Source organism: Thermotoga petrophila RKU-1 (assembly GCF_000016785.1).
GTDB lineage: Bacteria > Thermotogota > Thermotogae > Thermotogales > Thermotogaceae > Thermotoga > Thermotoga petrophila.
The window spans coordinates 1-230686 of the sequence record NC_009486.1 but is presented as its reverse complement, the minus strand read 5'-3'; the positions used below and the strand labels follow the sequence as shown (position 1 = coordinate 230686).

The following is a 230686-nucleotide window of genomic DNA, read 5'->3' as shown; positions in this document are numbered from 1 at the left end:
GCTTTTTTCAAGGCTCTGGGAACGGGCTTGAATGGACACAGTTTCACGGATGTGGAATTTCTGGAAAGCGGTGGAAGACCGGTTGTATGTGTTCATAAGGATTTTGGTTTTTTCAACTACGTTCATGTTTCACTTTCTCACGATAGATTCGTTGTGGCTCTTGTTGTTCTTGAAAAAAGAAAAGGTGATATCATTGTAGAAGGTGACGAAGACTTTTTGAAGGAAAGGTTCGAAATCCTTGGAAGGTCAACCGAGGGGTGGGAGATAGAAACTTCTCTCCCGCCGTTTGCTTTGAAAAAACTTCTGGAAAACTCAAATTGCAGGCTTGTGAGGTATGGTAACATCCTCATCGGAGAGTGAGAGAAATGGACATCGATGAAATAGAAAGAAAAATAGACGAAGCGATTGAAAGGGAAGACTATGAAACGCTTCGTTCTCTTCTGGATAAAAGGAAAGAGTTGATGGAAAGTCTCCCAAAGGACAAACTGTCTGAGATCCTTGAAAGAGACAGAAAAAGATTGGAAATCATCGAAAAGAGAAAAACAGTGCTTTTCCAGGAGATCAATGTTATCAGGGAAGCCAGATCGTCTCTTCAAAAGAACATATGGACCAGAGGAGATACCTTAGGGAGAGGATAAAAACACGACAGGAGGGATGAACAGTAATGGAAGTGAAGGAGCTTGAAAGAGACAAAAACCGAGTTGTGCTGGAGTACGTTTTTGGAGCAGAAGAGATCGCGCAGGCCGAGGACAAAGCGGTCAGGTACTTGAACCAGAGAGTGGAGATTCCAGGATTCAGAAAAGGACGAATCCCAAAGAATGTCCTGAAGATGAAGCTCGGTGAAGAATTTCAGGAGTACACGCTCGACTTTCTCATGGACCTCATACCAGACACGCTCAAAGACAGAAAGCTCATTTTGTCTCCTATAGTGACCGAAAGAGAACTGAAGGACGTCACTGCCAGAGTGGTGGTGGAGGTTCATGAAGAACCGGAAGTGAGAATAGGTGACATTTCGAAGATAGAAGTGGAAAAAGTGGACGAGGAAAAGGTCCTGGAAAAATACGTGGAAAGGAGAATAGAGGATCTCAGAGAAAGTCACGCTCTCCTCGAGCCCAAAGAAGGACCCGCTGAAGCGGGAGATCTCGTGAGAGTGAACATGGAAGTGTACAACGAGGAGGAAAAAAAACTCACCTCTCGTGAATACGAATACGTGATAAGTGAGGACGAAGACAGACCCTTTGTGAAAGACCTCGTGGGAAAGAAGAAAGGCGACGTTGTGGAAATTGAGAGGGAGTACGAGGGAAAGAAGTACACATACAAGCTCGAAGTGGAAGAAGTGTACAAACGCACCCTTCCAGAGATCGGTGATGAACTTGCAAAGTCAGTGAACAACGAATTCGAAACACTGGAACAGCTGAAAGAATCTCTGAAGAAAGAGGGAAAAGAGATCTACGATGTGGAAATGAAAGAGAGCATGAGAGAGCAACTTCTTGAGAAACTCCCTGAAATTGTGGAGATCGAGATATCTGATAGGACTCTGGAGATACTCGTTAACGAAGCGATCAACAGGTTGAAGAGAGAAGGAAGGTACGAACAGATCGTGAGTTCGTATGAGAGCGAGGAGAAATTCAGAGAAGAACTGAAGGAGAGAATTCTGGATGACATAAAGAGAGACAGAGTGATAGAGGTTCTCGCACAGGAGAAGGGGATCAGCGTGAACGATGAGGAACTCGAGAAAGAAGCGGAGGAACTCGCTCCTTTCTGGGGAATCTCTCCTGATCGTGCTAAGAGCCTTGTCAAAGCACGGCAGGACCTCAGAGAAGAATTGAGATGGGCTATTCTGAAAAGAAAAGTGCTCGATCTGTTACTTCAGGAAGTCAAGGTGAAAGTGGTTGAACCAAAAGGAGAGGGTGATGACAGTGAAGGAAAAGAAGATAATTGATCAATACGTTCCCATAGTCGTTGAGTCTACGGGAAGGTACGAGAGAGCCTACGACATCTTCTCGAGGCTCCTAAAGGACAGAATAGTTTTCCTCGGATCCCCCATAGACGACTATGTTGCAAACCTGGTCATAGCTCAACTTCTGTTTCTTGAGGCGGAGGATCCGGATAAAGACGTCTACCTCTACATAAACTCCCCCGGAGGTTCTGTGACGGCGGGACTCGCTATCTACGATACGATGCAGTACATAAAGTGTGATGTCTCAACCATATGTGTAGGACAGGCGGCTTCCATGGCGGCTGTGCTCCTCGCAGCCGGTGCAAAGGGAAAAAGGTACGCGCTTCCGAACGCTCGAATAATGATACACCAGCCGCTCGGTGGTGCTGAGGGACCTGCCAAGGATGTGGAGATCATCACGAGAGAGCTTCTGAGAATAAAAGATCTTCTCAACAGAATTCTGAGTAAACACACGGGACAGCCGATTGAAAAGATAGAAAAAGACACAGACAGAGATTTCTTCATGAGTGCAGAAGAAGCGAAAGAGTACGGGATAGTCGATAAAGTCGTCAGCACAAGAGAGTAAGGGCACCGGAAGGTGCCCTATTCTTCTGTCAATTTTTCGTTCAGAAGGTTTACGATCTTTTCTGCCCTTCCCGAGACTTCTCTTCTCAGTATTTCTTCAGGTTCGATTCTGTACACGTTGTAGTACTCCCTTGTGAGATCTAAGTCGACGTCTATCTTTGCCCCTTCTAAGGAAAAACCCGCGTAGAACCCACGTGCTATTGAATACGAATAGACGGAAGCGTCAAGATTGTAATCGGCGCTGAGTCTTCTTCCAAGGGGTCCCGCCGCGACGCTCAGTGATCCTCCCAGGGTGATGTTTCCTTCGGCGAAGGCATCGACATTTTCCATGATGACGGCTATGAGAGAAACTGATTGAAATCCTATCTGCGGACCGAAGCTCAATCCGTACATTTTCACAAACAGAGGGCCGTACCAGGTGTTCGTCTCTGGGTCTCTTTTCAAAAGCACTCCCTGGCCGTACTGTCCCCCCAGTACCCAGCCGAGTTTCAGGTATTTGGGCACGATGAATATGCCCCTGGCCCTCTCGAGAAGTGAGAGAAACGCACCACTATCAGGTTGATCGAGAAACTCTTTCAGCGCGAGGAAAGATTCATCGATTATATCAAGCGCACTTGCGAAAGAAAACAGCGAAGATGTGAGGATCGTTAAAGCAACGAGGAATCGTTTCACCTCATCACCTCCTCAGATCATCTGGAAGTACTTCTGAAGCATTTCACTGAAGAAGTCGAGGATTTTCTGCGCCATCCAGCCGCTCAGAAACAGGATCGTGAGAAACAGCACAATTATTCTTGGAGCGAACATCAGCGTCTGCTCATGGATTTGAGTGACGGCCTGAAAGATGCTGATCACAAGCCCCACGATGAGACTCACAACGAGGGGTGGTACGATGATCTCCAGCAGAAGACTTATTCCGCTTTTCATTATATCCAGAAAGACCTCAATGGTCACGGCAAATCACCTCGCAAAACTCTTTATCAGCCCTTCTACAAGCAGATCCCAGCCGTTTGCCATGACGAAAATGAGAATTTTGAACGGCAGAGAAACGAAAACCGGAGGTATCATGATCATTCCCATCGCTAACAGTATGCTGGCCACTATCATGTCTATCACTATGAAAGGCACGTAAAGAACAACTCCCATTTTGAAGGCAACTTCCAGTTCTCCCAGAACAAAGGCTGGTATCAGAACGGCATTCGGTGCTTCTTCGATTTTTGCGATTTCAATGCCGGAGTTTTTCGCGAGCATGAAAACGTTATCCTCGTTGTGGTGATTCTTCAGTTCGTTGATCATGAACTCTCTTATACGGGTGTTTACCCGTTGAAACATCTCCTGATAGCCTATTTCTTTGTTCAAATACGGCGTTATGGCATTGTTGTAGATATCGTTCCAGACGGGCTGCATGATGAGAAATGTGAGAAAAAGGGCAAGACCTATCATAACCTGGTTAGGAGGAGTTTGACGCGTTCCAAGAGCGTTTCTGAAGAGTGAAAAGACAACGATTATGCGTGTGAATGAGGTGAAGAGAACGAGGATGGAGGGTGCAAGTGCCAGAACGGTGAGTACGAGAAGGATCTCGAGAGTAACGACGAGGTCCTCTGGTTCTTCGGCAGGTCTTACACCTATGGATATCGAAGGAAAAGGTATTTCCTGAGAAAAATACAAAAGGGGAAGAAAGATCAAAAGAATCAGAAGAAGCTTTCTCATTTAATTTTTCTCCCCAGCTTTTTGAAGAACATACTGGAAAAAGATTTTTCTTCGTAGTCCTCCAGTTTCTTTATGACGGTGGCACCGGAATCTGTTACCAAAATGACGAGATATTCATCGATTACCCTGACAATGGCAATGAAAGTTTTCCTATCCAGGTAGTGTCTCTCCAGAACGGAAATGCTGGATCCCTTTTGAATGAAGGTTCCCCGCTTCACAAAATAGTAAACCAGAAGAAGAAAGAAGAGAACTATTCCGAAAGCCAGAAGAAACTGCAGAATCCCACTCATGGGATTTCACTTCGAAACCTTGTTGAGAGCCTCTACCACCCTGGAAGGCTGGAAGGGTTTCACAATGAAGTCTTTCGCTCCAGCTTTTATAGCTTCTATGACCATTGCCTGCTGTCCCATGGCACTGCAGACGATGATCTTTGCGTTGGGGTCGATCTTCATGATCTCTTTGATCGCATCGATACCGTTCATCTCCGGCATGGTGATGTCCATCGTGACGATGTCCGGTTTGAGTTCCTTGTATTTTTCAACGGCTTCACGACCGTTTGTTGCTTCCCCTGCAACTTCGTATCCCGCTTTTGTGATGATATCTTTCAACATCATCCTCATGAACGCTGCATCATCGACTATCAAAACTCTCTTTCCCATCTTTTACACACCCTCCTTAACGGTTATTTCTTCGATTATCTTGTCGATATCCAGATAGATGATGAGCCTTCCGTCGGTTTTTACAAGACCCTTTGATTTTTTACCGAATTTATCGGACACATTTGTCAAATCGAGCTGATTCTCGGTTATTCTCAGGACTCCCAGGACTCTATCAACAAGAAATCCCACTTCTACATCCTTCGTTCTGGCGACAATTATACTCTTCATCTTTTGCTCGTCGAATGAAATACCCAGAATCTTCGCAAGGTTCACCACAGGAATGATTCTTCCTCTTAGATTGATCACACCCTCTACGAAGTGTCTTGATTTTGGCACAGGTGTTATATCGGATTTCTCAATCACCATTTCTATGTTGTCGACATCAAAAGCCAGTGCCTGTTCATCTATTTCGAAAGATAGAACTTCGAACTCTTTCAAAGCATCCGCCAATGTTTTCACCCCCGTTATACAATGCCGGAGACGTTGATTATCAGCGCTATACTACCATCACCGAGGATAGCTGCTCCGCTGAATTCCTTCACCTCAGAGAACACCTTTCCAAGAGATTTTATCACGATATCGTCTTGACCGAGAAGTTCATCCACAACAATACCGTATTTTCTGTTTCCTACCCTCACAATAACCGCTTCCATCTCCTTCAGTTCCTTTGTGTGCTCTATTTGAAGCACTTCCCACAGGCGGTAAACAGGGACTACTTCTCCTCTTATAACGATCACATCTCTGTCCTGGATTCTCTGGATATCTTTCTTCGAAATACTGAGTATCGTGTCTATGTTCGCTATCGGAATCGCGTAGACGAGATTGTTGACTTTGACGAGGAGCGCCTGAATGATGGCCAGAGTGAGCGGTAATCTTATCGTGACTTTTGTTCCTTTGTCTTTCTCGCTTTCTATGCTTATACTTCCATTCAGAGATTCCACAACATTCTTTACAACGTCCATTCCCACTCCTCTTCCGGACACTTCTGAGACTTTCTCTTTTGTGGAGAATCCCGGGACGAACAAGAAGTTCAGAATCTCCTGATCAGAAAGGGTAGCGGCCTTTGATTCATCTATGAGTCCCTTTTCTATGGCTTTTCTGATGATCTTTTCTTTGTCTATACCCCTTCCGTCGTCTTCGACTTCTATTACCACGTTGTTTCCCTCGTGACGTGCCGAAAGAATGAGAGTTCCAACAGGGGGTTTTCCTTTGGCTATTCGCTCTTCCTTGGGCTCTATACCGTGGTCGATGGCGTTTCTCAAGAGATGGAGCAGCGGTTCGCCTATCTCTTCAACGAACGTTCTGTCGAGCTCTGTGTCTTCTCCTCTCATGATGAAATTCACTTCTTTGTTCATCTTCTTGGCGAGGTCTCTCACCATTCGAGGGAATCTGTTGAAAACGAAGGAGATGGGAACCATTCTGATCTTCATCACGACGTTTTGAAGGTCCAAGGTGATTCTGCTGAGCTGAGACAGACTCTCATCCAGTTCTTTTATGTTGTATTTCTTGAGGGTTTCCAGTATTCTGCTTCTTGCGATGACCAGTTCTCCCATCAAGTCCATCAAATTGTCCAGTTTCTCTATATCTACCCTGACTGTTTGCGAAATAACCTTTTTTCTTTCAATCTTTTCCTCAGCTTTTTCAGTTTTCTCTTCTTTCTCGGTTCTTTTTTCAGCCTTCGATTCTTCGACGACAGCGGTTACTTCTTTGATTATTACCTTCTCTATGTCGGCGATGCTCGACAGAGCTTCAGAAAGTTTCTCCAGATCTACAGGAGAGATGACGAAGAGTTCCACTTCGTTTTCGAATTTCTCTTCTTCTATCTCTTCAACCGAAGGAACCGTTCTTACAACTTCACACTTCAGTTCTTCAAGCTTGTGGAAAACGAGGTAAATCCTGGCGGATTTCAGTTGTGTTCCTTCTTTGAGAATTACTTTAATATAGAACGTTTTGAAGCCCTTGTTTCTCGCTTCCTGAAGAACGTGGACGACTTCTTCAGGAAGAACCATGGCTTCTTCATTGCTTGTTGATTCTCCTTTGTGTTCTTCCTCACCCTTTGTTTCCGTTTCACTTTCAATCTCTGAGGCTTCCTTTTTTCCCGATGAAACAAAGCTTTTTATGGTGTCCGAAAACACATCTATGTTTTCTCCGATGTCGTCACTTCCCTCGGAGACGATCTTATCAACCATTCTGGTTATCATGTCGACCCCCGCGAAAATCTTGTCGAGGAGATCAGAAGTTATCTTTATCTCGCCGTTTCTGGCTTTATCGAGGATGTTTTCTAAGGTATGGCAGAGCTTCGCCATACTGGAAAACCCCATTGTACCTGCCATTCCCTTTAGGGTATGAAGATCCCTGAACGCTTCGTTTATGAGCTCCATATCCTCGGGGTTTTTCTCCAGTTCGAGGAGGGTATCGTTCAGATTCTGAAGGTATTCTTTTGTCTCATCGACAAACACTCCGAGATATTCTTCCATCATACTTTTTCACGCCCCTTCAAGTATTTTCTGAGGTTTTCCAGGGCCATCATGGCGGATCTGGTTCTTATCGTGTTACGATCGCCTGTAAAATTATACCTCATAGTGATGTGTTCATGTTCGAAGATATCTATGAAAACCGTCCCCACAGGTTTCTCCGGAGTACCACCTGATGGGCCCGCTATTCCGGAGATGGAGACACAGATATCCGCTCCGGTGAGTTTTTTAAGACCCTCCGTCATCTCCTGCACACATTCTTTGCTCACTGCACCGTGTTTTCTGAGAGTGTCTTCTCTAACACCGAGGATGTGTTTTTTCAGATCGTTGCTGTACGCCACCACACCACCGGCAAAAACCTCTGAGGCCCCAGGGACGTTCACCACCAAAGATGAGAGCATGCCACCCGTGCAGGATTCTGCAACGGCGAGCGTTTTTTTCCTGTCTTTCAGGAGTCTAACCACGACTTCTTCCATCTTTTCGTCGTTTACACCGTAGAGGTGTTCGCCAGTCTTATCGAGAATCTTTTTCACCATCTCGTCCAGATATTCTTTGTTCTTCATATGGGTGGTCAATCTGAGTCGTACTCCTTCTACATGATCGGCCATGGTGGCTACTTCCACTATGTTCTGGGAGTAAAGAATATCTTTCAAAAGATCTTCGAGAACGGCTTCGGGAATGCTGTAGTATTTCAAAACAACCTGATACAGGGCATCTGGAGTTCTCAATCGATCTTTCAGTGCGTTGAACATGGGGATCAGCTCTCTGGGAGGTCCCGGCAGGAGAATCACGATTTTCCCATCCACAGTGAGGAGTTGTCCTGGAGCACTTCCCACAGGGTTGTCCAGAACTTCGGCACCGTCTATTACTAAAGCCTGTCTTTCAATGTTCTGCGGTATTTCAGAATGGTATTTTTTTATCTTCTCTTTTATCTTCGAGAGGAGTTCTTCATTGAGTTTGAGACTCCTGTTCAGCACTTTTGCGACTGCATCCCGGGTGAGATCGTCCTGTGTGGGGCCGAGTCCTCCTGTGAGGATGAGTAGATCGACCTTGAGAAGGAGGGTTTTCACTTCTTCTGAGATGGAGATCAAATCATCTCCTACCGTTGATACCTTGACAACTCTATATCCCAGATTCTTCAATTCCTGGCAGAGAAACTGTGCGTTTTTGTTGAGTATCAAACCTTCCAGCAGTTCACTTCCGATAGTGATGATCGCTGCTTTCTTCATACGATCCCTCCTCAGTGATATGATAACACACAGGGGGATGTTATGAGAGAAAAGCTCTTTTGGATTCTTAAAAAGTACGGTGTGAGCGATCACATCGCGAAGGCTTTTCTGGAAATACCCCGTGAGGAGTTCCTGACGAAGTCCTACCCACTCTCTTACGTTTACGAGGATATCGTTCTGGTTTCCTACGATGATGGAGAAGAATACAGCACTTCCAGTCAGCCCTCTTTGATGGCGCTGTTTATGGAGTGGGTGGGTCTGGACAAAGGAATGAGAGTCCTCGAAATAGGCGGAGGAACGGGTTACAACGCTGCCGTGATGAGCAGAGTTGTGGGTGAGAAAGGCCTTGTGGTCTCCGTGGAATATTCGAGGAAAATCTGCGAGATCGCGAAAAGGAACGTGGAACGCCTTGGAATAGAGAACGTTATTTTTGTCTGTGGCGATGGATACTACGGTGTTCCGGAGTTTTCCCCGTACGATGTTATCTTCGTAACAGTCGGTGTGGATGAGGTGCCGGAGACGTGGTTCACTCAACTCAAAGAAGGTGGGAGGGTGATAGTACCTATCAATTTGAAACTTTCAAGAAGACAGCCCGCTTTCCTGTTCAAAAAAAAGGATCCGTATCTTGTGGGAAACTACAAACTGGAAACCAGGTTCATAACGGCAGGGGGCAATCTCGGAAATCTTCTCGAGAGGAACAGAAAGCTTTTGAGAGAATTTCCATTCAACAGAGAGATCTTACTCGTACGTTCTCATATCTTCGTGGAGCTGGTGGATCTCCTCACCAGGAGACTCACAGAGATTGATGGAACGTTCTACTACGCTGGGCCAAACGGCGTGGTAGAGTTTCTCGATGACAGGATGAGAATCTACGGGGACGCTCCAGAGATAGAGAACCTTTTAACTCAGTGGGAAAGCTGCGGCTACAGGAGCTTCGAGTATCTCATGCTTCATGTGGGTTACAACGCTTTTTCACATATATCCTGTTCTATTTGACCGTCTCTTATTCTTATAACCCGGTCCGCTTTCTCTGCTATTCTTTCATCGTGAGTCACGACCACCAGTGTGGAATTCTCCTTCATTTCCATCAGAAGATCTATGATCATTCTCCCCGTCTCGTTGTCCAGAGCACCGGTGGGTTCATCTGCCCATATGACTTTTGGATTGTGGACGATGGCCCTCGCGATGGCGACACGCTGTTTTTCCCCTCCGGAGAGTTCTTCGGGGAACCTGTCGCACTTGTGAGCCAGCCCCACTTTCCTCAAGATTTCGAAGGCTCGTTCTCTTGCCTCTTTTCTGTTCACACCCAGAATGAGCAGAGGTAGTTCCACATTTTCAATGGCGGTGAGGACAGGAACGAGATTGAAGAACTGGAACACAAACCCCATGTTTTCCGCTCTGAACCTCGTTCTTTCCTCTTCTGAGAGCGTGTACAGGTCTGTTCCATGGATTATCACAGTTCCCCTTGTAGGGCGATCCACACCAGAAAGACAATTCAGAAGCGTTGTCTTTCCAGAACCGGAGGGGCCCAGTATCACAACAAACTCTCCCGTGTTTATTCTTAGATTTATACCCTTCAAGGCTGTTACTTTCTCTTTCCCATTGTATTCCTTCCACAGATTGTGAACCTCGATCAAAGCCTTCACTCTCCTTCCTTCATGGCTTCGAGTGGTGAGAGTTTTGACATCATGAGGCTCGGTATCACCATAACGGCTGAAGCAAGGGCGATCACTGTGAGGAGCGAAAGAAGGATAGAAGCTGTTGGTACGGAAACCATGAAAGTTCCGAGGCTTTCAGACATCGCTTCTGAAACGAAATACCCCATGAGAACACCTGAGACGGTACCTATGAGTATTCCTCCGAAGAGGAAGAAAAGGTGTTCTATCAGGAAAGAAGCTACCAGCTGGTTTATTTTCATCCCCACGGCACGGAGTGTTCCCATTATCTTTATCCTGGAAAAATACGATTTCAGAACGAAGAGTAAGAGCCCGGAGGAGGCGGATAAGAATCCAAACAGGAAAATGAACTTTATCACGCTGACGAGCCCCTCTATTCCGCTGTAGAGTTTTTTGAATTCTTCATCCAAAAAGAAAGGATAGGCAAACTTTGAAAAGTAAAACTGTTTCACGCTGGAAGCACTGCTCTCTTCAACTCTTCCAAGGAGCAGGGATAGGGGTTTTACGTCACTGGGAACGTTTGAAATCGGTGCAATCATGTCGATCGGAACCAGATAATCGTTCTTGTTGTAGATCCCCGCTACTTTAAACTTAACTTCTTTTCTTCCACCGAGCGGAAGGATGGACTTCAGAGTACCTGTTATTTCTTCAAGATCAACGGGATCTCCTATCAAGGCGGTATCAGAGGCTTCCAGAGATCTCGCAGATCCCCGGAGAAGCTTCAGCGTTGAGTTTCTAAAGAACGATTCATCAACGAAAGCGATCATTTTTTCTCCTCTTTCCGTTTTCAAAGTGTAGAGGTAAACTCTGGAAGGATCTTTCAGTTCCTCGTGGACGGGAAGAGATGTTTTCGCCAACAAGGACCTGAATGGATTTTCCAGAACCAGAAAGTTGTATCCAAAGAGTCCTCCTTTCACCTTTTCTTGAACGAATCGGTCCGCGCTGGCCGATAGTATATTGAAAACAGTGACGGAGAAAATCAGGAAAGCGAAGGTCAGGGAAACTGTGATGCCTTTCTTCGGAAAGCGCTGGACGTAGGACAATCCTATCAGTAGGGAAAGATTGCCCCTGGACATGAGGTTGTTGAAAACGTTTTTTGAAAGAAGAACCACCGAAAAAACCAGAAGAGTCACACCAAAGAAAATGGCGGACCCTTTGTTCAGAGATGAAAAGATGAAGGCTTTCTCACTTTGAAGATTCAAACTGGAAAAGAGCCCCATACCGAGATTCAAAGTACCGAGAGCCATCATGATGAATGGATTTCTGAGTTTGATGGCGATGATCAGTGACAGCAAAACCACAGAAAACACCCGAAGTTCGGAGAAGAAAAGAACGAAACTCAAAAGCACAGCAAAGATCACGAGTTTCCAAGAGACATCCAGCTGTTCTCTCATTTCTCTGTAAATGGGTGGTTTTCCCGTTATTTCTCTCGCTTTCAGAAAGAAAAGGAACATCGGGAAAAGAACCCCGAGTCCAAGGGAAAGAAGAAGTGTACTGATCGAAAGGTGAAATCCTATTTTATCAAAGTGGAAAAACGAAGATGAGATCACATCAACGACTTCCTGAAAACGACTCAAAAGAAACTTTCCGACGAAAATTCCGATCAACACACCCACTGATGCCGATATCAAAGAATACATGAATCCTTCCAAAAGCAGTATTCCCCACTCTTCCATCTTTCTTAGTCCTATCTTTCGCAGAGTCACGAGTGTGGAGCTCCTGTCTCTTATCACGTCCTCACAGAACATGTAAAAAACCAGGAAACCAACGAAGATCGAAATACCGGAAAAGGCGAGTGTCACGTAGGCAAGGGATTTGTTGATCGGAGATTTGAGAAAGCTGTACTTTATATTCCTCACCCTGAGATTTGTTTCTATGGTTGTTTCTTCGTGCTTTTCAACCGGAAGATCGTAGTGAAGGTAACACTTCGTGGGAAAAACTCCGTCAAAATCTTTCACGTTGATGAAAACAGTTCCCGAGAGGCTCGCCGATTCGCCTTTGAAATTCAAAAAACCTTTCTCACCGATTTTTACAACGGTGAATTCCTTACTCCCCGATGAGAAAAGCAGTGTGATTCTGTCTCCCACCTTCAAGTTCATCAGTTCTGCGATGGATTTTCCAACTAAGGCCTCTCCTGGATTCAAAGTCAGTGACTCGCCAACGAAATCTGAGAGGTATTCCGGTTCTGTGGCTATCACGAGAACGTCCAGAGTGCTGTTTAGCCTGGCGCTGTCTTCTGAGACCGGGAGAACACCTTTCACTTGTTTTTTCAGGTTTTCTATTTCAGAATCGTCGATTTTTGAGGTTGCAAATGAGAAAAAGAGAAAGGAAGGGCTTTTTGGCTCCGCCACGGCATCTGCGTTGCCGAAGTTTTCTTCTATCCTTTCCCATTTCCACACGTTTATCGAATCCGAAAGGGACAGCGCTCCCGTTACCAGTGACAAGCTGATGGCCAATCCTAAGATCACAACGAGGGAGATTTTCAAATTTTTTGTGAAGTTTCTCAGAGCGATTTTCAAGATCACAGATGTTCCCTCCACAAATGTTAGAATTTTCTTCGGAGGTGTCGCTTTTGGATTCAGTAAAGAACATTCTTCTCGAGTACGGACTGAGATTTCAAGAACCGCAGATAGAAAAGGTAGATAAGTACATTGAGGAACTCCTGGGAGTTCCCTACAATCTCACCGCTCACAGGGATTTAGACTCTGCTGTCCATAAAAATGTTGTAGAAATTCTCCTTCCTTTGAAAGAAGAACTGAAAGGGACACTCCTGGACGTGGGATCAGGCAATGGTGTCCCAGGGCTTATTTTAGCGATCTTTTTCTCGAAACTCAAGGTGGTACTTCTGGATTCAAGAGAAAAGTCGGTGAATTTCCTCAGAGGAGTGATAGAAAAGCTGGATCTGGAAAATGTCTCTGTTGTCAAAGAGAGGGCAGAGAACTTCTCTAAAGAGAGGCGAGAGGAATTCGATTACGTAACAGCCAGGGCCGTGGCGCGATTGAACGTTCTGGTGGAGATCTGCACTCCAGCACTGAAAACTGGTGGAAAACTTCTTTTCTACAAAGGACCTTCATACATAGAAGAGTTGAAAGAGGCGCAGAGAGCCATGAAAGAGCTGAAGGTGGAACTCGAAAAGGTACGAGAGTATTCTCTAAAAACCGGCGAAAGAAGGGCGCTATTGATACTCAGAAAATACGAGAGTTCTCCTGAAAAATATCCAAGGAGGGTGGGTGTACCATTCAAGAGGCCTTTGTTGTGATTGAAAAAGGTGTTTTTCCTGGAGCGTTGAACATGGCCATCGATAGTCTGATGGCGGAGTGGTCCGCGAATATGAACTCGGTGTTGTTCAGATTCTACGGTTGGGAAAGGCCCACCGTTTCTCTGGGTCGTTTTCAAAAGGAAGACGGAATAAACGTTCCTGATTGGATAGATGTTGTGAGAAGACCTTCCGGAGGCAGGGCTCTGCTCCATCACCGGGAGATCACCTATTGTTTAGCAGTCCCTAAAAAAATAAATTTTGGGAAGCTTTCTGTTTTGGAATTTCACAGGCTTGTACACAGTTTGATAAGGGACGCTCTTGTGGAAGCCGGGTTGCACGCCGAGTTGTCAAGCGAAAGGCGGGGAAACACGGCGCTTTGTTTTGATGCTCCGTCGAGGTACGAGATCGTTATCAACGGTGTCAAAGTGGTGGGAAGTGCCCAGTTCAGAACGGCCGAGTCCATCGTTGAACATGGATCCATAGTTTTGAAGCAGGATATCGATCTTCTGAAAACCATCTTTGGCGAGGACGTTCCTCCTTTGAAGGGCATCCTGGATCTCTACGATGTTGATGTGAAGGCTCTGGAAGAAAGAATCTTAGCGCAGTTTGAGAAGGTTTTCGGTACTTCGAGGAAGATACAGCTGGACAGCAGTATGTTGAAAGAAGCGAGGGAAAGATCCCCTCTTTATGAGGTGAGGAGGAGATAGTTTGGGGAAGCTGATCATAGTGGGAACACCTATAGGGAACCTCGAAGATATCACCATCAGGGCTTTGAAAACGCTCAGGGAGGTTGACCTGATACTTGCGGAGGACACCAGAAGAACAATGGTTCTTCTCAACAAATACAGAATAAAAAAACCGCTTCTTTCTTTCAACGAGAGGAACTCGAAGAAAAGAATAAAAGAAATTCTGCCGCTTCTCAAGGAAGGGAAGAAAGTAGCCATTGTCAGCGACGCGGGAATGCCGGTGATCTCCGATCCGGGATACAACCTCGTGGAGGAATGCTGGAGGGAAGGCATAGAGGTGGATATCGTTCCGGGACCGAGTGCTCTGACGAGTGCCGTCGCGGTGAGCGGATTTCCCGGCTCGAAGTTCATCTTCGAGGGTTTTTTGCCGCGTGGAAAAAACAGAAGAAGACTCCTCAAATCCTTGAAGAAAGAAAACAGAGTAATCGTGTTTTTCGAGTCACCGGAAAGGTTACTCTCAACTCTGAGAGATATTCTGGAGATAATTGGGGATCGAGAAGTGTTCATCGCAAGAGAAATGACGAAGCTCCATCAGGAATTCTTCAGAGGAAAGGTGAGCGAGGCCATTTCGCACTTTGAAAAGAAGAAACCTCTCGGTGAGATTACAGTGGTGCTATCTGGGAAGGAGTGAGAACGTGAAGCAACCTTTTGAAAGAATTCTCAGAGAGATCTGTTTCATGGTGAAGGTGGAAGGCAGAAAGGTGTTGAGAGACTTCGGCATAACACCGGCTCAGTTCGACATTCTTCAGAAGATCTATTTCGAAGGTCCCAAACGTCCAGGAGAACTCAGTGTTCTGCTGGGAGTTGCGAAGAGCACGGTGACCGGTCTGGTGAAAAGACTCGAGGCGGATGGTTATCTGACGCGCACTCCAGACCCCGCGGACCGGAGAGCCTACTTTCTGGTTATAACGAGAAAAGGAGAGGAGGTCATAGAAAAGGTCATCGAACGAAGGGAGAATTTCATCGAGAAGATCACAAGCGATCTTGGTAAAGAAAAATCCTCAAAGATACTCGACTATCTGAAGGAGTTGAAGGGCGTTATGGAGAGAAATTTTTCCAAACAATAAACCGGCCGTTCACGGGGTGTTTTCAAGGATGTTTTAAGGTTGAAGAGGGAGGTGAAGTCTTTGAGAAAGATTCTTGTTCTTGGGTTGGTAGTGATAAGCATTCTCCTGCTTTCACAGAACATAAAGGATTTAGAACCAGACTCTCCGTTTTTCGAAGCCGTGAACTACGTGGTGAAAGCGGGCATCATGGAGCTCGATGACAAGGGGAACTTCAGGGGAGCGCTCCTCGTGACTCGATACGACGTGGCGCAGTACATCTACAGACTGGTCATGAGATTCGAACTTGAAAAACTCAAAGAAAAGCTCCCGCTGCTCGATGAGCTCGATATTGTAAAAGCAGCCACGATCGCTCTAGATGAACGAACTTCCAATCTAGAAAAGAACTACAATTCTTTGAACTCTCGTGTCGATTCTGCTGTACTCGAAATTACCTCCACGGCGAGTGAAGTTTCAGAGTTGAAGACAAAGATCGATTCTCTGGAAGAAGCGTTCAACAACTTATCTCTGGCTTTCACCAGCTTCAAGCAGGAAACGGCTGGAATAGATTCGGAGATACTGAGGAGAATAGACGTTGTGGAAAAAAACCTTAAGAAACTTGAAGAGAGTTCACAACAGAATACCTCGAGACTGACTCTTCTGGAAAAGAATCTGGAAAACGTGTCAAAAGAGATGACCTCTCTTGAAGGAGCAATCACTCAGCTCAGCTCAGACACGCGCAACCTTCTCGCATGGAAACAGGACGCGGGCGAGGATATCCTCATGCTGAAGGGAAGAACAGGAAGTCTTTCAGAAGAGTTGAACCAGCTTCGCAAAGAATTGGACTCACTCTCCTCGGATGTGGTGAATCTGAAAAACGAAATGAACCAGAAGGTTTCTGTCGTTTCCAGCAGAGTCTCCGCTCAGGAGGAAAAGGTCTCTGATCTGGAAAAGAGTATCCTTCAGACAACAGCAAAATTTCAGATGCTGGAGTCCAGCGTGGAAAACCTGAAAAGCGATCTGGAAAACCTGAATAAACGTTTCTCCGGACTGGAAGAATCCGTCGCTGAAGATCAGCAAAACAGAACGACAATGGAGAGTGAAATCCAGGATCTGAAAAAGCAGGTGAGCGACCTTTCAAAGAAGATCGAAAGGCTCTCTTCGGACTTGACAGCACTTTCCCAGAGGGTGGAAGAAAAAGAGAAATCTTCGCTCCAGATGGATACCAGTACGCTGATGGTGATCGGCGCTGGTGCTCTTGCTCTTCTTTTGGGAATCATTCTTCTTGTGGGGCGATGAGCGTGACAAAGGGAATAGCGTTCGCGGCGGGAGGAGTCAAAGGGGCGGCTCACGTTGCTTTCCTGGAGAAATCTGGAGACGTGTTCGATGTGATCACCGGATCATCGATAGGAGCCGTTGTAGGTGGTCTGTACGCGCTCTACGGAGAGCCCGCTTTGGTGAAAGACATCACCTTTTCCCTTATGAAGAAACACTTCGAAGACCTGAAGAAGACGGAATCGGAGAACACCTGGAGAGGATTGTTTCAGCGCTCTCTTTTCAAGGCGGACCTGCTGTTTTCTGTTCTCAAAGAGGCTTTTGGTAGAAAGAAATTTTCTGACTGCAAGAAGACGCTCGGTGTTGTGGTCTTCGATACAGAAAACATGGATTCTCTCCTTGTGACAGAAGGATTTCTGATAGATGCCGTCGTAGCGAGCAGTTCTGTGCCGGGATATTTCGAGCCGATCTGGATAGGAGGGACTCCCTGTCTGGATGGTGGGGTTCTTGCACCCACACCGGTTTCTCAGGCGCGGGAACTCGGAGCAGACTTCGTCGTAGCTTCCGCTTTCAACAGAGAGAGAAAAGACGGATTTAAGAATCATTTCGAGATGTTCTTTGTGATGGACAGGTGGAAGGAGATTCTCCTGGAAAGAGAAGAACTTTCAAAGGCGAATTTTGTGGTGATGCACGATGTGAACGAGCCCTGGAACGCCTTTGATAAGTACGAAGAAATCTATAGAAAGGTACTTAAAAATCTAAGGGGAGTGATTTTACCCTGGTAATTTCGTTCGGTGGAGATAGCGGTGCTTATCTGGGAGTCATAGGGGTGCTGAAATTTTTAAAAGATTCGAAAGTCGATTTCACGGTGAGGTGCTGTGGAATTTCCTCCATTCCCTGCGCTCTTTTTTTCCTTACAAGATCTACTAACAGGACGTACTCGATTCTGGTGAAGGAATGGAAGAACATTGAAAAGCTTCTCGATCCTTTCTTCACGAAAGGCATAGATCAGCTTTCAATGGTGGATGCTCTTCGAATACTGATGAGAATCGGTGACACGCTGAACGGTGTTCGAAATCACGAGCGCCTGTACAGGTACATAGATTCGCTGTTCCCCGCACAGAAAATCCCAGGAGGTCTTGAAATCTGGGTTTTCGATCTTTTTGAAGGAAAGGAAGTGGTTTTCAAAGAGGGGGACGATTTGAGAAAAGCGCTCAAGATTTCTCTTTCCTTTCCGATACTCTACCGCCCATACGAAGACAGGTACGTTCCCATCACCTGGATCACGGGAGTTCCCGAAGGAGAGCTGACTATCCTTTTCGATGTGGAGAAAGAAAAGAATCCCCCCAGAAACGCGCTCGAGTACCTGTTTTTGTCGACAACAGCCAGAACAAAGCATCTGGAGAAAGAAAGAATAAAAAAGGCTAAAAGCTTGAGAATAGCATGTTCTTCCCTTTCTCCGGTTTCTACAACGAGACGCGCTTACGAAGAGTTCTCCAGGTTCTTTGAGGAGGTGGTTCTGTGAAAAAGTTGTTGATCGCGTTCTTCATCCTTGTGAGTCTTTTCGCATTCTCAAAGACGATCCACATAAAAGCAGATTTTGTGAAGCCTTCTGATGAAAGGATAGAGTATTCCGGAAACGTTGTTCTCAAGATCGAAGAAGAGAACTTTACGCTGACTGCGGACAATTTAATCGTGAAAAAACTGAGTGGAAAGTGGAGAATAACGGAAGCGAGTTCATCTGTGACTGTGACCCTTGAAGATGGGGAGTTGAAAGGAGATAGCCTCATTTACGATGTGGAGACCAGAGTGGGAACTATCACGGGAAATGTGAAAGGTGAGTTCATCGATAAAACCAGTACAGAAACGATCTATATAGAGTGCGAACAAATCACCTTCGATCTTGAAGAGGACGTTTTCCAGGGAACTGGAGAGGTGAAGATTCAGAAGGGTTCAGTTGTGGCAAATTCCGAAGAGGTGGTTTACAGAAGAAAAGACGGTATCATAGAACTCCTCCGCAGTGTGAGGTTGAAGGATAAAGAAAAAGATCTGGAAATGGAAGCAGAGAGAGTGGTCATGGATCTTGAAGAAGATACAATGGAAGCGAGTTCTGTGACCGTCACCTTAGAGGTGGAGTGAATGAGGGTCATCACCACACACAGGTCACCCGATTTCGATGCCTTCGCTTCCTGTGTCGCGGCGAAGAAGCTGTTTGATGACCACATCATAGTTCTGCCTTCCAATCCGGCGAGGAATCTCTCCGATTTCCTCAAAGTCTATTTGGATCGGTTTGAATTCATCTGGGATCACGAGTTTGAAGGCGAGGTCACAGAACTCGTGATCGTCGACACACCTTCTCCGGATCGGATTCCAGAGAATATCAGAGAAAAAAGTCAAGGAGCGAAGATAACAGTTTACGATCACCATGTGGATGAAAGTCCATACGATGGAATAGTATCGAAGGTGGGAGCCACGATAACGATACTCGTTGAGCTCATTCGAGATAAAAATATACCACTGGATCCCACCGAAACCACTCTCTTCATGATCGCTCTCTACGACGACACGGGAAATCTACTCTTTTCTTCAACCACACCGCGGGATCTGGAGATAGCGAAGTTTCTTCTGGAAAACGGTGCAAATCTCGATGAAGTGGCACTTTACACAAGAGAAGAGCTCACTCCTAAGCAGATGGAACTGCTGGACGAACTGATAGAGAACGCTCGTGATTATGAAGTGAACGGTGTTCCGATAACCATTTCAGTGATGGAGTGCGAGGACTTTGTGGGAGGATTGGGGCTGATTGTGAGTAAGGTCTGGGAGATGCTGGGAAAGGAAACCTTCATAGCGATTGTGAAGATGGGAAAGAAGATCTACGTTATTGGAAGAACCGGTTCACCCGACGTGGATCTCGGCTCTTTCATGAAAGACCTCGGAGGAGGCGGGCACATGAGGGCAGCCTCCGCAACTATCACCGGAAAAGAGATCGACGAGGTTCTGAAAGAGGTTTTGAATAAACTCCACGATCATGTGGTTCCTCTCCTTCGCGCAAGAGATATCATGTCCTCTCCCGTGAAGGTGGTCCTCTCTGACATGACGATAGGAGAAGTGGATAGATTGATGAAGCAAACCGGACACAGTGGATTTCCAGTTGTTGAGGGGAACAGGCTGGTAGGTATTGTTACGAAGAAAGCAGTTGAGAAGGCGATGAACCATGGTCTGGGTGACAGGCCTGTGAAGTCCATCATGTCGACGAACCTGGTGGTGGCGACTCCTGATACTCCTGTGACCAGGTTGAGAGAACTCATGGTGGAACACGCCATCGGACGAATTCCTATACTGGAGAACGGCATTCTCGTGGGCATCGTAACAAGAAGTGACGTTCTGAGGGCGATATTCGGGAAACCCTTCAAAAAATACGTGATGCCGGTGTTTCAGGCGAACGGACAGATATTCAGAGATGTTTCAAAGCTCCTCGTAGAACGGGTAGATCCGAAGATCTTGAATCTTTTCAGACTTCTCGGGAAATTCGGCGACGAGGTGAACATGCCCGTTTATGTCGTGGGGGGCTTCGTTCGTGATCTTCTCCTCGGCATAGAGAATCTCGATATAGACATCGTTGTTGAAGGCAACGCGCTGGAATTCGCCGAGTACGCCAAACGTTTTCTGCCGGGAAAACTAGTGAAACACGATAAATTCATGACCGCTTCTCTTTTTTTGAAGGGAGGTCTCAGAATAGACATCGCAACGGCGAGGTTGGAGTACTACGAATCACCCGCCAAGCTCCCCGATGTGGAGATGAGTACGATAAAGAAGGATCTCTACAGGAGAGATTTCACGATAAACGCGATGGCTATAAAGCTTAACTCGAAAGATTTCGGACTGCTGATCGATTTCTTTGGGGGATACAGGGATCTGAAAGAAGGAGTAATACGGGTCCTTCACACCCTGAGTTTTGTAGACGATCCCACAAGGATTCTGCGTGCCGTTCGTTTTGAACAACGTTTTGACTTCAGAATCGAAGAGACAACAGAGAGGCTCCTGAAACAGGCTGTTGAAGAAGGATACCTTGAGCGAACAACTGGTCCACGCCTCAGACAGGAATTGGAGAAAATACTCGAAGAGAAAAACCCTCTGAAGTCAATCAGGAGGATGGCGCAATTCGATGTGATAAAACATCTGTTCCCAAAAACCTATTACACCCCTTCCATGGACGGAAAGATGGAAAATCTCTTCAGAAACATTCCGTGGGTGGAGGAGAACTTCGGAGAAGTTGACAAATTCTACGCAGCGCTCCACGTGTTTCTCGAGTTCTACGACGATGAGAGCTGGAAAGAAGTGAGAGATAGATATTCTCTTCGCCGAAACCTGATAAACGAAATCAGACACGTGGAAAAGAGTGCACCCGCTCTTCTGGAGATGCTTTCGGAAAGGGTTCCTGTTTCTTTTGTTTATCCTCTTGTGAAGGGAGTCTCGAGCGAGACGATCTGTCACTTCCTGGCGTATCTCAGCGGTGAGAAAGAAGAGTTGTTCAAATCCTATCTTCTGAAGATAAAGAACACGAAGCTCGAAAAGATAAACGGGGAGTATCTCATCAGAAAAGGGATAACATCCGGTAAAATAATTGGAGAGGTTCTCGAGAAGATTCTCATGAGAAAACTCGATGGAGATACAAGAGATGAAGAGGAGATACTGAAGGAAGTCCTGGCATCATTAGAAACGGAGGGATAAGATGAGTCTGAGGGATAAGATCGAAGAATTGAAGAAAATCGAGAAGGAGATTGAACAGGGTGGCGGTCCTGAGAAAGTAGAAAAACAGCATGAGTCTGGAAAACTCACTGCCTGGGAAAGATTAGAACTGCTCCTCGATCCTGGAACGTTCGTGGAAATCGACAAATTTGTGGAACACAGAAACACGTACTTTGGACTCGACAAGGTGAAACTTCCAAGGGACGGAGTCATTACGGGTGTTGGTGAGATAAACGGAAGAAAAGTCGCCGTTTTTTCTCAGGACTTCACGGTGATGGGCGGCTCACTGGGAGAAATGCACGCGAAAAAGATCGTAAAACTCCTCGATCTGGCCCTCAAGATGGGAATACCAGTGATTGGCATAAACGATTCTGGAGGCGCACGAATTCAGGAAGGTGTGGATGCACTCGCCGGTTACGGCGAGATATTTCTAAGAAACACCCTCGCTTCCGGTGTGGTACCACAGATCACTGTGATAGCCGGTCCTTGTGCTGGTGGCGCTGTTTATTCGCCCGCACTCACCGATTTCATCGTGATGGTAGACCAGACCGCCAGGATGTTCATAACGGGGCCGAACGTGATAAAAGCGGTAACGGGTGAAGAGATCTCCCAGGAGGATCTGGGAGGGGCCATGGTTCACAATCAAAAGAGTGGGAACGCTCACTTTCTGGCAGACAACGACGAAAAGGCTATGTCTCTGGTGAGGACACTCCTCTCGTACCTTCCCTCCAACAACGCCGAAGAACCACCCGTTGAAGATCCCGATACCAGTCTGGAAACTCCAGAGGACATTCTCGATATCCTTCCGGACAATCCAAACAAAGGGTACGATGTGAGGGAAGTCATCAAAAGGGTTGTGGATCACGGAGAGTTCTTCGAAGTTCAGCCGTACTTTGCGAAGAACATCGTCATAGGCTTTGCCAGGATTCAGGGAAAAACAGTGGGAATAGTGGCGAATCAGCCTTCCGTGCTCGCCGGTGTTCTGGATATCGATTCCTCAGACAAGGCGGCACGTTTCATCAGATTCCTCGACGCCTTCAACATTCCTATTCTGACCTTCGTGGATACCCCTGGTTATCTCCCAGGTGTTGCTCAAGAGCACGGTGGCATCATAAGACACGGAGCGAAGATGCTCTACGCGTACAGCGAGGCAACGGTTCCAAAGATTACGGTTATTCTTCGAAAGGCCTATGGAGGAGCGTACATCGCCATGGGTAGCAAACACCTGGGAGCGGATATGGTTCTTGCCTGGCCGTCCGCCGAAATTGCGGTCATGGGGCCTGAAGGAGCGGCGAATATTATCTTCAAGAAGGAAATAGAGGCTTCTTCCAACCCCGAAGAAACGAGAAGAAAGCTCATTGAAGAATACAAACAGCAGTTCGCGAATCCTTATATAGCGGCGAGTAGAGGATACGTGGACATGGTGATAGATCCGAGAGAGACAAGGAAGTACATAATGAGAGCCCTTGAGGTTTGTGAGACGAAAGTTGAGTACAGACCGAAGAAGAAGCATGGAAACATCCCTCTGTGAGGTGAGGTAATGATCACCATCTTTCTGTTCGGAATAGTGACAGTGTTCTTTGTATTTCTCATTCTGTATTTGTTCTCCGTTGTTTTGAAATTCTTCTCGGGAAAAGAGAGACCCGCTGTTGTTGAAGAAAAGAAGACCAGGTATTCAAGGGAGAACGAAGAAATAATAGCGGTTATCTCGGCGGTGCTTTCACAAATAATCGAAGGTGACTACAGAATAGTTTCTGTGAAAAAAAGCAGAGAAAAACGAGGATACGAGGCATGGAGAAAAACTGGCTGGAGGAGGAGAAGATGGTCAGAAAGTTCAGAGTGGTAGTGAACGGAAAGGAGTACATTGTGGAAGTAGAGGAGATAGGAAACGTTAGCAAAAAAGAATCGACAAAACCATTGAAAGAAGTATCTCAGAGGGTTGTTCAGGAAATTCCTAAGGAAGAACCAAAACCGGTTGTGGTAGAAAGAGAAGAATCTTCGGAGGAAGAAAAACTGGTTAAGGCCCCTATGGCCGGGATCGTTCTGAAGGTACTCGTAAAAGAGGGTCAAAAAGTGAGCGTGGGAGATAAACTACTCGTTTTTGAAGCTATGAAGATGGAAAACGAGCTTCAGTCCGAGTTTTCTGGGACAGTAAAAGAGATCCTTGTGAAAGAGGGAGACAACATAGAAACGGGTCAGATACTCATGAAAATCGTGTGAGGGGGGATGGAGATGGAACTGAAGGTGGTGACGTTCAAGCTGGGAAACCAAGTGTTCGGCGTGGACATCATGAAAGTGGAGAGCATAGTCGAAGTGGAAAGGATCGTTCCCGTTCCAGAGACGGCGGAGTACATAGAGGGAGTCATGAACCTCAGAGGGAAAATCATTCCGGTGGTGAATCTCAGAAAGAAGTTCAAGATGCCAGATATAGATGACAAGAAGAAGGCGAAGATCATTGTTTCGATGGTGAAAGACACGCTGATCGGTTTCTTGGTGGACGACGTGAGCGAGGTTCTGACGCTTACAGAGAGCGATATCGAACAACCTCCTCAGAATCTCGCAGGAAAAGGGAAGAGCTACATTCTCGGGTTTGCAAAAGTCCGTGACGATATCGTGATCATTTTGAACATAGAAGAGGTTCTCACTTCGGAGGAACTGGTGGAGATCAGCAACATCAACGTGTGAAAACAGGAGGTGCATCGATGAGAATAACCAACACCCTGACAGGAAAAAAAGAAGAATTTGTGCCCATTCAACCCGGTGTTGTGAGGATGTACGTGTGCGGACCCACCGTGTACGACCTCATCCACGTAGGGAACGCGAGACCCGCGGTGGTATTCGATGTGTTCAGGAGGTACCTCGAGTACAGGGGTTACAGGGTCATAATGGTTCAGAATTTCACAGATATAGACGACAAGATCATAAACAAGGCGAATCAGCTCGGTGTCGATTACAAGACCGTGGCGGATACCTTCATAGCCGAGTACTGGAGAGACGCTCATGCCCTCGGTATAAGACCGGCGAATTTTCATCCAAGAACCACCGATTTCGTCGACGATATTGTTGAGATAATAGAAAGACTTGTAGAAAAAGGGGTTGCGTATCAAACGGAAACGGGTGTCTATTTCGACGTGAGAAAGTTCGAAAAGTACGGTGAACTCTCAAAAAAGAAGATAGAGGATCTCATCGCGGGTGCCAGGGTCGAGGTGGACGAAACGAAGAAGTTTCCTCTCGATTTCTCTCTCTGGAAAAAGGCCAAACCTGGTGAACCCTGCTGGAAGTCTCCCTGGGGAGAGGGAAGACCAGGTTGGCACATAGAGTGTACGGTTATGTCCGTAAAAATCCTGGGAGAGAGTTTCGATATACACGCGGGTGGGGAAGATCTCGTGTTTCCGCACCACGAGAACGAGAAGGCCCAGGCCGAGGCTCTGACCGGTAAGGTTTTCGCGAGATACTGGATGCACAACGGCATGGTCAGGTTCCTCGGTGACAAGATGAGCAAATCGACGGGAAACATCTTCACCGTCCGTGAAGCCGTGAAAAGGTACGGCAGAGACGGTCTAAGGTACATGATTCTCTCAAAGCATTACAGGTCGCCGATGGACTTCTCTGAAGAACTCCTTCAGGATTATTCCAGGGCGGTCAAACGTGTTTGGGAGATCCTGGGACGATACGAAAAATCTGGAGACATCGGGATACCTAAGAGAAACGCTGTTTACGAAGAGTACGTTAATCGTTTTGTGGAAGCTCTCGACGACGATTTCAACACACCGGTGGCTGTGTCCTTGATTTTTGAACTCGCGAGAAACCTCAGCAAAGCGATGGATGACAACGACCGTGAAGATGCCCTTCTCTACTATCACCTGATCAGAAGGGAGTTTGGCCCCGTTCTGGGACTTTTCGATCTCAACGAAGAGAAGAAAGAAGTTTCCTCTGAAGAACTACTCAAACTGCTGATAGAAGTGAGAGATGTCTTGAGGAAGGAAAAAAGATACGATCTTTCTGATCGAATAAGGGATCATCTCAGGGAGATTGGAATCATTTTAAAGGATACCCCTTCGGGGACAGAATACACTGTCGAGTGAGGTGATTTTTCGTGTGGAAACATGTAAAACAGGTTGATCCCGAAATATACGAAGTTCTTGTGAACGAGTTGAAGCGTCAAGAGTACGGCCTGGAGCTGATCGCCTCTGAGAACTTCGCGTCACTCGCTGTCATAGAAACCATGGGAAGCATGCTCACCAACAAGTACGCGGAAGGATACCCGCAGAAGAGGTACTACGGTGGCTGCGAATGGGTGGATCGAGCAGAAGAACTCGCTATAGAGAGAGCGAAGAGGTTGTTTGGAGCCAAATTTGCGAACGTTCAGCCGCACTCCGGTTCTCAGGCGAACATGGCGGTTTATCTGGCACTCGCCCAGCCCGGAGACACGATCATGGGAATGTCCCTGTCTCACGGGGGACACCTCACCCATGGAGCGCCGGTGAATTTCTCAGGGAAGATCTTCAAGGTGGTACCCTACGGAGTCAATCTGGAAACGGAAACGATAGATTACGATGAGGTCAGAAGACTCGCCCTGGAACACAAGCCAAAGATAATCGTTGCGGGTGGAAGTGCTTACGCCAGGATCATCGATTTCAAAAGATTCAGAGAGATAGCCGATGAGGTGGGAGCATATTTGATGGTGGATATGGCTCACTTTGCCGGACTCGTCGCTGCAGGAATTCATCCGAATCCTTTGGAGTACGCCCACGTGGTGACTTCTACCACACACAAGACCCTCAGGGGACCCAGAGGTGGTTTGATACTCACGAACGATCCGGATATCGCCAAAGCCGTGGATAAAACTATCTTCCCCGGTATCCAGGGTGGTCCTCTCATGCACGTCATAGCGGCGAAAGCCGTCTGTTTCAAAGAAGCCATGACGGAGGAGTTCAAAGAGTACCAGAAGCAGGTGGTCAAAAATGCTAAAAAGATGGCTGAAGAGTTCCAGAAACGAGGTTACAGGATCGTTTCTGGAGGAACTGATACACACTTGTTCCTGGTGGATCTCACACCAAAAGACATAACGGGTAAAGCGGCGGAAAAGGCCCTGGAAAGCTGTGGTATCACAGTGAACAAAAACACCATTCCCAACGAAAAGAGATCTCCGTTCGTGGCGAGCGGTATCAGAATAGGAACACCCGCTGTTACAACCCGCGGAATGAAGGAAGAAGAGATGGAAGAGATCGCCGAGATGATAGACCTGGTTCTTTCAAACGTGACCGATGAAAACGGAACGGTGAAACCAGAGGTGAGGGAAGAGGTTTCAAAGAGGGTAAGGGAGCTCTGCGAAAGGTTTCCCCTGTACCGCGACAAGATCGAAGGGGTGGAAATATGAAGAATCTCGTTGTAGTGGATCATCCCCTCATAAAGCACAAACTCACGATCATGAGAGACAAGAACACCGGTCCAAAGGAGTTCAGAGAACTGCTCAGAGAGATAACGCTCCTCCTCGCGTACGAAGCCACAAGGCATTTGAAGTGCGAAGAAGTGGAAGTGGAAACTCCCATAACGAAAACGATCGGATACCGTATAAACGATAAGGATGTCGTGGTGGTTCCTATTCTCAGAGCCGGTCTTGTGATGGCGGATGGTATTCTTGAACTGCTTCCAAACGCATCGGTGGGCCACATAGGAATATACAGAGATCCGGAGACGCTTCAGGCGGTGGAATACTACGCCAAGCTGCCTCCTCTCAACGACGACAAAGAGGTCTTTTTGCTGGATCCCATGCTGGCAACGGGTGTTTCTTCGGTAAAGGCCATCGAGATTTTGAAGGAGAACGGGGCGAAGAAGATCACGCTGGTGGCTCTGATCGCGGCTCCAGAGGGAGTGGAAGCGGTGGAGAGAAAATACAAAGATGTTAAAATCTACGTTGCGGCACTGGACGAGCGCCTCAACGATCACGGTTACATCATTCCCGGTCTTGGAGATGCGGGCGACAGACTCTTCAGGACAAAATAGAAGAAGGTGAGTACATGAGTCCGATAAGGAAGAAAGATGTGGAAAGGTTCATTCTCTCAGACGATTACAAACCCATGGTGTTGAAAGAACTCTACAAGAAATTCCGGGCAAAGACAAGAGAAGAGAGAAGAAAAGTGAGAGAAGTTGTGAAAAAGCTGGAAAAAGAGGGAAGGATCTTCAGGGACAGCAGGGGAAGGTACAGAAAACTCGGCGAAGATCTCAAAGTAGGAACGATCGAATTCACACGAAGTGGTTACGTGGCCTTTGTCATAACGGACGAGTTTGAAGAAATCGCTGTTCCTGTTGAAGACACGAAGTACGCCATGCACAAGGACAGAGTCGTCGTTGAAATAGCAGGAACCTGGAGAGGGCTTCCAAGGGGACGAGTCGTAAAGGTTCTCGAACGTGGCCTTACGAGGGTAGTTGGTGTTTTTGACCACAAAGGAACCTTTGGATTTGTTGTGCCGGATGACCCGAAGATAGCGTACGATTTCTACGTGGCACCCGAGAACATCGATGGTGCGAAACCTAACCAGAAGGTGATAGCGGAGATCCTGAAATATCCTTCTCCCGGCAAGAACCCTGAGGCGAAGGTTGTGAAAGTACTCGGTGATCTCGATGACCCTTCCATCGACCTTCCAAGTGTCATAGTGAAGCACGATCTTCCAGAACCGGGTGAATTTCCAGAAGAGGTCATAAGAGAAGCGAACTCGATACCTGCCAAGGTGAGGAAAAAAGACCTTGTCGGAAGAAAAGATTTGAGAGATAAAGTCATCGTCACGATAGACGGTGAGGACGCAAAGGACTTCGACGATGCCATCTCCGTGGAAAAGCTTTCGAACGGAAATTACCTTCTCGGTGTTCACATAGCGGACGTTTCACATTACGTGAAAGAAGGTTCCGCACTGGACCAGGAGGCCTTCAAGAGGGGAACGAGTGTGTACCTCATCGATACCGTGATTCCAATGCTCCCCTTCAGACTGTCCAACGGTATCTGCAGTCTCGTTGAGGGGAAAGACAGACTCACCATGAGTGTGGAGATGGAAATAGACAGAGACGGACGGGTCGTGAGATACGATGTCTATCCGAGTGTGATAAAGAGCAAAAAAAGGATGATCTACGAGAGGGTGAACGAATTCCTGGAAGATCCCTCTTCTATGAAGGAGTACGAACCTTTCAAAGATCTCATATACAACGCGGTGGAACTCGCAGAGATATTGAGAGAAGCACGGAGAAAGCGTGGAGCCATTCTCGATATAGAGAGTGACGAAGTGAAGGTCATACTGGACGAAAACGGTCAGGTGGTGGATATCGTTCCAAGAAAGAGAGGAATTGCAGAGAAGTTGATAGAAGAATTCATGATCAGAGCGAACGAGACGGTGGCTGAAATATTCGATCACGCCGGACTTCCATTCATGTATCGTGTACACGAGGAACCCGATCCCGAGACCATTTTTCAGTTGAGGAACTATCTTGAAGCGATGGGGATAAGAGCGAATTTTCCCCAGAATATCCACCCGGGAATGCTTCAGAAACTTCTGGAAAAGGTCAAAGACCATCCTTTGAGAAGCAGTGTAGAAAGACTCCTCGTCAGATCCATGAAAAGGGCAATGTACTCCGCCGTGAACATCGGTCATTTCGGACTTGCTTCTTACGCTTACACGCATTTCACTTCACCCATAAGAAGATATCCCGATCTTGTCGTTCATAGGCTTTTGAAACTCTACCTTGAGCAGAACGGATACTTCACCCCCGAACAGATCGAAAAATTCTCCAAGGTGCTTCCGAAGATCGCGAAACACTGCAGTCGAAGGGAAAGAGTCGCGGACGAAGCGGAGTGGGACCTTGTAGCTATGAAGAAAGTAGAATACATAGCCCGCCACATAGGGGAGGTTTTTGACGTTGTGGTAACGAACATCACCAAATTTGGGCTGTTCGTGGAGATTCCTGAAAAGAGCATCTCCGGTCTTGTTCACATATCGACGCTGGACGACTACTATTACTACGACGAAACAAGGAACATGCTCATCGGGAAGCGAAAGGGAAGGGTCTTCAGGCTGGGAGATGTTCTCAAGGTAAAAGTGATGAGGGCAGACAAGATCAGGGGCGAGATAGACTTCGTACTGGTGGAGGAGGATGAAGAATGAAGAGCTACAGAAAAGAACTCTGGTTTCACACGAAGAGGAGAAGGGAGTTCATCAACATAACTCCCCTTCTGGAGGAGTGTGTTAGAGAAAGCGGTATAAAAGAAGGTCTTCTTCTCTGCAACGCCATGCACATAACCGCGAGTGTCTTCATAAACGACGATGAGCCGGGACTTCACCACGATTTCGAGGTGTGGCTCGAAAAACTCGCTCCGGAGAAGCCGTACTCCCAGTACAGGCACAACGACACCGGAGAAGACAACGCGGACGCTCATCTCAAGCGCACGATCATGGGAAGAGAAGTGGTCATAGCCATCACCGATGGAAAGATGGATCTGGGACCGTGGGGACAGGTTTTCTACGGTGAGTTCGACGGTATGAGACCAAAGAGAGTCCTCGTCAAGATCATAGGAGAGTGATCAGGCTGTGGCTTTTCTTCTGACTGCCCTGGGAATAGCGATTCTGGTGATCGGCGCAAACTGGCTCGTCACGGGGGCGTCGTCGCTGGCACTGACACTGGGGATCTCCAAGTTGATCGTGGGACTTTCTGTTGTTGCTTTTGGAACGTCCCTTCCCGAACTTGTTTCTTCTCTCGTTTCCGCCATTAAGGGATATTCCAGTATAGCTATTTCCAACGTGGTTGGAAGCAACATAGCAAACGTTGGACTCTGCCTCGGGCTCGCTGCCGTTCTTCGAGCAGTGCCGGTGAAAAGAAGCACTGTGAGATCTGAAATTCCGTTCATGATCCTTGCGACTATCTCTTTCATCAGTTTGTTTCTGAAAAATTATTATCTTTCCTGGTACGATGGGGTGGTGTTCCTTTCTTTCATGGTCATCTTCATGTATTACTTAGTCACCTCAGCGAAGGAAGTGGTGGAAGAGGAACTGGAAGAGATAAAACCACAGAAGAGTGTTGCAGTCAGTCTTTTGATGATCGTGGGTGGAATCCTCGCTCTCTGGTTCGGAGGCGACCTTGCCATAGAGAACGCGGTGAAAATAGCCGAAACTTTCGGTCTTTCTCAAGCGTTTATAGGTTTGACTGTGATAGCCGTTGGGACTTCTCTGCCGGAACTCGTGGTGAGCATCGTTTCAACGGCGAAAAAAGAGAGTGATATCCTCGTTGGAAACATCGTGGGAAGCAACATCTTCAACATCCTCTTCATACTGGGAGTGAGTTCGTTCTTTGGAAGATTGACAGTGGATGTCAACCACTCTGTGGATCTCTGGTTTCTTTTCTTAACGTCGGTCCTTCTTCTTGTTTTTGCTGTCTCCAGAAGGAGAATTTCCCGTTTTGAAGGGGCAGTTTTCCTCATCATCTATTCTGTGTACATTTACTTTGTAGTACTCAGAGGTTAATGAACGAGAATCAGGAGAACCACCAGGGCGAGGACCGAACCGATGAACAGTTCTTTGAAGTAGGTGTACTCGCTCCTGTCCACGATCACTTCTTTTTCTACAGACTGCATCTCATCGTCGGTTGAGGCAGTTACTCTCACCCTGTATCTTCCGTCTGATGCGTCTTTTCCGTCCCAGATCACCTTGTTCGTTCCCTCGGAGCCTTTCAGCTGTCTGAACCAGATGGTTTCTCCTCTGTCGTTCAGAACTTCCACACTCAGGTCCGCGGGTTTGGAGAGGTAGATATAGAATGTAGTTTTATCGTTGTACCAGTCACCGTTCGGTGAGAATCTCTCGGGTTCCACTTTCAAGTCGAGTGCGAGCGCTTTCTCTTCCAGATAGATGTTGATTGTGTTCTCGCTCCTTGGTTTTACCTGGACGGTCACCGCTTCTTCCTTGTACCCCGGAGCTTTGAATGTGAGCGTCACCGTACCGGCCGGCACGTAGAGTACATCCTTGACGCTGTGGATCTTTCCTAGGTACATGCCTTCAGCGAAGACCTCAACGGGGTACACGTTCGAGAAGACTCTCAGAGCTCCTGCTTCTTTCAAGTTCGCGAATATAACGAATTCTCCCGGAGATGAAACGATGATTTCGCTTTCAAAAGGAATGTACCAGCTCTTTCTCACCGTTATGGTGAATTTCCCGGAAGAATTCAACGTAAGTATCATCTGACCGGTCACATCGACCGTTCCCACGTAGTTTCCGTTTATGAAAACCTGAGAAAGTGGTTCCGAATAAACGATCAGGACGTAATTGTCCGCCAATACGATGCCTGCAATCAGCAGAAAAAGAACCGGTAAAAATCTTCTCATGATATCACCTCCCATCGATCTTATTTTACACCTGTTGAAGGTGTTGAAATAGTTAGCACTCCGAACTTGGAAAGTAGTATAATGGTTGGTGAAGAAAGGAGGGATCAAAGTGCTCAACGAAAGTGTTATCAGAGACGTTATCGCAGCTGTTTTGAAGAACGGAGGGGACTTTGCTGAGTTGTTCTTTGAGAAAAAGTACGAGAATCGATACGAGCTGAAAGATGGGAAAATCGAGCAGGCAACGAGTAGCGAGATCGTTGGAGTGGGGATAAGAGGTTTTCTCGGAACAAAAGCCGTTTATGCCTACACGAACGATCTTTCAAGGGAGAACCTGATAAACGTTGCAAAGAAGGTGGGAGAAGCGCTCGAGGAGACAAAAATCGAAGATCTCACATTCAATTTCAACAGAACGAAAAGGAAGGAAAGACACGTGGTACTCATTCCACCGGTTCAGGTGGAAAAAACGGACAAGGTATCTGTTATGAAAAAAGCCTACTACGCGGCGAAAGATTACTCCGAACTCATAAAACAGGTGGTGGTCTGGTACTGGGATTACGATCAGGAGATTCTGGTTGCAAATTCAGAAGGAACTTGGGCTGAAGACAGACGTGTGAGGACCCGTTTGATGATAAACGCGGTAGCGGAAAAGGACGGAGTGCTCGAAAGGGGTTTCTACGGCCCCGGGGCAGGAATGGGTTTTGAATTCTTCGACAGAATAGATGTGGAAGAAGCGGCGAAGAAAGCAGCGAGGATAGCAGCGAGGATGGTTGAGGCAGAGCCCGCTCCGGCTGGAAAGATGACGGTTGTGATTGCCAACGGTTTCGGAGGAGTCATTTTCCACGAAGCAGTTGGACATGGCCTCGAAGCAACGTCTGTGGCGAAGGGGGCTTCTGTTTTTGCGGGAAAGCTCGGGCAGAAAGTGGCTGCGGAATGTGTTTCCGCGGTGGACGACGCCACCATTCCGAACGGCTGGGGTTCCGCTAACGTGGACGACGAAGGAACTCCCACACAGAGAACACTGCTCATAGACAAGGGGGTTCTCGTTGGCTACCTTGTGGACAAGCTCGGTGCGAGAAGAATGGGGATGAAGAGCACAGGAAGCGGCAGAAGACAGGACTACACCTTCCCACCCACTTCGAGGATGAGCAACACCTTCATACTCCCTGGAGATTACCACCCGGAAGAAATCATCGCGGCTACCGAGTACGGTCTCTACGCGAAGACCATGGGAGGTGGATCGGTTAATCCGGCCACTGGAGAGTTCAACTTCGCGGTTTCCGAAGCGTATCTCATAGAAAAAGGAAGGGTCACGAAACCGGTGAGGGGCGCCACACTGATAGGTAAGGGACACGAGATCATTCAGAAGATCGACATGGTGGGAAACGATTTGGCGAGAGACCAGGGTATGTGCGGTTCGTTCTCTGGATCCGTTCCGGCAGATGTGGGCCAGCCCACGATAAGAGTTAAGGAGATCGTAGTAGGGGGGCGAAACAAATGACCTTCGAAGAATTCAAAGATAGATTGTTCGCTCTTGCAAAGAAAAATGGAGTGGAAGTTCAGATAAGTTTTCTGGAGACTAAAGAATTTTCCCTTCGTCTCGCAAACGGTGACCTCGATCAGTACACGGACGCGGGAAAATTCAACGTGGAAATAAAAGTGCTGAAAGATGGAAAAACAGGAGCGTTCAGAACACAGGTTCTGGAAGATCCAGAAAAGTGTTTCGAAGAGGCACTGAGCAATTTGCAGATCAAGGACAGTGAAGAGAAAGAATACTTCTTCGAGGGTGGGGAAGAGTACAGAGAAATGGAAACGTACGTTGGGAGATTCGAAAAGCTCTCTGTCAAAGAGAAAATGGGTATGGCCAAAAAGGCTCACGAGAGCGCTGCGAAAGACGAACGCGTCGCCATGGTACCAACAGTCATGTACAGGGACATGGTAATAAAGAAGATCATCACCAACACACTGGGCTTGAACGTTGAGAGTCAGATGGACGGCGGTTTCCTTTTCGCCATGGCGATCGCTAGAGACACCAATCCGCGATCTGGTTCTTGGTATGAACTGGCGAGGGTACCGGAAGAGCTGGACCCCGAGGAAATAGGGAAAAGAGCTGCGGAAGAGGCAATTTCTCTCATCGGTTCAAAAACGATACCATCCGGGAAGTATCCTGTGTTGATGAGAAACACAGCGCTGCTCGATCTCATGGAGATGTTCATACCCATGATCTCGGCTGAGAACGTACAGAAAAACCTCTCGCCACTCAAAGGAAAACTTGGAGAGCGGGTGGGAAATCCTGTTGTTTCAATAAAGGATCTGCCTTACCATCCCAAGGGACTTTCCAGCACTCCCTTCGACGATGAAGGAGTCCCCACAACTGAGAAGTTCGTGTTGGAGAACGGCGTGTTGAAAACATTCCTTCACAACTTGAAAACGGCCAGAAAAGAGGGAGTGAAACCAACGGGAAATGGATTCACAGGAGGAATAAGTCCAGTCAATCTCATGCTGATTCCGGGCGAGATGTCTTTTGAAGAACTTTTGAAGGAGATGAACAGAGGAGTCGCTATCACGGAAGTTGAGGGAATGCACGCGGGAGCGAATTCTATATCTGGGGAATTTTCACTGTTTGCGAAGGGATACTGGGTGGAGAACGGAGAGATCGCACACGGTGTGGAAGACATCACCATATCGGGTAACTTCCTCGATCTCTTGAAGAGGATTTCTCTTGTTGGAAACGATGTGAAAGTGTCTCAACACACGATAACACCGAGCGTTCTGGTGGAGGTTCTGGATGTGGCGGGAAAATAAAGCCCTTGCGTTTCTCATTCTAACGGCAATTCTTCAGGGTTCAACTTTTCCGCTTCAGAAACTCGTTCTTGGAGGTGTTTCTCCTTTTGTTTATAACACCGTGAGATTTGGAAGCGCTGCTTTACTTTCGCTTCTTTTGTTCGGGCCCGGCAGGTTCGTGAAGAGTTTCCTGCTGGGGCTGGTTCTCTGTGGAGCGTACATGTTTCAACTCTGGGGATTGAAATTCACAAGCGCCGCAAAAAGCGGTTTCATCGTTTCGAGTTTTGTGTTTCTTGTGCCCTTGTTTGCTTTTCTTCTTGAAAGGGAGAAATTGAGAAAAATTCACTTTATCTCTTTCACTTCAGGGTTTTTGGGGCTCTATTTGCTCACGGGTGGTGTATCGGGAATCACGCCGGGAGATCTCTTTCAGTTCTTCTGTGCGGTTCTGTTTGCGCTGCACGTGGTTCTCATAACCAGATTTTCCAGATTCGAAGAAGAAAAGAACATGCTTTTCTGGCAGTTTGTGACCGTTGGGGTCGTCAATTTTCTCTTTGGATTGAACGAAAGGTGGCATTTCAATCTTGGAACGATTTCTGTGGGAATCTACAGCGGAGTATTCGCTACAACCCTTGGAATCCTCTGGCAGATGAGGTATCAAAAGGAAGTGGGAAACAACACGACAGCACTCGTTTACATGACTCAACCCTTTGTTTCTCTTGTGCTTTCATTTCTCTTTCTTGGAGAGCGTATGTCTTTCCTTCAGCTTTTAGGAGGAATACTCGTTCTGGTAGCGCTTTTTACCGGAACGGTGATGAAACCGGGAAAGTCTAATTGAACAGGGAGAGGAGCAGGCGGTCGCGGGGGCGCACACTCGCGCTTCCCGAGGAAAGTCCGGACTCTGGAGCAGGGTGCCGGGTAACGCCCGGGAGGGGTGACCCTCGGACAGGGCCATAGAGAAGAAAACCGCCCGTTTAGGGCAAGGGTGGAACGGTGGGGTAAGAGCCCACCAGCGTCGGGGCAACCCGGCGGCTTGGCAACCCCCACCTGGAGCAAGGCCGAGCAGGGGGTTGGGTTGCTCCCCCTATTCCCCCGGGTTGGCCGCTCGAGGTGTGTGGTAACGCACACCCCAGATTGATGACCGCCCACGACAGAATCCGGCTTACGCTCCTCTCCCATGTTATAATTTTCTTCACAGAGAGTGAATTCGGTGGTGAAATTGTGATCAATCGAACAGAGATTGAGACAGAAGCGAGAGAAGTAATTAGAGACCTGGAAAGTCTCAGAAAAAAGAGCTTCACAAGAGAGGAGAAAAAACTCCTCACAAAGGCTTATGAGTTTGCTCGAATCGTTCATGAAGGTCAGAAGAGATTTTCTGGAGAACCCTTCATAACCCATCCCGTTGAGGTCGCAAAAATCCTTGCGGCTCTGGGAGTCGATGTGACGACTCTGGTTGCGGCTCTTCTGCACGATGTTGTTGAAGACGGTGAAAATGTCAGCCTCGATCAAATAAAAAAAGAGTTTGGGCCTGAATTGGCCAGGATCGTGGATGGTGTCACAAAAGTCAGCAATATAAACGCACCGATCGGGAGCGATCAAGACTCTCGAAAAAAGATAGAAACCATACAGAAAATGTTTCTTGCAATGGCGGAGGACATGAGAGTTATATTCGTAAAACTCGCCGATCGTCTTCACAACATGCGCACCATTCACTACGTTCAGGATCAGGAAAAGAAGAGGTACAAAGCCTACGAAACCCTCGAGATCTACGCACCTCTGGCTCATAAGCTCGGAATCTACTCGATAAAGTCTGAACTCGAAGACCTGGCTTTCAAGGTGCTGTACCCGGAGGAGTACTACAAGATAAAGGAACTCGTCGCTGAGAAGAGAAAAGAGAGAGAAAAGAGAACCAATGAATACATCTCCCTTCTCAAAAGTGCTTTGGAAGAGCACAAGATAAAAGCAATTGTGGAGGGAAGGTACAAACACTATTACAGCATATGGAAGAAAATGAAGGAAAAAGAAAAAAAATTCGAAGAAATCTACGATTTGATCGCTCTGAGAGTGATAGTGAAAGACGTGACCACCTGCTACACCGTCCTGGGGATCGTTCACAACATCTGGAAACCACTTCCGGGAAGGTTCAAAGACTACATCGCTGCACCGAAATCGAACGGCTATCGTTCACTCCACACAGCTGTGATAACGGGTTACGGTGAGCCTCTTGAGATACAGATAAGAGACGAGGAGATGCACAGAGAGGCCGAGTACGGTTTGATTGCTCACTGGATATACAAGGAAAAACCTGACCTGAAAACAGCGAAAGAATGGATAGAAAGACTCCTCGATTGGAGAAAAGAACTTGCCCAGGGATTCACCGAATTTGAGGATATCAAGAAAGAGCTCCAGATGGATGAAGTTTTTGTTTTCACCCCGAAAGGAGATATCATCCACCTTCCCAAGGGTTCCACACCAATTGACTTCGCGTACGCGATACATACAGAGATAGGGCATCACTACAGTGGAGCAAAGGTGAACGGAAAGATCGTTCCTATCGACTATCAGCTGAGAAACGGAGATGTTGTTGAAATAATCGTCAACAAGAACTCTCCAGGTCCAAGTGTTGATTGGCTGAAGTACGCCAAAACCCACAGCGCGCGAGCAAAAATCAGAAGGTTTCTGAAGGAAAAACTCGCGCCCGAACTCGTAGAAAGAGGAAAAGAAGTTCTCAGAAAGATCTGCCGAAAGCTCGGAAAATCCTTCGAAGAAGTGATGCAAACGGAAGGAATCAAAAAGTATTTGAACGCGTACCAGGAAAAAGATTTCTTCATGAGAATCGGAGAAGGTAGTATTACCACACAAGATCTCATAGAAGCGATTCTGGGAAAAAAGATCGTTGTGAAAAAGCGTTCCACAAAGAAAAAGGTGAAGATGCAGAATCTTGTGAAGGTAGATGGAATAGACAGTATAGAGTTCCACATTGCGAAGTGTTGTCATCCGATCATGGGCGATCCCATAGTGGCCGTTGTCAGTAAAAGAGGCATGACCATACACAGAAGGGATTGTAGAAACCTGAAGAACATGTCACAGGACCGAATATTCTCAGCTGAATGGAACCTTGAAACTTCAGAAATGTTCGATGCACACATAAGGGTGGTCCTTGACTCGGAAAAAAACCTTCCGAGTTTGATAGATCGAATAACGAACCTCGGTGCGGAATTTGTGGCCATGAAGACTCTGAAATCAGAAGAACCACCTGTTGTGCAAATTCATATAAAAATATCCAACACCACCGAGCTCTCCGGTCTTCTCGATAGGCTCAGATCCTACAGATACGTTCTGGACGCGGAAAGGGTGGTGCAATGAGGGCAGTTGTACAAAGAGTCAGCGAAGCAAAGGTGATTGTCGAAGAAAAAACGGTGGGAGCCATAAAAAGAGGGCTTCTTGTCTTTGTTGGAGTGGGAAAAGATGATACAGAAGAGGACTGCGAATGGCTGGCCGACAAGGTTTCTGGACTTAGAATCTTCGAGGATGAAGATGGAAAGATGAACCTCTCCGTTAAAGACATAAACGGGGAAGTCCTTGTTGTTTCACAGTTCACCCTCTATGGAGATTGCAGAAGAGGAAAGCGGCCTTCTTTCACAGAAGCCGCACCTCCAGATAAAGGGAAAGCGCTTTACGAGAGGTTTGTGGAACTTCTCAGAGAAAAGGGTTTGAAAGTGGAAACGGGGAAGTTCAGAGCTCATATGCACGTTCATCTGGTGAACGATGGTCCTGTGACTATCCTTCTCGATTCCAGTAAACTCTTCTGAGGTGGGGATCGTGCTGATTCACGTTTGCTGTGCGCCGGATCTTCTCACGACAATATTCCATTTGAGGGATGCCGAGTTCTTCTTTTACAATCCAAACATCCAGCCTCCTTCAGAGTACGAGAAAAGAAGGGAGGCTGTGGAGAAAGTTGCTCATCATTTTTCGCTGAGTGTTCATTACGGTGAGTATTCAACAGAAGAAATAAGAAAGTGGTACGCATCGGTCAAAGACTACAAGAATCTCGGTGAGGGCAGCGAACGATGCAAGAAATGCATCAGTGTTCTTCTTGAGAGAACAGCGCAAGAAGCGACGAGGAGAGGCCATGAGTCTTTTTCCACGACCCTTCTTGCAAGTCCCAGGAAAAATCTTTCGATGATGGAAAATATTGGAAAAACCATCGAGAAAAAATACGGGGTGAAATTCTTCTTCAAGAACTTCAGAAAGGGAGGAGCCTATCAGGAAGGCGTGAGGCTTTCAAAGGAACTCGGGATATACAGACAGAACTACTGTGGTTGTGTTTTCAGCCTTCTGGAAAGAAGGGAGAAACATGCTGAAATTTCCGGAAAACGTGGTCATATGTGATGGAAAGAGAATACTCTGGAACGGACTGGGTTTACCGGAAAACCTCATTTTCGAGGTGGCCAGAACTGTACTGGAGTCGAACGTTCCGCTGAAGGGAAAAATTTTCTGTTTTCCGGCACAAACCATCCTTGGAAAGATGGCGATCTTCATCGACGAGAAAATACAAGAACGCGGTGTTCTCGTTGAACTTTTGAATCACGAGCTTCTTCGAATGAGGCTGTACAGCGAAGAAGTGGAAAACCTCGTAGATATTCTGTTCAACGACTGGCGACCCGGAAAGAGGGTCTTCATCGTTCGATCGGAGAACTTTGAAACCAGATTTTCTTTGAGGGAGAAACTCTCAAGTTTTGTGGATGTGATCTACAACGCAGGGGAAATAGACGTGGGAATCGCACCTTCTGGAATATCGCTGCAGATCAACGAAGGAAAGCTCTCTTTTTCGGATCCGGGACAGGATATCAAAGAAGCCGCGAGGAAGGCTCTGTTGATGGACAGATATGTGAACGAACCCTTTTCTTTCTACGAGAGGCTTCCCGCGTACACTTTTTCTTTGAACATACAGATTCCTGAGTCGGTGAAGATCTTCCTGAGAACAGGTGATATACATAAAACATCGGAATTGACTGAAAAGAACGTGGAAGTTGTTTTCAGGGAGATTCTGGAGTTCGAGAAAGAAACCCTTCTGTCACCGAGAGTCCCCGTTGAAGCGTTTTTGATTTTAAAGGGGGGCCTGGATTGATCGACACCGTGAGCGTTGTGCTTTTCTCTAAAAAGTCTCATATAAAGATCGCTCGTTCTGTCTTGCGAGATTTTCTTCAAATGCATGAAGCATCAGACAGCTTGATCGTTGACATGGAGATAGTTTTGGGAGAGATCCTCGCGAACGTGATCAAACACACTTACAAGAACGATGAAACAAAGCGAATCATCGTGAGTTACGCGTTAAAGAACAATATCTTTCACATGCTGGTGAGAGACTTTGGCCCTCCTGTTGATCCCAACAAATTGAAGCCCATGCCGCCTGATCTGGAGAATCCGCGAGAGGGTGGGTATGGCCTCTACATAATTTCCCGCGTCACCGACGAATTCAGGGTTCGCCCTCTTAGAAATGGGAACCTCACCGTTGCTAAAAAGAATCTGGGGTGAAAGGATGATCGTGAATGTCATCGGAGCAGGGCTCGCGGGTTCAGAGGTGGCTTACAACCTTGGAAAAAGGGGAATAAGGGTTCGTCTTTTTGAAATGAGACCGAAGAAGATGACTGAAGTGCACAAAACAGGATATTTCGCGGAGCTTGTTTGCAGCAACTCTCTCAAATCGGAAGACATAACGAACGCCGAAGGACTCCTGAAAGCTGAAATGAAGCTGATGGGTTCTATAACACTAGAAGCTGCAGAGAAAGCACGTGTCCCATCTGGAAAGGCCCTCGCGGTGGATCGTAACATCTTCGCGAAGGAAGTGACAGAGGCCATAGAAAGTCTTGAGAGTGTGGAGGTCATCAGAGAAGAAGTAACCGAATTCGATCCAGAAGAAGGATTATGGGTTGTAGCGACGGGACCAGCCACATCGGATGGTTTATTCTCTTTTTTGAGAAACCTCCTCGGTGATGATTTTCTTTTCTTCTTCGATGCCGTCTCTCCGATTGTGACCTTTGAGTCGATAGACATGGAACACGCTTTCTGGGGAGACCGATTTGGGAAGGGAAAGGATTACATAAACTGCCCTCTCACTGATGGGGAATACGAAGAACTCTGGAAAGCACTCGTTGAGGCCGAAGTTATAGAAATGGAGGATTTCGATCGAAAGCTCCTCTTCGAACGCTGCCAGCCCATAGAAGAAATAGCGAGAAGCGGAAAAGACGCGCTGAGATACGGCCCTTTGAGACCAACAGGTCTGGTGGATCCAAGAACGGGTAAAGAACCCTACGCAGTTGTTCAGCTTAGAAGGGAGGACAAAGAGGGTAGATTCTACAGTCTCGTTGGATTTCAGACCAGATTGAAATGGAATGAACAGAAGAGAGTTCTGAGAAAGATCCCTTGTCTCAGAAACGCCGAGATCGTAAGGTACGGTGTCATGCACAGGAATGTTTACATAAACTCACCAAAGTTGCTCGATATCTTTTTCCGGCTGAAAAAGCAGCCTAACATCTTCTTCGCTGGTCAGATTACAGGGGTGGAGGGATACATGGAATCCGCCGCGTCGGGAATCTACGTGGCTTACAATGTCTATCGTATTTTGAAAGGACTCTCTCCGTTAAAACTTCCCGAGGAGACCATGATGGGAGCGCTCTTCAGTTATATAATAGAGAAGGTCGAAGGAGATCTGAAGCCGATGTACGCAAATTTTGGACTTCTTCCTCCGCTGAAAACCCGTGTGAAAGATAAATTCGGGAAAAGAAAAAAACTCGCAGAAAGAGCCATTGAAGCGATGAGAAAATTTCTGGAAGAGTATCCCTGGTGATACGGAGGGATAGGGGTGAAGGTGGAGATCACAGTATCTGAAGACAGAATGCAGGCTTATGTGACTCTGCGAAAAGAGAGATCCAGTGAGCTTCCTCTTACAAAGGAAGAGCTTTTGAACGCATTACGCTCTGCCGGAATAAATCACGGTATAAAGGAAGAAATCATAGAAGACCTGGCAAGATCACCTGTGTACAACACACCTGTTCTTGTAGCAGAAGGCACCCCTCCAGTGGATGGAGAGGATGGAAGAGTTGAACTTTTGAAGAGGATAGAACTCACTTCTCATGAAGGAGAAAAGATAGACCTGAGAGAAATTCCCGCTAAACAGAGAGTGATTGTTCGGAAAGGAGAGACGATCGCCCGCATTATCCCACCGACTCCTGGAGAAGAAGGAATAGATGTTTTTGGAAACCCTATGAAACCGAGACTTGGAAGAGTGCCGGAGTACCGTCTTGGATACAACGTGACAACGAAGGACAACGAAATCATCGCAACGAAAAGTGGGATTCTGGTCATAGAAACAAACGGCACAATACACGTGTATGACACTCTGGAAGTTGACAATGTGGACTATTCTACTGGAAATATAGATTTTCCCGGCAAGGTGATTGTGAAGGGTGACGTGAAACCAGATTTCGTTGTAAAAGCTCAGGAAGATATTACAGTGAAAGGTGTAATAGAAGCGGCAACGGTGATTTCTTTCAATGGAAGTATCACGGCTGGAGGAATAAAAGGAAGAGGGAAGGCGTTCGTAAAGGCGAAAAAAACCGTCAAAGCCGTTTTTATAGAGAACGCAGAAGTAGAGGCCGAAGAAGTTCAGGTGGAAAAGAGCATAGAGAACTCCACGGTTAAAGCCATCAATGTCACCGTTCCTGGTAAAGGAGGAAGTATAAGAGGTGGCATAACCATAGCTCGGGTGAAGGTGGAAACCTATTTTTTGGGTTCTCCCATAGGTGTTAAGACGAGGGTGGAGGTTGGAATTGACCCTGAGATCAACGAGAAAATAAAACTCCTTTTCGCTCAGATCTCTCTCGACAGAGAGAACGTTCAGAAGTTGACGAAACTGCTAGTTGAACTCAGAAAACTCCAGGGAATGTTGAAAGACAAATTCCCACCTGACAAAGAAGCGCTTCTGAAGAAGGTGAACAACACTTTGATAAATCTCAAAGATTCAATACAGAAGAATGAAGAGGAATTGAGAAAACTTAAGACAGTAGCTGAAGAAATGGCTAAAAACGCCTCCGTTGTTGTAAAGGAGGTTGTTTATCCCGGTGTTGAAATTGTTATGTTCGAGAGGGTGTTTCGTGTGGAAAAGGAACTCACAAAAGCGGTTTTTTACTACAGAGACGGTGAAATAAGAGTAGGAGGGTATTCAGAATGACGATAAAGGTCTTTCCAAAGTTGCGAGAGCAGATATGGGGTAGTTATCGTCTTGGCAAGATATTCGGTTCAGATGAGAGAATAGGAGAAGTATGGCTTTTGTCCGGGCATCCACTTTTCATTACGGAGGCGGAAAATGGCCTCGATCTCAACGAGGATATGGAGAAGCTCATTGGAAAGAAATTGCCACGCTTTCCACTCCTCGTGAAACTCATTTCTGCTGAGGACTGGCTTTCTGTTCAGGTTCATCCAAACGATGAGGAGGCTCGGGAACTGGAGAGTGAACCCTGGGGTAAAACAGAAGCGTGGTATTTCGTAGAAAAAGGTCAGATCGCCATAGGAGAAGATCCGGAGAAGATCAGGAAGGCACTTGAAGACAACAGTTGGAATGAAGCGTTGAAGAAGGTGGAGATAGAACCTGGAAATTTCGTTTTTTTACCCGCTGGAACGGTTCACGCCCTTGGACCCGGTGGGCTTCTCGTGGAGGTACAGCAGGCGTCCGACCTCACCTACAGGGTTTACGACTGGGGACGTGGCAGGGAGCTCCACATAGAGAAGGCTTTCAAAGTGATGAAAAAAAGGAAAGTCGAAGATTTGATAGAGAAGAACTTTAAAGACTTTGAGTGCGAATACTTCAAGATAGAGAAACTGAGAGAGGGAGAATTGAAAGGATTCTGCGCGATTGTGATTCTCGAAAACGGTGTACTGGACAACAGACGAGTTTTACCATTTGAAACGTTCATCGTACCAAAAGGTGAGAAAGCGAAACTTCAGGCACCGGCTCTGGTTATGAGAATCGGAAAGTTTTTTGAACAGTGGGGTGATAAAAAATAAAGAGGGTGTTCATCAGCGATCTTCACATAGGAGATGGTTCAGCGAAAGACGATTTTTTCTTCGATAAAGAGCTTGTGAATTTCATCGAAGACATATCTCAAACTGAAGACGTTGAACTCTTCATCGTTGGCGATGGATTTGAAATACTCGAAAGTCACGCGGTGAGGGAAATTGGACTCGTCTCTTTCGATGAGGTTGTGGAAAAACTCGATGAGACGGTGATCGACGAAATCGAGAAAAAGCACTCTGAAGTCTTCGAGACTCTCAAGAAGTTTTCCAGACGACACAACGTGTATTACGTGGTGGGAAATCACGACTATCATATTCTCAAAAACAAAAAACTCCAGAATACCTTGAAGAATCGCTTTGAAAAGTTCGAGATACTTCCATACTACTACGATCCTCACAGTAAACTCCTCGTTCTCCACGGAAACCAGTTCGATGTTATAAACCGTTTCACCGTGGACAGGAAAACCAAAAAGGTAATACCACCTCTTGGAGACTACATAGCCAGATACATGATGATAAATTTCGACAGTCAGGTGGTTAACTTCGCTCCTGAGGACATCATTCGAGATTACGACAACGTGAGGCCTTTGCTCGACGTTTTTCACTGGTTCGACTACGTGACGGAAATCTACGATCTCAGTGTCGATCTGGTTGAACTCTGGCTGAAGAGTTTTCTCAGTATGTTGAAGACGAAAGAAGCCAAAAAATGGATGAAGAACAATTTCCCAAGAACACACTGGCTTTCCAAGGTGTTTGTGAACAGGTTCGGTGGTATGGAGCTGGGTAAGGTACTCGTAAGGAGTATATACACACTCAGAAAGTTGAGAAGAGTTGACTACCTTCAGAAATGGGCAAAATCTATATTGAAAGGAAGCCATCGCTGGAAAAGGTTCATGACGGGTTACCCCGGAGATTTACATGAAGTAGAGGAAATTGATATACTTGTGATGGGACACGTTCATCATTTCGCTTACCGAATAGTTCCAACGCCTCAGGGTAAAAAGCTGTACGTGAACTGTGGTAGCTGGAGGCCCGTTCTCGAGAAGATCGGTATCAGAAAGAAGCACGGTTTCCACCGAAAAGCGGAGCTTCCAAAGATCGTAATGGATTTCTCAGGGAAAAACGTTGAAGTGAAGGCATCTATCATGAATGTTCTCGGGAAAATTTAGGGGGGAGATTTATGATCTCAAACCCCATTCTTGGATACAAACTGGATCCCGGAGAACCCGGTATTCCACATTCCGCTCCCGCGAGTCGCAGTATATTAAGGGTTCTTTCTCAGGAAATATCCAACTTGATCTACTTCAAAAAAGAAGCCCTCAGAGAGGGCGGGGCGATCATTTACAGCAACATAGCTCTCGATCTCAGAAAGAGAGGTTCATTCCTTGCGGCCGTTGCGGGAAGAACACAGGTTTTCATCTATACACCAGGAACTAAAAGCAGCGAAAGAACTCACTCCCTCGGATCGGAACTTCAAAACAAACAGCAGGAGATCGAAAGAAAAATACTCGAGCTTGAAAGACGACTGAAAACAGAAACAGATCCGCTCGAAAGAGAAAGACTCAAAGAAGATCTGGAAAGATTGAAACTCGCCCTCAACATCCTCAAAGCGAGTCTCAGAGCACCAGAACTCCTCGTTGGTGTCTTACTCGACAGCCTCGTCTGAGAAGATTTCAAGAAAAGCTTCAACCACTTTTGGATCGAATTTTTTCCCAGCCTCTTTCTTTATGATTTCCAGTGCCTCTTCGTGTGTTTTGGTTCTCCCTTCCCATTCCGACGAAACAAAATTGGTGAGAACGTCGTAGTAATCACACACGCTTATTATTCGCGCTTCAAGTGGGATCTCTTCACCTTTGAGCCCATCAGGGTACCCTGTGCCGTCCCAGTTTTCGTGGTGGTGTCTCACTATCGGAACGACATCCCACAAAACCTCTAAAGACGCGAGAAAAACAGACCCCATGATGGTGTGATCTTGGGGATATTGCTCGAAAATTCTAATCCGGGTTGGAGTGTAAAGCATGAGTTGCTCTATTCCGATCTTTCCCACATCGTGTAACATGGCGTATTCTCTCAACAGAGAGAGTTTCTCTTCCGATAAGCCCAGTTTCTTTCCCACACGTTCTGCGAGTCTTGCAACTCTCTGAGAGTGACTCCAGCCGTTTTCGTCTTCTATCTCCATGAGAACTATCATCGCCTGAAGGAGACCGCTGACCATCCTTCTCACCCAGTTTCCAGAGAGCAACTTCTCTCCTGCGAGAGCATACGCCATCGATGTGGCTTTTTCCGGATCTTCGAATTCTACAAGTTTCTTTCCAGCTTTGTAAACGGTGTACGTTTCTTCTTTTACCACAGCTACTCCCTGAAAAGGCTTTTTTTCTTTCAAAAAAGCTATTTCTGCCTCCTCCATTGAATCAACCTTTTCGTAGAGTCGATCTATTTTTTCAACAGCTTTCTCGAATTCTTCACTCTCAAAGAAACACTTCACGCTCATCCCTCCATCAAAAGTTCGAGCTTTCTGCTCAAAACTTCGTTTCTCAGGGTTTCAACAAAGTGTTCCAGGTCCACGTCTTTTATCTCTTTTCCTGTTCTTGTTCTCACGGAGATCTTTCCGCTCTCCAGCTCTTTGTCGCCTAATATTATCATGTACGGTATTTTCTGGGTTTGAGCCTGTCTGATACGGTATCCAAGAGTTTCACGGCGGTTATCGAAGAAGACCCTGAACCCTTCCTGAGAGATCCTTTTTGCAATCTTTTCCGCACCGTCGTTGTGTTTTTCTGATATGGGAATAACTGCCACCTGGATCGGTGCCAGCCAGGTTGGAAACGCTCCAGCGAAGTGTTCTATCAGGATGCCAAAGAACCTTTCGAGCGAACCGTATATCGCCCTGTGTATCATCACGGCTCTGTGCTCTTTGTTGTCCGGACCTATGTAGGTGACGTTGAACTTTTCGGGCATCATGAAGTCCAGCTGAATCGTAGCGCATTGCCATTCCCTTCCTATCGAATCTCTTATGTGAAAGTCTATCTTTGGACCATAAAATGCCCCTTCGCCCTCGTTCACTTTGTACGAAAGTCCGGCCCTCTCCAGGGCATTCTTCAAAGCGGTTGTTGCCTTCTCCCAAATCGCTTCGTCACCCATGTGATCTTCGGGCATCGTGCTGAGTTCCACTCTGTAAGTGAAACCGAACTGACCGTAGATGGTGTTTATGAGATCAAGAACACCGAGTATCTCTTCCTCAATCTGATCGGGAGTGCAGAATATATGTGCGTCATCTTGTGTGAAGGATCTCACCCTCATGAGACCGTGGAGAACTCCACTTCTCTCGTATCTGTGAACCCGGCCGAACTCGAAGAATCTCAACGGAAGGTCCCTGTAGGAAACAGTTCTGCTCTTGTACACGAGAATGTGACCGGGACAGTTCATGGGTTTCACCGCGTACCTTTCCTCGTCTTTCTCTATGAAGTACATGTTCTCAGCGTAGTGATCCCAGTGACCGGAGATCTTCCAGAGCTGCTCGTTCATTATGAGTGGCGTGAAGATTTCCTGATATCCCCTCTCACGATGGAGTTCTCTGGAGAATCTCATCAATTCGTTGAGCACGACGACTCCTTTTGGAAGGAAGAACGGCATACCGGGGGCGTATTCGGTGTTCAGCATGAAAAGTTCGAGGTGAGGTCCCAATTTTCTGTGGTCCCTCCGCTGCGCTTCTTCAAGGAACTTCAAGTAATTGTCGAGGTCTTCCTTTTTAGCGAAGGCCGTTCCGTAAACTCTTGTGAGCATGGGATTCTTCTCACTACCTCGCCAGTACGCACCTGAAACGGAAAGGAGTTTGAAGTGCTTCACTACTCCAGTCGAAGGAAGATGAGGGCCTCTGCAGAGATCCACGAACTCTCCCTGACGGTAGATCGTTACTCTGTCACCTTCGATCTCCTCTATGAGTTCGAGTTTGTAAGGCTGATTGTTGAAAAGCTTTCTTGCCTCTTCTTTGCTGATCTCCTTTCTTTCTATAGGAAGATTTTCCTTTATTATCTTCTTCATCTCCTGTTCTATCTTTGGGAGATCCTCCTCTGTGAGTTTCCCGTTCTTTATGTCGAAGTCGTAGTAAAAACCGTTCTCTATGGTGGGACCGATTCCCAGTTTCACGTTTTCTTTTCCATAAATTCTCATCACAGCCTGTGCGAGGATGTGTGCCATGGTGTGTCTGTAGAACTCGGGTGCCTCGGGATCCTCCAGAGTTACAAGTCGCAGTTCGCAGTCATTTTCGATGGGTCTTTTCAGGTCCCAGAGTTCACCGTTAACAACCGCTCCGATCGCCTTTTTTACGCCCAGTTCTTTTGCGATCTCCGCCGGTGTGATGCCTCTGTCGTACTCTTTTTCTTTTCCATCTGGAAGCTTCACCTTTATCTTCATCGCTTTCCCTCCTTCAACTTTTCGTTCAGGGCTCTGGCCACCTCGGGTGGAACCCATTCGGTCACATCACCGCCGTACAAGGCCACTTCTTTCACAAGACTGGAGGATATGAAAGAAAATTTTTCGCTTGCTATCAGAAACACCGTTTCCAGATCGCTGTACAATTTTTTGTTTGCAAGCGCCATCTGCAACTCGTACTCGTAGTCGGTCACAGCCCTGAGTCCTCTCACCAGGACTTTTATACCATGTTTTTTCAAATAATCCACGAGTAAGCCATGATGAACATCCACCTTCACTCCACTCAGGTCACTGAGAACCTCTTCTATCAGCTTTTTCCTTTCCTCCAGGGTGAACATACACTTTTTTCTCGGATTCTCCGTGACGAGGACCACAAGCTCATCGAAAATAGAAAGCGCCCTTTTGATGATGTCCACATGCCCGAGAGTGATGGGATCGAAAGATCCAGGATAGACCGCCTTCACCCTACCATCTCCTGTTTGCACATTCTACCTGAAAGAATTTTCTATCTTCAACCCTAAGAGCGGTGAGTTTTCCACCATAGATACATCCCGTATCGATTCCAATTTTATCGTAAGAAACAAACGGTTCTTCAAAAGGAGTGTGTCCAAACACCACAATCTTTCCTGGAAGAGGATTTTCACTGTAGATGAATTCGTCTCTTATCCAGACAAGATCGAAAGGATCCTGATCTTCGAGAGAAACACCCGGTTTCACCCCTCCATGAACGAAAACGTAGTTTTCCTTTTCATAGTGGTATACGGTGTTTTCGAAAAAAGGAAGAAATTTCCTGATCTCTTCGACTCCTCCAAAGCTTTCCACCGTGCTTCTTGCTCCGTTGAAGAACCACAGATCACAATCAGAGCCATTCTTCACACAGTTCAGAAGCATTTCTTCGTGATTTCCTCTCAAAAAAATACACCTGTGGTGTTTCGAAAGTTCTATCAAAAATTCGATCACTTCACGAGAATTCGGTCCCCTGTCAACGTAGTCCCCCATGAAGATCAGCTCGTCCTCTTCAGAGAGTGGAAGTTTTTCCAAAAGACTCTTCAGAGCGAGAAAACACCCATGAATGTCCCCCACCGCGTAAGTCATCAGAAGATCCTCCCGTACATCATCCAGTTCCAGAGAGCGGAGATCAGAACTCCAAGAACTGGACTCATCCACCACCTCACATCGGGCTTTCTGAACTTCCAAAGCCGGTATAGAAAACCAAGGGCGAGGGAAAGGAAAGCGAAGAGATCCTTACCAGCGAGGAGGAACACAAAGAAGGCCAGTCTTTCAGAAATTCCTTCGATATCGGATATCTTTGGATCTCCCGGGACGAAGTTCCTGAAGACGTACGTCACGGCAACGGATACCGCGTTCATCCCAAGCAGATAGAAAACGAACTCCGCTGTCAGGTACGATCCTTTGAAGAGATCTTTCACCGCGGCGTTCAGTACGAGAAAAATCACAAGAAGGGCGACTTCCAGAAGATCTATCAAACGCTTCTTTCCCTTCCGGTGAAGATAGACTCTCAGGAGATCTCCCGTGAGATGCACCACCACAGAGACCAAGAAGACAACCACACCAGTGGTGGACTGAAAGATGACGTCGAATGTGAATGCAAGGATGGCAAAGACCGACCAGATCATGTGCCCGATTAATTTCCAGCCCTTGTACTCTCTTATCTTCGCGTTGTTCGTGAAACCGTGGTCCGCTACGACGTGCCCAAGGAACAGATGAAACGGAAACAAGAAGATCACCTCCAGATTCTGTCTTCGATCTTTGAGAAGAACTCTTTCAATTTTTCGAACTTGACGAATTCCTTTATCATGAGAGATGTGTTTATTTCAACAGGACCTTCTTCTATTGCTCTCGTGTATATCTCTTCAAGCCTTTGAACGAATCGATCAACGGACCATTCCTTTCTGACGAATTCTCTCCCCTTTGTTGAGAGCTCTTCTCTGAGTCGATCGTTTTCCAGAATGTGTTTTATCTCTTCGGCGAAGAGTCTTTCATTTTCTTCTTCTATGAGAACCGCTGCTTCGCAATTTTTCAAAACATCTTTAACCCCTTTCCACTTCAGAACCACCACGGGAAGACCAGAAGCCAAGGCCTCCAGGAGCACCAGTCCCTGCGTTTCCGTTTTCGAAGCAAAAACAAAGACATCTCCGAGTTTGTAATAGAGGGGAATTTCGTCGTGAGGTACGAATCCTGTGATCTTCAAATCGAGTCCTTTCTCCTTCGCGAATTCCTCCACTTCCTCTCTTTCAGGACCGTCTCCTACCATAATGAAGGCGATGCCCGGTGCGTTCAAACTCTCGAAAACTCTCAGAAGAAAATCCAGATTCTTCTCTTTAGCTATTCTTCCGGCGTAGAGAACCACTTTCTTTCCCTCAGGATTCCATTTTCTTTTCAATTCTTCAGGTGCTTCTACTTCGAATTTCTCCACTTCTATACCGGTGGGTAACACTTCAATGGGTCTTTTCACGCCGTAGCTTTCGAGTTCTCTTTTTATGTCTTCTGTGGGAGCGATCACCACGTTTGTCATATTGCAGAACCACGCGCTGAAGTGTTCCACCAATCTTTTGGGAGGAGTGAAGGGTTTTGGGATGTAGTGTCTGTATTCGGGCAGTAGTGTGTGATACGTGTGAACGTGTGGCAATCCCATTTCCTCCTGAACCCTCAACGCTTTAAACCCTATGAAAAAGGGAGAGTGGCTGTGTATTATCTGGACGTTGTTTTCTCTCATGAACTCCAGAATATTTTTTGTAGAAGCGATGGAGATTCTGTGTTGCGGCTCGAAGGGAAAGGGAATGCTCCTCACAACGAATACATCCTTTTCTTCCTCGGGGGCGGAAGGAGCCACCACCACAACCTTGTGACCACGTTCCGTCAGTTTCTTTTTGTACACCCTTATCGACGTTGCCACGCCGTTTATTTGAGGAGCGTAGGTATCGCTGAACATCGCTATGTTCATCTTCCCTCACCTCATCCATGAGGAGATCTTCCATATGAAAAGGCAAAGCGCAGATGCTCTCGCAAGTGAAATAAAAATCAGATTTTTCAGTTCCAGTTTCCTTAAAAGGAGTAAAGAAATGAAAAAGAGAATCAGAAGAGAAATTCGAACATCCAGAAACGCAGAAAGAAGGGGTAAGAAAACGTATGGAGAAAGTGCCCACATCATCTCTGCTGGTGCTCTGTTCGTTATCGTTTTGTAGAGCCCGGATATCGAGAGAGAATAGAGAAAAAACAAAAAGAAATCCTCGAAAATCTTCAGGAGAATCCTGAGCGAGTTGTACACCATCGCTATATCGTTCCAAAAAACGACAGTGTTCACAAAGAACACCAGAATCGGCACCAGAAAAGAGTACTTCTTCCCTGAATCGTCCAGATTTATCAGGTTCAGCATCATTTCACCTTCAAAATGAAGTACATCCCGCTGGAAAAGAAGTATTCTACACCATCTTCTGTGGTCTTGATGGACAGTCTCTCACCCGTCTCTCTTTTCACCACGTTGATCGCCTTTTCAAAGTCTGCTCTGCTCCTGAAAACAAAAGCCTTCCACTCCGGATAGTACTCGGCTTTCTCCACTTCCTTCAAAACCTCGCTCACCAGGATCGATCGGTTGAGTTCTATCTTCATCTCTTCAACGGTTTCTTTGAAGGGTGTTTCAACGACAACATCAAAGGAAGGAAGTCTCTCGATTCTCTTCCTTTCGTTCTTGAAAGATACGTCTACAATCAGTAAAGCCAGAGTTACCACAAACAGGATGAAGAGAAATCCGTTTCTCGTCATTTTATTTTCTCGAGTAACACCTCGAGGCCCTTTTTCACGAATGGATCCTTTTCTGGATCTACTTCTATCTGTTCTCTGGTTTCTGCATGGAGTTCCTCCTCAACGCTTTCTTCTACCAGGACATCGGGCTCTATTCCGATCTTGTGAATGTCCTTTCCAGATGGTGTCAGGTAGTGAGCCGTTGTGAGAAAGAGAACACCACCGTTGCTCAGTGGGAAACCTGTCTGGACTGAACCTTTACCGAAGGTTTTTCTCCCAACAACGGTTGCAATGCCGAGGTCTTTGAGCGCTCCCGTCAGTATCTCGGATGCCGAGGCCGATCCTTCGTTCACCAGAAGTACTATCGGTACGTTCGGATAGCTGTTTCCATAGGATTCGTAGACGTCTTCTTCTCCGAATCCGTTTCTGACCTTCAGAATCACACCTTTGTCGACGAACATGCTGACGATCTTGAGAGCGACATCGAGGTATCCACCGGGGTTGTCCCTCACATCGATTATCAATCCCTTCACACCCTTTTCGAAGATCTTGTCCAGAGCGTTTTTCATGTCGGAATCTGCTTTTTCTCCGAAGCGTGTGATCCTGACGTACCCGATACTTCCTTTTTCCGTTTCTATGAAGGAGTAAAGCACCATCTTTATCTCGATCTTCTCCCTCACGATGGTGAAGGTGAGTTTTTCACCGTCTCTGAGAACCTCGATCGTGACAGAGGTTCCGGGTTCTCCTCTCAGGTTGTTCACGGCTTCCATGTAGGTCATCTTGGACACGGGTGTGCCGTCTATGGTTATGATGAGATCACCCGCTTTGAGTCCAGCCCTCCAGGCGGGAGTGCCATACATAGGAGCCACTACCTTTATAGCGCCATGTTCCGCATCGTAGGTCACTTCTATTCCAAGCCCACCGTACTCTCCCTTCATTTCTATCTGGTTTTCACGGTAGGTTTCTGGGTCCTGATAATAGGAAAAATCGTCTCCCGTTCCCTTCACAAGGCCGTCTATCGCGTGGTCTATGAGCTTGTTGATGTCAAGCTTGTCCGCTTCGTAGTAATAGTTCAGGATGTAAGAAAGCGAATCAAAGAACGGCTCCAATGCCTTGTTCACTTCTTCTACGGTGAGATTCGTTTTAGCAGAACCCCCGAGAAGAAGCGCAAGAACGAGTACTACTACACTGACGATAGCAAACTTTGAAATCTGGTTCAGTCTCATTCTGTTTCCTCCCTTCTGCACACTTTGGTGGCGAATATCATGTACGCAGTATGGGCAACCATTCTATCCACCGGTCTCAGTCTTTCCGGAACTGGTTTGTACGGTCTGAAAAGACTTTCCCACACTTCTATCCTTATGAACGGAAGCTCCTGGAGTTTTTTCAGGGTTTCCTGGACTTGGTTTGTCGTTGGACATACGGTTGCGAACCTACCACCGCCTTTCAGAGCTTCCCAGCACTTATCGATGTAGTTCCAAGGATCTGGAACATCCAGGAACAGAGCGTCCACATCTTTTTCATCGAAGCCTTCGGAGATGTCCCTCACCTTTATTGTAACTCTTTCTATCAACCCCCACTTCGTTAGATTACTTTCGGCGAGCTTTGCGAATTCTTCTCTCTTCTCATAAGCAAAGACCTTTCCAGAACTTCCAACGGCCCGCGCGAGCACAGCGCACATGGCACCGCTTCCCACACCTGTGTCGATGATCCTGTCTCCCTCTTTCACATCGAGCATCATCGCGATGAAAGATGAATCCTTTGGATAGACTATCTGGGTCCTTCTTTTCATGTTCATGATCTCGTCGATCAGGCTGGGTATCAAAATGTACCCCTTCTTTCCTGCGGACGTTCGTATGATTTCTCCAGGACCTTTCTCGAACACTTCGTTCAAATCGATGATACCGAGATGAGTGTGAAGCTTTTTATCTTTTTCGAGATCGACCAGAAATTCGCTCTCATCTTCGAAAGAAAGCAGTACTCTGTCTCCAGGCTTCAGCGTATCGGCCACTTTTCCCACACCTCTCTTGGAAAGCTGAATCTGATGTCCACGTGCTTCGCGAGAACATCTCGTTTCTTTCCATCTATTATGATGTACACGTTGTTCACACCCTTTACGTTCAGAAAGGTCGTGTAGAGCACCTGATGGAGGAAGTACCTCTCCGAATCAAAGTTCATTCCCTTCAATTTCTCTCCATAAAAATCGAGAATGAGGTAGTCACCTACAAAGAAGTACGCTCTCAGAACACCTTCTGGAACGAAGGTTTTCAATCCCTCGGGTGGAGAAGAAAGTGCTTCGAAGATTTCGAGAACAGGATTGTCCCTTCCCTCCGTAACTTTCACAATGGGAAGGAGATCTTCGTTCAGATAACAGATCTTCAGTTCAACGGAGAAAAGAACGGATGCCATCAAAAAAACAAGAACAAAGACGCTTTTCCTCATTCCGCCATCAACCTCTCAACGGTATTCAGAAATACGGGCATTTCGTCTTTTCCCTTCAAAAGTACGATCATCCCGATAACACCAACGGGTATATCGTACACAGGACATTCTTCGAGTTTGTAGCCCAGCTCATTTGCTATCTTTCTTGCGAGCTTCAAAGATTCTGAATATGCGGGAAGATCCAGCCCGTTCAGGTCTTTCGAAAAGCTCCTCACGATTATTCTTCCATCACCGTAACCCACGAGAAAAACGACATCCTTCTCGTACGGATCGACCCTTTCACCGAAGGGTTTCACAACGTATTTTCCTACCGATTCGGCGGACAACAGAATCCTGAACTGGCCATCACTCTCGGCCGTTCTTTCGATTCTGACATTCTCTTTTTCGTAGAGAACTTCCTCGGGCATCTTAACGACTCCTCTGAACAAGAGCCAATCTTTTGCAATGATTCTCACAGAGTTCTGAGTTTGTTCAACGTCGAAGTTCTTCTCACCTTCGAAATTCACAACGACGGTTTTTCCTATCTCTTCGATCGAGTTCACGCGACACGTTATGATCTTCACACCATCGCCGGTTTGAATGTAATCCACTCCGAAGAGTTTCAAGGTTTCCACTGGAACCCCAGGAGACGGCAGTTTGTTGTTGTCGAGTATGTAGAGGTCTTCAACGTTTGCAAGAACGTGCCCGTTGTACTCGAGGTACCTCATACTTCCCACAGTCCCAGTGGAAGGTGGGGTGACGTCAAACACCCTGGAGTGGATCTCCAGAAGCTGCAGCAGATCATCGAAATTCAAAAGAGTCGCATCGAGTGTGATTGTCTCCGCAAGCAAAGTCACAGAAAAGATAGCAAAGAGCAGTATCAACCTTCTCATCAATATTTGAAGATACTCCTTCCTATGAACTCTCTGAGGATCGATTTATCGGGAATATCTTCTATGTTCGTGATCGGAAGGAAGAAGTCCAGAAGTTTCAGAAGTCTCAGCGCTTCCGAGTACTCTGGAACATCTTCCGGAACTTGAACGAGAAGCGGTTCAGCGAATATCCTGAGCACTGGTATTTCGTAAACCAGGGCCGAGTTGAACATCACATCGGCCTCTTCCTGGAACGGGAAGATGTTTCTTTCTTCACCCTTTCTGACGTTTGGCCACATCTTCAATGTATCGTACGCGGTGTGTCCCCGGAACTTGTAGTCCCTCACGATTCTTCTGATGAGCCGCGTGTCCGTTGTTGTGACTCTGTTGTGATCGTCTATGTTCAGCTGAGTCAATGCACTCACGTATATCTTGAACTTTTGCTCTTTCGGTATTGAGGCCGTCAGACGTTCGTTCAGACCGTGTATTCCTTCGACGATGATGATGTTGTCCTTCTCCAATTTGAGCGTGGGACCTCTCATTCTCTTTCCGGTCTTGAAGTTGAACTTCGGCAGGACCACCTCTTTTCCAGCCAAAAGATCCTGAAGGTTCCTGTTGAAGAGTTCTATGTCGAGGGCCTCTATCGAGTCGAAATCGTAGTTTCCGTTTTCATCACGCGGTGTTTTTTCTCTGTCCACAAAGTAGTCGTCAAGGGAAATGGCAACCGGTTTTAGACCGTTCACTCTGAGCTGGAGTGAGAGTCTCTTGGCGAAGGTGGTCTTTCCCGAAGAGGAAGGACCCGCAATCAGAATGAGCCGTTTTCTTTTGTCTTTTGCGATTTCATCCGCTATGTCTGAGATCTTCTTTTCATGAAGTGCTTCGGAAAGAAGCATAAGGTCAGCCACGTGCCTTTCCCCACGGGCTATGATATCGTTGAGATCGGATACGTACTCGAGTTCCAGAACGTTCAGCCATCGGGCGTATTCGAGGAACACCTGGGAGAGTTTGGGCATGTGGATGACGGGAAGCTCTCTTGTTTTTGGATCCGGATGGACAAGAACGAGCCCCTGATTGTAGGGCTGAACATCGAAAACGTCAATCCTGCCGGTGCTCGGTGGAAGATATCCGTAGAAGTACGCCCAAAAACCATCGCAGTGGTAAAGCTTCACGGTTCTCTTCTTTCTGTACTTGAAGAGGTTGACCGTTTTCACAAGTCCTTCCTTCATTAATATCTCCCTTGCTTCGTCTTTGTAGAACGTTCTCTTCTCAATAGGCAGATCTTTCTCGACGAGTTCTCTCATCTTATCTTTTATGGCGAACACCTGATTCTGATCGGGAACGATTAATTCATTTCCCTTATAGATTTCGCAGTATATCCCCTTCCCGAGTGAGTGAAGGACCTTCAATCGCCATTCCGAATTCAGTTTTCTCACGGCGAGACTTGCGAGGAAGACGAGTCCTCTCTGGTATATTCTGAGTCCGTCGGGATCTGTGAGGTCTAAAAATTCGAGTTCTCCGCTTCTATCGGGTGTTCTGAAGAGTTCTATTATCCTGTTGTTCACCCTCGCAGCCAGTATTTTGTACCTGTAGTACTTCTGGTACTCTCTGGCTATATCGAAGAGATTTTGATTTTCCTCGAAAACGATCTCTCTCCCGTCCAGTTTTGAACGAAGTGTGATCTTTCGCATGCTGGCTTCCTCCCTTGAAGGAGCTTTCCTACAGTGGTAAAATTATAGCACGGAAAGGGTTGGGGCGTGGCCAAGCGGTAAGGCGGCGGACTTTGGATCCGCGATCGGTGGTTCGAATCCACCCGCCCCAGCCAAAAGAAAAGCCCCCGGTCAGGGGGCTTTGTTCTTTCAGAGTTTCTCTTTGTAGTATCTCCTCAACTCTTCGTTGAACGGCAGGTTGAAGATCTCATCGAGCACTTGCACGATCTGCTCGTAGGATTTTGTCCTTGGATCTCTGATGAGGATTTCTTCGAGCACCTTTCTGTCCCTCGAGATGTATGCTTCTAAGTTCCACTCCATTCTCAGAATCCTGGGCCACAGATAGAAGATCTTTATCCGGTGGGTGAGATCGGGTTCCACTTTCTCTCTGTGGATTCCACAGCAGTCCACCCAGACGGGAAGTTCCATCACGACATCATCGGGAAAGTCTTTGAGTGTTCCCTGGTTCTCCACGTTCAGAAAGAGCCTCACACGTTTGTTGTTCGCTATCGCGTTGATGAAAGGAATGTGCTGTTCTCCGCTGAGTTTTCCTTTCGGGAAGATCTCGGGATGTTCCTCTGTGAGTTTCATACCTGGGTTTTGCTGAACCTCTTCTGCGAGTTTTATGAGGCGCTCTCTTGCTCTTCTGAGTTGCTCGTGGAATTTCGGTCTTTCCACTTCGTTGTCTATACCGCCGAACTTTCCAAACCACTTCTTCTTCGTCTCCAGGTTGTAGTGGTACTTCCAGCTGCCGTTCCTCACGGTGTCACCTATCGGAAGCATACCGTAAAATTTGTACATATCCATCGCGGCAGGAGACATCTGTGTGTCCCATGGGTTCTTCGGCTCCCACTCTGGTAGCTTCTTCTCTATCCACTCGTCAAGAAGCGGGTATGCATCTTCTCCTCTGTATCTGAACCTGTTCAGCCAGATACCGTGGTTCACCCCGGCGACCTGCCAGTCTACCTCTTCCGGATCGAGGTCGAGTTTTTCGAAGACTTCATAAACCCCGGCAACACCGTGGCAGAACCCCACTATGTTCGCACCAGTCCACCTTCTCACCGCCTGCGTGATCTCGAAGACGGGATTTGCCGTCTGCATCAAGTACGCTTTGGGTGCCATCTTTTTCATCTTCTCCGCTATCTCGAGGGCGAGCTTCATGTCGGGATAAGAAGAAAGAACGTAGGTGTAAGTGGAAACCATGTTCAGCTCTTGACTGTCTATTCCTCTGTAGTAGCCGTGTTTTTCACCGACCTTTGTGACCTCGTCCCATCTTTGAGAGCCGCTGTCGTGGTACCTCGGATCGTAAGGATAGGCGGTGTTTATGATGAAGTCTGCTCCATCTATGGCTTCATCCAGACTGGATGTTTTTACGATCTTCACAGGAGAGTTCAGCTCTTCCACGTACTTTCTTGCGAGGATGTAAGATGCGTTCAGTCTTCTTTCGTGAACGTCCATCATGTAGATGTGTGTATCTTCCCTTGAAAGTTCCTCCGTCTGAGCGATGTCTCCCACAAGCTGAAGTGCGAACCTCACACTTCCTGCTCCGATGATGGAGATCTTCATGATCCTGCCCCCTTATGTTAAATTCGTTTCTGAGACGAATTAATTACCTGAGAAAATTCTATCAGCTTTTGCAGGTGATCCAAAACATCTCACCAAATCAAATCGCCGATGAAAATTCCCGCTACAGAGAAGAAAAGAGGTTCAAAACTCACCTCGAAGCCTTCTTCTTTCATCATCTCCACTATTTGATCCGGTGTCAGGAAGTTGAGGACTGAGGTGGAGAGGTACCTGTAGGCATGGAAATCCCCACTGAAAAGACCCCCAACGAATGGAACCCAGGTCTTCAAATAAAAAGAGTAGATCTTTCCCGTGAATCTTTTGGTGTTAGGTGGAAGGAGTTCAAGGATCACCAACCTTCCCTTTCTTTTGAGAACTCTTCTGCACTCTCTCAGGACTTTTCTTCTGTCTGAGAAATTTCTGAAGCCGAAAGCCACGGTGATGGCATCGAAACTTCTATCGTAGAAAGGAAGATTGTGAGCGTCTCCTACGATGAACTCTCCATCTTTCAATCTCTTTTCTGCTATTTCCAGCATCTTCGATGAAGAATCCAGGCCTGTGATTTCGAGATGCGGTGCTTTTCTTTTCAGGAGTCTGGCTACATCTCCGGTTCCTGTGGCAAGATCGAGGACCTTTTCTGGATTCACCTCAAGGATGAGTTCCACTACCCGTTTTCTCCATTTTGTATCCATACCAAAAGAGATAATCCTGTTCAAAAGATCGTACCTTTCCGCTATTCTGTCGAAGAGTTTCATCGCGTGCTTCTTAGTCTTTCCTCCCACTCCCTGGCTTTTCTCACGTCGGAGAGAACGACCACACCGACGATTTTTTCGTCTCTGTAGAAAGACTTTGTTTCGCTGTCGATCCACTCTCCTCTGTCTGTGAGCTCTCCAACTATGGCTATAGGAAAGTCTCCGAACTTGAAGTAAGAAGATCTGAAGTGGAAATCGTACTCATCGGGTATGCCCTTCAACGTGTTTGCCAAAACTTTCGCGTGTGCCATAGCGGCTTTCGCCGTTCCACAGATGATGCCTTCGTGCTCTGCGCAGTCTCCAATGGCATATATGTCAGGTTTTGAGGTTCTGAACGTTTTGTCCACCAAGATGCCTTTGTTCACATCGAGTCCGCTCTCCTTTGCGAGCGACACCTCCGGGACAATTCCTATGGAGCAGAGAATCACCCTCGCCGGTATCTCTTCTTTGTCTGTGACGAGAACATCGTTTTCTATTCTCTCCACGTCCCTGCCGAGGTAAAACTCCACTCCGTGTTTTTCGAGCTCTCCTTTTATTCTCTCTGTCAGTTCTTCGTCCAGACCCATGAGACGGGTCATCTTCTCAACCACTCTCACCTTGATTCCTCGCTTCGACAGATTTCCTGCGATTTCAAGACCGATGAATCCTCCGCCGATGATGAGAAGATCCTTCTCTCTTTCCACTGCTTCTTTCAGTCTTTTTGCATCTTTTATCGTCCTCAGAGTGTACATTCGCTCCCAGCCGGGTATTTTGAGGGCTCTTGGCTTTGCACCCGTTGCGAGAACGAGGACGTCGTACTCAAAGTTTCCTCTGTCTGTTTCGAGAACTTTCTTTTCTGCGTCTATTCTCTTTGCGGTTGTGCCAAGAAGGAGTTTTATTCCCTTTTTTTCGTACCAGTCGATCGGATAGGGAAAGAGACTTTTTTCTTCCGCCAGTCCCGCGACGTAATGGCTGAGCATGGGTTTTGTGTAGTAGGGCACCGTTTCTCTTTCCACGATGGTGACCTCGTGTTCTTCTGAAAGCTGTTTTGCGAGTTCAACCCCGCCGGGGCCGTTTCCAACGATCACTACTTTCACAGTTCATCACCCCAGTTCTTTTTTGAGGAGAGATATCGCCTCTTCGATCTTCTTCTCATCCATGTTTGAACCTTTTATCTCCGTGAAAGAGAGAATTCTGAACTTCGTTTCTTTCAAAAGCTCTCCCGCTGTTCTTTCAACGGATGGAGCCCAGCCGTGCACTCCAAAAACGAGGACGGGTTTTTCGTAGTTCGCTTTATCTATTATCTCAAGGAAGGTGAATCTCATGAGCGGATGTATCTCTGCTTCGTAGGTGGAAACACCGAAAATCAGTGCTTCACTGTCCGGGATGTCTTTCAGGATCTCGCTGATCGCGGGTCTCTCTTCGTCGGAGAATTTGTACACAACCGGTGTGAAACCTTTCTCCTTGAGAGAGTCGATCGCCTTCTTCATCACGTTCTCGACGAAGCCGTACATGGAATCGTAGATCACCGTGACCTTTCCTTTTTTCGGATCTCCCTTCGCAACGCTTACGTAGTGATTCAAAAGTCTCTGAGGATCTTTCTTCCAAATCAGTCCGTGCCCTGGAAGGAGCGCCTTTATCTCCAGACTGGAGAGCTTTTCCGCACCTTCGAGGATGTAATTCTTGTAATGTCCTATCACTGTGACGATGTACTTTGTGACGTGGGGAAGGTATCTTTCCACAACGCTCTCGTTTGAGTCGTCCAGGATCTCTGGGAGCAGGTATCCACCGCCCACATCACAGCCGAAAAGAATTCCATCAAGATACGTCACCATCGTGTCGGGCCAGTGAAGCCAGGGAGTCATGACGAATTTGAATTTTTTCCCTCCGATTTCTCTCTCTTCTCCATCCTTCACGACAGTCACGTCTTTTATGCCGTAGAATCCTTCGAGTAGTCTTTTTCCAAAGTTTGAAGCGATTATTTCCACATCGTGTCCAATCGTTTTGAGTGTTGCGGGGAGAGATCCGCTGTGGTCCGGCTCGGTGTGGTTCACGATGATGTGCGTGATTTCTTTGGGATCAACGATCTTGGACAGAGCGTCGATGAACTCTTTTGCGTAGTTTCCCTTCCAGCCGTCTATCAGAACGTTTGCACCATTCAGCTTCACAAGATATGCGTTGTAGCTGATCCCTTCGGGTATTTCCCAGACCGCTTCGAAGTATCTTATTCGGTCATCATCTATCCTCAAAACGTAGATTTCCGGATCGTCGAAGATCCTTTCAGTCCAGATTTTTGGCATACAGAGACACCTCCATTAAATTAGGGATTCCAAAGTGATTATAGCAGAAAATGTAAGGAAAGCGGTTTCAAAAACTGGAACAACTATGTGAATTTTTTCATATATTGTAATTTATAGAAGTATACTGGAAAAGCGACGTTTGAATTCTAGATAGTTTTCAAAGAATTTCTGTCCCAATTCCTGACCATAGATTCTAGCAGCGCTTTGCTTCACAGTATTTTCAAGCTGATTGAGAGTTGCCTTATCGAATAATTTTTCTTTTTGTGACATTACCATGAGGAAAGAGATTTGTATGGGAATCTGTTTGATCCTTTCCAAAAGTTTTTTGAGCTCGATTGTAAGTTACCGACCTCATAGCCCAGGAAAGTGTAGAAAGTAGGAATCATTTTTTCCACAAAATGCTCCAATAAAAGATAATCGGCAAGAATTGTATCCTCGGCAATCGTCATTTTTATTATTCCTACTTTATGAAGAACTTCGGCAAGTTCTTCATAAGCTTTTTGAAGAGGGATACGTTCTATAAGAGTGTCTATTATCGAAAATTTCCCTGAAAGAGAAGTGATTTCTGAAACAAACAATTCTTCTTTGTTTTTGTAAAAATTACTACACCAAATTTCTCCATTGAACTGTTCTCCTGACATCAAAGCATTTGTTACAGTGAGTAATGTTTTTTTGTTCGGAAAATTCAACAAATCATCCAGAAGTTTTTTGACTCCTTTGGAGTAAACAAGATCATCAATATCATGAAAGAAAACAAATGATCCTTGGCTGTGTTTAACGCCTATCAATCTTGAGTGAAAGGTTCCAACGTTTTCTTTATTTCTAATTATCAAAATCTTCTCTCGTAACTTAGGTTCTCCTTTTATGAGCCTTTCAAATAAATCAGCTGTTCCATCAGTTGAACCATCGTCAACTAATACAACTTCGAAATTCTCATAATCGATCCGTTTAATATTATCCACGAGTCTTTTTACATAATTTGCTCCGTTCAAAACAGGTATAACAATAGAAACCAGCGGCTTGGGGACAGTTAATAAGCTTATTTGTGTGCTTTCAAACTTTATTTTCTTGTGATCATCTAATTTCAGAAATTCATCTGCGTAACCTGGCCATTTTGTTGCAAAACAAATCAGCCATGAACCAACTTTTTCACCTTGAAAATATTTTTGCAAATTCTCAGCTATTTTTAAAGGTACCCACTCTGGATTTATCCTTCTCAGGTAAAACGGTTCTGCCAGAACTCCTATTACTTCTTCATGAAGAGGGATCAAACCTGCTCGTCTGATAAGAGGTTCCAAGGTTAAAAAATCTCTTTCAAAACCATATTCCCAGGCACCAAGTTTTTGAGCGGTTTCTTTTGCTGTTTTGTAAACAAACGAACCACTGTACGGAACGCCTACTACAACGAATTTCGCAACTTCACCCATCTGCTTTAACATTTTGATTATGTCGTCATCTTTAAAGTGTTCAACCACTCCCATGTTGAAAGCAATATCAAACTCCTGTGGTTTGAACGATTCTGTTAGTTTGAAACCATCACCTACTTTGAATTCAACGTTTTCAACATTATAATCCTTGCTTATCCTGATTGCTAGTTCGATGGAAGTAGGATCGATGTCTATACCAGTGACATCTGCTTCTCTGAGTGCAAGTTCAATTGAGAACGCCCCTGTTCCAGTTCCGACTTCTAAAATCCGTGCTTTATTGAGAATAAAAAAGCGCTCTAATAAACTTACGAATTCTGATCTAAGACTTTTTCCTGGAAGATCGTTCATGATCGTGAAAGAATCAATTTTACTATACTCTTTCCATATTTTCGCGAAACTATTCTCTGTGTCTGTGGTTGATTTCTTATGGATTGATTTATTTTTTGTTCTGTTGTTATCTTGAAGTTGGACAATGCTCAATATTGATGTAATTTGCTTCTCAAGAGAACAGTTTTTTTCGACAAACGATCTATATTTCTCTGAGTTGTAATCTCTGCTGGTTACAATTCGAATTACTTCGTCGATAAAGTTAAATACAAGATCATCTGGCCACTGCGTCTTTGCCCCAGCGTAGTTATGTATAATAGGTTTTATCCCTTTTGCCATCGCTTCAGCAATGTTGTACCCGAAGCTTTCATGAATACTCGTTGAAAGCAGATAATTTTTATCTTCAAGAAAAGCGTTCACGTCCTCGACCCAGCCGTAGAGTTTTACGTTCTTTTCAAGGCCTGCGTCCTTTATGAAGTGTTTGAAATAATTAGCGTACCTTATTTCCTGAAAATCCCCAGCTATGTGTAAAGTGTATCTTTCATCAATTTTTCTCAACATGCCTATAATTTGAAGCCACATAGCAGGATCTTTTTTATGATTGATGTGAGCCACAACTGCTATGTTGAATCCGGGTTGTCTAACTTTGAACTTAAGTCTGTTCAGATCAAGACCGTTTGGAACAATTACTATCTTGTCTTTTACTTGCTTGTAAACTTCAGAATGGTAATCTCGAAGGATACGTTCTATATGTTCTGCAACAAGAATCAATTTATCGACGTTTTTCCAATTTATTTTTTCAGGGTAATTGGCCAATGCTTCATAGCTGTGAAGTCGACAAAGAATTTTTTTCCCATCCTTTGGAAGCTTATTTGTTACCTCCACTGCCATTTCGTTCGCCCATTCGAGCCAAACGATATCCGCCCAGTTGTAAGCTTCCTGGATCTGTCTGACATCTGTTGTAACAACAAGCTTCACATCGTAGATGTTCGACAAAATCTGAGCTATATCCTTTATGAAGTTGTCCAGACCAGGAAGGCAGAATATGGCAAGCTTTACGTCTTTTTTGAACTGGTCTTTCAGGATTTGGTATTTTTCTTTCATTTCCGGTATGTTGGAAAGTTCTGCTGCCTTTTTGTAATAATAAAGAGCCATCGCTGGATTGTTCTGTTTCAGCTGTGTGTCTCCGAGCATGTCGTAGACTTCCCACGTTTTGTTGTTGATCCTCGTCAAATATCTCCAGGATTCAAAGTATTCTCCCTTTTCGAAGAGCACCTTCGAGTAGTTGAAAAGAGCATCATCGTGAACTGGATTGATATCGAGGGCTTTTTTGAAAAACTCAAGCGCTTCGCTGACTTTACCTTCGTAGTAGTGTATGATTCCAAGTGAGTTGTATTTTTCCACTTCATCTTCTATTTTTTCAGCCATTTCTTTTGCTTTCGAGAATTCTTTTTGTTCAATCTTTTTTCTTATCTCTTCAAAGATGTCCATGATCAGAGCCTCCTTAAGGCTTCAATGAACCTGAGGTTTTTATCAAGTGCTTTCACTTTAACAACGGAGAATCTCAAATCTTCCAGAGTTTTCTTCATTTGATGGGTGGTTCTCAATACTCTAAAAGCAGGATAATACCAAACAGAGTTATTTCTATCTCTCAGATCAGGAACGAAGAAGAAAAGAAGAACCCTTTCAGCATCTTCAGCAATTTTACTCAGATCGAGAGTCTCTTCAACACCAGAAACAACAAGGAGGTTTTTGGAGTCTTCTTTCAGTTCTATTTCCAGATCTTTCAGAATGGATTCAAGACCAGAAGCTTCCCCTTTGATTCTCAGGTCTCTTATATCGCTTTCCAGGAGAACCCCTATCATGTGCTCTTCTTTCACTTTGAATGGAGGTTCCTTCAGGATTTCTTTTTCCCTTTCTTTGTAGAGCTTCAGAGCTTCATCTGTAGGATGTGGAAGTGCGTAGTAGAAGTTTTCTTTTCTCTTCCAAGCCCTGACAGGGTGGATCACACCAAGGCCGGAGAATTTCTCTGTTATGTTTCCTACCCAGACGATTTCGTCTTCTTTTTTCATGAACGGAAGAGTCTGATTTGGATAAAGCCCGTTGTATTTGTATCTTCCAAGTACTATGTCTCCCAGGTTTTCGTTTTCTTCTACTGCTTTTATGTGAAGTTCGAAAGCTTTCGATGGATTTTCTTCTTGCCATGTCTTTGCGAGGCGGTAGTAGTAGAATGGAAGTTTTGAGACTTCCTTTATTCTTTCAAGAAGCGCTCTTGCTTTTTCTTTGCCTTTTGGAAACACAGCCACCGCCGAGGTGTAGATGGCGAGTGGGTGATCAGAGATGAGATACAGTTTTTCTGCGTCTTCTTTTGCAAATTCAAGAATGTTGAACGGGAACTCTCTGTAGCCGGAGAAGTATCTGCACAGTTCCTCGTAGACTCCTTCTATGTCCGAATCGAGCCTTGTTTTCAGATCTTCTATCACGGGTTTTATAAATTTTGCTATCTCTGGTACCAGTTCCAGCGCCTTTCTGTACCTCGAGATGGCTTCTGAGAAGTTTCCAAGTTTCAGATACAGGTCACCGATGAGAGCCTGTACGATACCGTTTAGCTTTTCATCGCCTTCTATCTTCGAGAGAATTCTGATGAGCCTTCCTTCTGTTTCCCTATTCTTCAAAAGATCGAAAATGAAAAGAAGTCCGGGGATACCTGTTTTTTCCACAAAGGAGTTAATATCACCGTCTGTCAGGTATTCGAACAGGAGATCCTTTTTTTCTATTAATCTTTTCAAAATGAGTTTGGAGATTTTTCTTGAAACGGACAGTTTGTTCAAAAGTTCTTCGGATGCTTCTATCTCAAATTCTGCGATTTTCTCAACTATTTCATCGAAAAACAGATTTTCAGAGTGTTCAGCGATCTTTTCTACCAATTTAAGTACCTTTTGGAAGTCTTCTCTTTCGCCTATCTCTGAAACAATTTGGAGTGTGAGGATGAATTTAGACTCATCTATATTACTTTCGATTGCTTTCAGTAGATGTTCATAGGCTTCATCCCATTTTTTAAGCTTTATACAAGCATGGCACATGAGAAGATGAGCTGTTCCTATTTCTTTTATAGTTGTGATGGTGAATTCATACTTTTCAGCCTGCGATAGAGCTTTATTTAAAACATCGAGAAATTTCTTTCCCCATTGATAGAGATTTTCCCAGTCTTTTCTTCTCTCATAGATAGCAAGCTTTGCAAAATAGGGATCTGGATTTTCTGGAAAAGTTTTTATAGCAGTATCTATAAGCTCTTCTCCTTTTTCGAGAAATCCGTTCAAAATCAGCTCCATTCCGAATATATAAAGAAACTCCAGACCTATTGGAGGTATTTTCCCAACCTTCATTATTTCCTGCAGAGTTTCCCATGCAATTCTGTTTTCCTCATGTTTTCTGCCACCTGTTTTCTCTGTTTTGTAGAGCTGAACAAGGTAATATATCTTTTCAATGGGATTTTTCACAGTTTTTAGTTGTTCCCTGATCAGCGTCGCTGTTCGTTCATACTTTTTCTTTTTGAGCTTTCTTGTCCAGATGTAGCCGTAATGATAAATTACAAATGGTGCATGCACCACCTTTGGTTTGTAAACGGCTTGGTTGTGCACAATATTTTGATAATAAACAGTACCGTTTCTGAAGATTCTAGGAGTTGAGGCTATTTCAGTTTTTTTGAAGTCCCAATCAAGATAACTCACTGTGGGAAGATACACGGTGTTCACGTCTTTTGGAAGGCTTTCCAGAAAACTTCTGATGTTTTGTCTGAACTCTTCTGAAGCTTCTTCGTCGGCGTCCAGAATAAGGACCCACTCGCAGGTGGGAAATTTCAAAGAGAAGTTTCTTGCTTCAGAGAAATCGTTTTTCCACTCGTGGAAGTAGAGTTTGTCCGTGTATTCTCTTACGATCTCTGGTGTTCTGTCTGTAGATCCCGTGTCGACCACCACGATTTCATCTACGACGTCTTTGATACTTTCAAGGGCTCTTCTTATGTTGTGTTCTTCGTCTTTCACTATCATAGCTACAGAAAGCAGGCACTTTCTCATTTTCTCACCTCAGTTGTATATTTCTATATCCTGTTCTCTTCTTCCTCATATATTTTTGCACAAAAACAAAAGGGGGCTTGCGCCCCCGGAATTGACGGTGTTTATTTTTATCTCATCAACTGGAGGACGTTCTGCGGGAGTGTGTTGGACTGAGCGAGCATTGCCATACTGGACTGCAGGAGTATCTGCTGTTTGGTGAACTCCATCATCTCTTTTGCCATGTCTGCGTCTCTGATTCTGGATTCTGCTGCTGTGAGGTTTTCTGCTGCAACTCCAAGGTTGGAGATGGTGTGTTCGAGCCTGTTCTGAATGGCACCAAGCGCTGCCCTTGCCGTGCTCACCCTGTGAATCGCAGCGTCCACAACCATGATTGCTCTTTCCGCCGCATCTTGAGTGGTAACTTTGAGGGAAATTGTTGTCAATCCGAGTGCTGATGCACTCATGTTGTCAATTCCTGCAACCATGTTGTGTCCTTCGTTCGCTCCGATTTGGAAAATGAGCTGTGAAGCAGCTGTGTAGATAGCTTCTACTCTGACAACTGCGCTGTCGACTACTTCGTTTTTCGGTAGGGCTCCACCAAAGTCGTTAATGCTGAGAACATTCGTATCCCATTTGAAGGTGATACCTCCAAGTGTTGCTGAACCTGCAGTTATGGTTACAACTGTGCTAGAATAACCACCAGCGGTGAACAGGGTTATCTTGACATCAAGTTGTGAAGTTTCAGTTCCATTAAACTGTCCTACTTCGATGACGTATGTTCCCTCAACTGCTTTGCTGGAAACTGTTCCAAGCTGAACATTTATATTTCCACCGGTAACAACTTTTGCATCAACCTGGCTTCTGAAACCTTCCAGTTTTCCATCGAGAAGCTTTTTAGTGTTGAACTCTGTTGTTCTTGCGATTCTGTCGATTTCTTCTCTGAGCTGATCGATTTCCTTCTGGATCTGTTCTCTATCAACGTTTGTGTTGGTGTCAGACGCTGCCTGAACTGCAAGTTCTCTCATTCTCTGAAGGATCGAGTGAACCTCTGTGAGAGCTCCTTCTGCAGTCTGGATCAGAGAGATGGCGTCTTGAGCGTTTTTGATCGCCATGTTGAGACCTTTGATCTGACCTCTCATCTTTTCGCTGATGGCAAGTCCTGCTGCGTCGTCTCCTGCCCTGTTGATCCTCAAACCAGAGGAGAGTCTCTCGAGTGTCTTGCTCATGCTGTACTGGGTCTGATCAATGTTTCTCCAAGCGTTCAACGCACTGATGTTGTGATTGATCCTCATAACCTACTCACCTCCGTGTGAGTATTCTTACTTCCCTGTCCCGGCGCCGGGCTTTCCATTATTTTTAATCGGAAGAGGCTTTAGGGATTTTAATGTTAAATTTTGGTAACAACACAAGTGGTAAAATTTTTCCAGATAATCCAAGAAGGAGGCTGGATTATGAGCTTTATTTCAAACAGGGCAAAAATTGGAGAAAAGGTAAAAATAGGTCGCAACGTGGTGATAGAAGACGATGTGGTTATAGGAAACAACGTAATGATAGGTCACAATGTAGTGATAAGGGAAGGAACAATCATAGGTGACAACTGTGTTATTTTCGATGGGACAGTTCTTGGGAAACCTCCTTTCAAATCTGCTACATCTGCCGTGACTGAGGAAAAAGAGCTTCCTCCTCTCAAAATAGGAAACGGTGTGACTATAGGTGCTAACTGTGTGATATACCAAGGAAGTATCCTGGAAGACTTTGTGTTTGTGGGAGATCTTGTAGTGATAAGGGAAGATGTAAAAATAGAGCCTTACACGGTGATAGGAAAGGGTGTCACTGTTGAGAACAGAACTACCATAGGAAGATATGTGAAAATAGAAACGAACGCCTACATAACAGCACTTTCAACGATAGGAGATTACTGCTTTATTGCACCTGAGGTGACTTTCACAAATGACAATTTTCTTGGAAGAACAGAAGAGAGAAAGAAATTTTTCAAGGGACCAACTCTAAAAAAGGGTGCACGCATAGGAGCGAACGCAACTATTCTACCAGGTGTTGTTGTAGGTGAAGATGCTTTGGTAGCAGCTGGTTCTGTTGTCACAAGGGATGTTCCCGACAGAAAAATAGTCATGGGAGTTCCAGCAAAAGTGGTGAGAGACGTTCCTGAAGAGCAGCTTTTGGAAAATCAAAGTTACTACAAGGAGGAATCCTCTTGAACATCGCTATACTCAATCACTACGCAAGCGTACCAGAGGTGGGAAGCGCCGAAACGAGGCATTTTGAACTCGCAAGGCGATTTGTAAGAGAAGGTCACAGGGTGGACATCTACGTCGGAGACTTTTCGCACCTCACTGGCAAAAGATGGAGCGAGATGTTCGGATGGAGCTTTTCTAAAGACGGTGCGGACTTCATCGTCGTTGAAACAAGAGAGTACATCGGAAATTCTCTCTCAAGGCTTCTCTCCTCGATAGATTATTACAGAAACGGAAGGAAGAAGATCATTCAGAGTAGATACGACGTCATTATAGCGTCTTCTCCGCACCCGTTTTCCTGGAGCCTCGGCTGGTATTACGTGAAGAAAAAAGGTGGAAGGTTCTTCATCGAGATCAGAGACGTCTGGCCGGACGATCTTGTAGAACTTGGTTCTCTGAGCTACCGTCATCCAGTTTCAAAGCTCTTCGACCACATGTGCAAAAAGTATTATCCGAAAGCAGATGGAATCATTTCCCTTGTTCCAGATCTTTCCAATCACTTCAACAGACTGAAGGTTCGACCAAAAAATTTCATCTACATTCCCAACGGTGTTGATCTGAAGATTTTCAAAGATCCAGAACCGTGCCCGGCGGTGGATGAGCTCTTTTCAAAGGTGCCTGCCGATAAGATGAAAGTTGTCTACGCGGGGTCCATCGTCGAACATAAGGGAATAAAAGAGTTCATAGAAGCACTCTCAAAAGTGAACAAAAACCTGAGAGATCGTTTTGTGTTTTTCTTTGTCGGGGCGTCTCAGGCGGATTATCTTGTTTCTGTGAAAGAAACGGCGAAAGATCTGCAGAACGTGTTCTTTTTTGATCCTGTTCCAAAAAGGTGTGTTCCCTACCTTCTTCAGAAGGCAGATGTTCTCCTCTTCACTCTCTCTCAAACCGTGATGGATCACCCCGCCGTGAGTTCCTACAAGGTGGTAGACTACATGGCCTCTGGAAAACCAGTCCTCTGTGTCGATATCGAAAATCTCCCTTTCAAGAAAACGAAAGGCGCTGTCTTTTTCAGGAAGGATAACCTCGAGGAGGCATTGAGAAAGATCCTCCTCGAGGATCTTTCAGAACTCGGCAGAAGAAACAGAGAGTATGTGGTGAAGGAAAGAGACTGGGGTCGACTTTACGAAAAGTTAAGGAGTTTCGTACTCTCCTGAAACGAAAAGTTAGGATAGAATATCTTATGCTGCATACTTTAGAGCCGGGAGAGAAGAAGATGGAACGTTTGACGGAGAAGGACTACCGGTGGAATTTCATTGTGAATTCACTGGATTACGCGTTCTTCAGTCTTGGAATGACCCTTGGATCCATTTTCACGCTGTTTCCCGTTTTTGCCAGAAATCTCGGCGCTTCCAATCTGGAGCTGGGGCTCATCCCGGCCATTGCGAACCTGGGATGGGGTATTCCTGCCATATGGGGCGCAAAGTACGCGGAGAGATCGCCAAAGAAATTGAATCTCGTCCTCAAGGTAACTCTGGGAGAGAGGCTCCCTTACCTGTTCATGGCGCTGATCAGTTTCTACCTCGCTGTTCCTTCTCCGAGGCTGTCTCTTTACCTTTCCATTCTGATGGTTGGGATCGCTACATTCTCAATGGGCTTTCTGGGTCCTCCGTGGATGAGTATGATGGAGAAGGTGATAGATCCACGAAGAAGAGGCACTTTTTTTGCCATGGGAAACGGTCTTGGAGCGATGCTGGGAGTCGGTGGCTCTGCCATCGCCGGAGAGCTTCTCTCGAGCCACCCGTTTCCCGTGAACTTTGGTTACGTCTTTCTCACAGCGTTTGTCTTCTTCATGGTATCTTTTGTGTTTTTGGCCCTCACAAGGGAAGTGCCGGATCACACACTACCAGACGATGAGTCCATATGGAACTACATAAAGAACATGAAGAATGTCTTTCTGGACAGACATTTCCGGAACTTTTTGATAGATAGGATCATCACGAGTTTTATGTTTGCGTCCAGCGGTTTCATCACGGTGTATTTGCTGGAGAAGTTCTCACTTCCAGATGAGACAGCGGCGGTTTTCACGGCGATCGTTCTCGTTTCCCAAGGACTGTCTTCTTTCCTGTTCGGCCCCCTCGGTGACAGAAAGGGGCACAAACTGAATCTTATTCTCAGCAAGATCTTTTATTCTGCAGCTGTCATACTGGCGTTTCTTTCCACATCACCGGTGCACGCCTATCCCGTCTTTGCTCTGATGGGCCTTGTGAACACCACGAACAACGTTGGAAACATGGCGATCACACTGGATTTCGTGTCTGGGAAGAGAAAAGAACTCTACATGGGGTCTCTGTACTTCTCAATCGCTCCTTTTTCCTTCGTTGCTCCCCTCATCGGAGGTAAAATAGCAGATCTTTCTGGATACGGTGTTCTCATGGTTCTCACGGGGTTGATCGGTGTATTCGGGATTTTCTACGTTGTGAAGTTTATCGTGGACCCGAGGGTTTCAAACAAGAACAATTGAAATTTCCTCTCTTCAATGGTAGAATTCTCAAGGTGTATATCACGCACGCTCCTGGATCCCACCCTCGGTGCCTGTGAAAAGGCCGGCGTGGGTGTGAAGGGAGCGGAGGATCAAAACCAAAAGAGTGGAGGTGTTTTTTGTGGCGGTTGTTACGATGAAACAGCTTCTGGAAGCGGGAGTTCACTTTGGACACAGAACGAGAAGATGGAACCCGAAGATGGCTCCCTACATCTACACGGAAAGGAAAGGCATCTACATCATCGACCTTCAGAAGACCCAGCAGTTGCTCGAAGAGGCTTACTACTTCGTAAGGGAGAAAGCCAGCGAAGGTGCAACGATTCTCTTTGTTGGGACGAAAAAGCAGGCCCAGGGAGTCATAAAGGCTGAGGCAGAAAGGTGTGGAGCCTTCTACGTGAACAACAGATGGCTTGGAGGACTTTTGACGAACTTCAAAACGATCAGATCGAGGATAGAAAAACTCATCGAACTCGAAGAAATGGAGCAGAGCGGCAAGCTCGACGAACTTCCAAAGAAAGAACAGAGCAGGATCAGAAGAATTCTCGAAAAACTCAGAAAGAACCTTGGCGGTCTCAAAGAGATGAGAAAGATTCCAGACATCATCTACATCGTTGATCCAAGGAAAGAAAGAATCGCTGTGGCAGAGGCGAACAAGCTGGGAATCCCCATCGTGGCTATTGTTGACACGAACTGCGACCCCGATCCCATTGACTACGTTATCCCTGGAAACGACGATGCGATCAGATCCATAAAGCTCATCACTTCCGTCATTGCAAATGCGTATCTCGAGGGAAGAGAGGGAGCTCCTCTCACCACGGAAGAAGTGGAAAGTTCGGAAGAAATGATCGAAGAAATGACAGAGGACTTTAATCTGGAAGAATTCGAAGAGGAAGAAGAAGTGTGATAAAGGGGCGTCCCCGCCCCTTTAAATTTTTTCCAGTTTCACTGCGGTTCCGTACGCAAGTATCTCCGCAGCACCGCTCATAATCGTGGACGAAGAATATCTAAATCCTATCACCGCATCTGCTCCGAGTTTCTCCGCTTCTTTTATCATCCTTTCCAGTGCGATGTTTCTTGCCTCCGTGAGCATCTCCGTGTAGCCCTTGATTTCGCCACCCGCGAGGGTTTTAAAAGCGGCGGCTATGTCTTTTCCCAGGTGCTTCGACATCACCACGTTTCCGCAGACTACACCGAGGATCTCTTTCACCCTGTATCCAGGCACCTGTTCCGTGGTGGTGATAATCATTCTCCACACCTCCTTCAGAAGTCTCTCGTTTTGAAACTCTTCCAAGAAAGATAAGTGAAAACAACACCGGTTAAAGTGTAGATCAGCGACGGCCAGAGTGTGAGATCACCCTTCAAAACGTAGGAGTAGGTGTTCAAAGTGGAGAGAGTTTTCACAAATCCGCCAAGGACGGTGGTTCCCGCAAGAGTAGCAATCGAAGCGATGAGAGGCTGCACTTGATCTGAAGAGATCACAGAGAAGAACACCGTGATGGAAAACCACAGGTAGATTGTTATCATTTCCACAAGGAGGTATCTGAACACCAGTCCTGTATCGAGTTTTTCTCCGATGAACCAGCTCACAGGTACTGGAACAAGAGCAAGCACGAAAAGCGCTACGAAAGTGAAAACAAGAGGAGCGAAGAACTTCACGATGAAGAGCTTTTTTCTGGACAGCCTCACGAGTAAAAGTTCGATCGTTTCGTTCTCTATTTCTCTTGCAAATATGGGAAAAGCAATTATGATCGCAAGTATCGGTACAAACTGTCCGAGGTTCTTTCCGTACCACTGCGTGATGATGTAGAAATTCCACTCTGAAAGCTTCTTTATGAACTCCTCTGTGACACCGAATTTTTCAAGAAATCCTTCGGGAATGTTTTTCAACATTTCGGTGAGGGCCGGTGTGTAATCTTTCATCACCACCAGGAGCACGAACGTTCCAAGAAGGAGGAAGAACATCACAAGGAATCTCACCTTCATGTCCTTTAACTCCTTAACGATCATTTCTCTCACCCCTCACAATCGCTTTGAATATGTCTTCAAAGGTTGCTTCTTCGATCTCCACACCTTCAGGGGCTTCTTCCTTTTTCATAAGGTAAACTTTTTCTCCACTTTTGAGAGTTTTCAGAAGATAACCGTTCAGATCCTCTTTGGAAACCACAAGGCCGTAAGAGGACTTTATGTCGTCGAGGCTTCCCGTCAAGATGATCTTTCCTTCCTTCATGATGGCAACTCTGTCTGCGATCTTTTCCACTTCTGCCAGAACGTGACTTGTGTACAGAACGGATTTGCCTTCGAAGGTGAGGGACCTTATATGATCGAGTACCTCGTTTCGCACGAGGGGATCGAGTCCCCAGGTGGGTTCGTCCAGTATGTAGAGATCCACGTTCTCAGAGAAAACGAGTGAAAGGTAGAGAATAGTTCTCATACCGTGCGAGAGATTGGTCACCTTCTCGTTCAGGTCTATTCTGTACCTTTCGAGAAGTTCGAGGCAGTTTTTCTTGTTGAAGTCCTTCCCTATCTTCTCGAAGAGATCGATGATCTCTTTCACTCTGAGATACGGATAGAGCTTCTTCTCCTCCGGTAGATAAGTGAACGTGCCGTTCAGTTCGATCTCTCCGGAGTTTTTCCTTCTCAAACCTGTGATGCACTTCAGAGTCGTTGTTTTACCGGCACCGTTTGGACCGAGTATGGCAAAGATCTCTCCTTTTTCCACTTCGAAACTGATGCCGTCCACGGCCGCTTTTTCCCCGTAGAACTTTCTGAGATCTTTCACCTTGAGGATCATCATTCATCACCTCTGTAGATTTCTTCTGTTATTTTCAGAATCCTCTCCAGTGGAATACCCGCTTTCTTGCAGTCTTCGATCTTCTTCTTGAGTTCTGTTTCAAGCTGTGTTCGGATCTTTTCCAAGTTTACTTTTGAGACGACGTAGCCCTCTCCTCTTCTCACTTCTAAAACTCCTTCCCGGACGAGCTCTCTGTAAGCGCGGGCGACGGTGTTCAGGTTCACACCGAGGTCTTCCGCAAGATATCTTATGGAGGGCACAAATTCACCCTCTTTCAGTTTTCCCGACAGGATCAGAAGTTTTATCTTTTCCTTTATTTGTTCATAGATGGGTTTTGAGGAGTGAAAGTCGATCTTGAACCACAAGACCACCACCTCACTGTAATATTATACTATTACACTACTCTCAGAACCAAGTTCTGTCTTGCGTGTTTTGTTGCGTTTTGTTAAAATAGATGATGAAATCAATTAAATCAGGAGGGATGATCGTGCTTTTGAGAGAGATAAACCGATACTGCAAAGAAAAAGCCACCGGAAAGAGAATCTACGCAGTTCCAAAGCTGTGGATACCGAGTTTCTTCAAAAAGTTCGACGAAAAATCCGGCAGGTGCTTCGTCGATCCTTACGAACTCGGAGCCGAGATCACCGACTGGATTTTGAATCAGTCCAGAGAGCAGGATTATTCCCAGCCTATTTCATTTCTTAAGGGCGAGAAAACACCGGACTGGATTAAGCGTTCCGTTGTTTATGGATCCCTCCCCAGGACCACCACGGCGTACAATCACAAAGGCTCTGGATACTACGAAGAGAACGACGTTCTTGGTTTCAGAGAAGCGGGAACGTTCTTCAAGATGATGCTGCTTCTTCCGTTCATCAAAAGTCTCGGTGCGGACGCTATCTATTTACTTCCCGTGAGTAGAATGAGCGATCTCTTCAAGAAGGGAGACGCTCCATCACCGTACTCCGTGAAGAATCCAATGGAGCTCGATGAGAGGTACCACGATCCGCTTCTCGAACCTTTCAAGGTGGATGAAGAGTTCAAGGCCTTTGTGGAAGCGTGTCACATCCTCGGAATCAGAGTGATTCTCGATTTCATTCCAAGAACGGCTTCCAGAGACTCTGATCTCATAAGAGAACATCCGGACTGGTTCTACTGGATAAAGGTGGAGGAACTTGCAGATTACACTCCTCCAAGGGCCGAGGAACTTCCGTTCAAGGTGCCGGATGAGGATGAACTCGAGATCATATACAGCAAAGAAAATGTGAAAAGACACCTCAAAAAGTTCACACTTCCTCCGAATCTGATCGACCCTCAAAAGTGGGAGAAAATAAAAAGAGAAGAGGGGAACATTCTGGAGTTGATTGTGAAAGAATTTGGAATCATCACTCCTCCAGGATTTTCCGATTTGATCAACGATCCACAACCTACATGGGATGATGTCACGTTTTTGAGGTTGTACTTGGATCACCCGGAGGCTTCGAAAAGATTTCTCGAGCCGAACCAGCCTCCCTACGTTCTCTACGACGTAATAAAGGCGAGCAAATTTCCTGGAAAAGAGCCGAACAGAGAGCTCTGGGAGTACCTCGCGGGCGTGATACCACATTACCAGAAAAAATACGGAATAGACGGTGCAAGACTCGATATGGGGCACGCACTTCCCAAAGAACTTCTTGACCTCATAATAAAGAACGTGAAGGAGTACGATCCCGCATTTGCGATGATCGCAGAGGAGCTGGACATGGGGAAGGACAAAGTATCGAAGGAAGCGGGATATGACGTGATCCTGGGAAGTAGCTGGTACTTTGCGGGAAGAGTGGAGGAAATAGGAAAACTCCCTGAAATCGCCGAAAAGCTCGTTCTTCCTTTCCTCGCCTCCGTTGAGACTCCCGACACACCGCGCATTGCCACAAGAAAGTACGCTTCCAAGATGAAAAAACTGGCACCGTTTGTAACCTACTTTCTACCGAACTCTATTCCCTATGTGAACACGGGACAGGAGATTGGAGAGAAACAGCCCATGAACCTGGGGCTGGACACGGATCCAAACCTGAGAAAAGTCCTCTCCCCAACCGACGAGTTTTTCGGGAAACTCGCATTTTTCGACCACTACGTTCTCCACTGGGACAGCCCGGACAGAGGAATCTTGAGCTTCATCAAAAAACTGATAAAGGTGCGCCAGCAGTTCCTCGATTTTGTCCTCAACGGAAAGTTTGAAAACCTCACAACGGAAGATCTCGTCATGTACTCTTACGAGAGAAACGGACAAAAGATCATCGTCGCCGCAAATGTTGGAAAAGAGCCAAAAGAGATCACCGGCGGAAGGGTTTGGAACGGAAAGTGGAGTGATGAAGAGAAGGTAGTCCTCAAACCCCTTGATTTTGTTCTTGTTGTACAGGAGTGATATCTTCAGGGCGTTCGAAGGAAACGCACCCTGCTTTTCCCTGAGCCACTTCTGTGAAAAAAAGCATCAAAGCTCTTTCTATATCGGGGACTCCTCCTTTTTTGAGGAGTCCTCTTTTTCTCGCAAAGTCCTCGAAGAACTCGCTGAACGATGATGCTATTCTGACATTTTGAGCGAATATCTCAAAGGCCCTTTCGAAGATCCTCTGATCTTCTATTCTCTCCACTGGTAGGCTTCCCACAAGAAGGAGCTTCGCTGCGAGGTCTTCACTGAAGATGTTCTTGTAGAGAATACCGGGTGTGTCCAGAATCTTCACGCCGTTCTCCAGGGAGAACCACTGGATACCCTTTGTAACGCCAGGCTGTGCTCCAACAGAGCTCGCCCTTTTTCCTTTCAGCTTGTTTATGATCGTTGATTTTCCCGTGTTTGGAACACCAACGATCAGAACGCGGGCAAGTCTGTCGAAGGAGAGCTTCTTCAGGAGGACCTTCCTTGGTTCATCTTTGTGAGTGGTGATCACTCTTTTTCCCTGCTTTTTGAAGAACTCCACCCACTTCTTCGTTGTTTCCTCGTCTGCTATGTCCACTTTGTTCAGAAGGATGATCGTTTCTTTCCTGGAGAAGTCCACACCGTACGCCGATGTGGCAAAGGGGGCCCGCGCGTCGCGGACCTCCACCACCGTGTTCACAAGTTTCAGAAGATCCCTTATCTGCCGTTTTGCTTTCTCTATATGACCGGGATACCAGCTCACAGTTTCAGAATCTCCTCTATTTTCTTCTCGTTCTCCCTGATCAATTCTTCTGCTTCTTCTCTCGTATCTCCCCTTACGTGGATGTAAACCTTGAGCTTCGGTTCTGTTCCCGAAGGTCTCACGAAGATTCTTGATTTTTCAAAGACAAAGGCTATGGTCTCGTTTGGAATAACGTTTCCGTAACCCTTTGAGTAGTCGATGATATCGTTGCGAGTTTTGAGGGATTCGTATATTTTGATCGCTTTTTCGACATCTTCAACTTTGAAATTGATGAGCTTTTCCATGTAGTACCCGTGCTTCTGGTAGAGTTCTTCGAGCTTCTCGTAAGGATCGTGGTTGCTGAAGGCAATTGCGGAGAGCACACTGCCCACCACACCGTCTTTGTCCCTCGCGTGGGTTCCTGCAAGGTACCCACAGCTTTCTTCGAAACCGAAGACGAAGTTCCTGTCACCCTTTCTGCTGTGTTCCTCTATCAAGTGGCCTATGAACTTGAATCCAGTCGGCGTTTCTTCCAGGAAGGCACCTTTCTCTTCGCAGATCGGTCTCACCATGTCCGTTGTAACGATCGTCTTTATCACAAGGGGATTTTCCACCTTCACATAATCCAGGAGAAAGTCCGTGAGAAGGACACCTACTTGATTTCCTGTGAGTCTCCGTCCTCTGAAGACTACTCCCACTCTATCGCAGTCCGGGTCTGTGGCGAGTCCCAGAGTGGCTCCTTTTTTGTTCAAAAGAACAAGCGCTTCATCTTCCTCGGGATTAGGTGTGGGTGCGGTTGAGAAGTTCGGATCAGGTTTCATCTGCTCTTCTACGAGTCTGACTTTGAATCCAAGCCTCTTCAGGACCTCAGGCACGTAGTTTGCTCCTGTTCCGTGAAGCGGAGAGTAGGCGATATCCAGATCGGTCTTCATCGGAAGATTTGAAACAAGCTCAAGCACAGTATTTATGTAGCTCTCTTTCACTTCAGGTGGCACGAACTTGATTTCTCCCTCTTTCACACGGGAGGTATCGACTTTTTTGTATATCTCTGTGATTTCGTCTGTGTATTCGGGTATCGCCTGTACACCGTTCCAGGTGTAGACCTTGTAGCCGTTGTATTCCGGAGGATTGTGGCTTGCGGTGACGACCACACCTCCACCCGCTTTCATGTATCTCACGGCGAAGGAAAGAACCGGTGTCGGGGTAGGTTCAGGGAAAACGTAGGCTTCCAAACCTTCACCGGCGAAAACTCTGCCGGCGAGTTCTGCGAATTCTCTGGAATTCTTTCTCGTGTCGTAAGCAATCACCACGCTTTTCTGGCCTTTCTCTTTCAGCCAGAGGGCGGTGCTCAGAGAGGCTCTTTTCACCGTTTCTTCGTCGAATTCCCCTTTCCTCATCACGCCTCGAATTCCACCCGTTCCGAACAGAATCATCCTCTCTCACCTCCGAAAAGAACGTTTTTAACTCCAAATCTAAAACATACACCGCACAGATAACACCTGTTCCATCTACAGTCGTCTGTGGTTTCTCCCTTGATTGCTTTTCTGTACTCCTCTTTCAGAAACTCCTTTGTTACTCCCATGTCTATGTGGTCCCATGGGAGGTCTTCAGAAGGATCGATCTCTCTGAGATAGTCCTTGGGATCTATTCCCGTTTCATCGAAAGCTTTTTCCCACAGATCGAATCTGAACATCTCACTCCATTCGTCGAAGAGTGCTCCCAGTTCGTGTGCCTTCACTATGAGATTCAGAAGTTTTCTGTCACCCCTTGAGAAAACTCCTTCAAGAAGACTCATTCTTGGATCGTGATAGGAAACTTCTGCGAATTTTTTTGCTCTTTTCAGTGTTTTGATCTTTTCGTACGCTTCTTCGGGAGAGATCTGCCTCGCAAACTGAAAGGGCGTGTGCGGCTTTGGAACGAACACAGAGACGGAAGCGGAAACTTCTTTGAAACCGAGTCTCTTCACTCTCTCTAAGAGTTCGACCATCTCTTCGAGATCTTCATTCGTCTCTCCAGGAAGTCCCATCATGAAATAGAGTTTCACACGCCTCCAGCCGGATTTTTTCGCAGCTTCGAGCGTTGCGAAGATATCTTCTTCACTTATGTTCTTGTTGATAATGTTTCTCAACCGCTGTGTAGCTGCTTCGGGTGCGAAGGTGAGGCCTGTTTTTCTCACGGAGGCAATTCTCCCGGCGATCTCCACACCGAACCTGTCCATCCTCGTGGATGGTATGGATACGGCGATCTTCTTTTCTGAGTATCTTTTCAAAAGTTCGGATACTATCTCCCCTATCTGAGTGTGATCCATCGTCGAGAGAGAAAGGAGGGATACTTCTTCATAGCCGGTGTTTTTCAGCATTTCTTCGACATTTTCGAGGATGTTCTCGAGGGATCTTTCTCTCACAGGTCTGTAATAAACGCTCGCATGGCAGAATCTGCATCCCCTCGTGCATCCTCTCGCGACCTCTATGATGGCTCTGTCGTGGACTGATTCGACGTTCGGCACGATCTTCTTCACCGGAACGGGTTGGGAGTTCAAATCTTTCACGACTCTTCTTTTTATGGTCTGAGGATATTCCGGTGAAACTGGAACTATCTTTTTTCCTTTCTGCTCGTAGAACGCTGGAACGTAAACCCCTTCGATCTTGGAGAGTTCTTTCCAGATCGTTTCTCTTTCTTCTCCCTTCGTTTCTTTCAACACCTGAGCGATTTCAAGGATCGCTTCCTCACCATCACCAATGAGAATCGCATCGAAAAATCCGTAGATCGGTTCGGGATTCGAAGAGCACGGACCTCCACCGAGAACAATGGGATCTTTCTTCTTTCTCTCCCAGAAGAAGAGGGGTATTCTGGAGAGTTTCAAAACCTCTATGACGTTGGTGTACGAGAGTTCGTACTCCAGAGAGATTCCAACGGCATCCATCTGATAGAGTGGTGTGTAGGACTCCATAGTGTAAAGGGGGATATCCTTTTCTTTCATGCGCTCTATCATGTCGATCCAGGGAAGATAGCTCCGCTCCGCCCAAACGTCCGGTTGTTCGTTCAAAATGTGGTACAGTATCTCAAGACCGTGGTTTGAAGTACCTACCTCGTAAGTGTCGGGAAAAACGAGGGCTATCCGGAGGGAAACCTCCTCTGGATCTTTCACAACGCTGTTGATTTCTCTTCCTATGTATCTACTCGGTTTTCTAACCCAGGGAAGTGTTTCATTCAAGAATTTTAGAATCATCCTTTCACCTCAGTTTTGATTTTATCATTGGTTGTTATAATTAGAAGGCGAGGTGAGATCATGAACGATTTGATCAGAAAGTACGCTAAAGATCAACTGGAAATTTTGAAAAGGATCATAGAAAAGTCTGAAGGAATATCCATTCTCATAAACGGAGAAGATCTCTCGTATCCGAGAGAAGTATCCCTTGAACTTCCCGAGTACGTGGAGAAATTTCCCCCGAAGGCCTCGGATGTTCTGGAGGTAGATCCCGAGGAGGAGAACATAGGTATAGACGAAATCAGAACGATAAAGGACTTCCTGAACTACAGCCCTGAACTCTACACGAGAAAGTACGTGATAGTCCACGACTGTGAAAGAATGACCCAGCAGGCGGCGAACGCGTTCTTGAAAACCCTTGAAGAACCGCCAGAATACGCTGTGATCGTTCTGAACACCCGCCACTGGCATTATCTACTGCCGACGATAAAGAGCCGAGTGTTCAGAGTGGTTGTGAACGTTCCAAAGGAGTTCAGAGATCTCGTGAAAGAGAAAATAGGCGATTTCTGGGAGGAACTTCCGCTCCTTGAGAGAGACTTCAAAACGGCTTTCGAAGCCTACAAACTTGGTGCGGAAAAACTTTCTGGATTGATGGAAAGTCTCAAAGTTTTGGAGACGGAAAAACTCTTAAAGAAAGCCCTTTCAGAAGGACTCGAGGGTTATCTCGCGTGTAGGGAGCTTCTGGAGAGATTTTCAAAGGTGGAATCGAAGGAATTCTTTGCGCTTTTTGACCAATTAACCAACACGATAACGGGAAAAGACTCATTTCTTTTGATCCAGAGACTGACAAGAATTGTCCTTCACGAAAACACCTGGGAAAGCGTTGAAGATCAAAAAAGCGTGTCTTTCCTCGATTCAATTCTCAGGGTGAAAATAGCGAATCTGAACAACAAACTCACTCTGATGAATATTCTCGCGATACACAGAGAGAGAAAGAGAGGTGTCAACGCTTGGAGCTGAAGGCAAGGGCAGTGGGAGTGGAGATAATACCAAAGGGTAAGATAATTTACTACTCTGTACCCAACGGTGATGAGTACGAGAGAGGAGACCTCGTTCTGGTTCTGGGAGATTTCGGACTTGAAGTTGGGAAAGTACTGATACCTCCCAGGGAAGTGGTCATAGACGAGGTGGGGTACGAACTCAAGGCTGTCATCAGAAAGCTGACGGATGAAGATCTAGAACAGTACAGAAAGAATGTAGAAGATGCGTGGAATGCTTTCCAGATTTGCAGGCAGAAAATAAAAGAACACGGTCTTCCCATGAAGCTTCTCTACGCCAAGTACACCTTCGATAGAACGAGGCTCATCTTTTTCTTCAGTGCGGAAGGAAGGGTTGATTTCAGAGAGCTTGTAAGGGACCTCGCAAAGATCTTCAAAACGAGGATAGAGTTGAGACAGGTCGGTGTTAGGGATGAGATGAAGTTCTTTGGAGGCCTCGGATTGTGCGGACTTCCGACCTGCTGTTCCACATTTCTCAGGGATTTCTCCAGTGTTACATTGAAGCACGCAAAGAAGCAGCAGATGATGATCAACCCAGCGAAGATATCCGGACCATGCAGAAGGCTTCTGTGTTGTCTTACCTACGAATACGATTTCTACGAAAAGGAGCTGGAGGGAATTCCTGACGAAGGGAGCACGATCACCTACGAAGGAAAGCGCTACAAAGTCGTGAACGTGAACGTGTTTCTCAGGACGGTGACTCTCTTCTCGGAACAGGAAGGGGAAATGATCAAGTTGCCGTTCGATTATTTCAGGAAGGGGGAATGATAGGTGTTCCAGGGGATCGGGAAGTTTCTGATCCTCATGGGATTGATTCTTGTGGCCTTTGGAATTCTTCTGATTTTGTTCGAAAGGATCCCGTTCCTGGGAAAGCTTCCCGGCGACATAGTGATAAAAAGGAAGAATTTCGTCTTTTACTTCCCGCTGATGACCAGTTTGATCATCAGTCTCTTAGTTTCCTTCATTCTCTATCTGATCTCACGTATGAGGTGATAGAATGGAGGACCAGATCAGAAGAAAGGTTTACAGTTACATAGGTTTCGCTGTTAGAGCCAGAAAGATCGTCTTTGGTAAGGAACGAATAAGGGCTTACATAAGGTCACCGAGGGAAAAAAAGCTCATAATCATAGCGGAAGATACCAGTGAAAGGATGAAGAGGGACACGATCATGAGGTGCGAGAACAAGAAAGTCCCTTATGTTATCATGTTCAGCAAAGAGGAACTGGGAAGGTTGCTCGACAAACCCGCTGTTTCGGTGATAGGTCTTGAAGAGGACAATCTGATAGATGCCATTTTGGGGATGGTAAAATAGACAGGGCGAGGTGATAGAAATGGCCAGACTGAGAGTTTACGAGTTAGCCAGAAAACTGAACATGTCACCAAAAGAACTTCTTCAGGAACTGGAAGAGCTCGGCGTGAACGTGAAGAGCCATATGAGTTATGTGGACGAAGAAATGGCGAATATCATCATAGATCTTTTGGAAGAAGATAACCGGAAAGCCAAGCAGCCTTCCAAGCCAAAGAAAGAAAAGGGAGAAGAGGAAGTAGAAAAAGAGGTCGTCGAAAAGAAAAAGAAGAAAAAGATCACTTTGAAGCCAGACGAACTCAAGCTCGATATCATCGCGGAGAAAATAGGTGTTCCACAAAACAAGATCATCCAAGACATGTTTGTCAAGAGAGGAATCGCGTTGAGACCCGGTCAGATCCTGAAGCTTGAGGAAGTAGAACAGATCCTCAAGGAGTACAAGATCGAGATAGAGATAGAGGAAGAACAGCAAACTTCAGTGGAAGAAGTTGACGAATTTGAACTTCTGGAAAAGAGATACCAGGAGCTCTACGAAAAAGAGAAGGACAAACTCGTTCCAAGGCCTCCTGTTGTAACGGTCATGGGACACGTCGATCATGGAAAGACTACGCTCCTCGACAGGATCAGATCCACAAGAGTTGCCGAAAGGGAAGAGGGAGGAATAACGCAGTCCATAGGTGCGTATCAGGTGGAGGTCAATGGGAAAAAGATCACCTTCATAGACACACCCGGCCACGAGCTCTTCACCGAGATGCGTGCAAGAGGAGCTCAGGCGACGGACATAGTGGTTCTCGTCGTGGCGGCGGACGATGGCGTGATGCCACAGACGATAGAGGCCTACAACCATGCCAAGGCCGCCAACGTGCCGATCATCGTGGCGATAAACAAGATCGACAAGCCAAACGCTAACGTGGAAAAGACGAAGCAGGAGCTCGTAGAAAAGCTGGGACTCATCCCCGAAGAGTGGGGTGGAGACACGATAGTAGTTCCCATATCAGCAAGAACCGGTCAGGGAGTCGATGAACTGCTGGAGATGATCCTTCTCGTCGCGGAGATGAACGAGATAAAGTGTTACCCCGAAGGACCCGCGAGGGCCGTGATCATAGAGTCTAAACTGGACAAAAAAATGGGGCCTGTCGCGAGTGTGATCGTGAAAGATGGTGTTCTGAAGGTTGGAGACGCGGTAGTTGCTTCGAATACGTACGGAAGAGTTAGGAATCTCTTCGACGACAACATGAGACCCATCAGAGAAGCCTATCCATCTCAGCCCGTTATGATCCTCGGCTTCGAAGATGTTCCCGACGTGCACTCCAACGTCTACGTGGTTGAAAGCGCAGAAAAAGCCAAAGAGATCGTGGAAAAGAGACTGCAAAGGCTCGAAGCCCAAAAACAATCGAGGAAGCACATAAACCTCGAGGAGCTCATGAAGATGATGCAGGAGAAGGAAAAGAAAGTGCTCAATCTCATTCTGAAGGCGGACACGTACGGCTCTGTGGCTGCTTTGAAGAATGCGATAAACAAGCTCCAGTCCAAAGAAATCGAGTTGAACATAGTTCACGCTGGAGTGGGTGAGATCAGTACAAGCGACGTGATGCTCGCCGCTGCGGTGGATGGAGTCATCCTCGGTTTCAGGGTGAAGGTGAACAACCAGGCGAGAAGACTCGCGGAGCAGGAAGGCGTCGATGTCAGAACTTACTCCATCATATACAAACTCGTCGAAGATCTGAAGCTCGCACTCGAAGGTATGCTGGAGCCAGAGGAAGTTGAAGAAGTCATCGGTCATGGCGAGATAAGAAAGGTCTTCAAGATATCCAAAGTAGGAAAAGTGGCGGGAGTTCAAATGCTCGATGGTAAAGCCGACAGGAACGGTTTTGTGAGAATCTACAGAAACGGACAGCTCGTTTTCGAAGGAAAAATAGAGAGTTTGAAACACTACAAAGAGGACGTCAACGTAGTTGAAGCACCGCAGGAGTGTGGAATAAAGTTCGCGGGATTCGACGATATACAGGAAGGAGACGAATTGGAGTTCTACGTGATAAGAAAGGTGAAGAGAAAGCCGACTTTCGTGGAGGAACAGGCAGATCAAGAACAAAAATGAAGGGGCGAAAGCCCCTTCTTTATTCAATCGTTTCTACTCTCACGTTTTGACCTCCTCCCAATCCCCTGAAGGGGATGGGACTTTTGGTGGCTCTCAGGCCACCTTCCATGGAGCCAAAGATGCTCCATGGCCACAGAGGTGTGGATGAAACCTCACACCTCTGACGGGGGCCAAGCCCGCTACTACCTGGCCTGTGCCAGGATACCTTTTCCAGATGTTGATTGCTCCAACTCCGTCCCTGTGATACTCAAAACCACAGGCTTCGCAGTGGTATCTTCTTCCGTTCGGATTGTTCTTTGCACCACAGACAGGACACGTCTTGCTTGTATTCGCTTCTGAGATGAGTTTCACTTCGATTCCGAACTGCTCTGCTTTGTACCTTATCATCTCGATGAGTTTTCTGAACTGCCACTGGTGGATCTTCTGGTTCGCGTTGTCGCTGTAGTCTGCTCTTTCTCTGATCCCTGTGACGTCTCCTATCACGATGGTGCCGATTTGTTTTCTGAGGCACAGTCCGATGAAACTGCTTGTGATCTTGTGCATGATGTCGTTGATCTGGTTTCTGAGCCGTCTCAGGGCTCTTTTCTTTGCACTAACAAGCTTGTTGTACCTTCTTGATCCCTTCTTGCACTCTGCTATGGCAGACTGAAAACTTGCAAGGCGTTTGTTTCGATAGCGAAGAGTGCTGCTGAGGACTCCTCCGTGGTAGCTGATGACTTCTTTTCCATCAAAGCACGTGATGGGACGGAGCACTCCAAGGTCGGCCGCCATAACACCAGAGCCAGCATTCTTCTCTTCAATCTCCACCTCTATCGCAAGGTGGAGATAGTATCCATCTTCAAAGACAAGTCTTGCCTGTTTGATGCGAAGGGGAGGTTTGAGAGGTGTTTGTACAACAAATGGTTCTCGTTCTTTGCCCAAAGACAATCTCAGGGTACCGTCTGGCAGAAGCTTCACAGCGCTTTCTTTCCATATGAACGGCAGATAGCGTTTTTTCTTGTGGGGAGGTTTTGCATCTTGATTCTTTTTGGCTGCTTTGAAGTATCCTTTGAGGGCTTGAAAGTAGAGCTGAACAAATGCCTGCTTTGAATGGACGTGGATTTTGATGTTTTCTGCCCAGCGGAGGATGTATTTGTCTGCGGTGAGCCAGGACAGCCAGAAGCCTTTCTTTTGGTGTATCTTTTGCACGAGAGACATCGTTTTGTTGTAGATTCTTGCTGCTGTGCGGTTGAGTTCTTCGCATGTTTGACTCAGGTGTCCTGGTACGGCGAGTTTGTAGGTTCGTATCACACGTCTTGACATTCCTCGATGTACCTCCTGATAGTTTCTTCAGAGACATCACCAGCTGTTCCAACGTAGTAACTTCGAGCCCAAAGGCCCTCTTTGGTTCTAAGCTCTGGAAATTTCTCCAGCAGTTTCCTCGCTGAAACACCCTTGAATAGGTTTGCTATCTCAGCCGGTGAAAATCTCGGAGGCGCCGATACAAACAAATAAACATGATCAGGCTGAATAGAGAGGGCCAGTATTTCTATTCCGTGTTGTTTTGCTGTGTTGCGGAGTATTCGTTCAAGTTCTTCAGCTATGGAGCCGACCAGGATTTTTCTGCGGTATTTAGGTATCCACACAAAATGATAGTTCAGATTATAATGACTCCACCTTGTCTTCTTGATATGCATACCTATCACCACATTCAATTATATCATAAGATAATTAACACCACAACAAACCTATCCCCCTGAAGGGGGATGGCTTGCGTGGTTGGGGTTCTGTCACTCAATTTGAAACTACTGTTTTCCGCTATCTTCATGTCTATACTTCCTGCGAACTTGTGAAGAGATATACCGCACTCTGAGAAAATCACGTAGAAACTTTTCTTTCCATCTTCGGACAGTCTGAAGTACACTCTTCCCTCTGCAGATCCTTCTCTCTTCAGGTTGCACTCGAGGATAAAGTTTGTCCACTCTCCTGGAGTGAAGACTCCACGGTCTATGATCACTTTGAGGACCTTGCCTATGGTTTTATCTGCCTGGACTCCTTCCTCAACGTGTGGAGCCTTTCCAAGTACCTTCCAGGGCCCAAACGGGGCAACCTGACCCTGGCCGTAAGCTTCAAAATCTTCAAAGAAATCCTCTGTTCCCGTTGGTTCCACTACCTTGAAACCGAGGTCCACCTTCGGCATTTCGACATCCACTTTGGGAAGAGGCACCGGCACCTGAACCCTCGATTCACAGCTGGTTCCCATCATGAGAAGCAGGGAAGCGGTCACCAGAAAAAGTAAGAAAAGTATTTTCATGTTAATCATCCCTTATTTATGTTCGATTTTATGAACTCCACCATGTGATCGTAGTGCGACCCTTTCCAGTAGATTCTTCCACACACCGGACAGCGAGCGAACTCGTTGAAGAATCCATAGACTTTTGGAGGAACTCTGTTTTTCACAGCTTCTTTTGGTACTTCTTCGAGTTCCACACCACATTCGATACATCGGGTGAAGGGTTTCATCCACTTCTTCAGATCGTATCTTTCCACCACCTCCACCAGTTGTTCCTTCGGATCCGTGTTTCTCACGTAGTAACCGAAGACGAGCTCTTTTCTTTTCAAAAGACCCGTGTCTCTGGACAGAAGGATAGCTTTCTTTTTCACCGCCATCCAGCAGAGTTTTTCGTCGCTTTCTTCACCAAAAACCGCTTCAAAACCCAGCATTCTGAGAAGCCGTGCCAATTTTCCAAGGTGTATATCGAGCACAAAACGGGGTTCACCTATGTATCTGGGAGTGACGAGCCAGTCTTCAGGAATTTCTATGTTCTGGAACTCTGGATACACAAAGAAGAGTTCTCCATCTTCCACCATATGATCGAAGCCGACCGGTTTTCCGTTCAGTGTGATGAGGCTCACTTCCACATGTGGAACTCCAAGGGCTTCTATTCTGTCCTTCACCGTCTGAAAACCCGTGAAGCGATGAGTTTTTATTCTTTCACTATTTCTGAAGAAATCGTTCAATCTACCGAAAAACCTGAAAAAGGCTATTTTTTCGTATTTCATAGATGATCCCCTTTCGTGGTAGAATTCTAATGGGTAAGTTCAGCCTAACTGGAGGTGGTTTTCATGTTGAAGTCAGGCGATAAGGCGATCGATTTTGAGCTGGTGAACACCGATTTGAAAATGGTGAAACTCTCCGATTTTTCTGGAAAGAACGTTGTGCTTGCTTTCTATCCAGGAGCGTTCACGAGTGTTTGTGAGAAAGAACTCTGCACGTTCAGGGATTCTCTCTCCAAGTTTAACAGACTCAACGCGGTGGTTCTTGGAATCAGCGTGGACAGTCCGTTCGCAAACAAGGCCTTCGCTGAGAAAAACCACATCACGTTCGATCTGCTCTCCGACTTCGGCGGAAGGGTGGCTTCACAGTACGGTGGTGTCCACGAGAACTTTCTGAATATCCCCGGCTACACCGCTGCGAAGAGGGCTGTTTACGTGGTAGACGGAGGCGGAACGATAGTTTATTCCTGGGTTTCCGAAGATCCAGGTAAGGAACCACCCTACGAAGAAATAGAAGAAGCGCTCGAGCGTCTTTCAAAATAAACATCTCGATGATTTTTCCGATAAGAAAATAGGGGTGATACCATGAGAGTAGAAGGGATCGGCTACAACCCCGTTTATCAAAGTTATGCTCAGCAGCGCACTACCCCCGTTTCAACAGCTGGTAGTTCTCCTGTCATGACAAAAGAGCAGATGGAGCAGATACTCTTCTTCTCCCTTTATCAGCAAACGGGTCTGAACGTGAAGCTCGTGAGAATTGCAGGAGAACTCTACGGAAAGATGATGGACCAGCTGGCCTGAAGGGGACCTCCCCTTCAGGTTTCAAGGGGGGAAATAGGAGATGGTGGAAGAGCTCCTCGGAAAAGCACTGGCACGAAAAAGATCCCTGAGGAAAGATGAGACGATCGATGTGTTCAATCGGGTGACTTACTTTTTCCCAAAAGATTTCGTCATCACGAACTATCCCAGAAATCCGGTGGCTGTGTTCAATCCTGGAGCGGTTCTCGTTGGCAAAGCACTTCATGTTTTTCCCCGTTTGATTTTCGATTACTACAAGTACGTTTCGTCTATTGGTCATTTTATAGTGAACATCGACGATCTGTTGAATGGAGAAGTAAAAAAACCATTGGAAATGGAAGTTGTATTCTGGCCGAGAGATATTCAGGAGTTTCTGGGGTGCGAAGATCCGAGGGTGTTCTTCAGAAATTCCCGTTTCGAGCTTCTCTACACAGCGAAAGGATACAAAGACTGGTCACAGGAAGGAAAGCCCCACACCGATTTTCTTGCGTACGCCGTTCTCGATGAGGATCTGAACCTGATTGAGAAGAGATACATATCGATAAAAAGTACGCTGGGTGAGTATGTGCCGGTTTCCATGAAAGACAGTTCTTTTGTGGAGTCGAACGTTATCTTGACGAGATTGACGGTTGGTGATGCCAAGGTCTGCTGGAGAGGAAGGCTCGAAGGAAGTTACATAGATCTGTATTCGCTCGATCCCGTCTTTTTCCCGGAAGAGTGGGAGACGAAAGTTGGATGGTCAACGAACACTGTTGAAGTGAAGGAAGGTTATCTGGTGGGATGGCACGCTGTTCTCAAAGATCTCACCTACAAAAACGGTCTGGCACTCGTGGATGGCAGGGGAAGGCTCCTCGGTACCACGAATTACGTTCTCTCACCAAAAGGTGTGATTGAGGAGTACGGAGACAGAATAAGGGTGATATTCGGGTGTGGGCTCGTCGTCTATGAAGGAAGAGTGATATGGATAGGCGGTGTTTCCGATTGGGCGATAGGTGTTTTTGAGACGAGTGAAAGAGAGATCATGAATTTAATGAAAGAAGCAACATGAATTTAACAGTGCGGTGGTATCGTATCTTTGTGAGGTGAGACAATGGGTAGTTTCGTACTCTTTGAGCAAGGAATTCTCAGCGATATGATAATGTGCACTACGATCAAAAGCCGGCCCCTCGAAGGACCGGGAGTTTTCGTGTGAGCAGTGAGACTGAAATCGAGGGGCCGGCCGGATGGTCGGCCCCTTTTGTTTTATAGGGAGGTGAGGAGATGAGGATTGCTGCAGGAGCTCCTGTCCTTGCGTCGGGAAGGTTCAAGAGAGTGGGCTTGAAGAACGGATACACGCTTTTGGTGGATAGATCTGCTGTTCTCCCGGAAGAACTTTCATTGAACGGATCTCCCCTCGAAAAGAACGGAGCGATCCTCGTGGATGCTCTCAAAGAGTCTGATTTTGCTCTGGAAAGAGATGGGAAGTTCTTCCTGAAGATATCACAGCCGATCGTGGTTCATTTCTTTGAAGGCATAAGTGTTAAGATCTTCCCTGAACTCACACCGTCTGTGTGCGTCACCGGAGTATTCGCTGGTGGGAAAGGAATACTCGTTCTTGGAAAAGAGGAAGCGATATGCGACAGGGTAGTAGATTCGTTTGAAGATTCCGTGAGAAACTCCTATGACATTCCAAAGTTCTTGAAAGATGTCAGAGAAAATTCTGGAATATTGGGAATAGTTGCGATTGCGGGGAAAGTAGTGGGAACGTGGGCGAAGGGAAAACTGGACGTTCTTTGATCGAAAGGTCCGCTCCGAGGAGCGGACCAGATCAGAACTTTAGAAGAATCAAAGCCTCCGGGTTGACAACCTGGAAGGTGAACGTCTCCGTTATGAAAAGCCTCACCGCGTCTTTTTCTCTGTCTTCGTACCCTATCGAGAGATCCTGTCCGAGGATCAATTTGAAATCTCCTCCACGTTCGGAAACGACGAGGGCATCCTCGATCCTCGGTGTGGTTATGATCTTGCCACCCCTGAGGCATTCTTCCACTCTCTTCTCGAGGGGGTAATGCCCTGCCTCTTCCTTCAGGAAGCTGACCCATCTGTCCGTGTTTATGACGAGTGTGTAAGGGCCCTCTATACCATCTTTTGAGAAGATCGAAAGAGCCCTCACTATGGCTTCGAGGAGGTCTTTCGGTGTGCTTCCACATTCGATTTTCCTCTCTTCGAAGGAAAGAAGGCCTTTAACACCCGATTTTTCACATCCTCTGAATATCACTTCGTCTTCAAATTCCGCAACCTTTCTCACCGTTTCTTCTAAGCTGGAAAGATCCACGTTCGGTTTTCCTCTCTCGAGGTTGTCGAGTTCCCACAGATCGAGAGTGAACGTTGCCCTCAGTTCGATGAGCGGCAGAGACTTCCTCAATCCCCACTTCACCACTTCGTTCTCGTCTGAAAGCACCTCAACTTCCCCGAGTGGATGGGCAGCGTACTCCCAGCCGTAGGGACCTTCCACATCGACGAATTTCCTTCCGTAGAGCTGTGTTTTGAAGATCTCTCTTGCTCTGTTGTCTATCTCCTGCCACTGTTTTTCTGTCAGAGGAGCAAAGGATCTTTTCAGAAATTCCATGTTCACCACCCCTTTCAGAGCTTCCTTATGCCGAGGTCTCCACCCGTGTTTTCTGATCCACCGGACGTTTCTTCTTCGATTTCTGTGATCGGCTTGTCCGTGAACAGGTAAGTTCTGAGTGCCTCATCCCAGCCGGGCATGTTCCTTCTCAGCCACTCAAGTAGCATTGCTGCGTGCTCCATCTCCTCGTCTCTGTTGTGTTCGAGTATTTTTCTCACGGTTTCGTCTTTCGTGGTGACAACCCTCTGATGGTACCAGGCGACCGCCTCTATCTCTTCTTTCAGGCTGTTCAGAGCTCTCACGAAGTCTCTGTCCTTCCCCGTGAGTTCGGAAACTGGTTCGTGGTACTGATCTGCCATTTCCTTTCACCTCCGTTGAACGCTTTCTAAAATGAAACCTCCATTTAAATTGTATCACACAAAAATCCTTTAAAATTGAGGTTGAAAAAATGAATATCGAAAACCTTCCCCAGGGGGAGCTCCTATTCCGGGGCTGAGAGGAGGACGGAAGTCCTCGACCCCAAGAACCTGATCCGGGTAATGCCGGCGGAGGGATCGGGGAAGGAGGAAATAAAAAACCTCCGCTCGGCGGAGGTTTTTATTTTTACTAAGGAGGTGTGTCTATGAGAGATGTGTTGATCTCCAGACTCATCGTTGAGAGGTATTTTGAAAAACTCAGAAATAGTCTGGAGCTGGATGTTGCGATCGTGGGAGCGGGACCGAGCGGTCTCACGGCAGCGTACGAGCTGGCAAAGAACGGTTTTAAAGTGGCCGTGTTCGAAGAGAGAAACACCCCGGGAGGCGGTATCTGGGGTGGAGGAATGATGTTCAACGAGATCGTGCTGGAGAAAGAACTCGAGAACTTTCTGAAGGAGGTAGAAATCGAATACGAAGTGAAAGAAGACCACATAGTGGTGGATTCCGTGCATTTCGCTTCGGGACTTCTCTACAGAGCAACGAAGGCAGGAGCCATTGTCTTCAACAACGTTTCGGTTGAAGATGTGGCAGTCCAGAACGGTAGGGTCTGTGGAGTGGTGGTGAACTGGGGTCCAACGGTGAGACTCGGGTTGCACGTCGATCCCATAACAGTGAAGGCTTCGTTCGTTGTGGATGGCACCGGTCACCCCGCGAACGTGGTTTCACTTCTTGCAAAGAGAGGTCTCGTAGAGATGAAAACAGAATTTCCTATGGACGCCGATGAAGCGGAAAAATTCGTGGTAGATAACACCGGTGAGATCTTCCCGGGGCTTCTCGTCTCAGGGATGGCGGTCTGCGCTGTTCACGGCGGACCGAGGATGGGTCCCATCTTCGGTGGAATGATTCTGTCCGGTCAGAAAGTGGCGAGAATCGTGAGTGAAAGGTTGAGGTGATATCATGACCCAGATGGAAATGGCCAGAAAGGGTGTTGTTTCCGACGAGATGAAAAAGGTGGCGGAGTACGAGGGAGTGGATGTCGAGATCGTCAGGCAAAAACTTGCGGAAGGCAGAGCGGTTCTTCCAAAGAACAAACTCCACAGGATAGAAAGGCCAATGATCGTTGGAGAAGGTTTCAGTGTGAAGGTGAACGCGAACATAGGAACCTCCCAGGGATTTTCTTCGCTCGAAGAGGAAAAGGAAAAGGCAAGAGTGGCGATAGAATACGGTGCTGACTCCCTCATGGTCCTCTCCACGTGGGGGGACCTGAGGGAGATCAGAAGGGCCATCGTGGAGATGTCGCCCGTTCCAGTTGGTTCGGTGCCCATATACGATTCCGCCGTGAGGAGTTACCAGATGAAAAAGAACGTGGTGGATTTTTCGGAGAAGGACTTCTTCGATATGGTCATAGCACACGCGGAAGATGGCATAGACTTTATGACGATCCACGTCGGTGTGACGAGAAGGGTGCTTGATAGGATAAAAAGTTCAAGGCGGGTTTTGAAGATCGTGAGTAGAGGCGGAGCGATCATCGCGGGATGGATGATAAAGAACAACAAGGAAAATCCGTTCTACGAACACTTCGATGAACTCTTGGACATCGCAAAAGACTACGATATCACTCTGAGTCTTGGCGACGGCATGAGACCCGGAGCTGTGGTGGACGCGAGCGACGCCCAGCAGTTCGAAGAGCTGTTCGTGATGGGAGAACTCGTGGAGAGAGCGAGGGAAAAAGGGGTCCAGGTGATGCTGGAAGGGCCGGGGCACGTTCCTCTGAACGAGGTGGAGATGAACGTGAGGCTCATGAAAAAGATCGGAAAAGGAGCCCCCATCTTCCTTCTGGGACCTCTTCCAACGGACAGAGCCATGGGCTACGATCACATAGCCTGCGCGATAGGTGGTGCGCTGGCTGGCTACTACGGAGCCGATTTCCTCTGTTATGTGACTCCTTCAGAGCACATCTCGCTTCCGGATGTTGAAGACGTGAGAGAAGGTGTGATAGCCTCTAAGATAGCGGCTATTGTCGCGGATGTGGCGCGCGGAAACAAAAAAGCCTGGGAGCTTGAGAAAAAGATGGCCCTCGCAAGAAAGAACTTCGACTGGGAGACGATGTTCAGCCTTTCGCTGGGAAAGGACGTTGCGAAGAAGAAATACGAGGAAAGACCGTACCCCGACAAAGGCTGTTCTATGTGTGGACCATTCTGTGCGATAAAGATAGCGGAGGAGTTCTCTTGAGAAAAGGTGTATCCACGAGCATCATAAGAAGCAATCCCGATCTGCTTGAAGCACTCCCGAAAGCAGAACTTTACGAACTGGGTTTTTTCAAGGCGGAAGACCTCGAGAAGGTCCTCCGCTTTTTTCACGACAAAAATTTTGGAATCCACGCTCCTTTCATCTACAGATACAGATACCACCATCCGAATCCGACCTCTCTGAACGAGGAAGAAAGAGAGGACACCTTTTCTGTGAACAAAAAATGCGCTGAGCTTGCCAGGAAGATCGGCGCAGAATACATGATAATTCACTTCCCAAATGCCCTTCAGAAAGAAAACTGGCTTTCTGTTTACAGAGAGGTGGAGAGAGAATTCTCCGAGCTTGCGGGTGTCATCAGCGTTCGAGTGGAGAACGTTTATGGAAACGATCATTTCCACTCCGCTGAAGATTACAGGACCTTTCTTGAAAACACAGGTTGCAAGATGTGCGTTGACATCGGCCATCTTCTTCTAGACGCTGAGGTTTACGGTTTTTCTCCCATCGAATTCATAGAAAAACTCTCTGATTTTGTAGAAGAATTTCACATTTACTACGCGGATTTCGAAACCTACAAAAAATGCCATCACGCTCCCTGGGGTGAATCGAAAGAGTTTCTTGAAGTGCTGGAGTTCATAAAGGATTTCGACGCGGATTTCGTTCTGGAGCCGACACCGGAATGTGAAGAAGGTCTGGAAAAACTCTTCGAATACTGGAGGGATCTCTAATGGTTCTTGTAGTTGCGGGTTTCGATCCTTCGGGAGGTGCGGGGATAATTCAAGATGTGAAGGTTCTCTCGGCTCTCGGTGTGAAAACTCATGCGGTGATCTCAGCTCTGACCGTGCAGAACGAAAACCGGGTGTTTTCAGTGAACTTCAGAGACTGGGAAGAAATGAGAAAAGAAATAGAAGTCCTGACACCTCCGCGGGTGATAAAGGTAGGACTCTCTGCACCGGAGACGGTGAAAAGACTGAGGGAAATGTTCCCGGATTCAGCGATCGTCTGGAACGTGGTACTCGAATCGTCCTCGGGTTTCGGGTTTCAGGATCCGGAGGAAGTGAAGAAATTCGTGGAATACGCTGACTACGTGATCTTGAACAGTGAAGAAGCGAAAAAACTCGGCGAATACAATAACTTCATCGTCACTGGCGGGCACGAAAAAGGCAACACGGTGAAAGTGAAATATAGAGATTTCGTTTTTGAAATTCCCAGAGTTCCTGGAGAGTTCCATGGAACAGGTTGTGCCTTTTCCAGTGCCGTTTCGGGATTTTTAGCGATGAGCTATCCGGTGGAAGAGGCCATCAGATCCGCCATGGAACTTTTGAAAAAAATTCTTGAAAGATCCTCAGGTGTGGTGGAGACGGAAAAACTCCTTCGGGACTGGTACAGGTACGACACTCTGAACACACTCGATGAGATTCTTCCAGAGTTCCTCGAGATCGGCCATCTCACGGTGCCGGAGGTGGGGCAGAACGTTTCCTACGCTCTCCCGTGGGCGAAGAACGAATTCGAGGTGGGAAAGTTCCCCGGAAGGATAAGACTCAAAGAAGGAAAAGCGGTGGCGGTGTCCTGTGCTTCTTTCAAAGACAGATCTCACACGGCACGTATGGCTGTCACGATGATGAGGTATCATCCTCATATGAGGTGTGTGGTGAACGTTCGCTACGAAAGAGAGTACGTTGAAAGGGCAAAGAAAAGAGGGTTGAAGGTTTTCCACTACGATCGGTCGAAAGAGCCGAAGGAGGTTCAGGAGAAAGAGGGGCAGTCCATGGTGTGGATGATCGAACAGGCGATAGCGGAGTTGAAATCACCTCCAGATGTGATATATAATGAAGGTTGGTGGGGAAAAGAAGCGATGATAAGGGTGTTCGGAAGAAATCCAAAAGAGGTTCTTGAAAAAATAAAACTCATGGTAAGGGAGTGATCCTATGCCGAAGGCAGAGGGAAGGATCTTCGACTTCAAAGGGCACGATGCGATAAGGACAGACTTTCTCGAAGCGATCGATTTCGATGGAAAAGACGAGTACATAAAGATAGAGACCGACGAGTTCTCCGCAGTCTGTCCCTTCTCCGGTCTTCCAGACATCGGGAGAGTGATCATAGAGTATTACCCGGACGGTGGAAAGATCGTCGAACTCAAATCTTTGAAGTACTACTTCGTCAGCTTCAGAAACGTTGGTATATACCAGGAAGAAGCAACGAAGAGAATCTACGAAGATTTGAAGAATCTTCTCAAAACCGACCGAATCAGGGTCACGGTGATCTACAACATAAGGGGTGGCATAAAGACAACCACTCAGATGGGTTCACTGGAGGGGAAAAAGAGTGGAGAAGTCGAATGAAAAGCTCATTCTCCTGACGGGAATATTCGTCTCTGCTTTGACCATATCCAACGTGATCGCAGGAAAACTGGTGAACATAGGGCCTTTCCTTGTCCCGGTGGCGGTTTTGTGTTACCCTATCACGTTCGCCGTAACGGATATCGTATCGGAAGTCTATGGGAAAAGAACAGCCCAGAAGATGGTCTGGACGGGATTCTTCACGTCTCTGATCTTGGTGATCTACTCCCAGATTGCGGTTTTCTATCCTCCCGCTTCCATCTTTGCGAACAATGAGGCCTTCGTGAAGGTTTTTGGATCAACTCCGAGGATCGTGCTCGCAAGTATTCTGGCTTACATCATTTCACAAACTCACGACGTCTGGGCCTTCCACTTTTGGAAGAAAGTCACCAGAGGATCACACCTGTGGCTCAGAAACAACCTGTCCACGATGGTCTCCCAGTTCATAGACACGCTCACCTTCATCACCGTGGCGTTCGCTGGAACGATTCCAGGGAACGTGCTTGTTCAGATGATCTTTTCCCAGTACGTGGTGAAGCTGATCATGGCACTGATCGACACACCCTTTGTGTATCTTGGGGTGAAACTGATCAGCGGCCAGTGGACAGTGAAAGAAGGGAGCTGATTTCTTTGATAGTTGCAAGGGGGCTAACCAGGAAGTTCGGGGATTTCACCGCGGTCGATCACATCGATCTTTCGGTGAGGCCGGGGGAGATATACGGCTTTTTGGGACCGAACGGTGCGGGGAAAACCACCACAATAAAGATGCTCACCGGAGTTTTGAAACCAACGGAAGGAGAAGTGGAAATCCTCGGCATGAAAATGAGCACCCACGAGATCGAGATAAAGAAGAGTATCGGTGTGATACCGGACGAGCCAAAGATCTATTCGCATCTGACGGGGAAGGAGTTTCTGGATTTCATCATCGAGATCTACGATCTGAAAGAAGAAGAGATCGATAAGAGGATAGCGGAGCTCTGCGAAGCCTTCAAAGTGGATTACCTCGGAAAAAGAGTAGGTGAGATGTCCCACGGTATGAAACAGAAGCTCATGCTGGTCAGCGTTTTCATGAGGAGGCCGAGAGTGATATTTCTCGATGAACCGACGGTAGGGCTCGATGCGAAGAGTGCAAGGATATTGAAACTCCTTTTGAGAAAGTACGCTGACGAGGGAGCCGCAATATTTCTCACCACCCACATATTGGAGATCGCAGAAAAGATGTGCGATAGGATAGGCATTATAAACAAAGGCAGACTGATAGCGGAAGGTACCATGGAAGAGCTCAGAAAGCTCGCCGGTCAGAAAGAAGCCAGTCTGGAGGATCTGTTCCTCCAGCTCACCGCGGAGGGAGAAGAGATAGAAGAGATCATGAAGGAGCTGTGAAAGTCAGCTGCCCTCCCCCTGAAGGAGGGCTTGCTCTACCTCACGAGGAGGGAGCATTAGGCCGGCTGACATCGGCCCTTAAGAGATTTTCAAGATTGACCTGCTGGTCTTTGGCAAGAACTTTTAGAGCTATGTTGATTGCACCAACTATGTCTGCGTGTTCTTCGTAGCCGCAGTTTTGACATATAAAACGCTCTCCATGGTCTGGTCTGTTTTCTTTAGAGACGTGACCACACACAGGACATGTCTGAGATGTATATGCTGGATCGACCTTCTCGGACTGAACTCCATAGTAGAGCTTTGATTTGTACTCTATCTTCTGCTGAAGACTTGCAAATGGCCATTGCTCTGACTGTCTTCTTGCTTCCTTGTCTTTACCACGGTAGGTGATTCTGTTGGCTTTGATGTAAGTAAGGTCTTCGAGAACGAACTTGGCACCAGGATGGTTTGTGATGAGCTTTTTTGCAATGATGTGCAGTACGTTCTCAGTGAACCGTTTCTCTCGCCTGCTGATCCTGGCAAGTTTTCTCTTAGCAGAGCGAGTGCCTTTTGACATGAGCTCAGAGCGCAGACGCTGATAGTGTTGTTTTCTTTGTTTGAACTCTTCAGGAAGGTCTATCAAATACCTGGTGCCTCTGGTAGAAGCAACAGCAACAATGTGTCTTTCTCCAACGTCAACACCGACGATTTCTTTCGGTGGCTGCTCCTGAACTTCAAGTGTTACGGGAACAAGCAAGAAAAAGGTTTTGGATGATTTGTCGTAAGTCAGTATCGGATCGCCGATCTTGCCAGACTCGAGGTACTCAAAGTGTTTGGACCAGCCTTTCATCGGGATCCATTTGATTCGTCCTTGAAGCGTGGACAAAGAAGCATGCCACTCTCCGTTGACTTTTTTGAAGCTTGCAGTTCGGTTGTATGTGTATTTGACGATCAGGCTCTTTCGCTTCGGTGGTTTATCCCAGAATTTCTTGACTGCTTTCGAATCGGGTTTTCGACGCTTGAGTTCTTTGAACTGAGCCCAGAGAGTTTTGTACATTGCAGAAACGTCTCTGTTCACATTGATGGCTATTTGAGCTGGAAGGCTGAACTTTTCACGAATTGTGCTGTAGTAAAGTCTATGGAGCTTTTTAACGTTCGTCGATTTATCCTTGAAGTTTTGTTCGAGCACATAGTTGACGGCGTTTGTGTAAGCCGTCGCAATATCCAGGAACTGCTGTTTTTGGTCTTTGCTAAGTTCAAGTTTGAATCTACAGGTCAGAGTTACAGTCATTTGTTCAATCACCTCGTCTATATATTAACACTATTGAATCTGGAGGTGGTACACATGTCTGCTTCCTCCCAATCCCCTAAAGGGGATGGGTCTCCGCAGACAATTTCTATGAGAAAACTTTCTGTTTTGCTCAGATACGCTCCGGCTCGTGGGAGGAAAGGGTTGTACTCTGTTCTCATCTCCGTTTTGATGACAGGTTTTCTGTTCTACTCGCTCATGGGGAACAATTTCAAAGCGATACTCGAAGAGTTCGGAGAAGAAGCCTTCTCTGCTTCACTTTCTTTTTCGACCACCATGTTTTCTGTGATGTTTCTTCTCGGTGTGTCTTTTTATCTTTCCAATTCGTTCGTTCTGGAGGGAGAGATCGAGTTTCTGCTCACCCTTCCCATTGAAAGGAGCACGATAGTGATCTATCAGCTGTTGATATCCCTCTTCTATCAGTTCTTCATTCTCATAATGATGGTTCTTAATTTCCTCATGTATTCTCTTTTGATGAACAACTGGATGCCCTTCGTCACCGGAGTGTTTCACACCGTTTTTCTGCTCCTCGGGGGAGCCATTCTTTCAGTTCTGTTTGGAAGACTCTTGAGAACCTCGCTGTCACGGAAGCTTTACTCGCTGATTCAACTTCTTGCCGTGTTCCTGTTTCTGATACTCGTCAATCTCCCTGATTTCTCCGTATCTTTTGGAAGATGGTTCATCTCAAACTGGAACGTTTTCGCGTACGCTGTTTTTTCAAGGGAAAATCCGATCTTTCTTCTCTATGAAATTCTGATATGTCTTGGAACTTTCCTCGTCTTTCGGATGATCTCCAGAACCGTCGTGTTCGAACCTGTTCTGCGTAAAGAAAGAATGCCCGCTGAAAAACCCACGAGGTTTCCGGGTAAGGGGTTTTTCAAGAAGGATCTCATCACGCTCCTCCGGGAAGAAAGATCGCTCTACCTTCTTTTGTACCCAATCGGTTTTGGTGTTCTCATGACGTTCGTTGGAAGTCCCGATTTTGGGTTGATCTTTGCAATCGGGATCGCAGCGCTCTACAATGCGACGATGAGCGCTATGTTGTGGAGAAAGGAAATGGAAGTGTGGCCGCTTCCGAAGGTTTTACCCGTCAAGACGAGTGAAGTGATGATTTCGAAGATACTCGTTTCATCTCTGCTGAACTCGGCTGTCGTTTCTGCTTTTGTGATCTTTCTGGCGGTTTATCAAAAGCGTGTGTTCTACATTTTCTTCGTACCGGCGAGTTTGAGTCTGTTTCTTCTCGTCTCAGCCCTTGGTCTGCTTCTTTCTAAATGGGAAAAAACAGGAAGTCTCACGAATCCAGCGAAGGTCTTTTCTGGTCCTGAAATACTCCTTCTACAGCTTGTGGCCATAGGGGTTGTCGGTGTGCTCGGATACGCTCTTTCAACGGGTTCTCACCTGATGTTCTTCTTGATCCTGTTAGCCACCGTGGTGGGAAGCGTCTTTGGATTCATCTGGGCATTCAAGCGTATCGTCTTTCGCGCTGAACGACTCGAGGAATGAGATCCTCTCAAAGGGGGTCACATTTTCTTTTTGACCGAGAATCTGAGAGCACTTCACGGCTTCTTCGAGAATTTCTTTCTTAGACTTTCCAAGGAGAAGATGGTGCACGAAGACGATGTCGAACAGATCTCCCAGTCCGATCGAGTGAGGATATGAAATGCCGTTTCCTGGAACGTACACTTCTCCCCATCTTGCCCCTTTCGAACCCATCTTCACAACGTCGCACCTTCTGAAAGAACACTCGCACTCGTTTCCTATCACGAGCGCGTTCAAATCGGTGGTGGCGAATCTTGCACCTGGTCCCACGTCCAGAATCACGTTTTTGGTGTTTTCACAGATCTTTCTTATCGTTTTTTCTGAAATCTCTCCAGTCGCGAAAACAAGGTCGTATTCGCTCAAAGAAGGCAGTTTCATCTCTTTTCTGTTCACACCCGGGTCAACAGCGAGGGGCTTTCCATTATGGGCAATGAAGATTCCAGTTTTTCCACCTTGAATGGTGAACATGTGTGAAGTGTCAAAACTTGCCTTTTTCAGGATTTCTGTTGTTTGTTTTCCTCTCCAGTCATCCCCGATGTTCGAGTAGAAGTCAACGGTGTGACCCAAAAGAAACAGGCCATAGGCTACGTTGAGGCCGGATCCTCCCGGTGATTCCTTTATGATCGAAGAGTGTGGATTCTCACCGAAGATGAAGATATCCCAGAAAGTACCACCCACAACGGCTATCTTCAAAACGGAAACCTCCCATGGTAGAATCTTTTAAAAAACGGAGGGAAAGAGAATGGATCTCTGGAAATTATACCAGCCCGGCACACCAGCGGCGATCGTGGCGTGGGGACAGCTGGGAACACCTCATGCCAAAACCACCTACGGACTTCTAAGGCACAGCAGACTCTTCAAACCCGTTTGTGTAGTCGCGGAACACGAAGGGAAAATAGCGAGTGACTTTGTGAAGTCCATTCGATACGACGTGCCCGTGGTCTCCTCTGTTGAAAAGGCGAAAGAAATGGGAGCTGAGGTTCTGATAATTGGAGTGTCGAACCCTGGTGGATATCTGGAAGAGCAGATAGCGACACTCGTAAAAAAAGCACTCTCGCTCGGTATGGATGTCGTTTCTGGTCTTCATTTCAAAATCTCACAGCAAACAGAATTTCTGAAGATTGCCCATGAAAACGGTGCGAGAATAATAGACGTTCGCATTCCACCCCTCGAGCTCGACGTTCTCAGGGGAGGTATATACCGAAAGAAGATAAAAGTCGTCGGTGTATTCGGAACTGACTGCGTGGTGGGTAAAAGGACCACCGCTGTTCAGCTCTGGGAAAGAGCTCTGGAGAAGGGGATCAAAGCGGGTTTTCTCGCAACAGGACAGACAGGGATCCTCATAGGAGCGGATGCGGGGTACGTGATCGACGCTGTTCCCGCGGATTTCGTTTCCGGTGTGGTGGAAAAAGCTGTTCTGAAACTCGAAAAAACGGGAAAAGAGATCGTCTTCGTGGAGGGACAAGGAGCCCTGAGACATCCCGCTTACGGCCAGGTCACCCTCGGTCTTCTGTACGGTTCCAATCCTGACGTGGTTTTCTTGGTACACGATCCGAGCAGAGACCATTTTGAATCTTTCCCGGAAATTCCAAAAAAACCGGATTTTGAAGAAGAAAGAAGGTTGATAGAGACTCTCTCTAACGCGAAGGTGATAGGTGGGGTGTCTCTCAACGGAAAATTTGAAACGGATCTTCCTGTTTACGATCCGTTCAACACAGAAGACCTCGACGAGATGCTGGAGAGGGCAATGGTATGGTAGACGTTGTAATGGCACCATGCTCACCTGTGGAGTGTAGAACGGCGGTTGTGATAGATGTTCTGAGGGCAACTAGCACCATTGTGACCGCTCTTTCGAACGGTGCTTCCGGTGTGATACCCGTGAAAACCATCGAAGAGGCTCTGAAGAAGAGAAAAGAAGGTGTTCTGATCTGTGGAGAGAGAAACGCACAAAAACCAAAAGGATTCGACCTTGGAAATTCCCCTCTAGAATACAGGAAGGAAAAGATATCAGGAAAAACCATCGTTCTCACGACCACAAACGGCACTCAGGTGATAGAGAGAATCAGAAGTGAAGAGATAATAGCGGCTTCTTTTTTGAATTTGTCAGCGGTCGTTGAGTATTTGAAAAGCAAAGAAGACATACTGCTCGTGTGTGCTGGAACGAACGGCAGATTCTCCCTGGAAGATTTTCTACTCGCTGGCGCGGTAGTGAAGAGGCTAAAGCGAAACGATCTTGGGGACGGCGCTCGCGCGGCGGAGAGGTATTTTGAGTCTGTGGAAAACACAAGGGAGGAGATCAAAAAACACTCCTCCCACGCGAAAAGGCTGATTTCCCTTGGGTTCGAAAAAGATGTTGAATTCTGCACGACTGAGGATCTTTTCAAGACAGTACCTACCCTCGTGAACGGTGTGTTCATTCTGAAAGAATTTCCGTGAAGTGCTTTGCGTTCGCTCCCATTCTTCTACACAGGTTTTTCAAAACGGTCTTTGGACCAACTTCAATGAACTCGGTTACTCCCATTTCCTTCATGGTGTCAACCGACTGTTTCCACAGAACCGGCCCTGTGATCTGTTCGATTATGTTTCTCTTTATCTCTTCAGGATTTTCCGTTGGTTTTGCTGTCGAGTTCATAACGATGGGCCATCTCGGCTTTTTGAAGTCCACCTTCTCCACTTCTTCCTTCATTTTCTCCCTGGCGTACTCCAGAAACGGTGTGTGAAACGGGCTTGAAACCATGAGTTCCACGACGCGACGGGCCCCCTTATCTTTGAGAATCTCCATTGCCTTTTCCACCGATTCCTTCAACCCACTGATCACAACCTGATCGTGGGAGTTGTAGTTTGCTATGTAAACTCCTTCGATAGAGTTCACCACTTCCTCTATGTTTTCAATGTTGAGTCCTATGACAGCGGCCATCGTTCCTTTTCCCGGTTCCAGTGCCTTCGACATGTACTCTCCCCTTTTTCTCACAAGATAAAGCCCCGTCTCGAAATCGTAGACCCCTGCCACTGCCAGGGCGGTGTACTCTCCGAGGCTGTGTCCTGCCACAACATCGGGCAGGATACCTCTCTTTTCCAATTCGAGAAAAGCGATGTAACTCGTTATGTAGATCGAAGGCTGGGCGTTCTCTGTGAGTTTCAGTGTTTCTTCGTCACCGTTCATGATCTCCGTGATATCAAAGCCCAGTACCTTTTTCGCTCTTTCGAATATTTCTTTCGAAGACTCGTAAACGGAAAAGTCCTTCGCCATTCCAGAGTACTGCGATCCCTGTCCGGGAAAGACAAACGCTTTCACCGTTCCACCTCCAGTTTCTTGAGCCTCAGCGCTATCAAGGCAGCAACGACCAGTTTTATCAGATCGAACCAGACGAAGGGAACGAATCCCACGGAAATTGCCTTCCTGATGTCGTGAACGTAGAAGTTCAATACAAAGACACCGAGCGCATAGATGATGCAGAGCCCCGCTACTCCGGAAGCGAGATACCAGGCGAAACTTTCCTTCTTTTCAGCCAGAAGGCCGATCACGAACGCTCCGAGGATGAATCCGAAGAGGTACCCACCAGTTGGCCCCACAAGGACCTGCGCACCACCTTTGAAATTCGCAAAGACGGGAAGTCCCATGGCTCCAAGCAGAACGTACGTTGCGACTGCAAGAGTTCCGTATTTCTTTCCCAGAACGTATGCTGAAAGAAAGACGAAGAACACCTGAAGGGTAAAGGGAACAGGCCCCAGAGGGATCGAGATCCATGCCCCCACCACGATGAGAGCTGTGAAAATCCCTGCCTTTACGAGCTGTTTCATCCTCCAATGTACCCCCTCAGCTTCTCCACCGTTTCTTTGAACTCCTTCAGGATATCCTCTATGATCTGCTTCACCGGTTTTATCTCATCGATCAAACCGGCGCTCTGTCCTACCATGAAGGATCCTCTCTCCAGATCGCCTTCAACAACCGCTCTTCTGAGACTTCCCACCAGCATTTCTTCAGCCTGCATGGGGTTTTCAAACTCCATCTCCTGGATCTTCCTCGCAAAGGGAGTTCTGAGAACGCGCGCGGGGTGTCCAAGTTTGGCTCCCGTCACAACGGTGTCTCTTATGGAGGCCTTGACGATCTTTTCTTTGTAAACCGGGTGCACGTCGCTTTCTACACTCGCCACAAACCTGGTTCCCATCTGAACGGCTTCCGCTCCGAGTGCGAAGGCTGCTGCCATACCTCTTCCGTCGGCGATGCCTCCCGCTGCGATCACGGGGATGTTCACACTCCTGGAGACTTTGTTGACGAGAACGAAGGTTGTGACTTCACCTATGTGTCCACCGGACTCCATCCCTTCCGCTATCACCGCATCCGCTCCCGCTCTTTCCACCATCTTTGCCAGAGAGTCGGAAGCGACAACGGGTATCACCTTTGTTCCGTTTTCCTTGAGTTCCCTTATGTACTTCGTTGGGTTTCCCGCACCGAACGTGACGACGGGTACTTTCTCTTCTATGCACACCTTGACGAGATCGTCTGCCCACGGAGACACGAGGATTATGTTCACACCGAAAGGTTTGTCCGTCTTCTGTTTGAGCTCGGAGATCGCTTTCCTCAGGTCGTCCGGTTTCATGGCTCCGGATCCGATGATTCCAAGTCCTCCTGCTTCCGATACCGCTGCTGCGAGGGTGGGAGTTCCCGCCCAGGCCATTCCACCCATGAGGATTGGATGCTCTATTTCCAGAAGATCTGTCACTCTTGTTCTCACGGTCATTTCTTTTTCACCCCCAGCAAAAGCCTGGCTTTCGCCACGATTTTGTCATCGACCTTTGCGACTCCTTCCACCTGAACCGTTCCGAGTTTTTCACCGAGCTTTCTCACTTCGTAGATCAGCCTGTCACCCGGACGTACCTCCTTTTTGAAACGCGCTTCGTCTATTCCAAGAAACAGGGGAATTCCTTCTACACTCTTCAAAAGGAGAATTCCTGCGGTCTGAGCAAGGCCCTCTACGATGAGAACACCCGGGTATATCGGATACTCCGGGAAATGCCCCTGAAAGACGGGATCGGAAATGCTGATGTTCTTGAAGGCGACGATTCTGTCTTCTGATTCTTCTATCACGCCGTCAACGAGGAGAAATGGATACCTGTGCGGAAGGATCGACTTCACGTAATCTATGTTCATGATTCATACCTCCCCACCACGATGGACACGTTGTGCCCGCCAAAACCGAAGGAGTTCTTTATAAAGTTTTTGATCTCCATCTGAACGGGCTCTTTACCAACAAGACCGGTTCCTTTCGCTTCGTCGATCGGATTGTCAAGGTTCGGCATGCCGTGGACGAAAGAGTTCTGCATCTGAAGGATGGCAAGAACGAGTTCGGAAGCACCGGCAGCACCAAGGAGATGTCCTATAAGGGCTTTCGAAGAGTTTATGGCGACGTTCTTTACATGTTCTCCAAGGACTTTCTTTATCGCTTTGAGTTCCGCTTCATCACCTGCTGGTGTGCTTGTGGCGTGACAGCTCACGTAGTCGATGTCTTCGACAGCCAGACCGGATTCTTTCAGGGCGAGTTTCATGGCTTCTGCTGCCCCTCTGCCCTCCGGATCTGGAGCGCTGAAGTGGTACGCGTCGTCCGTCATACCCACTCCCTTGATCTCCGCGAGAATTTTCGCTCCTCTCGATTTTGCCACTTCCTCGGCTTCGAGTATGAGAACCGCACCGCCTTCACCCATCACAAAGCCGTCTCTGTCTTTATCGAACGGACGGGAAGCACGCTTTGGATCGTCGTTCCTCCTTGAGAGTGCTCTCATGTTGGCAAACCCGGTGATGGGAAGTGGAGCAATCGTTGCCTCGGTTCCCCCGACGACTGCCACATCCGCGTACCCGTGTCTTATGAGGAGAGCACCGAGAGCCACCGCGTGGAGAGAAGAAGCACAGGCGCTCACAGAAGAGAAGTTCGGTCCTTTCAGTCCGTATTCCATTGCAACGACACCGGAAGCCATGTCGATGAGGATCATCGGAATCAAGAACGGACTGACTCTGCCTGGACCCTGACTCAGGAATTTGTTGTTCTCGCTGTCGAGCGTCAGAAATCCTCCCATGCCGGATCCTATGATGGTGGCCGTCCTGTCGGCGTACGGCTCGAAATTTATACTGGCGTCTTCCACAGCTTCTTTCGTGCTGGCCAATGCGAAATGAACGAAACGGTCTGTTCTTTTGACTAATTTCGGATTTATGTACTCTTCTGGTTTGAAATCCCTCACCTCTGCTGCGATCTGGACAGGAAGGTTAGAAGCGTCAAAAGAAGATATCCGATCTATCGTTACTTTAGTTTCTCTAAGCCCTTCTAAATTTTTCTCTTTTCCAACACCAAAGGGACTCACGATCCCCATACCCGTGATAACTACCCGCTTCAAAATACCACCTCCTGACAAAAAAATCTGGCATGATTATACCATAATCTCACATCGGGTTACAATCCCGATGTGCTCTCATGTTAAGGAAATGAGAAATTTACTCTCCAGGTGATAACATATTGAGGAGAAGGAGGGAATAGGATGAAGAAATACGTGATCGTGACGGGAGGAGTCCTCAGCGGTATTGGGAAGGGAATATTCTCGGCTTCCTTAGCGAGGTTGATGAAAGAACACGGTGTCGATGTGAACGTGTTGAAAATCGATCCTTATCTCAACGTGGACGCTGGTACCATGAATCCCAACCAGCACGGAGAAGTCTTCGTCACCGAAGACGGTTACGAAGCGGATCTGGATCTCGGTCACTACGAGAGATTCCTTGGAAGAGACATGACGAGGCAGAACAACATGACGGCAGGGCAGGTGTACCTTCGCGTCATAGAGAAAGAAAGACAGGGAAAATACCTTGGGAACACCGTTCAGATCGTGCCGCATCTCACCGAGGAGATAAAAGACAGAATAAGGGCGCTCGAGGCGGAACTCCTCGTGGTTGAGATAGGAGGTACCGTTGGAGACATCGAGGGGGAAGTCTTTCTGGAGGCTGTGAGAGAACTCCAGATGGAAGAAGGAAAGGAAAACTTCCTTTTCGCTCACGTCACGTACGTTCCTTACCTTCGAACGACCAACGAGTTCAAGACGAAACCCACTCAACAATCCGTTCAACTTCTGAGAAGAATAGGGATCACACCGGATATGGTCATCGTGAGGAGCGAGTTTCCCCTTGATGTTCCCAGTATGAACAAGGTGGCCCTTTTCTCCGGTGTTCCACGCGATTTTGTGATAAACCTGCCCGATACGAAGAACGTGTATGAAGTTCCAGAAATACTGAGAGATATGGGTTTGCACGAGAAGATTGCTTCCAAATTGAACGTTGAGCTGAAAAAATCCACGTTCAACTGGTCCTATCCCAAAGCTTTCAAACCCTACAGGATAGCGCTCGTTGGAAAATATCTTGGAACAGACGACGCGTACAAAAGCATCATAGAGTCGGTCTTTCTGACAGGAATAGAAAAGCCCACCGTGGTGGACAGTCAGATGCTCGAAGACATGAACGACGAAGAAGTGAAGAGAGTGCTCGACGAATACGATGCCCTCATCATACCCGGTGGATTTGGAAGAAGAGGTGTAGAAGGCAAGATAAAAGCTATAAAGTACGCACGTGAAAACAAGAAGCCCATACTTGGAATATGTCTCGGTATGCAGCTCATGGTCATAGAGTTCGCACGCAACGTATTTGGCTACAAAGAGGCCAATTCCACCGAGTTCGATCCGAACACACCTTATCCTGTTGTGGATCTCATGGAGGAGCAGAAGAGAATATTGAAGCTCGGTGGTACGATGAGGCTTGGAGCCCAAAAGGTGAAAATTTTTCCAAAAACGAAACTCTACGAAGTTTACGGCGGAGTTGAGGAAGTTTCCGAAAGGCACAGGCACAGATACGAAGCCAATGAGGAGGCGTTTCCAGAGCTGTTCAAAAAACCGGGAGAAGAGGGGTACAAGCTCGTCGTGTCTGCGAAATCCGACTTCATAGAGGCTGTTGAGCTTGAAGATCATCCTTTCTTTGTTGGTGTTCAGTTTCATCCCGAGTACAAGAGCAAAGTGGGAGCACCGCACCCGATTTTTGTCTATTTGAGAAAAGTCCTGGAGGGATCACAATGATAGACATGCACCTTCACTCCACGTTTTCCTACGACGGAAAGGCAGAAATAGACGGCATAATCTCTCAAGTGCAGAAGCTCGGCATCGAACATTTCTGTATCACAGATCACTACGAATACGAAAACGGAGAACTCGTTCACGATTTCAACGTTGAAGAGTACTTTCTCACCATGGAGAAATACGATCTTCCGAAGGGAGCGGAGATCAGCTGGGATGGTGTGGGAGAGGCGATTTTTCCCGAGGGTTTCGACTACCTTCTTCTTGGGATACATCGGTACGATGAGAACCTTCCACCGGATGAGCTCGCAAGAGACTATCTTGAGCGAACGCTCTTTGTGATGGAAAGGGTGAAATTCCACACACTTGCACACCTGGACTATCCGGCAAGATACGCGAAGGCAGATTTCAAAGCGAACAGAGATTTGATAGAAAAGATTCTGGTGTTCCTCGTGAAAAACGAAAGGGTCCTTGAAATCAACACCGCTGGTCTCTTCAAGCACGGGAAACCCAACCCGGACTACTGGATAGTGGAGATGTATTACGACCTCGGTGGGAGAGTCGTAACGATCGGCTCGGACGCACACGAATCGCAACATATAGGTCGAGGAATAGAAGAAGTCATGAAAGAACTCAAAAAGTTCGATTTCGAGTACCTCGTCGTCGATGGGAAAAAACTCGTCACCGTGAAACCGAGGTGAAGGAATGGCTTTTCTTTTGAGTTTTCTTTTGAGTCTGTTCGGTGTCTGGTTCTTCGGAAGAATTGCGAAAAGACTGAACATCGTGGACAGGCCGGATGGTGTTCTGAAGCCTCACGGGAGAGAAACACCTTACCTGGGTGGGCTGGGAATATTTGTGGGGGTCCTTCCGTTCTTGTGGAACGACACGGTGGTTCTTCTTTCGGCATCGATCGCTCTTGCTCTGGGATTGATGGATGATCTGTTCTCTATTTCTCCCTTTTCAAGGTTGATCGCAGAATTCGGCATTTCGCTTCTGCTCGTGTGGCGATTCATCGGCCTCGACAATTTACTGGTTTCCGCTTTCTGGTTGTTCTTTGTCGTTGTTCTCATAAATTCCGTGAACATGATGGACGGTATGGATGGGCTCTGTGGAAGTCTTGTGGCTCTGTCGGCGCTCTCCTATTTCTTTCTGGTTAGAGGCGTGTTCTTCGAAAACCTATCTCTCTCCCTTCTCGGTGCATCTCTTGGCTATCTTGTTTTCAATTTTCCACCCGCGAGGATCTTCATGGGCGATGCGGGAAGTTATCTGATGGCTGTTTTGCTATCCGCGATCGTTCTTTCCCAGAATCGATTTGCCTCTTTCGATACATTCCTCACGATGATTTTTCCTCTCTGGATCTTCTTTTTGGATTTTCTGGCGAGTGTTCTGAGGAGGTACAGGAACAAAAAATCGATCTTCAGAGGAGACAGGGATCACATGTACGACAAGCTTTCCCGAAGATTCGGGGTGAAAAGAGCTCTCTTCATCATGATAGCAACGCACGCTGTGTTCTGTGGGTTCAGCTTTGGAGCTCTGGGAAATATCGTAATGAGTGGTGTGACGCTCGTTTTAGCCGTTGTGTTTTCTTTTGTTCTCATCAAAGGCCTCAGGCTTCTTCATTACGATTGAGCAGGAGGGAAAACTTATGGAGATTCTGTTTTACATCATGTACGTTGTCGTTGCCCTTTTCTCGTCCAGGAAACTCACGTACGAGTTCAGCGTTCCAAAGTACGCTTTGATCACGGTGTTTCTGAGCGTCATGTTCTTCATGATCCTGATGAAGATTCTCAGGAAGGAGAAACTGGAAATCAGATTCAACATGGCCCACGTGGCTTTTTTTGCCTTCGCTATCTCCGCTCTTTTATCTACGATAAATGTCTATCGCGATAATCCTGTCTATTTCAGATATTCCTTTGACATAGCGATCTACGTTCTTCTCATGTTCTTCACATCGATCTTCATCTCGAACTTCTTTGTTACAAAGGAGAGAATAAGGAGATTCCTCACAGTCAGTGTGGCTCTTGCGGGATTCATAGCTTTCGACGCGCTTTTGAACTTCTACGGCGGTGTCGATGTTTTTCTTGGAAGTGTGGGGAGTCCCTTTTCGAGGGCAACCGTGAAGGCGACCATAGGAAACGTGAACTTCGTTTCGAACTTTCTCTCCCTGAACCTTCCGCTCGCTATCTATCTCATAGCGTCAGCCGATTTCAAAAGAAAAGAAGCGTCCGTAATCAAAGTGATAGCTTCAGTTTCTGCGCTTCTCATAGTTTCGGGAATACTGGTGTCTCAGACGAGATCGCTGTACGTTGCGAACATCATCTCCCTCTGTATTTTCTCTGTGTTCTACATGATCTTCAGAAAAAAGAAGGTTTCGAAAGAGACAGACAGAGAAGTTCTGAGTATGAGTAAAGCTCTCACGACTTTCGTTCTGATCGCTTCGATCGTCCTCGTTGTTCTCTACAATCTTCCCACTCCTCTGAACGGTTACGGAATGGTATCTCCCGCAGGAAGAATTCAGGCGGTTGCCGAGGTGAGTTCCTGGCACGAGAGGCTTCTGTCCTGGTTCTCATCGATATACCAGTGGAGAACACACAAGATTCTCGGTACCGGAATCGGAACGTATCAGATTCTCACGATAAACTACATGGGAGATGTTATAGAAGACCACCCGATTCTGATGTACGGCTGGAACAACTTCAAGAGAACGCACAACGATTACCTTCAGGTTCTTGGAGAAATGGGAATTGTCGGATTTGTTTCCGTCGTCTTTCTCGCTCTGTCGCTTGGGATACTGTTCTTCAAAATAATTCGAAGGATCACGGTACGGGATGATCTCTTGCTCTTTCTGACACTTGCCAGTTCTTTCATCACGTTCATGATGCACAGCGCGTTCAGCTTTCCGGCGCATCTACTTCCAAACGGTTTTCTTGTGATGACAATTGCTTCCATAGCGGTTGGTGGGTACTTCTACGACGGAAGGAAAGTGGAGATTCAACGAAAGAAGGTCGTTGTGTTTGGAACGATCGTTCTTCTGGTTGGTGTCGTTTCCGCTTACTTGAAATGGAACTACTTCATTTCTGAAGTTTATTTCAAATGGGGAAATTCTGCCTATCTTTCTATAAGGAAAGTGGAAGAAGACATGGCCAAACTGGACAACTACGAACAGCAGGTAAAGACAGCCATGGAAGAGCTGAGCTCTCTGAGTGGACGTTACAGTTACCTGAAATCCGACGAATTCAAGAAGTTCGTTGAAAGTCAGAACCTTCCGGTGAAGCCTTCTAACCTGGAGATAGAAAGATTGAGGCTCGAGACCATTCAAAAAGAAAGGCAGAAGTTGCAGAACGCTCTTCAGCAGATAGCATCTTATAGGAATCAACTCACGAATCAAAAAATAGAACTCTACAGGAAAGCGAAAGAGTACTTCTTGAAATCCGTTCAAGTGAACAAAACGTACGGAAGATCTTATTTCTACCTTGCATCGCTTGCAACAAGCGAGTACCGAATCGACGAATTGAAAGCGAAGCTGAAGACAAAAGAGGATTACAATGCGTTTTTTGAACAGAACTTTGATGATTACCAGAAGGTGGTCTTTTCGGATGTGAAGAAGACTGATCTGACGTTTCTTGAGAACGCGAGTCTTTCCACGATCAACGATCTGGGAGAGGACAATCTCATCACCGCTCAGGTCCTCCTCGATTCCGTTTCTCTGTACCTTTCCTCTTTGAAGTCTTTCAACGAGAGAAACACATACAGAGGCCTTGCAACAAGGTATGTAGGGCTTCACCAGATCATGAAGATTTTGTTCTCGAAAGCCCAGGACGATCTGATACAGAAAGCCTTCGCTGAGTTGACATCAAGGTATTTCGATAGTTTCACGAATTACGCGAAGCTCACGGTGAAGATTCTTCCGGGTGCGTGGAACAGATTTCCCGACTGGAAACACTACGATCTCAGGAAAGCCGTTGCGGGGCAGGATATCTACAGATATTTCGCTACGAAAGCTGCGGAAGCTCAACCGCTCACCGTTCAGAAGAACAGAGAGTTTCTATTCTACCTTGCTAAAAAAGAAATCTGGGCAGTTGAAAGCATGAGCAAAGCGGGTGTCTGGGGAGTTCCAGATGGTGTTCTCGATTTTCTGCATGCGATGCCTTTCGAATACGTCTCTTCAAACAATCGTCAGGAGGCCTTGTTCGTATCCGAAGACGTCCTGAAGATTTACAATGAGAGCTACAGAAACGCAAAAGAATCCATATCGCTGTACGAAAGTAGAGCAGAAAAGACATTTGAAAGCGTTCTGGAGGAACTGAAGGAATACCTCGAAAGTAATCTGGGAAAAGAGTACGCGAATCAATTCGAAAAACTCTTCAAGGACCTTTTTGAAAGCTTCAAGAATCTGAACTGGCTGTCCATCAACGTTCAGGAAATGAACAAATTCATATCAGAGAAGAACTACACGTACAAGTTGAATCCATGGGCAGAACTTCTCGTAGAAAGGATGAAAAACTTCGAAAGCTATATGAAGCAAAAAAATGTTGAAGCTTCCAGAATCAGCGAAGTGCTTTCCAGGATCTACAACGATCTGTACGAACTCAGAGATGTTCTTGTTTTCGAAAGATACATAAGATTCCTCGAACACTACAGGCTCATTCTGAACGATGCAAGGAACTTCTTGAGAACTCTGGAAAAAGCCTACAGCGTAGCTTCTGATGAGGAGTGGAAGATGATACTGGAAGACTGGAGCGTGAACCTCTGGAACGATGAAAAGTTCGAAACAAAAGATCAAGTGATGGAACGATTGAAGAAATCAGAAGAATTTTTGAAAACGATAGAAGAAAGCTTGTAGAGACGGGGAGAGATTCTCCCCGTTTTTTGTTCTCTGTTTGAAATCCTTAATGATTCGAATTTGATACAGAACAGAAAAATTCAAGAAACACAATACGTGTATTATTGAGAATGGATATCAAATTAGAATCATTTTAAAAATTTACGAGGAGGTGTTTTGTATGGAAGGAAGAATTCCTCTCATAGGTGAAGAGTTCCCAAGATTGGAAGTGAAGACCACTCATGGAAAAAAGATTCTTCCGGACGACTTCAGGGGAAAGTGGTTCGTTCTCTTCAGCCATCCGGCTGATTTCACTCCGGTGTGTACCACCGAGTTCGTTGCGTTTCAGAAGAGGTACGATGAGTTCAAAAAACTCAACACGGAACTCATAGGTCTCAGCATCGACCAGGTTTTTTCACACATCAAGTGGATCGAGTGGATCAAGGAAAAACTGGGAGTCGAAATCGAATTTCCTGTCATAGCAGATGACTTAGGAGAAGTTTCCAGAAGGCTCGGATTGATTCATCCCAGCAAGGGAACAAACACAGTGAGGGCCGTTTTCATAGTCGATCCGAACGGAATCATAAGGGCCATCGTCTACTACCCGCAGGAAGTTGGAAGAAACATCGATGAAATTCTCAGAGCGGTGAGAGCTCTTCAGACGTCAGATGAAAAAGGAGTTGCCATTCCTGCCAACTGGCCAAGCAACGAGCTCATAAACGATTCTGTGATCGTTCCTCCGGCAAGCAGTGTGGAAGAAGCAAGAGAGAGACTGGAATCGAAAGATTTCGAGTGCTACGACTGGTGGTTCTGCTACAAAAAGGTATAACAGAAAATAAAAACAAGAAAGCGGGTGGCTCCTTCTGGAGCCACCTTTTCGTTTTTCCCTCCTTAAATTCCTCCATCAGTTAACGAAATGAAACTGTAACTTGACAAAGCGTGACCTATTGGTTGACAATAATTTATGAAGTTGTTTGCAGCATGCAACTAACTGATGGGAGGGACCCCTTTTGAATATTTCACCCACTCAACACAAGATTCTCAAACTTCTCATAGAAAACGAAAAGATATCGATGAGAGAAATCAGTGAAAAGCTTTCTGTGAACATGTCCACCGTGTCCAGGAATTTTCGTTCTCTGCTGGAATCGGGTTTTGCTCTGAAGGTCGAAGAAGCATCTCCTGGTTCCTCGGGAGGTAGAAAAACCGCTCTCTATACGGCAAACCCGAATAAGTTCTTCGTTCTGGGGATTGGAGTTGAGCAGAACAGGTTGATCGGTGTTGTGATCGATGCGAAGGGAAACGAGGTTGAAAAAAGTGAAATACACAGAAACTTTCGTGGAGATGAGATCGTAAACGCTCTTGTTGATTGTGTTATGGCTTTTAAAGAAAGCTATCCGAGTACAGTGGGAATTTCCATCGGTATGCCTGGAATCATAAAAGAAAACAAGGTGATCTTTTCTTCGGCCCTCGGTATTGAAGATCTCGATCTTGGAGGAATTCTCTCCAGGGAATTTGGAACAGAGATTTTCGTTCTTAACGACGCAAACGCGGCAGTTGTGGGATACGGTTTTCAAAAGAAAAATGTAGTTTATTTTCTGATCTCTGTTCCTTACTATCTGAACCAGCCGGTGGGTGTTGGAGCGGGACTCTGGCTGGAAGGAAGCCTGTACCAGGGTTCCAACGGTGCCGCGGGTGAATTCGAAATTGACATCCTGCCGCCCATTCTGTCTGAACCAGCCACACTCGATGAAGTAGATTTGAAAAACCTTTCTTCCGATTCACTCTTGAAGCTTCTTTCGAAGCTTTCGGAGGTTGCTTCTTTCGTTAGCTATCTTTTAGATCCCGAAACCGTGATTTTTGGTGGAGACATAACGTTGTTTTCCCATGAGTTTCATAGTGAGCTGGCAAAGAACGTTCAGGACCGCCTTGAAAAAAGACACATCTCTGACGTTGAGGTTCTCTTCGATGAAAGAGGTCTCTGGACGGTCGCCTTCGGTGCAGCAAAAGCCTTCTGGAAAAGGATTCTGGAAGACTACGAGTTCGCCGGCAAGATTCTGAAATGAAGGAGTGGTGGACGTGGATCTTGGAAAGCTGTTCTTCTGCGGTTTCAACGACTTCAACGAAGAAGTCAAGGAAATAATCAGAAAATACAGACCGGCCGGTATTTTGATCTATCCAGGAGTTCTTTCGAAAGAGTACCTTCTAATGGATTTCATGAGTTTTCTATCGAAGGAAGGAGATTTTCTCGTCAGTTCCGATCACGAGGGTGGCCAGCTTGAGGTGTTGAAATACGTTCCCTCGTCTCCGGGAAATCTTGCCTTTGGGAAAAACTCACCAGATGTGACTTACAGATATTCCAAGATCGCAGGAAAGATCATGGAGATTGTGGGGTTCAACATGGTTTTTGCTCCTGTTCTGGATCTTCTTTCTGAGGAAAGCTCTTCGGTGATCGACATGAGAAGCTACGGCTCAGATCCCAAAATCGTAGCCGAGCACGGGGCAAAAGCCTGTGAAGGTTATCTGGAAGGTGGAGTTATGCCCTGCATCAAGCACTTTCCAGGTCACGGAAGAGCAAGAGAAGACTCTCACCTCACCCTTCCTGTGGTCGATGCACCCTTTGAAAAACTCTGGGAAGAGGATCTTCTGCCGTTCAGAAAGGTGCTGGAAAGGGAGAAAAAGGTCACGGTCATGACGGCCCACGTCAGATACTCTTCGATAGACAGTCTCCCGGCTACTCTTTCGGAGAAGATCATAACGGACGTTCTCAGAAAAAAGATCGGTTTCGACGGTCTTGTGATCAGTGACGCTATGGAAATGAGCGCTGTGTCGAACAATTTCTCTGTTGAAGAGATTGTGAGTCTCTTTCTGAACGCGGGAGGAAACATGATCCTTCTCGGTGATTACAGAAATCTTCCGGTTTACTATGAAACGCTGGTGAAACTCCTCGAGGATGGAAAGGTCCAGAAGGACAAAGTGGAGCGCTCCATAAGGATGGTGGAAAAATATCTTGCTTTTGCGAAGAAAAACAGCGGTGTTGGTTTCCTCGCCGATTCTTCGGCAAAGGCTGTGGAATTCCTCGGTTTTGAAAAGATAGATCATACCAGTGAAGTGACTCTTCTCGTTCCTTCCAGTGAGAATCTGAGTCAGGCAGACACCACGGGGGGCGATTACGATCAGATTCCAGAGATCGTTTCCAGATTTTTCGAAGTCGAGAATGTTGTTCGATACACCGTAGAAGACGGTCCCGAGTTCGTTGAAGGTGATTTGATCTTCGATTTTGTAGCCGACATACCGAACGAAAAGGCTTTGAAAGCCCATCTGAGCCTTCCGGCAGAAAAGACCGTTTACTTCGTTCTGAGAAATCCGTTCGATGTCAGGTATTTCGAGGGAAGAAAGATAGTCGTCACAAGATCGACGAAACCCATTTCTATCTATAAATCCTTAGAACATTTTTTAGGGAGGTGTGATTCATGAGGAAGTTTTTGGTCATTCTCATGGTAGTTCTTCTCGCAGTTCTGGCACTGTCCAAAACCAAGATAGTCTTCTGGACCATGTCGTTGAAACCGACCTTCACAGATTTCATTCAGGGAATCATCGACAGGTATGAAGAGTTGAACCCGGATGTTGAAATCGTCTGGGAAGATGTTCCATGGGACGTTCTCCAGCAGAAGCTTCTTGCGGCCTTCTCTTCTGGAAATCCACCCGATGTTGTGAACCTGAACGCTCAGTGGACCATCGAATTCGCTCAGAAGAAAGTCCTGTTCCCCTTGAACGATTTGCTACCCGAAGAAGTTATCAACCAGTACTTCGACAACATGATCAAAGGACTCACTTGGAAAGACGGAATTTATGGAATTCCCTGGTACACAGCTGTGGACGTGATATTCTACAACAAAGAGATCTTCGAAAAAGCTGGACTGGATCCGAAGTATCCACCTCGAACCTGGGATGAAATACTCCTCTACTCAGTTTTGATCAAGGAAAAAACGGGAAAATACGGTGCTCTTCCTACGATCTTCCAAGATCCCTCTGCGATCTTCAACTGGGACGGATTGAATCTCTACACGGTGGATGAAAACAACAGAATAAAAGAAGTGCTCTTCGACAGACCGGAATACGCTCACACTCTCAACAAATGGGCCACTCTCTACAAACAGAAGTACATCCCGAGTGAAATCGTCCAGGGTGGAGAATGGACGAGAGCAACAGAACTCTATCAGGCTGGAGAACTCGCCATGTTGATCACTGGTGTTCAGTTCGCGGACAGAGTGAAATGGAACGCTCCGGAAATATACGAAAAATCCGATGTTGCTCCTATTCCAGCTCCAAAACCGGGTGTGAGAATGAGTGGATGGTACTCAACTCTGAACGTAGTCAGAGGATCCAAGAATCCTAAGGAAGCCGCTAAATTCGCAGCGTTCGTTGCAAACCTCGAGAACCAGATCGCATTCTGTAAGCTCGTGACCATATTCCCGACTCTCAAAGCAGCGGTGAACGATCCGTGGTTCTCAAAAGACGATGGAACGCTCGCTGCCAAAGCCAGGATCATGGGAGCCAAGTATCTTGAGAACATCACGTTCTACAACGATGACATACCATTCAGAAAAGAAGCGTTCGACAGACTGAAGGATGCCATTATTCAGGTGTTCCTTGGACAGAAAGATCCCGAAACGGCGCTCAAAGAGACCGCGAAGTACTGGAGATATCTCATTCAGACTCAGCAATCGAAATAAAAAAGATGGGGAGGGGTGTGTCCCCCTCCCTTTCGAAAGGAGAGAGAGAATGCCAGGAAGGTACTACAAGAGTCTGAGAAAAAAACAGCTTCTTCTTGCATTCTTCTTCATAACGATCCCAACTCTCCTCATGGTGCTTTTCATATATTATCCTCTCGTGTTCGGTATCAAAATATCCTTTTACCAGTACGACATAGTGGGAGAATCTCTTTATATTGGACTGAAAAACTACGTCGATCTGCTTCGCGATCCTTTATTCTGGAACGCCTTCAAAAACAGTCTTTTGTACCTGCTTGTTGTACCTCCGCTCCAGCTCATTTCTATACTGCTTGCGGTCCTGCTCGACAGGGCCATAAGGGGTAGGAATCTTTTCAGAACTCTCATCTTTCTTCCAGTGGTTACTCCCATCACCATCGCTGCGATCACATGGCAGTGGATGTACAGAGAAAAAGGATTCATCAACTTTCTTCTCCAATCACTTCATATTATAGACGAGCCGATTGCTTTCCTCTCGGATCCCAAGATAGCTCTCTTCGCTATCATGTTTGTCACCATGTGGAAGGGCTTCGGTTACTACATGGTCATATATCTGGCGGGGCTCCAGAGCATCCCCAGGGAATTGATAGAAGCTGCCAGGGTTGACGGTGCGAAACCTTCTCAAGTCTTTTTCAAGGTGACGATTCCCCTTCTGAAACCGTACATCTTGTTTTGCTCAACCATGTCGTCCATAGCGGCTTTGAACGTCTTCGGAGAGATTTACGCTATGACAAAGGGTGGACCGGTTCACGCAACGGAAACAATGGGAATTTTCATATACAATCGAGCTTTTGAATATCTCCAGTTCGGGTACTCGAACGCTGCCGCTGTTCTGTTCAGCTTCGTTGTGATTGCATTTTCGCTTTTGAACTTCTATCTGTTCAGGGAAGGAGGTTTGAAGAGCTATTATGCCTAAGATCAGAAAGATCTTGACTTATGTGGTCCTTGTTCTTTTTTCGATTCTTTCAGTGTGGCCGTTTTACTGGATTGCAAAGACCTCTTTCGAGGCAGGGGGCAACGTGTACAAGTATCCACCGAGTCTCATTCCGTACCCGGCAACCTTTTCAAACTACGTTGGGGCATGGAAAACGGTGAAGCTTGGAAATTACTATCTGAACACGATTATAATAGCGGGTTTTGGCACACTTTTGAACGTGCTTTTCTCGCTGATGGTGGCCTATCCTCTCGCCAGAATAGACTTCAAAGGGAAACAGCTGGTGCTCTTTCTGATTCTTCTTCCAATGATGATTCCAGTTCAGAACACCCTGATAGTCAACTACCTCACCCTCAGAAAGCTCAGTCTTCTGAACACCTACACCGGGGTGATTCTCCCCCAGGCTGTTACGATCTTCGGTATATTCATGATGAGACAGGCTTATTTGAGTGTTCCGAAGAGCTTCGAAGACGCTGCAAGGATAGATGGTGCCGGAGAACTCTACATATGGTGGAGGATAATCACACCTCTGATAAAACCAGATATTGCCACTCTCGTTGTGTTCCAGGTGATCACCTGGTGGGACAATTTCCTGTGGCCTCTCATAGTTCTGTCCGATTCCAACAAGTATCCTCTCTCTGTGGCACTCGTTTATCTGAACAGCACTTTTCAGGTGAATTTCAGATACACCGCAGCCGGAATCGTTCTGGCAATACTTCCTGTTGTGGTACTGTTCATCTTCGCTCAGAGGTACATAATAAACGCTATTGCCGGTGGCGTGAAATACTGAAGGAGGGAAGATTATGAGCAAAACGCTGAAAGAGATCACAGACCAGAAAAACGAGTTGAAGGAGTTCTTTGGGAATTTTGTTCTGAATCTGGAAAAAACGGAAATATTCAGTGAAATACAGAAGAATCTGACCGATGAAGTGCTCTTTGTGGGATGTGGGAGTTCGTACAACCTCGCTCTCACCATCTCCAATTATTTTGAGAGAGTGTTAAAGATAAGAACGAAGGCGATTCCAGCAGGTGAAGTGGCTTTCCAGAAGGTTCCAGATCTCAAGGAGGAAGGACTGGCCTTTCTTTTCTCGAGAACCGGGAACACAACGGAGGTACTTCTCGCAAACGATGTTCTGAGGAAACGAAACTACAGAACAGTAGGGATCACTATAGAAGAAGAATCGAGACTCGCAAAAGAGAGTGATCTTCCACTCGTGTTTCCCGTACGAGAAGAAGCGATCGTGATGACGAAGTCTTTCAGTATGATCCTGCTCTCTTTGATGTTTCTTGCGGACAAGATAGCCGGAAATTCAACGGAGAGGTTCTCAGAACTCGTTGGGTATTCGCCCGAGTTCTTCGATATCTCCTGGAAAGTGATTGAAAAGATCGATCTGAAAGAACACGATCACTTCGTGTTTCTTGGCATGTCAGAGTTTTTTGGAGTTAGCCTTGAATCGGCTTTAAAATGTATCGAGATGTCGCTCACTTTCTCGGAGGCGTATTCAACGCTTGAATACAGACACGGTCCAAAGGCTCTGGTGAAAAAAGGCACCCTCGTTTTCATGCAAAAAGTGTCGGGAATGGATGAACAGGAGAAGCGCTTGAGAAAAGAACTCGAGTCACTCGGTGCCACCGTTCTGGAAGTAGGGGAAGGTGGAGATATCCCGGTGAGCAACGACTGGAGATCTGCCTTTTTGAGAACTGTTCCCGCTCAGATTCTCGGGTACCAGAAGGCGATTTCCCGGGGTATCTCACCAGACAAGCCACCTCATTTGGAAAAGACCGTTGTTCTGTGAGGTGCATTCTATGATTGTTGAGAAAGTTCTGATCGTTGATCCCATCGATGGAGAGTTCACCGGGGACGTGGAGATAGAAGAGGGAAAGATCGTGAAAGTTGAGAAGAGAGAATGCATTCCACGGGGTGTTCTCATGCCCGGGTTTGTTGATCCGCACATCCACGGTGTGGTGGGTGCAGACACCATGAACTGCGACTTCTCTGAAATGGAAGAATTTCTCTACTCTCAGGGAGTCACCACGTTCCTTGCCACAACTGTTTCCACTTCGCTCGAAAAAATGAAAGAAATTCTGGAGAAGGCAAGAGAATACATCCTTGAAAACCCGTCAACATCGCTGCTGGGCGTTCATCTGGAAGGACCGTACATCTCCAAAGAAAAGAAAGGGGCGCACTCAGAAGGACACATAAGACCACCTTCAGAAGAAGAACTGAGGGAAATCGATTCTCCGGTGAAGATGCTCACCTTCGCACCTGAGATAGAAAGCTCCGAACTTCTTTTGAAACTTGTGGAAAGAGACATCGTTCTCTCTGCGGGACACTCCATTGCAACTTTTGAGGAGTTCATGAAATTCTACAAAGAGGGTGTCAAGAGAATCACACATTTTCCGAACGGATTGAAGCCTCTTCATCACAGAGAGATAGGAATCACGGGGGCGGGACTTTTGTTGGACGATGTGAAGCTGGAGCTCATCTGCGACGGGGTGCATCTTTCTAAGGAGATGGTGAAACTCGTCTACAAAGTGAAAAAAGCGGATGGAATCGTTCTGGTCACAGATTCTATATCCGTGGCGGGTCTCAAAGATGGAACGACCACCCTGGGAGATCTCGTGGTGAAGGTGGAAGGCGGTGTTCCGAGGTTGGAAGATGGTACACTCGCGGGAAGCACGCTCCTTTTCTCGCAGGCCGTGAAGAACTTCAGAAAGTTCACGGGGTGTTCCCTTACAGAACTTGCAAAAGTGTCCTCGTACAACAGCTGTGTTGAACTGGGACTGGATGACAGAGGAAGAATAGCCGAAGGAACGAGGGCGGATCTTGTTCTCCTCGATGAAGATTTGAACGTTGTGATGACGATCAAAGAGGGTGAGGTAGTTTTTCGATCCAGATGAATGAATTATCCCAACTCTTTCACTCTCTCCCGTGTGAGGACGGCTCTCTTTTCCCACTTGCCGGAGAGGAAGAAGAGGAGCTTCAGTGTACTTCGAAAGATGATGTCTGCGATCATTCCGATCCAGGCACCGAGAAGCCCAAGCTGGAAGTACTTCACCATCACGAAGGCGACGGGAAGCCTCACGGTCCAGATGGAGATGAAGGTGATGATCATCGGTGGAAGGGTGTTTCCCGTCCCCCTGAGGGCACCGTTCATGGTTGAATCTATTGCGAGGAAAAATTGGAAGAGTCCAATTATCTTGACGGGGAGTTTTGAGATCTCTATTATCTGTGGATCACTGGTGAAGATGCGTATCAGTGGCTCTGGAAAAAGAAAGATTATAATACCAACCGTCACCTGAAACAGAAGACTCAGGATCCATCCCTGTCGAATGACTCCAAGAACGTGTTCCTTGTTTCCCATTCCGTTGTACCTTCCAACCAGTGTGGTGATAGCGACCGAGATTCCAAACGCGGGCATGAAAGATAGAGACTCGACGTTTATACCTATTCTGTGTCCAGCGTACGCTTCAGCTCCTGCGATGAGCAGGATGTTCGCAAACATCAAAACACCTGTGGAAAAAACGAAGTTCTCTATGGCAGTTGGAAATCCAACACGGAGAATTTCTTTTTGACTGGACCACTTGGGAGGAACAAACCCTTTTCTGAGCTGGAACTCCTCTCTTTTGAATATCACGTACGTGAGGATCGCTGCTCCCACAAATCTTGAGAGGATCGTCGCAACTGCTGCTCCTCTGACCCCCATCTCCGGGAATCCGAACTTTCCAAAGATCATGGCGTAATCGAGGAAGATGTTCAGAAAGTTCGTGAGACCAGTGACGATCATCGGCGTTTTTGTGTCACCAGCACCCCTGAGTATCGCAGAGAACACGGCCATGATGGAAAAGCCCATGGAACCGGAAAGGATGACTTTCAGATACTCCTTCGCGGATGATTCTATTTCTCCTTCCAGATTCGGAAAGATGTTTATCAGTACATCGGAGAGCGGTGTGAGGGCGGTGAGAATAACACCCGTGAATATGGCGAGAAAGACACTGTTCCAGGCAAGGGACCTCACAGCTTTCCTGTTGCCCGCTCCGATGGCGTTCGCTATCGTGACGGTGGCTCCCATACTGGCGGCGATCAGAACGACCTGAACCACCCAGAATACCTGGTTGGAGAGTCCCACACCGCTCATCGCTTTCCATGAGTAATGTCCCAAAAAGGCGGTGTCTGCCATTCCAAAGAGCATCTGGAGCACGTTTTCTCCCATGGCAGGGAGTGCTAATTTTATGAGTTCTTTTCTGATCCCTGGTACTTCTTCCTTTGGAAGGTAACTCTTCAAGAGTGAATATTTCATCTTCATCACCGGTATCTATTTTACACCTGATGGTTCGGAAAGTGAACTATTTGGTGAGATGATCAGATAGTTGAAGGACTCTCTGAAGATACACAGAGAGTCTCACGTTTTCTGGAACAAGTGGTGGGTGAAATGACAGCTGGATTTCACTTCAGGAAGATGATGAAATGGATGAAAAGAAACAAATATGAAGAAACTCTACATTCATTTATTCAATGAGAGTTTCAACCCTTACATTGTCGTAGAAAGCTGTATCCTCAGCTCTTGCAAACCCAATTCCTCCAGGGAATACATCCGGATCTTGAACATCTATAATTTTCTTTCCATCCAGATACACCTTTATGTTCTGTCCGTTGACCACCAACTTTAGGTAGTGCCACACGTCCTCACTGGCTTTAACACTTGTGTTCTCAGCAATCTTCATATCGATACTCCCCGCAAATTTGTGCAGTGAAGCACCAAAGAGATTGATGTTAACATAGAACCCCTTTTTTGCATCATCGGATAACCTGAATAGAACTATCCCGTCTGCAAGAATTCCGTTGAGCCTCAGGTTACACTCGAGGATAAAATTTGTCCACTCCCCAGGTGTGAAGATTCCCTGATTTCCCTCCACTCTCAATATCTTTCCGATAGTTTTATCAGGTTGGACTCCTTCTTCAACGTGAGGACTTTCTTCCAAGACTTTCCAGGGACCGAACGGAGCAACCTGGCCCTGACCATAGGATTCGAAATCTTCAAAGAAATCCTCTGTTCCGGTTGGTTTCACCACTTTGAATCCAAGATCCACCTTAGGTGTTTCCACCTTCACCTCCGGGAAAGGCACAGGTACTTGAACCCTCGATTCACAGCTGGTTCCCATAGTGAAAAGCAGGATTGCGGCTATCGAAAGAGACAAGAAAATTTTCTTCATCTTAATCCCCCCTTTTGAAAGATGTTCTCTTGGAATTATACCAAAAGTTCAATTAGTGCGCAAGTTTATGAAAGAATTTACAAATCTTGCAAAAATCTTTGTCTTAACTAATTAACATCCAAAAACGAGTCCTTTCCCTTTGTTGATTTTGGAAACGAACCATTTGGTAAAATAATTGAACTGTTCTATAATTGAACTGTCAAAAAATGGGAGGTGAAGACATGGATGCTCTGGAGATATTCAAAACACTCTTTTCGCTGGTGATGAGGTTTTCCAGTTATCTTCCATCGAACGAAGAGATCTCTGACATGAAAACAACGGAGCTCTACGCGTTCCTCTACGTGGCTCTCTTCGGTCCAAAAAAGATGAAGGAGATAGCGGAGTTTCTTTCCACAACGAAGAGCAACGTAACGAACGTGGTGGATTCTCTGGAGAAAAGAGGCCTGGTCGTCAGAGAGATGGACCCTGTTGATAGAAGAACGTACCGGGTGGTCTTGACCGAAAAGGGAAAGAAAATCTTCGAAGAGATTCTTTCGAACTTCGAAAGTCTTTTGAAAAGTGTTCTTGAGAAATTTTCCGAGGAAGATCTCAAAGTGGTGAGCGAAGGATTCAATCGAATGGTGGAAGCCTTGTCGAGGGAGGGAAGGTAGCATGAGAAGGTACTTCTTCACCACAATATACGTGGTGCTGGTTTTCCTTTCGTTCCTTGTTGTTTTTTCTCTTGGAAAGATAGAGACCGGTCCTGAGGTGTTCCTTCCGGGTTACAATGGAGATCCTGAAAAGACCACGAACGAAAACGTGAAGAACCTCTTTCGTGTGAACAGGGAGTTCGGCGGAAGTTCCTCGATTGTGATCGTTGTCGAAGGTGATAAGAACTTCTTCGAAGACGCAAGGGCTCTGTACGAACTCCACGAGGCTCTGGAAAAAAGAGAAGACATCTCGAGTGTTATGAGTCCCGTGAACCTTCCAAGGTTTTCTGGTTTCAGAATGGACTATTACTTCAAAGATGGGAAAATTTCAAACGACGTTTTGAATGACCCGAACGCGAAGAGTTTCATCACAGAAGATGGGAAGTACGCGCTTTTGAACGTGATATTCAAAGAAGGTGTCAACGCAAGGGACAAAATACCCGAGATAAAAAGTCTCGTGTCCGGCTACTTCGAGAAAAATTACCTGTTTGGTGAACCAGTGATAGACAGCGCTCTTTTCAAAGAGCTGGTGAGGCAGACTTTCGTTTATCCTATTTTCATGTTTCTTGTGATCTTTCTTCTCTTCTACTACCAGCTGAGATCCTTCAGAGCAGCGCTCTTTTCTTTGATGGTTCCTGTGCTGTCCACGTTTTTTGTGTTCGCTGTGTTTTTCGCTATGGGAAAGAGCCTCAACACCATGACCGTGATGACCATCACCTTTCTCCTCATCATCGGCTCTGCGTACGGGCTTCACTTCTACAACGCGCTGTTCAGGTTCAGTGAAAAAAAAGAGGCGGTAAAACACATCTTCAAACCCATACTTTTTTCGATGCTCACCACCGCAGCGGGATTCATGTCTTTCGTCTTCATCGATATAAGGGCGTTCAGAGAACTCGGAATTCTGGTTTCTTCCGGACTCGCTGTTGTGGTTCTTGTGATATTCACATCCGGTGTGGAGATCTTCAGAAACTACACTCCAAAGAGAACTCCAAGGAGCTTTGGAATGAAGTACGTGGGAAGAAAGATCGCTTTGATCGTTCTCGTTGTTTTCCTGGTGATGGCGGCTCTTTCACCGTTTCTGCTCAAAAGAGTACAGGTGGGTTCAGATATGGTGTCCTATTTTGAGAGGGATTCCGAACTCAGAAAAGCTTACGACCTCATCGTGGAAAAGTTCAACACGAGAGAGCCGATCTATCTGGTGCTGGAGAAAACTGTTCCATTCGTTGGAACGGATTCCAAGACCTTGAAAGAGCTAATCGAAAAGATAGAAAAGAGCGAGTACGTCTCCAGTGTGGTGTTTCCTGTGGATATTCCCGTTCCGATAATGTACGCGCTCTCCAGAACGAACCCGTTTCTCAAGACCTTCATCGGAGATAGAAACAGGATAAGGTTGATCGTCAATCTCACACCGGAAGGATACGAACATGTGAAAAAAGTGGTAGATCTGATCAACAAAGTGATGAGCGAAACGGGCTGGTCACACTATGTGGCGGGATCCGTTCTGATCTGGGACGATATCAACGAAAGCATCATGAAATCACAGATACAGAGCATCGTCATTGCTTCAGTTCTGATCTTTGCCATGGTCTTCATCATATTCCGAAGACCGCTCACCACACTCAGTGTGATGGTTCCAATCGCTTTCACGACGGTGTTCAACTTCCTGTTCATGGCCCTCTTTGGGATCAGTCTGGATGTGTCAACATCGATCACCTCCGGTATTCTCATGGGTCTTGTGATAGATTATTCCATTCACATTGCTTCGGAAGAGAAGAGGCTGAGAGATCCGTACCTTGTGGTCAAGAACGTGGGACCATCTGTTCTCACAAACGCGCTGGGATTGATCTCGGGATTCGCCGTTCTTCTCTTCTCTGAACTCGCACTCTTTAAAAACATATCTCTGCTTATGATGCTCGGAATAGGTGTTGGGGCCGTTTTCACGCTGATCGTCCAGCCGATGATACTGGAAAAGAGGGAAAACTCTTGACGCTCGCGGAAGAAGGTGCTAAACTATCTGAACGGAGAGGAGTGCCGAGGTGGCGGAACTGGCAGACGCGCATGACTCAGGATCATGTGGGGGTTTCCCCGTGCGGGTTCAAGTCCCGCCCTCGGCACCAGCAGAAAGCGGAGGTCTTCCCTCCGCTTTTTTTTGGAGGAAAACGGGGTGAAAGAGATCGAACTTTTCGGAACGAAAGTTCTATCGGGGACAAGGCGGGAATTCCTGAACGCGATCGAGGAGAGGATAGAGAAAGACATTAAAACCTTCGTTGTCACCATGAACGCTTCGATTCTTTTGAAAGCCATAGAAGATGCAGGATATAGAGCTATCGTGAACTCTGCGGACCTCGTTGTACCCGATGGTTTCGGTGTTGTCTGGGCTATGAAAACTCTCACAGGGGAGACGACTGAAAGGTTGCCTGGAATAGAGATCATGAAACACCTCTGTGAAAGATCGAAAGAAAAAGGCTGGAAGGTGTATCTTCTCGGAACGAAAAGGGAAATCGTTGAGAAGGCAAAACAAGTACTGGAGAGATCGGGTGTGAGAGTTGTGGGCTGTCACGACGGTTTCTTCTCCGAAAAAGAATCACCGAAAATCGTTGAAGATATAAACAGAAGTTCAACCGATCTTCTCTTTGTCGGGATGGGTGTTCCCCGTCAGGAGGAGTGGATATATAGGAACTTTCCACAGCTGAACGTGAAGCTCGCCATGGGTGTTGGAGGATCCATAGACGTCGTATCGGGCAAAAAGAAACGCGCACCGGAATGGGTTCAGAGGATGAACCTGGAGTGGCTTTACAGGTTTTTCCAGTCTCCTTTGAGTAAAAGAAAGGTACCGGTGCAGGTTTCAAAGTTCGTCTTTTTCGTTTTGAGAGAAAAATTGAAAAACAGAAACTGAAGGCTCTTTGATTCAAAGAGCCTTTATTTTTAAATGTCAGGAGGTGTTCCCATGGAGTTCGAAGGAGCGGTTACCAAGGTCAGTGGATGGAGATGGTTCCTGCTGGCACTTCAGCACTTCGTTGCCATGTTCGGTGCCACCGTTCTGGTCCCTCTCATCACGGGGCTCGATCCTCTTGTAGCGCTTCTCACCGCGGGAATCGGCACGCTCATCTTCCATTTTGTAACAGGCGGGATTGTACCAGTCTTTCTTGGGTCGAGCTTTGCCTTCATCGCTCCTATTCTGGCAGTGAAAGAGATCTACGGAGATCTCGCCTACGCGACGGGCGGAATATTCGTAGCGGGTCTGTTCTATGTTTTGTACGCTTTGATAGTGAAGGCAGTTGGTCCGGAAAAGGTGAAAAAGATTCTCCCTCCCGTTGTCACCGGAAGTATGATCATGGTGATAGGGCTCACGCTCAGCCCCGTTGCCATCCAGATGGCATCGAGTGATTGGCCGCTTGCCCTCATCGTCATAGCCACTGTCGTTTTCGTTTCAACCATGACGAGAGGCTTCTTCAGCATGGTTCCAGTGATCACAGGAGTCGTTGTTGGATACGTAGCAGGACTCTTCATGGGAAAGATCGATACCAGTGTGATAGTGAGCACACCTCTCTTCAGTGTACCAAAAGTAATGCTTCCGAAGTTCGACTACGGAGCGATATTCATGATCGTCCCGGTGACCCTCGCTACCTTCATGGAACATCTTGGAGATATCACCACTAACGGGGCGGTTGTCGGTAAGAATTTCTTCGACAAGCCCGGTCTTCACAGAACACTCCTCGGTGATGGACTCGCAACGGCTGTGGCCGGTCTTCTTGGAGGTCCTGCGAACACCACTTACAGTGAAAACACGGGAGTGCTGGCCCTCACGAGGGTGTACGATCCTTCCGTTCTCAGAGGAGCAGCCCTTGTGGCCATATTCGCCGCCTTCGTGTCGAAGTTCGGTGCGATCCTTCAAACGATCCCTCAGGCAGTGATGGGTGGAGTGAGTCTCATCCTCTTCGGTATGATCACTTCCGTAGGTGTGAGAACCATGGTGAACGCAGAGGTGGATTTCTCTAAGCCAAGAAACCTCATGATCACCGCTTTGATGCTCACTGTTGGTATCGGTGGAGCTGTTTTGAAAGTAGGAAGGGTGGAGCTGAAAGGAATAGGGCTTGCCGCCCTCGTCGGTATCTTCCTGAATCTGATCCTTCCAGATAGAGATTGAGCCATCATGATACAATCGAAATGAGGAGGTGGTAATCGATGAAGAACTTCGTCTTCCACAATCCCACGAAGATCGTCTTTGGAAGAGGAACGATTCCAAAAATAGGAGAAGAGATAAAGAACGCGGGAATCAGAAAGATGCTGTTCCTATACGGTGGTGGATCGATAAAGAAAAATGGCGTTTATGATCAGGTTGTCGATTCACTGAAAAAGCACGGAATAGAGTGGGTAGAAGTATCTGGTGTCAAGCCGAATCCAGTCCTTTCCAAGGTCCACGAAGCCGTCGAGGTGGCGAAAAAAGAAAAGGTGGAGGCTGTTCTTGGTGTTGGTGGAGGAAGCGTTGTGGATTCTGCAAAAGCAGTAGCGGCTGGTGCCCTATACGAGGGCGACATATGGGATGCTTTTATCGGTAAATACCAGATCGAGAAAGCCCTTCCTATTTTCGATGTGCTAACAATTTCGGCTACGGGAACGGAGATGAACGGTAATGCTGTGATAACGAACGAGAAAACGAAGGAAAAATATGGAGTGAGTTCGAAGGCTCTCTATCCAAAAGTATCCATAATCGATCCTTCTGTTCAATTCACTCTTCCAAAAGAACAAACAGTTTATGGAGCGGTGGATGCGATCTCACACATCCTCGAGTACTATTTCGATGGGAGCAGTCCTGAGATCTCCAACGAAATAGCGGAAGGTACTATCAGAACGATCATGAAAATGACAGAAAGATTGATAGAAAAACCGGATGACTACGAAGCAAGGGCAAATCTCGCGTGGTCTGCAACGATCGCTCTCAATGGAACGATGGCAGTCGGAAGAAGGGGCGGAGAGTGGGCTTGTCACAGGATCGAGCACTCCCTCAGCGCTCTTTACGATATTGCACACGGAGCGGGTCTCGCCATTGTGTTTCCGGCGTGGATGAAGTATGTGTACAGAAAGAATCCTGCGCAGTTCGAAAGGTTTGCGAAAAAAATCTTCGGATTTGAGGGTGAGGGAGAGGAACTGATTCTGAAAGGGATAGAAGCTTTCAAAAACTGGCTGAAGAAGGTAGGAGCTCCTGTGTCCCTCAAAGATGCGGGAATCCCAGAAGAAGACATAGACAAGATCGTGGACAACGTCATGCTTCTTGTGGAAAAGAATCTGAAACCTAAAGGAGCGAGTTTGGGAAGAATAATGGTGCTCGAAAGAGAAGACGTTCGTGAAATATTGAAATTAGCGGCGAAATGAAATAAAATATGAAGATGGAAGGACGCGGAGGCGTGTCCGAACTGGCTAAGGAGCCGGTCTCGAAAACCGGTGGGCCGTGAGGCCCTTGTGGGTTCGAGTCCCACCGCCTCCGCCATTTTTTTGTATAACAGAACAGGGGGTACGAGAGATGGAGATAGAAGCCGTCGAAAAGGAAGCCATCGAGAAATTATCGAAGATATCGAACGTTCAGGAGCTGGAAAGTTTCAGGATAGAGTTTCTCGGAAAGAAAGGAAAAATCACTGGCTTGATGAAAAACCTCAAGAATCTCCCACCTGAAGAAAGGCCTGCCTACGGTAAAAGAGTGAACGAACTCAGAGAGAAGATAGAAAAACTCTTCGAAGAAAAGAGACAGCAAATCCAAAGGATACTCGAACAGGAAAAGATGGAAAAAATGAGAATAGACGTCACAGTACCGGGGGCAAGGAGGAAACTTGGACATTCTCACCCTGTTCTGAAGGTTATGGAAGAGATAGAGAGAATCTTTGTATCGATGGGATTCGATGTGGTGGAAGGGCCGGAGATCGAAACAACCTGGCACAACTTCGACGCACTGAACACACCGGAATGGCATCCAGCCAGGGACGAACACGATTCTTTCTACATAACGGATGATCTCCTTCTCAGAACTCACACTTCTCCCGTTCAGATCAGAACAATGCTCGAGAGAAAACCTCCCATCGCTATCATATCACCCGGAAAAGTTTACAGAAGAGACTACGATGCGACGCACCTTCCCATGTTTCACCAGGTGGAAGGGTTGCACGTAGATAGAGATCTCAGCGTGGCTCATTTGAAATTCACCCTCGAAGAGTTCGCTCGAAGAATGTTCGGCGAGGGTGCGAAGGTGCGTTTGAGGCCGAGCTTTTTCCCGTTCACGGAACCGAGTTTTGAGGTGGATGTCTATCTTTCCGGGTACGGATGGTTGGAGATTCTGGGAGCGGGCATGGTCGATCCGAACGTCTTTTTGAACGTAGGATACGATCCGGAAGAATGGACGGGTTACGCTTTTGGAATGGGAGTGGAAAGAATCGCCATGCTGAAGTACGGCATAACAGACATAAGAGAGTTCGTCAGAAACGACGTGAGATTTCTCAGTAGCTACTGATGGGGGTGTGATGAGGTGAGAGTTCCCGAGTCTTGGCTCAGAGAATTCGTAGATCTCGACTGGGACATCGAGCAAATAGCGGAAAGACTCACTTTTTCTGGCACGAGTGTGGAGGATATTCTGAGACCTTTCAACGTTTCCGGAGAGATAATCACAGCGAGGGTGATAGAAAGGTTCGATCATCCCGCCTCAGAAAAGCTCATCGTGTGCAAGGTGGACACCGGAAAGAGAATCTACACGGTCATCACAGCCGATAAAACCGTGAACGAAGGAGACTACGTCATACTGGCTCTCGAAGGAGCTACCTTGAACAACGGTCTCAAGATAGAGCCTCGTGAGTTCAAAGGGGTTATCTCGGAGGGTATGCTTTGCTCACTTGAAGAATTGGGACTTGAGGAAAAATCCGACAGAGTTTATCGTTTCCCTGATCCCGTGGAGCTCGGTGTGAACGTGGTAGAGGAATATGGACTCAACGAAAGAGTCCTGGACATAGAGATAACTCCAAACAGGCCTGATTGTCTTTCGATTATTGGTGTTGCGAGAGAGCTTTCTGCCCTCAGCGGAAGGCCTTTGAATAAGCCTCAACCCGATGTTTCTTTTGTGGATGAAGATGTTCAGTTCGATGTGGAGATAGAAGACGTGGAGGGTTGTCCCAGATACTCTGCTCGAATAATGAAAGGTGTCACCGTGAAGGATTCGCCGCTCTGGATGAAGGCGAGGCTCGTAGCGGCAGGGGTTCGTTCTCTGAACAACGTGGTCGACGCCACGAACTACGTGATGATCGAGCTGGGACATCCCGTTCACGCGTTCGATCTGAACAGGCTCAAAAACAAGATAATCGTTGTGAAATCTGCAAAGGGTGGAGAAAGAGTCCTGCTACTCGATGAAAAGGAGTACAAACTGAAGGGCGGAGAGATCTTGATAACGGACGGTGAGAACGTCCTCGCACTTGGCGGAATCATGGGAGGAATGGAATCTGGTGTGTACGATGACACCAGAGATCTGGTGCTGGAAGTGGCTTACTTCGATCCTGTGAGGATAAGAAAGGCATCCAAAGCGCTTGGAATCAGTTCTGAGTCTTCTTACAGGTTCGAACGAGGTGTGGATCCGAACGATGTGGAACTTGTGTCTTTGAGGCTTGCAGAATTGATTCAAAAGCTGGCCGGCGGTCATGTTCTTGGGAAATTCTGGGATGTTTATCCTCGAAAGATAGAATCCAAAAAGGTGATGCTCAGAAAAGCCAGAATCGAAAAGATACTGGGAACGAAAGTTGAAGAGCCGGGCAATATTCTCAAACGCCTTGAATTCCAGGTGGAGGACAGAGGAGACAGTTACGAAGTTCTTGTTCCCACCTTCAGACCGGACGTTGAAAGGGAGATAGACCTCATAGAAGAGATAGGAAGGATTTACGGGTACGAGAAAGTCGAATCGAAGGTGATAAGCGTTCCTGCAATAAACCGTGGCTGGGACGAGAAACAGCTCTTCAGAAGGGAAATTTCTCAATTCATGAAAGGAATGGGTTTCGATGAAGTGGTGACTTTCTCTTTTGTGGATTCCCAGAAGGTTAAAAGATGGCCTCTGGTGGGCAGAGAACCCATAACTCTCTCCAATCCTATCGTTTCAGATATGGACGTGATGAGAACGTCACAATTTTACAGCCTGATACAGGTGCTCGCTGAGAATTTCAAGAGGCAGAACAGGGATCTGAAACTCTTCGAAATTGGAAAGGTTTACTTCAAGGAGAACGGAAACTTCATGGAGATAGAGACGCTCTCTGCGATGAGCTGTGGTTTGGAAAATCCGGGAGACTACACCGATAAAAGAAACGTGTCCTTCTACACGACCAAAGGAATTCTCGATGAACTCTTCTTCAGGTTCGGTGTGAATGTCGAATACAGAGTCGCGGAGATACCTGGATTGTTCCCGACTAGATCCGCTCGCATCTACGTGGAAAACAGGGAGATCGGTTTCATTGGAATGGTTGATCCAAAGCTCCTCGATGAGTACGATGTGAAAGAAGACACCTACTTCTTCGAGATAGACATGGAACTTCTGAGAGAATGTGCATCGAAGAGACCTGCTTACAGGCCCACACCAAAATTTCCTGCTGTGAGAAGAGATATCTCCTTCCTGCTTCCGAAGGGATTCGAGTCTGTGAAGATCATCGAACTTTTCAAAAAGAGCGGAGGAGATCTGGTGGAGGAAGTGGGAGTGTTTGATGTCTATGAAGGAAGAGGAATCCCGGAGGATATGGTGAGTGTTACATTCTATGTGGTGTTCAGGCACCCGGAAAGAACTCTGACCGACGAAGAAGTGAACAGAATTTTCGAAGAGATGGTACAGAAAACGGAAGAGGAGTTTGGAATAAGAAGAAGATTCTGAGATTAAGATGAAGAGGGGCTAACGCCCCTCTTCTGTTTTCACATTGAGCAATCCTCTGAGTATCATTTCCTGGATGTTCTGAAGCAGTCTCTTATCCTTTGGAACGTCTCCGAACGAGTTGACTATCAGCTCCGCGGCAGCTCGGGAATCGAGATCTTTGTAAACGTAGTTTTGCTTCTTCCCTTCTTCTATTAGTTCTTCGACTCGCTTTATGAAGTTCTCATAACGCTCTCTGAGTTTCGACCACTTTTCTCTTTCGAATCTGACGGTCGATTTTTCTTTTTCGATGATTTCGTTCAAAATGGTCTTATTCAGAACAAAGTCGACGTAGGACTTCAGAAACTTTTTTATTTTCGCAAAGTAGGAGTTCGTCTCTTCAGTGACGGAAAAAAGATGACTCTCCAGTTCCTCGAGTGCTTCTCTCCAGATCTCTTCGAAAAGTTTGTCCTTGCTTGGAAAATAGTAGTAGATGAGAGCCTTTTTCACACCAGCTTCACGTGCGATTTCTTCCATGCTGACTCCATCGTAACCGTATTTTGAGAATGCTTTCCTTGCCGCTTCGAGGATTTTTTTTCTTGTTTCGAAGCTCAATTCGATCCCTCCACATCAGTCCCTGTAGCGTTTGTCCACCGCGAGAAGCTTTTCTTTGTCCGCGTACTTTCTCATTCTCACTTCGTAACTGTAAACTCCCCTGTTGGCTGGATAGATCTCAGAGTACCCTTCTTCGTACCAGAGTTTGTCGGCGTATTTCTTCCATTCGGCCGCGAGTTTGTCCAACTCGGGTGCAAGATCTGTGATGACCCTTTCGGATCCCTCGTGCTGTGGTTTTGCGTTGAACGCCCTCACCATGGCTCTGAAGACTTTCGGATTGTCGATTATTGGACACGGTCTGAAGAGATTGTCACTGTAGGGGATCATCCTCTTGTAAGCTTCGAAGAACGGTGATCTCAGAATGTCGATGAGTTTTTTCTCGCGGATGCTGTCCACCGCGAACTGCTGGAAGACGCAAGGTTCCACGTAACCCTTTGCGTTTATGTGGAGGTACTTGGCACCCGCTGCGAGACAGCCGTTAGTGAGAAATCCGTGGTTCCAGAAATCGGCAACGAAAGCGAATCTTCCGCTGAGTCTGAGCTGTTCAAGTTTGTGGAATCTTTCGTATCTCTGTTGCGGTGTGGGAACAAGATCCATCGTTGGATTCATTCCCACAGGCATGAACTGGTAAATCCACACGTAAGAGACTCCCTGTTCTTGGAGGAAATCCCAGAAATCATCCTTCATGATGGTATCGTGGTTCATTCGTGTTGCTGTCACTGAAGCTCCAAAGATCACACCGTGTCTTCTGAGTCTTTCCCAAGCTTCGAGGATTCTTTTGAATATTCCCCTTCCTCTTCTCCAGTCTGTGTCAGTTTCGAAACCCTCCACAGATATCGAAACCGTCACATTTCCGAGTTCTGAGAGTTTCTTAGCGGTTTCTTCTTTTATCAGAGTTCCATTGCTGTAGACCAAGAAGTAACTGTCCTTGAATTCTTCGAATATGTCCATCAGGTGAGGCCAGAAGAAGGGCTCACCACCGGTGATGATGAAGAAGTATATTCCCAGGTCGTTGGCCTGTTTCAAGATGTCTCTGACTTCATCGTGGGAGAGCTCGTATTTTCTACCGTAAAGTCCCGCATAGCACCCAACGCAGTTCAGATTACAGGCGTATGTAGGGCTCAGAACGAGGAGTTTTGGGAGCACCGTTTTGTACTCGTGCATCTTTTCCTGCCTGATAGGTTCTCCGAGAGCGAACTCGTTGATGATCAGGTTGTTTATAACCCCTTCAACACACTTTGGACTTGCTTTTTTGAAAACGTTCACCCATGACATCACCATGGGATGTCTTTCTTTTGCGAGGTCAGCCAGTTTTCGAAGGCCGCTCTTCGCGGGCTCCTTCGTGAACATGCTCAAAGTACCGAAGATCTTTCCAAGAGTTTCCACTTCAGCGTTTTTAACGAATGAACCGACGAGTTTTCCCGCCTGGTGATAGATCATTCCTTTGATTCCACCTACTGCCATTGAATCACCTCCATATTTTTTTTACTTACCGGTCGGTAAAAATATTCTATGCACACAGAGTGACAATCAGATTTCATTTAAGTTACTTTATGTTGTATCGAGCTTTGTTCAGAGAACAGAGGGCTTCGTCTTTTTCGCGTCCTCTCAGCAGATAGTAAGCTTTGCAACCACCACCACATTCGTTCAGGATAGGACACTGCTGACAGGAAGTTGGGGAAGGAATAGGAGTGTACTCGTTCCAGATTTCCGAGAATTTCTTTTCTTTCACGTTCCCCATGTAGAATTCCTTTCTATATCTGAAGTGACCACAGGGAACAACTGTGCCATCGACCAGAACCGACGCGTGCGTGATTCCTGCGGAACACGGCCTTCCCGATATGGATTCTTCCACGTAAAATGTCAAGCAGTCTTTGTAGTTTTCTATCACTCCAAGAACGTGTTTTATAGCTACTTTCCATTCCTCTGGATTCATATCCAGTTCTCTTGCATGGATCATGCCCCTTCCGACTGGTATGAACCTATCTACGTACAGAGCATTAACTCCCAGTTCCAGTGCGAGTTTTACCATGTTTTCGAATTTCCTCCAATTTCTCCTGTTTATCACATTTAAAATGGTGATTTGAAGCCCTTCACTTACGAAGTTTTTGATGCCCTGAACAGCTCTTTCGAAGTTTCCGATTCCTCTCACAAAATCGTTGGTCTCGGGCTCTGGGCCTTCAAGAGAAACACCAACAAGCACGTCGGGATTGGCCTTTTTTATTTTCTGTACCATTTCCTTGGTGGCAAGCGATCCGTTGGTGTTGATCATGAGACGCTGTCCGACCTCTTTTCCAAAGGCAAGAATATCCAGTATTTGAGGATGGAGGAGAGGTTCGCCACCTACAATATCGAGAGCCCAGGTGCCCAGTTCTTTCATGTCAAGTATCAGTTCTTTTATTTCTTCAAAACTCAACTCTTCAGGATGGGGCTTTCCAGCCTTGCAGTAGCAGTGTTTGCACCTGAAGTTACATCGCAGTGTCAGTTCGTATTCCACGATGAAAGGTGGATTTCGCATTCAATCACCTCCAGGATAGATTTTAACCCTGGAGACGTTTTATTACATTTTCTGGGTTCTAATTGTAATGATCCATACAAGTCCAATTAAAGGTTTGGGGTTAGAATCAAAAACGAGGTGATGCCTCTTGGAGAAAAAAGTATCCAGAAATCCCCGTGTTTTGTCGCAGATAGATCTGCTCAAATTGATGACCGATGGAGATGAAAGTGCTCTCAGGGAAATAAAGAGACGTTTGGGTCTTGACGAGAAGAGAGAAAGAGATAACGATGAAAAGCGAAAAGTTTCCGATAAGGTTTGAAAATTTTTCCATATCTGTGGATGGTAAAAGTGTACTTGAGAATATAACCGTTTCCTTTGTTGAAGGAATGAACGTCCTTTATGGCCCAAGAGGATCCGGAAAATCTTTTCTCCTCAGATCTATCGTCAAATTGAACGTTGAAATATTCAACGAGATTTCCAGAAGTGGTTCCGTCTATTTGTTCGATCAAAATGTGCAGGATCTTGACGACATCTATCTCAGGAAAAACGCTCTGTACCTTGATACCAGTTTCATCGATGCGATGAATCGCTACACATTCGATGAGTTTCTTAAGCTTGCCCTGAAAAGGAAAATTTCTCTGGAGGATTTTTCCGAGAAACTCGATGATCTTGGAATACTGAGGATGCTTATTCGCGGTCGAAAAACACCCCTTTCTGTGTTCTCTCCAGCCGAAAAGATTTCCCTCCTTCTTTTCATTCTCGAACAGAAAAAACCTCGTATCATTTTGATGGACTGTCTGCTGGATCACCTCGACGATGAAAACCTAGAGAAGATAATGGACATGTTCCTCAAGATGAAGGAAGAACGAACTTTTGTCATATCCACTCGTATCCTTCAAAGGTTTCTCTACATCGCCGATTTGTTGGTTATACTGAATAATGGTAAAATCAATTATGTTGGGAGTCCCAAGGATTTCGTTTTAAAAATGTGATTCCCCACTTCTGATTTCGAGGTGATTGTATGGTCCTGACGGTGACCCTCAATCCTGCTTTAGACAGGGAAATTTTCATAGAAGATTTTCAGGTGAACCGGCTGTACAGAATAAGAGATCTTTCTAAAACTCAAATGTCTCCGGGTGGGAAGGGTATAAACGTTTCTATAGCCCTTTCCAGACTGGGGGTGCCGTCAGTCGCCACCGGATTCGTGGGTGGGTACATGGGGAAGATTCTTGTGGAGGAATTGAGAAAAATTTCAAAGCTGATCACGACGAATTTTGTTTACGTGGAGGGAGAAACGAGAGAAAACATAGAGATAATCGACGAAAAGAATAAAACAATAACTGCTATAAATTTTCCCGGTCCAAATGTTACAGAGATGGATGTGGAACACTTTCTGAGAAGATACAAGATGACGCTTTCGAAAGTCGATTGCGTTGTCATATCGGGGAGTATTCCACCAGGAGTGAACGAAGAAATATGCAACGAATTGGTGAGGCTTGCACGTGAAAGGGGAATCTTTGTTTTTGTCGAACAGACTCCCAGATTGCTTGAGAGAATCTATGAAGGACCAGAGTATCCTAACGTTGTGAAACCGGATTTGAGAGGTAATCACGCTTCTTTTCTTGGTGTTGAATTGAAAACCTTTGATGATTATGTGAAGCTTGCCGAAAAACTCGCCGAAAAATCGCAGATCTCCGTGGTGTCTTACGAGGTGAAGAACGATATTGTTGCAACAAGAGAAGGAGTCTGGCTTATAAAATCCAAAGAAGAAATAGACACATCACATCTTCTGGGTGCGGGGGACGCGTACGTGGCTGGTATGGTCTATTACTTCATCAAGCACGGAGCCAACTTCCTCGAAATGGCAAAGTTTGGTTTTGCCTCCGCACTGGCTGCCACTCGAAGAAAAGAGAAGTACATGCCCGACCTCGAGGTTATAAAGAAGGAGTACGATCACTTCACCGTAGAGAGGGTGAAGTAAATGAAAGTAAAGGATGCCGTCATCTATGATATTTCCGCTGTTTTTGAAGATGAGACGGTTGAAACAGTGATAAAGCTTCTTTCCAGACAGAACCTCTCAGGAGTTCCTGTTGTCGACCATGATATGAGAGTAGTGGGTTTTGTCAGCGAGAGCGATCTCATAAAGGCCCTTGTGCCCAGTTATTTCTCGCTTTTGAGATCCGCTTCTTTCATTCCAGATACCAACCAGCTGATAAGAAACGTAGTCAAAATAAAAGACAGACCCGTGTCTGATTTTATGAACAAGCCTCCTGTCGTTGTGAAAGAAGACGATCCACTCATCGTAGCAGCGGATTATCTCATAAGACACGGCTTTAAATCGCTTCCTGTTGTCGATGAAGCCATGCAGCTCGTTGGCATAGTGAGAAGAATAGACATTCTGAGGGTAGTTTCGGAGGGAAAGCTGGAAATATGAAAACTGTCAGGATAGAGACTTTCGGCTGTAAGGTGAATCAGTACGAAAGTGAATACATGGCTGAACAGTTAGAAAAAGCCGGGTACGTGGTTTTACCCGACGGGGATGTTTCTTACTATATAGTGAACTCGTGTGCCGTTACCAAGGAAGTTGAGAAGAAAGTGAAGAGATTGATAAAGAGCATCAGAAACAGGAACAGGAACGCAAAAATCATCCTCACCGGTTGTTTTGCCCAGCTTTCTCCGGATGAGGCAAGGAATCTTTCGGTGGACATGGTTCTGGGAATCGATGAGAAAAAACACATAGTGGATCATATTAACTCCCTGAACGGAAAACAACAGGTTATTGTATCTGAACCCGGCCGGCCCGTTTACGAGAAAGTAAAGGGGAGTTTTGAAGACAGAACCCGTTCTTACATAAAGGTTGAAGACGGGTGTGACAACACCTGTACCTACTGTGCTATCAGGTTGGCCCGTGGCAGTAAGATCAGAAGTAAACCGCTCGAAATATTCAAAGATGAATTTGTCGAAATGGTGGCAAAGGGTTACAAAGAGATCGTAATAACCGGTGTCAACCTTGGAAAATATGGAAAGGACATGGGTTCTTCTCTTGCTGAACTTCTGAAGGTCATCGAGAAAGTTCCTGGGGATTATCGAGTGCGTCTCAGCTCCATAAATGTGGAAGATGTGAACGACGAAATTGTGGAGGCTTTCAAGAGAAATCCCAGATTGTGTCCGCATCTTCACATTTCAGTTCAGAGCGGATCCGATGATGTGTTGAAAAGAATGGGAAGAAAATACAGAATCTCTGATTTCATGCGTGTTGTTGACAAATTGAGAAGTATCGATCCAGATTTTTCGATAACAACGGACATAATCGTTGGTTTTCCAGGAGAAACGGACGACGATTTCCAGAAAACTCTTGATCTGGTTGAAAAAGTGGGGTTCAGTAGAGTGCATATCTTCAGATTTTCACCGCGCCCCGGAACTCCAGCGAGTAGAATGGGAGGAAGTGTTCCCGAATCGAAGAAAAAAGAGCGTCTGGATGTTTTAAAAGAGAAAGCGAAAGATGTTTCTATCAGGTACAGGAAGAGAATCATTGGGAAAGAAAGAAAAGTTCTCGCCGAATGGTACGTCATGAAGGGTATCCTTTCTGGTTATGACGAATATTACGTGAAGCATGAGTTTGTGGGAGATCGAGTGGGGGAATTCCATAATGTAAGGGTGAAATCCCTTTCGGAAGAGGGAGTGATTTCCTGTCGTGTTGATATGGTGGAGGGGAAAGTTTCAGCGCGCGGATGAAATTTCGCTGGATTTCTCCCTGTTTGAAAAGTCGCTTCAGGGGGCAGTGTACGAAACCTTGAGAACTTACAATGGAATCCCGTTTGCAGCTTACAAACATTATTCCAGATTGAAGAGATCTGTCGATTTCTTTAAAATCCCCTTTTCTTTGAGTTTTGATGAGTTTTCAGAAGTGCTGAAGACAGGTGCTCAGGAATTCAAACAGGAAGTGAGAATCAAGGTCTATCTTTTTCCTGATTCCGGGGAGATCTTTTTTGTGTTCTCACCCTTCAATGTGCCGGATGTGGAGTCAGGAGTTGATGTGAAAATATCGAGCGTTCGAAGAATACCTGATCTCTCCACCCCACCGGCTCTCAAAATAACTGGACGTACCGACATAGTGCTTGCAAGAAGGGAAATAGTGGACTGCTACGATGTAATTCTGCTTGGTTTGAACGGGCAGGTTTGTGAGGGAAGTTTCAGCAATGTGTTTTTGGTGAAAGAAGGCAAATTGGTTACACCTTCGCTCGACAGCGGTATTCTGGATGGCATCACGCGGGAGAATGTGATAAAACTTGCAAAAAGTCTTGAAATACCTGTTGAAGAAAGAGTGGTTTGGGTTTGGGAACTGTTCGAAGCGGATGAAATGTTTCTCACACACACGAGTGTGGGAGTGGTTCCTGTTAGAAGGTTGAACGAGCACTTATTCTTTGAGGAAGAACCAGGACCCGTGACAGCGACTTTGATGGAAAACTTTGAGCCTTTTATCTTAAACCTTGAAGAAAACTGGGTGGGAATATGATCCTTCTCAGACAACTGTTCGAAGAACTTTCCACCAAACAACCTCTTTTTTTTGAATTGAAGATAAAGATGCTCCTTTCTGAATGGGACAAGATAGTTGGACCTGTGATAGCAAAGCACACGAAGGTGGAAAAAGTGGAAAACGGAACAGTTTACGTTGTTTGCGATGATTCATTGTGGATGACGGAGCTCTCCATGCAGAAGGATCGTTTGCTCAGAATTCTGAATGAAAAATCAGGTAAAGAACTGTTCAAAGATATAAGATTCAGGAGGGGAAAAGTAGATGGAAAAGTACTCCGCTGAAAGTATAAAGGTTTTGAAGGGGCTGGAACCTGTCCGAATGCGACCCGGAATGTACGTAGGATCCACAGGAAAGCGTGGATTGCATCACCTCGTGTACGAAGTGGTGGACAACAGTGTTGACGAGGCACTGGCAGGATACTGTGACTGGATACGTGTGACTCTCCATGAAGATGGAAGTGTGGAAGTCGAGGATAACGGGAGAGGAATACCCGTTGATATACATCCCGAAGAAGGAAGAAGCGCTCTGGAAGTGGTTTTCACGGTTCTTCATGCAGGAGGGAAGTTTTCCAAGGACTCTTACAAGATAAGTGGCGGTTTGCATGGTGTTGGTGTATCGGTGGTGAACGCTCTTTCGGAGTGGTTGGAGGTGCGGGTGCATCGTGATGGGAAGATTTATCGGCAGCGATATGAAAGAGGTAAACCGGTCACACCTGTGGAAGTAATAGGAGAGACCGATAAGCACGGCACGATCGTTCGATTCAAACCCGACCCTCTCATATTCTCAGAAACGGAATTCGATCCTGACGTACTGGAACACAGGTTGAGAGAGATAGCTTTCCTAGTACCAGGACTCAAAATAGAATTCGAAGACAGAATAAACGGAGAGAAGAAAACCTTCAAATTCGACGGAGGCATAGTGGAGTATGTGAAGTATTTGAACCGTGGGAAAAAAGCTCTACACGATGTGATACACATAAAGAGAACGGAAAAAGTGAAAACAAAAAATGGTGAAGACGAAGTGATAGTGGAGATCGCCTTTCAATACACTGATTCGTATTCTGAAGATATCGTGTCTTTTGCAAACACCATAAAAACTGTCGATGGTGGAACTCATGTTACAGCCTTTAAGAGCACCCTCACAAGACTCATGAACGAGTATGGGAAAAAACATAATTTTCTCAAGAAAGACGATTCCTTCCAGGGTGAAGATGTGAGAGAAGGTCTCACTGCGGTTATCAGTGTTTACGTGAAAAACCCCGAATTTGAAGGACAAACAAAGTCAAAACTCGGCAACGAAGAAGTCAAGGAAGCGGTAACCAAGGCTATGAGAGAAGAGCTGAAAAAAATATTCGACGCAAATTCCGATCTTGTGAAAGCTATTCTTTCAAAGATCATGAGTACCAAACAAGCAAGAGAAGCGGCAAAAAGAGCTCGAGAGATGGTGAGGAGGAAAAACGTTCTTCAAAACACAGCACTTCCGGGGAAACTGGCGGACTGCAGTTCCACACATAGAGAGAAAACGGAGCTTTTCATCGTGGAAGGTGACTCTGCTGGTGGATCTGCAAAGCAGGCCAGAGACAGAGAATTTCAAGCGGTTCTTCCCATAAGAGGAAAGATTTTGAACGTGGAAAAATCATCCCTCGATAGATTACTGAAAAACGAGCAGATCAGTGACATAATTGTTGCAGTGGGAACGGGCATAGGAGATGATTTCGACGAAAGCAAGCTCAGATACGGTAGGATTATCATCATGACCGACGCCGATATAGACGGTGCACACATAAGAACTCTCCTTCTGACACTCTTCTATAGATACATGAGACCCCTCATCGAACAGGGCAGGGTATACATAGCACTCCCACCTCTCTACAGGATCAAAGCTGGAAGAGAAGAGTTCTACGTTTACAGTGACCAGGAGCTGGCGGAATACAAAGAGAAACTCCAGGGAAAAAGGATCGAAATTCAACGGTACAAAGGACTTGGTGAGATGAATCCTGAGCAGCTCTGGGAAACAACGATGAATCCAGAAACGAGAAAAATCATAAGGGTAACTATAGAAGATGCCGAAGAAGCGGATAGACTCTTTGAAATTCTCATGGGTAACGATCCATCCAGCAGAAGGGAGTTCATAGAAAGGCACGCTCTGAAAGTGAAAGAACTGGATATCTGACCATGAGATCCTTGAGAGTTCTCCTCATCACGATGATTGTTCTTTACATTCTGTTCTTTGTGAATTCTTTTTTTCAAAGTCGTAGAGAACACGTGAGGGTTCCAGAAAAAGTGTATTCATATTTGATAGAAAATTTTAACATTTCTCCAAAAAGTATTATAATAGATTCGAAAAAGACCGTAGGAATAGTTTTCTATGAAGGGAATTACTATCTGTGTGCTGAAGATGGAAGTTTGGTAGCTTCGTTATCGAAAAAGGACCTATTCAAATTCTACCCAGTGTTTCTGGAAGTTAATCTTGAAGGGCTTCGACTTTCAAAGAGCGACAGGGAAATTCTGGAGATGTTGATTCCGATTCTGAAAAGTTCTGTAGTGTCCGCTGTTTTTTTTGAGTCAAAAGAAGTTGTTCTGCTGAAGGGATCCAGAATCATGTTTGAAGAATGGAAAGATCTTGTCGAGAACTTTCAGGTAATAATGGAGCAATCTGAGAAAATGAAAGCGAAGGAAAGGTATTTCCTGACGGATGATGGAAGATTGATGTGGATAAGGGGTGATTGACTTGTCAAAAACTGTCTTTTATACCTCGATCGATATAGGTTCAAGATACATAAAGGGACTCGTTCTTGGAAAACGTGATCAAGAATGGGAAGCACTGGCCTTTTCGAGTGTGAAATCGAGAGGGCTGGATGAGGGTGAAATAAAAGACGCCATCGCTTTCAAAGAATCTGTGAACACACTGCTTAAAGAACTCGAAGAACAGCTGCAAAAATCTCTGAGAAGTGATTTTGTCATTTCTTTCAGCAGCGTGAGTTTTGAAAGAGAAGACACCGTGATCGAAAGGGACTTCGGTGAAGAGAAACGATCTATCACCCTGGACATCTTGAGTGAGATGCAATCGGAAGCTCTTGAGAAATTGAAAGAGAACGGGAAAACTCCTCTTCACATATTTTCGAAAAGATATCTCCTGGACGACGAAAGGATCGTTTTCAATCCTCTCGATATGAAGGCTTCGAAGATAGCCATCGAGTACACCTCCATTGTCGTACCTTTGAAAGTTTATGAGATGTTCTACAATTTCTTGCAGGATACCGTTAAAAGCCCATTTCAGTTGAAGTCTTCTCTTGTTTCAACTGCCGAAGGAGTTCTCACCACGCCCGAGAAAGATCGGGGTGTAGTGGTCGTGAATCTGGGTTACAACTTCACCGGGTTGATAGCGTACAAAAACGGTGTTCCCATAAAGATATCCTACGTCCCTGTGGGGATGAAACATGTTATAAAAGATGTTTCCGCTGTCCTTGACACCTCTTTTGAAGAGTCGGAAAGACTCATTATAACTCATGGAAGTGCCGTTTATAACGATCTGAAAGAGGACGAAGTACAGTACAGAGGACTCGACGGAAACACCATAAAAACGACCACTGCGAAAAAACTTTCTGTCATTATACACGCACGTCTCAGAGAGATAATGAGCAAATCCAAGAAATTTTTCAGGGAAGTTGAAGCGAAGATAATAGAGGAAGGGGAAATAGGGATACCTGGTGGTGTGGTTCTCACTGGGGGAGGGGCCAAAATTCCACGAATAAACGAACTGGCCACAGAGGTGTTTAAATCTCCGGTGAGAACAGGTTGTTACGCAAATTCCGACAGACCGTCCATTATCAACGCGGATGAAGTTGCCAATGACCCTTCCTTTGCTGCGGCGTTTGGAAATGTTTTTGCCGTCTCAGAGAATCCTTACGAGGAAACTCCGGTGAAAAGTGAAAATCCGCTGAAGAAAATTTTCAGACTCTTCAAAGAATTGATGGAGTGAGTAGGAGGTTAAAAGTATGGGATTTGACCTTGATGTTGAGAAAAAAAGGGAAAATAGAAACATCCCCCAGGCGAACAATTTGAAAATAAAAGTCATAGGAGTCGGCGGTGCCGGAAACAATGCCATAAACAGGATGATAGAAATAGGAATACACGGTGTTGAATTTGTCGCGGTGAACACCGATCTTCAGGTACTGGAGGCTTCTAACGCTGACGTGAAGATTCAGATCGGTGAGAACATCACACGGGGCCTTGGTGCGGGAGGACGCCCCGATATAGGAGAGCAGGCCGCTCTCGAGAGCGAGGAAAAAATCAAAGAAGTGCTCCAGGATACCCACATGGTCTTCATAACTGCAGGGTTCGGAGGAGGGACGGGAACAGGTGCTTCCCCTGTCATAGCAAAGATAGCCAAAGAAATGGGAATCCTGACTGTAGCCATAGTGACGACTCCCTTCTATTTCGAAGGCCCGGAGAGACTCAAAAAAGCGATAGAGGGGCTCAAAAAACTTCGAAAACATGTGGATACCCTCATAAAGATATCCAACAACAAACTCATGGAAGAACTCCCGAGGGATGTCAAGATAAAGGATGCTTTTCTGAAGGCTGACGAGACTCTTCACCAGGGAGTGAAAGGAATTTCGGAACTGATAACGAAGAGGGGTTACATAAATCTCGACTTTGCAGACATAGAGTCGGTGATGAAAGACGCCGGTGCAGCGATCCTTGGTATAGGCGTTGGAAAGGGTGAACACAGAGCAAGAGAAGCTGCTAAGAAGGCTATGGAAAGCAAGTTGATAGAGCATCCTGTAGAAAACGCGAGTTCGATCGTGTTCAATATAACTGCTCCCAGCAATATAAGAATGGAGGAAGTACACGAGGCAGCCATGATCATAAGGCAGAACAGCAGTGAGGATGCGGATGTTAAATTCGGCCTCATCTTCGACGATGAGATACCCGATGACGAAATTCGTGTGATCTTCATAGCTACGAGATTTCCAGATGAAGACAAGATTCTCTTCCCGGAGGGTGACATACCGGCCATTTACAGATACGGCCTGGAGGGGCTTCTCTGATGCTGAGAAGATACAGAAAGCTGGGAGAAATTCTTGTGGAGAAAGGGTTCATAACCAGAGAAGAGTTAGAGAGGGCTCTTGAAATTCAAAAAGAGGAAAAGAAGCCACTCGGGGAAGTTTTAATTGAGACTGGGTACATCACGGAAGATCAACTGCTGGAGGCTTTGAGTGAGCAGTACGGGGTTCCAATCCTGAAGGAACTACCAAAAAACATTCCTCTCAACGTGGTGGGCTCTATTCCAAAGAACATCATCGAATCTCTGCACGTCATTCCTGTAGAAAAGAAGGAAGACGGAACTCTCGTGGTGGTGACGGATAACGGGACGAACATTCCGAGGATCAAACAGGAAATTCGTTTTCTCACGGGAAAAAATCCGGAGATTTATCTTGTAACGAGTAGAGATTTTTCTGTTTTGTATCAAACGTATGTTCTTGGTGTACCACTCGAACTTTTCGAGGAGCCTTACGTTGCTATAGAAGAAACACCAGAACAGGTTGAGGAAGAAGAGGAAGAAGAAGAAAGGGAAATAGAAGAAGCTCCCATTGTACGGCTTGTCAACAATATCGTAAACCGTGCCATAGAGATGGGAGCGAGTGATATTCATATAGAACCGATGAAAAGAACCGTGAGAGTGAGATTCAGAGTAGATGGCGTTTTGAGAAAGGTTCTTGAGTATCAAAAACTTCAACACAACTCTGTTGTGGCACGCATCAAGATTATGAGCAGCCTTGATGTGTCGGAAAGAAGGCTTCCGCAGGACGGGAAGTTTTACACAATAAAAAGCGGTGAGCAGTACGATTTTCGCGTGTCAACCATGCCTTCCACCTTCGGAGAGAAAGTCGTGCTGAGAATATTGAAGGTATCCGATGCGAACAGACGTCTTGAGGAACTTGGATACAGTGAATACAACTTGAAACGAATACTATCATTACTTGAAAAACCATACGGTATCATCCTGGTCACTGGACCAACGGGAAGCGGGAAATCCACTACACTTGTCGCTATGATAAATTATTTGAAGAATGAAAGTGTGAACATAGTAACAGCGGAAGACCCTGTGGAATACACCATCGAAGGGGTTACTCAGTGTCAGGTTTTCCCGGAAATAGGTCTCACGTTTGCTCGGTACTTGAGAGCTTTCCTCAGACAGGACCCCGACATCATCATGGTGGGTGAGATCAGAGACAGAGAAACCGCACAGCTTGCGGTGGAAGCTTCCCTCACGGGACACTTAGTTCTGAGTACACTTCACACCAACACCGCCGCCGGTGCTGTTTCAAGGCTCATAGAAATGGGAATAGACCCTCACCTTCTTGGAGCCTCTCTCATCGGAGTCATAGGTCAAAGGCTGGTGAGAAAGCTCTGTGATGAGTGTAAAATGCCTGGAGAGGTTCGAGATGAACAGGTAAAATCTTATTTCGAACAATTCTTTGGAAAGGTACCAGATCAGATTTACTATCCTTCAGAAGAGGGATGTCCTGCCTGTAGGGGAATGAGATACAGAGGAAGAATGGCTATAGGAGAAGTTTTAATTGTGGACGAAGAGTTGAGAGAACTGATCTCTTCCAGAGTGAGTGAAACAGAGATTGCAAAGCTCGCAGTGAAAAAAGGTATGCGCACCATGTTCCAGGATGCCCTCGAAAAGGTTCTTCTTGGGCAGACGAGCATCGAAGAGGTTTTCAGGGTGACCACACCGCTATGAGGTATTTTTCTAAGAGCCCTGAAGAGTGGCAAAAAAGAGACGAAGAAAGAGAAAGAGAGTTCAGAAACAGAAAAGACAGAATTCGCCGCAGGGCGAATTTTATTCTTGTTGTGAATCTTGTGATAGTAGTTTTCCTGGTGTTTTTCACGAAAGCGTTTTTTTCCAACAAATCGGAAGGTGTGATTGGGCCCTTCCAGCTGGTGATAGAGACAAAAGAGTCCTACCTTCCAAACGATTCCCTCGATGTGCGGGTGAAAGTGTTCAACAGAGAGAGAAAAAAAGAGAATCTTGTGCTGGAAGACTTCGTATTTTCCATCAAAAGAGGAAATGACACAGTGTACGAATTTCACTTTCCGCAGCGTGTGGAAAAAGAGATGGAAGCTTTTGAAAGTGTCCTGGTTTTTGATCTTTTGAGGGAGGAAGAGCTGTCAAATCTATCTGGGGGAAATTACACGATCACAGTCTCTGTCAAGTTGAATGGCCAGAGGGTGGTTATCAGTAAGAGTGTTTCGGTGATTGAAAAGTGGCAAGTCGAAGTTGAAGACCTGAAAGATTTTTATTTCCCTTACGAAAACGTGTATTTTTCTGTCTATTTGGAAAACATAAGTTCGAAGAGTCGAAAAATTCACGTGGAGTCGATCAGCCTTATTATCCTTAAGGGGAACGAGACTGTCTTTGAAAGAGATATTCCAATAGAAAAAGACTTCGTGATAAATCCGATGATGGTCGAGCAGATCCACGAAGTGAGCTTTTCCGTCCCAAAAGAATCTGGAGATTACATCGTTGAATTGAAATTGAAGACAAAAGATGGTTTGATAGAAAGCTCGATACCTCTTTTCGTGACGCAGGAGTATCAAAAAGATTTGAAGGGACTCTCCCTTATCATCGAAGGGAAGAAGTTTGTAGCATCCGGTGAAAGATACGATTTCTCTGTGAAGCTTTTGAACGAAGAAAAGAAACGAAAGTACATAGTTTTGAAAAACATCATGATCGTTTTGACGCACAAGGAACCGGTGTTCTCGTATGCTTATTCTGAAGAATACAGGATGACGATCGAAGGATATTCCTCAAGAGAAATTTTTAAGACGACCAGTTACGATATCATAAAACTCGAGGATCCCGGGACTTACAAACTCATCGTTGTGATAGAAAGTGAAGAAGACAGGCTGATGAAGGAAATGGAGATAGTCGTTTCAGAGTGAGGTGGGACCATACCACACGAGAACAAAAGAATAGACTGGATCATTGTTGTTCTTGTGTCCATCTTGATGTTGTTTGGACTTGCAACTTTGAGAAGCGCAACTTACGGAGAAAACGAACAGCTTTTCACGAGGCAGATTGTGTGGGATGTAGCCGGTTTCTCGTTGATGTTTCTGATTTTGTTCATCAAAGACAGAACGATTAGAAATTTTTCGATCATTCTCTACGTTTTCTCTGTTGTTTTACTGGCAGTCCTTCTTGTGAAAGGAACACCCATCGGTGGTTCAAAGAGATGGTTCAGAATCATGGGATTCAGTTTCCAGCCTTCAGATTTTGCAAAGCTTTCTCTCATCGTTCTGCTCCCTTACCTTCTGGAGAAGAAGTGGTTCTGGAGAAGTCTTTTCCTCACGGTTGTCCCCGCTGTTCTCATATTTCTTGAACCTGATCTTGGCACCACGCTTTCTGTGGGATTGATCTGGTTGTTTGCGGTTCTGGCCTCGAATGTGAATAAGAAGCCCCTTGTGATCCTGTTGATACTGGCCATTGTGTTTCTTCCTGTTTTCTTTTTCTTTGGGCTGAAGGACTATCAGAGGGCAAGGATACTCTCTTTTCTCAACCCGGAAAAGTACGGTGAGAGTTACTCCTACAACGTTCTACAGTCGATTCACGCGATCGGAGCCGGTGGACTCTTTGGAGCAGGATACATGAAAGGAAAGGCGAACCTTATGGGGTACGTCCCTGTCTCGTACACTGATTTCATCGTATCGGTGATCGGTGAGGAATTCGGATTCATCGGAATAGTCTTTCTGCTTTCGCTTTTCGGTTTTCTGTTCTTCGAAGTTTCCAGGTGGATTCTTAACGTGAAAGACGAATACTGGGAAATGTTGATGGTTTCTGCGTGTGGACTGATATGGTTCCACGTCTTCGAAAACGTCTCGATGAACCTGGGACTCCTTCCAGTCACTGGTGTTCCTCTTCCATTCATCAGCTACGGTGGAACCTCTACACTCATGTTTTCCATTCTCGTCGGACTCATTCTCAAAGGGATTGCACTGGCAAGAGTGGAAAAGAAATTTTGAGAACTCTCTTCTTTACTTGAAAGTCTTAGATTTGAGGGGGTGAAGAAAATGAAGAGATTTTTTCCCTTTCTGGGGTTGATTCTTCTGATTTTGACAGCTTGTCTGCCACCACTTGAGGAAAGACACGAGTTCATCGTCGAAGTGGTTGGAAATGCTTATCTTGACGATGTGATGGATTGGTATCAACCATCCTATGGTGATTATCTTGTTCAGGAACACCCTGTGATTGTACTCTACTATCCGGATGGAAGTTATGCTTACAGTGAAAGGGCGGCATTCTATGAGCAAAACAACGACTTCGTCGCGGCTGCGGGGGAGATCGTTGATACGGCAGATCTTAAAGATGACTTGAACCAGATCTGGAGCAGTTACTATCCAATTTACGACGTGGATGTGTGGTGGCAGGCAGATCAGGGAGAATGGCAGGCAAGGGTGAAAGATTTGACGAAAGATGTTAAAATCACGAAGTTTTTTGTGGTAACTTTCAAAAAAGTCGGTAATTACTGTGAAGTAGTAGATGTAAAAGATGAAGATGAAAGCGAAATATACTGTGATGATAAAGGAGTTTATCACCTTGGTCCTTTAAGCGGTGTTGATGGTTTTGTCGCTTTCGTTCAGGAAGCTCCTTCTAATCGAACTCTTGTGCCTGTATCAAACACAAAGATCCTCGGTGCGGAAGTCAGATGGATAAAATAACAAGGAGGTGTGACCCATGAGGAGATATGTGTTTCTTCTTCTGATTCTTGTCTCGATGGTGGCTTTCTCTTTCGACGCAAAGAGCATCATCATAGTACCCGAGAGACCCTACTTCACGGTGGATGTGTGGCTCAACAAACCGGAAGGATCCGTCTATGAAGTGGGAGAGAGGATGGAGATCTTCGTCAAATCTTCCAGAGACGCGTACATACTCGTCTACGACATCAACGCACAGGGTAAGGTGACTCTCATTTTCCCGAACAAATACGAAAGCGACAATTTCGTCAGGGCAAATGAGATAAAAAAGATTCCTTCGAAATCCACCTACTCTCTCAGAGTTTCACCACCGTATGGAAAAGAGTACATTCAGGTGATCGCAAGCACCAGACCGATACCGATTTTCAACCAGCTGAAAGAACTCGGAACCGCTCAAGCCTTTCCAACGCTGTCTGACAACGTCGAAGAATACGTTCAAAATAAATTGAAACCCTATCTCACGGGTGAATGGGTCTCCGATCTCACTTATTTCTACGTGGGAAGAGCCCCCGCGTTCGGAACGCTGATCGTTGACTCGACACCTCCAGGAATGACTGTCTATATTGATGGTTCTTACAAAGGAAAGACACCGGTCACGGTATCAGTGGACGAAGGAACACACTACGTGACGGTGTATTTTGAAAACTACACGTTCTACAAGGAAGTCTATGTGGGAAGAGATCAGACGGTGAAGGTGATAGCCACTTTGCCTCTCGCTCAACTCTCTCTCAGTTCAAGCCCGAGTGGTGCGAGTGTCTACCTGAACGGAGTCTATCAAGGAAAGACTCCTCTGACGTTGAACCTCTCTCCTGGAAATTACACTGTCACGTTCAGAAAAGAAGGGTACCGCGAAGAGACCCGGAACATAACCCTCAGTGCGGGAGAAACTAGATCCGTGTACGTCACGCTGAAACCAGCACAATCTTCTTTGAAACTGAGAACGGATCCTTCTGGAGTCGACGTCTATATCAACGGAAGATACGTGGGAACGACTGATCAGAACGGTTTGAATCTCATTCTTGATCCTGGAACGTACGAGATAAAACTGGAAAAAGAAGGGTACGAAACAGATCGCTTCACGGTGAATTTCGGACCAGGAGAAGAAAAGGAGATTTTCAGAAAACTGGAGAAGAGAGTGGTCTTTTCAGAGGTTAGAATAGAGACCGATCCATCGAGAGCTACGATATACCTAAACGGGTACTACCACGGTGAAACACCCATCACTCTATACATCCAGGCAGGAACCTACGAGATCACGATCGTGAAACCCGGTTACAGAACGATCGTGAAAACCATCACTTTTGACGATGAAGAAGAATACTTCAAGTTCATCATGAACAGGATAGAGTGATCGATGTTAAAATTAATGGTAATAAGGAGGAGTTCACGGTGACTCCAACGGTTATGGTAGTGGATGAATCCAGAATCACCTTCCTTGCCGTCAAAAATGCCCTTGAAAAAGACGGTTTCAATGTGATTTGGGCAAAAAACGAGCAGGAAGCGTTCACGCTCCTTCGCCGCGAAAAGATCGATCTCGTGTTCGTAGATGTGTTCGAAGGTGAAGAGAGCCTGAATTTGATAAGAAGAATACGTGAAGAGTTTCCCGACACGAAGGTCGCGGTTCTGAGCGCCTACGTTGACAAAGATCTAATTATTAATTCGGTGAGAGCGGGTGCGATTGACTACATTCTCAAACCCTTCAAGCTCGATTATCTCTTGGAAAGAGTCAAAAAAATCATTTCTTCCGCACCCAGGCTCACCGTTTCTCTCAAGAAAAATATCGAGGATCTTGAGATCACCCTCAAGTTCGAAGATATCGTGAGAAAAGAAATAAAGCGTTCCAACAGGACAGGTTCTCGTTTCTGCGTCATGTACGTTAAGTTCGAAGATATCATGAGAGACTACGAGACTATCAAGAAATTCTTCAGGGAAACAGATTACATCCTACCCATCTCTGCCAGCGAATACCTGTTTGTACTGACACTGACGGGAAAACACGGAATAGAGGCCGTTACAAAGAGGATGAAAGAGAAACTTTCCGAACGTTTCAGCTACACGTACGTGTGTTACCCGGACGATGGTAAAACCTATGAGGAAATCATTTTAACTCTGAAAGATAGAATGTCCAAACCAAGGGGGAATGAGAGTTGAAACTGATAGAATCGGTACCAAACTTCAGTGAAGGGAGAAGAAAGGAAGTAGTTGAAAAGATCGTCGCGGAAGCGAAAAAATACGACAGGGTATGGGTACTCGACTGGTCAATGGATGCGGACCACAACAGATCGGTGGTAACGCTCGTGGGAGAACCGGAGAACCTCATAAACGCTCTCTTCGATATGACGAAAAAGGCGGCCGAACTCATCGATTTGAGAAATCACACAGGCCAGCATCCCAGAATGGGTGCAGCGGACGTCATACCACTTGTGCCCCTCTACAACACGACCATGGAAGAGTGTGTGGAGTATTCGAAAATACTCGGACGCAGGATAGGAGAGGAACTGGGTATTCCCGTGTATCTTTATGAAAAATCTGCCACACGACCTGAAAGACAAAATCTTGCAGATATCAGAAGGGGAGAGTTCGAAGGCTTTTTCGAGAAAATAAAAGATCCCCTGTGGAAGCCCGACTTCGGCCCCGACCGCGTACATCCCACAGCGGGTGTGACGGCGGTTGGTGCGCGTGAATTTCTCATAGCTTTCAACGTGAACCTTGGAACGTGGGATGTGAAGATAGCCGAAAAAATAGCCAGGGCAATCAGATTCTCCAGCGGAGGGCTCAGGTACGTCAAAGCGATAGGTGTTGATTTGAAAGGAAAGGGAGTTGTCCAGGTTTCTATCAACATAACAGATCACAAAAGAACACCTCTCTATCGAGTTTTTGAACTCATAAAGATGGAAGCCGAACGATACGGGGTACCGGTTCTGGGATCAGAGATAGTGGGACTTTTCCCGCTCGAATCTCTGTTGAAGACGGTTTCTTACTACCTGAGAACGGACCTCAACGCTAAAAAGGTCATAGAATCCAGTCTTCTGGAAATACTCGTTAGAGAGAGTGAGAAATGAAAGTAAGAATAGCGGTGGTTGGGAAACTGGACGGTTTTATCAAAGAAGGTATAAAGCACTACGAAAAGTTCTTGAGACGATTTTGTAAGCTTGAAGTTCTCGAAATAAAGCGAGTTCACAGAGGAAGCATCGAAGAAATCGTCAGGAAGGAAACAGAGGATCTGGCAAACAGGATTCTCCTCGGAAGTTTTGTTATGGTCATGGATAGGAGAGGGGAGGAAGTTTCTTCAGAGGAGTTTGCCGACTTTCTCAAAGATCTGGAAATGAAGGGAAAGGATATAACGATCCTGATAGGTGGGCCCCATGGGTTGAATGAGGAGATCTTCGCGAAGGCCCACCGTGTTTTTTCATTATCGAAAATGACCTTTACACATGGTATGACCGTTCTGATAGTTCTGGAGCAGATATTCAGAGCGTTTAAAATAATCCATGGGGAAAACTATCACTATTGATGGAGGTGGAACAAAAGTGGAAGATCCTGTCAGTAGTGCTTTGACTCTTGGACTGGAGTCGCTGCTGCTGTTTGTCCTGATCTATCTGTCGAACTTTTTCTCTTCTTCGGAGACTGCTCTCACTCTCATGAGCAAGGTTAAGATCAAAGAGTTTCTGGAAGAAAAGGAGGAAAACTCTGAAAAGGCAAGTTACATACACCTGTTCAACAAGTATCTTACAACGATTCTCATAAGTAACAACCTCGTCAATCTCTTTGCATCCTCTATCTCCACTCTCATCTTCTTGAATCTACTCAGAAACATGAGTGAAGAGTTTGTGGCGATTGTATCCACACTCTTCATTACCACCATCCTTCTCATCTTTGGTGAAATCACACCAAAGGTCCTGGCACGATCAGATCCAGAACGCGTGTTCCGCAGATCGATAGGTGTTATCAGATTTCTTACCCGTGTACTGGATCCCATGGGAAGGTTACTTGTGAAAATAGCAGACGGTATCATCTCCCTGAGAGATGGAAAAAAGGTCTCTGAAGATCTGTTCATAACTGAGGAGGATATCGTTTCTATTGTTCAGGTCGGAGGAGAAATGGGTGTCATAGAGGAGGAAGAAGAAAGGATCATCAAGCGCGCTTTTGAAATGAAGCAGATAGCCGTGAAAGAAATCATGACACCGCGGGTCGACATAGTGGCGATAGAGGAGAACCAGACAGTGAAAGACCTCATCGAACTGGTTGAAGACGAAGGGTACTCCAGAATACCCGTTTATAAAGAAACCATAGACAACATCGTGGGTATCTGCTACGCTAAGGACGTGCTTTCGATTCTGGCTGCAAAAGATTGTGAAGAAGTAAAAGCTATGAAAGTGAAAGATATCATGAGAGAAGCCCTGTACGTTCCTGAGACGATGAATATAGACGAACTTCTTAAAATCCTCAAAGCCAAGAAGATTCATATAGCGATCGTTGTGGATGAGTACGGGGGCACAGCCGGTATCGTAACACTGGAAGACATCATCGAAGAACTCTTTGGAAACATAATGGACGAGTACGACTACGATGAGATCTCCGGTATAAGAAAGATCGATGAAAGGACTTTTGTGGTAGATGGGACCACACCGATAAACGACATCGAAATGGAGTTGCGTGTTCAATTTCCAGAGACAGAGTACGAAACGATAGCGGGATATCTGCTCGAGCACTTCAAAAGGATACCGAACGTTGGAGAAGAAGCGGTGATCGGAAATCTGTACTTCAAAATACTCGCTGTCGGAAAAAACAGAATAGAGAAAGTCATGATAAAGATACTTGAGGGGGAAGAGATCGATGGTGGACCCGGAAAAGTTGGTGAAAATGGCTCTGGAAGCCAGGAAAAAGGCGTACGCTAAGTACTCGGGTTTCAGAGTAGGTGCCGCTTTGCTCGCGAAGAGTGGAAAAATATACACGGGGGTGAATGTGGAGAATTCTTCTTATGGTCTTACGATCTGCGCTGAAAGAGTAGCCGTGTTCAAGGCTGTCTCTGAAGGAGAGAGGGAGTTCGTGGCAATAGCAATAGCATCGGATTCTTCAGATAAAACCGCTCCATGCGGTGCTTGCAGACAGGTTCTTTACGAATTTTCCGATGATCTGGACGTGATAATGGCGGATAGGGATGGGAATTTTGAAGTGATGAAATTGAAAGATCTCCTACCAAGAGGATTCAAGCTGGGAGGTGATGAGCATTAAATCGGGTTTTGTTGCTCTGGCAGGAAAACCGAATGTTGGGAAATCGACATTTATAAACGTTGTTATGGGAAGAAAAGTCGTGATCGTCTCAGACAAACCTCAAACTACCAGGAACAGGATAAACTGCATCTACACGGACAGAGATAGCCAGATCATATTTGTGGACACTCCCGGTATCCACAAACCTCTTCACAGACTTGGAGAATACATGGTGAAGGCTGCTGTTCAGGCTCTTAAAGGAGTGGATCTGATTCTCTTCATGCTGGACGCGGCGGATGGCTTTACGAAGACAGACGAACACGTTGCGAAGATTGTGAGCGAGTCTGGAACCAAAACTATCATCGCTGTGAACAAGATCGATGTGGCGGGTGAAGAGAAGGCGAAAGCGGTGGGACAACTCGCAAAAAGTATGGTGGAGAACGTTGTGTCTGTCCATTACATATCCGCTCTGAAAGGTGAGGGTGTCTTCGAAGTTCTGGAGAAAATAAAAGAAGAACTACCGGAAGGGCCACAGTATTACCCCGAGGACATGGTAACGGATCGTCCTCTCTCTTTCATGGCTGCTGAAATCATAAGGGAGAAGATCTTTCATCTCACACGACAGGAAGTGCCTCATTCCACGGCCGTGGTGATCGAGGAAATAAAGGATAGACCAAATGGTGTTCTCTATATACGAGCGAACATATACGTGGAGCGCGATTCTCAGAAAGGAATTCTCATAGGAAAGAACGGCAGCATGATAAAGAAAATTGGAACGCTCGCCCGTGAGGAACTGGAGTTTCTCGTGGGAAGAAAAGTGTATCTCGACCTGAACGTCAAGGTAAAAGAAAATTGGAGAGAAAAGGACTTCATCATACTACAGGAAATAGGATTGAAAGACGACATAAAATGAGGTGAGACTCGATGAAGTGTCCCGGATGCGGAGCAGCCATTCAGTTTGAGGATCCAAAAAAACCAGGGTACATCCCGCGTGAGGTCTACGAAAGAAGGCTCGAAGAAGGAAGAGAAATACTCTGTCAAAGATGCTTTCGGATGAAACATTACGGCAAACTGGAGCCAGTCGAATTCAATTGGGATTTCAAAAACCAGTTGAAATCGTACCTTGGAGGATTCGATGTTGTGGTCTGGGTGATCGATATTTTCGATTTCGAGGGAACTTACAGAGAGGATATAGCAGAAATTTTGAAGGGGAAGAGGGTTATCTACGCCATAAACAAGGTCGATCTCCTGCCAAGGGTGGTTACAGTGAAGGAAATCAAAGAATGGGTGAAGAAAAGGATAAGAGTACACAATCCGGATGACATAAGGATCGTCAGTGCTGAAAAAAGTTTTGGTCTGAGCTCGCTTGTGAAGTATCTTTCACTGTTGACCGACAAGGCGCTGGTGGTGGGAGTAACGAACGTTGGAAAATCTTCTCTGATGAACAAGATCTGTACCCATGAGAACACCATAAGTCCCTTCCCGGGGACAACTCTGGGTATTCTCAGAAGAAAGGTAAGAGAAGCGAATCTGTATCTCTACGATACCCCAGGTATCATGACAAACGATAGAATTCTCGATCTTCTGGATTCTGAATGTCAAAAAAGAGTTTTACCAAGAGAAGAGCTCTCCAGGAAAACCTTCAAGCCGGATAATGGAAGAACCATCTTCATGGGGGGACTGTGCCGATTCGATATCCATTTTGAAACAGAAAAGAATCCGATCTTTCTGCTTTTCTCCTCTAAAGAAGTAACCTTCCATGAAACGAAGAGGGAAAGAGCAGATGAGCTCATGAGAAACAGACTGGGAGATCTGTTGATTCCTCCGTGTTCCAAAACAGAATTTGAAAACTTCAAGTGGAAGAGAGAAATTTTCACATTAAAAGAAGGAGAAGAACTGGCGGTGGCAGGACTGGGATGGATGAGTGTCCGAAGAGGCCCTTTCACCGTCGAAGTCACGGTTCCAGATAACGTTAAGCTTGTTGTAAGAGAAGCACTCGTCAATCCCAAACGTTAACCGATCGTGACCCCGCGTTTTTTCGCCAGGTCTTCAAGGACTTTTCTTTCCTCTCTGGAAAGAGTCTTTGGTATCTCAACGTGTACATTTACGATGAGATCTCCGCGTCTTCCATACCTGTTTGGAAGGCCTTTTCCCTTCAATCTGAAGACGGTTTCCGGCTGAGTTCCCGGAGGAATCTTCAGCATTGTCGTACCACCTTCTGGAAGGGGAACTTCAACGGTTGTTCCCAAAATGGCCTGGAGGTAGTCTATTGTAACATCGTACACGAGATCCGAACCGGATTTTTTGAATCTAGGATCTGGTTTCACGCGGACGATGACTATCAGATCACCGTAAGGTCCGCCGTAATATCCAGCATTTCCACCGCCAGTGATTCTAAGCTGAGTTCCATCTTCCACATTTGGCGGTATTTTCACCGTTCTCCTGACCTTTCTGAGAACTCTACCACTTCCACCACACTCGTGGCAGTATTCCCGTGGAATCTTCCCCGTGCCACCGCATCTCTCACAGGTTCTCTCACTGACGAAGTAACCAAAGAACGATCTTCGTTCTTCTCTGATCCTTCCCGTTCCACCACAACTTGGACAGTTTATGTATCCGGCATTGGGTTCCACGCCTGTTCCGCCACATCTCGGACAGGTTTCGTACCTTTCGTATTCCACGGGTATCTCTGCTCCATTGATCAGATCGGAGAGAGTTACTTCTATTTCGTACCGTATATCTTCACCTCTTCGGGCGTATTCTCTTTTCTCTTCCTGACCGGGTCTCTCACCAAAGAAAACATCGAAAATGTCCCTGTTGAAAATATTTTCGAACTCTTTGAATATATCCTCGAAGAAGCCACCAGATTCTGTTTCCTGATACGTGGGCTGTTCTCCTACGTACCCGAAACGATCGTACATGGCCCTTTTTTGTGGATCGCTGAGGACTTCGTAGGCCTCCTGAATTTCCTTAAAACGTTGTTCGGCCTCTTTTCTGTTTTCTGGATGTCGATCCGGGTGCCACTCTTTCACCAGTCTTTTGTAAGCCCTTTTTATTTCTTCCTGTGTGGCGTCTCTGGGAACACCGAGAATTTCGTAGTAGTCCTTTTTTTCACGTTTCATGATTCATCACTCCTTCTCGTCAGAAGGTTTTTCAACCTTCTCTGCTTCCTTCTTTCGTGGTTTCACTGCAACCTTCACTTTTGCGGGTTTCAGGACTTTCCCGTGGAATTTGTAACCACTCTCTACTACCTCGAGGACGGTGTACTCTTCCACATCTTCCGTTTCCACTCTTTCAACTGCTTCGTGTTCAAAGGGATCGAATTTCTCTCCTACGTGGATCTTTGTGAGTCCTTCTTTTTCCAAGACGTTCAGGAGTTTTTTGTATATCATTTTCACGCCTTCATAGAAGGCGTCTCTCTTTTCCCCTTGATTCAATGCCCTTTCGAAATCATCAAGAACGGGAATGAGTTTCAATATGAGGTATTCGTTTGCGTTCTTTATCAGTTCTCTTTTTTCACGGGCGACTTCCTCGCGGTAGTTTTCGTATTCGGCCTTCAGTCTTTTTGCGTACTCTTCCAGTTCTTTATATTTTTCTTTCAGTTCTTCACATTCCTGTGTGAGTTCCTTTTTGTCCTTTTCACTCATCTTTTTCACCTCCTGGAGGTCGAAGTGAAATACTCCGAAAGACGGTTCAAAATGTACTCAAATATTTTGTGATTTCTATCGTACCTTGTAACCTTCGACGTGAAGAAGTACACACTACCGATAGGAGATTCTCCTTTGAAGTATCTTCCTGAAAAAACAGCGAATTTCTCCAGATTTTTTCTGCCAATTTCCCTTCCTATCATGACGCTTATGCCTTCTCCAACTAAGCTCTCAAGAAATTTCTGATCTTTGATCTCTTCAAGAAGGTTTCTGATGTCTTCCAGAGCGAGTGTCTCGTCTTTTAGAAGGTTTTCAAGACCTGCATCCAGATATCTTTCGATGGTCTCGCCTATTAGAGATTCTATCAGTCTGAGGAATCCACTCCCTTTCAGGCTTTCTATTCTACCCAACAATACTTCTCCTATTGTTTTGCCTCTGAGGAGGAAATTGAGTTGTCTTTCGATTTCTTCCCAATTCAGTCGTTCCTGAGTTTTGATGGGAGTAACTCTGGAAACACCGAACTCCGTCAATATGGAAAAGATGAGGTAATCCTCCGAAACGGGAATGAGCATCACCCTGAGTATTTTCAAATCTCTGGTGTTTGGTCTTTCTATGAGGACGTAACCCTCCGTCAATCGGGCTAAGAGATTTCCCGCGAGGAAGAGAACTTTTTCTGGATCAGCTAGGGGCATCGATTTGAAAGTCTCCACAGCAAGATCTGCTTCTGATGTCTCTTTTGAGATTTTCAACATCTCCTCGTAGTAAAACCTCAGCCCCTTGTCAGTTGGAATCCTACCTGCTGATGTGTGGGGCTGGTATATGTATCCAAGATATTCCAGTTTTTTCATATCGTTTCTTATAGTGGCACTGCTGAACTCTATGTTGCTCACTTCCAGAACTCTCTGTGAGCTCACGGGTTTTTTGTTTTCTATGTACTCTCTCACGATGCAGTAAAGCACCTTTCTCTGGCGATCATTCAATTTTTTCGAAGCATCACTGTTCTTCCTGTTGAGCCTTCTCATGATTTAGCACTCCCTTCTTTTGAGTGCTAATAATAAGTTTAGCACACATTTTAAAAGAATTCAAGAAGAAAGCGAAATTCTCTGATCTTGACTTTAAAAAGAAGAAACTGGTACTATATATATTGGAGGGCCGAGGTGGCGGAATGGCAGACGCGGCTGACTCAAAATCAGCTGGGGGATGACCCCGTGCGGGTTCAAGTCCCGCCCTCGGCACCACAGGGGGCTCCAGAGAGCCCCTTTATTTTGTATCATATCAGGAGGGAGAAACCTGTGACTAAAGTGTTAAAGGTGGATCCCCTCTTCCCCGACGAAGAAGTTTTGAAAGAAGCAGTCGAGCTTCTCCGGAACGGAGAAGTTATCATTTTCCCCACTGAAACCGTTTACGGAATAGGAGCGGACGCGTACAACGAAGAAGCCTGCAGGAAGATCTTCGAGTTGAAGGGAAGACCCACTGACAATCCCCTCATTGTTCATATACATTCTTTCGATCAGCTGGAAGAAATCGCAGAGGGTTATGAAGCTCATCTGGACTTTTTGAAAAAGTTCTGGCCGGGACCGCTGACAGTTATTCTTCGAAAAAAATCTGAAAAGATACCTCTCGTGGTGACCGCTGGTCTTTCAACAGTGGCTGTGAGGATGCCGGCACATCCGGTGGCCCTGAAGTTGATAGAACTCTTTGGAAATCCTATAGCCGCTCCAAGCGCAAATCTATCGGGGAGACCCAGCGCTACCAACGTGCAACACGTCATAGAAGACTTCATGGGTAAAGTTAAGCTGATAATCGACGCGGGGAATACCCCCTTTGGCCTGGAGTCCACCATTGTGGACCTCACAAAAGAAAAGCCCGTTCTTCTGAGGCCAGGGCCAGTGGAGGTTGAGCGATTGAGGGAGCTCTTTCCGGAACTCGTAGTACCTGATTTCGTACGAAAAGGGAATTTTAAAGGCAGACCGCTTGCACCGGGAATGAAATACCGACACTACGCTCCTTCAAAGCCTTTGATACTCGTAGAAGATTTGACGAAGATGGAAGAAGTATTGAAAAAGTATCCAAACCATGTGGTCATCTGTGTTGATGAGAGAAAGGAGCTGTATGACGATATAATCGTTGTGGGATCTTTGAAAAATCCCTACAGTATCGCCCAAAACATCTTTTCTGTTCTGCGAGAAGCAGAAAAAAGGGGTAAAGAGTATATAATTGTTGAGGGATTTGAAGAACGGGGAATTCTGTTTGCTGTGATGAATCGTCTGAGAAAAGCGGCGACGGAAATCGTGAGGTGATTTTTCCTTGGAGGAAACACAAGAAAAGATAAAAAAACAGAGCGATCGTCTGTTTTTACTCCTTTCGATAATGATAATGGAGTTTTCCAATGCGAAAACAGAAAACGATATTCTTCAGGGTCTTTTGGACCTTGTAAAGAAAGTGGTTGATATTAAAGAAGTGATCCTCGTCGATGAAAACAAGAGAAAAATCTGGGGAAGAGATGTCGATATAAAAAGATTCGAAGAGTTCATTGACTGGTCCATCAGACAATCCAATCCTGTCTTTGTGGAAGATGGGTACGGTTATGTTGGAATAGTTCCTGTTGTGAAACAAGACAGGATGTTTGGGAGTTTAATCGTACTCCTTAACCACCAGCCATCGATGGAAGAAACGGAGATTTTCAAAGTTCTTTCGTTTCTTTCAGCGATCGTTCTGGAAAATATAAAGCTGTACAGAGAATTAGAAGAAACTTACAACTACGTGAACGTTATTCTCAATGGTCTTCCAGAAGGGATCTTTGTTTACTCGAGTGGAGAAATAAAATTCCAGAATGAAAAGTTCAAAGAAGAGAATTTTCCAGATGAAGTTTTGAAAAAGGCCATTTCTCTATCAGAAGAAGCAATATCTCTGCGAACACAAAGAGTGGGTGAAGTGATATCAGGGGAAGAATTCTTTTCCATCACCTCGATACCTCTTGTCCTCGGCAGTGAAGTCCAGGCGCTGACGATCGTTGAAAACGTAACGGAATCGAAAGAACTCGAAAGACTGAAGCGTATAGACAGGATGAAAACGGAATTCATAGCGAATATCTCGCACGAGCTAAGAACCCCTCTAACAGCCATAAAAGCTTATGCGGAGACAATTTACAACACTCTGGAGGAACTGGATCTCGGTACCCTCAAGGAATTCCTCGAAGTGATAATGGATCAAAGCAGCCACCTTGAAAATCTCCTGAACGAGTTACTTGACTTTTCTAGGCTTGAAAGAAAATCCCTTCAAATAAACAGAGAAAAAATTGATCTCTGTGGTCTCATAGAAAGTGCGGTGAACGCGATCAAGGAATTTGCTTCATCTCACAACGTGAATGTTCTCTTTGAGAGTAATGTTCCATGCCCTGTGGAAGCTTACGTCGATCCAACAAGAATCAGACAGGTACTTTTGAATCTTCTCAACAACGGGGTGAAGTATTCAAAGAAAGATGTACCCGACAAGTACGTGAGGGTGATCTTGGATGAGAAAGATGGCGGTGTTCTCATAACCGTGGAAGACAACGGTATAGGAATACCGGATCACGCAAAGGATAGGATATTCGAACAGTTTTACAGGGTAGATTCTTCGTTGACCTACGAAGTGCCTGGAACAGGACTTGGCCTTACCATAACAAAAGAGATCGTGGAACTTCACGGCGGCAAGATATGGGTGGAAAGTGAGGTGGGGAAGGGATCCAGATTCTTTGTATGGATCCCAAAAGACCGTGCCGGCGAAGATAATAGACAGGATAATTGAAGAGATAGACAAGTTACCCTCACCGAATGTTGTTGTTCAAAGGATAATCGCCGTTTGTTCGAAGCCGGATGCGTCTTCGACAGAAGTAGCGAACACTCTCATGATGGACGCAAGTCTGAGCGCCAGGGTGTTGAAGCTGGCCAACTCAGCCTATTATGGCGTTCCAAGAAAGATAACCACGTTGAGTGAAGCGGTGATGATCCTTGGTTTCAAAACGGTGAGAAATCTCGCTCTCAGCGTTTTCACTTACGATATGGTTTTCAAAAACGGTTCTTCCGGCATCGATCGCGAAAAACTCTGGGAACATTTCATAGCGACTGCTATCGCTTCGGAAACGATCGCGGAAACAATGGGCTATCCCCTCAAGGAGGAGATCTTCATAGCAGGACTCCTCCACGATCTGGGCAAAGTGGTTTATGATCTCCTGTTCTCCGATATACTCGAAGCGGAAGTCAGAATCGCTCAAAAGACGAAGAGGAACCTCATAGACATAGAAGAGGAGCTTGGGATTCCACCGCACTCCGAAGTGGGCGCAAAGTTGCTCAGGAAGTGGAACTTTCCAGATCTTCTTATTTTGTCTGCTGAATACCACCACAACGTCGAGGGTAACCCAAACGAACTCTTCGTCAATCAAGTTTCTATGGTCCACATTGGAGATGTGATAGCGAATATCATGATGAGAGGAGCATCTCTTTCGTGGGGAGATCCGGAACTTTCACCTTTCGCCTTGAATGTATTGAAGATGAAACCGAAAACTTTTTTGCGAATACTGGATAAATCTAAGGAGAAGTACAGCAAGGCTCAGGAATTCTTGCAGATAGATTAGGAGGTGGAAAGAATGAATCCAGCCTATAGAAAGGCCATGCTCGAATCGGAGATTCAAAAACTTTTGATGGAAGCACTTCAACAGCTGAGAGATCCCCGCTTGAAGAAAGATTTTGTCACTTTTTCCAGAGTGGAGTTATCAAAGGACAAAAGGTACGCAGACGTCTATGTCAGTTTTCTCGGAACACCGGAAGAACGAAAGGAAACGGTTGAAATATTGAACAGGGCGAAGGGTTTTTTCAGAACCTTTATCTCCAAAAATCTGAGGCTCTACGTTGCTCCGGAAATCCGCTTTTACGAGGACAAAGGCATAGAAGCGAGTGTAAAAGTTCACCAGCTGCTGGTTCAACTTGGATACGATCCTCTGAAGGACAAAGAAAAGAAAGAGGAGGATAAGGAAGAAGAGTGAAGCACGGAATCCTTGTAGCCTACAAACCTAAAGGACCCACATCGCACGATGTTGTGGACGAAGTGAGAAAAAAATTGAAGACGAGGAAAGTCGGACACGGTGGAACTCTCGATCCGTTCGCCTGTGGTGTTCTCATAATCGGTGTCAACCAAGGTACGAGAATTCTTGAGTTCTACAAAGATTTGAAAAAGGTGTACTGGGTGAAGATGAGGCTCGGTTTGATAACTGAGACCTTCGATATAACAGGCGAAGTTGTTGAGGAACGAGAATGCAATGCCACCGAAGAAGAAATAAGAGAAGCAATCTTTTCCTTTGTGGGAGAATACGACCAGGTTCCGCCCGCTTATTCTGCCAAGAAACACAAAGGCGAACGTCTCTACAAACTGGCGAGAGAGGGAAAGATCATAAATCTTCCTCCAAAGCGAGTGAAGATCTTCAAGATATGGGATGTGAATGTTGAGGGGAGAGACGTCTCTTTCAGAGCGGAAGTGTCTCCCGGCACCTACATAAGATCTCTCTGTATGGATATAGGTTACAAGCTCGGCTGTGGTGCCACCGCCGTTGAGCTCGTACGAGAGAGCGTGGGATCTTATACAATTGAGGAAAGTTTGAACGTATTCGAAGCCGCTCCTGAAGAGATTGAAAACAGGATCATACCACTCGAAAAATGCCTTGAGTGGCTGCCGCGTGTTGTCGTTCATCAGGAATCAACGAAAACGATTCTCAACGGTTCTCAAATACACCTTGAGATGCTCAAAGAATGGGACGGTTTCAAAAAGGGGGAAGTTGTCAGAGTATTCAACGAAGAAGGACGGTTACTTGCTCTGGCTGAAGCGGAAAGAAATTCTTCTTTTCTGGAAACCTTGAGAAAGCACGAAAGAAACGAGCGAGTTTTGACTCTCAGAAAGGTCTTTAACACGAGGTGAAAGGAATGGTTGTCAGCATCGGAGTTTTCGATGGAGTTCACATCGGGCATCAGAAGGTCTTGAGGACCATGAAGGAAATAGCATTTTTCAGGAAGGACGATAGCCTGATCTACACCATATCCTATCCTCCCGAATATTTCTCGCCGAATTTTCCCGGTCTTCTCATGACGGTAGAAAGCAGGGTGGAGATGCTCTCTCGCTACGCCAGAACCGTTGTTCTGGATTTTTTCAGAATAAAAGATCTCACCCCAGAAGGGTTCGTCGAAAGGTATCTATCTGGAGTATCGGCTGTTGTTGTTGGAAGGGATTTCAGATTTGGCAAGAACGCGAGTGGAGACACGTCTTTTCTCAGAAAGAAAGGTGTGGAAGTCTATGAAATTGAAGATATCGTTGTTCAGGGAATAAGAGTGAGCAGTTCTCTGATCAGAGATCTCGTTCAGAAGGGAAGAGCAGAGGAAATACCTGTGTATCTTGGCAGATATTTCGAGATCGAAGGAATCGTCCACAGAGACAGGGAGTTTGGAAGAAAGTTGGGATTTCCAACCGCTAACATCGATAGAGGAAATGAAAAACTTGTAGATTTGAAAAGAGGAGTTTATCTGGTGAGAGTTCATTTTCCAGATGGAAAGAAAAAATTTGGTGTCATGAACGTGGGTTTCAGGCCCACCGTGGGTGATGCGAGAAACGTGAAGTACGAGGTGTACATCCTGGATTTCGAAGGCGATCTTTACGGAAAGAAGCTGAAACTGGAAGTGTTGAAATTCATGAGGGAAGAGAAGAAATTTGATTCAATCGAAGAGCTGAAGGCTGCTATTGACCAGGATGTGAAAAACGCCAGGAACATAATAGATGATATAATCAATTCGAAGTTCGAAAAAGAGGGGTGATATGCAGATGCGGAAGCTGACCTACACTGCCATGTGGCTCGCTGTTGGTGTAGCTCTTGCCTATCTTTTTCACCTGGTGAACCTTGGGAGAATGTTCTTGCCTCTTCACCTGGTAGCTATGCTCGCTGGAGCGACCTCTGGAGCCTTTGTGGGAGGAGTAACAGGTGCGGTACTTCCTATTCTTTCGTTTTTAACGATGGGAATGCCACCATTTCCAATGTTTCTCTTTATGATACCTGAGGTGTTCACGTACGGTTTCGTTATGGGGGTTATGAAGAAAAACATATTCGTTAGAATCCTCATCGCTGTGGTTCTTGGAAGACTCGTTTACTCGGTTTCTTACTACGTTCTTGGGGCTCTCATTGGTATCAAGCTTCAGCCGTTAACCTCCATTTTGTTGAGTTTCACCACGGGTATTCCCGGTATCGTTCTTCAATTCATTTTGGTTCCACTGGTTTACAGACGGCTTCAATTGATATTTGAGAAGGGAGGAAAGGAGAATGCCTGAGATCATCTACGCAGCAGCTCCAGGTGCTTCGAACGGTACCACCACAACCACAACAGGTGGTGGCTGGGGAAGTCTACTCTTCATGCTGATATTCTTCATAGCTATTTTTTACTTCATGATCATCCTTCCCCAGAGGAGAAGGGAAAAACAGTTCCAGCAGATGATAAGTCAGATGAAACGAGGAGACACGGTCGTCACAATCGGAGGAATTGTCGGGAAAGTCATCGATATCAAAAAAGACACCGTCAAGATCAAAACGGCAAATTCCACGGAACTCGAGATAACAAAAAGAGCTATTTCCACGGTTATAAAGGAGAGGTCACAGGAAGATCAGGAGGGATGATGAATGAGGGGAGACAGAGTAAGACTCGTAGTGGTTCTACTGGTACTGGCTGGCGCTCTGCTCGCCATCTTTTGGCCCAGTAAAGGAGGATGGATATCCAATATTCGTCTTGGTTTGGATATAAAAGGTGGTGCAAGGATCGAATACATGGTTGAAGTTCTTCAGGAAACGGAAAATCCTTCCGATGTTGTGGATGACGTGTGGACTGTGTTGAGAAACAGGCTCGATGCGGCTGGTTACACAGAAGCAGCTGTGAATAAAGTACTCCGGGATAACAAATACTACATAGTGGTGGAAATACCCGGAGCGACCGACACGGTCCAGGCAGAAAAGTTGATCGGATCGACGGGTGTCCTTTATTTTGCTCAGGTTCTCGATGAGTACCTCGGTGAAGATCCCAGCAAAGTACCTGAACTTTCCCTTGAAGCCAGAAGAGAGAACGCGGTATGGCTCAAAGGAAGAGACGGAAAGTGGTACCTCGTGAAAAAAGAGATAATGGGTAGGAAAGACCTGGTTCTTGAAGCTCCAAGAATCGTGTATGCAAGACCGGAAGTGGAGACAAGAACTGGAAGATACGGCTACAAGGTCTCTTTTGAGCTTTCAAAAGAGTATGTTGATGTGTTCAAGAGGATCACACAGGCGCTGTACGTTCCCGAAGGGACCTACGATCCAAAGAAGAGACTCGCCATAGTGCTCGATAACGTTGTTCAGTTCGCTGGTCAGGTAGTTGCAATCATAACTGATGGGAAGGCAGAGATAACAGGTAACTTCTCACTGGAAGAAGCGAAACAACTCGCTGCCATTCTGAGAAGCGGTGCACTTCCCGCAAGGCTCGTAAAAACCTCTTCGGGATGGGTTGCACCACTCCTTGGACGTGATGTGATCGATGCCTCCCTGAAAGCGGGAATAATCGGACTCATACTCGTTCTCGCTTACATGATCATCTATTACAGAACGATGGGAATAGTCGCCGATCTTGCGCTCATTTACAACACCGTACTGCTTCTTGGTGTGATGGCGGCCGGCAAATTCATCCTCACCCTCCCTGGAATAGCTGGTATCATCCTCACTATAGGAACGACCGTCGATGGAAACGTGATCATATACGAAAGGATAAAAGAAGAGATGAGGTTGGGTAAACCTGTTAAAACTTCCATAGCGGCTGGTTTTGATAGATCGCTTTCAACGATACTTGATGCGAACATCACGACGATACTCACAGGTCTCATCCTCTACTATTTTGGCACCGGAACCATCAAAGGCTTTGCCATCACTCTGATCATCGGTGTACTTGGCAGTATCTTTGTGAATCTGGTGTTCAGCCGTCTGCTTCTCGATGCACTTGCGCGCTTCATAAAACCCTTCAGAGCCGGTGAGGCACAGGGAGGGACCGGACAATGAGAAAAGAAATTGATTTCATGGGAAAGTCGAAAATCTTCATCACGATCTCGCTGATACTGATAGCGGTATCCATCGTTTCCATATTCACGAGAGGATTCAACTTCGGTGTGGAGTTCACCGGTGGCTCTGAAATCATAGTGAGATTTGAAAACAAGCAGGTCACTGAAGATGACATAAGGACAGCCATCTCTCAAATCTCTGAGGAATTTGCAAAGGCGAGAATAGTTGAGATTCGTTCCGCGGGTGATCCTTCAAACGTTCAGAAGTACTCCATCATCGTTCCGAAAACTTACGAACCAGATGAAAAGCAGAAGATTCAAGAAGAGATGGAAAAACTCCTTTCTGGTAAGGTGGTGTCCTTCAATGAGATCAGTGGAACGGCGGCCGAGGAAATCAGAAGGGGAACGTGGACAGCGATTCTGGTGGCTCTTGTCGTGCTCCTCATCTACATAACCATCAGGTTCAGGTTCATCTTCGGAATCGCCGCCGTTGTGGCTCTGATACACGATGTGCTCATCACCATGGGATTCTTCTCGCTGTTCGGCTACGAGATAAACGTCGCGGCGGTGGCAGCGTTTCTCACACTGCTTGGTTACTCTCTCAACGACACGATCGTTCTTTCAGACAGGATCAGGGAGAACATGAGAAGATATCGCGGGAGGAACATGGAGAACATCGTGAACATGAGTATAAATCAGGTGCTCGCCAGAACGATAAACACCTCTCTCACCACGTTCTTCGTCGTTTTTGTCCTTCTTCTGTTCGCTGGAAACGCCGTCAAACCTTTCGCTTTCGGAATGACGGTGGGGACGATTGTGGGGACGTACTCCTCGTTTTACATTGTCTCACCTATCATCGTGAAATGGACGAAACAATAAGAGGGGCTCAAAGCCCCTCTTTTTTAAAGTTCCACCCGACTCATGTCTCCCAGGATGAGATTCAAACTCGCGGGTCTCTTCTGTGATCCCCTCACAGAAACTCCCTTTCCCAGTATGGAAGAGTCTATCCTTTTTTCCACACCCGTTATGGAACATTCATCCATCACAATGCTGTTTTCCACTTCACAGTCTTCAAGTATCACGCTGTTTCCTATCGAAGAGTAAGGCCCCACGTAGGAGTTCTTTATGAAACAATTCTCTCCTATAACTACAGGACCTCTGATCACAGAATTGACGATTTTCGACGCTTTTCCTATTCTCACAGGCCCTTGTATGGAGGACTTGTCATCCATTTCCCCGAGAAATTCTTCGGTTGTCTCCATCAGGATCTTCCTGTTGGCTTCTAGCAGATCTTCAGGCTTTCCAGTGTCTTTCCACCAACCGTAAACGATGTAACCCCGAACCTTTTCACCCTTCTCAATAAGGTATTCGATGGCGTCCGTTATCTCGAGTTCTCCTCTCCAAGAAGGTCTTATGTTCTTTATCCCTTCGAAGATCTTACTTTTGAAAAGATAGAGACCCACTATGGCGAGGTTGCTGGGAGGTGTTTTGGGTTTTTCCACAACCTTTATCACTCTGTCACCTTCCATCACGGCTACACCGAAACGGGTTGGATCCTTGACTGGTGATAGCAGAATTGAAGCGGCATAGTCCGAATTTTCAAAATCTTTCACGAATTTTCCCAGATCTTCGAGAATGAGGTTGTCTCCCAGATACATCATGAAATCCTCGTCTCCGAGAAATTCTCGTGAAACCCAGACGGCGCGTGCAAGGCCCTTAGGTTCTTCCTGAATGATGTAAGAGATCCTGAGGCCGAAGTTTTCGCCTGTACCAACTATGCTTTTAAACTCTTCGGCGTTGTGAGGGCTCACCACGATCCCCACTTCTTCGATACCAGCTTGTGCGATATTTTCCAGACTGTAGAAGAGAATAGGCTTGTTAGCAATAGGAATAAGGTGTTTGGCGGTTGTGAACGTGAGCGGTCTGAGTCTTGTCCCTTTTCCAGCACACAGAACTATCGCTTTCTTCACACTTCACACCTCCTCTTTTCAAGATTATATCAATCAAGCATGATAGAATAGATAAGGAAAAATTTTCAGGAGGTGATTTGTTTTGAAGGTGATACTTCTCAGGGACGTTCCAAAGATCGGGAAAAAGGGTGAGATCAAAGAAGTTTCGGATGGGTACGCGAGGAACTACCTCATACCCCGTGGTTTTGCAAAAGAATACACGGAGGGGCTTGAAAGGGCGATAAAACACGAAAAGGAAATAGAGAAAAGAAAAAAAGAGCGAGAAAGAGAAGAGAGTGAAAAGATCCTCAAGGAATTGAAGAAAAGAACTCACGTTGTGAAGGTCAAAGCGGGTGAAGGCGGAAAGATATTCGGAGCTGTCACAGCCGCAACACTCGCAGAAGAGATCTCAAAAACCACCGGTTTGAAGCTCGATAAAAGGTGGTTTAAACTGGACAAACCCATAAAAGAACTGGGTGAGTACTCTCTGGAAGTCAATCTGCCAGGGGGTGTGAAGGACACTATAAAGATCAAGGTGGAGAGAGAAGAATGAACATCATAGGGTTTTCGAAGGCGCTGTTTTCCACCTGGATCTATTATTCGCCGGAGCGCATACTTTTCGATGCGGGAGAAGGAGTCTCCACGATTCTTGGAAGTAAGGTGTACGCCTTCAAATACGTCTTTCTCACTCATGGGCACGTGGATCACATAGCGGGATTGTGGGGAGTTGTGAACATAAGGAACAACGGTATGGGAGACAGAGAAAAGCCACTCGACGTTTTTTATCCAAGGGGAAACAGAGCCGTGGAGGAGTACACCGAATTCATAAAGAGAGCAAACCCCGATCTCAGATTCTCTTTCAACGTTCACCCTTTGAAGGAAGGTGAGAAGGTTTTTCTGAGGGACGCAGGGGGATTCAAAAGGTATGTTCAGCCGTTCAGAACGAAACACGTTTCCTCCGAAGTGAGCTTTGGTTATCACATATTCGAAGTTAGAAGAAAATTGAAGAAAGAATTCCAAGGATTGGACAGCAAAGAAATCTCACGTCTTGTAAAAGAAAAAGGCAGAGACTTCGTCACTGAAGAATACCACAAAAAGGTTCTCACTATCAGCGGGGACTCGCTGGCGCTCGATCCTGAGGAGATTCGTGGAACGGAATTGCTCATCCACGAGTGTACTTTCCTGGACGCACGCGACCGAAGGTACAAGAACCACGCTGCCATAGACGAAGTGATGGAGTCTGTGAAAGCAGCGGGTGTCAAAAAAGTCATTCTCTACCACATTTCCACCCGTTACATAAGACAGCTCAAGTCGGTCATAAAAAAATACAAGGAGGAAATGCCTGATGTAGAGATCCTTTACATGGATCCAAGAAAGGTGTTTGAAATGTGAGGGGGCGAAAATATGGAAGCCTGGGTGTTCTGGCTTGTTCTCGGTGTGATCCTTATGGTTGCGGAAATTCTCACACCTACATTCTTCATATTCTGGTTTGGAGTGGGCGCCCTTGCCGCTTCTCTGGTGTCACTTTATCTTGGAGTATATGTTCAAATCATAGTCTTTGCAGCTGTATCTATAGTACTCGTCTTTTTCACGAGAAGGCTGGTTCAGAACTGGGAATCTCCGAGAAAGATCCATGTTGAAGAGATCGCTGGAAAGGTGGCTCTCGTCATTGAGACAATAGACAACAGAAAGGGAACTGGCCTTGTGAAGATCGATGGAGATGTGTGGAGGGCGTACGCGGAAGACGACGATGAGGTCATAGAGAAAGGAGAACACGTGAAGATAATGAAGGTGGAAGGTGCCCATGTGGTTGTAAAAAGAGTATGAGGGAGGTGTTTCTATGTTGATAGCTCTTGTTGTTCTGGTTTTCTTCCTGATCGTACTGGCTGCGAGTTCTATAAGGATCGTGCGTCCGTACGAACGGGGGCTTGTGGAAAGGCTCGGGAAGTTCAAAAGAGAAGTCGGGTCTGGAGTACATTTCATAATTCCCTTCTTCGAGCGAATGATAAAGGTAGACATGAGAGAAAAAGTCATTGATGTTCCTCCACAGGAGGTCATAACAAGAGATAACGTGGTTGTGACGGTAGATGCCGTGATCTACTACGAGATCACCGACGCGTACAGGGTGGTTTACAACGTGAGCAACTTCGAGATGGCCACCATAAAGCTCGCTCAGACGAATCTGAGAAACGTCATAGGTGAACTGGAGCTCGATCAAACGCTCACATCCAGGGAAAGAATAAACATGAAGCTTCGAACTGTTCTCGACGAAGCAACGGACAAGTGGGGTGTGAGAATCACACGGGTTGAGATCAAAAAGATAGATCCACCTCAGGATATCACCGATGCTATGAGTAAGCAGATGAAGGCGGAGAGAACAAAAAGAGCGGCCATACTGGAAGCGGAGGGTTACAAACAGGCGGAAATATTGAAAGCAGAAGGTGAGAAAAACGCGGCCATTTTGAGAGCAGAGGGTGAAGCGGAAGCCATAAAGAGAGTCGCAGAAGCGAACATGCAAAAACTCATTCTCGAAGCCCGTGGACAGGCTGAGGCGATAAAACTCGTTTTCAACGCGATACACGAAGGAAATCCGACCAAGGATCTTCTCACCGTCAGGTACCTTGAGACGCTGAAGGAAATGGCTAACGGTCAGGCGACAAAGATATTCCTCCCATTTGAAGCGAGTTCCATACTCGCAAGCCTGGGAGCCATATCTGAAATTTTCAAAAAGGAAGAAAACAAGAGGGATGAGAAATGATTTGGCTCCTTGAAGGGCTGTCCTTTTCTGTTGTTGGATTCTTTGTATCTGTCTTCTTTTCCTATCTCTATCTGAAAAGAAGAGAAAAAATTGATCTGAGCGCCCTCAAAATATTCAACGAGTTCACCATACTGGGTCTCATTTACCTGTTTTCCTGGATGTTGAATTCTCTCTTTTTCTATCTTATGGTTGTCGTTCTTGCAGTGTTTTTCTTTCTTGGAGAATCTGTTCATTTTCTGATGAGTATAAATGAACAGTACCGCGTTATGTTTCTCTCCTTTGGATACAATGACAGAGAATTCAGCCTTTATCAGATCAGAAAAAAGCTCTTCAAATCCTTTGTAAAACCTGCCCTGAAGTTTTTTGGTCTGTACATTGTCTTTTCGAATGCAGATCTAAAGAATCCTTTCGTGATTTCAATCTTGCTTGTTCTTGGTGTAACAATAGGTTTACTAAACGGAGTAGACAAGTTCGACTAATTTGGTAGAATTATATTGGAGGTGAAAAAATGGGTATCTTGTCGGACAAGGACATTGCTTATCTCAAGGATCTCTTTGGGAAAGAACTCAAAAGAAAGGTAAAGATCGTCTTTTTCAAGACGAAAGACAAAACGCGCTGTCAGTACTGCGAAATCACGGAGCAGGTCCTGGAGGAACTCGTTTCTGTCGATCCAAAGCTCGAACTTGAAATTCACGATTTCGACAGCGACAAAGAAGCGGTGGAAAAGTACCAGGTGGAAATGGTCCCTGCTACAATTCTTCTGCCCGAGGATGGTAAGGATTACGGTATTAGATTCTACGGAGTCCCTTCAGGACACGAATTTGGAACACTCATTCAAGATATCATCACCGTCTCTGAAGGAAAACCGCAGCTTTCCGAGGAGAGCATTCAGAAACTCCAGAGTCTCGAGGAACCGATAAGGATCAGTGTGTTTGTTACACCAACGTGTCCCTACTGCCCCAGGGCGGTTCTCATGGCTCACAACATGGCCATGGCCAGCGACAAGATAATAGGAGAAATGATAGAAGCGAACGAATACTGGGAGCTGAGTGAGGAATTCGGAGTCTCTTCTGTTCCCCATATCGTTGTGAACAGAGATCCATCGAAATTCTTCGTAGGGGCTTATCCCGAGAAAGAGTTCATAAACGAGGTGTTGAGACTCGCAAAGGGGTGATGAGAAATGGTTTTCTTTGATACTGGATCCATAAAAAAGAAGGAGATAAAGGACAAATACGACATAGTCGTTGTGGGTGGAGGACCTGCGGGTCTCACATCTGCTATTTACGCCAGGAGAGCAGGACTTTCTGTTCTGGTCGTTGAAAAGGCGATCGAAGGAGGATACGTGAACCTCACCCATTTGGTTGAGAATTACCCGGGGTTCCCGGCCATCTCCGGAGAAGAACTCGCTTCGAAATTCAAAGAACACGCTGAAAAATTCGGTGCAGACATATACAACGCCGAAGTCGTTAAGCTGGAAGTCCTGGGAGACAAAAAAGTAGTTGAACTCGATGATGGTAAAAAAATAGAAGCTCCTGTAGTGATCGTTGCAACCGGTGCGAATCCGAAAAAACTGAATGTGCCAGGTGAGAAGGAGTTCTTTGGGAAAGGCGTGTCGTACTGCGCAACCTGTGATGGATATCTTTTCGCAGGAAAAGATGTAATCGTAGTGGGCGGAGGAGACAGCGCGTGCGACGAATCGATTTTTCTCTCCAACATAGTGAACAAGATCACCATGATCCAGCTTCTTGAAACGCTCACGGCTGCGAAAGTTCTTCAGGAAAGGGTCTTGAGCAATCCAAAGATAGACGTCATTTATAACTCCACCGTGAAGGAGATCAGAGGAAAAGACAAGGTTGAAGAAGTTGTTATAGAGAACGTGAAAACGGGAGAAACGAAAGTGCTGAAAGCAGATGGAGTGTTCATCTTCATAGGACTCGATCCAAACTCGAAACTGCTTGAAGGTCTGGTGGAACTGGATCCCTACGGTTACGTTATAACGGATGAGAACATGGAAACTTCCGTGAAAGGGATCTACGCGGTCGGTGATGTGAGAAAGAAGAATTTGAGACAGATAGTCACAGCTGTTGCAGACGGTGCTATAGCCGTTGAGCATGCCGCAAAACATTACTTCTGATCGCTCAAAAACAGAATCACAGGTCCTTCAAGAGGATGATTGGGTGGGGGTGTTTGTTCAGACACCTTCCACCCTTTTCCTTTTATTTCCACGTCTTTCACTCCGAGGGATTCCAGAACGAGCAAAGCGTCTCTAATTGGAAGACCTGTTAGATCCGGCATCAAACCTTCTACAACCCTTATTCTTCCGTCTTCTTTCTCCGTGAGAATCTCTACGATCTCTCTGAACACCGGAGCGGCGACCTCTCCTCCGTAGAAAGCCTCTGAAGGACTGTCCAGATGAACCAGTATCGTGTACTTCGGATCTTCAGCGGGGAAAAAACCCACAAAAAGTGAGTGATAGAGATTCCTGTATTCTCCACCGACCGCCTTCTGCGCGGTTCCCGTTTTACCAGCAATCGTCATTCCCTTCACCTGAGCGAGTTTCCCTGTTCCTTCTTCCACGACCCGGACCATCGCCTGTCTTATCATGTCCGCTGTTTCTTTTGAAAAGACCTTCCTTTTTTCCACTGGAGAGTCTTTCAAAATGGTAGGTTTCACCCAGTATCCATCGTTCGCAAAGATGTTGAGAGACGCAATCAGTTGTACAGGAGTGACACCGATACCCTGGCCAATCGAGATCTCAGCCGGATCTATGAGGGACCATTTTTTCGGTTCTCTCAGAACACCAGCGATTTCCCCTTCCATTTCGATACCGGTTTTTTCCCCAAAACCTACCTTCTGAAGCCACTCATAGAATCCTTCAACACCGATTTTCTCTGTGATAAGCTCTCCTACCTTAACACTCATCACATTGCACGATTTTACGATTCCCATGGAGAAATCCACCAGACCGTGCTTTTCTATATCTCTTATGATCACAGGGAGTTGCTCTACTGGTTTTATTGAACCTTCGCACTCAACGGTGAAATCTGGAGAAGCAGAATGTGTCTCGAGAGCGATCGCGTACACCAGGGGTTTTATCGTCGAACCTGGCTCTATGTATCCGCCGATCAAATCGTTCCAGTTTCTAGTGGTCACCATTGAGAGTATCCTGCCGGTTTTTGATTCCATCACAATCACATGACCCGCTTCCGCAGAGTGTCCTTCCACGGCTTTCGAGATGATGTCGTAGACGCGCCTTTGAAGGTCAAGATCCAGTGACAGCCATACATCTTTTCCGTTTTCGGGGGGAGAGTAATTCACAAGGGTAGGAGAGAGGCGGGCTCCTCTGTAGCGAAGTTCTAAAAAACCATTTCTTTTCCCTCGTAACTGATCGTCAAAAAAACCCTCTATTCCTCCCTTTCCCGTTCCATCTATCACCGTTCCAAGCAGAACTCCTGCTGTGTAATCCTGAATTTTTTTTCTGGTGTATACCAGTTCTATGTTGACAAAGGGCAGCAACTCTGATTCTATCTTCTTTAACACGTCAACTTTGTCTTCTTCCTCTGTGAGTTTGAAAAACTTGTACTTCATCACTTCTTCCAATGACTCTGTGATACCGCAGTTTTGCAGGGTCTTCTCGAGTGCTTTTATATCCCCATTTTGTCTTTTAAAAAAGTCGACATCGAGATAAGCGGCGTATTTCGGCAAATCGTAAACTAATTTCCTTCCCTTGATGTCCAAAATACTTCCTCTCTGGGGAGGGATAGAAATGAACCAGTTTGTTCTTTCTGTTAAAGGAAAGAAGAACAAATTCACTAAGGAGACCATCAAAAATAACGCAAAGATTGCGAGCAACAGCCACAACCTTTTTTCCATCTATCACTTTCACTCCGAGGGATTCAGGAGATCGAAATAGGACGAGATGTGGTAGAACTCTTCTTTGAGTGCCTGATGAGTTCTTTCCAGTTCTTTGATCTCGATTTCGAGTTTTTTATTGTTTTGCGTGAGGTAGAAGGCCAGAACTCCCACTCTTAAGGCGGTTACCCCCACGAACAATAACACAGCAACGAGCACAATGGTGAAAATAAGTTGATGCGAAAGAACGAGTACTCTCGTCCTCTGGTTTACCTTCGCTGGCAGATCAATCTCCTCCTTTCTCTATCCGCTCCGCTGCACGCAAACGTCCGCTCCTGGCTCTTGGATTCTCTCTTATCTCTTCTTCTGAAGGACGAACCGGTTTTTCCGTCAATATTCGTAACTTTTTGGAATTTCTGAACGTTTCTTTGACGATCCTATCCTCCAGAGAATGAAAGGAGATGACCACTATTCTACCACCCGGGTTCAGAAGATCCTCCGCTTTTCTCAGAAATTCCTTCAGATTTTCAAGTTCTCTGTTGACATAGATTCTTATAGCCTGGAACGTCTTCGTTGCAAAATGCCTCTTGCGACGTCTGATTTCGTAAGATGGAAGCGCTTCTCTCACGGCTTTAACGAGGTCAAGAGTAGTGTTGAGCGGACGATTTTCAACGATTTTCCGAGCGATTCTCCTTGCGAATTTCTTCTCTTCACCGTACTCAAAAATTATCCTCGCTAACTCCTCTTCCGGTAACTCATTCAATACTTTTTGAGCCGTTACTTCGCTTTCCAGATCCATACGCATATCCAGTGGTTCTTCTCTCTCGAACGTGAATCCCCGATTCTCTCCTTTGAGCTGATAAGTAGAAACCCCAAGATCCATTAATATCCCATCTACTTTTTCTACTCCTAAAGTTTTAAGAAGAAAATCTGCTTCTCTGTAGGAGATTTTGAACAAACTCGCACGATCTGAAAATTCTTTCAATTTCTCTTCTGCGATCCGCAAAACTTCTGAATCAACGTCTATTCCTATGATTCTGCATCCCGGACAGTGTTCTAAAATCGCCTTGGAGTGTCCTCCTTCACCTACCGTGCAATCGAGGATGATTTTCTCATCCTCCGGTTTCAGAAACTCGATAACTTCTCTAACCATTACAGGAATATGTCGCTGCGAATATTTCCGCATCTTATCACGCCTTCTGATCCTCGTGTGGAAACATTATAACGTATTCTTCCGTAAAAATCAAAAAAAACGGTAAACAAACGACAGTCCTCTTAAAATGCAGAATTGAAGGGATTTTTGGTTGATTCATTTTTTATATACAAGTGTGTACTAATTGAGCTGGAAAAGAAGATATTCTGTTGTTTCAATAAATATTTACTTTTTGTTTTATCAAACGTAATATTTGAGTGCTAACATAATGAACTGGAGGTGAGAATTATGAGAAACCTGAACGACAAGATGAAGGATATTTTCGAAAGGAGTGTGGAGGATATCAAAGAAAGAAATCAGAACCTGCTCAGACCAGAACACATTCTCCTTCAGATTCTTTACGATGAAAACGAGGCCACGAAGGTACTGAAAGATCTCAATGTAAACGTGGAAGAAGTGATTACTGAGCTGGAGGACTACATCGATTCCCAGTACGGGATATACTACGGATTCTCCGATCAGGTCTATGTATCGAAAGAGCTTTCTTACATCCTGGAGCTGGCGAGAAAGGAAGCCAGACTCTTCAAGCAGAGGGATGTAGGTCCTCTTCACTTCCTTCTAGGACTGTTGAGAGACGGTTCCACGCACGCTGCCCGTGTCCTGAAAAAGTACGGCGTTGACTACGAAAAAGTGCTTCAGAAGATTAGGGAGCACGAAGAAGAGTACGCGACCGAACAGTCACCGCTCACGGCTTTTGCAACCGATCTCACAAAATTGGCAAAAGAGGGGAAAGTAGGCCCTATCATAGGAAGGGACAAAGAAATCGAGCGCGTGATTGAAATTCTCATGAGAAAAACCAAGAACAACCCAATTCTAATCGGTGATCCAGGTGTTGGAAAAACCGCTATTGTGGAAGGTCTCACACAGAGAATCGTTGAGGGGAAAGTCCCTGATCCTCTAAAAGATGTGCGCATACTGATGGTGGATCTCGGAAGGATGATAGCGGGAACCAAGTACAGGGGAGAGTTTGAAGAAAGGCTGAAATCGTTCCTCGATGAAGTGATGAAACAGAAAGAAAAAACGATTCTCTTCATCGATGAAATACACACCCTGGTTGGTGCTGGCGCAGCCGAGGGAGCGATGGACGCTGCCAACATGTTGAAGCCGGCCCTTGCTCGCGGTGAAATACGCGTCATAGGTGCGACCACGCTGGATGAGTACAGAAAACACATAGAAAAAGACAAAGCGCTCGCGAGAAGATTCCAGCCGGTGATGGTGAGAGAACCGAGTGTGGAGGAGACCATAGAGATCTTGAAAGGGTTGAAGAAAGTCTACGAGGAGCACCACAAAGTGAAGATAGAAGACGAAGCGATAGAGGCAGCTGCCAAGCTCTCAGCGAGGTACATAACAGACAGATTCTTGCCGGACAAGGCGATTGACCTGTTGGATGAAGCGGCAGCAAGAGTGAGACTCAGCGCTACAAAACAGGAAAAGGATGAAACGAAGCTTCGCGAGCTCGAAGAAAAAATAAAAGAGCTTGAAGCAAAAATCGACGAGCTCACTATAAGATCTCAGTACAAAGAAGCGGCCGATCTCAAGAAAGAACTCTTCAAACTCAGGAACGAGTACGAAGCTTTGAAGAGTGGGAAACCGGTTGTCACAGCGGAGAAAATAGCAGAAGTGGTTGAATCCTGGTCTGGTGTACCAGTTTCCAGAATCGTTGAGTCTGAAAAGGAAAAGCTTCTGAAGCTCGAAGAGATAATCCACCAGAGACTCGTGGACCAGGAGGAAGCGGTCAAGGTAGTGGCCGATGCCATCAGGAAGGCAAGGGCTGGAATAAAAGATCCTAACAGGCCAGTTGGTACCTTCCTCTTCCTTGGACCAACGGGTGTTGGTAAGACTGAGCTCGCAAAGACACTCGCTGAAGTGCTCTTTGGAAGCGAAAACGCACTGATACGAATCGACATGACCGAATACATGGAAAAGCACGCTGTCTCCAAGCTGATAGGAGCACCTCCGGGATACGTCGGTTACGAGGAAGGTGGTCAGCTGACCGAAGCCGTAAGAAGAAGACCGTACAGTGTCGTACTGCTTGATGAGATTGAAAAGGCGCATCCGGATGTGTTCAACGTACTGCTTCAGATAATGGACGACGGAAGACTCACAGACAGCAAAGGAAACGTTGTGGATTTCAAGAACACGATCATCATCATGACGAGTAACATAGCAAGCGATCTGATACTGAACTACGTTAAAGAAGGAAAGAGCTTCGATGAGATTGAAGAAAGAGTCAGAGAAGAGCTGAAACACTACTTCAGACCCGAGTTCATAAACAGGATAGACCACGTTGTTGTCTTCAAACCGCTTACAAAAGAACACATGAAACAGATCGTGGAAATAATGATTAGAAGACTTGAAGCGCGGTTGAAGGACAAGAACATAAAACTCACGATCACCGAATCGGCGAAAGAATACCTCGCAGAAGAAGGATACGATCCAACGTTCGGTGCAAGACCGCTGAGGCGGCTGATAGAAAGGGAAATAGAAACACCACTCGCAAGGATGATCATAGCAGGTGAAGTGCAGGAAGGTCAGACGGTGAGAGTGGATTACAACGGTGAAAAATTGATCCTCGAAGTTGCCAGAGAACTCGAGAAGGTTCAGTAAGGGGCGTTAGCCCCTTTTCTTTTTTTCCCAGTTCAATTCCGCTATGGATTTCTGAAGATACAAAGGTTCGATTTCGTAGTAGTGGATGGTCTTTTTCTCTTTGAAAAGCCTCTCGCTCTCTTCAACCAGCACAGCAGGTGAGATGAGAATGTCGTCCTTCAGGACTATTTTTGGAGAAAACTCTTTTGTGATCTCTTTCAGTTCTTCGTCAGAGACCACACTCGGCTCTTTCAGCAGATTGAGATTTTCGTCTTTCAGATAAACCGCACAGTAGTGGTAACCTTTCCTAGCTCTTCTGACCACGAGTACAACACCGCTGACTGGACAACTTTTTGCAGCCATTTCGAAGGAGTTCAGAGGAGCCACAGGTATATCGTATGGAGACACAAGTCCTATCACAGTGGCGATTCCCACCCTGAGACCTGTCAATCCTCCAGGACCAATACCAACTCCCACGACATCAAGATCCATCACTTTGAAATCTAGTTCGTCCAGCAGCTTCTTCACAACAACAGGAAGAATCTCTGCGTGTTTTTTCTCACCTGTGTAGGAAATTTCAAAAAGATCTTCTCCTTTTCTCAACCCAATTCTTATTCTCTGGGAAGTGTCGAGTGCCAGAACGTTCATCCTCTCACCTCAGAACAGATTGTCTATTTCTTGGACAGAAAACGTGTACTCTCCAGGATTCCATCCTTTCGATTCAAAAAAGTACTTCATGAACTCTTCCACTAACTCGTTCCTGTTTTTCTTCTTCACTGAAGAATATGGAACGTAAATTTTGTACCAGTTCTTCTCTGATAGTATTCTCATGCCACCATAAGAATCGAGGTAGTCGATTTCCTCAACAAAGACGTTTTTCAAGTCTGTCCAGTCTCCGAGCGGGAGATCGACAGCGTTTTCTTTCGGTGTGAGAGCTTTTATGGCGAAACTTGGTACTTCTTCTCCTTCTTCCAGGACGCTGATCTTGAGAAAAATTCTTCCAATCAGTTCAGAATTCACCGGCTCGAGGCTCACACCCGTTTCGTTGAAAATCTCTTTCATTTTCTTCTCGAGAATACCAAATTCTTTTCCTTTTTTGTAGTAGAGTATTTCAAGGATGTCCATCAATCTCATTTTTTCTCTCCTTTCTTCAGGCCAAATCCTTCTTCTTCCACGTTCCCAAGTGGCTCAACGTGTATGGTTACGTCTTCTATATCGTCTCTTCTTTTCAACATTTCTTTCCTTATTTTCACGGTCAATTCGTGCGCATCTTTCACAGACATCTTTCCATCTACTTCGATATCCATTTCTATGAAGTGCCTTGTTCCCACCTTCCTTATTCTCACCCTGTGGGGATTATGCACGTTTGGAAAACGTTCGAGGACGGCAAATATATCATCGTACATGTCTAACTCGGTTCTTTTCATGCCATCCATGAGTTCGTAAGCCGCTTCGTAGAATACGGAAAATGAGGTTCTCAGGATCATAATGGAAACGAAAATCGCGAGCAGACTGTCCAGCCACCACCATCCGAAGGTTTTCATCGCAACCATGCCGGCCAGAACAGTTCCTGAGATCATTATGTCGTTTCTCATGTTCAGTGCATCACTGATTGTAGCCGAACTTTTCAAACGTTTCCCAAGAGACAGTTTGTATAAAAAAAGAAAAGTTTTGCCTGCAACGGAAATCCCAACAACAATAAAGGCTGTCAGAGTGAGTTCCAGGGAAAACTCCTGTTTCACGAGCCTTTTGACTGATTCAACAAGAAGAGAGGCTCCTGCGTAAAACATAACGAAGGAGATTATCTTTGAGGCGATCGTTTCTGCCCTTTCATGGCCGTATGGATGCGTCTCGTCGGGTGGTTTTCCTGAAATTCTGGATGAGAGGAGTATGACAAAAGATGTGAATATGTCGGTGGACGTGTCTATTCCGTCTGCGAGTATCGCATAGCTTCCCGTGAGAAGTCCCACCAAAATCTTCAAGACAGCAAGCACGGTGTTTCCAAGTATTCCAATCCATGCTCCTTTTTTTATCTCTTCATGCCTTTCCAATCTGAAATCACCTCAACAAAATGAAGGCCCACCAAGGTGGGCCTTCGGTGTTATCTCTTTATAGAGTAGAAAGATTTCAAACCTCTGAATTCTGCCACTTTTCCGAGTTCTTCCTCGATTCTCAAAAGCTGGTTGTACTTGGCTATCCTTTCGCTTCTGGAGAGGGAACCTGTCTTGATGAAACCAGCGTTCGTTGCCACAGCGAGATCCGCAATGAACGTGTCTTCACTCTCTCCAGATCTGTGGGAAATGATGGCTGTCATGTTGTTCTTCTGTGCCATCTCCACCGCGTCGAGAGTTTCCGTGACGGTGCCTATCTGATTGAGTTTGATGAGTATGGAGTTGGTCGCTTTGAGTTCTATTCCTTTGGAAAGTCTTTTCACGTTGGTCACGTAAAGGTCATCTCCAACGATCTGAACCTTGTTTCCTACTCTCTTTGTGAATTCCACAAATGCATCCCAGTCTTCCTCCGCGAACGGATCTTCGATGGATATGATGGGGTACTTCGCCACCAGTTCTTCGTAGTATCCCATGAGAACTTCGCTGGATTTTTCTTCACCATCGACGTAGTAAACTCCCTTTTCCTCATCGTAGAAGGAAGATGCTGCGCAATCAAGAGCTATGAAGACTTCTTCTCCGGGCTTGTAGCCAGCTTTCTCTATGGCTTCAATCAGAACCTTTATGGCTTCTTCGTTGGAAGACAGATTGGGTGCGAATCCACCCTCGTCTCCTACTGCTGTCACGTGACCGGCTTCGTGGAGTATCTTTTTCAACGTGTGGAATATTTCCGCTCCTGCCCTCAAAGCTTCTCTGAAGCTGTCAAATCCGGCGGGAACGATCATGAATTCCTGAAGGTCAAGATTGTTGTCTGCGTGCTGTCCACCGTTGATCACGTTCATCAAAGGTACTGGCAGAACCTTTGCGTTGACTCCTCCAAGGTATTTGTAGAGGGGCAATCCGAGGTAATTCGCCGCCGCTCTGGCAACTGCCATAGAAACGGCGAGTATAGCGTTGGCACCCAGTTTAGATTTGTTCTCTGTGCCATCCAGTTCTATCAGTGTCTTGTCAACGAGTGGCTGGTCGAATGCGTTCATTCCAATCAGCGCGGGAGCTATGGTTTCGTTCACGTTCTCTACGGCCTTCAGAACACCCTTCCCGAGGTATCTCTTCTTGTCTTTGTCTCTGATTTCCAGGGCTTCGAATTTTCCAGTGGAGGCACCAGAGGGCACGATGGCTCTTCCCATTGTTCCGTCTTCAAGCACGACTTCCGCTTCAACGGTGGGATTTCCTCTCGAATCCAGGACCTCTCTTGCTCTTACATCCACGATTTCCACGTACACAGTTTCCACCTCCTTGGTTTTTTGATCCACCAAGATTCAATTCTACTCCTTTATGTTAAATCTCTATTTGAGTTTCGGTTATAACATCCAGAATCTCTTCAGGTTTTATGAGTTCTCCGTTCACTTTGTTTATAGTTCTTATGACTTTCGATCTTCTGTCTATGGAACTTATGAGTTCTTTCGCGTACTGCCCCAGATTCATCTCGGCTATCACTATGGTGTTCACTTTTTCTGCCAATTTTCTGAAACGTGATACGGGAGCCGGCCAGATTGTGATGGGCTTGAACAATCCCACCTTGATTCTGTCGCGTCTTGCGATCTTCACTGCTTTCATAGCGCTTCTTGCGACTATTCCATAGGCCACCACCAGAATTTCTGCGTCTTCCGTCTCGTACTCCTCGTAGAAAGCTATTTCATCCGCATGGAGTCTGATTTTGTTCGTAAGCCTTCTTATCAATTTTTCTGCCACATCAGGAGAAGTTAGAGGGAAACCCGATTCGTCATGGACGAGACCGGAGACATGAAACCTCGTTTTTCCCATCTCAGCCATGGGGAATGGTGTGGGTTCTGCGTACTCACTTTCAGAAAAGGATACGAAAAGATCTTCTTCTCCAAAAGAAGTGTCTTTCAGTCTCTCTATGATGAACAGTTCCTCATCTTTCGGTGGATAGAAACTTTCCCTCATGTGACCGAGCATTGCGTCCATGAGAAACACAACAGGAGTCCTGTACTCTTCCGCTAAGTTGAACGCAGTGATTATATAACGATAAACTTCCGCGACAGATGATGGATAGAGAGCGATTATGGCGTGGTCTCCGTGTGTTCCCCATCTTGTCTGCATGATGTCTCCCTGCGCGGGTTTCGTTGGAAGTCCAGTGGAAGGGCCGAGTCTCATGACGTTGACAAAGACACACGGTGTTTCCGTCATGATCGCGTAGCCTATAACCTCCTGCATGAGGCTGAATCCGGGTCCACTTGTGGCGGTCATCGATTTCACTCCGGCGAGGGACGCTCCAACAACAGCCGCTGCACTGGCTATTTCGTCTTCCATTTGAACGAAAACTCCCCCCACTTTTGGCAGTTCTCTTGCCATCACCTCCGCTATCTCTGTGGAGGGAGTGATCGGATAGCCTGCGAAAAACCTGCATCCTGCTTTTATCGCGCCCAGAGCACACGCTTCGTTCCCCTGAAGAAACATCATCTCAGGCATTCTCATCACTCACAATTTCTATGGCCATATCCGGACATATTTTCTCACATTTTAAACATCCGATGCATTTGTTCTCGTTTGTCACGGGTTTTCCTATTTCATCGCTTGTAATGGCACCAGTCGGACAAGCCCACGCGCACAGCTTACACGCTTTGCACCAGTCGTAATTCACCACGATCTTGTAACCCATATTCTTCCCTCTCAGCTGAGGAACATCAGAAACACTCCTGCCACAGTGGCTGAGCCTATGACTCCCGCCACGTTGGGTCCCATTGCGTGCATGAGTATGTGATTCCTTGGATCTTCTTCCTGAGCGAGTTTCTGTGCAACTCTGGCAGAATCTGGTACGGCAGAAACACCAGCCGCTCCTATGAGCGGGTTTATTTTATCCTTCAAAAACAGGTTCATGAGTTTCGCAAACAGAATCCCAGAACTCATTGACACGATGAAAGCGGCTGCTCCGAGAAAGAATATCATCAGACTTTGGGGAGTCAAGAAAACATCGGCTCTTGCAGAAGCCCCAACTGAAAGCATGAGAAGGATCGTCACCGTGTCGAGTATGTACCTGCTGGCGGCTTCAACGAGTCTTTTCACAATCCCCGCTTCTCTGAGGAGGTTTCCAAACATGAGAGATCCAACCAGAGGGAGCGACTTTGGAATCAGAAGAGCGGTTGCTATTGTTATCACTATCGGAAATGAAAGTCTCTCGAATCTGCTCACCTTTCTTGGTGGTTTCATTTTGATTTTTCGTTCTTCTTTGCTTACTAAAATTCTGGAAACGACGGGTTGGAGGATGGGAATGAGAGCGATGTAGGAATAAGCAGATATGGCTATGGGGGCGATCAATTCTGGGGATAGTGTGTTCGTTATGTAAATGGCGGTTGGCCCATCTGCACCACCTATGATGGAGATGGAAGCCGCCTGTTTCAGAGAAAATCCTAGAACCTTTGCCACAAAAAAGGTGAAAAATATTCCCATCTGTGCAGCCGCACCGAGAAAGATGGTGATCGGGTACGAGAGCATGAAGGAAAAATCTGTGAGGGCGCCTATTCCGAGGAAGATGAGAGGAGGATAGATTCCCAGGTCAAGGCCTTTCTTTATGTAGTAGAGAAAACCGCCTTCGTTCAATATTCCCGTGGTTTCAACGGGTATGTTCGCAAGAATGATTCCAAAGGCTATGGGAATCAAAAGAAGAGGTTCTGAGTGTTTCACTATAGCTACGTAAAGCAGGGCAATGGCCACTGCGAACATGGCTATGTTTCCAAATGTGAGATATGGGAACGCGGTTTGAGCAAAGAAATTTGCCAGGGCTGATATAATCGACAATTTTTCCACTCCTTTTGTGTTCAGAATCACAACTATTATTTTAACATGGAAAAAGAAGAACCCCGAAGGGGTTCTTCAGTGTATGTCTTCCAATCTGTAAGGTGTTTTCTGGTAGATGCAGTAATTCAACCAGTTGCTGAAGAAGAGGTGAGCATGACTCCACCAGGTGAGAATGGGAGTTTTTGTGGGATCGTCGTTTGGAAAGTAATTGGCAGGAATCGGCACCTTCAGATTTCGACCTATATCTCGATAATATTCGTCTCGCAGTGTGTATCTGTCGTACTCGGGATGTCCTGTGACGAATATCTGTCTTTCGCTTTTGTTTGCAACCACGTAAACACCAGCTTCGTCCGACTCTGCAAGGATCTCAAGCTCCGGTACTTTGTCTATGTCTTCCTTCTTCACTTCGGTGTACCGCGAGTGCGGCGCCCAGAAGAAGTCGTCGTGTCCCCTGAAGAGGACCGAATCTTTTGCGACTCTGTGCTTGTAAACGCCTGAGAGCTTCTGTGGAAGTTCGTACTTCGGTATTCCGTAGAAATAGTACAGTCCCGCCTGAGCCGCCCAGCAGATGAACATGGTTGAGTACACGTTGTGGCGGCTCCATTCCATGATTTCTGTGAGTTCTTCCCAGTAATCCACTTCTTCGAACGGAAGGAGTTCCACGGGAGCGCCCGTGATGATGAATCCATCGAATTTTCTATCTTTAACAGCGGAAAAAGTTGTGTAGAACTTTAGAATGTGTTCAATGGGAGTGTGTTTCGGTTTGTGAGTTTCGGTGTAGAGTAAGGTCACATTCACCTGAAGAGGAGTGTTTCCAAGGAGTCTGAGAAGTTGAATCTCCGTTTTTATTTTGTCTGGCATCAGGTTCAGAATGAGAATTTCAAGAGGGCGGATGTCCTGGTGGATCGCCCTCTTTTCCGTCATAACGAAAATGCCCTCTTTTGCCAAGACTTTCACAGCAGGAAGACCGCTTGGAACGTTTATTGGCAACTTTTCATCCCTCCTGAGATTTTCTGAGAGCCTGATCCAGATCGGCTATGATATCTTCCACATCTTCTATTCCAACAGACAATCTTATCATATCCGGAGTAACACCCGTTTTCAACTGCTCTTCTTCCGTGAGCTGCTGATGGGTTGTCGAAGCGGGATGAATAGCCAGAGTTCTTGCATCACCAATGTTGGCGAGGTGGGAAATGAGTGTGAGACTGTCTATGAACTTCTTTCCCGCCTCTTTTCCGCCTTTCACACCGAACGTTACAATCGCACCGTATCCTTCTTTGAGGTATTTCAGTGCGTTTTCTCTGGTTTTATTGCCTTCAGCTATCGGATAGTTGACCCAGCTCACGGCGGGATGCGATTTCAGAAATTCAACGATCTTCAGTGCGTTTTCACAGTGTTTCTTCATCCTCAAGCTGAGGGTTTCAAGTCCGAGGATGAACAGAAACGCGTTGAACGGGCTCATACAGCTTCCCAGGTCCCTCAAAAGCTGGGTTCTACATTTTGCTATGTAGGCTGCTTCTTTGAACGTCTCCACATAACTCACACCGTGGTAGATGGGATCTGGTTCCACGAGTTCTGGAAACTTTCCGTTCGTCCAGTCGAATTTTCCGCTGTCTACGATGAGACCGCCTATCGATGTTCCGTGTCCTCCGATGAATTTCGTGGCCGAATAAACAACGATGTCGGCACCGTGTTCGAAGGGCCTGAATATGTATGGCGCTACCGTATTGTCCACTATCAAAGGAACACCGTGTCTGTGAGCGATCTCCGCTATCGCTTCAAAGTCCGGCACTGTGAGACCGGGATTCCCGATAGTTTCAAGGTACACCGCCTTTGTTTTCTCGGTGATGGCCTCTTCTATGTTCTTTGGATCTGTCTCATCCACAAACTTCACGATGATGCCGGATTTTTTATAGAGAGTGTGTCTGAACAGATTGTACGTTCCCCCATACAGCGCGCTCCCGCTGACGATCTCATCTCCTGGACCTGCAATGTTCAAAATGGCATAAGTTATAGCGGCTTGTCCACTGGCAACTGCTAAGGCTCCCACCCCTTCTTCCAGAGCGGCTATTCTTTCTTCAAGGACCGAAACGGTAGGATTTCCAATCCTTGTGTAGATGAACCCAGGCTCTTCAAGGGCAAAGAGTCTCGCTGCGTGATCAGAATTTCTGAAAACGTAAGAAGTCGTTTGATATATAGGGACCGCTCTCGATCCTGTGGTCTGCTCGGGTGGTTCATAACCTGCGTGAAGAGCCCTTGTGTTGTAACCGTATTTCTTCCAGTCCATTCTCTCCACCTCCCGTGATAAAATTTTCTGATGTCCTCTTTTAGATTTAGTATTACCTTACTACATCTTCGTGTCAAATGTTTCAGAGGTGTGTAAGAAATATTTTACACCATCTCAAATGTGGAGGTGATACTTTTGTACCTCCTCGTGGACGTGGGTAACACGCATTCTGTCTTCTCTATCACCGAAGATGGTAAAACTTTCAGAAGGTGGAGGCTGTCCACCGGTGTGTTTCAAACGGAGGACGAACTCTTTTCACACCTTCATCCTCTTCTGGGCGATGCTATGCGTGGGATAAAGGGTATAGGAGTGGCCTCCGTCGTTCCCACTCAGAACACAGTTATAGAACGTTTTTCCCAAAAATATTTCAACATATCACCGATATGGGTGAAGGCGAAAAACGGATGTGTGAAATGGAACGTGAAGAATCCCTCGGAAGTGGGGGCTGATAGGGTGGCCAACGTTGTCGCTTTCGTCAAGGAATACGGTAAAAACGGAATCATCGTCGACATGGGAACGGCAACCACCGTGGATCTTGTTGTGAACGGATCTTACGAAGGAGGAGCCATTTTACCAGGACTCTTCATGATGGTTCACTCGCTCTTTCGGGGAACGGCAAAACTTCCGCTCGTTGAGGTAAAACCAGCGGATTTTGTTGTAGGAAAGGATACGGAAGAAAACATCAGGTTGGGTGTAGTGAACGGAAGTGTCTACGCTCTTGAGGGGATAATAGGACGAATGAAGGAAGTTTACGGTGATTTACCGGTGGTTCTCACGGGAGGTCAGTCGAAGATCGTGAAAGATATGATAAAACACGAGATCTTCGATGAGGACCTCACGATCAAGGGGGTGTACCATTTCTGCTTCGGAGATTGAAGGTACTTCTCGTTAATCCGTGGATTCACGATTTTGCGGCGTACGATTTCTGGTTGAAGCCCATCGGCCTTCTTTACGTTGCTCGCGCAATGGAGTGGATGGGTTACGAGGTCCATCTCGTGGATCTTCTCAACAGACACGATCCCGATCTTCCGAGATTTGCGAGAGTGCCAAAAGACAAAAGATACGGCACAGGAAAGTTTCCAAGTCAGGTTATAGAGAAACCAGAGATGTTGAAATCTGTTCCAAGAAGGTATAAGAGGTACGGAGCACCTCCAGAGTTTCTGGAGTGGAAATTGAGAGAAATCGGAAACGTTGATCTCATAATGGTCACGTCCACGTTGAGCTACTGGTATCCCGGAGTGTGGGAAACGATTCGCTTTTTGAAGAGTCGCTACGACGTACCGATCGTTCTGGGAGGTGTCTACCCGCGGCTCTTTCCGGAACACGCGAAGAAGAGCGGAGCGATAGTCTATGAAAAGGGCGATCTCGTGTTTCTTCCCAGCTTCTTAGAGTCTCTGGGATTTCCATCGAAGGAAATCCCCGCTGACTGGTTCGAAGTCTTCGATCCCATGTACGAACTCTACAACAGAGTTGGTTATCTCGTGTTCATCACCACACTTGGATGTCCTTTCAGGTGTTCTTACTGCGCTGTTCACCGACTCTGGAACGGTTTGAGAGTAAGAACACCGGAGAGAGTGGTTGAAACCATAGAGAAGTACCTGAACATTTTCAAAGTTGAAGATGTGGTCTTTTTCGATGATGCTATTCTGGCCTCGGGAAGGTTCAAAGATCTTCTCAAACTGATCGTAGAGAAGAGGTGGCCTGTACGGTTTCATCTCCCGAACGGGATACATGCACGTCTTCTCGATGAAGAAACGGCCTTCCTTTTGAAAGAAGCGAACTTCAGGACGATAAAACTGGGCTATGAAACTTCTGGAAGGCTCCAGAGGGAAACAGGCGGTAAGGTCTACGACGAGGACCTCGTTCGCGCAGCCAGGATCTTGAGGAAAGCTGGTTTCACCGAAAAAGAAGTCTCAGCGTACATCATGGTGAACATGCCGGGGCAGACGAAAGAGGATGTGCTGAACGCCATCAAGGTGTGTTTGAGTGAAGGAATAGGTATTTCCATAAACGAATACACTCCCATTCCGGGAACAAAAGACTGGGAAAAACTCGTCGAAGAAGGCAAGTTGGACCCGGATATCGATCCCGTTCTTTTGAACAACACGGTTCTTCCCTTCTGGTGGAAGTACGGTATGAGTTACGAAGAGATCCAGGAGATAAAAAACTTCGCTCAGAAACTCAAGAAATCAGAGGTTTACAGAGAATTTCCGTGATCTTTAGATCGAAAAGATTTGGAGAATTCGCGGGCTTGACAACAATTGCCGAGTCGAGACCGCTCTCTGTTCCACCGCAGGCAACAACCAGTTCAGACGTTTTAACAAGTCCCGCGTCAGCCGCCATGAGCGTTATCTCCACACCCACCTTCACACCTTCGCTGAACATTCTCAGCGTGTTCGCTATTATCTCAAGAGGGTAGATTCCACCAAATTTTCTTCTCAGAGATCTCTCACCTGCGGAGAGGGCATGCGTTGCTGTGAGAACATCGTGACCCTTTTCTTTCAACAATTTTCTCAATTCTTCGTCGAATTCCTGAGTGTCGGGTTCTTCAAAGCCCGCGTGGTGTGTCACCACAACGAGCTTCATGTCTTCCGGAATCATCTCGAGGGCCATTCTAGCACTGTAACCCGTAGCGGAAGCGATCAACAGCTTTTTTGAAGAAAGCTCAGAGGCTTTTTGAATCGCTATTTCGAGGGTTTTTCTTGTGTTCTCCTTTCCTGGTTTTTCGAACAGGACCATCGCTCAACCTCCTTCCATCAAAAACTTTTTCCAGATTTCAAGGGACAGTATCGGATCCACGCTGTTCAATTTTGAGAGGAACTCAATCTGATGATTGTAGCCCATGAGCTGTAGAATTTTGACCAGAACGCTTACAGGAAGTTTTGACCCATTGACCAGTTCAACCAGTCTCGCGTAGTCCAGATATTCTATTGTTCTATCGTCAATAAGAGAAATTCCCGGTTTGTCCAGCCTTTTGTATCGAAGATCTCCCTCGAACTTCTCCCAGCTGCTCGCTATTTCTTTCCACACTGGAGCGCAATCTCTTCCACCAAGAAGGTTTTCCCCGTCCTTCACCACCGCGAAGATGTAATCATCATCTCCTCCAATGAACCAGGCGTTCTTTTCTGCCGTTCCTGTTTTTCCCGCGATTTCTTTTCCCGGAATCTTTGCCCGAACACCGGTGCCTCTCTCAACCACTTCCTTTAAAATACCCTTCAATATTTCACTCGCTTCCTGAGGGGATCTCACGAAAGACGGAACGACGGACAGGACTTTTGGGTATCCTCTGTAGACGATCTTTCCGTTTCTGTCTTCTATTCTGTCGATGATGTACGGTTCCAGAACCACTCCTCCGTTGAAGATGGCTGAATAAACCTTCACAACTTCTTCCGGGGCGGTTTCCACGGTACCGAGGGAAGCGGTGAGGTCGTCTGGATATCTGGCTCTCAGCTTCAATACTTCCGTTATAAAATTTCTCACACTCTCTGGTTGCAAATACGAGTAAAGTAACACAGAAGGAATGTTCCTCGAGTCGACGAGCGCTTCCTTCAAACTGACTGATCCTTTGAAAGTTTTATCGAAGTTTTCTGGTTCCCACTCTCCGATCTTCAGGGGAAGATCTAAAAGAAGATCGGAAGGGTTTCTTCCCTTGAGAACGGCATAGTAATAATACAGGGGCTTTATGGCTGATCCTATCTGTCTCCATCCGGTTCCGTATTGAAGGCCGACTCCTCGATAAGCCACTATCTCTCCTGTTTTCACCTTCACACCAACAAAAGCTGTCTTATCATCTTCGACCGTGTTGTACACCTTTTTCTGAAGTTCTTTATCCAATGTGAGATAAACCCTGTAGCCGTACCTGAGTTCGTTCAGCGAAAATCCAAGGTCCTGGGCTTCTCTCACGACCCTCCAGAAGAGTTCCTCGTCCACGTTCATCTGCTGTGTGTGAAACTCGAGTTTTGAAAGTTCCGCAGAGTAATTCTCGTATTCCTGAGTGCTGATTCTTTTCTCCGTCAGTAACCTGTCCAGGACGATCTTCGCCCTCTTTCGGGAGGTCTCGGGATCTTTTAAAGGATTGAAGTTCTCGGGGGATTTGATCAGAGCCACAAGAACACACATCTCCGGCACCGAAAGATCAGAGAGGTCCTTTCCGAAGTATAATTTAGAGGCCGTTTGGAATCCGTATATTCCGTTTCCCATATAGACGGAGTTTATGTACATCTCGAGGATTTCATCTTTGGTTCTTATGCGTTCAAGCCAGAAGGATATGAAGATTTCCTTCAATTTCCTGACGATGGATTTGTCCATCGAAAGATAAAGCGTCCTGGCGAGTTGCTGTGTGATGGTGCTTCCGCCCTGTGAGAAACTCAGTGTCTTTATATCAATGATCAACGCCCTCAGAAATCCCATGAGGTCGAATCCTGGATGTTTGTAGAATTCCTCGTCCTCGGAGGTGAGGAGTATCTCAACGAATTTCTCTGGAATGTCGGAGAGGTCTATCCAGATATTCCTGGAGACAAGCAGTGGAGTTCCGTCACTGTAAAACAGTCTGATGGTCGGCACAAGTTTCTCCTCGGGAGGAGGAAGGTCTTTTGTGAAGAAGAAATAAAGACCCCACAGTAAGAAAAAAGTCAAAAGTGAAGCTATGAAGAAGGATAAAAGGAATTTCTTCATTTTCTGAATCTCTCCAGATCGATCAGGTATTTCTTCCATTCCAAGCCTGCGCTGAAACCACCGAGTCCTTTCTTAGAAACCACCCTGTGGCACGGTATATAGAGAGGAAGAGGGTTTTTCGAAAGAGCCTGTCCCACTGCTCTGGGGGACGTTCCGAGTTTTTTTGCTATCTCGCTGTAAGTTTTCGTCTCACCGTACGGGATTTTTCGAACTTCTTCCCAGACTCTTTTCTGAAAGGGTGTGCCTCTGATCTCTACCTGGAATGAAAAGCTTTTTCTTTGACCTGAAAGGTATTCTTCTATTTCGCGGAGAATCTCCTCCGGACCTTCTGTTTCGTTCGATCCCAAGATAATTTTCACTACCTTTCCATTCTCCGTCTGAACAGAAATGTTTCCCGGTACTCTCATCGAAAACACCGCCTCCTGATAGAATTATATCAGGGCCTTGAACGAGAAGGAGGAGTAGAAATCCATGGTGTGTATTTTTGCAAACGGTTCCTACGAAGAGTTCGTGGATGTTTCCCGTTGTGAAAGGATCGTGGCGGTGGACGGAGGAGCGAACTACCTGAGAACAAGAAACATTGTACCAGATCTTTTCATAGGTGATGCCGATTCGGCGAAAGAGGAAACCATGGAGTGGTTGAAACAACACGGGGTAACGCTGAAGATATTTCCAAGAGAGAAGGACGAAATAGACCTTGAACTTGCACTTCGAGAGTTTGAAGAGGAAGAAAAGGTTGTCTTCGGATGGAAGGGAGAACGCCTCGACATGGTGCTCGCTCTTTTCTACCTGTTAAAACGCTTCAAAAACACAACCCTTGAATCATCTTCTCTTACGGTTGGTTACGTGGAAGGAGCAAAAACTCTTTCCGCTGTTCCTGGGGAAAAGTGGTCCATACTACCGCTCGGTGGCGACGCAGAAGGTGTGACTCTCAAAGGCTTCAAATACACCCTTGAGGATGCCGTTATGCCCATCACAAAACCCTACGGTGTGAGCAACGAAGCTGTGAGCGATAGGGTCACGATAGAAGTGAAGAAGGGAGGTTTGATCTACTTCAGATGGAAGAAAGAACCCTCGTGATACTGGGTGCCACTGGATCCATAGGAACTCAGACACTCGATGTTTTGAAAAAAGTGAAGGGAATTCGATTGATAGGCATCTCGTTTCACAGCAATCTGGAGCTGGCCTTCAAGATCGTGAAGGAATTCAACGTGAAAAACGTGGCGGTCACGGGTGATGTGGAGTTCGAAGACAGTTCGATCAACGTCTGGAAAGGTCCTCATTCCATAGAAGAGATGCTGGAAGCGCTGAAGCCTGACATCACAATGGTAGCAGTTTCGGGATTCAGTGGATTGAGGGCGGTGCTTTCGTCTCTGGAGCACTCGAAAAGGGTGTGCCTTGCAAACAAAGAATCTCTCGTGTGCGGCGGATTTCTGGTGAAGAAAAAACTCAAAGAGAAAAGAACTGAACTCATTCCGGTCGATAGTGAACACAGTGCCATCTTTCAGGTGATAGAACCAGAAGTGGAAAAGGTGGTTTTGACAGCTTCTGGAGGTGCTTTGAGAGACTGGGAGATTTCCAAGATCGATAGAGCAAGACCTGAAGACGTGCTCAGGCATCCCGTGTGGAATATGGGAGCCCGTATAACGGTAGATTCTGCAACAATGGTGAACAAGGCGTTCGAAGTTCTGGAAGCCATGGAGCTCTTCGAGCTGCCCTTCGAGAAGATAGAAGTGAAGATACACAGAGAGGGGCTGGTTCACGGAGCGGTGGTTTTGCCCGATGGAAACGTCAAAATGGTGGTATCACCACCGGATATGAGAATACCGATAAGTTATGCTCTTTTCTATCCGAGACGCGTCGCTCTTGAACCGTTTTTTCTGAGGACCATCAGCCTTTCTTTTGAAGATCCCGATCCCGAAAAATACCCTGCGTTCTTTCTTCTGAAAGAGATAAAGGATTCTTACGCTCTGAGAACAGCTTTCAACGCGGCGGACGAAGTAGCGGTCGAAGCCTTTCTGAAAGGGAGAATAAGGTTCGGTGGTATCCACAGAGTGATAGAGAAAACTCTCGAAGAGTTTCAAGGATATCCACAACCGCGAACGCTGGATGATGTGGAGCGAATTCATTTCGAAGCGATAAAAAAAGCGGAGAGGGTGACAGAATGGTTATCGTCTACTTCATATTGATATTGACGGGTGTCATAATGGTCCACGAACTCGGCCACTATCTTTTTGCGAGGCTCTTTAAAGTGAAGGTTCTGGAGTTCGCGATTGGATTTGGACCAAAGATTTTTTCTGTGAAGGGAAGGGAAACTACCTTCAGACTAAACGTCTTTCCCATAGGTGGATACGTGAGAATGCTCGGCGAAGAAGGAGAAGAGATAGCAGACGAGGAAGAGAAAGAAAAGAGTTTCTACGCGAAACCCGCTTGGCAGAGATTTCTGATCACCCTTGCGGGTCCTCTCTTTTCAATACTCGCGGGTTATCTCCTCTTTCTCCCTATCACTCTTAACTGGGGAATCGCGCTTCCCGGGATAGATGAAGTTGTGCCGGGAAGTCCCGCAGAAGAAGCTGAACTGAGGCGAGGAGATGTCGTCTATTCCATAAACGGAAAGATCGCTTTCGACACGTCGATCATCTCGAACGAGATTCAGAAAGGACTGCCTGTTGAACTGGTTATCATCAGGAATGGTGAGAAGAAATCTCTCAGGTTAATCCCCAGAATGTATCCCGAAACGTACGAGTTCGTTCTCGAAAGTGCAGAAGGAACTCCTTCGGGAAAACTCGTCTCAGTTAACGGAAACAGAGACACATCTGTTCTCAAAGAATTTGTGAACGAATACGTGGTTCTTGAGTTCGAAGGAGGAACGGTAAAGGGAATTCTGAAGCAGTTCAACGAAATTCCGGCCCGATATATGATCGGAATATCCTTCTCCGGGCTCGCTCCTGTGTTCAAAAAGGACATTTATTTTAAAGAAGGGCTTTTCGTCTTTAAAAAGGGAGATCGTATAGTCCGGGTGGAAGATCAGGAGATAGAAGGATGGCAGGATCTGGTGGTGCTTTATCAGAGGCTGACACTGGGAAAAGACGCCATGATGGTGAGTTTGCAGGGAAATGATCTCGAATGGTGGAGAGGACTTTCAGGCAGCGTCAGAGTAGTGATAAAAAGGGGTGACAGCACGATAGAGAAAAACGTGGAGGCCTCATTTTTGAAGAACATCCTCGAAACGCCCGATCTCTTGGAGATGGGTGTTCCCCGTTATAAACCGAAGAATCCTCTGGAAGCGGTGAATCTTTCTGTGAAGGCGTGCAACTATGTGTTACTGACGACTGCCTCTTCTCTGAAGAACTTCTTCAGGAATGTTCAGACAGGACAGATAGTGGGAGTGGTGGGACTGGCGGGCGTGATCAGCGCGGCATCCAAAACGGGTCTGGAGGCAGTCCTCACAGTTGTGGCCGTGATAACAATCAGTCTGGGTGTTTTGAATCTTCTGCCACTTCCGGCGCTCGATGGTGGTCGCATTATCTTCTCGCTTGTGGAAATGATCACTCGAAAAAGACTCAATCCCCAGGTCGAAAACATCATTCATTTTCTTGGGTTCATCTTTCTCATGATACTCTTCCTTTACATCACGTTCCTCGACATAGGAAGGATGATGGGAATATGAGAAAGAGTGTGAAAGTCGGGAACGTGGTGATCGGAGGAGGCGCCCCCGTGAGTGTTCAGTCTATGACCACGACGAAGACGGCCGACGTGGAAAGAACCATCTCCCAAATAAAACGCCTTGAAAGGGCTGGTTGTGAGATCATTCGGGTGGCCGTTCAAGATGAAGAAGATGCGAAAGCAATCAGACGAATAAAGGAACAGATAGAGATTCCCCTTGTTGCGGATATTCAGTTCGATTACAGGCTTGCTATTCTTTCGATTGATAATGGAGCAGACAAAATAAGGATCAATCCAGGTAATATGAGTAGGGATCGGCTGAAGGATGTCGTCGCGGCTGCGAAAGGAAAAGGCATTCCCATTCGTGTTGGAGCGAACGTGGGATCCATAAAGAGAAGAACCTCAGAAAGGTGGAAAGATCTGGCAGAATCCGCTCTCGAGGAAGTCAGACTACTCGAGAAGGAAGGGTTCTATGATATCGTCGTCTCGGTGAAGAGCTCAGATATACTCGAAACGATAAAGGCGAACGAGTACATTGCTGAAAAGATCGAATATCCCATCCATCTTGGGGTGACCGAGGCGGGAGTTTCGGAAACGGCCGTTGTTAAATCCTCCATTGCTATAGGTCATCTCCTTCTGAAAAACATAGGTGACACCATAAGGGTATCCATATCTGGAGATCCAGTGAGGGAGGTTATCGTCGGAAAGAAAATCCTCATAGCCCTCGGTCTCAGGGAAGGTGTGGAGGTGATAGCCTGCCCCACTTGTGGCAGAGCAGAAATAGATGTCGAAAACATGGCGAAGATGATCGAAGAGAATTTCTTTCACGTTCAAAAGAGATTGAAAATAGCTGTTATGGGATGTGTTGTGAACGGTATTGGAGAAGGAAAAGATGCCGATCTGGGAGTGGCCGGTCTCAGGGATGGAGCTGTTATATTCGTGAAGGGAGAGATAAAAGAACGTGTTTCAAAAGAGTTCGTTCTGGAACGTCTCAAACACTATCTGAATGAACTACTCGAGGAGGTGGAACGATGAAAGTCAAAAAATGGGTCACCCAGGACTTCCCGATGGTTGAAGAATCAGCTACAGTGAGAGAATGTCTGCACAGGATGAGGCAGTACCAGACGAACGAATGTATTGTCAAAGATCGGGAAGGCCACTTCAGAGGAGTGGTGAACAAGGAGGATTTGCTGGATCTGGATCTCGATTCTTCTGTATTCAATAAAGTTTCCCTTCCGGACTTTTTCGTCCACGAAGAAGACAACATCACCCACGCTCTTCTTCTGTTTCTGGAGCACCAGGAGCCTTACCTTCCGGTGGTTGATGAAGAGATGCGCCTCAAGGGTGCTGTGAGTCTTCATGATTTTCTTGAAGCGCTCATAGAGGCTCTGGCGATGGACGTTCCTGGTATCCGTTTTTCTGTCCTTCTCGAGGACAAACCTGGAGAGTTGAGGAAGGTTGTAGATGCCTTAGCGCTCAGTAACATAAACATCTTATCCGTTATCACAACAAGGTCACAAGATGGCAAGAGAGAGGTTCTCATCAAAGTGGACGCGGTAGATGAAGGAACACTCATCAAGCTTTTTGAAAGTCTTGGGATAAAAATAGAATCCATCGAAAAGGAAGAGGGGTTCTGACGTGGATCTGCTGCTCGGAATAATACAGGGGTTGACTGAGTTTCTTCCCGTTTCCAGTTCCGGACACCTGACTCTTCTGTCGCATCTGTTAAAGACGGATCTGAACGCTTACCAGACGGCTGTTCTGCATCTTGGGACGCTGGTATCCGTTGTTCTTTTTGCGTTCGATGGTATAAGAAGGAGCCTGAGAAGCTGGAGAATCATCCTGAATCTGATTGTTTCAACCATTCCGGCTGGCGTTTTTGGAGTTCTCTTCGAAAAACAAATCGATCAACTGTTTTCTTCGCCACGCTTCCTCCCTCTGTTTTTCTCTGTAACCGCTTTGATCCTGATGTTTACCAGGTATTCTTCGTCTGGTGAAAAGAGAATGGAAAACATGAGTTTCCTCGATGCCCTTCTTGTTGGGATTGCCCAGCTTTTTGCTCTCTTTCCGGGTATCTCGAGAAGTGGAATCACAGTGTCTTCTCTTTTGTTCATGAAGTACAGAGGTGAAGATGCTCTTCAATACTCTTTTCTGATGTCCATACCCGTCGTTCTGGGTGCAGGAATCCTCGGCTTAGAAAAGGGAAATATAACCATTCTGGCACCGATTTTTGCTTTTCTTTCTGGCCTTTTCGCTCTTTACGTGCTTTCAAGATCTGTGAGATCTGGAAAGATATGGCAGTTTTCTTACTACTGTTTGTTCGTGGCGATTTTGAGTTACCTTGTGGGGTGATACCGAGTGGAATTGAAAATCCTCGTAACGGGAGGAAGCGTTTTCGTTCCAGGAAGGTTGAACGCTCACTTTTCCACAGTCGTTTATCTGGAACACAAGGACAGAAGAATCATCATCGACCCCGGTAACCTCTCTTCTATGGACGAACTGGAAGAAAAGTTCTCTGAGCTGGGAATCTCCCCGGATGATATAACGGACGTTCTCTTCACGCATGTGCATCTCGATCATATCTTCAACTCTGTCCTCTTCGAGAATGCTACTTTCTATGTTCATGAAGCTTACAAAACGAAGAACTATCTTTCTTTTGGTACGATCGTGGGAAGAATCTATTCAAAAGTGATCTCTTCGTGGAAGAATGTGGTGCTTCTGAAGGGAGAAGAGTCGCTGTTCGATGAAAAAGTAAAGGTGTTTCACACCCCATGGCACGCCAGAGAGCACCTTTCTTTTCTTCTCGATACGGAGAATGCGGGAAGAGTGCTGATCACGGGGGATATAACACCTAACAGGCTTAGCTACTATGATATAATCAAAGGGTACGGAAGTGTTCAGGTTAAGAACTTCCTTGACAGAGTTGGAAGGATCGATCTTTTAGTTTTTCCACACGACGCACCGCTGAAACTGGAGGTGAAAAAATGAAGGTAGTATTCGTTTCTTACGAGGTTTTTCCGTTCGCGAAAGTAGGAGGACTGGCGGACGTTGCTGGAACTCTTCCAAAGTATTTGAAGAAACACGGGGTGGATGTCACGATAGTTATGCCGAAACACAGAATCGTTGAAAAAAATGCAGAGAAATTTGGGTATGAGATCAAGAAAGTAGCCGAAGGTCTCTCTGTTTCTCATGTCAAAACCGATCAAAAGTTCGATATATACGAATCCGTTCTTCCCGGTAGCGATGTGAAAACGTATTTCGTTGCCAACGATTACTATTTCTCCGCGGAAGATGTCTATGCGGGGCCAGATCTTGGTGAACAGGCGATTTTCTTCTGCGCAGCTACTCTGGATCTGGTAAAACATCTTGATTTGAAGCCCGATATCGTCCATGTGAACGACTGGCAAACCGCTCTGATTCCTGTCTATTTGAAAACCGTTTACAGGGACGATCCTTACTTTTCCAGAACGGCCACGGTTTTGACGATACACAACCTTGGATATCAGGGCGTGTTCGATCCGAAGTACCTCTCTTTTGCAGGCCTTCCCGATTATGTTTTCACTATCGACGGCCTTGAGTTCTACAGACAGCTGAATTTCCTCAAGGGTGGAATAGTGTTCAGCGATGTGATAAACACGGTTAGCCCCACTTACGCCGAGGAAATTCAGACGGAAGAGTACGGCGAGAAACTCGAGGGTGTACTGAGAATGCGTTCGAAAGATCTCTACGGTATATTGAACGGAATAGATTACGAGCTTTATAACCCAGCTACGGACAGATACATTTACGTCAACTACGATGTGAATCGTCTTGAACTCAAGTGGGAAAACAAGGTGAAACTCCAGGAAGAACTGGGACTTCCCGTTAACAAGGAAACGGCTGTAGCCGGGTTGATAAGCAGACTCGTCCCTCAAAAAGGTCTGGACCTTCTGGTTGATGTGATGGATTATCTGATGCTCTTCGATCTTCAGATCGTTGTTCTTGGAACGGGAGACGAACAGTACGAAAACGCCTTCAGAAAGTTCCAGGAGAGGTATCCAGACAAAGTATCAGCGAACATAAAATTCGATGTCGAGCTGGCGCAGAAGATATACGCTGGTGCGGACATATTCCTCATGCCGAGCAGATACGAACCGTGCGGTTTGGGACAGATGTTCAGCATGAGATATGGAACAATCCCCGTTGTGAGATACACGGGAGGCCTGGCAGATACTGTGAAAGAATACGATCCACAATCGATGGAAGGAACGGGTTTTGGATTCAAGAAGTACGATTCTGCTCATCTGTTGAAGGCTGTTTCGAAGGCTTTGCACTTTTACTACAGGGAAAAAGATCACTGGAGAAGAATCATGACAAACGCCATGAACACGGATCTGTCCTGGGACAGGTCTGCCAAAGAGTACGTTGATCTTTACAAAAAAGCCCTTGCAAAGGTTGGAAGGTGAAAGCATGCCCGAATTCAGGAAGGATCCCATTATAAAAAGGTGGGTTATCATAGCCACCGAGAGAGCGAAAAGGCCCCACGATTTTGCAAGAACGAAAGTAGAAGAAGTACGGGAGGGCTTCTGTCCCTTCGATTACGGTAATGAACACACCACACCACCGGAGATTTTCGCCTTCAGGCCTGCCGACACAGAACCCAACACACCCGGCTGGTGGGTGCGTGTTGTTCCAAACAAGTTCCCAGCGGTTGATCCCGACGTGCCTTTGAGAAAATACGGAAGAGGTATGTACGATGCAGCGATGGGGTTTGGTTACCACGATGTGGTCGTTGAAACTCCCGATCACAATTCTCACCTTGCCGTTATGGATTACAAAAACGTGGAAGAAGTCATCTGGGCTTACAAGATCAGATACGAGCAGCTCATGAAGGATGAGAGAATAAAATACATACTGATTTTCAAGAACCACGGAAAGGACGCAGGAGCTTCTCTCAGCCACCCTCACAGCCAGATAATCGCACTCCCCATCATGCCAAAGAGGGTTCAGGAAGAACTCGACGGTTCCAAGGAATATTACGAGTACAAGGAAAGATGTCCTTTCTGCGATATCATAGACGAGGAGAAGAAAGAGAGGGAGAGAATCGTTGAGGAAAACGATCACTTCATAGCTCTGGAACCCTTCGCTGCCAGATTTCCGTTCGAAACGTGGATTCTTCCAAAAAGACACATGAACAGCTTTCACCTGATATCTGAGGATGAAGTTGGGTCTCTTGCAAAGATCCTGAAGAACGTTCTCTACAGGATATACGCCGCTTTAGATAATCCGCCCTACAACCTTTTGATCCACACCGCTCCTACGAGTCTTGAAGGCAAGGATTATTACCACTGGCACATAGAGATATTCCCGAGATTGACAAAAGTAGCGGGCTTCGAATGGGGAACGGGATTTTACATAAACATAGTGCCACCAGAAGATGCTGCTAGATACCTGAGAGAAGTCAGTTTGGAACAAGTTTGAAATCTCCAATTCTTTTATGATAAAATGCAGATTAGAAACCCGTGAGTAAGGAGGAATGGTAGGATGGAAATCCTGAAGGTCAGTTCGAACTCGAACCCCAACAAGGTAGCCGGTGCGATAGCGGGTTCCCTTACCAAGAGTGAAAAGGTGGAGATTCAGGCTATCGGTGCTGGTGCAGTGAACCAGGCAGTAAAGGCTCTGGCAGTTGCAAGAAGATTTCTGGAAGAATCCGGAAAGGATCTCTTCGTTGTACCGGGTTTCATTGAAATCAAAATAGGGGATGATGTGAGAACAGGTATTTCTTTCAAAGTCTTTCTGGAAAATAACAAAAATGAGTGATGAAGCCGGAAATACGAGAAATAGTTAAAGTAATGGAGGAAGATTCGAGAATCAAAGTAATAGTCACTCAAATTCTCAAGATGTCTGCCGAGGAAAGGGAGCAATTTAAAAAGAAGGTGATGTACTACTTTATGGACCGAAATTCCGAAGTGGATACGGAAGCCTTCAAGTTTTTCAAAATAGTGCTTGAAAACGTCGAAGAACTTTCAAAGCTCATTGAACAGAGATGAAAACGTGCTTCTTTTCTCCGTTGATTTCTAATTCAAAAACGACGAGATTCTTAGAAGGACCTTTATCGATCTCAACGAGAAGATCAGAAGAAAACAAGCTGATTTTTCCAGCAGGAACATTTTTGTAATAACCGACAAATTTGATCCTGTCAATCTTTCTATCTTTCAGACTATTCAGGAGCACTTTCAGTGCTCCTTCTATTTTTTTTCTGTCGACGAGCACCTCTCTTTTTACTCTCATTCTCCACAAGATTGGAATGTCGGTATTTGAGAAAACATCCATCTCTTCAGACGGGATCGTTTTCGCATCTACTATGAAATGAACGTTTTCGCTGTGGAACGATACGTCCGAGAGTTCAGGGTTAAAAAGGTGAATTCCGGAGATTAGAATTTCTGGAGTTCCTGTTTTACATCGTATTTCATTCTCAAGGGAACATTCTTTTATAGAGATCTGTTGCTGGTTTGTTGTACCCTCGTGAACCGTTGTTTCTTCTTTTAGAGAGAAAACGTTCACCTTGTTCTGGAAAGGCTGTTCTCTTACGTCTGGAAGTTGAAAAGAAGTATCTGCTTCTTCAACAGAAGGCCCTTTCAATTCAAGAAGAAAACCCTCTATCCATTTCTTTATCAGCACAACTATTTTTCCGAACATAGATACTCCAGCGCCCTTTCCAGCCTCTGAAACGGTTCCATAACATCGAAGGTCTCCAGAAGATCAGCGAGTTTTTTCATGTCTTCATCGGATACTTTTCCCACAATTTTCACTGAGGATCCTTTGAACGGCAGAAGAACTTCCTCTTCAGACACACGGGTGGGGGTTTCTAATTTTTCAGTTCTTTCTGCGATCAGAAGAAGCCTGTCGTCCACTTCCAGCAACTCCGGATCGTGTACAAAAACGAAATCCGGTTTTTTCTCCATTTTCTTCAGCAGCGTTTTGGCAATCAGTTCTCCCTTCAAATAAGTGTCGATTGAACTGCCGTAGAGAATTTTCTGGAGTTCGTTTGGAACCACTGGATCTGTGTACTTGAACTCCACAGGGATTCCTCTTTCATCGACTGAAAGGAGCCCACCTATGAACTTTCCCTCTATCTTTCTTGAATCGAGATATGCTATTGTCATGTTCTCACGTCCATGAACAACCCCTTGTTTTCTTCTTTTATTGACGTTTTTTTCTTTTTCAGCGAAGAGTGTGTTTTAGCCTGCGAGAAACCCCTTTGCCTTCCTTCTGTGGAAGTTCTCACTTCCGCTCTTTCAGTTGTGTTGCTCTCTTTAACTGAACTCTGTTCTCTTTGAATCTGATGTAATAGATGTTGGGAAAGAGCCTGCTGAACCAGTGTTTGCTGGTTCAACGATTGAGAGACATTTTGAACAGACTCCACACCCTTCACGACAAATCCCTGGAAGTCAACCGGCCTGATCATCGCCCATCACTTCTTTCTTTATTTTCAGAAGGGACTTACTTATAATCTGAGAAACACGGGATTCAGAAACATCCAGTACTTTCGCTATCTCTTTCAAAGATAGATCCTTTTCGAATCTGAGAGACAGAACCAGCTTTTCTTTGTCCGAGAGTTTTTCTATTGCCTTCTTCATCTCCTCCACCAGAAGTTCACGGTACGCGTTTTCGTCTGGCCCCTCTGTTTTCAGAACGATTTCGTCTTCCATCGCATCTATCATGAGAAGTTGCTTCCTCATCATCTCGTTTCTTGCACGAACGACTTCCTTCAATTCAAGACCGGTTTTTCTGGCTATCTCTTCATCGGATGGAAACTCCTCGCTTTCGTATATCGCTCTTTCGATCATCTTCACGTTTTTTCTCAGATTCCTCGGCATCCAGTCTATTTTTCTCAAATAGTCGTACATGGCACCTTTCACTCTTTTCATTATGAACGTTGTGAAACTCGCTTTTGATGGATCGTATCTTTCCAGAGAAGACAGGGCTGCGACGATTCCTTCCTGAATCAGATCATCTACCTCCACGTTTGGAGGTAGGGTCTGTGCCAAATCCTCAGCTGTTCTCTTTATAAACGGAAGCAAGCTTCTTATCATACTTTCCTTGTCCCACACTAAATTTCTTTTATTTCTAATTGTTCACCACCACCTACTTTTCTCACGAGAAGCTTTCCAGTTTCAATATTGTATTCAACGCTCCTTGCTCTGTTGCCCCCCGTGTCCTCCGCCAGTAGTTTGATTCCAAAATCCTTCAGATGTTTTTTCACAGCCTCTACGTTCCTCGCTCCTATGTTCATCCCCGTAGATTCAAACATGCTGGCTCCGCCCGCTATTTTTGCTTCCAGTCTTTCCACCTTTGCTCCCATTTTCTTCAACTCTTCCACCAGCGTTTTTACAGCCGTGTCCGCGTATTTGCCGGGTTTGTCCGTTTTTCCGCCGCTGTCTGGAAGCATAACGTGTGCCATGGCTCCGACTTTTGCCACAGGATCTCTCATACATACAGCAACGCAGGATCCCAACCCAAGGGTCACAATCACTCCAGGATTCTTCATAACCGCGTATTCTCCTATTCCGATGACTTTTTTCATTCCTGAATCCCCATCCTTTCGAAGATCTTGGCCAGATATCCCGGCTTTGGTATCATCATCATGTAGGATGTCAAAGGCTCTTCCTCTTCCACCTTCAGAAGCGTTTCTACAAACACTATCTGATCTTCCGAGTTATCTTCCAGCTCTTCTATGGAAGCTTCTGCGAATATGGCAGATATCATGTCGATGACAAGCTGTGGGGGAAGTGTGTCGATCTTGAAACCAAGAAAATCCGCGAGAGCTGAAACGTAAGTACCGCACATTATGTTCCCTATCTCCTGAAGCGCCGAAGCGGAAAACTCATCGAGATCCAACAGATTGTCGGGAGCCAGGCCTGTCAGAATTTCGAGTATTTTCTTCACAACAGTAGTTCCCATTATGAGAAGTACACTTCCTTCTATTTCTCCAGTTACAGGCATTTTCACACCGACGACTATTTCTTCAGGATTTTTCGCTACGAATATGACATCACTGATAGGTACAATTTCTACATTTGGAACGGAGATTTCGACCTTCTTATTTATCATGTAAGAAATCGCCGTGGCAGCGTTTCCGGCTCCTATGTTTCCTATTTCTTTCAAAAGATCTTTCTGTCTTTCTGAGATCTTCATTCGCTTTCACTCCTTTCCTTGTTTCTCATCTCTATTTCTTTCTTGAAGACAAAGCTAACCAGTTTTCTCTCCAAAGCCGGGGAAACGTTCAAAAATTCTACGCCGTACATTCTCTCTCCCGTTTCGAGGATGCCCGCTTCTCTCACGATTCTCGCTGGGTGATCCTTGAGTTTTAGATCTTCGTCCAGTTCGAGTGTAACGTATATGATCTGTTCAGGCGTCAGGATATCTTCAGCTACCATAAGCATACCACCGGCACTGAAATCCTTCGTCACAAATCTTTTCGGTGGTTCATCTCTCGAAGCGACCCTGTACGTTCCTTCGAGAAATATCTTTATTCTCTTGAATCTCCTTCTTTGAATTTTCCTCAATCTTTCGGGAAACGGTACTTTTGTCACCGGAAAGCCGTCTTCGTCTCTACCACTTTCAAGCACACTCGTCCTGAAAACATAGATCGCAGAGCTGTCCAGTATCATCACAGTACACCTGGTTCCGCGAGGAAGTGGGACCAATCTTCCTTTAAAACTCGGCATCGAAAGAGTGAGGATTCCCCTTTCAAAGTCCACGTCGTGCACACTGCTCTTGTATTGACCTTCCAGATCCTCCGGCGCAGAAACCTCTACGATCACATTTTGACCTGGTTTTATCACGTCCTTTGCATTTACGAGCTCTGTGTAGTACTCCATTCTTTCTCACCCTATTCCCAGCATCTGTCTTATCTTGCTCAGAAAACCTTTCTTTTGAACGGGTTCCTTCAAGATCTTTTCTCTCAGACCGTAGATGGCAAGGGATGGCTGTGAATGACTGTGAAACTGTACAAACGGCTCCTGTGAAGACACACTCTTCTGTACGACCTGATCTTCTTTTATCACAAAGTAGTTTTTTATCGTAAAACCAACGAACCTTTCGACCACCCTTTTCAATCTGTCGGCTGCCATTCTTCCTTCTTTCATATTCCTAGCCATGTTCATCACCAGAAATATCTCTTCGGGTGTTATTCCTTTTACCGAAAGAAGCTTTATCAGAGTATAGGTGTTTATGATCGAGGTTGGTTCTGGGGTGGTAACGAGAATGAGGAAGTCTGATTGAATGTAAAACTCATCCAGGTTTTCGTTGTACCCCGGTGGAAAATCTATCACGAGGTAATCGTATTTCTTGAGAAGTCTGGCAAACTCGTCGAAGAAGCGCCGGCGATCGCTCAAATTGAAAAGAATGAGATCTTCTATGTCTATTCCTGAACTGAGAACATCCACACCGTATTTTGTTTCAAAAACGATGTCTTCTATCCTCACATTTGACTTGAAGAAATCTTTCAGGGTCTTGGGGGCCATGAAACCGAGAAGGATCTCGACACTTCCAAATCCCACGTCGGCATCGAACAGAAGTACTCTCAACCCTTTCTCTTTAAGAGCAAGGGAAAGGTTGACAGCTATCACGGACTTTCCAACACCGCCCTTACCGCTGAGAACACTTATTATATTCGGTTCAGTCTTTCTCAGATGTTCCGCTTGATCTGGCATAATTCAACACCTCACCGGCGACAATCCTGGCAAGCTCCATAGGGTTCGCTTCGAATATATCATCGGGGACCCTCTGTCCGTTTGTAACGAACGCAATGGGAAGTCCCGTGATTTCCGATATGTTCACGAATGTTCCGTAAACCGATGTTTCATCCATTTTGGTGAGAATGATGTGAGTTGGTTTCACGGTGGAGAATCTTTCAACGATTCTTTTCACGTCATCGAGTTTGTAGTTCATAGAAATTACCAGAAAAGTGATGTTTGGTTTTACAGCTTCCGAAAGTGCTCTGAGTTCGCTCATCTGAAGATCGTTTTGATGGCTTCTCCCGGCTGTATCCACAAGAACGATATCGTAATCTTTCAGAGCCATCATTTCGTATTCCGCTTCTTTTGGAGTGTAGGCGATCTTCATGGGAATATCCATGATATCCGCATATATCTTCAACTGCTCTGCCGCTGCTATCCGGTACGTGTCAAGCGTCAGTATAGCGACGCGTTTTTTCTCGTCTATCTTGAAACGGGCTGCAAGTTTGGCGAGTGAAGTTGTTTTCCCCACACCTGTTGTTCCCACAAAGAGTACTTTCGCGTTTTTGAAATCTGGTGCATTTGTCTTCACAAGGTTTGCGAATTGCTCCGACAGAATCTTGAAAGTCTCGTTCGAATTCGGATCCAGATCTCCAAACTTCATTCTCAGAAAATCTATCAGCTTGTATCTGATCTCTGGGAGAATTTCCTGTTTCTCCATACCGTAAAGAATTTTTGAAAGCCCTTCTGGTAGAGTCTGCCTCTTTTCAGTTACAAGCATCTGCTTTATCTCGTTTATCGTCCTTTTTATCTCATCGAACTCCCCTTTGATATTATCGTTCGAACTCTGTCGATTCTTTACGAGTATTTCCTGGAGTCTGTAACTCGTGTTTTCCTCTCTCTTTCTCTCTTCCTCAACCGCAGCTGTCACTTCGAAGTACGTTTTTCCACCTATTCCAAAGAATCCCCCCTTTTTTATTCTTCGAGAACTCAAAATAACGGCGTTTTCCCCCAGTTCTCTTCTTATCATGATCATCGCTTCTCTGATGCTCTCAGCAACGTATTTTTTTATCTTCATAATTTCACCACACCTTCAATTTGAAGGGTGTAGTCATCGGGTATTTCATCGTAAGAGATCACAGAAACACCCGGGATAGTTCGCATTACGTATCTGGAGAAGTAAGGTCTGACCCTTGCCGAACACACAATCACAGGTTGATAGCCTTTTTTCATCAGATTTCCCAGTTCGTTTGAAATCTTGTTCATCAGTTCTCTTGAGACTTCAGGGTTGAGAAGGAGCTCCCTTTCTTCTCCTATTTCTTTCAGCGACTCCAGGAGTTTCTGTTCGAGGTCCCTCTCCAGAACGATCGCGTGTATCTTCCCGTCTTCGGAGCGGACCATCGAAGCTATTTGACGTTTCAGTGCCTTTCTCACACTTTCCACAAGGTAGTCTATATCTTTACTTTTCTCAGCACTCTCAAGTAGAATTTCAAAGATCGTTGGAAGGTTTCGAATGGACACCCCTTCCTTCAGAAGTCTCTGAAGCACTTTCTTGACTTCAGCGGGTTTCAAAACATCTGGTATGAGATCTTCCACCAGCTTGGGAAACTTCTCTTTCAGTCCTTCTATAAGAAGTTCGAGCTCTTTGAAGCCGAGGAGCTCATCGGCGTGTCTCCTCAGAACTTCAGAAAGGTGCGTGGCGAACACAGTTGGTGGATCCACGACCGTGTAACCTTTTTGCTGGGCTTCTTCCTTTCTCCACTCTTCTATCCAGTATGCTTCCAGATTGAACGCTGGTTCTCTGGTTGGAATACCGGGAATCTTTTCCTTAGCAGTCCCTGGATTTATGGCGAGGAGCCTGTTGGGTACGAGCTCGTACCTCGCAACTTCACTTCCACGGATCTTTATGGAATATTCATTGGGTTTTAAAAGAACGCTGTCCCTCACCCTGATGGGGGAAACGACGAGTCCCAGCTCGAACGCGAGCTGTTTTCTGATGGAAGTGATTCTATCGAGGAGGTCTCCTCCCTGTGATGGATCGGCGAGCGGTATCAGTCCATAGCCGATCTCCACCTCAACGGTATCGCTCTGTATGATCTCAGAAACCTCTTCAGGTGTAGATAGAACAGGCCCACCGGGTCTTTCTGCAGGAGCAGGTCCCACCAGCTCTTCTTGAGGAACGGCTCTGGAGGTGTACATCGCAAGAAAGATCAGCGCTCCACCAAGAATGGCGCTGAAGAACGGTATAGGAGTGAAGATTCCCAGAAAAATCAGCACTCCACCGGTGAAAAGAAGTACTTTTGTTTCTCTCGAAAGTTCCGTGACAAGATCTTTCCCGAGATTTTCCTTGGATGCGGCCCTGGATACGATTATACCGGTGGCGGTTGAAACGAGAAGAGCCGGGATCTGTGCCGCAAGGCCATCTCCTACGGTGAGAATCACGTACTCCTGCGCAGCCTCTGCAAGGCTCATCCCATGTCTGAGCATGCCTATCAGAAGTCCACCGATTATGTTTATAAAAACGATTATGATGCTCGCTATGGCATCCCCTCTCACAAATTTACTCGCACCGTCCATGGCTCCATAGAAGTCCGCTTCTCTTCTGATGTCTTCTCTCCTTTTCCTCGCTTCTTCTTCGGTTATCAATCCGCTGTTCAGGTCGGCATCCACACTCATCTGTTTTCCGGGCATAGCGTCGAGAGTGAATCTTGCAGCTACCTCCGCTATTCTCTCCGCACCCCTGGTGATGACGATGAACTGGATAATGACGAGGATGAAAAAGACGATGAGACCAACGACGTAATCTCCTTTCACAACAAAATCCCCGAAGGTTCTTATAACCCGTCCCTGGAACTTTGGACCCTCAAGGAGTATGAGCCTTGTTGAGGCTACGTTGAGGCCGAGTCTGAACAGGGTCACCACAAGAAGTAGTGTTGGAAATGAAGAGAGTTCAAGGGCGTTTCTTATGTACATGGTGGAAAACAGTATGATCATGGAAAGAGTTATATTCAGGATCTGGAAGAAATCCAGCATCCTGTCCGGTACAGGAAGCACCATCAAAAGAACGATAGCGACTATCATCAGAGAAACGATTATATCCACATTCTTCAAATTCTCACGCCCTTTTTCGTGTAAACGTAAACGAGTACCTCCGCCACTATCCTGTAAAATTCTACCGGAATTTCTTCACCTATCTCCGTCTTATAGTATAGAGCCCTCGCAAGAGACGGATTTCTCAAAACGGGTACATCGTTCTCCTTTGCGATTTCTATTATTTTCAGTGCCAGATGATCCACACCTTTCGCTACCACAACTGGTGCGTTCATCGTATCTGGATCGTACTTCAAAGCAACAGCGAAGTGAGTGGGGTTGGTGATCACGACATCCGCCTTCGGGACCTCTTCCATCATTCTTCTTCGTAGGATATCATACATCATCTGTCTTTGTCTTCGCTTTATCTCGGGATTTCCTTCCACTTCTTTCAGTTCATCCTTCACTTCCTGCTTCGTCATGCGGATGCTCTTTTCGAATTCCCATCTCTGGTAGAAGTAGTCGAAAACGGCAAGAGCGAGAAGGACCATTCCGCTTTTCAACGTGATCTCGGATGCGATGTCCCAGAAATTAGCAAAGGCGTCGTTCACGTTCATTTCTGTTAAGAGAATCATTTCGTCCCATCTGTTTTTCAAGACCTGGTAGACCACGATCCCCACGATGGCGACTTTAAGGACAGACTTCAAAAGTTCCACGAGTGATCTGAGTGAGAACAATCTCTTAAAACCTTCTATCGGGTTGATTCTGTTGAGGTCCGGTTTCAACGCTTTCGGAGCAAACAAAAATCTCGTTTGAAGGGCCCCAATCATAACACCTGCGACCATGGAGAAGACCACAAAGGCTCCTATGATCAAAAGCACGTCTTTAAAAGTGTTTACTGCATTCACGAGTAAATCCTCTGTTTCTTCAAACGAGAGAAAGGCCTGAACGTCTTCTGTGATCCTCTCTACACCCTGATATCCAAAGATCTTCAGCGCTAAAGCGAACACGAGAAAGGTGACGGCCATGTTGAGCTCCCTGGATACGGGAGCTCTACCTTCTTCTCTTACTCTCCTTCTTTTTCTGGGAGTGGCGCGCTCTGTTCTCTCTGCTTCGGCAAAGAGCAGGAGCTCTATTTCCCAAGAAGTTCCTGAATAGCGTTCCAGCTGAGCGCTGAAATCTTCTGAGCCACTTCCGCCCATATCGGTAACATCCCCAGAATCAATATAACCCCAATGATCACTTTCAGGGGCAATCCAACCATGAAAACGTTCATCTGTGGGATGAGCCTCGAAACGATACCGAGAACGATGCTTATGATGAGCATGAAAGCGATAACTGGTGCTCCTATCTTCAGGATCAGCACAAAGAAGTCACTCGATCTTTCCACGACGTAGGAGAAGAACCCGTCCGCAACACCTGTGAGATTCACGGGGAAGACATCGATTGAATCCTTCAAGCCCTCGAACACGAGAACAGGTCCCTTTATCAGCACAAAAACAGTGAGGGCTATAAAATAAACCAATTCTCCCGTGGGGTTTGTTTCTTCTTCACCGAAAGCCAGCACTTCTTCCATTCCGAATCCGATTTGAAAACCAAAGATGTATCCCGCCCCGTTGAACGCCTGAAGAAAAAGATAAACGATAAAACCGATTCCGAACCCAACGAGAAAGTTGAAAAACAGATTCAAAGTGAAACTCAAAACAGGTGTGTTCAAGGGTATGGATACATCAACTGTGAAAAGCATCAACCAGCTCGTGAACAGTCCCAGAAACACTCTCACCTCAACAGGGAACGCTCTCTCGGAAAAGAAAGGAGCGATCAAAAAAAATCCCGTAAACCTCGTGAAAATACACATCCACGCAAGGAATTTTTCCTCGAGAAAACTGAATATGGTCTCCAAAAATCACACCCCGAGTATCTTCTTTATGTTCTCTTCGAAAGGAGGTCTGATCACACCTTTTTCCGTGATTATTGCCGTTATGAGGGTATTTTCTGTGACATCGAAAGCGGGGTTCAGAACTTTTACTCCCTCCGGAGCTATTCTGTTCCCACCACAGTGAGTTACCTCCTCCGGTCTTCTTTCCTCTATGGGTATTTCTTCCCCGCTCTTTATAGTTGGGTCTATCGTCGAGACGGGAGCTGCAACGTAGAACGGTATGTTGTTTCTCTTAGCAAGAACGGCCAGAGAATAAGTTCCTATCTTGTTCGCTGTGTCACCGTTCAGAGCGATTCTGTCCGCTCCAACCACAACGGCATCGATCAACCCTTTCTTCATCAGCCATCCGGCCATGTTGTCGGTGATGACATAGACTTCTATACCGTCTTTCATGAGTTCCCAGGCGGTGAGCCGCGCTCCCTGAAGGTACGGTCTTGTCTCATCTGCGAACACCCTGATTCTTTTTCCTGATTCCATTGCTGCTCTTATCACTCCAAGGGCAGTACCGTAGTCTACAGTTGCAAGGGCCCCCGCGTTGCAGTGAGTGAGGATGGTCGATCCATCTTTTATGAGCTGAGCACCGTTCTTTCCGATCGCTTTGTTGACTTCTATATCTTCATACGCCATCTTCAACGCTTCGTTTTCTAAGATTTCGAAGAGATTCTCTCTGTCAACGTTCTCGAAAAACACCTTTTCCATCCTGTTCAGTGCCCAGAACAGGTTCACAGCCGTGGGTCTTGTTCTGGCCAAAGTCTCTTTCACCTGTTTCATCCAGTCCGTCAAACTTCCCGTTTTGTAATCTCTGAGTCCCAGGACGTATCCGAACGCTGCAGTGACTCCTATGGCAGGAGCTCCTCTGACGATCATCTCCTTTATGGCGTGTGCAACCTCCTCGTGTGTTTTACACTCCACGTATTCTTCAATGAATGGAAGCTTTCTCTGATCGAGGAGTTTTAGAGAATCTCCCGACCACTCCATCGTTTTCGTCTTGAGTTTCATCCCTGACTCCCTCCAAGTTTTATCTCTATTTGGCTGTTCTTCTTGAATTCCTCGAACACCTTATTGAACCAGTCGTTCCACAGCTGATTCTTCTTATCCGCGAGCAATTTATCCATGATCTCCTGTTTAACCTCTTCGAACTTTTTGTAGGAAGAAGATCTCTTCTCTACGACTTTGTAGAGCACGAATTTACCTTCAGACTCGAAAGGACCAAGAATAGCTCCCTCCGGAGCGTCAAAGATCACGCTCTCGATGTCTTTTTCCAACTTTCCTTCTTCAATCCAGCCAAGATCCCCACCAGTTGCCACCTGAGTTGCAACTTCAAGGAAGTCTTCTCCTTTTCTGATCTTTGAGAGTGCCTCATCCATTTTACTCTTATCCTCAGTGGTAATTCTGTAGAGGTGAACAGCGGCAGGTATCCTGTAGGTTTCCTTGTTTTGATTGTAGTAGTTCTGCGCTTCTTCAAGTGTGACGGTTGCGTTCTGAGTGATTTTCTCCTGGAGTCGTTGGAGTGAAAGCTGTGTTTTCATATGCCAGTGCAATCTCTTTTTGAAAGATTCGAGATCACCGTATCCAGCTCTCTGAAGGAACTTGTCAAGGTCTTCCAGAGTTATTCCCATGGTTTCAACTGTTTCTTTTAGCCTTGCCTCAACTTCTTTCTTTACCTCTTCGTCGCTTACTCCGACCCCTTCTTTCTCCGCAAGTTGCTGAACAAGAAGATCGTCTATTAAAGAGTTGAGAACTTCTTGCTTGTATTTCAACAGCAATTTCAGACCTTCTTCGGTGCCTGTAAGAACGTTGAAAAATCTCAAATCGATCTGTGCAATGCTTCTCAGGATTCCGTCTATATCCGCTTCGAGTTCGAGCAAATCAGAGGTGATGGGGTTCCCGTTGACAATAGCAACGACTGTGCTGGATGTGGTTGTCGCCTGACCGAAGAGGCTGATTCCCAGTACTACCAGAATCACGAAGATCAACTTTCTCATTCTTCATCTCCTCCCTTCGCCTTTTCCCAGTATTCATCTAACTTTTCAATAGGAAGCTCTTCAAGAACCAGACCGTCCTTCTCTATTAATTCCTCCATCCTCTTGAATCTTTCGACGAATTTTCTTGTGGCCTTTCTCAGAGCCGATTCGGGGTCAACGTTCAGAAACCTCGAGAGATTGACTATCGAAAACAGCAGGTCACCGAATTCTTCTTCCAGTTCTCCGGGATCTTTTGCCTCCTTCAGCTCTTTCAACTCTTCCTCTATCTTCTCGTAGACTCCTTCCGGATCTTTCCAGTCAAACCCCACTTGTGAAGCGTTCTCCTGAATTCTTCTTGCCATCGAGAGAGCGGGAACGAGCGGGTTTATCTCACCGATCCTCGAGGATTTCTTTTTTCCTTTTTCCTGGGCTTTTATATCTTCCCATTGTTTGTACGAGTACCCCGGACTGTCTCCGAAAACGTGTGGGTGTCGTCTGATCAATTTTTCGTTGAGAGTTCGTATCACATCCTCAATGGTGAAAGCACCTCTTTCTCGGGCTATCTGTGCGTGGAACACCACCTGGAGCAACACATCACCAAGTTCTTCTTTCATCATATCGTCGTTTTTTTCGTCTATCGCCTCGATCAACTCGTAGCATTCTTCGATGAGATACGGTTTCAAGCTCTCGTGGGTTTGCTTTCTGTCCCATTCACATCCTTCAGCAGACCGGAGCTTTTCCATGATGGAAACGAGTTCTTCGAAGAGAAACCCCGCTTCTTTCACTTCAGAACCTCCTTTTCAGAAGAATGATTTCTGCTCTATCAGATACGTCCTCCGTTCTGTCGGCTATGTCCCCTATACTCCTTATCAACTCTTTCAACTCGAGTTTTACACAACTTTCGATGTCCATCTCGAAAAGCTTCCTGAGAGCTGTTCGCTCCACATTATCTTCTTCGTGTTCGTATTTCTCCACGGCAAGAACGAACTCTTCAACTCTCTCGAGATCTTCGAACAAAAATCTGAGAGCACTTTTCAGGGATTCGTAGGCCTTCAGAGAGTATTCCATCTGCATCAGAATGAGATCCTTCAATTGGTGGGGAACTTCTGGTTTTTGAAGAACAATCAAATCCGCCACGTATTCGGCTTTGTTCGCCACCTTGTCTACGGATTCAATCAAACCAAGAAGGTCTCCTCTAAAATTCGGCAGGAACGCTCCACTGTACATTTCCATCTCTGTTTTTCGGCGTAATCGATCGGCTTCGCTTTCAAGCCTTTGTGCCCGAAGATAAAGAGACTCGATATCGTCAGCATCTTCAAGATACTTTTTTAAGAGTTTGAAGACGCATTCCAGAGTTTCTTCGACTTTGTCGATGTGTTTAAAAAAGAGGGAGATTATGGTCTGTTCTTTCTTTCCGGAAAACCACACTCTTTTTCGCCTCCAGAAGATTCTTTATATGTTCGAATCGATTTTCGGAGATGAGGCCTTTTTCGAAGAACTCCCTCAGCAAATCGTCGGTCAGAAGTTCTAAAACAGGTTCAAAACTCATCCGGTGGATGGGCAAAACTCCATTCTTTCTGATTTCGTTCAGGTGTTCTTTTGTTGCGTAACCTTTGTGTTTGTGGAAGGAAAACTGGGGATACATCTTGTGAAACTCGCTCATCAATCTATCTCTGAAGACCTTCGCAACAATGGAAGCTGCTCCTATCAATTTGCTTTTCTGGTCTCCCTTCACTAAGCATGTACCGGGAACTCTCAACTCGATTCCTTTCCCGTCAACGAGTACAAATGATGGTCCCACGGACAGATTCTCCAGTGCTCGATTCATAGCGAGTTTTGTGGCGTTGAATATGTTGTGAAGATCTATTTCCTCTGGAGAGGCAATTCCTATACCAACAGCTGCTTTCCCCATTATTTCATCGAAAAGTCTTTCCCTCTTCGCAGGGGAAAGCTGTTTTGAATCGTTTATTCCTTCTATTTCTTTTTCCAGAACGACAGCGGCCGCCACAACAGGGCCTGCGAGGCACCCTCTTCCCGCCTCATCCACACCTGCTACGATTCCAAACTCTTTTTTGTAGAGCTCATCTATTCCCATTACCCATCTCCTTTCTATTGTAGTAGGGAGCCGGTATGTAGTTCACCGACGGCCTCTTAGGTTCAGCCTGTTTGTAAAGATCCATGAGATCATATATTTCCTGGGGCATGTTAGTTTTCACCTGTATGCCCATTTCTCTCAATTTTTCGTAGTTCAGCGGATAATCATGTGTCCAGTATCCACTGCAGAGTTTATCGGCAATTTCTTCAGCTTTTTCCTTTGGCACTTTGTCTGAAAGAATTTCCACCACGAACTCTTTCACCTGTCTGATCGCTTTTTCCGCTATGTCTGCCAGTATCAGCGTTTGGTCGTCCACTTCGTTCACATCTTTCTTTTTCACGGCGGCGAGAATGGAGGGAGCGGGCATGTTTCCTATCTGGGGATCGAGAGGTCCCAGAACAGCGTTCTCATCCATGATGATCTCGTCGGCAGCGAGAGCTATCAATGTTCCGCCGGACATGGCATAGTGTGGAACAAAAACCGTTACTTTTCCTTTGTGCATTTTCAAAGCTCTGGCAATCTGTTCCGCCGCTAAAACGAGTCCGCCTGGTGTGTGTAGTATGAGATCTATGGGCATATCGGAAGGGGTTAGCTTAATCGCTCTCAGAATTTCCTCGGAATCTTCGATGTCTATGTATCTGCGCACTGGAAAACCAAGGAAACTGATGGATTCCGTTCTGTGAATCAGTGTGATCACACGGCTGTTTCTCTTTTTTTCAATTTCTCTTATCAAGGCTTCTCTGGCTGATTTGAGGGCAGAATTCTTGAGAAAAGGCGTAATGAGTGAAAAAATGAAGATCATCCAAAAAATTTGAAAGATCAAGGTACCAATATCTACCATGAGTATCCCTCCTTAATGTGACACTTGCTGTGTAAATTCTATCACATCGGGCCACATTTGGCGGGGTTTTTATACAAAAAAATGCGGGCTCTTTCGAGCCCGCCAAGGCCGTGGGGGGTGTATCTCAAGGGGGATAGGGGGGTCAACTTTCGTTCTCCATGGTACATTTTAAATGTAACAGGTTAAGAGAAGATTCTAATTTCTTTCCTAAACGGGTACCTTATTTTTAAAATTATGTGAAGTTCTGTTGGGTTTTCTTGCCCTTCGTTATCTGAGACGGAGGTATCATGAAAAGAGTTCAAAGTGATACAATAGAAAACACACCACAGGAGGGGTCGTATTGTTCATACTCCTTTTACCTTCTCTCTTTCTGGGATGGTCGCTGGGTGCCAACGATGCGGCGAACGTTTTCGGTCCCTTTGTGGGATCTGGTCTCATTTCTTACAGAAAAGCCACCATGGTGGCGAGCATTTTCGTGATTTTGGGTTCTGTTCTTGGAGGAGCGAGGGGGCTTCAGAATATCAGTTCTCTGAGCACTTCCGATTTACTTCTCTCCAGTATCGCTGTTCTTTCGGGTGCAATTACAGTCACGATCATGACAAAGCTTGGGATACCCGTTTCCACATCTCAAGCTGTGGTCGGAGGTATAATAGGAGCCAATGTCACGGTAATGGGCATTGGTGGAATTGATTTTTCTGCACTCACGAAAATACTTACTGTGTGGTTTTTAACACCAGTTGGAGCGTTTTTCTTGAGCCTCATCTTCTATCCAGCTCTTTCGTTTCTCTTCAGGAGAATTCCCAGCATTCAAATTCAAGACAGAGTAATAAAAACTTCCGCGTGGATCATAGGTGCTTACGGTGCGTTTTCCTTGGGAGCGAACAACATCGCAAACGTAACAGGAGTGTTCGCCGGAAAGATCCTGACGATCGAGCAAGCAGCCTTTCTGGGAGGAATCAGTATAGCCATCGGAATTCTCACCTACAGTAAAAACGTAATGCTGACGGTGGGGAAAAATCTAATAGAATTAGATCACTTTACTTCTCTTATAGCGGTTTTATCACAGGCAATGGTTGTGTGGATTTTCAGCTTGATAGGAATCCCAGTTTCTTCATCTCAGGCCATTGTGGGAGCCGTTCTGGGAGCTGGTTACTCAAAGGGTATGAATCTGGGAAATAAGAAAGTTTTAATAAGGATTTTGAGTGGGTGGTTTTTAACCCCCGCAGTTTCCGGTACCCTTTCTTTTTTGTTGACATCTCTGATAAAATAAAAGTTGATAACATCGAAACCGGGAGGGTGAAGCCATGACACTTCGTGCGAAGGTTTTCCTTGTTATACTGGTTGTTCTGGCAGGACTCCTTGTTAGTTTTTACCTCATCTATCAGAGCGTTTCTGGTGCGGTTGTTGAAACAGTCAAGAAAAATGCTACTGTTCAGATTCAGGTTCTTTCGAATTATTTTGCTGAAAAGTTGAACAAATACGTAGAAAGGGCAGTTGCTCTGACCCAGTCCATGGAAGCACAGCTTCTCGATACATATTCCATGGCTTCCAACATGGTCAAGCTGGTGAAAGAAGCTTCCAATACACTCATTGCTGGAATTACGATAGAAGAAATGACGGGTTCTGGCTACATTGCTAAAGCTGACGGATTAGAGCAGATCGATTCTTCTTCGACCATCTATCAAAAATATATGGATCTTGTTAAGAATTCGCAAAATCCATATTTAGTTACCTCGGATGTCTTTGAAGGTAAACCCGCCCTCGTTGTTTTAGCTCCGCTAGGTGCGTTCGGTGCGGGCACGCTCGGCGCAGTAGGTTATGTGATAGATCTTTCTCAAAACAAGGATTTCTGGCACACGGTGGCAGAAGGAGGAAAACTGGGAGAGAGCGGCTACGGGCTTCTTGTCACAAGCGACGGGAAAGTACTGATTCACAAAGACATGGGAAACTTCATGAAAGACGTGAAGGAGCTTGGAGACTTTGAGAGAGCATTCGAGGAAGCAAAGAAAGGTGGAGAGAAATACGTAGAGTACGAATACAACGGAGAGAAGAAATACACCGTGTGGGAAAAAGTGCCCGGATACGACTTCTACATCTTCTCGACGGGGTACCTGGATGAACTTCTTGCAGAAGGAAGGAAAGCGACCTTTGGGACGATAGTGACGTATGTAGTGTTTGGCGGCGTGATCTTTGCGGTGTTGTTTGTTTCGATGATGCCGATAGTGAAGAGGATGAGAGAGCAGGTGGAGAGAGTGAAGAGATTCGGAGAAGGGGACCTGACAGTAGAGTTCGAAGCGAAAGGGAAAGATGAACTGACCCAGATAGAAGAGAGCCTGAAAGAAGCGGTACTATCACTCAAAGAGATGATAGTGAGCATCATAGAAGCTTCGAAAGAGCTTAGCGGAGCATCAGAAGAGATAAAAGTTCTCTCAGAAGAGAGCCACAAGATGTCAGAGAACCTGCACGAAGAAGCCAAGAAGATACTGGACGAGGCGAACAACATGAGCAGTGCGCTGACAGAAGTGACGAGTGGAGTAGAAGAAGTGGCAGCGAGTGCGCAGAACATCTCAAAGATCACCCAGGATCTGACAGAAAGGTCAGAAGCGGTGACGAAAGCGGCAAGAGAAGGAACAGAGAGAGTAGAAGCGGTGGGAGGAGTCATAAACAAACTCAAAGGGTCAGCAGAAAGACAGAGGGACTACCTGAGAGAACTCGTTGACTCAGCCAAGACGATAGGGGAGATAGTGGACACGATCAGCTCGATAGCAGAGCAGACGAACCTGCTCGCGTTGAACGCAGCGATAGAAGCAGCTCGAGCTGGGGAAGCGGGAAGGGGCTTTGCGGTTGTGGCAGACGAGATAAGGAAACTTGCAGAAGAGAGCCAGAGGGCGACAGAAGACATAGCGAAGATGCTGAGCAATCTGAGGACGACGATAGAACACGTAGAGAACGGCTCGAAAGAGATGTTCGAAGGAGTGGACGAGATAGCGGTGATGGGAGAAGAAGTGACGAAGAGATTCAGAGAGATCCTTGGAAGGATAGAAGAGATCAACAGCATGATAGAGAACACAGCTGCCACTGCGCAGGAGCAGGGAGCGGCCGCAGAAGAGATGGCAAGTGCCATGGACAACGTCACAAAGATCGTTGAAGGGGTTGTGGAAAGCCTGAACAGGATGGAGTCTCTCATAGAAAACCAGACCGAGTCTGCTGCCAGAGTCTCAGAGGCTGCCGAAAAACTCTCTTCCCTCTCTGAACAGCTCTCAACGCTCGTTCAAAAGTTCAAGGTGTGAGGTGAAAAAATGCAAGCACGATGGATAGGGAATATGATGTTTCATGTAAGAACGGACTCGAATCATGATGTTCTCATGGATGCAAAAGAAGAGGTCGGGGGAAAGGACGCTGCTCCCCGACCTCTTGAGCTCGTTCTCACCGGACTCATGGGATGTACTGGCATGGACGTGGTTTCAATTTTGAAAAAAATGAAAGTGATTGATCAGATGAAAGATTTCAGGATAGAAATTGAGTACGAACGCGCGGAAGAACATCCTCGCATATTCACCAGAGTGCACCTGAAGTACATCTTCAAGTTCGATGGAGAGCCCCCGAAGGACAAGGTTGAGAAAGCCGTTCAGCTCTCCCAGGAGAAATATTGCAGTGTCTCTGCCATTTTGAAGTGCTCTTCGAAGGTAACTTACGAGATCGTTTACGAGAATTGAGGTGGTATTCATGTGGGAATTCTACATGCCCACAGATGTCTTTTTTGGAGAAAAGATCCTCGAAAAAAAAGGAAGCATAATAGATATTCTTGGAAAAAGGGCCCTGGTGGTGACCGGTAAATCTTCTTCGAAGAAGAATGGATCCCTTGATGATCTGAGAAAGCTTCTCAACGAAACAGGAATATCCTACGAGATTTTCGATGAAGTCGAGGAGAATCCGTCTTTCGATAACGTCATGAAAGCTGTTGAGAGGTACAGAAACGATTCTTTCGATTTTGTCGTGGGACTCGGTGGAGGAAGTCCAATGGATTTCGCCAAAGCGGTGGCCGTGCTTTTGAAAGAAAAAGATCTTTCCGTTGAAGATCTGTACGATAGAGAAAAAGTGAAGCACTGGCTTCCAGTTGTGGAGATACCGACCACCGCCGGAACGGGTAGTGAGGTCACGCCGTATTCCATTCTCACCGATCCAGAAGGAAACAAAAGAGGTTGTACACTCATGTTCCCGGTGTACGCGTTTCTCGATCCCGGATACACCTATTTCATGTCTGATAAACTGGCTCTGTCAACTGGAGTTGATGCGCTTTCCCACGCGGTCGAGGGATTCCTCTCCAGAAAGAGCACACCGCCCTCTGATGCCCTCGCGATCGAAGCCATGAAGATAATACACAGGAATTTACCGAAGGCCATTGAAGGAAACAGAGAAGCCAGAAAGAAGATGTTCGTGGCCTCCTGCCTTGCTGGAATGGTGATTGCGCAAACTGGAACCACATTGGCGCACGCTCTGGGTTATCCTCTGACAGTGGAGAAGGGAATAAAACACGGAAAGGCGACAGGTATGGTGCTCCCGTTTGTCATGGAAGTAATGAAAGAAGAAATTCCAGAAAAAGTGACCACGGTGAACCACATATTCGGTGGCAGTCTTTTGAGATTTCTGAAAGAGCTTGGGCTTTATGAAAAAGTAACAGTCTCCTCTGAAGAACTGGAGAAGTGGGTCGAAAAGGGTTCCAAAGCGAAACACTTGACCAACACACCTGGTACTTTCACTCCCGAGAAGATCAGAAACATATACAGGGAGGCCCTCGGGGTGTGAGGAGTTTTTTCCTGTGCTTTCTGCTTGTTCTTGTGTTTATAGCGAATCTCTACAGATTGTTCCCAGATGATTATTACGATTTCATATCCAAAAATTCCGATGATCTCGATCCTCTTCTCATTCAAAGTATCATATGGGTGGAGAGCAGTTTTGACAGAAACGCGGTTTCTTCGCTGGGAGCCCTTGGTCTCATGCAGATCATGCCTTCAACGGCCGTCTGGTTGAAAAAGAAATTTTCTCTGGAGGAGGATTTCAAGGATCCAGAGGGAAACATAATCTACGGAATCGTTTATCTGAGATTTTTGAAAGATCTGTACGGGGATCTCGACAAAGCTATCATGGCTTACAACATAGGGCCAACTGCTCTGGACGAAGGAAGAAATCTGGACAGTGCGAGAAGATACTTGAAAAAAGTGAAGAGGACCTATCTCATATACCGTTTCCTCTACAATGAGAGGTGAGAAAGTGAGAGTGGCAACCGCTCAAGAGATGAAAGAGATCGACGAATTAACGATAAAAGAATACGGCGTGGATTCGAGAATCCTCATGGAACGAGCAGGGATTTCTGTTGTTCTCGCGATGGAAGAAGAACTTGGGAATCTTTCTGATTACAGATTCCTGGTTCTTTGCGGGGGAGGAAACAATGGAGGAGACGGCTTTGTCGTAGCCAGAAATCTCCTCGGTACGGCGAAAGATGTTCTGGTTGTCTCTCTTGGAAAGAAAAAAACTCCCGATTGTGAATACAATTACGGTCTTTACAAAAAGTTTGGAGGAAAAGGGGTGGAACAATTCAAACCCTCTATTCTGAACGAATTCGATGTGGTGGTTGACGCCATTTTTGGAACGGGCCTGAGAGGAGAAATCACGGGAGAGTACGCTGAGATAATAAATCTCGTGAATAAATCGGGAAAAATAGTTGTTTCCGTTGACGTTCCATCGGGAATAGATTCGAACACGGGGAAGGTTCTTGGAACAGCGGTGAAAGCGGATCTCACGGTTACCTTTGGAGTTCCCAAAATAGGTCACATCCTCTTTCCAGGAAGAGATCTCACAGGAAAGCTCAAAGTCGCCAACATAGGTCATCCTGTTCATCTGATCGATTCGATCAATCGATACGTGATAACACGGGAAATGGTTCGTTCCCTTCTGCCGGAAAGACCCAGAGATTCCCACAAGGGAACCTACGGAAAAGTGCTGATAATAGCAGGGTCCAGACTGTACTCTGGAGCTCCCGTTCTCTCTGGAATGGGATCCTTGAAAGTGGGAACGGGTCTTGTGAAGCTCGCAGTTCCTTTTCCACAGAGTTTGATCGCTACTTCGAGATTTCCAGAACTCATTTCCGTTCCCATAGATACAGAAAAAGGCTTCTTCAGCCTGCAGAATCTTCAGGAATGTCTGGAGCTATCAAAAGACGTGGATGTGGTAGCCATCGGGCCGGGTCTTGGAAACAATGAACACGTGAGGGAGTTTGTCAACGAGTTTTTGAAAACACTCGAAAAACCGGCTGTCATCGATGCCGATGCCATCAACGTTCTGGATATCTCTGTTCTGAAGGAGAGAAAATCCCCTGCGGTACTAACCCCACATCCTGGGGAGATGGCAAGACTCGTGAAAAAAACTGTTGGGGACGTCAAGTACAATTACGAACTGGCAGAGGAGTTCTCAAAGGAGAACGGTTGCGTGTTGGTTTTGAAATCTGCTACCACCATTGTAACGGACGGTGTGAGAACTCTGTTCAATATAACGGGAAACACGGGCCTCTCAAAGGGAGGAAGCGGAGATGTTCTGACAGGAATGATAGCCGGCTTTATGGCACAGGGACTTTCCCCTCTCGAAGCTTCCACGGTTTCTGTGTATCTACACGGTTTTGCCGCGGAGCTTTTTGAACAGGATGAAAGAGGGCTCACCGCTTCCGAGTTACTGCGCCTCATACCTGAGGCTATAAGGAGGTTGAAAGAATGAACATTCTGGAAAAAATCGTGAGGGATCTCATCAGTGAGAAAAGAATCACCGAGGCGAGAAATCTGCTTTCTCTCTTTTCAGAAGAGTTTCCTCATCTTGAACTGGAAGTGGAGTACGCTGCCAGGAACTGGAAGGCTGTGAAAAGGCTCTATGAAAACTTGCCGGATGAACTCAAGGAGAAATACAGAGAATATTACGAGTACGCGACAAACCAGCTGAATATAGACTATTCGAAAGAAACAGAAGAAGCCCTCAAAGAAATAGAACGAAAGAATTTTCAGGGAGCTGCCTCCATACTCGAATCGATCGTCAAGGATTACCCCGAACTCGTGGAAGTAATAGCTCTGAGATACAAACTCGCCCTCCAGAGAAACGAGAAGAGAGCGATTGAAAAGTATCGAAAGCTTCTTTTAAGCCTTGACAGAACGCACCCTGCTCTGATCGAAACCAGAGTTTCCTCTCGAAAGATAGGTGTTTTCGAAGTGTTCACACTTTCTCTTTTGGTTGCACTTCTTGTCACAACAATACTCGCTTTTTACACCCTTCCCTCCCGCATCGAGGTAAACGTGCCATCTTCTGAAAGCACGGTAAATATTAAACCCATCGAACAGCGTATCGAAGATGTCTTGTCGAACATCTTTGCCATCACGGAAAATCTGGGAAGGATAAACGATTCCCTTGATAAGAATTTCACTGACTTGCAGGAGAATATGAGTCCCATTTCTGAGAATATTGAATCTCTTAAAGAGGCTCTCACGAACCTGGAATCCAGACTCTCCAAGATTGAATCCGCTATAGCAAAGACTTCGAACAAAGAACCTTCAGTGTCCGTTGTTTACGTTCCCGAACGGGAAGATCGAATAGAGAGGGCAAAGAGTCTGTGGTTTCTGGGATACATGTTCTACCTGAGAAGGGACTACGATGAAGCCATAAATAGGTTTGAAATCGCCATAAAGGAAATTGGAGAAGACAACGTCTATTTCAAAGATGACGTTTACTATTACAGGGCTTTGTGTTACTACTACAAAGGCGATACATCGACTGCTCGTTCGCTCTTCGAGGAGTTCATAAAATTCTTCCCAGATAGTGAGTACGCGGACGACGCCGAGTACTTTTTGAAGAGGCTGTGAAGAGTGAACTTTTCTACAAGAAGCTTGAAAGGTGTGACCTCTGCCCCAGAAATTGTGGAGTGAACAGACTCAAAGGGGAGAAAGGGGCCTGCGGGGTAGCAAACTCTCCCGTCGTTTCTTCCTGGGGGCCTCACTTTGGAGAGGAAAGAATACTCGTTGGCCGCGGTGGAAGCGGAACCGTCTTTTTCACCTATTGCAATCTCAAATGTGTCTACTGTCAGAACTATGAAATCAGTCAGCTTGGTATAGGAAAAGAAATCACTGTTGAAGATCTTCTGAGGATATTCACGGAACTTCAGGACATGGGTGTGGAAAATCTCAACCTGGTGACTCCCACTCACCAGATACCTTTCATTGTCGATGCCTTCGAGAGAATGGAGAAAGAAATTCCTGTTGTTTACAACTGTGGAGGATACGAATCTGTCGATACCATAATTTCTCTTGAAGGGTTTGTCGATATCTATATGCCAGACTTCAAGTACAGCGATCCCGAACTTGGAGAAAAGCTCTCTGGTGTGAAAGACTATCCAAGATTCGCCCTGGAAGCTCTGAAGGTTATGATCGATCAGATGGGAGAACCGGTGATAAGAAATGGTGTTATGAAAAAAGGAGTTCTTGTGAGACACCTCGTTCTTCCCGGTTTCCTTGAAGACAGTTTCGGTGTGATCGATCTGCTTTCAACGCTGGAGCCGAAACCACTTGTGAACATCATGGCGCAGTTCTACCCAGCGTACAGAGCGAAAGAATATGGACTCGATAGGTTTGTCACCAGAGACGAATATCTAAAAGTTGTGGAATACGCGAAGAAGAAAAAACTGAATCTCATAGAAGTAGAGAGGTGGCTGATGTGGTTGTAACAGAATACGAACTGAAACCTCAAAACTTTCCCAGATTCCCTCTCGACTGGTCTGAAATATTCGGCAGGAAAGCGAAGATAGTGGTTGAGGTTGGTTTTGGAAACGGGGAATTCCTGACAGAACTTGCAAGAAGGCATCCGGAAAAAGACTTCGTTGGTTTTGAGCTATCCATCACTTCCTTCGTAAAAGCACAGAAAAAGTTCAAAAGGTACAATCTGAAAAATGTTCGACTTGTGAAGGTAGATGCCAGGTTTGGTCTGAGAGAACTGTTTCCCGACAGCAGTGTGGAAAAGGTCTACATCAACTTTCCATGTCCATGGCCAAAGAAAAGACACGAAGATCGAAGAATCACCAGCTATGACTTTCTCCAAACGCTCTCTGCTGTCCTGGAGATGGATGGCACGGTGGAGTTTGCAACCGATGAAGAATGGTACGCACGGGAAGTTTTAGACACTTTCGAGAGTTCAGAGTATTTTGTCGTAGATGTGTTCGAAGAGAACTTCAGAAGAGATGTAGAAACCCGCTACGAAAGAAAGTGGAAGTCTCAAGGGAAGAAGACCTATCTGATCGTCGCAAGAAAAGTGAAGAGTGGAATTGTAAAAAGACTGATGGAGGGTGAAAACAACATGGCTCACAGTGTGTTCGAAGGCAATGTCACCTGGGAAAAGCTGAAAGAACTGGAAGGAAAGGTGTTCAAAGATGAAAACAAGATCTTCGTCGTGAAAAAGGTGTACAGAGACAACGATTATCTTCTGAAGGTGATCTCCACTGACGAAGGAGGTTTCCAGCAAATGTACTATCTCAATCTTTCCGGAAGAGACGGCAAATGGGTTTTGATTTTCAAGGAGGGACGAAACATGAAGGTAAGAGTTGACGCAGATGCCTGCATTGGATGTGGAGTTTGTGAGAATCTCTGTCCTGACGTTTTCCAGCTCGGTGACGATGGAAAGGCAAAGGTCCTCCAGCCTGAAACGGATCTTCCCTGTGCAAAGGACGCCGCTGACAGCTGTCCAACCGGAGCTATCAGCGTGGAAGAGTGAAGTAAGGGGTGGGGTTCCACCCCTTTAGAAATTTTTCAGATCTGTTTCTTTTTCTCCGTTGATTTTTCGAGTGTATCTGTTGGATAATTAATCCAGTCACTCCTCGTTTGGGGGTCCTCCATTATGAAAGAGAGAATACTCCAGGAAATAAAGACCAGGGTAAACAGAAAAAGCTGGGAACTCTGGTTCAGTTCTTTTGATGTGAGATCGATAGAGGGTAACAAGGTTGTCTTCTCGGTCGGTAATCTTTTCATAAAAGAATGGCTGGAGAAGAAGTATCATTCTGTTCTCTCAAAAGCCGTGAAAGTTGTGCTCGGAAACGACGCCACTTTTGAAATCACTTACGAAGCCTTTGAACCTCACTCCTCTTACAGCGAACCTCTTGTGAAGAAAAGAGCGGTGCTTCTCACACCACTGAATCCTGATTACACCTTCGAAAATTTCGTCGTTGGTCCGGGAAATTCGTTTGCTTATCACGCCGCTCTCGAAGTGGCAAAACATCCAGGAAGATACAATCCACTCTTCATATACGGTGGTGTCGGACTTGGGAAGACGCACCTTCTTCAGTCGATAGGGAACTACGTTGTCCAGAACGAACCAGATCTGAGGGTGATGTACATCACCAGTGAGAAATTCTTGAACGACCTTGTTGACAGTATGAAGGAAGGAAAGCTGAATGAATTCAGGGAGAAATACAGAAAAAAGGTTGATATTCTTCTCATAGACGATGTCCAGTTTCTCATAGGAAAGACAGGGGTTCAGACGGAACTGTTCCACACCTTCAACGAACTGCACGATTCCGGAAAACAAATCGTCATTTGTTCAGACAGAGAACCTCAAAAATTGAGTGAGTTTCAGGATAGGCTGGTTTCCAGATTTCAAATGGGGCTCGTGGCGAAGTTAGAGCCCCCCGACGAGGAAACGAGGAAGAGCATTGCGAAAAAGATGCTTGAAATCGAGCATGGTGAACTTCCTGAAGAAGTTCTGAATTTTGTCGCAGAGAACGTGGACGATAACCTGCGAAGACTCAGAGGAGCCATTATAAAGCTTCTGGTTTACAAGGAAACGACGGGAAAAGAGGTCGATCTGAGAGAAGCCATCTTGCTCCTGAAAGACTTCATAAAGCCAAACAGAGTAAAAGCCATGGATCCAATAGATGAACTCATAGAGATCGTTGCAAAAGTAACTGGTGTTTCACGTGAAGAGATCCTTTCCAACAACAGAAACGTTAAGGCTCTCACAGCCAGACGAATTGGTATGTACGTGGCCAAGAACCATCTGAATAGTTCTCTGAGAACGATAGCGGAGAAATTCAACAGGTCACACCCTGTTGTTTTAGACAGTGTCAAAAGAGTCAAAGATTCCCTCCTCAAAGGGAACAAACAACTGAAGAGCCTGATCGATGAAGTGATAGGAGAGATTTCAAAAAGAGCCCTGAGCGGTTAACTCCTCGATGATTCTCCTGAGGGACCATTTCAGGGCAGGTGTTCTGTAGGGATCAGAACCTTCGTCCAACT

237 protein-coding genes, 4 tRNA genes, 1 other RNA gene and 1 riboswitch (1 of these 243 cut by a window edge) are annotated in these 230686 nt (G+C 46.1%); of the genes, 149 read left to right on the top strand and 93 right to left on the bottom strand.

Features of this window, described 5'->3' with window-relative positions:
• The 4 genes in view from TPET_RS01205 to clpP are tightly spaced (at most 26 nt apart) and all read left to right on the top strand, a layout consistent with a single transcriptional unit that may run on beyond the window.
• Positions 1–360, top strand: partial view of a holo-[acyl-carrier-protein] synthase gene (locus TPET_RS01205; protein ID WP_011942910.1) — the 3' portion only. The gene continues 150 nt to the left of window position 1, outside the view; the window shows 360 of its 510 coding nt (coding positions 151–510); its start codon lies off the left edge, out of view; its stop codon occupies positions 358–360.
• 5 nt (positions 361–365) lie between these two features.
• Positions 366–638 carry a flagellar protein FliT gene (locus TPET_RS01200; RefSeq protein ID WP_011942909.1) on the top strand — a complete coding sequence of 91 codons (273 nt, stop codon included), beginning with the start codon at positions 366–368 and terminating at the stop codon, positions 636–638.
• 26 nt (positions 639–664) lie between these two features.
• Positions 665–1942: a trigger factor gene (gene tig / locus TPET_RS01195; protein WP_011942908.1), complete on the top strand. Its 1278-nt coding sequence runs from the start codon at positions 665–667 to the stop codon at positions 1940–1942.
• Positions 1914–2525 carry an ATP-dependent Clp endopeptidase proteolytic subunit ClpP gene (gene clpP, locus TPET_RS01190; RefSeq protein WP_004081059.1) on the top strand — a complete coding sequence of 204 codons (612 nt, stop codon included), beginning with the start codon at positions 1914–1916 and terminating at the stop codon, positions 2523–2525. Before tig ends, clpP begins: the two co-directional genes overlap by 29 nt.
• 17 nt (positions 2526–2542) lie before the next feature.
• Here clpP and TPET_RS01185 read toward each other — a convergent pair whose 3' ends face one another.
• Genes TPET_RS01185 through TPET_RS01150 form a run of 8 tightly spaced genes read right to left on the bottom strand, consistent with a single transcriptional unit; the run spans position 2543 to position 8593 of the window.
• The gene (locus TPET_RS01185) at positions 2543–3196 is read right to left on the bottom strand and encodes a lipid-binding SYLF domain-containing protein (protein WP_011942907.1); all 654 of its coding nucleotides are present in this window, start codon (positions 3194–3196) and stop codon (positions 2543–2545) included.
• Between the two features lie 12 nt (positions 3197–3208).
• Positions 3209–3475, bottom strand: coding sequence for a flagellar biosynthesis protein FliQ (gene fliQ / locus TPET_RS01180; RefSeq protein ID WP_004081052.1), 267 nt, complete (start codon positions 3473–3475; stop codon positions 3209–3211).
• Between the two features lie 6 nt (positions 3476–3481).
• Entirely contained in the window at positions 3482–4231 is a 750-nt protein-coding gene (gene fliP, locus TPET_RS01175; protein WP_011942906.1) for a flagellar type III secretion system pore protein FliP, read from the bottom strand.
• Positions 4228–4521, bottom strand: coding sequence for a FliO/MopB family protein (locus tag TPET_RS01170; protein WP_004081050.1), 294 nt, complete (start codon positions 4519–4521; stop codon positions 4228–4230). The genes fliP and TPET_RS01170 overlap by 4 nt, the downstream gene beginning before the upstream one ends.
• Positions 4522–4527: 6 nt before the next feature.
• Positions 4528–4890: a chemotaxis protein CheY gene (gene cheY, locus TPET_RS01165; RefSeq protein WP_004081049.1), complete on the bottom strand. Its 363-nt coding sequence runs from the start codon at positions 4888–4890 to the stop codon at positions 4528–4530.
• A 3-nt stretch (positions 4891–4893) separates the two neighbouring features.
• Entirely contained in the window at positions 4894–5349 is a 456-nt protein-coding gene (gene cheW / locus TPET_RS01160; protein ID WP_010865187.1) for a chemotaxis protein CheW, read from the bottom strand.
• A 5-nt stretch (positions 5350–5354) separates the two neighbouring features.
• Positions 5355–7370: a chemotaxis protein CheA gene (gene cheA, locus TPET_RS01155; RefSeq protein WP_011942905.1), complete on the bottom strand. Its 2016-nt coding sequence runs from the start codon at positions 7368–7370 to the stop codon at positions 5355–5357.
• On the bottom strand, positions 7367–8593 hold the full coding sequence (locus TPET_RS01150; protein WP_011942904.1) for a competence/damage-inducible protein A: 1227 nt from the start codon (positions 8591–8593) through the stop codon (positions 7367–7369). Before TPET_RS01150 ends, cheA begins: the two co-directional genes overlap by 4 nt.
• Positions 8594–8635: 42 nt before the next feature.
• On the opposite strand from TPET_RS01150, the gene TPET_RS01145 reads away from it, so the two are divergent.
• Entirely contained in the window at positions 8636–9589 is a 954-nt protein-coding gene (locus tag TPET_RS01145) for a protein-L-isoaspartate O-methyltransferase (protein WP_004081036.1), read from the top strand.
• On the opposite strand, the gene TPET_RS01140 is transcribed toward TPET_RS01145, so the two are convergent.
• Together TPET_RS01140 and TPET_RS01135 are read right to left on the bottom strand one after the other, a co-directional pair.
• Positions 9553–10230: an ABC transporter ATP-binding protein gene (locus TPET_RS01140; RefSeq protein WP_004081034.1), complete on the bottom strand. Its 678-nt coding sequence runs from the start codon at positions 10228–10230 to the stop codon at positions 9553–9555. The genes TPET_RS01145 and TPET_RS01140 overlap by 37 nt on opposite strands.
• A gap of 5 nt (positions 10231–10235) precedes the next feature.
• Positions 10236–12794, bottom strand: coding sequence for an FtsX-like permease family protein (locus tag TPET_RS01135; RefSeq protein ID WP_004081033.1), 2559 nt, complete (start codon positions 12792–12794; stop codon positions 10236–10238).
• A gap of 47 nt (positions 12795–12841) precedes the next feature.
• Here TPET_RS01135 and rsmG point away from each other — a divergent pair, with 47 nt between their 5' ends.
• Genes rsmG through TPET_RS01040 form a run of 19 tightly spaced genes read left to right on the top strand, consistent with a single transcriptional unit; the run spans position 12842 to position 30847 of the window.
• Positions 12842–13528, top strand: a complete 687-nt coding sequence (gene rsmG / locus TPET_RS01130) for a 16S rRNA (guanine(527)-N(7))-methyltransferase RsmG (protein ID WP_004081032.1) — start codon at positions 12842–12844, stop codon at positions 13526–13528.
• Positions 13525–14235 (top strand): lipoate--protein ligase family protein, encoded by a 711-nt coding sequence (locus tag TPET_RS01125; protein ID WP_011942903.1) that lies wholly within the window; start codon positions 13525–13527, stop codon positions 14233–14235. The genes rsmG and TPET_RS01125 overlap by 4 nt, the downstream gene beginning before the upstream one ends.
• Before the next feature lies 1 nt (position 14236).
• On the top strand, positions 14237–14905 hold the full coding sequence (gene rsmI / locus TPET_RS01120) for a 16S rRNA (cytidine(1402)-2'-O)-methyltransferase (protein ID WP_004081030.1): 669 nt from the start codon (positions 14237–14239) through the stop codon (positions 14903–14905).
• Positions 14906–14909: 4 nt separating this feature from the next.
• Positions 14910–15341 carry a MarR family winged helix-turn-helix transcriptional regulator gene (locus tag TPET_RS01115; RefSeq protein WP_004081029.1) on the top strand — a complete coding sequence of 144 codons (432 nt, stop codon included), beginning with the start codon at positions 14910–14912 and terminating at the stop codon, positions 15339–15341.
• A gap of 60 nt (positions 15342–15401) precedes the next feature.
• A complete protein-coding gene (locus TPET_RS01110) occupies positions 15402–16616 on the top strand; it encodes an S-layer homology domain-containing protein (RefSeq protein ID WP_011942902.1) in 1215 nt (404 codons plus the stop codon).
• The gene (locus TPET_RS01105; protein ID WP_048810846.1) at positions 16613–17377 is read left to right on the top strand and encodes a patatin-like phospholipase family protein; all 765 of its coding nucleotides are present in this window, start codon (positions 16613–16615) and stop codon (positions 17375–17377) included. Before TPET_RS01110 ends, TPET_RS01105 begins: the two co-directional genes overlap by 4 nt.
• A 44-nt stretch (positions 17378–17421) precedes the next feature.
• Positions 17422–18117 carry a patatin-like phospholipase domain-containing protein gene (locus TPET_RS01100; RefSeq protein ID WP_011942900.1) on the top strand — a complete coding sequence of 232 codons (696 nt, stop codon included), beginning with the start codon at positions 17422–17424 and terminating at the stop codon, positions 18115–18117.
• Positions 18114–18731, top strand: coding sequence for an LptA/OstA family protein (locus tag TPET_RS01095; protein ID WP_011942899.1), 618 nt, complete (start codon positions 18114–18116; stop codon positions 18729–18731). Before TPET_RS01100 ends, TPET_RS01095 begins: the two co-directional genes overlap by 4 nt.
• The gene (locus tag TPET_RS01090; RefSeq protein WP_011942898.1) at positions 18732–21323 is read left to right on the top strand and encodes a CBS domain-containing protein; all 2592 of its coding nucleotides are present in this window, start codon (positions 18732–18734) and stop codon (positions 21321–21323) included. It begins immediately after the preceding gene.
• Between the two features lies 1 nt (position 21324).
• Positions 21325–22872, top strand: a complete 1548-nt coding sequence (locus TPET_RS01085) for an acyl-CoA carboxylase subunit beta (protein WP_011942897.1) — start codon at positions 21325–21327, stop codon at positions 22870–22872.
• 9 nt (positions 22873–22881) lie between these two features.
• On the top strand, positions 22882–23187 hold the full coding sequence (locus TPET_RS01080) for an OadG family protein (RefSeq protein ID WP_011942896.1): 306 nt from the start codon (positions 22882–22884) through the stop codon (positions 23185–23187).
• Positions 23163–23561 carry a biotin/lipoyl-containing protein gene (locus TPET_RS01075; RefSeq protein WP_011942895.1) on the top strand — a complete coding sequence of 133 codons (399 nt, stop codon included), beginning with the start codon at positions 23163–23165 and terminating at the stop codon, positions 23559–23561. Before TPET_RS01080 ends, TPET_RS01075 begins: the two co-directional genes overlap by 25 nt.
• Positions 23562–23573: 12 nt before the next feature.
• Positions 23574–24026, top strand: a complete 453-nt coding sequence (locus TPET_RS01070) for a chemotaxis protein CheW (RefSeq protein WP_011942894.1) — start codon at positions 23574–23576, stop codon at positions 24024–24026.
• Positions 24027–24043: 17 nt separating this feature from the next.
• Entirely contained in the window at positions 24044–25426 is a 1383-nt protein-coding gene (cysS, locus tag TPET_RS01065; RefSeq protein WP_011942893.1) for a cysteine--tRNA ligase, read from the top strand.
• Between the two features lie 11 nt (positions 25427–25437).
• Positions 25438–26721 carry a serine hydroxymethyltransferase gene (glyA, locus tag TPET_RS01060; protein WP_011942892.1) on the top strand — a complete coding sequence of 428 codons (1284 nt, stop codon included), beginning with the start codon at positions 25438–25440 and terminating at the stop codon, positions 26719–26721.
• Entirely contained in the window at positions 26718–27347 is a 630-nt protein-coding gene (gene upp / locus TPET_RS01055) for a uracil phosphoribosyltransferase (protein WP_011942891.1), read from the top strand. Before glyA ends, upp begins: the two co-directional genes overlap by 4 nt.
• Before the next feature lie 14 nt (positions 27348–27361).
• Positions 27362–29494 carry a ribonuclease R gene (rnr, locus tag TPET_RS01050; protein ID WP_011942890.1) on the top strand — a complete coding sequence of 711 codons (2133 nt, stop codon included), beginning with the start codon at positions 27362–27364 and terminating at the stop codon, positions 29492–29494.
• Entirely contained in the window at positions 29491–29910 is a 420-nt protein-coding gene (locus TPET_RS01045; protein WP_011942889.1) for a secondary thiamine-phosphate synthase enzyme YjbQ, read from the top strand. Before rnr ends, TPET_RS01045 begins: the two co-directional genes overlap by 4 nt.
• A gap of 7 nt (positions 29911–29917) precedes the next feature.
• Positions 29918–30847: a calcium/sodium antiporter gene (locus tag TPET_RS01040; protein WP_011942888.1), complete on the top strand. Its 930-nt coding sequence runs from the start codon at positions 29918–29920 to the stop codon at positions 30845–30847.
• Here the strand turns inward: TPET_RS01040 and TPET_RS01035 are convergent.
• Complete coding sequence (locus tag TPET_RS01035; RefSeq protein ID WP_011942887.1) at positions 30844–31701, bottom strand: FlgD immunoglobulin-like domain containing protein; 858 nt, start codon at positions 31699–31701, stop codon at positions 30844–30846. The two genes, TPET_RS01040 and TPET_RS01035, sit on opposite strands and share 4 nt — an antisense overlap.
• Positions 31702–31810: 109 nt before the next feature.
• Between TPET_RS01035 and TPET_RS01030 the strand changes: the two genes are divergently transcribed.
• The 14 genes from TPET_RS01030 to TPET_RS00965 all read left to right on the top strand — a co-directional run bounded on the left by TPET_RS01030 (position 31811) and on the right by TPET_RS00965 (position 45220).
• Complete coding sequence (locus TPET_RS01030) at positions 31811–33199, top strand: TldD/PmbA family protein (RefSeq protein WP_011942886.1); 1389 nt, start codon at positions 31811–31813, stop codon at positions 33197–33199.
• Positions 33196–34503, top strand: coding sequence for a TldD/PmbA family protein (locus TPET_RS01025; protein ID WP_011942885.1), 1308 nt, complete (start codon positions 33196–33198; stop codon positions 34501–34503). Before TPET_RS01030 ends, TPET_RS01025 begins: the two co-directional genes overlap by 4 nt.
• A complete protein-coding gene (locus TPET_RS01020; protein WP_011942884.1) occupies positions 34487–35317 on the top strand; it encodes a DMT family transporter in 831 nt (276 codons plus the stop codon). Before TPET_RS01025 ends, TPET_RS01020 begins: the two co-directional genes overlap by 17 nt.
• Before the next feature lie 4 nt (positions 35318–35321).
• Positions 35322–35659: RNase P RNA component class A (gene rnpB / locus TPET_RS09255), an RNA gene on the top strand.
• A gap of 41 nt (positions 35660–35700) precedes the next feature.
• Positions 35701–37845 carry a RelA/SpoT family protein gene (locus TPET_RS01010; RefSeq protein WP_011942883.1) on the top strand — a complete coding sequence of 715 codons (2145 nt, stop codon included), beginning with the start codon at positions 35701–35703 and terminating at the stop codon, positions 37843–37845.
• Entirely contained in the window at positions 37842–38291 is a 450-nt protein-coding gene (gene dtd, locus TPET_RS01005) for a D-aminoacyl-tRNA deacylase (protein WP_011942882.1), read from the top strand. Before TPET_RS01010 ends, dtd begins: the two co-directional genes overlap by 4 nt.
• 10 nt (positions 38292–38301) lie before the next feature.
• Positions 38302–38871 carry an epoxyqueuosine reductase QueH gene (locus tag TPET_RS01000; protein WP_011942881.1) on the top strand — a complete coding sequence of 190 codons (570 nt, stop codon included), beginning with the start codon at positions 38302–38304 and terminating at the stop codon, positions 38869–38871.
• Complete coding sequence (locus tag TPET_RS00995) at positions 38837–39610, top strand: DUF4940 domain-containing protein (protein WP_012896024.1); 774 nt, start codon at positions 38837–38839, stop codon at positions 39608–39610. The genes TPET_RS01000 and TPET_RS00995 overlap by 35 nt, the downstream gene beginning before the upstream one ends.
• A complete protein-coding gene (locus TPET_RS00990) occupies positions 39607–40017 on the top strand; it encodes an ATP-binding protein (RefSeq protein ID WP_011942879.1) in 411 nt (136 codons plus the stop codon). Before TPET_RS00995 ends, TPET_RS00990 begins: the two co-directional genes overlap by 4 nt.
• A 4-nt stretch (positions 40018–40021) precedes the next feature.
• Positions 40022–41329: a methylenetetrahydrofolate--tRNA-(uracil(54)-C(5))-methyltransferase (FADH(2)-oxidizing) TrmFO gene (trmFO, locus tag TPET_RS00985; protein ID WP_011942878.1), complete on the top strand. Its 1308-nt coding sequence runs from the start codon at positions 40022–40024 to the stop codon at positions 41327–41329.
• Positions 41330–41344: 15 nt separating this feature from the next.
• Positions 41345–42712 (top strand): DUF342 domain-containing protein, encoded by a 1368-nt coding sequence (locus tag TPET_RS00980; protein WP_011942877.1) that lies wholly within the window; start codon positions 41345–41347, stop codon positions 42710–42712.
• Positions 42709–43545 carry a type I phosphomannose isomerase catalytic subunit gene (locus tag TPET_RS00975; protein WP_011942876.1) on the top strand — a complete coding sequence of 279 codons (837 nt, stop codon included), beginning with the start codon at positions 42709–42711 and terminating at the stop codon, positions 43543–43545. The genes TPET_RS00980 and TPET_RS00975 overlap by 4 nt, the downstream gene beginning before the upstream one ends.
• Before the next feature lie 5 nt (positions 43546–43550).
• Positions 43551–44723: a UDP-2,3-diacylglucosamine diphosphatase gene (locus TPET_RS00970; protein WP_011942875.1), complete on the top strand. Its 1173-nt coding sequence runs from the start codon at positions 43551–43553 to the stop codon at positions 44721–44723.
• A gap of 11 nt (positions 44724–44734) precedes the next feature.
• A complete protein-coding gene (locus TPET_RS00965) occupies positions 44735–45220 on the top strand; it encodes a hypothetical protein (protein WP_011942874.1) in 486 nt (161 codons plus the stop codon).
• Here TPET_RS00965 and TPET_RS00960 read toward each other — a convergent pair.
• Genes TPET_RS00960 through TPET_RS00900 form a run of 13 tightly spaced genes read right to left on the bottom strand, consistent with a single transcriptional unit; the run spans position 45200 to position 56725 of the window.
• Entirely contained in the window at positions 45200–46039 is an 840-nt protein-coding gene (locus TPET_RS00960; RefSeq protein WP_011942873.1) for an HD-GYP domain-containing protein, read from the bottom strand. The genes TPET_RS00965 and TPET_RS00960 overlap by 21 nt on opposite strands.
• 2 nt (positions 46040–46041) lie before the next feature.
• Positions 46042–47964, bottom strand: coding sequence for a threonine--tRNA ligase (gene thrS, locus TPET_RS00955; protein WP_011942872.1), 1923 nt, complete (start codon positions 47962–47964; stop codon positions 46042–46044).
• Positions 47961–48446, bottom strand: coding sequence for a pantetheine-phosphate adenylyltransferase (gene coaD, locus TPET_RS00950; RefSeq protein WP_011942871.1), 486 nt, complete (start codon positions 48444–48446; stop codon positions 47961–47963). The genes thrS and coaD overlap by 4 nt, the downstream gene beginning before the upstream one ends.
• A gap of 1 nt (position 48447) precedes the next feature.
• Positions 48448–49077, bottom strand: coding sequence for a metallophosphoesterase family protein (locus TPET_RS00945; protein ID WP_011942870.1), 630 nt, complete (start codon positions 49075–49077; stop codon positions 48448–48450).
• Positions 49077–49721 carry a hypothetical protein gene (locus TPET_RS00940; RefSeq protein WP_011942869.1) on the bottom strand — a complete coding sequence of 215 codons (645 nt, stop codon included), beginning with the start codon at positions 49719–49721 and terminating at the stop codon, positions 49077–49079. Before TPET_RS00940 ends, TPET_RS00945 begins: the two co-directional genes overlap by 1 nt.
• Before the next feature lie 5 nt (positions 49722–49726).
• Complete coding sequence (locus TPET_RS00935; RefSeq protein ID WP_011942868.1) at positions 49727–50947, bottom strand: glycosyltransferase family 4 protein; 1221 nt, start codon at positions 50945–50947, stop codon at positions 49727–49729.
• A gap of 6 nt (positions 50948–50953) precedes the next feature.
• Positions 50954–51379 (bottom strand): hypothetical protein, encoded by a 426-nt coding sequence (locus tag TPET_RS00930; protein WP_011942867.1) that lies wholly within the window; start codon positions 51377–51379, stop codon positions 50954–50956.
• A complete protein-coding gene (locus tag TPET_RS00925; protein ID WP_004080971.1) occupies positions 51379–51765 on the bottom strand; it encodes a hypothetical protein in 387 nt (128 codons plus the stop codon). The genes TPET_RS00930 and TPET_RS00925 overlap by 1 nt, the downstream gene beginning before the upstream one ends.
• Positions 51762–52970: a S41 family peptidase gene (locus TPET_RS00920; protein ID WP_004080969.1), complete on the bottom strand. Its 1209-nt coding sequence runs from the start codon at positions 52968–52970 to the stop codon at positions 51762–51764. Before TPET_RS00920 ends, TPET_RS00925 begins: the two co-directional genes overlap by 4 nt.
• On the bottom strand, positions 52967–53755 hold the full coding sequence (locus tag TPET_RS00915) for a tRNA (adenine-N1)-methyltransferase (RefSeq protein ID WP_004080966.1): 789 nt from the start codon (positions 53753–53755) through the stop codon (positions 52967–52969). Before TPET_RS00915 ends, TPET_RS00920 begins: the two co-directional genes overlap by 4 nt.
• Entirely contained in the window at positions 53740–54186 is a 447-nt protein-coding gene (locus TPET_RS00910; protein WP_004080964.1) for a GerMN domain-containing protein, read from the bottom strand. The genes TPET_RS00915 and TPET_RS00910 overlap by 16 nt, the downstream gene beginning before the upstream one ends.
• The gene (locus TPET_RS00905; protein WP_004080962.1) at positions 54183–55061 is read right to left on the bottom strand and encodes a DUF4941 domain-containing protein; all 879 of its coding nucleotides are present in this window, start codon (positions 55059–55061) and stop codon (positions 54183–54185) included. The genes TPET_RS00910 and TPET_RS00905 overlap by 4 nt, the downstream gene beginning before the upstream one ends.
• Entirely contained in the window at positions 55058–56725 is a 1668-nt protein-coding gene (locus TPET_RS00900; protein WP_004080960.1) for a nucleoside kinase, read from the bottom strand. The genes TPET_RS00905 and TPET_RS00900 overlap by 4 nt, the downstream gene beginning before the upstream one ends.
• Positions 56726–56785: 60 nt before the next feature.
• On the opposite strand from TPET_RS00900, the gene TPET_RS00895 reads away from it, so the two are divergent.
• Positions 56786–56859: transfer RNA gene (locus TPET_RS00895), tRNA-Gln, on the top strand.
• A 34-nt stretch (positions 56860–56893) separates the two neighbouring features.
• Here the strand turns inward: TPET_RS00895 and aglA are convergent.
• The 7 genes from aglA to TPET_RS00860 form a co-directional block, all read right to left on the bottom strand.
• Positions 56894–58309: an alpha-glucosidase AglA gene (gene aglA / locus TPET_RS00890; RefSeq protein ID WP_004080958.1), complete on the bottom strand. Its 1416-nt coding sequence runs from the start codon at positions 58307–58309 to the stop codon at positions 56894–56896.
• An 89-nt stretch (positions 58310–58398) separates the two neighbouring features.
• Positions 58399–59061, bottom strand: a complete 663-nt coding sequence (ubiE, locus tag TPET_RS00885; RefSeq protein WP_011942866.1) for a bifunctional demethylmenaquinone methyltransferase/2-methoxy-6-polyprenyl-1,4-benzoquinol methylase UbiE — start codon at positions 59059–59061, stop codon at positions 58399–58401.
• Complete coding sequence (locus tag TPET_RS00880; RefSeq protein ID WP_011942865.1) at positions 59058–60134, bottom strand: NAD(P)/FAD-dependent oxidoreductase; 1077 nt, start codon at positions 60132–60134, stop codon at positions 59058–59060. The genes ubiE and TPET_RS00880 overlap by 4 nt, the downstream gene beginning before the upstream one ends.
• Positions 60135–60140: 6 nt before the next feature.
• Positions 60141–61337, bottom strand: coding sequence for an FprA family A-type flavoprotein (locus tag TPET_RS00875; RefSeq protein WP_011942864.1), 1197 nt, complete (start codon positions 61335–61337; stop codon positions 60141–60143).
• A 269-nt stretch (positions 61338–61606) separates the two neighbouring features.
• On the bottom strand, positions 61607–64582 hold the full coding sequence (locus TPET_RS00870; RefSeq protein ID WP_011942862.1) for a glycosyltransferase: 2976 nt from the start codon (positions 64580–64582) through the stop codon (positions 61607–61609).
• A gap of 2 nt (positions 64583–64584) precedes the next feature.
• Positions 64585–67167 (bottom strand): glycosyltransferase, encoded by a 2583-nt coding sequence (locus TPET_RS00865; RefSeq protein WP_011942861.1) that lies wholly within the window; start codon positions 67165–67167, stop codon positions 64585–64587.
• Positions 67168–67274: 107 nt separating this feature from the next.
• Positions 67275–68438: a flagellin N-terminal helical domain-containing protein gene (locus TPET_RS00860; RefSeq protein WP_011942860.1), complete on the bottom strand. Its 1164-nt coding sequence runs from the start codon at positions 68436–68438 to the stop codon at positions 67275–67277.
• A 159-nt stretch (positions 68439–68597) separates the two neighbouring features.
• Here TPET_RS00860 and TPET_RS00855 point away from each other — a divergent pair, with 159 nt between their 5' ends.
• The 4 genes from TPET_RS00855 to rpsB all read left to right on the top strand — a co-directional run bounded on the left by TPET_RS00855 (position 68598) and on the right by rpsB (position 72784).
• The gene (locus TPET_RS00855; RefSeq protein WP_011942859.1) at positions 68598–69362 is read left to right on the top strand and encodes an N-acetyltransferase; all 765 of its coding nucleotides are present in this window, start codon (positions 68598–68600) and stop codon (positions 69360–69362) included.
• Positions 69359–70555, top strand: coding sequence for a glycosyltransferase family 4 protein (locus TPET_RS00850; protein WP_011942858.1), 1197 nt, complete (start codon positions 69359–69361; stop codon positions 70553–70555). Before TPET_RS00855 ends, TPET_RS00850 begins: the two co-directional genes overlap by 4 nt.
• Before the next feature lie 59 nt (positions 70556–70614).
• Positions 70615–71862 (top strand): MFS transporter, encoded by a 1248-nt coding sequence (locus TPET_RS00845; RefSeq protein ID WP_011942857.1) that lies wholly within the window; start codon positions 70615–70617, stop codon positions 71860–71862.
• Between the two features lie 139 nt (positions 71863–72001).
• Entirely contained in the window at positions 72002–72784 is a 783-nt protein-coding gene (rpsB, locus tag TPET_RS00840; RefSeq protein ID WP_011942856.1) for a 30S ribosomal protein S2, read from the top strand.
• A 21-nt stretch (positions 72785–72805) separates the two neighbouring features.
• On the opposite strand, the gene TPET_RS00835 is transcribed toward rpsB, so the two are convergent.
• The 4 genes from TPET_RS00835 to TPET_RS00820 are packed head-to-tail and all read right to left on the bottom strand — an operon-like array spanning position 72806 to position 75036.
• Positions 72806–73126, bottom strand: a complete 321-nt coding sequence (locus tag TPET_RS00835; RefSeq protein WP_011942855.1) for a YbjQ family protein — start codon at positions 73124–73126, stop codon at positions 72806–72808.
• Between the two features lie 14 nt (positions 73127–73140).
• Entirely contained in the window at positions 73141–73863 is a 723-nt protein-coding gene (locus TPET_RS00830) for an ABC transporter permease (RefSeq protein WP_148186668.1), read from the bottom strand.
• Positions 73864–73876: 13 nt separating this feature from the next.
• Positions 73877–74674 (bottom strand): ABC transporter ATP-binding protein, encoded by a 798-nt coding sequence (locus TPET_RS00825; RefSeq protein WP_048810845.1) that lies wholly within the window; start codon positions 74672–74674, stop codon positions 73877–73879.
• Positions 74671–75036 (bottom strand): GntR family transcriptional regulator, encoded by a 366-nt coding sequence (locus TPET_RS00820; protein ID WP_011942852.1) that lies wholly within the window; start codon positions 75034–75036, stop codon positions 74671–74673. Before TPET_RS00820 ends, TPET_RS00825 begins: the two co-directional genes overlap by 4 nt.
• Positions 75037–75158: 122 nt before the next feature.
• Between TPET_RS00820 and TPET_RS00815 the strand changes: the two genes are divergently transcribed.
• Positions 75159–77072 (top strand): DUF1923 family maltosyltransferase, encoded by a 1914-nt coding sequence (locus tag TPET_RS00815; protein WP_011942851.1) that lies wholly within the window; start codon positions 75159–75161, stop codon positions 77070–77072.
• Here TPET_RS00815 and ylqF read toward each other — a convergent pair.
• The 3 genes from ylqF to TPET_RS00800 are packed head-to-tail and all read right to left on the bottom strand — an operon-like array spanning position 77035 to position 81031.
• Positions 77035–77823, bottom strand: a complete 789-nt coding sequence (gene ylqF, locus TPET_RS00810) for a ribosome biogenesis GTPase YlqF (protein WP_011942850.1) — start codon at positions 77821–77823, stop codon at positions 77035–77037. The genes TPET_RS00815 and ylqF overlap by 38 nt on opposite strands.
• The gene (locus TPET_RS00805; protein ID WP_011942849.1) at positions 77820–79235 is read right to left on the bottom strand and encodes a phospho-sugar mutase; all 1416 of its coding nucleotides are present in this window, start codon (positions 79233–79235) and stop codon (positions 77820–77822) included. Before TPET_RS00805 ends, ylqF begins: the two co-directional genes overlap by 4 nt.
• Positions 79232–81031 carry a TIGR03960 family B12-binding radical SAM protein gene (locus TPET_RS00800; protein WP_011942848.1) on the bottom strand — a complete coding sequence of 600 codons (1800 nt, stop codon included), beginning with the start codon at positions 81029–81031 and terminating at the stop codon, positions 79232–79234. Before TPET_RS00800 ends, TPET_RS00805 begins: the two co-directional genes overlap by 4 nt.
• Before the next feature lie 60 nt (positions 81032–81091).
• Between TPET_RS00800 and TPET_RS00795 the strand changes: the two genes are divergently transcribed.
• Genes TPET_RS00795 through infB form a run of 5 tightly spaced genes read left to right on the top strand, consistent with a single transcriptional unit; the run spans position 81092 to position 85472 of the window.
• On the top strand, positions 81092–82030 hold the full coding sequence (locus tag TPET_RS00795) for a DNA polymerase III subunit delta' (RefSeq protein ID WP_011942847.1): 939 nt from the start codon (positions 81092–81094) through the stop codon (positions 82028–82030).
• Complete coding sequence (locus TPET_RS00790) at positions 82021–82836, top strand: PSP1 domain-containing protein (protein ID WP_011942846.1); 816 nt, start codon at positions 82021–82023, stop codon at positions 82834–82836. Before TPET_RS00795 ends, TPET_RS00790 begins: the two co-directional genes overlap by 10 nt.
• A 3-nt stretch (positions 82837–82839) precedes the next feature.
• Positions 82840–83061: a DUF2905 domain-containing protein gene (locus TPET_RS00785; protein ID WP_004080917.1), complete on the top strand. Its 222-nt coding sequence runs from the start codon at positions 82840–82842 to the stop codon at positions 83059–83061.
• A 4-nt stretch (positions 83062–83065) separates the two neighbouring features.
• Entirely contained in the window at positions 83066–83380 is a 315-nt protein-coding gene (locus TPET_RS00780; protein WP_004080915.1) for a L7Ae/L30e/S12e/Gadd45 family ribosomal protein, read from the top strand.
• Positions 83381–83399: 19 nt separating this feature from the next.
• Positions 83400–85472 carry a translation initiation factor IF-2 gene (gene infB, locus TPET_RS00775; protein WP_048810844.1) on the top strand — a complete coding sequence of 691 codons (2073 nt, stop codon included), beginning with the start codon at positions 83400–83402 and terminating at the stop codon, positions 85470–85472.
• 93 nt (positions 85473–85565) lie between these two features.
• On the opposite strand, the gene TPET_RS00770 is transcribed toward infB, so the two are convergent.
• The 4 genes from TPET_RS00770 to TPET_RS00755 are packed head-to-tail and all read right to left on the bottom strand — an operon-like array spanning position 85566 to position 88514.
• The gene (locus tag TPET_RS00770; RefSeq protein WP_011942844.1) at positions 85566–86774 is read right to left on the bottom strand and encodes an RNA-guided endonuclease InsQ/TnpB family protein; all 1209 of its coding nucleotides are present in this window, start codon (positions 86772–86774) and stop codon (positions 85566–85568) included.
• Entirely contained in the window at positions 86759–87148 is a 390-nt protein-coding gene (gene tnpA / locus TPET_RS00765; RefSeq protein ID WP_011942843.1) for an IS200/IS605 family transposase, read from the bottom strand. Before tnpA ends, TPET_RS00770 begins: the two co-directional genes overlap by 16 nt.
• A gap of 23 nt (positions 87149–87171) precedes the next feature.
• Positions 87172–87765: a hypothetical protein gene (locus TPET_RS00760; protein ID WP_011942842.1), complete on the bottom strand. Its 594-nt coding sequence runs from the start codon at positions 87763–87765 to the stop codon at positions 87172–87174.
• A 5-nt stretch (positions 87766–87770) separates the two neighbouring features.
• Complete coding sequence (locus tag TPET_RS00755) at positions 87771–88514, bottom strand: Mut7-C RNAse domain-containing protein (RefSeq protein ID WP_004080909.1); 744 nt, start codon at positions 88512–88514, stop codon at positions 87771–87773.
• Between the two features lie 63 nt (positions 88515–88577).
• On the opposite strand from TPET_RS00755, the gene TPET_RS00750 reads away from it, so the two are divergent.
• The 4 genes from TPET_RS00750 (at position 88578) to TPET_RS00735 (ending at position 91082) form a co-directional block, all read left to right on the top strand.
• A complete protein-coding gene (locus tag TPET_RS00750) occupies positions 88578–89051 on the top strand; it encodes a peroxiredoxin (protein WP_004080908.1) in 474 nt (157 codons plus the stop codon).
• Between the two features lie 42 nt (positions 89052–89093).
• Positions 89094–89309, top strand: a complete 216-nt coding sequence (locus TPET_RS00745) for a hypothetical protein (RefSeq protein WP_004080906.1) — start codon at positions 89094–89096, stop codon at positions 89307–89309.
• Between the two features lie 40 nt (positions 89310–89349).
• Entirely contained in the window at positions 89350–90354 is a 1005-nt protein-coding gene (locus TPET_RS00740) for a glycoside hydrolase family 130 protein (RefSeq protein WP_011942841.1), read from the top strand.
• A gap of 212 nt (positions 90355–90566) precedes the next feature.
• A complete protein-coding gene (locus TPET_RS00735; RefSeq protein WP_011942840.1) occupies positions 90567–91082 on the top strand; it encodes a hypothetical protein in 516 nt (171 codons plus the stop codon).
• Positions 91083–91113: 31 nt separating this feature from the next.
• On the opposite strand, the gene TPET_RS00730 is transcribed toward TPET_RS00735, so the two are convergent.
• Positions 91114–91911 carry a family 1 encapsulin nanocompartment shell protein gene (locus TPET_RS00730; protein WP_011942839.1) on the bottom strand — a complete coding sequence of 266 codons (798 nt, stop codon included), beginning with the start codon at positions 91909–91911 and terminating at the stop codon, positions 91114–91116.
• Positions 91912–91925: 14 nt separating this feature from the next.
• Positions 91926–92270, bottom strand: a complete 345-nt coding sequence (locus TPET_RS00725) for an encapsulin-associated ferritin-like protein (RefSeq protein WP_004080895.1) — start codon at positions 92268–92270, stop codon at positions 91926–91928.
• Between the two features lie 102 nt (positions 92271–92372).
• Positions 92373–92482: riboswitch (TPP riboswitch) on the top strand.
• Between the two features lie 51 nt (positions 92483–92533).
• Between TPET_RS00725 and TPET_RS00720 the strand changes: the two genes are divergently transcribed.
• From TPET_RS00720 to TPET_RS00690, 7 genes are read left to right on the top strand one after another with little or no spacing between them, the layout of a single operon-like run.
• Positions 92534–93280 (top strand): sulfide-dependent adenosine diphosphate thiazole synthase, encoded by a 747-nt coding sequence (locus TPET_RS00720; RefSeq protein WP_011942838.1) that lies wholly within the window; start codon positions 92534–92536, stop codon positions 93278–93280.
• A gap of 4 nt (positions 93281–93284) precedes the next feature.
• Entirely contained in the window at positions 93285–94559 is a 1275-nt protein-coding gene (gene thiC, locus TPET_RS00715; protein ID WP_004080892.1) for a phosphomethylpyrimidine synthase ThiC, read from the top strand.
• On the top strand, positions 94556–95302 hold the full coding sequence (locus TPET_RS00710) for a sugar phosphate isomerase/epimerase family protein (protein ID WP_004080890.1): 747 nt from the start codon (positions 94556–94558) through the stop codon (positions 95300–95302). The genes thiC and TPET_RS00710 overlap by 4 nt, the downstream gene beginning before the upstream one ends.
• The gene (locus TPET_RS00705) at positions 95302–96498 is read left to right on the top strand and encodes a thiamine-phosphate synthase family protein (RefSeq protein WP_011942837.1); all 1197 of its coding nucleotides are present in this window, start codon (positions 95302–95304) and stop codon (positions 96496–96498) included. The genes TPET_RS00710 and TPET_RS00705 overlap by 1 nt, the downstream gene beginning before the upstream one ends.
• Before the next feature lie 4 nt (positions 96499–96502).
• Positions 96503–96916, top strand: a complete 414-nt coding sequence (queF, locus tag TPET_RS00700) for a preQ(1) synthase (RefSeq protein ID WP_004080885.1) — start codon at positions 96503–96505, stop codon at positions 96914–96916.
• Positions 96900–97538, top strand: a complete 639-nt coding sequence (locus TPET_RS00695; protein WP_011942836.1) for a queuosine precursor transporter — start codon at positions 96900–96902, stop codon at positions 97536–97538. The genes queF and TPET_RS00695 overlap by 17 nt, the downstream gene beginning before the upstream one ends.
• A 5-nt stretch (positions 97539–97543) precedes the next feature.
• Positions 97544–98296, top strand: a complete 753-nt coding sequence (locus TPET_RS00690; protein ID WP_011942835.1) for an ABC transporter ATP-binding protein — start codon at positions 97544–97546, stop codon at positions 98294–98296.
• 40 nt (positions 98297–98336) lie between these two features.
• Here the strand turns inward: TPET_RS00690 and TPET_RS00685 are convergent, their stop codons facing one another.
• Positions 98337–99566: an RNA-guided endonuclease InsQ/TnpB family protein gene (locus TPET_RS00685; RefSeq protein ID WP_011942834.1), complete on the bottom strand. Its 1230-nt coding sequence runs from the start codon at positions 99564–99566 to the stop codon at positions 98337–98339.
• Between the two features lie 54 nt (positions 99567–99620).
• On the opposite strand from TPET_RS00685, the gene TPET_RS00680 reads away from it, so the two are divergent.
• Complete coding sequence (locus TPET_RS00680) at positions 99621–101087, top strand: hypothetical protein (RefSeq protein ID WP_011942833.1); 1467 nt, start codon at positions 99621–99623, stop codon at positions 101085–101087.
• Here the strand turns inward: TPET_RS00680 and TPET_RS00675 are convergent.
• Complete coding sequence (locus TPET_RS00675; protein ID WP_011942832.1) at positions 101004–101816, bottom strand: PfkB family carbohydrate kinase; 813 nt, start codon at positions 101814–101816, stop codon at positions 101004–101006. The two genes, TPET_RS00680 and TPET_RS00675, sit on opposite strands and share 84 nt — an antisense overlap.
• Before the next feature lie 49 nt (positions 101817–101865).
• On the opposite strand from TPET_RS00675, the gene TPET_RS00670 reads away from it, so the two are divergent.
• Entirely contained in the window at positions 101866–102882 is a 1017-nt protein-coding gene (locus TPET_RS00670; RefSeq protein WP_011942831.1) for a DUF1611 domain-containing protein, read from the top strand.
• Positions 102876–103559: a 2-phosphosulfolactate phosphatase family protein gene (locus TPET_RS00665; protein ID WP_011942830.1), complete on the top strand. Its 684-nt coding sequence runs from the start codon at positions 102876–102878 to the stop codon at positions 103557–103559. The genes TPET_RS00670 and TPET_RS00665 overlap by 7 nt, the downstream gene beginning before the upstream one ends.
• Here TPET_RS00665 and fabD read toward each other — a convergent pair.
• Genes fabD through fabF form a run of 5 tightly spaced genes read right to left on the bottom strand, consistent with a single transcriptional unit; the run spans position 103537 to position 107510 of the window.
• Positions 103537–104418 carry an ACP S-malonyltransferase gene (gene fabD / locus TPET_RS00660; RefSeq protein ID WP_011942829.1) on the bottom strand — a complete coding sequence of 294 codons (882 nt, stop codon included), beginning with the start codon at positions 104416–104418 and terminating at the stop codon, positions 103537–103539. The genes TPET_RS00665 and fabD overlap by 23 nt on opposite strands.
• The gene (locus TPET_RS00655; RefSeq protein WP_011942828.1) at positions 104415–104924 is read right to left on the bottom strand and encodes a biotin transporter BioY; all 510 of its coding nucleotides are present in this window, start codon (positions 104922–104924) and stop codon (positions 104415–104417) included. Before TPET_RS00655 ends, fabD begins: the two co-directional genes overlap by 4 nt.
• Complete coding sequence (fabK, locus tag TPET_RS00650) at positions 104921–105865, bottom strand: enoyl-[acyl-carrier-protein] reductase FabK (RefSeq protein WP_011942827.1); 945 nt, start codon at positions 105863–105865, stop codon at positions 104921–104923. Before fabK ends, TPET_RS00655 begins: the two co-directional genes overlap by 4 nt.
• Positions 105862–106275 carry a 3-hydroxyacyl-ACP dehydratase FabZ gene (gene fabZ, locus TPET_RS00645; RefSeq protein WP_004080862.1) on the bottom strand — a complete coding sequence of 138 codons (414 nt, stop codon included), beginning with the start codon at positions 106273–106275 and terminating at the stop codon, positions 105862–105864. The genes fabK and fabZ overlap by 4 nt, the downstream gene beginning before the upstream one ends.
• Entirely contained in the window at positions 106272–107510 is a 1239-nt protein-coding gene (gene fabF, locus TPET_RS00640) for a beta-ketoacyl-ACP synthase II (protein WP_011942826.1), read from the bottom strand. Before fabF ends, fabZ begins: the two co-directional genes overlap by 4 nt.
• A 141-nt stretch (positions 107511–107651) precedes the next feature.
• On the opposite strand from fabF, the gene TPET_RS00635 reads away from it, so the two are divergent.
• The 12 genes from TPET_RS00635 to nagA (TPET_RS00580) all read left to right on the top strand — a co-directional run bounded on the left by TPET_RS00635 (position 107652) and on the right by nagA (TPET_RS00580) (position 122649).
• On the top strand, positions 107652–109226 hold the full coding sequence (locus TPET_RS00635) for a CTP synthase (RefSeq protein WP_011942825.1): 1575 nt from the start codon (positions 107652–107654) through the stop codon (positions 109224–109226).
• Positions 109223–109924 (top strand): PHP domain-containing protein, encoded by a 702-nt coding sequence (locus TPET_RS00630; protein WP_011942824.1) that lies wholly within the window; start codon positions 109223–109225, stop codon positions 109922–109924. The genes TPET_RS00635 and TPET_RS00630 overlap by 4 nt, the downstream gene beginning before the upstream one ends.
• A 4-nt stretch (positions 109925–109928) precedes the next feature.
• On the top strand, positions 109929–110852 hold the full coding sequence (locus TPET_RS00625) for a glycosyltransferase family 4 protein (protein ID WP_011942823.1): 924 nt from the start codon (positions 109929–109931) through the stop codon (positions 110850–110852).
• 16 nt (positions 110853–110868) lie between these two features.
• Positions 110869–114066, top strand: coding sequence for an O-antigen ligase family protein (locus tag TPET_RS00620; protein ID WP_011942822.1), 3198 nt, complete (start codon positions 110869–110871; stop codon positions 114064–114066).
• 160 nt (positions 114067–114226) lie between these two features.
• Positions 114227–114874 carry a peroxiredoxin gene (locus TPET_RS00615; protein ID WP_011942821.1) on the top strand — a complete coding sequence of 216 codons (648 nt, stop codon included), beginning with the start codon at positions 114227–114229 and terminating at the stop codon, positions 114872–114874.
• A gap of 181 nt (positions 114875–115055) precedes the next feature.
• The gene (locus tag TPET_RS00610) at positions 115056–116108 is read left to right on the top strand and encodes an ROK family transcriptional regulator (RefSeq protein ID WP_011942820.1); all 1053 of its coding nucleotides are present in this window, start codon (positions 115056–115058) and stop codon (positions 116106–116108) included.
• A gap of 7 nt (positions 116109–116115) precedes the next feature.
• Positions 116116–117519 carry a beta-N-acetylglucosaminidase gene (gene nagA, locus TPET_RS00605; protein ID WP_011942819.1) on the top strand — a complete coding sequence of 468 codons (1404 nt, stop codon included), beginning with the start codon at positions 116116–116118 and terminating at the stop codon, positions 117517–117519.
• Entirely contained in the window at positions 117516–118778 is a 1263-nt protein-coding gene (locus TPET_RS00600; RefSeq protein WP_004080852.1) for an ABC transporter substrate-binding protein, read from the top strand. The genes nagA (TPET_RS00605) and TPET_RS00600 overlap by 4 nt, the downstream gene beginning before the upstream one ends.
• 49 nt (positions 118779–118827) lie before the next feature.
• Positions 118828–119730, top strand: a complete 903-nt coding sequence (locus TPET_RS00595) for a carbohydrate ABC transporter permease (protein WP_004080851.1) — start codon at positions 118828–118830, stop codon at positions 119728–119730.
• A complete protein-coding gene (locus TPET_RS00590; protein ID WP_011942818.1) occupies positions 119723–120538 on the top strand; it encodes a carbohydrate ABC transporter permease in 816 nt (271 codons plus the stop codon). The genes TPET_RS00595 and TPET_RS00590 overlap by 8 nt, the downstream gene beginning before the upstream one ends.
• A gap of 13 nt (positions 120539–120551) precedes the next feature.
• Positions 120552–121544: an SIS domain-containing protein gene (locus TPET_RS00585; RefSeq protein ID WP_011942817.1), complete on the top strand. Its 993-nt coding sequence runs from the start codon at positions 120552–120554 to the stop codon at positions 121542–121544.
• A 10-nt stretch (positions 121545–121554) separates the two neighbouring features.
• Positions 121555–122649, top strand: a complete 1095-nt coding sequence (gene nagA / locus TPET_RS00580; protein ID WP_011942816.1) for an N-acetylglucosamine-6-phosphate deacetylase — start codon at positions 121555–121557, stop codon at positions 122647–122649.
• A gap of 5 nt (positions 122650–122654) precedes the next feature.
• Here the strand turns inward: nagA (TPET_RS00580) and TPET_RS00575 are convergent, their stop codons facing one another.
• Both TPET_RS00575 and TPET_RS00570 read right to left on the bottom strand, forming a co-directional pair.
• On the bottom strand, positions 122655–124049 hold the full coding sequence (locus tag TPET_RS00575) for an MATE family efflux transporter (protein ID WP_011942815.1): 1395 nt from the start codon (positions 124047–124049) through the stop codon (positions 122655–122657).
• A 208-nt stretch (positions 124050–124257) separates the two neighbouring features.
• Positions 124258–124839 carry a 3-keto-disaccharide hydrolase gene (locus tag TPET_RS00570; protein ID WP_235231245.1) on the bottom strand — a complete coding sequence of 194 codons (582 nt, stop codon included), beginning with the start codon at positions 124837–124839 and terminating at the stop codon, positions 124258–124260.
• 344 nt (positions 124840–125183) lie between these two features.
• Here TPET_RS00570 and TPET_RS00565 point away from each other — a divergent pair, with 344 nt between their 5' ends.
• From TPET_RS00565 to pheT, 9 genes are all read left to right on the top strand, one after another.
• The gene (locus TPET_RS00565; protein ID WP_011942813.1) at positions 125184–125612 is read left to right on the top strand and encodes a MarR family winged helix-turn-helix transcriptional regulator; all 429 of its coding nucleotides are present in this window, start codon (positions 125184–125186) and stop codon (positions 125610–125612) included.
• A 1-nt stretch (position 125613) separates the two neighbouring features.
• Entirely contained in the window at positions 125614–127638 is a 2025-nt protein-coding gene (locus tag TPET_RS00560) for an efflux RND transporter permease subunit (protein WP_011942812.1), read from the top strand.
• A 43-nt stretch (positions 127639–127681) separates the two neighbouring features.
• Positions 127682–127768, top strand: a tRNA-Leu gene (locus TPET_RS00555).
• A gap of 47 nt (positions 127769–127815) precedes the next feature.
• Positions 127816–128547, top strand: coding sequence for a WecB/TagA/CpsF family glycosyltransferase (locus TPET_RS00550; RefSeq protein ID WP_011942811.1), 732 nt, complete (start codon positions 127816–127818; stop codon positions 128545–128547).
• A 51-nt stretch (positions 128548–128598) separates the two neighbouring features.
• Positions 128599–129798 (top strand): uracil-xanthine permease family protein, encoded by a 1200-nt coding sequence (locus TPET_RS00545; RefSeq protein ID WP_004080841.1) that lies wholly within the window; start codon positions 128599–128601, stop codon positions 129796–129798.
• A 38-nt stretch (positions 129799–129836) separates the two neighbouring features.
• Complete coding sequence (locus tag TPET_RS00540) at positions 129837–131024, top strand: iron-containing alcohol dehydrogenase (RefSeq protein ID WP_011942810.1); 1188 nt, start codon at positions 129837–129839, stop codon at positions 131022–131024.
• A gap of 26 nt (positions 131025–131050) precedes the next feature.
• A tRNA-Ser gene (locus TPET_RS00535) sits at positions 131051–131139 on the top strand.
• A gap of 33 nt (positions 131140–131172) precedes the next feature.
• Complete coding sequence (gene pheS, locus TPET_RS00530; protein WP_011942809.1) at positions 131173–132150, top strand: phenylalanine--tRNA ligase subunit alpha; 978 nt, start codon at positions 131173–131175, stop codon at positions 132148–132150.
• A gap of 15 nt (positions 132151–132165) precedes the next feature.
• Complete coding sequence (pheT, locus tag TPET_RS00525) at positions 132166–134532, top strand: phenylalanine--tRNA ligase subunit beta (protein WP_011942808.1); 2367 nt, start codon at positions 132166–132168, stop codon at positions 134530–134532.
• Between the two features lie 18 nt (positions 134533–134550).
• On the opposite strand, the gene TPET_RS00520 is transcribed toward pheT, so the two are convergent.
• From TPET_RS00520 to TPET_RS00510, 3 genes are all read right to left on the bottom strand, one after another.
• Positions 134551–135123, bottom strand: coding sequence for a TetR/AcrR family transcriptional regulator (locus tag TPET_RS00520; RefSeq protein WP_011942807.1), 573 nt, complete (start codon positions 135121–135123; stop codon positions 134551–134553).
• 15 nt (positions 135124–135138) lie between these two features.
• Positions 135139–136587 carry a radical SAM protein gene (locus TPET_RS00515; protein ID WP_011942806.1) on the bottom strand — a complete coding sequence of 483 codons (1449 nt, stop codon included), beginning with the start codon at positions 136585–136587 and terminating at the stop codon, positions 135139–135141.
• Between the two features lie 82 nt (positions 136588–136669).
• Positions 136670–137641, bottom strand: coding sequence for a radical SAM/SPASM domain-containing protein (locus TPET_RS00510; RefSeq protein ID WP_011942805.1), 972 nt, complete (start codon positions 137639–137641; stop codon positions 136670–136672).
• 127 nt (positions 137642–137768) lie between these two features.
• Between TPET_RS00510 and TPET_RS09390 the strand changes: the two genes are divergently transcribed.
• From TPET_RS09390 to yqeH, 23 genes are read left to right on the top strand one after another with little or no spacing between them, the layout of a single operon-like run.
• Entirely contained in the window at positions 137769–137939 is a 171-nt protein-coding gene (locus TPET_RS09390; protein WP_011942804.1) for a hypothetical protein, read from the top strand.
• A complete protein-coding gene (locus tag TPET_RS00505) occupies positions 137881–138612 on the top strand; it encodes an ATP-binding cassette domain-containing protein (RefSeq protein ID WP_235231244.1) in 732 nt (243 codons plus the stop codon). The genes TPET_RS09390 and TPET_RS00505 overlap by 59 nt, the downstream gene beginning before the upstream one ends.
• Before the next feature lie 29 nt (positions 138613–138641).
• Positions 138642–139601, top strand: coding sequence for a 1-phosphofructokinase family hexose kinase (locus TPET_RS00500; RefSeq protein ID WP_011942802.1), 960 nt, complete (start codon positions 138642–138644; stop codon positions 139599–139601).
• Positions 139602–140054, top strand: coding sequence for a CBS domain-containing protein (locus tag TPET_RS00495; protein WP_011942801.1), 453 nt, complete (start codon positions 139602–139604; stop codon positions 140052–140054). It begins immediately after the preceding gene.
• Entirely contained in the window at positions 140051–141355 is a 1305-nt protein-coding gene (gene mtaB, locus TPET_RS00490; RefSeq protein ID WP_011942800.1) for a tRNA (N(6)-L-threonylcarbamoyladenosine(37)-C(2))-methylthiotransferase MtaB, read from the top strand. Before TPET_RS00495 ends, mtaB begins: the two co-directional genes overlap by 4 nt.
• Positions 141315–142136 carry a d-amino acid aminotransferase gene (locus tag TPET_RS00485; protein ID WP_011942799.1) on the top strand — a complete coding sequence of 274 codons (822 nt, stop codon included), beginning with the start codon at positions 141315–141317 and terminating at the stop codon, positions 142134–142136. Before mtaB ends, TPET_RS00485 begins: the two co-directional genes overlap by 41 nt.
• The gene (locus TPET_RS00480; protein WP_011942798.1) at positions 142133–142438 is read left to right on the top strand and encodes a DciA family protein; all 306 of its coding nucleotides are present in this window, start codon (positions 142133–142135) and stop codon (positions 142436–142438) included. Before TPET_RS00485 ends, TPET_RS00480 begins: the two co-directional genes overlap by 4 nt.
• Positions 142419–144329 carry a DNA topoisomerase (ATP-hydrolyzing) subunit B gene (gene gyrB, locus TPET_RS00475; RefSeq protein WP_011942797.1) on the top strand — a complete coding sequence of 637 codons (1911 nt, stop codon included), beginning with the start codon at positions 142419–142421 and terminating at the stop codon, positions 144327–144329. The genes TPET_RS00480 and gyrB overlap by 20 nt, the downstream gene beginning before the upstream one ends.
• Before the next feature lie 2 nt (positions 144330–144331).
• The gene (locus tag TPET_RS00470; protein ID WP_011942796.1) at positions 144332–144886 is read left to right on the top strand and encodes a DUF4894 domain-containing protein; all 555 of its coding nucleotides are present in this window, start codon (positions 144332–144334) and stop codon (positions 144884–144886) included.
• 1 nt (position 144887) lies between these two features.
• The gene (locus TPET_RS00465; protein ID WP_011942795.1) at positions 144888–146138 is read left to right on the top strand and encodes a cell division protein FtsA; all 1251 of its coding nucleotides are present in this window, start codon (positions 144888–144890) and stop codon (positions 146136–146138) included.
• A gap of 16 nt (positions 146139–146154) precedes the next feature.
• Positions 146155–147210 (top strand): cell division protein FtsZ, encoded by a 1056-nt coding sequence (ftsZ, locus tag TPET_RS00460; RefSeq protein WP_011942794.1) that lies wholly within the window; start codon positions 146155–146157, stop codon positions 147208–147210.
• Positions 147210–148913 carry a GspE/PulE family protein gene (locus tag TPET_RS00455; RefSeq protein ID WP_011942793.1) on the top strand — a complete coding sequence of 568 codons (1704 nt, stop codon included), beginning with the start codon at positions 147210–147212 and terminating at the stop codon, positions 148911–148913. Before ftsZ ends, TPET_RS00455 begins: the two co-directional genes overlap by 1 nt.
• Positions 148910–150115 carry a COG1361 S-layer family protein gene (locus TPET_RS00450; protein ID WP_011942792.1) on the top strand — a complete coding sequence of 402 codons (1206 nt, stop codon included), beginning with the start codon at positions 148910–148912 and terminating at the stop codon, positions 150113–150115. Before TPET_RS00455 ends, TPET_RS00450 begins: the two co-directional genes overlap by 4 nt.
• A 42-nt stretch (positions 150116–150157) precedes the next feature.
• Positions 150158–151192, top strand: a complete 1035-nt coding sequence (locus TPET_RS00445) for an FtsW/RodA/SpoVE family cell cycle protein (protein WP_274378308.1) — start codon at positions 150158–150160, stop codon at positions 151190–151192.
• Between the two features lie 48 nt (positions 151193–151240).
• Positions 151241–151888 (top strand): hypothetical protein, encoded by a 648-nt coding sequence (locus TPET_RS00440; RefSeq protein WP_011942790.1) that lies wholly within the window; start codon positions 151241–151243, stop codon positions 151886–151888.
• Positions 151889–151904: 16 nt separating this feature from the next.
• The gene (locus TPET_RS00435; protein WP_011942789.1) at positions 151905–153275 is read left to right on the top strand and encodes a PEGA domain-containing protein; all 1371 of its coding nucleotides are present in this window, start codon (positions 151905–151907) and stop codon (positions 153273–153275) included.
• Between the two features lie 38 nt (positions 153276–153313).
• Positions 153314–154075: a response regulator gene (locus TPET_RS00430; RefSeq protein WP_011942788.1), complete on the top strand. Its 762-nt coding sequence runs from the start codon at positions 153314–153316 to the stop codon at positions 154073–154075.
• Complete coding sequence (gene ftcD / locus TPET_RS00425) at positions 154072–154986, top strand: glutamate formimidoyltransferase (RefSeq protein ID WP_011942787.1); 915 nt, start codon at positions 154072–154074, stop codon at positions 154984–154986. The genes TPET_RS00430 and ftcD overlap by 4 nt, the downstream gene beginning before the upstream one ends.
• Positions 154983–155438 (top strand): 23S rRNA (pseudouridine(1915)-N(3))-methyltransferase RlmH, encoded by a 456-nt coding sequence (locus tag TPET_RS00420; protein WP_011942786.1) that lies wholly within the window; start codon positions 154983–154985, stop codon positions 155436–155438. The genes ftcD and TPET_RS00420 overlap by 4 nt, the downstream gene beginning before the upstream one ends.
• 16 nt (positions 155439–155454) lie before the next feature.
• Positions 155455–156822 (top strand): hemolysin family protein, encoded by a 1368-nt coding sequence (locus tag TPET_RS00415; protein WP_011942785.1) that lies wholly within the window; start codon positions 155455–155457, stop codon positions 156820–156822.
• A complete protein-coding gene (gene cdd / locus TPET_RS00410) occupies positions 156761–157159 on the top strand; it encodes a cytidine deaminase (protein ID WP_011942784.1) in 399 nt (132 codons plus the stop codon). Before TPET_RS00415 ends, cdd begins: the two co-directional genes overlap by 62 nt.
• A complete protein-coding gene (gene era, locus TPET_RS00405; RefSeq protein WP_193325872.1) occupies positions 157155–158051 on the top strand; it encodes a GTPase Era in 897 nt (298 codons plus the stop codon). Before cdd ends, era begins: the two co-directional genes overlap by 5 nt.
• An 11-nt stretch (positions 158052–158062) precedes the next feature.
• Positions 158063–159154, top strand: coding sequence for a ribosome biogenesis GTPase YqeH (gene yqeH / locus TPET_RS00400; RefSeq protein ID WP_011942782.1), 1092 nt, complete (start codon positions 158063–158065; stop codon positions 159152–159154).
• On the opposite strand, the gene dnaJ is transcribed toward yqeH, so the two are convergent.
• The 3 genes from dnaJ to hrcA are packed head-to-tail and all read right to left on the bottom strand — an operon-like array spanning position 159151 to position 161807.
• Positions 159151–160260, bottom strand: coding sequence for a molecular chaperone DnaJ (gene dnaJ, locus TPET_RS00395; protein WP_011942781.1), 1110 nt, complete (start codon positions 160258–160260; stop codon positions 159151–159153). The genes yqeH and dnaJ overlap by 4 nt on opposite strands.
• Before the next feature lie 6 nt (positions 160261–160266).
• On the bottom strand, positions 160267–160785 hold the full coding sequence (locus TPET_RS00390; protein ID WP_011942780.1) for a nucleotide exchange factor GrpE: 519 nt from the start codon (positions 160783–160785) through the stop codon (positions 160267–160269).
• 5 nt (positions 160786–160790) lie between these two features.
• A complete protein-coding gene (gene hrcA / locus TPET_RS00385; RefSeq protein WP_011942779.1) occupies positions 160791–161807 on the bottom strand; it encodes a heat-inducible transcriptional repressor HrcA in 1017 nt (338 codons plus the stop codon).
• Positions 161808–161936: 129 nt separating this feature from the next.
• On the opposite strand from hrcA, the gene TPET_RS00380 reads away from it, so the two are divergent.
• From TPET_RS00380 to secF, 11 genes are all read left to right on the top strand, one after another.
• Positions 161937–162023: transfer RNA gene (locus TPET_RS00380), tRNA-Leu, on the top strand.
• Between the two features lie 54 nt (positions 162024–162077).
• Positions 162078–163085, top strand: a complete 1008-nt coding sequence (locus TPET_RS00375) for an L-threonylcarbamoyladenylate synthase (protein ID WP_011942778.1) — start codon at positions 162078–162080, stop codon at positions 163083–163085.
• 7 nt (positions 163086–163092) lie between these two features.
• Complete coding sequence (locus TPET_RS00370; protein ID WP_011942777.1) at positions 163093–164574, top strand: sensor histidine kinase; 1482 nt, start codon at positions 163093–163095, stop codon at positions 164572–164574.
• Positions 164543–165400, top strand: coding sequence for an HDOD domain-containing protein (locus TPET_RS00365; RefSeq protein WP_011942776.1), 858 nt, complete (start codon positions 164543–164545; stop codon positions 165398–165400). Before TPET_RS00370 ends, TPET_RS00365 begins: the two co-directional genes overlap by 32 nt.
• 12 nt (positions 165401–165412) lie before the next feature.
• Positions 165413–165808 (top strand): 30S ribosome-binding factor RbfA, encoded by a 396-nt coding sequence (rbfA, locus tag TPET_RS00360; protein ID WP_011942775.1) that lies wholly within the window; start codon positions 165413–165415, stop codon positions 165806–165808.
• On the top strand, positions 165805–166734 hold the full coding sequence (truB, locus tag TPET_RS00355) for a tRNA pseudouridine(55) synthase TruB (protein WP_011942774.1): 930 nt from the start codon (positions 165805–165807) through the stop codon (positions 166732–166734). Before rbfA ends, truB begins: the two co-directional genes overlap by 4 nt.
• Before the next feature lie 5 nt (positions 166735–166739).
• On the top strand, positions 166740–167621 hold the full coding sequence (gene ribF / locus TPET_RS00350; protein WP_011942773.1) for a riboflavin biosynthesis protein RibF: 882 nt from the start codon (positions 166740–166742) through the stop codon (positions 167619–167621).
• Positions 167622–167628: 7 nt separating this feature from the next.
• Positions 167629–168129 carry an ECF transporter S component gene (locus TPET_RS00345; protein WP_011942772.1) on the top strand — a complete coding sequence of 167 codons (501 nt, stop codon included), beginning with the start codon at positions 167629–167631 and terminating at the stop codon, positions 168127–168129.
• Positions 168122–168472, top strand: a complete 351-nt coding sequence (yajC, locus tag TPET_RS00340) for a preprotein translocase subunit YajC (protein ID WP_011942771.1) — start codon at positions 168122–168124, stop codon at positions 168470–168472. The genes TPET_RS00345 and yajC overlap by 8 nt, the downstream gene beginning before the upstream one ends.
• 3 nt (positions 168473–168475) lie before the next feature.
• On the top strand, positions 168476–169873 hold the full coding sequence (secD, locus tag TPET_RS00335; protein ID WP_011942770.1) for a protein translocase subunit SecD: 1398 nt from the start codon (positions 168476–168478) through the stop codon (positions 169871–169873).
• Positions 169870–170751: a protein translocase subunit SecF gene (gene secF, locus TPET_RS00330; RefSeq protein WP_011942769.1), complete on the top strand. Its 882-nt coding sequence runs from the start codon at positions 169870–169872 to the stop codon at positions 170749–170751. Before secD ends, secF begins: the two co-directional genes overlap by 4 nt.
• 23 nt (positions 170752–170774) lie before the next feature.
• Here secF and TPET_RS00325 read toward each other — a convergent pair whose 3' ends face one another.
• The gene (locus TPET_RS00325) at positions 170775–171842 is read right to left on the bottom strand and encodes a glucose-1-phosphate thymidylyltransferase (RefSeq protein ID WP_011942768.1); all 1068 of its coding nucleotides are present in this window, start codon (positions 171840–171842) and stop codon (positions 170775–170777) included.
• Positions 171843–171924: 82 nt separating this feature from the next.
• On the opposite strand from TPET_RS00325, the gene rplI reads away from it, so the two are divergent.
• Genes rplI through trxB form a run of 7 tightly spaced genes read left to right on the top strand, consistent with a single transcriptional unit; the run spans position 171925 to position 176713 of the window.
• On the top strand, positions 171925–172374 hold the full coding sequence (gene rplI / locus TPET_RS00320) for a 50S ribosomal protein L9 (RefSeq protein WP_011942767.1): 450 nt from the start codon (positions 171925–171927) through the stop codon (positions 172372–172374).
• Positions 172371–173213 carry a ribonuclease Z gene (gene rnz, locus TPET_RS00315; RefSeq protein ID WP_011942766.1) on the top strand — a complete coding sequence of 281 codons (843 nt, stop codon included), beginning with the start codon at positions 172371–172373 and terminating at the stop codon, positions 173211–173213. Before rplI ends, rnz begins: the two co-directional genes overlap by 4 nt.
• Positions 173214–173225: 12 nt before the next feature.
• Positions 173226–173648, top strand: coding sequence for an NfeD family protein (locus TPET_RS00310; protein WP_011942765.1), 423 nt, complete (start codon positions 173226–173228; stop codon positions 173646–173648).
• A gap of 13 nt (positions 173649–173661) precedes the next feature.
• Positions 173662–174579, top strand: a complete 918-nt coding sequence (locus tag TPET_RS00305; protein ID WP_011942764.1) for an SPFH domain-containing protein — start codon at positions 173662–173664, stop codon at positions 174577–174579.
• Entirely contained in the window at positions 174576–175058 is a 483-nt protein-coding gene (locus tag TPET_RS00300) for a hypothetical protein (RefSeq protein WP_011942763.1), read from the top strand. The genes TPET_RS00305 and TPET_RS00300 overlap by 4 nt, the downstream gene beginning before the upstream one ends.
• A gap of 29 nt (positions 175059–175087) precedes the next feature.
• Positions 175088–175753 (top strand): protein disulfide oxidoreductase, encoded by a 666-nt coding sequence (gene pdo, locus TPET_RS00295; RefSeq protein ID WP_011942762.1) that lies wholly within the window; start codon positions 175088–175090, stop codon positions 175751–175753.
• A gap of 6 nt (positions 175754–175759) precedes the next feature.
• The gene (gene trxB / locus TPET_RS00290; protein WP_011942761.1) at positions 175760–176713 is read left to right on the top strand and encodes a thioredoxin-disulfide reductase; all 954 of its coding nucleotides are present in this window, start codon (positions 175760–175762) and stop codon (positions 176711–176713) included.
• Here the strand turns inward: trxB and TPET_RS00285 are convergent.
• The 3 genes from TPET_RS00285 to rsmH form a co-directional block, all read right to left on the bottom strand.
• Positions 176704–178404, bottom strand: coding sequence for a penicillin-binding protein (locus TPET_RS00285; protein ID WP_274378307.1), 1701 nt, complete (start codon positions 178402–178404; stop codon positions 176704–176706). The two genes, trxB and TPET_RS00285, sit on opposite strands and share 10 nt — an antisense overlap.
• A gap of 57 nt (positions 178405–178461) precedes the next feature.
• Positions 178462–178605: a hypothetical protein gene (locus tag TPET_RS00280; RefSeq protein WP_148186656.1), complete on the bottom strand. Its 144-nt coding sequence runs from the start codon at positions 178603–178605 to the stop codon at positions 178462–178464.
• Between the two features lie 112 nt (positions 178606–178717).
• Entirely contained in the window at positions 178718–179617 is a 900-nt protein-coding gene (rsmH, locus tag TPET_RS00275; RefSeq protein ID WP_011942758.1) for a 16S rRNA (cytosine(1402)-N(4))-methyltransferase RsmH, read from the bottom strand.
• Between the two features lie 255 nt (positions 179618–179872).
• Between rsmH and TPET_RS00270 the strand changes: the two genes are divergently transcribed.
• On the top strand, positions 179873–182251 hold the full coding sequence (locus TPET_RS00270) for an ATP-dependent Clp protease ATP-binding subunit (protein WP_011942757.1): 2379 nt from the start codon (positions 179873–179875) through the stop codon (positions 182249–182251).
• Positions 182252–182257: 6 nt separating this feature from the next.
• Here TPET_RS00270 and tsaB read toward each other — a convergent pair whose 3' ends face one another.
• From tsaB to TPET_RS00225, 9 genes are all read right to left on the bottom strand, one after another.
• Complete coding sequence (tsaB, locus tag TPET_RS00265) at positions 182258–182878, bottom strand: tRNA (adenosine(37)-N6)-threonylcarbamoyltransferase complex dimerization subunit type 1 TsaB (RefSeq protein ID WP_011942756.1); 621 nt, start codon at positions 182876–182878, stop codon at positions 182258–182260.
• A 9-nt stretch (positions 182879–182887) separates the two neighbouring features.
• A complete protein-coding gene (locus TPET_RS00260; RefSeq protein WP_011942755.1) occupies positions 182888–183364 on the bottom strand; it encodes a DUF3855 domain-containing protein in 477 nt (158 codons plus the stop codon).
• Positions 183361–184281 (bottom strand): cation diffusion facilitator family transporter, encoded by a 921-nt coding sequence (locus tag TPET_RS00255; RefSeq protein ID WP_011942754.1) that lies wholly within the window; start codon positions 184279–184281, stop codon positions 183361–183363. Before TPET_RS00255 ends, TPET_RS00260 begins: the two co-directional genes overlap by 4 nt.
• A gap of 50 nt (positions 184282–184331) precedes the next feature.
• Positions 184332–185621, bottom strand: coding sequence for a phosphopyruvate hydratase (eno, locus tag TPET_RS00250; RefSeq protein WP_004080719.1), 1290 nt, complete (start codon positions 185619–185621; stop codon positions 184332–184334).
• Between the two features lie 55 nt (positions 185622–185676).
• Positions 185677–186831, bottom strand: a complete 1155-nt coding sequence (locus TPET_RS00245; protein ID WP_048810843.1) for a 2-oxoacid:acceptor oxidoreductase subunit alpha — start codon at positions 186829–186831, stop codon at positions 185677–185679.
• Positions 186824–187021, bottom strand: a complete 198-nt coding sequence (locus TPET_RS00240) for an ATP-binding protein (protein WP_011942752.1) — start codon at positions 187019–187021, stop codon at positions 186824–186826. Before TPET_RS00240 ends, TPET_RS00245 begins: the two co-directional genes overlap by 8 nt.
• Positions 187022–187032: 11 nt before the next feature.
• Positions 187033–188157: a sodium ion-translocating decarboxylase subunit beta gene (locus tag TPET_RS00235; RefSeq protein ID WP_011942751.1), complete on the bottom strand. Its 1125-nt coding sequence runs from the start codon at positions 188155–188157 to the stop codon at positions 187033–187035.
• Positions 188158–188232: 75 nt separating this feature from the next.
• Entirely contained in the window at positions 188233–189147 is a 915-nt protein-coding gene (gene metA / locus TPET_RS00230; RefSeq protein ID WP_004080711.1) for a homoserine O-acetyltransferase MetA, read from the bottom strand.
• Positions 189148–189151: 4 nt separating this feature from the next.
• The gene (locus tag TPET_RS00225) at positions 189152–190444 is read right to left on the bottom strand and encodes an O-acetyl-L-homoserine sulfhydrylase (protein ID WP_011942750.1); all 1293 of its coding nucleotides are present in this window, start codon (positions 190442–190444) and stop codon (positions 189152–189154) included.
• Between the two features lie 135 nt (positions 190445–190579).
• Between TPET_RS00225 and TPET_RS00220 the strand changes: the two genes are divergently transcribed.
• Entirely contained in the window at positions 190580–191320 is a 741-nt protein-coding gene (locus TPET_RS00220) for a type III pantothenate kinase (protein ID WP_048810842.1), read from the top strand.
• Complete coding sequence (locus TPET_RS00215) at positions 191317–192660, top strand: B12-binding domain-containing radical SAM protein (protein WP_011942748.1); 1344 nt, start codon at positions 191317–191319, stop codon at positions 192658–192660. Before TPET_RS00220 ends, TPET_RS00215 begins: the two co-directional genes overlap by 4 nt.
• On the opposite strand, the gene TPET_RS00210 is transcribed toward TPET_RS00215, so the two are convergent.
• From TPET_RS00210 to TPET_RS00200, 3 genes are read right to left on the bottom strand one after another with little or no spacing between them, the layout of a single operon-like run.
• Positions 192626–193183 carry a pyruvate kinase alpha/beta domain-containing protein gene (locus TPET_RS00210; RefSeq protein ID WP_004080707.1) on the bottom strand — a complete coding sequence of 186 codons (558 nt, stop codon included), beginning with the start codon at positions 193181–193183 and terminating at the stop codon, positions 192626–192628. The genes TPET_RS00215 and TPET_RS00210 overlap by 35 nt on opposite strands.
• Before the next feature lie 3 nt (positions 193184–193186).
• A complete protein-coding gene (locus TPET_RS00205; protein WP_011942747.1) occupies positions 193187–195118 on the bottom strand; it encodes a transglycosylase domain-containing protein in 1932 nt (643 codons plus the stop codon).
• On the bottom strand, positions 195115–195525 hold the full coding sequence (locus TPET_RS00200) for a methylated-DNA--[protein]-cysteine S-methyltransferase (protein WP_011942746.1): 411 nt from the start codon (positions 195523–195525) through the stop codon (positions 195115–195117). Before TPET_RS00200 ends, TPET_RS00205 begins: the two co-directional genes overlap by 4 nt.
• A gap of 64 nt (positions 195526–195589) precedes the next feature.
• On the opposite strand from TPET_RS00200, the gene TPET_RS00195 reads away from it, so the two are divergent.
• The 11 genes from TPET_RS00195 (at position 195590) to TPET_RS00145 (ending at position 204813) form a co-directional block, all read left to right on the top strand.
• Complete coding sequence (locus tag TPET_RS00195; protein ID WP_011942745.1) at positions 195590–196198, top strand: thiamine diphosphokinase; 609 nt, start codon at positions 195590–195592, stop codon at positions 196196–196198.
• Entirely contained in the window at positions 196177–197307 is a 1131-nt protein-coding gene (gene dxr / locus TPET_RS00190) for a 1-deoxy-D-xylulose-5-phosphate reductoisomerase (RefSeq protein ID WP_011942744.1), read from the top strand. The genes TPET_RS00195 and dxr overlap by 22 nt, the downstream gene beginning before the upstream one ends.
• Positions 197283–198788 (top strand): M50 family metallopeptidase, encoded by a 1506-nt coding sequence (locus TPET_RS00185; RefSeq protein WP_011942743.1) that lies wholly within the window; start codon positions 197283–197285, stop codon positions 198786–198788. The genes dxr and TPET_RS00185 overlap by 25 nt, the downstream gene beginning before the upstream one ends.
• Entirely contained in the window at positions 198785–199819 is a 1035-nt protein-coding gene (gene ispG, locus TPET_RS00180) for a flavodoxin-dependent (E)-4-hydroxy-3-methylbut-2-enyl-diphosphate synthase (protein ID WP_011942742.1), read from the top strand. Before TPET_RS00185 ends, ispG begins: the two co-directional genes overlap by 4 nt.
• The gene (locus TPET_RS00175; RefSeq protein WP_011942741.1) at positions 199816–200421 is read left to right on the top strand and encodes a CBS domain-containing protein; all 606 of its coding nucleotides are present in this window, start codon (positions 199816–199818) and stop codon (positions 200419–200421) included. The genes ispG and TPET_RS00175 overlap by 4 nt, the downstream gene beginning before the upstream one ends.
• A 1-nt stretch (position 200422) precedes the next feature.
• Entirely contained in the window at positions 200423–201136 is a 714-nt protein-coding gene (locus tag TPET_RS00170) for an undecaprenyl-diphosphate phosphatase (protein ID WP_011942740.1), read from the top strand.
• Between the two features lie 6 nt (positions 201137–201142).
• Positions 201143–201772, top strand: coding sequence for an MBL fold metallo-hydrolase (locus TPET_RS00165; RefSeq protein WP_011942739.1), 630 nt, complete (start codon positions 201143–201145; stop codon positions 201770–201772).
• Complete coding sequence (locus TPET_RS00160; protein WP_011942738.1) at positions 201769–203229, top strand: glycogen synthase; 1461 nt, start codon at positions 201769–201771, stop codon at positions 203227–203229. The genes TPET_RS00165 and TPET_RS00160 overlap by 4 nt, the downstream gene beginning before the upstream one ends.
• Before the next feature lie 4 nt (positions 203230–203233).
• On the top strand, positions 203234–204244 hold the full coding sequence (galT, locus tag TPET_RS00155; RefSeq protein ID WP_011942737.1) for a galactose-1-phosphate uridylyltransferase: 1011 nt from the start codon (positions 203234–203236) through the stop codon (positions 204242–204244).
• A 63-nt stretch (positions 204245–204307) separates the two neighbouring features.
• On the top strand, positions 204308–204583 hold the full coding sequence (locus TPET_RS00150) for a stage V sporulation protein S (RefSeq protein ID WP_004080683.1): 276 nt from the start codon (positions 204308–204310) through the stop codon (positions 204581–204583).
• Positions 204583–204813 carry a hypothetical protein gene (locus TPET_RS00145; protein WP_011942736.1) on the top strand — a complete coding sequence of 77 codons (231 nt, stop codon included), beginning with the start codon at positions 204583–204585 and terminating at the stop codon, positions 204811–204813. The genes TPET_RS00150 and TPET_RS00145 overlap by 1 nt, the downstream gene beginning before the upstream one ends.
• Here the strand turns inward: TPET_RS00145 and TPET_RS00140 are convergent.
• Genes TPET_RS00140 through TPET_RS00055 form a run of 18 tightly spaced genes read right to left on the bottom strand, consistent with a single transcriptional unit; the run spans position 204797 to position 219374 of the window.
• Entirely contained in the window at positions 204797–205462 is a 666-nt protein-coding gene (locus TPET_RS00140) for a hypothetical protein (RefSeq protein ID WP_011942735.1), read from the bottom strand. The two genes, TPET_RS00145 and TPET_RS00140, sit on opposite strands and share 17 nt — an antisense overlap.
• The gene (locus TPET_RS00135; RefSeq protein WP_011942734.1) at positions 205447–205929 is read right to left on the bottom strand and encodes a hypothetical protein; all 483 of its coding nucleotides are present in this window, start codon (positions 205927–205929) and stop codon (positions 205447–205449) included. The genes TPET_RS00140 and TPET_RS00135 overlap by 16 nt, the downstream gene beginning before the upstream one ends.
• The gene (locus TPET_RS00130; protein WP_011942733.1) at positions 205926–206231 is read right to left on the bottom strand and encodes a hypothetical protein; all 306 of its coding nucleotides are present in this window, start codon (positions 206229–206231) and stop codon (positions 205926–205928) included. Before TPET_RS00130 ends, TPET_RS00135 begins: the two co-directional genes overlap by 4 nt.
• Positions 206215–206877: a FliA/WhiG family RNA polymerase sigma factor gene (locus tag TPET_RS00125; RefSeq protein WP_012310273.1), complete on the bottom strand. Its 663-nt coding sequence runs from the start codon at positions 206875–206877 to the stop codon at positions 206215–206217. The genes TPET_RS00130 and TPET_RS00125 overlap by 17 nt, the downstream gene beginning before the upstream one ends.
• A complete protein-coding gene (gene cheD, locus TPET_RS00120; protein ID WP_011942731.1) occupies positions 206877–207350 on the bottom strand; it encodes a chemoreceptor glutamine deamidase/glutamate methylesterase CheD in 474 nt (157 codons plus the stop codon). The genes TPET_RS00125 and cheD overlap by 1 nt, the downstream gene beginning before the upstream one ends.
• A complete protein-coding gene (gene cheC, locus TPET_RS00115; protein ID WP_011942730.1) occupies positions 207347–207961 on the bottom strand; it encodes a CheY-P phosphatase CheC in 615 nt (204 codons plus the stop codon). Before cheC ends, cheD begins: the two co-directional genes overlap by 4 nt.
• Positions 207958–208647, bottom strand: coding sequence for a flagellar brake protein (locus tag TPET_RS00110; RefSeq protein ID WP_011942729.1), 690 nt, complete (start codon positions 208645–208647; stop codon positions 207958–207960). The genes cheC and TPET_RS00110 overlap by 4 nt, the downstream gene beginning before the upstream one ends.
• 6 nt (positions 208648–208653) lie before the next feature.
• Entirely contained in the window at positions 208654–209481 is an 828-nt protein-coding gene (locus TPET_RS00105; protein ID WP_011942728.1) for a MinD/ParA family protein, read from the bottom strand.
• Entirely contained in the window at positions 209447–210583 is a 1137-nt protein-coding gene (gene flhF / locus TPET_RS00100; protein WP_011942727.1) for a flagellar biosynthesis GTPase FlhF, read from the bottom strand. The genes TPET_RS00105 and flhF overlap by 35 nt, the downstream gene beginning before the upstream one ends.
• Positions 210580–212616: a flagellar biosynthesis protein FlhA gene (gene flhA, locus TPET_RS00095; protein ID WP_011942726.1), complete on the bottom strand. Its 2037-nt coding sequence runs from the start codon at positions 212614–212616 to the stop codon at positions 210580–210582. The genes flhF and flhA overlap by 4 nt, the downstream gene beginning before the upstream one ends.
• Entirely contained in the window at positions 212613–213737 is a 1125-nt protein-coding gene (gene flhB, locus TPET_RS00090) for a flagellar biosynthesis protein FlhB (RefSeq protein ID WP_011942725.1), read from the bottom strand. The genes flhA and flhB overlap by 4 nt, the downstream gene beginning before the upstream one ends.
• Complete coding sequence (gene fliR / locus TPET_RS00085) at positions 213668–214438, bottom strand: flagellar biosynthetic protein FliR (protein ID WP_011942724.1); 771 nt, start codon at positions 214436–214438, stop codon at positions 213668–213670. The genes flhB and fliR overlap by 70 nt, the downstream gene beginning before the upstream one ends.
• A 3-nt stretch (positions 214439–214441) precedes the next feature.
• Entirely contained in the window at positions 214442–215473 is a 1032-nt protein-coding gene (gene mtnA / locus TPET_RS00080) for an S-methyl-5-thioribose-1-phosphate isomerase (RefSeq protein ID WP_011942723.1), read from the bottom strand.
• A complete protein-coding gene (locus tag TPET_RS00075) occupies positions 215470–216459 on the bottom strand; it encodes a peptidyl-prolyl cis-trans isomerase (RefSeq protein ID WP_011942722.1) in 990 nt (329 codons plus the stop codon). The genes mtnA and TPET_RS00075 overlap by 4 nt, the downstream gene beginning before the upstream one ends.
• Positions 216456–217223, bottom strand: a complete 768-nt coding sequence (mazG, locus tag TPET_RS00070; RefSeq protein ID WP_011942721.1) for a nucleoside triphosphate pyrophosphohydrolase — start codon at positions 217221–217223, stop codon at positions 216456–216458. The genes TPET_RS00075 and mazG overlap by 4 nt, the downstream gene beginning before the upstream one ends.
• A gap of 1 nt (position 217224) precedes the next feature.
• Positions 217225–217866, bottom strand: a complete 642-nt coding sequence (locus tag TPET_RS00065) for a TIGR00153 family protein (protein WP_011942720.1) — start codon at positions 217864–217866, stop codon at positions 217225–217227.
• Positions 217817–218533 carry a ribonuclease HII gene (locus TPET_RS00060; protein WP_011942719.1) on the bottom strand — a complete coding sequence of 239 codons (717 nt, stop codon included), beginning with the start codon at positions 218531–218533 and terminating at the stop codon, positions 217817–217819. The genes TPET_RS00065 and TPET_RS00060 overlap by 50 nt, the downstream gene beginning before the upstream one ends.
• A complete protein-coding gene (locus TPET_RS00055; RefSeq protein WP_011942718.1) occupies positions 218520–219374 on the bottom strand; it encodes an SDH family Clp fold serine proteinase in 855 nt (284 codons plus the stop codon). The genes TPET_RS00060 and TPET_RS00055 overlap by 14 nt, the downstream gene beginning before the upstream one ends.
• A gap of 340 nt (positions 219375–219714) precedes the next feature.
• Here TPET_RS00055 and TPET_RS00050 point away from each other — a divergent pair, with 340 nt between their 5' ends.
• From TPET_RS00050 to dnaA, 10 genes are all read left to right on the top strand, one after another.
• Complete coding sequence (locus tag TPET_RS00050; RefSeq protein WP_011942717.1) at positions 219715–220644, top strand: inorganic phosphate transporter; 930 nt, start codon at positions 219715–219717, stop codon at positions 220642–220644.
• Positions 220645–220678: 34 nt separating this feature from the next.
• Complete coding sequence (locus TPET_RS00045) at positions 220679–222664, top strand: methyl-accepting chemotaxis protein (RefSeq protein WP_011942716.1); 1986 nt, start codon at positions 220679–220681, stop codon at positions 222662–222664.
• A gap of 9 nt (positions 222665–222673) precedes the next feature.
• A complete protein-coding gene (locus TPET_RS00040; RefSeq protein WP_011942715.1) occupies positions 222674–223090 on the top strand; it encodes an OsmC family protein in 417 nt (138 codons plus the stop codon).
• A 10-nt stretch (positions 223091–223100) separates the two neighbouring features.
• On the top strand, positions 223101–224180 hold the full coding sequence (locus TPET_RS00035; protein ID WP_011942714.1) for an iron-containing alcohol dehydrogenase family protein: 1080 nt from the start codon (positions 223101–223103) through the stop codon (positions 224178–224180).
• Positions 224177–224641 (top strand): lytic transglycosylase domain-containing protein, encoded by a 465-nt coding sequence (locus TPET_RS00030; RefSeq protein ID WP_011942713.1) that lies wholly within the window; start codon positions 224177–224179, stop codon positions 224639–224641. Before TPET_RS00035 ends, TPET_RS00030 begins: the two co-directional genes overlap by 4 nt.
• Positions 224631–226142, top strand: coding sequence for an NAD(P)H-hydrate dehydratase (locus TPET_RS00025; RefSeq protein ID WP_420794669.1), 1512 nt, complete (start codon positions 224631–224633; stop codon positions 226140–226142). Before TPET_RS00030 ends, TPET_RS00025 begins: the two co-directional genes overlap by 11 nt.
• Positions 226139–227272, top strand: coding sequence for a tetratricopeptide repeat protein (locus TPET_RS00020; RefSeq protein WP_011942711.1), 1134 nt, complete (start codon positions 226139–226141; stop codon positions 227270–227272). Before TPET_RS00025 ends, TPET_RS00020 begins: the two co-directional genes overlap by 4 nt.
• Positions 227269–228129 carry a radical SAM protein gene (locus TPET_RS00015; protein ID WP_011942710.1) on the top strand — a complete coding sequence of 287 codons (861 nt, stop codon included), beginning with the start codon at positions 227269–227271 and terminating at the stop codon, positions 228127–228129. Before TPET_RS00020 ends, TPET_RS00015 begins: the two co-directional genes overlap by 4 nt.
• On the top strand, positions 228120–229169 hold the full coding sequence (trmB, locus tag TPET_RS09690; protein WP_011942709.1) for a tRNA (guanosine(46)-N7)-methyltransferase TrmB: 1050 nt from the start codon (positions 228120–228122) through the stop codon (positions 229167–229169). Before TPET_RS00015 ends, trmB begins: the two co-directional genes overlap by 10 nt.
• 123 nt (positions 229170–229292) lie before the next feature.
• Complete coding sequence (gene dnaA / locus TPET_RS00005; RefSeq protein ID WP_011942708.1) at positions 229293–230615, top strand: chromosomal replication initiator protein DnaA; 1323 nt, start codon at positions 229293–229295, stop codon at positions 230613–230615.
• Positions 230616–230686 lie beyond the last annotated feature (71 nt).

What these genes read in the sequence shown, in the direction of transcription:
- TPET_RS01200 (WP_011942909.1), top strand. Translation starts at nt 366, where the DNA reads ATGGACATCGATGAAATAGAAAGAAAAATAGACGAAGCGATTGAAAGG.
- tig (WP_011942908.1), top strand. Translation starts at nt 665, where the DNA reads ATGGAAGTGAAGGAGCTTGAAAGAGACAAAAACCGAGTTGTGCTGGAG.
- clpP (WP_004081059.1), top strand. Translation starts at nt 1,914, where the DNA reads ATGACAGTGAAGGAAAAGAAGATAATTGATCAATACGTTCCCATAGTC.
- fliP (WP_011942906.1), bottom strand. Translation starts at nt 4,231, where the DNA reads ATGAGAAAGCTTCTTCTGATTCTTTTGATCTTTCTTCCCCTTTTGTAT.
- TPET_RS01170 (WP_004081050.1), bottom strand. Translation starts at nt 4,521, where the DNA reads ATGAGTGGGATTCTGCAGTTTCTTCTGGCTTTCGGAATAGTTCTCTTC.
- cheY (WP_004081049.1), bottom strand. Translation starts at nt 4,890, where the DNA reads ATGGGAAAGAGAGTTTTGATAGTCGATGATGCAGCGTTCATGAGGATG.
- cheA (WP_011942905.1), bottom strand. Translation starts at nt 7,370, where the DNA reads ATGATGGAAGAATATCTCGGAGTGTTTGTCGATGAGACAAAAGAATAC.
- TPET_RS01150 (WP_011942904.1), bottom strand. Translation starts at nt 8,593, where the DNA reads ATGAAGAAAGCAGCGATCATCACTATCGGAAGTGAACTGCTGGAAGGT.
- TPET_RS01145 (WP_004081036.1), top strand. Translation starts at nt 8,636, where the DNA reads ATGAGAGAAAAGCTCTTTTGGATTCTTAAAAAGTACGGTGTGAGCGAT.
- TPET_RS01105 (WP_048810846.1), top strand. Translation starts at nt 16,613, where the DNA reads ATGAGCGTGACAAAGGGAATAGCGTTCGCGGCGGGAGGAGTCAAAGGG.
- TPET_RS01090 (WP_011942898.1), top strand. Translation starts at nt 18,732, where the DNA reads ATGAGGGTCATCACCACACACAGGTCACCCGATTTCGATGCCTTCGCT.
- TPET_RS01085 (WP_011942897.1), top strand. Translation starts at nt 21,325, where the DNA reads ATGAGTCTGAGGGATAAGATCGAAGAATTGAAGAAAATCGAGAAGGAG.
- TPET_RS01080 (WP_011942896.1), top strand. Translation starts at nt 22,882, where the DNA reads ATGATCACCATCTTTCTGTTCGGAATAGTGACAGTGTTCTTTGTATTT.
- TPET_RS01075 (WP_011942895.1), top strand. Translation starts at nt 23,163, where the DNA reads ATGGTCAGAAAGTTCAGAGTGGTAGTGAACGGAAAGGAGTACATTGTG.
- TPET_RS01070 (WP_011942894.1), top strand. Translation starts at nt 23,574, where the DNA reads ATGGAACTGAAGGTGGTGACGTTCAAGCTGGGAAACCAAGTGTTCGGC.
- cysS (WP_011942893.1), top strand. Translation starts at nt 24,044, where the DNA reads ATGAGAATAACCAACACCCTGACAGGAAAAAAAGAAGAATTTGTGCCC.
- upp (WP_011942891.1), top strand. Translation starts at nt 26,718, where the DNA reads ATGAAGAATCTCGTTGTAGTGGATCATCCCCTCATAAAGCACAAACTC.
- rnr (WP_011942890.1), top strand. Translation starts at nt 27,362, where the DNA reads ATGAGTCCGATAAGGAAGAAAGATGTGGAAAGGTTCATTCTCTCAGAC.
- TPET_RS01045 (WP_011942889.1), top strand. Translation starts at nt 29,491, where the DNA reads ATGAAGAGCTACAGAAAAGAACTCTGGTTTCACACGAAGAGGAGAAGG.
- TPET_RS01035 (WP_011942887.1), bottom strand. Translation starts at nt 31,701, where the DNA reads ATGAGAAGATTTTTACCGGTTCTTTTTCTGCTGATTGCAGGCATCGTA.
- TPET_RS01025 (WP_011942885.1), top strand. Translation starts at nt 33,196, where the DNA reads ATGACCTTCGAAGAATTCAAAGATAGATTGTTCGCTCTTGCAAAGAAA.
- TPET_RS01020 (WP_011942884.1), top strand. Translation starts at nt 34,487, where the DNA reads ATGTGGCGGGAAAATAAAGCCCTTGCGTTTCTCATTCTAACGGCAATT.
- dtd (WP_011942882.1), top strand. Translation starts at nt 37,842, where the DNA reads ATGAGGGCAGTTGTACAAAGAGTCAGCGAAGCAAAGGTGATTGTCGAA.
- TPET_RS00995 (WP_012896024.1), top strand. Translation starts at nt 38,837, where the DNA reads ATGCTGAAATTTCCGGAAAACGTGGTCATATGTGATGGAAAGAGAATA.
- trmFO (WP_011942878.1), top strand. Translation starts at nt 40,022, where the DNA reads ATGATCGTGAATGTCATCGGAGCAGGGCTCGCGGGTTCAGAGGTGGCT.
- TPET_RS00975 (WP_011942876.1), top strand. Translation starts at nt 42,709, where the DNA reads ATGACGATAAAGGTCTTTCCAAAGTTGCGAGAGCAGATATGGGGTAGT.
- TPET_RS00965 (WP_011942874.1), top strand. Translation starts at nt 44,735, where the DNA reads ATGATCTCAAACCCCATTCTTGGATACAAACTGGATCCCGGAGAACCC.
- thrS (WP_011942872.1), bottom strand. Translation starts at nt 47,964, where the DNA reads ATGAAGATAAAGGTGAAGCTTCCAGATGGAAAAGAAAAAGAGTACGAC.
- TPET_RS00945 (WP_011942870.1), bottom strand. Translation starts at nt 49,077, where the DNA reads ATGACTTACGCGGTGGGGGACATTCATGGGTGTTTTCTCGCTCTGAAG.
- TPET_RS00935 (WP_011942868.1), bottom strand. Translation starts at nt 50,947, where the DNA reads ATGAACATAGCGATGTTCAGCGATACCTACGCTCCTCAAATAAACGGC.
- TPET_RS00930 (WP_011942867.1), bottom strand. Translation starts at nt 51,379, where the DNA reads ATGCTGAACCTGATAAATCTGGACGATTCAGGGAAGAAGTACTCTTTT.
- TPET_RS00925 (WP_004080971.1), bottom strand. Translation starts at nt 51,765, where the DNA reads ATGACGAGAAACGGATTTCTCTTCATCCTGTTTGTGGTAACTCTGGCT.
- TPET_RS00920 (WP_004080969.1), bottom strand. Translation starts at nt 52,970, where the DNA reads ATGAGACTGAACCAGATTTCAAAGTTTGCTATCGTCAGTGTAGTAGTA.
- TPET_RS00910 (WP_004080964.1), bottom strand. Translation starts at nt 54,186, where the DNA reads ATGAGGAAAAGCGTCTTTGTTCTTGTTTTTTTGATGGCATCCGTTCTT.
- TPET_RS00900 (WP_004080960.1), bottom strand. Translation starts at nt 56,725, where the DNA reads ATGCGAAAGATCACACTTCGTTCAAAACTGGACGGGAGAGAGATCGTT.
- aglA (WP_004080958.1), bottom strand. Translation starts at nt 58,309, where the DNA reads ATGAAGATCTCCATCATCGGAGCAGGAAGTGTGAGGTTCGCACTTCAG.
- ubiE (WP_011942866.1), bottom strand. Translation starts at nt 59,061, where the DNA reads ATGAAACTCTTCGACAGAATAGCGGAAAGGTACGATCTTTTGAACAGG.
- TPET_RS00875 (WP_011942864.1), bottom strand. Translation starts at nt 61,337, where the DNA reads ATGCCAAAAATCTGGACTGAAAGGATCTTCGACGATCCGGAAATCTAC.
- TPET_RS00870 (WP_011942862.1), bottom strand. Translation starts at nt 64,582, where the DNA reads ATGGACATCTTTGAAGAGATAAGAAAAAAGATTGAACAAAAAGAATTC.
- TPET_RS00865 (WP_011942861.1), bottom strand. Translation starts at nt 67,167, where the DNA reads ATGAGAAAGTGCCTGCTTTCTGTAGCTATGATAGTGAAAGACGAAGAA.
- TPET_RS00860 (WP_011942860.1), bottom strand. Translation starts at nt 68,438, where the DNA reads ATGAGGATCAATCACAACATCAGTGCGTTGAACGCTTGGAGAAACATT.
- TPET_RS00855 (WP_011942859.1), top strand. Translation starts at nt 68,598, where the DNA reads ATGAGCTTTATTTCAAACAGGGCAAAAATTGGAGAAAAGGTAAAAATA.
- TPET_RS00845 (WP_011942857.1), top strand. Translation starts at nt 70,615, where the DNA reads ATGGAACGTTTGACGGAGAAGGACTACCGGTGGAATTTCATTGTGAAT.
- TPET_RS00835 (WP_011942855.1), bottom strand. Translation starts at nt 73,126, where the DNA reads ATGATTATCACCACCACGGAACAGGTGCCTGGATACAGGGTGAAAGAG.
- TPET_RS00830 (WP_148186668.1), bottom strand. Translation starts at nt 73,863, where the DNA reads ATGAAGGTGAGATTCCTTGTGATGTTCTTCCTCCTTCTTGGAACGTTC.
- TPET_RS00825 (WP_048810845.1), bottom strand. Translation starts at nt 74,674, where the DNA reads ATGATGATCCTCAAGGTGAAAGATCTCAGAAAGTTCTACGGGGAAAAA.
- TPET_RS00805 (WP_011942849.1), bottom strand. Translation starts at nt 79,235, where the DNA reads ATGATTCTGTTCGGAACGGGTGGAATTCGAGGCGTGATGAGGAAAGGG.
- TPET_RS00800 (WP_011942848.1), bottom strand. Translation starts at nt 81,031, where the DNA reads ATGATTCTAAAATTCTTGAATGAAACACTTCCCTGGGTTAGAAAACCG.
- TPET_RS00795 (WP_011942847.1), top strand. Translation starts at nt 81,092, where the DNA reads ATGAACGATTTGATCAGAAAGTACGCTAAAGATCAACTGGAAATTTTG.
- TPET_RS00780 (WP_004080915.1), top strand. Translation starts at nt 83,066, where the DNA reads ATGGAGGACCAGATCAGAAGAAAGGTTTACAGTTACATAGGTTTCGCT.
- infB (WP_048810844.1), top strand. Translation starts at nt 83,400, where the DNA reads ATGGCCAGACTGAGAGTTTACGAGTTAGCCAGAAAACTGAACATGTCA.
- TPET_RS00770 (WP_011942844.1), bottom strand. Translation starts at nt 86,774, where the DNA reads ATGTCAAGACGTGTGATACGAACCTACAAACTCGCCGTACCAGGACAC.
- tnpA (WP_011942843.1), bottom strand. Translation starts at nt 87,148, where the DNA reads ATGCATATCAAGAAGACAAGGTGGAGTCATTATAATCTGAACTATCAT.
- TPET_RS00760 (WP_011942842.1), bottom strand. Translation starts at nt 87,765, where the DNA reads ATGAAAATACTTTTCTTACTTTTTCTGGTGACCGCTTCCCTGCTTCTC.
- TPET_RS00755 (WP_004080909.1), bottom strand. Translation starts at nt 88,514, where the DNA reads ATGAAATACGAAAAAATAGCCTTTTTCAGGTTTTTCGGTAGATTGAAC.
- TPET_RS00750 (WP_004080908.1), top strand. Translation starts at nt 88,578, where the DNA reads ATGTTGAAGTCAGGCGATAAGGCGATCGATTTTGAGCTGGTGAACACC.
- TPET_RS00745 (WP_004080906.1), top strand. Translation starts at nt 89,094, where the DNA reads ATGAGAGTAGAAGGGATCGGCTACAACCCCGTTTATCAAAGTTATGCT.
- TPET_RS00740 (WP_011942841.1), top strand. Translation starts at nt 89,350, where the DNA reads ATGGTGGAAGAGCTCCTCGGAAAAGCACTGGCACGAAAAAGATCCCTG.
- TPET_RS00735 (WP_011942840.1), top strand. Translation starts at nt 90,567, where the DNA reads ATGAGGATTGCTGCAGGAGCTCCTGTCCTTGCGTCGGGAAGGTTCAAG.
- TPET_RS00730 (WP_011942839.1), bottom strand. Translation starts at nt 91,911, where the DNA reads ATGGAATTTCTGAAAAGATCCTTTGCTCCTCTGACAGAAAAACAGTGG.
- TPET_RS00725 (WP_004080895.1), bottom strand. Translation starts at nt 92,270, where the DNA reads ATGGCAGATCAGTACCACGAACCAGTTTCCGAACTCACGGGGAAGGAC.
- TPET_RS00720 (WP_011942838.1), top strand. Translation starts at nt 92,534, where the DNA reads ATGAGAGATGTGTTGATCTCCAGACTCATCGTTGAGAGGTATTTTGAA.
- thiC (WP_004080892.1), top strand. Translation starts at nt 93,285, where the DNA reads ATGACCCAGATGGAAATGGCCAGAAAGGGTGTTGTTTCCGACGAGATG.
- TPET_RS00705 (WP_011942837.1), top strand. Translation starts at nt 95,302, where the DNA reads ATGGTTCTTGTAGTTGCGGGTTTCGATCCTTCGGGAGGTGCGGGGATA.
- queF (WP_004080885.1), top strand. Translation starts at nt 96,503, where the DNA reads ATGCCGAAGGCAGAGGGAAGGATCTTCGACTTCAAAGGGCACGATGCG.
- TPET_RS00685 (WP_011942834.1), bottom strand. Translation starts at nt 99,566, where the DNA reads ATGACTGTAACTCTGACCTGTAGATTCAAACTTGAACTTAGCAAAGAC.
- TPET_RS00680 (WP_011942833.1), top strand. Translation starts at nt 99,621, where the DNA reads ATGTCTGCTTCCTCCCAATCCCCTAAAGGGGATGGGTCTCCGCAGACA.
- TPET_RS00670 (WP_011942831.1), top strand. Translation starts at nt 101,866, where the DNA reads ATGGATCTCTGGAAATTATACCAGCCCGGCACACCAGCGGCGATCGTG.
- TPET_RS00665 (WP_011942830.1), top strand. Translation starts at nt 102,876, where the DNA reads ATGGTAGACGTTGTAATGGCACCATGCTCACCTGTGGAGTGTAGAACG.
- TPET_RS00655 (WP_011942828.1), bottom strand. Translation starts at nt 104,924, where the DNA reads ATGAAACAGCTCGTAAAGGCAGGGATTTTCACAGCTCTCATCGTGGTG.
- fabK (WP_011942827.1), bottom strand. Translation starts at nt 105,865, where the DNA reads ATGACCGTGAGAACAAGAGTGACAGATCTTCTGGAAATAGAGCATCCA.
- fabZ (WP_004080862.1), bottom strand. Translation starts at nt 106,275, where the DNA reads ATGAACATAGATTACGTGAAGTCGATCCTTCCGCACAGGTATCCATTT.
- TPET_RS00635 (WP_011942825.1), top strand. Translation starts at nt 107,652, where the DNA reads ATGAAGAAATACGTGATCGTGACGGGAGGAGTCCTCAGCGGTATTGGG.
- TPET_RS00630 (WP_011942824.1), top strand. Translation starts at nt 109,223, where the DNA reads ATGATAGACATGCACCTTCACTCCACGTTTTCCTACGACGGAAAGGCA.
- TPET_RS00625 (WP_011942823.1), top strand. Translation starts at nt 109,929, where the DNA reads ATGGCTTTTCTTTTGAGTTTTCTTTTGAGTCTGTTCGGTGTCTGGTTC.
- TPET_RS00620 (WP_011942822.1), top strand. Translation starts at nt 110,869, where the DNA reads ATGGAGATTCTGTTTTACATCATGTACGTTGTCGTTGCCCTTTTCTCG.
- TPET_RS00615 (WP_011942821.1), top strand. Translation starts at nt 114,227, where the DNA reads ATGGAAGGAAGAATTCCTCTCATAGGTGAAGAGTTCCCAAGATTGGAA.
- TPET_RS00600 (WP_004080852.1), top strand. Translation starts at nt 117,516, where the DNA reads ATGAGGAAGTTTTTGGTCATTCTCATGGTAGTTCTTCTCGCAGTTCTG.
- TPET_RS00595 (WP_004080851.1), top strand. Translation starts at nt 118,828, where the DNA reads ATGCCAGGAAGGTACTACAAGAGTCTGAGAAAAAAACAGCTTCTTCTT.
- TPET_RS00590 (WP_011942818.1), top strand. Translation starts at nt 119,723, where the DNA reads ATGCCTAAGATCAGAAAGATCTTGACTTATGTGGTCCTTGTTCTTTTT.
- TPET_RS00585 (WP_011942817.1), top strand. Translation starts at nt 120,552, where the DNA reads ATGAGCAAAACGCTGAAAGAGATCACAGACCAGAAAAACGAGTTGAAG.
- nagA (WP_011942816.1), top strand. Translation starts at nt 121,555, where the DNA reads ATGATTGTTGAGAAAGTTCTGATCGTTGATCCCATCGATGGAGAGTTC.
- TPET_RS00575 (WP_011942815.1), bottom strand. Translation starts at nt 124,049, where the DNA reads ATGAAATATTCACTCTTGAAGAGTTACCTTCCAAAGGAAGAAGTACCA.
- TPET_RS00565 (WP_011942813.1), top strand. Translation starts at nt 125,184, where the DNA reads ATGGATGCTCTGGAGATATTCAAAACACTCTTTTCGCTGGTGATGAGG.
- TPET_RS00560 (WP_011942812.1), top strand. Translation starts at nt 125,614, where the DNA reads ATGAGAAGGTACTTCTTCACCACAATATACGTGGTGCTGGTTTTCCTT.
- TPET_RS00545 (WP_004080841.1), top strand. Translation starts at nt 128,599, where the DNA reads ATGGAGTTCGAAGGAGCGGTTACCAAGGTCAGTGGATGGAGATGGTTC.
- TPET_RS00540 (WP_011942810.1), top strand. Translation starts at nt 129,837, where the DNA reads ATGAAGAACTTCGTCTTCCACAATCCCACGAAGATCGTCTTTGGAAGA.
- pheS (WP_011942809.1), top strand. Translation starts at nt 131,173, where the DNA reads ATGGAGATAGAAGCCGTCGAAAAGGAAGCCATCGAGAAATTATCGAAG.
- TPET_RS00515 (WP_011942806.1), bottom strand. Translation starts at nt 136,587, where the DNA reads ATGGCAGTAGGTGGAATCAAAGGAATGATCTATCACCAGGCGGGAAAA.
- TPET_RS00510 (WP_011942805.1), bottom strand. Translation starts at nt 137,641, where the DNA reads ATGCGAAATCCACCTTTCATCGTGGAATACGAACTGACACTGCGATGT.
- TPET_RS00500 (WP_011942802.1), top strand. Translation starts at nt 138,642, where the DNA reads ATGGTCCTGACGGTGACCCTCAATCCTGCTTTAGACAGGGAAATTTTC.
- TPET_RS00495 (WP_011942801.1), top strand. Translation starts at nt 139,602, where the DNA reads ATGAAAGTAAAGGATGCCGTCATCTATGATATTTCCGCTGTTTTTGAA.
- mtaB (WP_011942800.1), top strand. Translation starts at nt 140,051, where the DNA reads ATGAAAACTGTCAGGATAGAGACTTTCGGCTGTAAGGTGAATCAGTAC.
- TPET_RS00480 (WP_011942798.1), top strand. Translation starts at nt 142,133, where the DNA reads ATGATCCTTCTCAGACAACTGTTCGAAGAACTTTCCACCAAACAACCT.
- gyrB (WP_011942797.1), top strand. Translation starts at nt 142,419, where the DNA reads ATGGAAAAGTACTCCGCTGAAAGTATAAAGGTTTTGAAGGGGCTGGAA.
- TPET_RS00470 (WP_011942796.1), top strand. Translation starts at nt 144,332, where the DNA reads ATGAGATCCTTGAGAGTTCTCCTCATCACGATGATTGTTCTTTACATT.
- ftsZ (WP_011942794.1), top strand. Translation starts at nt 146,155, where the DNA reads ATGGGATTTGACCTTGATGTTGAGAAAAAAAGGGAAAATAGAAACATC.
- TPET_RS00455 (WP_011942793.1), top strand. Translation starts at nt 147,210, where the DNA reads ATGCTGAGAAGATACAGAAAGCTGGGAGAAATTCTTGTGGAGAAAGGG.
- TPET_RS00450 (WP_011942792.1), top strand. Translation starts at nt 148,910, where the DNA reads ATGAGGTATTTTTCTAAGAGCCCTGAAGAGTGGCAAAAAAGAGACGAA.
- TPET_RS00440 (WP_011942790.1), top strand. Translation starts at nt 151,241, where the DNA reads ATGAAGAGATTTTTTCCCTTTCTGGGGTTGATTCTTCTGATTTTGACA.
- TPET_RS00435 (WP_011942789.1), top strand. Translation starts at nt 151,905, where the DNA reads ATGAGGAGATATGTGTTTCTTCTTCTGATTCTTGTCTCGATGGTGGCT.
- TPET_RS00420 (WP_011942786.1), top strand. Translation starts at nt 154,983, where the DNA reads ATGAAAGTAAGAATAGCGGTGGTTGGGAAACTGGACGGTTTTATCAAA.
- cdd (WP_011942784.1), top strand. Translation starts at nt 156,761, where the DNA reads ATGGTGGACCCGGAAAAGTTGGTGAAAATGGCTCTGGAAGCCAGGAAA.
- yqeH (WP_011942782.1), top strand. Translation starts at nt 158,063, where the DNA reads ATGAAGTGTCCCGGATGCGGAGCAGCCATTCAGTTTGAGGATCCAAAA.
- dnaJ (WP_011942781.1), bottom strand. Translation starts at nt 160,260, where the DNA reads ATGAAACGTGAAAAAAAGGACTACTACGAAATTCTCGGTGTTCCCAGA.
- TPET_RS00390 (WP_011942780.1), bottom strand. Translation starts at nt 160,785, where the DNA reads ATGAGTGAAAAGGACAAAAAGGAACTCACACAGGAATGTGAAGAACTG.
- hrcA (WP_011942779.1), bottom strand. Translation starts at nt 161,807, where the DNA reads ATGAGAAGGCTCAACAGGAAGAACAGTGATGCTTCGAAAAAATTGAAT.
- rbfA (WP_011942775.1), top strand. Translation starts at nt 165,413, where the DNA reads ATGAATCCAGCCTATAGAAAGGCCATGCTCGAATCGGAGATTCAAAAA.
- ribF (WP_011942773.1), top strand. Translation starts at nt 166,740, where the DNA reads ATGGTTGTCAGCATCGGAGTTTTCGATGGAGTTCACATCGGGCATCAG.
- TPET_RS00345 (WP_011942772.1), top strand. Translation starts at nt 167,629, where the DNA reads ATGCGGAAGCTGACCTACACTGCCATGTGGCTCGCTGTTGGTGTAGCT.
- yajC (WP_011942771.1), top strand. Translation starts at nt 168,122, where the DNA reads ATGCCTGAGATCATCTACGCAGCAGCTCCAGGTGCTTCGAACGGTACC.
- secD (WP_011942770.1), top strand. Translation starts at nt 168,476, where the DNA reads ATGAGGGGAGACAGAGTAAGACTCGTAGTGGTTCTACTGGTACTGGCT.
- secF (WP_011942769.1), top strand. Translation starts at nt 169,870, where the DNA reads ATGAGAAAAGAAATTGATTTCATGGGAAAGTCGAAAATCTTCATCACG.
- rnz (WP_011942766.1), top strand. Translation starts at nt 172,371, where the DNA reads ATGAACATCATAGGGTTTTCGAAGGCGCTGTTTTCCACCTGGATCTAT.
- TPET_RS00310 (WP_011942765.1), top strand. Translation starts at nt 173,226, where the DNA reads ATGGAAGCCTGGGTGTTCTGGCTTGTTCTCGGTGTGATCCTTATGGTT.
- TPET_RS00305 (WP_011942764.1), top strand. Translation starts at nt 173,662, where the DNA reads ATGTTGATAGCTCTTGTTGTTCTGGTTTTCTTCCTGATCGTACTGGCT.
- TPET_RS00300 (WP_011942763.1), top strand. Translation starts at nt 174,576, where the DNA reads ATGATTTGGCTCCTTGAAGGGCTGTCCTTTTCTGTTGTTGGATTCTTT.
- pdo (WP_011942762.1), top strand. Translation starts at nt 175,088, where the DNA reads ATGGGTATCTTGTCGGACAAGGACATTGCTTATCTCAAGGATCTCTTT.
- trxB (WP_011942761.1), top strand. Translation starts at nt 175,760, where the DNA reads ATGGTTTTCTTTGATACTGGATCCATAAAAAAGAAGGAGATAAAGGAC.
- TPET_RS00285 (WP_274378307.1), bottom strand. Translation starts at nt 178,404, where the DNA reads ATGGTCTCCTTAGTGAATTTGTTCTTCTTTCCTTTAACAGAAAGAACA.
- rsmH (WP_011942758.1), bottom strand. Translation starts at nt 179,617, where the DNA reads ATGCGGAAATATTCGCAGCGACATATTCCTGTAATGGTTAGAGAAGTT.
- TPET_RS00270 (WP_011942757.1), top strand. Translation starts at nt 179,873, where the DNA reads ATGAGAAACCTGAACGACAAGATGAAGGATATTTTCGAAAGGAGTGTG.
- tsaB (WP_011942756.1), bottom strand. Translation starts at nt 182,878, where the DNA reads ATGAACGTTCTGGCACTCGACACTTCCCAGAGAATAAGAATTGGGTTG.
- TPET_RS00260 (WP_011942755.1), bottom strand. Translation starts at nt 183,364, where the DNA reads ATGAGATTGATGGACATCCTTGAAATACTCTACTACAAAAAAGGAAAA.
- TPET_RS00245 (WP_048810843.1), bottom strand. Translation starts at nt 186,831, where the DNA reads ATGCCTGAGATGATGTTTCTTCAGGGGAACGAAGCGTGTGCTCTGGGC.
- TPET_RS00240 (WP_011942752.1), bottom strand. Translation starts at nt 187,021, where the DNA reads ATGGGTTACAAGATCGTGGTGAATTACGACTGGTGCAAAGCGTGTAAG.
- TPET_RS00225 (WP_011942750.1), bottom strand. Translation starts at nt 190,444, where the DNA reads ATGGACTGGAAGAAATACGGTTACAACACAAGGGCTCTTCACGCAGGT.
- TPET_RS00210 (WP_004080707.1), bottom strand. Translation starts at nt 193,183, where the DNA reads ATGGTCCTGTTCGAAAAACCAGGAAAGGAGAACACAAGAAAAACCCTC.
- TPET_RS00205 (WP_011942747.1), bottom strand. Translation starts at nt 195,118, where the DNA reads ATGAAGAAATTCCTTTTATCCTTCTTCATAGCTTCACTTTTGACTTTT.
- TPET_RS00200 (WP_011942746.1), bottom strand. Translation starts at nt 195,525, where the DNA reads ATGAGAGTACCGGGAAACATTTCTGTTCAGACGGAGAATGGAAAGGTA.
- TPET_RS00195 (WP_011942745.1), top strand. Translation starts at nt 195,590, where the DNA reads ATGGTGTGTATTTTTGCAAACGGTTCCTACGAAGAGTTCGTGGATGTT.
- dxr (WP_011942744.1), top strand. Translation starts at nt 196,177, where the DNA reads ATGGAAGAAAGAACCCTCGTGATACTGGGTGCCACTGGATCCATAGGA.
- TPET_RS00185 (WP_011942743.1), top strand. Translation starts at nt 197,283, where the DNA reads ATGGTTATCGTCTACTTCATATTGATATTGACGGGTGTCATAATGGTC.
- ispG (WP_011942742.1), top strand. Translation starts at nt 198,785, where the DNA reads ATGAGAAAGAGTGTGAAAGTCGGGAACGTGGTGATCGGAGGAGGCGCC.
- TPET_RS00175 (WP_011942741.1), top strand. Translation starts at nt 199,816, where the DNA reads ATGAAAGTCAAAAAATGGGTCACCCAGGACTTCCCGATGGTTGAAGAA.
- TPET_RS00160 (WP_011942738.1), top strand. Translation starts at nt 201,769, where the DNA reads ATGAAGGTAGTATTCGTTTCTTACGAGGTTTTTCCGTTCGCGAAAGTA.
- galT (WP_011942737.1), top strand. Translation starts at nt 203,234, where the DNA reads ATGCCCGAATTCAGGAAGGATCCCATTATAAAAAGGTGGGTTATCATA.
- TPET_RS00150 (WP_004080683.1), top strand. Translation starts at nt 204,308, where the DNA reads ATGGAAATCCTGAAGGTCAGTTCGAACTCGAACCCCAACAAGGTAGCC.
- TPET_RS00145 (WP_011942736.1), top strand. Translation starts at nt 204,583, where the DNA reads ATGAAGCCGGAAATACGAGAAATAGTTAAAGTAATGGAGGAAGATTCG.
- TPET_RS00140 (WP_011942735.1), bottom strand. Translation starts at nt 205,462, where the DNA reads ATGTTCGGAAAAATAGTTGTGCTGATAAAGAAATGGATAGAGGGTTTT.
- TPET_RS00135 (WP_011942734.1), bottom strand. Translation starts at nt 205,929, where the DNA reads ATGACAATAGCATATCTCGATTCAAGAAAGATAGAGGGAAAGTTCATA.
- TPET_RS00130 (WP_011942733.1), bottom strand. Translation starts at nt 206,231, where the DNA reads ATGATCAGGCCGGTTGACTTCCAGGGATTTGTCGTGAAGGGTGTGGAG.
- cheD (WP_011942731.1), bottom strand. Translation starts at nt 207,350, where the DNA reads ATGAAAAAAGTCATCGGAATAGGAGAATACGCGGTTATGAAGAATCCT.
- cheC (WP_011942730.1), bottom strand. Translation starts at nt 207,961, where the DNA reads ATGAAGATCTCAGAAAGACAGAAAGATCTTTTGAAAGAAATAGGAAAC.
- TPET_RS00110 (WP_011942729.1), bottom strand. Translation starts at nt 208,647, where the DNA reads ATGGAGTACTACACAGAGCTCGTAAATGCAAAGGACGTGATAAAACCA.
- TPET_RS00105 (WP_011942728.1), bottom strand. Translation starts at nt 209,481, where the DNA reads ATGCCAGATCAAGCGGAACATCTGAGAAAGACTGAACCGAATATAATA.
- flhF (WP_011942727.1), bottom strand. Translation starts at nt 210,583, where the DNA reads ATGAAGATAAAAAAATACGTTGCTGAGAGCATCAGAGAAGCGATGATC.
- flhB (WP_011942725.1), bottom strand. Translation starts at nt 213,737, where the DNA reads ATGGGCGGAAGTGGCTCAGAAGATTTCAGCGCTCAGCTGGAACGCTAT.
- mtnA (WP_011942723.1), bottom strand. Translation starts at nt 215,473, where the DNA reads ATGAAACTCAAGACGAAAACGATGGAGTGGTCGGGAGATTCTCTAAAA.
- TPET_RS00075 (WP_011942722.1), bottom strand. Translation starts at nt 216,459, where the DNA reads ATGAGAAAGTTGATCTTCGTGATTCTGGTAGTACTGGGAATCAGCCTC.
- TPET_RS00060 (WP_011942719.1), bottom strand. Translation starts at nt 218,533, where the DNA reads ATGGGAATAGATGAGCTCTACAAAAAAGAGTTTGGAATCGTAGCAGGT.
- TPET_RS00055 (WP_011942718.1), bottom strand. Translation starts at nt 219,374, where the DNA reads ATGGTAGATATTGGTACCTTGATCTTTCAAATTTTTTGGATGATCTTC.
- TPET_RS00045 (WP_011942716.1), top strand. Translation starts at nt 220,679, where the DNA reads ATGACACTTCGTGCGAAGGTTTTCCTTGTTATACTGGTTGTTCTGGCA.
- TPET_RS00040 (WP_011942715.1), top strand. Translation starts at nt 222,674, where the DNA reads ATGCAAGCACGATGGATAGGGAATATGATGTTTCATGTAAGAACGGAC.
- TPET_RS00035 (WP_011942714.1), top strand. Translation starts at nt 223,101, where the DNA reads ATGTGGGAATTCTACATGCCCACAGATGTCTTTTTTGGAGAAAAGATC.
- TPET_RS00025 (WP_420794669.1), top strand. Translation starts at nt 224,631, where the DNA reads ATGAGAGGTGAGAAAGTGAGAGTGGCAACCGCTCAAGAGATGAAAGAG.
- TPET_RS00020 (WP_011942711.1), top strand. Translation starts at nt 226,139, where the DNA reads ATGAACATTCTGGAAAAAATCGTGAGGGATCTCATCAGTGAGAAAAGA.
- dnaA (WP_011942708.1), top strand. Translation starts at nt 229,293, where the DNA reads ATGAAAGAGAGAATACTCCAGGAAATAAAGACCAGGGTAAACAGAAAA.